Origin of the sequence: Spirosoma panaciterrae DSM 21099 (assembly GCF_000374025.1) — a bacterium.
Lineage (GTDB): Bacteria > Bacteroidota > Bacteroidia > Cytophagales > Spirosomataceae > Spirosoma > Spirosoma panaciterrae.
This window is the reverse complement of sequence record NZ_KB893239.1, coordinates 1-230,686: the sequence shown is the minus strand read 5'-3', so window position 1 is coordinate 230,686 and position 230,686 is coordinate 1. Positions and strand designations below refer to the sequence as shown.

Below are 230,686 nucleotides of genomic sequence, written 5' to 3'. Positions count from 1 at the left end.
ATCTGACGCGGGCTCAGTTGAAAAATACAAAGCTGTACGATGTTCGGTTTACCAACTGCCAATTGACTCACATCGACTTTGGACAGTGCAACCCATTCGGTTTTCACGTCGATTTCCAGACGTGTCAACTTGATTACACCGTTTTCCTGAACCGGAAGTTGAAAAAGGCTTCGTTTATCGACTGTTCGATACGCGAAGCCTTTTTTCTGAATTGTGAACTGGTCGGGACTCTCTTTACAAACTGTAATCTGGAGCTGACCAAATTTGAAGGCAATGACCTGAGTCAGGTCGACTTCTCCAGTTCATACAATCTGATCATCAGTCCGGAAGATAATAAACTCAAAAAGGCTCGTTTCTCACTACACAATCTGCCGGGGCTCCTCACGAAGTACGATCTGGTGATTAACCGATGAGTACAGAGTCAGAATCTTAAATCGGACTCTATACGCACTAATAGCCTTGTTGTCGAACCAGCTTCTGATACTCTTTTTCAATCATTGAGCGCTCACTGCCACCATGGTACACATGAAAATAGTGTGACGCCAGCCCAATGCCCCAACCCAGCATCGGAAAAATAGGCCAGGGAAATAGATAGCCAAACCGGGTAAATGAATGGATCGAGAAACTGCTGACAAGCCAGATAATCCACAGACCGGCGTTGATGATGAAATAGGAACGTAAGTGCATCTGAAAACCCGCACGGGCTTTGGCTTGTTTCCAGAGGTAAGGATCGTATTCAGATTTGGATTGAGTCGGCTCCATACGTGTCAATAATCTAAGGTTGAATCGGTTAATTGGTTTTGATGAACTAAAGGTAGACTAGTCGATGGCGAATCACGACTGAAATCTGACCGATTGCCTAAATTGCGGAGTAAATTCCCCTTTTTGTATGACTAATTCCGAAATCGTTGACCTGCTCGAACTGACGGGCCGCTTAATGGAACTCCATGACCGCGACGCGTTTAAAACCCGGTCGTACCAGACAGCCGCATTTAACCTTGATAAATCGACCGCCGATTTAGCCAGTTTACCCGTGGAGGAACTGGTCAAACTGCAGGGGGTTGGCAAGTCGGTCGCTCAGAAAATCCGGGAAATTGCCGAAACAGGCCGCCTGACCGAACTCGACGAACTACTGGCTCAAACCCCGGAAGGTGTGTTGGATATGTTTCGGATTAAAGGGTTAGGGGTCAAGAAAGTACGAACGCTCTGGCGGGAATTGGGTATCGATAACCTACGCGACCTGCAACGGGCGGGCGAAAATGGTGAGATTGCCAAAATTAAAGGCTTCGGAGCCAGTACGCAGGAGAAGATTCTGGCGGCTCTGGAGTTTCTGCAGGAGCAACAGGGTAAAGTCAGAATGGACAAAGCAGCCCTGATTGCCAAACTATTGCACGACCAGTTAACACAACATTTTGAGCGGGTCGAAATAAGCGGGCAGGTACGTCGGAAAGCCCAGGAGGTAGATACCATACAACTGCTTGTCCAAACCAGCGACCCACTTTCGGCCATGCTTACGCTGAAAAGCCTCCCCAACCTGGAGCAGAATGAGTCAGACTCGTCACCCTTTATCTGGCGGGGAAAGCTCGCTGGTTTTGATGTACAGGTTGAGTTACTCCTGTATCCGGCTGAGCAGATGAACCGACAGTTATTTGTTCAAACCGCCACCGAATCGCATTTACAGCAGGTAGGCGTGGGGGGGGCGTCGCTGTTGCAGGTGGCTTATACCAGCGTCTTGTCGGAAGTGGCAACGGGAGAAACGGATGAGATCGAAAAAGCCATCTACAGCCGTGCCGGTTTGCCATACATTGTCCCGGAAATGCGGGAGGATGGTTTCGCCTTTCGCTGGGCTGCTAAACACCAGACCGAAGAGCTGGTAACCTGGGATGATCTGCGCGGTACACTGCATAACCACAGCACCTGGTCGGATGGCAAGCAATCGGTAGCCGATATGGCTGCATACTGCCGCGAATTGGGGCTGACGTATTTTGGCATTGCCGATCATTCCAAAACGGCTTCGTATGCCAATGGACTGGATGCTGAACGGGTTCGGCAGCAGCAAGCTGAAATTGATCAGCTTAATGCCGGTTTCGGCGCCGATTTTCGCATTTTTAAAGGCATCGAATCCGATATTCTGGGCGATGGCTCCCTGGATTACGACGAGGCTACTCTGGCAACGTTCGATTATGTGGTGGCTTCGGTACACCAAACCCTGACCATGTCGCTCGAAAAAGCAACAACGCGACTACTGAAAGCCATTGAAAATCCGTATACAACGATTCTGGGCCACCCGACGGGCCGTCTGCTACTTGCCCGCGAAGGGTATCCCATCGACCACCGGGCCATCATCGATGCCTGTGCCGCGCATAATGTCGTTATCGAAATCAACGCCAGCCCGTATCGACTCGACATCGACTGGCACTGGATCGATTACGCCATGCAACAAGGTGTGATGTTGAGCATCAACCCCGACGCGCATGACCTGGCCGGGTTGCTGGATATGCACTATGGCGTAGCGGTTGGGCGAAAAGGTGGCCTAACCAAAGCCATGACCTTTAATGCGCTGACCCTTCAGGAAATGACCGATTACCTGCAACAGCGTCGGGAGCGGCTGCGTAAGTAGGAGAAAAGCCGGATGGTTCAGGATTAATTATTAGTTAATAAGGCCGTAAAGTGGGTAAATTCAACGGATTAGCTCTTTATATCCACAAGGCTTCATTCTTAATTACCTGTTTAATCCTGTTTCGGAACATCCTGCGCATTCTAAACCCGGCTCTATGCGGTTATTACTTGTACTCGTAGTTATCTTTTGTGTACTCAACAAAGTCTTTGCTCAGCAAAGACCAAACACGAATACTGCTTCCGCTACCTTTTCGGCTACGGGTTATGTGAAGGATGCCAAAACGGGCAAACCGATTCAGGGGGCCAACATTGTTGTGCTGAATGTATCGAAAGGCTATGTGACCGCCAAAGATGGTTTCTATACGGTACAACTTCCCCCTGGGAAATACATTCTGAGGTTTTCGCACGTAGGCTATCGAACCCGCCAGGATACGATCACGCTGAACAGCACACTTTTTCGTGAAGTGATGATGGAAGACGACTCCAAAGATCTGGAGGAAGTCGTTGTGACCAGTGAGGCCCCCGACCGTAATGTGCGTAAGGTTGAAATGGGGGTTTCGCAATTGACCATCCGAAGCATCCGCCGGATTCCCCCCCTGATGGGCGAGGTCGATGTGGTGCGAAGTCTGCTGTTGCTGCCTGGGGTTACAACCGTGGGCGAAGGGGCACCCGGTTTCAACGTGCGGGGAGGAAGCACTGACCAGAATCTGATTTTGTTCGATGATGCGCCGGTCTTCAACTCGGGTCACCTGATGGGCTTTTTCTCTGTGTTCAATCCCGACGTAGTACGCGACGTAACCCTGAATCGGGGAGGAGTCGCGGCTGCGTATGGCGGTCGGGCTTCGTCTGTCCTAGATGTGAAAATAAAAGAACCCGATGCCCAAAAATGGGGCATCAATGGTGGTATCGGCCTTATTTCAAGTCGATTGGGGATTGAGGGGCCAATTGTCAAAAATAAACTGTCGTTTCTGGCGGCTGTTCGGGCGTCGTTCAACGACTTTCTGTTCAAGCTGGCTCCCCCCAATCTGCGCGGAACCACGGCCAATTTCTACGATGTAACTACCAAGCTGAAGTATCAGCCCAGTGAGAAAAATACGATCACCTTTACGGGCTATGTCAGTACGGATGTGTTCAAACTGGCTTCCGACTCGCTGTCGGGTCAGGAGATTAACGCGTCATCGACGAAGTTCAATTACCAGACACTGACGGGTTCCGTTCGCTGGAATTACTTCATGAGTAGGCAATTAAACCTGGCTACATCGGTTATTTTAAGCCACTACAAGGCCGATTTGTCGGTGCCCGATTCGGCCAACGCTTTTGATTTAAAATCAGGTGTATGGCATCGGCAAATCAAATCCGATCTGACCTACACGCCGAATGAGACCCACCAGTGGCAGGTCGGCATTAGTGCCATCGACTATTCTATCCAGCCCAATACCCGGATTCCGGGACCATACTCCAATATTTTGCCGATCGACATTGCCCGGGAGCAGGCCTATGAATTGGCTGCTTATATTCAGGATGAGTGGAAACTGAATACCGATGTATCACTCATTGCCGGGCTGCGGTATTCGGCCTTGCTGAACCGGGGACCCGCTTCGGTAAGGACCTACCAGGAAAATGGCCCGCGACAGGACGAAGCCGTAACCTCGACAAAAACTTACGAAGCCGGTAAAATCTACAACACCATGGGCGGCCTGGAGCCCCGGCTGGCGCTGCGGTGGTCGGTAGGAGAGGGGAAGTCGATAAAAGCGGGCTACAGTCGTTTACGGCAGTATATTCAGCAGGTGACCAATACGACGGCCGCCCTACCTACGTCGCGCTGGCATTTGAGCGATCTGTATACCAAGCCGGTCATTGCCGACCAATGGTCGCTGGGTTATTTTCGGAATACGCCCGACAATGCCTTCGAAGTATCGGGCGAGGTGTATTACAAAACGCTGACCAATGCCATCGATTACCGCGATGGGGCCGAACTTCAACTCGCGCAGGCTGTCGAAACCCAGATCGTGCAGGGAAGCGGTCAGGCATATGGGCTGGAAGGCTTGTTACGCAAAAACAAGGGCCGTTGGACGGGCTTTATGAGCTATACCTTTGCCCGTACCTTTCTGACGATGAACAGCCCCTTTGCCAGCGAGCGGGTGAACAACGGAAATCCGTATCCGGCCAATTACGATAAGCCGCATACGATCAATATTCTGGCCACGCACAGGCCCACGACCTGGTTCAGTATGTCGCTCAATTTTACGTACAGCACCGGACGACCGACTACGCAGCCCGCAGCGATTTCGCGAATTGGGGGCGCGCAAGTCCCGATCTACCTGGATCGAAACCAGCAGCGCGTACCCGATTACCACCGCCTGGATTTTTCGATGACGTTTGAGCAAAACCCCGAAAAGAAAAAGCGGAATCAGAGCAGTTGGGTTTTTTCGGTATACAACGTTTATGCTCATAAAAATGCATATTCCATTTTTTATAAGCTAAGCCCGGCTTCAGCGACTGATGCGTATAAACTGTCCATTTTCGGTACGGCGTTTCCATCCCTGACCTACAATTTCAAATTCTGATGAAACGATATTTTCAAAGAGTGCCGCAACGGATGTTGAAAGAGCGAATGAGCGAAAGCATGAAGACCTACCGGATCGTTTTTTCTGGCGCGTCCGCCCTTCGCTCATTCACTCATTCACTCTTTCACTCTTTCTTTTGGCTGCTATTTGTCGCTTCCTGCGTAACAGAGTTTCAGCCCGATGCGGTCAGTATCCCTGCTTCGCTTGTTGTGGAAGGCCAGATTACGGATCAGCCGGGACCTTACTCCGTCAAACTGACCCGAACGGCCGATTATTCCTATAAAAGCCTGAACCTGCTCGAAACGGGGGCTACCGTAACCATTTCGGATAATCAGGGCAATCAGGAAGTGCTGAAAGAACAGGCTTCGGGAGGGGTGTACATGACATCAGCGAATGGGATAAAGGGGGTAGCAGGCCGTAGTTATAAATTGACCATTCAAACGAAAGCAGGGAAGAAATACGAATCAGATCCTGAAGTATTGGTAGCGGCACCACCCATCCAGAAAATATATTACGAGTATACGGTAGAGCCGGGAAGCAGCAGTCTGGCAAAACGCCAGGGATGGAATGTGTATCTGGATACGAAAGACCCAGAAGCGCCGGGCAACTTCTATCGCTGGGACTGGACACATTATGAATTCACAGCCGTCTGTTTTAAGCGGGAAGTACCCAATACGAATACCGTAACCGGATTGGGCTGTTGCTCAAATTGCTGGGATATTACCCGATGTTACAACTGCATCAATGTGACCTCCGATGTCAATGTCAATGGCCAGTCGATCAGCCGGCAGTTTATTATGCGTGTGCCTTACAAATCAAAGAGTAAGTACTATCTGGAGATACAGCAGCAGGCGTTAAGCAAAGGAGCGTACGATTTCTGGAAGAGTGTTCGTGGATTGGTGAATAATACGGGGGGCTTGTTCGATCCGGCTCCAGCATCGGCCCCTGGTAACCTGCGTTGTGTCAATGACCCTACGACCATGGTGTACGGCTATTTCGGGGCTACCGGGCTTGTAGAGCAGTATATCAACGTTGACAGAAGCAATGGGCAAGGTCCCCCCGACGCCGATCCGCCCGTCATTATCCCCGTTCCTTCGAACTGCGTGGTTTGCGAGAATAGTCTATATAGAACCCCTAATCAGCCGCGTTGGTGGCAATTTTAAGCCCATATTTGCCTTAGTAATCGGTTTGGTGACTTCATAGAAATCAGATATTTTTGTACAAATGACGATAGCATGACTCGCCCGGTTAAAATATTGATTTTGCAGTTTTCGTCAATCGGCGATGTTGTGCTGACCAGTCCCGTTGTGCGTTGTCTGAAGCGCCAGCTCGCCCAGGCAGACCTACACTTCTGCACCAGGCAGCCGTACCGGGCTATCATCGATTACAACCCCTACCTAACCGGCCAGCATTATTTCGATGGGAATCTGTACGCGCTGATTCGAGAGCTTCGGGCTGAGCAATTCGATTATATAGTCGACCTGCAAAACACGTTTCTGACCAGCCTGATCAAAGCGGCAGTAGGGTGCCGGTCTTTTAGCGTTGAAAAGCAAACATTCCGGCAATGGTTGTACGTTCGCTGGAAAATCAACGCCATGACAGAGCAGCACATTGTCGATCGGTACATGGCTACTGTTTTGCCATTGGGTGTTGAGAACGACGGTCGGGGACTGGATTACTTTATTCCGTATAAGGATGAGGTCGAGATCGACTGGCTCCCCGAAACGCATCAGCACGACTTTGTGGCCTATGCGATCGGCGGACAGAGCCCAACCTGCAAACTGCCGGTATTGCGGATGATTGAACTATGCCTGAAAATTAACTACCCAATTGTTCTTCTGGGGGATAAAGCCGATCGGAAAATTGGTGACCAGATCGTAAAGGCAATTGGTGATCGGCAGATTTATAACGCCTGCGGCCATTACAATCTGAATCAGTCGGCTTCACTCATTCAGCGGGCGCGGGTAGTATTCAGTCATGATACGGGGTTGATGCACATAGCGGCCGCGTTTCGAAAAAAAGTGTATTCGATCTGGGGCAGTACGACCCCCCAATTTGGATTTTATCCCTACAAAACTCCTCACGTTCGGCTGGAAACACTCGGCCTGGGATGTCGCCCCTGCACAACTGGCAGTTCGGGTAATTGCCCCATGAAGCACTTTAAGTGTATGAATAACCTCTCGTTCGATTTCGAAGTAAAGGAACTACGGACGAAGAAAAATTTTTAAGGCAGATCTACGTTGAAATTTTAGGCAAGCATGTGTCGAACCCGATCAGCCACGGCGTCTACGCTAATCATATGCAGACAAGCTAAATCGCCACGCCAGCAGGGTTTATTGCCAAAAACAGAACACGGGCGGCAGGCCAGTACATCCGTTGGCACTTGTAAAATAGCCTCATCCCCCTGCCCCCAGGGGCCAAAACCTGCATCAGGATGCGTAGCACCCCATATTGACAGTACAGGTATACCACTCAAGGCCGCCAGATGCATATTCCCCGAATCCATACACAGCATCCCGTTCAGCCGTTGAATGAGTATGAGTTCAGCCGCTAAGCTGAGTTTGCCCGCTACCAGAATGGCTTGAGGGTACTGCTGTTGTAAAGTTTTCAGTTTTGCCAGCTCCTGTGAGCCACCTCCAAACAGAAAAATAGTAACGGGCATATTGGTATAGAGCTGTTCCATTAAGGGCGCTACCCGTTCAAATGGCCACATCTTTTGCTCGTGTTGAGCGAAAGGAGCAATACCCAGCCAGCGTGTTTCAGGGGCAATGGTTTGCTGGCTCAAAAAAGTGGTCAGCTCCTCGTCAACGGTCGCGATTGGCCGTAATCGAAACGGTTGTGCAGGCTGCAGAGCAAATCCGGCCCTATCGAAAACCTGTGCATACCGCTCAACGGTATGAGGCAGTTGACGGCGTATTTTATTCTCCTTGCGGGTGAGCTCTTTTTTCTCCGCTCGGCCTTTGTCGATGGTTACGGAAGATGTGCCAATAAGCTGAAAAAATGCTTTTAAAACGCCAGAGCGTAAGTTCTGGTGGGCATCGACCAGAATATTGAACGGCCTCAGCGAACGAAGTTCATTAAATAATTGAACCAGGCCTTTCAGACCTTTGTGCCGCCCGTCGAAATCGGCCCCCACTACACGCACATTTGGGAACTGAGAAAAGAAAACAGCAAACTTCTGTCGGGTCACGAGGGTAATAGCCACATCAGGGTAACGCAATGCAAACGCCTGAACAACAGGCGCCAATAGGGCTACATCGCCCATGGCCGAAAACCGAAGCAGGAGCAGACTCTTTTTCAATGGATAAGATACGGTATATGATGGATGATGGGATAGCGGCAGGTTCCTATATCATACATCCTGCACAACTCAGGCCTGGCCGTAAAGAACGGGGTTCAGCGTCGGGTCGTTGTACATTTTCATTTGTCGGTAGACCTTCATGTATCGATTACCCTGCTGAATATCTTCCAGTAGTTCATCGAAGCAGCGGGCCAGATCCTGTTCCTGTTCAAGGAGTACCACGAGTTTTTGTTGCGCTTTGTGACGGTGCTCGTCCGATACGTCGGGACGGTCGACCTGCTCACGGAAGTGGTAAAGTTTCAGTTGGAGAATCGACATGCGATCCAGAAGCCAGGCCGGAGTTTCGGAGTTCATCCGGGCTGAAGGCTGGGGTATGACGCCGGCGAAAAGGTCTGAAAACCAGCTATCGATCAATTCTACAGTATCGGTACGGTCCTGGTTCGACTGGTCGATTCGGCGTTTGATAGCTACTAACTCGCTGGGGCTTATTGATGGGCTGCGAATAATGTCTTCAAGATGCCATTGGACGGTATCGATCCAGTTTTTCTGGTAGAGCAAATAGGCGACGTCGTTGGATGAATAGGGATTCCTGATAGGCGTATCGACCTGATCGGTCAGATGATAGTCCTGAATACTCTGGCGAAAAATGTCGTTAGCAAAAGTGGCGTTCATAAGCAAATAATCATTTGCAAAGATACAGCTTTTCGTGGGTTATGGTTCGAAGGCGTACCAGGCCGTTTAACGGTCTTATCCACCATTAGTCCCTAGTCGAGTGCGAAGAATGAACCTTTCCCGAAAATTTAAATGTTTGTTTAAAACAAGAATTAAAATGCAACTGAGCCCTTTCCATTAAGCAATTAACGACTACGTCCATGCATTGCAGCCCATCAAAAAATACGGAAGAACGAATCCGGGAAGCAGCCCGCCGGGTTTTTCTGGAGAAAGGATTCGATGGTACTACCTCGCGCGATATTGCCGAGGCCGCTGGGATCAACATTGCCCTGACCAATTACTATTTCCGCAGTAAGGAAAAGCTGTTTATCAGCATTTTCGATGAGCTGATTCAGTTGTTTTTTGAAGGTATGTTCTGCATTCTGAATAAGCCAATTGGATTACGTGAGAAAATTGCCGAACTGGTTGAACATGACTTTCAACTGATGAAAAATAATCCAAATCTCAGCATTTTTATCATGAACGAGATTCATCGGAATCCTGAGCGGATGGCGAATGCTGTAGAGGCCCGGAAGCAATTCCAGCAGTCTGTATTTGACGACCAACTTCGCCGGGAAGTGGCCCTCGGTACTATTCGGCCTATCGAAGCCATGCATCTGATGGTGATGATCATCGCTAATATTCAGTTTCTGTTCGTCAGTAAAGCCATGCACATCCGAATCTGGCACATGAGCGAAAAGGAGTTCGATGCCTTTGCTGATCGGCATAAAGACCTGGTTATCGATATGATTACCAGTTATTTATTTGTCTTTGAAAGCGTCTGATTTCTAATGTTCAACCCACCCATTTATTAACACTTTAATGCTGAATACTGCCGATATAATCCCCACCATGTTTAGCGCCAACTCAGTCAATTAACCGAACCGCACTACCTAGCCAGTCTGGTTCGTAACCATACATCCTCTATGGAAGCACTTTTTACCGTTCCGCCGGTGGTTGACCTGCCGGTTGATTTTCGCCTTTCGTTTCGCCCGTTTGTGGCGTTTCTGAAAGCGCAGCAGCAAAAATTTTCCTCTGCTACCGAATTGTCCCGGTTGTATTCCTATCTGATCGACCGATTTATGGCGGTCGATGCACTGGTTGATTCTCCGGAACTTCGATTGAGTGAAGCCCAACTGACCGAATTGTTTCAGTTAGTGAGTATAGCCATGCTTCCACTCTCGCAGACCCGCCCCGTCCCGTTTGCGTTTGGACTGCCGCTGCCGCTTACGTTTTACCATTACTCCTCAACGTTTGAAACGTTGATTCGGCAGGTGCCCGAGTTTCTGCACAAAGCTCCAGATCAAATTCAGTGGGAGAAAAAGCTGTTTTACCTCTATCAACTGATTCTGAACAAATCGTATGGGATTGAGACGACCGAGTCCTGCGGGCCAACCATGCATTTTGAAAAGGAGCAGGATGGGCTGATACGCTATTACCAGATGGAGGTCGATGCGTCGTTTTTCGAACCCCGGATCGAGGGTGAGTTGCCGCCACTCAATTCGGCCTGGGTCGATTTTGCCAACGGACTGGGGCCACTGCCACAGGGTGACGATGCGCTGCCATTGGAACGATTTATATTCGAAGGCTTTTCCTTTTTCCGGATCGAGGACAACACCGAAACCGAAACCATACGGCAGTTGGAGGATGTCTTTGTCCATCTTCAGTCGGATACGGAGCCAATGATCTACCGTCGGTTCGAGACGGCCATGCGGAATCTGTGCCGCCGACCGGATTTGCAGATTAGTCTGATGCCGATGCCACAGATCAACGGGCATTTTGTACACCATCCCGAAGGGAAAAAACGCAGCATTTTTATGCGGAATGCCATCAACCCGATGGATGCGTATAATGACCCCGATACGCAGGCGTTGGCGACCAAACTGATGAATAATCCCGTTCCGCATGTGTTCGCTGGCCTACAGGGGTTGCCCGAAGCAGAAGCCAGAGCGTTGGAAAAACGGGGGATTCGGAGTTTGCTGGCCTATCCTATCGTAATGGCCAACGAAGAGTTAGGTATTCTGGAAATGGCCAGTTCACAACCCGATGCGTTTGACAATACGGTATTAAAAATCATCGAGCGCATTAAGCCGCTGGTGCAGGAGCTTCTTCGGTATCAATTGAATCAGTTTAAAGCCGAAATCGAGCAACTGGTTCGAACCAAATTTACGTCGTTGCAACCAGCCGTAGAGTGGCGGTTTTATAAAGAAGCCTGGGAAGAATTACGCCGTAGCCGCTCGGGTGATTCGACGGAGGTACTGGCGCCTGTGCGGTTCGAACAGGTGTACCCGCTCTATGGAGCTGTGGATATTCGGAACTCGTCGGTGGAGCGGCACAAGGCCGTCCGGCAGGATTTAGCCGATCAGTTGGTGGCCGTTGAAGCCATTTTTAGCCATGCTCATTTCCCCACTCAGCAGGAGCGGCCCGAACAACTGCAGCTTGAGAATTATGCGTGTCAAAAACGGTTGAAAGAGGGGATGGCCGCTGAGGATGAACAGGAGATCGGCCTGTTTCTGGTCAACACGATCAATCCCTATCTCCGTCAGCTTGTGGAGGAGCATCATACACTACTGCCCGAACTGGAAGCTTATTTTGCCCAAATCGACCCCATGACCGGACTCTTCAACCGGGCGCTGAAACGGTACGAACTGACGATGGATAAGCTCAATACCACCGTGAATGAGTACATCAATCAGGAAGAAAAACAGCTACAGGCCATTTACCCGCACTACTTTGAGCGTTACCGCACCGATGGCACGGAGTATACCATCTACATCGGCCAGTCGATTGCCCCTGATAAACCTTTTGCCCGGCCGATTCATCGGCAGTTGATCGAGTGGCAATTGACAGCGATGGTGAAAACGGCCCGACTGACCCAGATGCTCCTGCCCGAACTCCCCTTGCCCCTGAAAACGACGCAACTCATTCTGGCGCACGCGCACCCGGTCGATATTGGGTTTCGGCAGGACGAACGTCGATTCGATGTAGAGGGGTCGTACAGTATTCGATACGAGGTCGTCAAAAAACGAATCGACAAAGCCCGGGTAGAAGGTACTGGCCAGCGTTTGACCCAACCCGATACGATTGCCCTGGTCTATAGCCACATCTCCGAAATAGGGGATTACATCGCACAAATCGAGCGCCTGCAGGCGAATGGGGATTTAAAACCTGAGATTGAATTCCTCAATCTGGAGCCCATGCAGGGTGTTTTTAATCTGAAAGCCCTCCGGGTGGGTATCAACTACAAGGCGTAACCACAGCCCAGAACCATGAAACGAGTACAAAAAGCAGGGTTTGGGCTGGTGGGGTTACTATGCCTTTTAGCGGGCTTCGGCCCTGCATCGGCCCAGTCGACCAGCGTAAAACCGACGGTCAGTGATTCGATCCGGCAGCGGGTAATTCTGATTGGCGATGCCGGACGGTTACGACAGGGTAAAAATCCCGTAGTCGATGCGGTATCCAGCCACTACAACCTGAATGATCCCCGGACAACGCTGGTGTATCTGGGGGACAATGTATACACCTACGGCCTCCCCGAAAAAGGCACCCCCGGCTATGATTCGCTGGTGGCTGTGCTGGCGTATCAGGCCCGGCCTGGATTGGCCCAGCCTGGATTGGTCGGGCCTGGATTAGGTAAGGCGGGGAAAGTAATTTTTATTCCGGGCAATCACGACTGGTCGAAGGGGCGGCCGGATGGCTGGGAGCGTATCAAACGGCAGGGCGAATGGCTCGACAGCCTACAGGCTCCGAACATCCGAATGATTCCATCAGGCGGTTGCCCTGGCCCGGAGGAGATACCCCTGGGGAATAATCTGGTGCTGGTGATAGTAGATACGCAGTGGTGGCTACATCCCTACGCGAAACCGGGTGTTGAGTCGGACTGTGCCTGTAAGAGTGAAGATGAAGTAGTAGCCCGGCTGGCCGATATTGCCTACCGAAACAAAGGCAAGGGGATCATTCTGGCCACGCACCATCCCATGCGCAGTTACGGCATTCACGGGGGTTATTATACCCTAAAACAGCACATTTTTCCGTTGACCGAATTTTCGCCGAATCTGTACATTCCATTACCCGTAATTGGCTCTTTGTATCCGTTGGTGCGGGGTGTATTCGGTAATATTCAGGATTTGCCCAATCCCAGTTACCAACTGATGGTGAAGGCGTTTGAACAAGCTATGGCTCCTGCACCAAATGTGGTCTTTGTGGCAGGCCATGACCATGCGCTACAGCATATTGTGGATGGAACGCGAAATTATATCGTGAGTGGATCGGGCATTAACCGCGAACGGGTAAAACAGGGTAAGCTGGCTCAGTTTGTCAGCAGCGAATGGGGGTACGTTGTGCTGGATTTACTGACTAATGGTAAGTTGACGGCCCACTTTTATACGGTCGATGAGCAGGCGAAGGCGACCGAAGCGCATACCGCTAATTTGTTTACAGTTTCGCCCAGAGCGGATTCGGTAACCGAGAATCGCCAACGACCCAACTGGCCCGACAGCGTTCAGGTGGCCATTGCGCCCGAATACGAGCGTGTTGGGCGCGTGCATCGTTGGTTGTTGGGCAATAACTACCGGACGGAGTGGGCGTCGACTGTGAAGCTGCCAGTTTTCGATATAACGCGGACCATGGGCGGCTTTAAAATTTTACAGCGGGGAGGAGGCTTTCAAACCAAATCCCTCCGCATTGAGGACTCTACCGGACGTGAGTGGGTACTGCGCAGCATCCAGAAAGATCCGGCCAAAGCTTTGCCACGTGTTTTGCAGCAAACCATTGCCAAAGATGTGTTGCAGGATGAAATATCGGCGGGGTATCCGTTTGCTCCTTTGGCGGTGCCCACGCTGGCGAAGGCGGCTGGCGTTCCACATGCCAATCCGCGCGTGGTATATATCCCCGACGATCCTGCGCTGGGTATTTATCAGGCCGATTTCGGGAATGGCGTCTTTTTATTCGAAGAACGAAGTCCCGGCGATAGTAAGTCGGTCAGTACGCCTAAAGTGCTGGATGCGCTGGAAAACGACAACGATAACCGGATTGATGAGAAAGCCGTATTGCGGGCGCGGATGCTTGATTTGTTCATTGGCGATTGGGATCGTCATGAGGACCAGTGGCGCTGGGGAAGTCGGAAGCAGGATAAAGGCAGACTGTATTACCCCATTCCCCGCGATCGTGACCAGGTATTCTTTCGCGCAAACGGATTGCTACCAATTATAGGGTCGTTGCCCTGGATACAGCCTAAATTCCAGGGGTTTACGGATAAGTTGCCGAACGTGAAAGGGTTTATGTTCAATGGCCGCTATTTCGACCGACTTTTTTTGCATGGACTCACCGAACAGGACTGGATAACCGAAATAAAGAAACTGCACGATGCCCTAACGGACGATGTGCTGGAGCAGGCTATTCGGCAACTGCCGGAATCATCCCGGAAAAAAACTGGGCAGAACGTACTGGAAACCCTGAAAATTCGTCGGGAATGGCTCTTGAAAGAAGGGCTGACCTATTATCGCTTTTTGGCCAAAGCAGTCGATATACCCGGTTCAGATAAGGCCGAACTGTTTCGGATTGAGCACCAGCCCGATAATAAGCTGACTGTGTCGGTGTTCAAAATAACCCGGAATGGGGTAGAGGCTTCACCTTTTTATAGTCGGGAATTCGATGGTCGTGTCACGCATGAAGTCCGTCTGTATGGCCGCAAAGGCGATGATCGGTTTGATGTGCTCGGAAATCAGGCGACGACCATTCGTGTACGGCTGATCGGTGGGAAAGGCGAGGATACTTTTACCGTAGAAGGACAGCCCGGAAAGCCGGTGGTATACGATTTGCGAACCGACGCCAACGTACTGCCTGAAGCGGGTAAGGTAGTCGATCGCCGTTCGACGGATAAAGCGGTTAACCAGTACGATCCACATGCCTTTAAGTATGACCGGGTGGCTCCATTAGCAACCATCGGTTTTAACCCCGACGATGGCCTGATTCTGGGGGCAGGGGTTCAGTGGATCAAACAGGGATTTCGCAAAGCGCCCTATGCCGCCATGAATCGCCTGATGATTTCCCGTTCGCTGGCCACCGAAGCCATGTCGATCAAATACGACGGTATTTTTACAGACTTGATCGGTAAAAATGACCTATGGCTGAGTGCGTTTTCAAAAGCGCCCGACAATGTGACCAATTTTTTCGGCCCTGGCAACGAGACGGTTTATGATAAAAGTCATTCGATTCGCTATTACCGTACTCGTTACGATTTAATAAACATCGCGGCTTTACTCAAACCTGAAATGGGCAATCATCTGGAACTGTCGGTTGGGCCGGTTTTTCAGCATTTTAGCCTGAATCGAGGAGATAACGAGGGCCGATTTATTGAGAAATACCTGGCTGATCTGCCGCCACAGGCGCGTTTTCTGCAACGGGAGAGTTACGCGGGGGTACAGGCCGGGCTCCTGATCAACAACCGAAATAATCCGGTCCAGCCCTCACGAGGTCTACACTGGAATACCACTGTACTGGCCCTTCAGGGATTCAACGAGCATGGCAACAACCTGCTTCAGTTTCGTACGGATCTGAGTGTTTACACCAGTTTTAGCCCGGCTGCCCGGTTTGTGATCATCAACCGAATCGGTGGCGGACTGACCTATGGTAATCCGGCGTTTTATCAGTTGTTGTACCTGGGTGGGCAAGACAACCTGCGGGGATTCCGAACGTACCGATTTGCCGGTAACCACCTGATTTACCATAACATCGAAGCCCGGTTGAAACTCTTCAGCTTTCGGTCATTTCTGTTTCCGGCCAGTGTGGGGTTACTGGCCTTCAACGATGTGGGGCGGGTATGGCTCAACGGCGAATCGTCGCATCGCTGGCACGACGGCTACGGGGCAGGGTTGTATATGAATCCCGCTCAATTACTGACCGTGACGGCTTCTGTTGGCTTTTCCGATGAATCCACCTTACCTTACGTGTCGCTGGGTTTCCGATTTTGATTGTACCGAAAAACTTAATCCTATGACTCCTGACCTCTTATCGCAGACTGAAACCTACGCTACCCAATTTTTTGCCGATCATCTGACGCCTGATTTTACGTATCATAATCAGGTACATACCCAGGAGGTTGTCCAGGCTGTTGACCAGATGGCCCGATTTTATAGCCTCTCCGAATCGGATTATGTGGTGGTAATGGTAGCAGCCTGGCTGCATGATCTGGGGAATCTGACCGGGCCATCGGATGGGCACGAAGAACGAGGTGCTGCGTTGGCCTCCAGTTTTTTGGCGGATTTGGGCACATCGACGGCGTTGATTGAACAGGTGCAAGCCTGCATCCGGGCAACCAGAATGCCCCAAGCGCCTACTAACCGTCTGGAAGAAATTCTGTGTGATGCCGACCTGTTTCACCTGGGTAGTACGGATTACCCCGATTACCAGAAGCGACTTCGGAAAGAGCAGGAGAACCGGACAGGTGTGGAGATTCCGGGAAAATCCTGGCGGCAGCAAAATATTTCGCTTCTCGAAAGCCACCGCTACTTCACCGACTATGCACAAAAGCGATTAACGGCCGGGCAGGCCGAAAACCTCCGTCAACTGTTGGAAAAACAAGCCGAAAAGGCTGCTGGGAAAGAAGCTAAACATGAGAAAAGTATCCTGAAAGAATCTGTCGATATTGCCGCACAGTCAATTGTAGAAACGGTTGGGTCGCCAATGCCAGAGCCTCTGATCGGGAAAGAGCCAAAAGAAAAGAAAAAAGAGAAGGACAAGGATAAACGCTCGGAGCGCGGTATCGAAACCATGTTTCGGACCACATCGACCAACCACATGCGCCTGAGCGAAATAGCCGATAGCAAGGCCAATATTATGATTTCGGTCAATTCGATTATGGTCTCGGTGGTTGTATCGGTATTGCCGCGCCGGATCGAAGAAAATCCATACCTGATGGTGCCTACCACGTTATTTTTGATTACGTCGGTACTGACCATCGTGTTCGCCATCCTGACTACCCGGCCCAACGTCAGTCATGGGACGTTTAGTCACAGCGACATTGAGCAGGGAAAGGGAAACCTACTGTTTTTCGGGAATTTTTACCAGATGAGTCTGGGTGAGTATGAATGGGGTATTCAACAACTGATGAACGACAGCACGTACCTCTATAACTCAATGGCTCGCGACATCTATTACCTGGGGCTGGTGCTGGCCAAAAAATACAAACTGCTTCGGGTAGCTTACAACATCTTTATGTTTGGCTTCATTATTTCCATACTAGCTTTTCTGATTGTGTTTCTCATAAAAAAATGAACGGCTATCGCCCACCTGCAATGTCGATGAATGTACCTGTCGAATAGGAGGCTTCGTCGGAGAGCAACCACAGAATCGCCTTGGCCACTTCGTCGGGAGAACCACCCCGTTTCATAGGGACGCTGCCTTTGATCCGATCTACCCGGCCTGGTTCACCTCCGCTGGCATGAATATCCGTGTAAATGAATCCGGGTCGCACGCCATTGACACGAATGCCTTCCTCAGCTACCTCTTTCGATACGCCAATGGTCATGGCGTCCATAGCCCCCTTTGAGGCAGCATAGTCGACATACTCACCCGGCGAACCCGTTCGGGCCGCCACCGACGATACATTTACAATGCTTCCGCCTGATCCACCCTGCTTCGTCGACATGCGTTTAATGGCCTCTCGGGTGCATAAAAAGCAACTGACAATGTTCGTCGTAAAAACCCGGTTCAGTCGGTCGGCGGTCATGGTATCCACCCGCATCTGGGGTTCCAGAATCCCAACATTGTTAACCAGCGCCGTAATCGGACCGATTGGGTCAATGGCTTCGAACAAGGCAATGACATCTTCTTCGGACGAAACATCGGCCTGGAAAGCAAAGGCTTTTCCGCCTTGCTGGTGAATAGTTTCTACTACCTGCAAGGCTGCTTCTTTGTTGGCTACATAGTTGATACAAACCTGGTAGCCTTTTTGGGCTGCTAATAACGCCGTTGCTGCCCCAATCCCTCTGCTTCCGCCCGTGATTAGAATTGTTTTCTGCATAGTCCAATCGCAATAAGTAATCGGGCAATATACAGCGTTTTTAATATTAATATCAATGTTTTTTCAGGTATTCATAAAAGCCCTGCACGCCATGCAAGGCTTGTCAGGTTGAAAGGGTAGCGTCCCCATACCAGTACGCTACCAGGTTAATGATTAATGCGTTGGCCATACCTGAAAGGATTCTCCAGCCCCAAATTCTGATCGATCGGCTGGTAGCTCCATAAAGCCATCGGCAGCTAACAGGTTGGCAAAATCGGCAGACCCTGAACCGGGCAGTGGGTGGGCCAGTGTTCGTCCGTCGGGTTCGGAGGTGAGCCGGACGGGCAGGAAATACGTAATGGCTGGTTTGAACACAACGGATTGAGCGAGCTGTGCATAGCGTTCAGGAGCGGGTGCCAGCCCAAGCGATGCCCGCAGGTAGGGGATCACATACCGATACGCACACAAAACCGTCGAAACAGGATTGCCCGGAAGGGCAAAAACAGTTCGGTTCGGATAGGCTGTATCATCTGACGAGGTTCCAAACCAGAGGGGTTTACCCGGTCGTTGTTCAATCTTGTGAAAATGCTTCTGAATCCCCAGACTCACCAGCACATCCGGTACAAAGTCAGCTTTGCCAGCCGACACACCCCCGCTCAGAATTAGGACATCATTCGCTGCCAATAACCCCTGAATGGCGGTTTGTAACTGGTGCTCATCATCGACAATGTGGTGCAGTGTCGCCGAAATGCCCAGCGAAGTCAGAGCAGCCCGCAGCATGTAGGTATTCGACCGACGGATTTGATGGGGGAGGGGCGTATCACCCACATCGACCAGTTCGTCGCCCGTTGAAATAAGGGCTACGCGGGGCAGTGCAGAAACCACAACCGCTGATTTTCCAACCGAAGCGGCTACGGCAATGGCTGATGGGGTTAGTAGCGTGCCAACAGGCAGTAACTCATCGCCCGCCCTGCGGTCAACAGCTTGTGTGTGAATGTGTTGTCCAAGTGTAACGTCGTCAATGGTGATCGTGGCCTGGCCGTTAGAAACCCTAATGTCTTCATAGCGAACAACGGTATCAATTCCGGCAGGTAATATGGCCCCGGTCATCACTTCCAGGCAGGTTGTGGTATCGGTGAGCGTTTGCTGAGGCTGGCCAGCAAATTGCTGACCGGCAATTGGGAAGGTCCGTTGACCGGAAGCATAAGTGGCAAAGGCAATCCCAATCCCATCCATCGACACGCGATTGAACGGCGGAAAATCGCGGTCGGCATATACCGGCTCGCGTAGTACCCGGCCCAGCGAGTGCACTAGTGAAACCGTCTCGGTAGGCAGGATGAGCAGGTGTTGTTGAGTAACGGCAAAGGCTTTGGCAACAGAAAGCATGACGGCAATGATGACTGATAAAAGATAAATGATGAATTTTGGCGAAAAGAACTGCAATCTATTCATAATTGAACTAATGGCTTCTTTTTCGCATCTGAACGCCGAAGGAAATCCCGCCATGGTGGACGTGGGCGGTAAATCGGTATCGCGTCGAACGGCCCGCGCCCAGAGCATTGTGGCCCTTGGACCGGAGATTATGCAACATCTATCACCGTCGGGTTCGACCGGAACGGAGATTAACACGAAAAAAGGTCCTGTATTCCAGACGGCGATCATTGCCGGAACAATGGCCGCCAAACGCACGGATGAGTTGATTCCGCTTTGTCATTCGCTGGGGCTCGATAACTGCCAGATTACCATAACCACTGAAGGAACCGATGCGATTGTAGATTGTCTGGTAGCGACGGAAGGAAAAACCGGGGTTGAGATGGAAGCGCTGGTAGGTGCATCGGTGGCTGCTTTGACGATCTATGATATGTGCAAAGCATTCTCGCACGACATTGTGATCAAAGAAACCAGGCTCATGGAAAAAACGGGCGGTAAACGGGATTTTCGACGTGAGTAAAATCAATGGACTCATCCTGACGGGCGGTCGGAGTACACGTATGGGAACGGATAAATCGCAGATGATTTATCACGGTAAGACCCAGCGCGATCATCTGACCGAATTGCTGCGTCCGTATTGCAGTGTGGTATTCTGGTCGGTGAATACCACCCAGGAGACCGAACTGGAAGTGGCCGGAAAACTCCAGCTTCGGATCGTAGATCGGTATGACCTGCCTGGGCCGATCAACGGTATTCTGTCGGCGTTTGCCTATGATCCGGCTGCGGCCTGGCTGGTGGTGGCCTGCGACATGCCACTTATATCCTCCAAGTCTATTGATACATTGGTAAAAGGGCGTAATTCGGCTAAGCTGGCAACGGTATTTTATGATTCGGATGGTCAGTTGCCCGAACCTCTGTTGGGTATTTATGAACCCGCTTTCGGACCTATTCTCCAACAGGCCGTTGCCGAAGGGACCTATTCGCCCCGGCAGATTCTAATCCAGCAGGATATTCATTTACTGACCGTGCCGGATGTGCGTGAACTGACCAATATTAATAATCCTGAGGAGCGGGAAAAACTTGGACTATGAACGGTTGGTTTGAATAAAAACTGATCGTCAAACCAATCCGCTATGCTTATGTTTCGTCATTTTCTCCTGGCTGCTGGCTCAATGCTGCTGAGTCGCCCAGCTACAGCTCAGTCGGCCCGCCCCGAATTACAGGACTTTACAAACCAACGTATTCAGCATCAAAAAACGCTTGGTCTTACCCTGGGTGGTTATGCACTGGCAAATCTAGCTATCGGAAGTATTGCGGCTGGCCAAACCACAGGCGAAACGACGTATTTTCACCGAATGAATGTGTACTGGAATCTGGTCAACCTGGGTATTGCCGGAGCCGGTTTGTTGGGTTCCCGCAAAAAACCGGGAGCCAATGAAACCGTAGGTGATGCGGTTCGGAAACACGAATCCATGAAGCAGATTTTGCTGTTCAATGCCGGGCTCGACGTGGCCTACGTGGTCGGAGGGGCTTATCTGCGCGAACGGGCAGAAACCCGACCGGACCAGGCCGATCAACTGCGGGGCTACGGAAAATCCATCATGATGCAGGGCGGTTTTCTGCTGGCTTTCGATCTGGTCAACTACATCATCTTCAAAAAGAGGGGAGACAAGCAGGAGCGTCTGCTGCTTTCATCCGGGCCGTCGGGCGTTGGGCTGGTATGGTCGGTTCGGTAAATAAGGTACATAGATCGTCCTTGCCTTACTCTCGAAACGAGATGGAATAAAAGATGGGTTTTTGCAGTCGTACACTTGTGCCATTCTTGTATTGAATGCGGGCGTCCTCAATTTGAATAATGTATCGGTCGCCCGGAGCTTCAGCAGGAGCAAAGGAGATCGATAAATCATTATCTGAACCTGACCAGTTCAAAAAACCGACTCGTGTGGTCCCTCTCACCCGATTGATAACGGCCTTTTTAATAATTACTTGAGAATCAAGCTCTGGGTGTTGCTGATGCGCTTCTGGCGTAAGCTGGCAGGTGAGGGTAAGGGTTTGTGAAGAAATCGGAACTTTAGGGGTTGGTCCAACGGGTTTTCCATCGGCCAGAATAGTAATCTGAACGGGAGGGTCTTCATTGATCGTCTGAGCGCATGATCGTCGAGATAGCCCGGTTAAAGATAAGATTACGAAAACGATGAATACGTATCGCATGGCTAAAGGAAAATGGCTTTTGGAGAACAACGTGCGTCTTAAGTATGTATTGTGGGCTTGTCGATGTACGAGAGGAGGGTGATACAATGGAAAATAGTGTACGGGTTGTCCCTACGTATGGGCAAGACTGAGGTTATGAACTATTCCAGATGCCTTACCGTTCTGCGGTAATTTACCAACCGCACCGCCCTCCGGTGTTATGAACCATGCAGGTACCGTTACAACCGTTTCAATCATTCATTACAAACGCCATTACCGTTATACAGCAGGACCCCGATGCCGTTGGATTGGCCGTTGGTGGTTCCTGGGCTTCGGGTGAATTGGATGCCTATTCCGACCTCGATCTGGTTCTGGTCAGTAATCGGCAAATTGCCCCTGAACTGGCAGCTATGCAGGCTGTTGCCTCCCAATTCGGGTCGATGCTGGCCTCATTCCGGGGCGATCACGTAGGCGAACCCCGTTTGCTCATCGCTCTTTATGAATCGGCCTTGCTGCATGTGGATATTAAGTTCTTAACACCCGATGAGTTTCATCACCGCGTCGAAAATCCAACCATTCTCTGGGAACGGGATAACCTTCTGACGTCGATCATAGAACAAACGACGGCTCAATACCCCCCGTTCGATTTTCAGTGGGCCGAAGATCGGTTCTGGATTTGGGCGCACTATGCCGCGCTGAAGGTAGGCCGTGGGGAATATTTTGAAGCGATCGATTTCCTGGCCTTTGTACGGAACGCTGTCATTGGGCCGATGCTTCATCTGAAAAACGCCAGTTTGCCACGGGGTGTCCGCCGGGCCGAAACAACGTTTGGTACCGATGAATTGACCCGACTCCGTAAAACGGTTTCGATGCCCGACCGGATGACGTTGCTGAGCAGTTTGTGGGAGGTAATGTATATGTATGAATCCCTGCGCGATGCACTGGCACCCGACACCTTTCGTAAAAACAGTGCCGCCCAACTGGCCGTTACCAAGTATCTTGCAGCACTTTAAAAGGGTCAGGAATGGTCAAATATCGTTAAGGCTTGACTATCTCTGACCATTCTTGGCCACATTTGACTACCAGATAATAATGAATCAGGACGAAATCTTTTTGCGCGAGGCTATTCAACTGGCCCGCGAAGGCATGAACAGCAATCAGGGAGGACCATTTGGCTGCGTAATTGTTCGGGATGGGAAGGTTATTGGGAAAGGCTGCAACCGGGTTACCTCGACCAACGACCCAACGGCCCATGCCGAAGTGGTAGCCATCCGTGACGCCTGCCAGAATCTGGGAACTTTCCAACTGGATGGCTGTACACTTTATGCTTCCTGCGAACCCTGCCCGATGTGTCTGGGGGCTATTTACTGGGCCCGCCCCAGCCGTATTGTATACGCGGCTGCGCATGACGATGCGGCCAAAGCGGGTTTCGATGATTCGTTTATTTATCAGGAACTGGAAAAAAAGCACGAAGAACGCCATATCCCCATGCACCAACTACTCCGCGATGAAGCTGGTCAGGTCTTTCGGGAGTGGGTAGCACTGGAAAAGCGAATACCGTATTGATCGTTATTTAGTGGTCATTTGTCGTTGATCAACCACTCTGGGAGTACCAATCAAGGACAATGAAGGATCATTAATGACAATCAAATGACCACTGAATGACTACTCAGTAGAAAACCGTACTTTTGTAAAAAAATAGTTTACGTCATGCCAGGAATGGAATTTTTTGGAGCGGCTGAGCGCAAGGAGATCAACGATGTGCTCGAGACCGGTATCCTGTTTCGGTATAATCACGAAGCACAGCGGAACAACATCTACAAAGCTCGAGAGTTTGAAGCTGAAGTGGCCAAAGTTGTAGGGGCGAAATATGCCCATGCCGTATCGAGTGGCTCAACGGCCGTCCTGTGTGCGCTGGCTGCGGCTGGTATTGGCGCAGGCGATGAGGTCATTGTGCCACCGTTTACCTACATCGCTACCGTCGAAGCGGTGCTGATGATTGGCGCCTTACCTGTTTTTGCCGACATCGACGAAACCCTTTGCCTGAGTGCCGACGGGATTCGGAAAGCGATTACGCCCAAGACCAAAGCCGTTTGCCTGGTGCATATGTGCGGACAAATGGCCGATATGGACGCCATCATGGCCGTGATCAACGAGCACAACCTGGTACTGGTAGAAGATGCGGGTCAGGCGATGGGTGCATCGTTCAACGGCGTTTCGACGGGACTATGGGGTAAAACCGGCGCGTATTCATTCGATTTCTTCAAAATTGCAACGGCTGGCGAAGGGGGCATCATGGTTACCAACGACGAAACGGCCTATAAACACGCTGATTCGTATTCCGATCACGGCCACGACCATATTGGTTCCAACCGGGGCATGGAGCAACACCCGATACTGGGTTTCAACTACCGGATCAGCGAACTGCATGCGGCCGTAGGGCTGGTACAGACCCGTCGGGTTCCTGAAATCATCCAGAAAAATAATGCCCATAAAAAGCAACTGATGGATCGGCTGGCGAATGTACCGGGGGTATCGTTTGCCCGTATTCCTGACGCTGACGGGGATTCGGCTACGTTCCTCAACCTGTTTCTGGAGGATACGCAGTCGGCTCAGCGCACCGTTACCGAACTGAATGCGGCTGGTGTGGGTGGATTCAACTACTGGTTCGTCAATATGTATCACTTCATCAACCAGTGGGATCATATCAAAGAAATGCGGACTGCTTCGGCATTGGCGGTTGAAAAGTTTGGTGCCCCACAGGATTATAAAAACCTCGAGATTCCGCGGGCACAGGCCGTAATCGGTCGGTTGATTTCGTTTGGTATCCGGGCTTCCTGGACCGCAGAAGAAGTCGATAAACTAGCCGCTGCTATCGAGGCCGCCGTTCGGAAAGCGACACTGGTAGAAGCGTAATTTTAATGGACTAAACGGATGTCAACGACTGCCCTATTGACCGAAATAACTGCCCTGCCTCCTGAATTGCGTCAGGAGGTTGAAGACTTCGTTGCATTTTTACGAGCCAAAAAACAACGAACTGTAGGGCTAAAAGAGCGTGAATTCGGTTATGCAAAAGGTAAGGTACGATTGACTAAGGACTTTGATGAGCCATTGGACGAGTTTAATGAATACATGTAATGCGATTGTTGCTTGATACGCACACGCTACTCTGGTTCTATGGTGGCGACGAGTCTTTGTCGGACAATCTTCGGCGACTAATAAGTGATCCTAATAACCTGTGTTATATTAGTGTTGCCAGTTTGTGGGAGATAACCATTAAGATTGGTATAGGAAAACTGGACATTGATTCACCCATAACTGAATTATTTAGCTTTTTAGAACGTAATCAAATTTGGGTAATACCAATAGAATTGGGGCATTTACTACAGCTTCAACAATTGCCCTTTCACCATAAGGACCCTTTCGACAGGCTCATTCTAGCACAGGCTTTATCCGAAAATCTGCCAATTGCTACAAGAGATTCTGTTTTCAATAAATACGGCTTAACAATAATATGGTAGCTGCACAGACACAAACCACGCATAAAAATTTTAAAGGCATCGAGAAGACCGTGTTCGGTCGGGGGAGCTTTTCTCAGCTCGATGACATCTTGGCTCTTCACCGGACCGAAAATGAACACTATTTCGTTTTTCTGGTCGACAACTACTTCAAAGGTAAACCGCTCGAAGAACGGGTGCCAGCCCATCCCGAAGACCTGACCTATTACATCAGCGTGGAAGAGCATGAGCCAACCACCGACCAGATCGATCAGCTTCGCGACGAAATTCTGGCGAAAAAAGGACTGCCCTCAGGCGTTGTCGGTATTGGTGGAGGCAGCATCATGGACATCGCCAAAGCCCTGTCGCTGATGTTCACCAACGAAGGATCGTCTACGCTGTATCAGGGACTCAATCTGATCAAAAAGCCGGGCATTTACCACGTTGGCGTACCGACCATTTCGGGTACGGGCGCTGAGGTGTCGATGACAGCCGTACTGACCGGGCCCGTAAAAAAACTCGGCCTCAAATGCGAATGGACGGTTTTTAATCAGGTCGTTCTCGATCCCGAACTCATTGCGACCGTACCGCGTAACTGGTGGTTCTATACCGGTATGGATACGTATATCCACTGTGTGGAGTCGGAAAATGGGCGGATGAACAATGCCTATTCGCATGCGTATGCCGAGCAGGCCATGAAACTTTGCCGCGAGGTGTATCTGGGCGAAAACTCTGGACAGACTCCTGAAAACGACGATAAGCTAATGGTAGCTTCACTGATGGGCGGTTTAAGCCTCACCTATTCGGAAGTGGGCGTGTGTCATGCACTAAGCTATGGGCTGTCGAAAATTCTGGGAACTCGCCATTGTTATGCCAATTGCCTGATCATGAATCATCTGGAAGATTATTATCCAGAGGGTGTGGCTGAGTTTAAGCAGATGGTCGCCTATCACCAGATCGACCTGCCACAAGGGCTGGCAAAAGACTGGGACGACGACACCATTACGAAAATGGCGCATGTGTCGTACAACCTACCGCATATGTGGCTGCATGCCATTGGCGACAACTGGCAGGAGGTCATCACTATCAATCTGCTGAAAGATTTGTTCCGTCGGTTGTAATCAGACGGGTTGAGGCTATCACGAAGTATGAAAAACGCTATCCGAATTTTTCTCATTATACTGACGGTTTCGGTCAATATCGGGTGCGATCAGGTGTCGAAAACCATTGTACGTGGCAGGGTGAGCTATGGCGAACGTATTCCATTGCTGGACCGCCATCTGACACTGACGAAAGTTGAAAATACGGGAGCGTTTTTAAGCTTAGGCAATGCCTGGCCTCCGTTGGTTAAAAATACCTTGCTGCTGGCACTGCCCATATTGGCGCTTCTGGCCGGGTTGGCGTATCTGCTTTTTTCGGCTAAGGTGCCACGGCTTGTGGTTTTGGGAACCAGCTTTATCATAGGTGGCGGCATTGGTAACCTCATCGACCAGGCAACCTACGGTTCGGTAACCGACTTTTTACATATCCGTTTAGGGTTATTTCAAACCGGGATTTTCAACATGGCCGATGTGTCGTTTATGGTGGGTGCCGGACTTATTTTACTGAATTCCTTCCAGAAGAAGGACACGAGCCAGTTTACTTAAAACGACAGAGAAATGTCACAAAAAATTGTTCGCGTTGGCGATATCGAATGTGGAACCGATGATTTATTCCTTATCAGCGGGCCATGCGTCATCGAAGACGAAAAAATCATGATGACCGTAGCTGAGCAACTCCGCGAAATTCAGGAGCGGGTCGGCATCAAAATCATTTATAAATCCTCCTTTCAGAAGGACAACCGCTCCAGCCTGAATTACTACAATGGCCCCGGCCTCGAAAAAGGAATTCAGGTGCTGGCTAAGGTAAAGGAGCAATTTGGTTTCCCACTCCTGACCGACGTTCATTATCCTGATCAGTGCGCTCCGGTGGCTGAGGTGGTCGATGTAATTCAGATTCCGGCATACCTCTGTATGCAAACCATGCTGGTGACGGCTGCTGCCAAAACCGGCCGGGTTGTCAATATCAAGCACGGACAGTTTCTGGCACCGGAGAATATGAAACATCCGGTCAAAAAAATTGAGGATTCGGGCAACGACCAGATCATCCTGACTGAGCGCGGCTATACCTTTGGCTATAACGATCTCGTCGTCGATCCGCGTAGTTTCTACCACATGGCGCGTACCAATTATCCGGTTGTGTTCGACGTAACCCATGCCATTCGCAAATACGGTATACCATCGGCCGATGCCAAAGGTGGTGCTCGTGAGTACCTGCCTGTACTGGCTCGCGCGGGTGTCGCTGCCGGTGTCGATGGGTTGTTCGTGGAAACGCATACCTGCCCATCCGAAGCCCTGTGCGATGCGGCCAGTCAGTTGGACATCCGTTATCTGGAAGAGTTCCTGAAGCCCCTGCTCGAACTCCACGCCGTAGAAGTAAAATACCGGAACACCTTGCCAGAACTGGCGTAATGATGTATGATATATGAGGTATGATGTGTCATTTTGAAAATATATCATACCTCATACATCATACATATATTTTATGGCGACAATCGAAAATACCTTTACCGCCCTGGGTGGAAAATTTGTTACCCCGGCCGATCAGATAGCGGAGAAACTACAGTCGGTGAAGGCCATCGTGTTTGACTGGGACGGGGTGTTCAACAACGGAATTAAGACCGAATCGGGGAGTAGTTCGTTCAGCGAAGTCGATTCGATGGGTACGAACCTGCTACGCTTTGGTCTTTGGCTGCAACATAAGCAGCAGTTGCCCGTTGCCGCTGTCATTACGGGTGTAACAAACGATCTGGCCGAAATGCTGGTGCGCCGGGAACATTTTCATGCCTACTACGCACAGGCCAAACACAAGATCGATGTACTGCATCACTTGCTGGAACAGCATCGGCTCAAGCCATCAGAAGTCGCTTTTTTCTTTGATGATGCCCTCGATCTGTCGGTTGCCGAAGTAGCGGGTGTGCGGGTTATGATTCGTCGGGAGGCCAATCCATTGTTTATGGAGTATGTCATCCGAAACGGCCTTGCCGACTACGTGACGGGCAATCAGAGCGGGGAGTTTGCTGTGCGTGAAAGCAGTGAGTTACTGCTGGGTCTGTTGGGCCAATTCGAAACCGTAATGGCCGAACGACTCCGCTACAAACCGGTTTATGATGCGTATTATCAGCAGCGCCAGGCCATCGTGCCTACGTACTGGACAATCGGTGCCAACGGACCTGAACCTAAATAACTATTACACAGAGACACACGAAGAAACCCAAAGATTCACAGACAGAATCTACTAAAACTTGGTGAATCTCCCGTCACTCTTTCATTCTTTCACTCTTTCACTCTTTCACTCTTTGTAATGATTATCGGTATCATCCCCGCTCGTTATGCTTCTACCAGGTTTCCCGGAAAACCATTGGCCGATATTGGCGGCAAATCCATGATTCAGCGGGTATTGGAACAGGCAAAAAAGGCAACCTCGCTAAGCAAAGTCGTTGTAGCGACTGACGACGAACGAATTGCAGAAGCAGTGCGTCGGCTGGGGGAAGAGGCCGTTATGACCCGAACCGATCACCCTAGCGGAACCGACCGTTGCTGGGAAGCCTACGACCGGCTGGTTGCCGAGGGGATGAAGCCGAGTCCGAACGATTACATCGTTAATATTCAGGGGGATGAGCCTTTTATCGATCCGGCGCAGATTGATGAACTGGCATCCATTCTGGATGGGACCGTTGAACTGGCTACACAGATGGCAACTGTCGATTCAGCCGCTATACTCCATGATCCTAAAGAAGCCAAAATCGTGGTGAATGGGCAAAATGAAGTACTCTACTTTAGCCGATCACCTATTCCATATCTGTGGGGCGTCGAACCTGATCAATGGCATTTGCATCATGCGTATCACCGCCATGTTGGCCTGTACGCGTACCGGGCTGATGTGCTAGCTAGCATTACTCAACTGCCGCCATCACCCCTTGAGAAAGCCGAATCGCTGGAGCAATTGCGGTGGCTGGAAGCCGGTTACCGGATCAAACTCGTATCGACAACCTATCAAACCCCCAGCGTCGACAGTCCGGCCGATATTGAGAAGATTCTAGGTAGTTTGTAAAGAGTGGCGCGGGGAATTGGGTTGGGTCCAGATCTGGTATTGAATCCGCATCCATACCAGCAGACAAGGAACTGCTTTGATATTGTACGGCTGAAATACCTGCTTTTGAATAACCTGTGGGAAAATATCCGTTGGCGAAAGGGAGGTGAACACAATGACCAGCGCCAGCAGGATTTTATCCAGTTGCGTAGGCTCGCTAAGGGTTACCCACCACAGCGCCACCCCTGTTACGGCCATAACGTAGGTGGGCGACTCCGCCATTTTGTTGAACACAATCATAAACAGCAGGAAGTAAGCCACCATCCGGCGCTGGAACAGTCGATCCTGCCACAGCCCGAACCGCAGAAAGGGCAGGAGAAACAGCGTAGCACCAATCAGTTCGATAATGCGGTAGTTGCCGTCCGTTTTGGCCATACCAAACCAGGCTTCGGCAATGCCCATCACTGATACCTGTAGTCCCAGTTTACTGACCACAATCACGCTGAACCATTCCTGGTATTCGGCCAGCAGATGGTCGAAAGGGATCATCGTTGCAGGGGCAATGGCAAACAGGAGCGTCCAGCCAATCATGGCCAGGATGAACTGTGGCTTTTTGGGGTAAAACAGAAAGAAGCCCGCTGCCGCAGCCCCATAAAACTTGATGAAGCCACATAGCACGAAGAAAAAAGCGGCCTGCCATACTCGTTCGTTGCGCAGGTGATAGAGTCCCAGCAGGATAGCACCGACAATCAGGTTGTTGCTTTGCAGATTTTGCGCCGTAATCAGTGCTTCAAGCAGAATGATCAGTAGAGCCGTACGGCGCTGGCGATCCGGATCTTTTTCGTCGGATAGGTAAAACCATACACCCGCTAGTAAAACAACCGTGTTGAGCAGATTCCAGAGGATTATACCGAGCAGATCGGGCAGGTAATAAAACGGCCCCATCAGCCAGGCAAACGTTGGGCTGTATTTATAATTGTCGAAGTAGAGATGTGGGTGAAGTCCGTAAATGCTCTGGTCTTTGAGCAGGTTATCGAACGGGCGGGCAAACATCAGGTAATTGTTGTAATTGCCATACCCAAGCAGGTAATTTTGAAGCCCTACCAGACAAAACAGGAAGATAAATAACCCCATCAATCGGGGTAAGGTCAGGAAATTAAAAACGCGCTGCAACATCAGGACTGTTTACGTTGACGCTGTTTAAACGTTGAAATGAGCTTAAAGGAGTGCATTTTGTCATTCCTCCTATTATTGGAATGACAGAAACGTACGCTTTGTAGCTAAAACGGACAGTTTGAACAGCTTCGTTCTGTAAAATTAAACAGGATAAGCGGTTTACGGTTTACAGTATTCGGTTTTCATGGGCTGACGCATCAAAACGTTTCATGCTAGCCCACCGAAAACTGAATACTGTAAACCGTAAACTATATTTGTTCCATCTATGTCATCCCATCACATCGTCCGCGAAAAACAGGAGCCGGCTTTATTGATTGCCAATGGCGAAGCCTGCCAGCCCGAACTGATTGGCCAGTTACTGGAGTGGAGTCCGACGGTAGTTGTGCTCGACCGGGCTATCTGGCGGGTTTTTGAACTGGGTATTAAGGTCGATGTGCTACTAGGCGATTTTGACCAGGGCCTGGACCAGGAAGCAATCATGGCACAGCAGTATCCGCTGGAAATTGTCCATACGCCCGACCAGAATAAGACTGATCTCGACAAGGGTATTGAATTCCTGATTGAACGTGGCTATCCGGCGGTCAACATCATCTGGGCAACGGGCCGTCGGGCCGATCATACGCTCACAAACATGACCAACATCGTGCGCTATAAAGACCAGATTCGAATAACGATGCTCGACGACCATTCCCGAATTTTTCCATTAGTCGGCCGTTTTGAAAAATGGTACGAAGCCGGATCGCCTATCTCACTGATTCCGGTTGGTACCGTAACGGGGTTTACGTCCGACGGTCTGAAATACAATCTTCAGGAGGCAACGCTCCAGATTGGCTACTTTACCAGCAGCAGTAACGAAGCCGCTCAGGATGGTTTTGTCCGCATCGAAGCTCAAACCGGCGATCTGCTTATTATGGAATGCTGGGACTAGGGTTAAAGAGTGAAAGAGTGAATGAGTGAATGAGCAAAAGCCTACCGGATGGCTTCACTCTTTCACTCATTCACTCTTTCGCTCTTTAACCAGTTGTACACCGGGCGTTCAAGATAATTGTACAAACCGTAACTCATAGCAATAAGCAGGAGGAAGAGCAGCCAGATGTTGGTAATGCCTGCTTTTAGCAGGCCGTTCGCTACCACCCCATTGTGAATGAGAAAGAATGCATAGGAGCTTTTACCCGCTGTTTGCATAAACGTGGTGGATAGGAATCGTTTCGTGCCGGATGGACGCGTTAGGATGTCAATGAAAAACAGACCGATGCTTATAGGGAGCAGGTAATTGTAAACGATGAGCTCGCTCCAGAACAAGCGGTCGGGCTGCGCAGTAAAAATGGGTAGGGACGCTTGCCAGAGTATACAACCAGCCATAGCCAGCCATCCCAGACGGCCGTATTTGATGTAGTGCAGTCGGTTTTCATGCCCTATCTGGGCCAACCACATGCCTGTCACAAACTCAAACCCACGCCCGAAAAACGTATAAAAGGTTACGAATTGTGGATTTCCGAATAGCCCTGATGTTGGGGCATAACGAAAAGAGCATTGTCCCAGTGTTTGCCAAAGAATCGATCCAATTCCCACTAAACCTACTGTAAGCCAGAGAGGCCCCAGGCGTTTGAGGGCGACGAATAAAAAAGGGGCCGTAAAGTAGAAGCAACACTCAACCGTAAGGCTCCAGCTTTGGGCGATACCTGAGAACTTATAGGTGTCAAAAAAACCTTTTAACAGGCTGACATTCAAAAATATAATTGGCCAGCTTGCAGGCTGTCCGCTGGCTGCTTTTACGGCCAGGGTAAACAGGAGTAGTAGGGCGTACAGTGGAAGAATTCGGGCAAAGCGGTTCTGAATATACCGACGCCATGACCAGACTTGTCCCGATAAATAGCGGTTGGCATACTGGTGATAAATCAGGAAACCGCTGAGTACAAAAAAGATCCCTACGCCCGTATAGCCTTGATCAAGTAGCTGATGGGTGGCTGTGTGTATGGGGGCTGGATTATGATGGTGAAAAAAGACCATAAAAGCGGCAATAGCCCGCAAGCCGGTCAGGGCAGGAATATACGGACTAGCTCTACCAATTGCCGGATCAGTGGTGGATTGATTCATCAGTGTACGAATACAATTCGACCCTTCATACGCCATCGTTCTCCGCCCGCTATCGGCCAGGCGTCTCCTTTCGCATCCAGTAGGGTAAGCTGGTAGATATACATTCCGGCTGGAAGTAGCTTCCCTACGTCATTCCGACCGTCCCACACGAGTTGATTCAGGCCGATACGGGCAGTAGGCGATAAGGTTCTGACAAGGTGTCCGTTCAGATCGGTAAGAGCAAGCGTCAGGGTAGTGGGGGGCTGTTCGCCTTGTAGTTCAAAACGAAACACGGCCTGATGCTGGAATGGGTTGGGTGATACCGAGAATTGATCCAGTGACCTTTCGGATACCATCCGGAAACCAACCTGATACGGAACGGCTGAATTACCGACTGCATCATGGGCCGTGACAAGCAGGTGATATACACCATCGGTAAGGTTGGGTAACGGGTACCGGAGCCGAAAAATATTGTCTTTATCAATGGTTTGGTGGACGAAGTTTCGCCAGTTAAGCCGTTCAAAAGGGGCATTCTTTCCGGGTTTTTGCAGGTATAAATCCATCCCGGTTGTGTCGTACCGGATGAGAGATCGATTATCGTCTGCCACCAGTATGTCAAGAAGCGGATGGGCCGAAACCACGGTTCCGTCGGCAATTCGGGCGCCGTCGAACGCCACTTCGAGCAGGGGTCCCAACACATCAGGATTGACAGTCAGGGGTATATCGAGTGTGTTGTTCAGGTACGAGTATTCGGGTTGCAGATGTGGATTTACGGTCAGCCGTACCCGGTTTATACCCGGTAAGTACGTGGTTGGGATATGGAGCGAAAAATGAACCGTATCGGTCGGGGTTGGTGGTTTTATTCGCCATTGGGTGAGTTGCGGAGTCGAAAGGGCGGCTGCATAGACCGTTTGCTGAACAACCAGCGAGTCGGCAAATGGATACGGGCTTAGGTTCGTGAGCTGGAGCGGAATGGCTACGGTGTCACCTTGCTGAATGTCGGTAGGCAACTGAAACGCAAGCTGAAGTTGGGCTTCGGGCAAACGGATGGCTGGTGCAGCCGTCCCATACACGAACGAGCCAACCGCCCAGGCCGTTGAGTCGGGGGGAAGCGATGTCGTGTCGGCCAATCGGACCCGCCAGAAATACCTTACGTTAGGCCGATTGGGCAGAACGGTCGAGTACCTGATAAACTGGCGGGCTGTCAGGCTTTGGCTACTATGAAAAGGGCTGTTGAAACCAGCCGTACTGTCCAATTCCAGTTCGAAGCGGTGGATGCCATCGTTTAGGTATTGAGCCATCAACTGAACGGACGGGGTGCTTAACGTGGTGCCGGATGGTGGGTAAATCAGTACAGGCTTAGGACTGATTAGGGTCCATTCGATATGAGCCTGATTGTTCGAATGATCGCTTTCCGGTTGCGTGGTTGGCAAGCCAAGGGGATTGATGGTTATGTCAAAACGATTCTCTCCTTCGGCCGTTTGGTCATTGGGAAAGGCTAGCATAAGGGTGTCCCGATAGGCGACGGTATTGGCAAGAACCAGGTTGAAAACGCTTGTTTCCTGATCATTTACCCAGCGACGCACCTGAAAGGGGAGCGGACCAGGCCGAAACAAGCCACTGTTTTCAACGACCATCCGAATACGCACCGAATCGCTGAATAAGGTCAATGGGTGGCTGGAAGGCGATTCAATAGTCAGGCTATTGGCGTTCAGTGCGTAGTCGGGAGTGCGAAATGGAAACAGGCGAATGGCGGGGTCACCCTGCAAAACCATCTGCTGACAGGTAGCCAGCGCCGGCCCGTCGGAAGTTTGCATCAACACCCGTCGGATGGTTTCCTGCTGAAGGAGGCCAATGGGCTTGTTGAGTTGTGTGCTGTCTGTCAGGAGATTATAAAATGTCGAGGTGTACTGGTGCAGGTTGTCGACCGTACCGAGGTGGCTATGCGCTATAGCCGCAATGGCTCCCCGGTTGGCCGTAAGAATCCAGTCGGTTGCCAGCGTGGGTCGCCCGTAGAAAAAGTTACCGATAGCACAGCCGTTGACCAGTAGGAGCGGGTATTTTCCTTTGTTGTGATAGCCCAGTGCTTCATTCGAAGAAAAGCCAATATCCAGATCCGTAACATCCAGTCCCGAATGGCCGAAAAAGGTAATTAGGCCAACACCCACATTGACGATTTTGGCTATGCCTGGTACTTCAACGGCCTGATCGGTCGATTTGGAAACGGTCATTACATGGGCACCCAATGGGGGATTAATGGCCTGATTACGATATGCATCAACGAGTTGGCGGAACAAATTCAGTTCGTTCGATGATAGCCCCCCACTCAGATGCAGTAGATTTTTGCGCCACAGTTGATTGGCAGAAGGGGTTTCGTATTCTTTTACTTTGGCCAGGTAGTTCATAACCTCCTGCGGGGTGGCAGCATTGATTCGGCCGGTAGGCACTGCGGGAACGTTGGGTTCTGCAGGCAGTTGCCCGGCACTAAACCAGGTGTCAGAACCCGGAAACCCGACTGTCATAACCATATCGAGCCTTGCTTGTTGTGGGTCTTTTCGAATGCCGGGTGTACTGCGCCCCAGGCCGATCAGCAACAGATAGAGACTGACTCTGTTTGCGCGAAAAAATTGTTGGATAAAACGCCGGATCGCCATCGGATGACGCTCCCCGTAACTGTATTGATCGATGAGTTGCTGCATGGTTACGGTCAGCGTATCGAAGCCGCCACCTGCTTCCGAGGCTCGGTAAGCCGCGTAGGCCCGAACTGCATTCGACGTAGTATCGCCAGCCGGACCAGTAGCGGGTTTCATGAGCGATTCGTGGCTGATAATCACATAGGACGGCTTTAGGTTCGACCAGTTCGAAAACCTGGTCCGATGGAGACCAGCTACCGTTTTGCGCGCATGGCTGCTCAAAAGGGTTCGGCTGATGGTTGTACCGGGTACAACCAGTCGGACAGCGGTTCCCGAATTGCTGAGGACAGGCAATCGGATGGGGACATCCGGGTTGGTTATGTCCCAGAAGTCTGTATTCGGCAGGACATCACTGACTGTAAGTACTGATTTTCCAACGGTATTGGGTTCGAGTTGGAATCGTTTCGATACCTGTCCGTTGGTCGTTAGCCGTTGGGGATACCGGAGACGGATATACGATACGGAATAGGCATCGCTGGCTGTAGTTTCATTGCCTGAAATGGTGGCAACAGAGAAGTGCCCATCGGCACCAATGGCCGACCAGCTTATTCCGAACTGTAGCCTGGCATTGGTATAACCGACAAAACGTACACTGTCCTGCACTTGCTGATGTTCGGGGGTTGAGCCGATGAGACAATCGACCCGGTGGTTGGTTACCGACCGGCCCACGACAAGAACATCGACCTGTGGACCTGGAGCATCGTGTACTGGGTCTACGAGTTGGAAATGAGTCGGAAAGGGTTGATTTTTCTGTTGTACAGGGCCAGTATACCCTTCGCCTGCTTCGTAGTAACTGTATTCCGTTTTGCCGGACAAACCAGCCGCCCAGCCGGGGTAGTCGGACGTAAACAAACGCAGTTCGTCTGCCCAGTGATAGGTTTCGGGTAGCAGACCAGTGCAAACTGTATCGGTCTGTATAACCATACGTTTGCCGAGCGTTCCATCAAGTCGCCAGGTCAGAAAGTAGGCCGTGGTGTCATTGAACAAACTGTAATAGGGATGCGGTTGCGCCGAATGTGGGCGATAGAGGAGTGAATCCTGAGTCCCATCGTTGGGCTGGCCGTAAAATTCCAGATAGTCGGTGTTATCTAACCGATGGTCGCTTTCACCAGCTACGAAAATGGCCTGCTCTATACCCCGGTGAAAAAGCTGAATAGTAACTGGGTCGATCTGATTGACAGCAATTCCGGCTTGAGCCAGTTCGGATACGGTAATGCGATAAATCCCCGATTCAGCTACCGGAATTTTAAAATAGGTCTGGTTGTAGGAAATCCATTGAGTAGGGTCGGGAGCAACTGCCTGAGCTTTACCACAAAACGGCAAACTAATCGAAATGAGAGAAAATAAGGCCAGAAAAAGTCGAAACATGATACAACCGGATGAACCTGTATTAGACGAACAGGAGTATCCGTAAGTATCGTGTTTGGGTAGATAATGGCGACATAGGGCGGAGAAATAAGTCATTTCCCCCTGACTGGGCTAACCAACAGCCGCCAGTTTAGTTTATCTGAAGAACAACAACTGCAATACGATGACACAATTGGTTAGAACAATATATGGAATACTGGGGATGTGGCTAGTTAGTCTGTCATTGTCCAGTGCCCAAAACAAATCGACCGCTACGGCACCCCCTTCGATTGTCTCTGTGATTGAAAGTGTGTCTGGTAAACATTTTGTACCCGACACGGTCTATGCCAGTTTGTCGGCGGAGGATGAGGCCTTACTTAGCAAAGAGCCAATCGCCAACTGGAGTCTGATGCAGGAATCGGGCGAGATGGCCTATTCCAATCTGGTGATCGGTACCCGGTCGTACCAACTAGTAATCAGACGGCCACCCCGGTCGTCGTACCCAACAGCTACTCTGGTACGCTATACGACCCCTAAGTCCAAACCTGAGCCCATTGTTCAGGGCATGTTGCAAGCCAAAGAAGAGAAGCCTAAATAAGGAAAAGCTATATACGTATGTATGCACGCACGCACGAAGCGGTTCAGGAACAATCCGAACACGGTTCAGGGCTACCCTGATCTTGGAGGGTTTAATGATGGTGACAGCCAAAAAGTTGACACGGTTCGGAGGGTATATGGCAACGGATGTATCGGTATGTCGTTAAAATTTAATCAGAGGTTGACTACACTAGCCGTATAATTTATTTATTCCATTAGTTAGGTAGAATTACTCCTTTTGGACGTGACTTCTTTTGGTTTCGGCGTCTAGTATATACACGCTTAACAACTCTGGTTATGAAACAAAGTTCGATACAACTCTCGCTCATGCCCGCTCTGATCGTCGCTACTACATTAATTGGTGTTTGCGTCCGGGAGCTTTGGCATCTACTTGGCTAAGGATTATCCCTCACTATTCACTGATTGACCCTGTTTCTGCCGAATTCTAGTTGGTTGCGACAGGGTCTTTTTTCTGGGCCGGAATCCAGAAGGCAGTTTCGCTTGAACATCCTCGTAAAAACAGTAGTTTTACTGACATGGCTTCATCGAAAACCCCGCTCTATACCGCACTGGCAGCTAATCTGGGCATTGCCGCAACCAAATTTGTAGCGGCTGGGGTAACGGGTAGTTCGGCCATGATTTCGGAAGGCATTCACTCGCTGGTCGATACCCTCAATGAGCTGCTTTTGCTACTGGGACTTGCCCGCAGTCAGCGGCCGCCCGATCAGAAACGTCCGTTCGGCTACGGTCGGGAGCAATATTTCTGGTCGTACGTAGTGGCCCTGCTTATTTTTGCGGTAGGTGGTGGGGTATCGTTGTATGAGGGAATTACGCATTGGCAACATCCTGAACCGATTCGTGACCCCAAGTGGAACTATATTGTACTGGGTGTGGCGTTCTTGCTGGATGGCTATTCGATGCTGACGGCCTTACGCGCCTTCAATGCGCAACGAGGTTCTCAATCGTTCTGGGCGGCTGTGAAAGACAGCAAGGATTCGGCTACGTTTACGGTGCTGTTCGAGGATGTTTCCGACGTGCTGGGGCTGATTATCGCGTTTTTAGGGGTATTTCTGGGGCATACTCTTCAAAATCCGTATCTGGATGGAATGGCGTCGATCCTGATTGGCCTACTGCTGGTAATGGTAGCTGGCGTACTGGCCCGCGAAAGTAAGAGTTTGCTGCTGGGCGAAGGGGTTGATACGGACACCCGCAACCAAATCGTCGCGATTACAAAAGCCGACCAGGCTGTGCAGCAAGTGGTTAAAATTGCTACTATTTACCTCGGCCCTGAAGAAATAACCCTGGTACAGAGCGTAGCATTTTTATCGGAACTGACGACAGACGACATTAACGAAGCCATTGTGCGTATCCATCATGCCATACAGGAGCAATTTCCGGCTATCAGGCACGCGTATATACAACCCGTTGCCTGGTCAGCTTCTCAGGGCGAGCAGGCTAATCAATCCGATTCTGTTCACAAATGAACCGAAGCAAGGCGTCTATTCCAGCCGGATCAGCTTCTTACGCTGATCGAATGAAACGGTATGATTTTTTAAAAAATCGACGCCTACGCTGATCTGATGCGCTTTCTCCGAGTAGTAAATCGTTTGATCCTTCAGCGAAACTCCTCCCAGAATCAGTTCATCATGAACGACGGCTTCCTGTAGCGTGAAGGTTGTGTTAGCCTGGCTTACCGTTCGCTGCTGGGACGTATCGGTATAACGAATGCCCGCCAATAAGGCTTTCGGGACGAGTAGGGGTAGGGCAGAACCTACATCCAGATTGAACAGTGCATCCCGTGGCCCTACTTTTCCCAAAACCAGAAACGGATTGGTATAACGAACTACCCCTTTTTGTTTACTCGCCAGTGTATCCAGCGATAAGCGTAACTGCTGGTTTGGACCATCGACCGTAAACAGGTAACGACTGAAGAACTCTCGGCCAACGACGCCGTTGACAGGTAACTGGTGCGCGCGTTCGTTGTCATTATGAACTGCTAGTTTGAGGTTGGTATGCGTAACCTGACCGATGCTAAGCTTATCGACAGCTACCAGAAATTCACGTTTGATTTGTGTGCCTTCCCGGTTCTCCTGAAAACCAACGATGTTCAGATTCAGGTCTTTTGCCAGCCGCTGGTCGATATGCCCTAACCCACTTATCCCCGAATTGAGCAGGAAATTATAAGGCCCTCGCCCATTGACCCGTACCTGAACGTAAATCAGATTATCCTGAATAGTAATTGGAAGTTGCTGCCAGACCGATTGGGCTAAACCGATAAAAGGAACAAGTAAAAAAACAGCCAATAGAAGCGTAGGGAGCCGGGGCAAACGTCCAGAATGCATATAAAGCGTGTACGGAATCAGAAGATACAGAGCGTTCCTAGAGCCTAAACGTAGTTTCTGGATGAACGTATATACTGCGACAGGGCTTATTGATTAGCCCTGTATAAAGCTACGGAACATTTACGTAAACAATAAAAATCACCCGGCTTTATAGGGGTGTTTTTTATTGGATTCATTTTATGAGAGGGAATTCGCTATCTTAGGCAAACCAACTCATCTGGCTTACCTTTTTCTATCTATGCGACTACTTTACCTCTTTTTTGCTGTTTGTTTGCTCGCTGCCTGCCAATCGAACAATACCCCGACCTCGGTCCCTGTTGCCAATTATTTTGCCTATGGCGATTCGCTCGAATCAGGCGGGGTCCGACTGATTCCCATAAAAACACCTGTTGGGGAGTTCAAGGTATGGACAAAACGGTTTGGCAATAATCCGAAACTGAAAATCCTGCTACTGCATGGAGGCCCCGCCATGACCCATGAATACATGGAATGTTTCGAGACCTTTTTCGGCCGCGAAGGGTTTGAATTTTATGAATATGATCAACTGGGTTCCTATTACAGCGACCAGCCTCAGGATGACCGACTCTGGACGACCGAACGGTTTGTTGAGGAAGTGGAACAGGTGCGGCAGGCTATCGGAGCCGATAGTTCTAATTTTTATATTCTGGGCAATTCATGGGGTGGGGTTCTGGGAATGGAATATGCGCTGAAATACCAGAAGAACCTGAAGGCGTTGCTGGTCGCGAATATGATGGCCAGTGCAATCGAATATGGTAAATATGCGGAGAACGTACTGGCCAAACAAATGAAACCCGAAGTGCTGGCCGAAATTCGGGCTATCGAAGCGAAAAAAGATTTTGCCAATCCGCGCTATATGGAATTACTCATTCCGAATTTCTATCACGAACATTTATGCCGATTAGCGGAGTTGCCAGATGGGCTTAACCGAACTATGAAACACGCGAACAATTACGTATATACCCTGATGCAGGGCCCAAGCGAATTTGGGGTCAGTGGGCGCCTGGCAGCGTGGGATATTAAAAACCGATTACACGAAATCACCATTCCGACGTTGATGATTGGGGCCAAATACGACACAATGGACCCCAGAGCGATGGAAGAACAAAGTAAACTGGTCAAAAAAGGACGCTATTTGTATTGCCCGAATGGTAGCCATTTATCCATGTGGGATGACCAGAAGGTATTTATGAATGGCGTCATTCAGTTTATTCATGATGTGGATTCAGGACGTTTTTAACGTCCCTTACCTGTTAAGTACATCGCCCGTATCTGCCTGGCAATCTGCGTAATTTCCGAGAAAATCTCAATCTAAACCGACACCTATATATACGGAGGAAGCATGACCTTTGCAGGGGCAACCTATTCCCTCGTTTATGGCTGACTTCGACCATCGTCTACTTCTGATTGCTGCCTATGCAGCGTTTAACGCGCGGGCAATCGAGGCTGCCCTGGCTACTATGCATCCCGACGTCGATTGGCCTAATGGATGGAAAGGGGGGCGGGTAGTGGGTCATGAAGCGATACGGGCCTACTGGACGGAACAGTGGACAGAACTCAATCCGCATGTTGAACCGCTGCGCTGTACAACCGACGATGAAGGGCGGGTAACTGTCGATGTGCATCAGGTTGTGAGTGATTATGCAGGCCATATCCTGTCCGATGAGCAGCTACAGCATGTGTACGAGTTCGACAACGGACTGATCAAACGCATGACGATTCGGCTACTTTAGCGCTGTAGCAGAGGGTTCTTCTGGCCGCTGGATACCCAGCGGCTTTTCTGTTTTGCAGAAAAATTGAAAACGATTGCAACGTTTTGCCGGGTCAGTCGTCTTTAATACGACTTTAATGCACAGCAACTCTCTCAACACTCCTTACACAAAAACATACTGTCGGTAGGCGACACCTCCTATGAAATCGTTTTTACTTATGCTGCTCGCCTTTGCGTCGGGCACGGGAATCGTATTGGCTCAACACACGAAAATTTCAGGTTCGCTACTCGACTCAACGGCAAACAAACCCGTCGAATTTGCGACCGTTGCACTCGTAAAAGAGGGGAAAATTGTGGATGGAGCCACGGCCGATGCCACTGGCAAATTCATCTTTACGAAGGCTTCGGCAGGGAAATATGCCCTTCAGATTTCATTTGTTGGCTATAGCCCCAAAACTGTTGAGGGTATTAAGGTAGTTGAAGGGCAGGACCTGGAAGTGGGACAAATCAAACTCAGTCAGGCTGTGCAGAAACTAGCCGAGGTGACGGTAACTGAGCAAAAGTCCCTGTTCGAGGAAAAGTCGGACCGGATGGTATACAACGCCGAGAAAGATATTAGCGTGAAGGGGGGCGATGCCACCGACGTTCTGAAGAAAATTCCGTCGATAGCGGTCGATATTGAAGGAAATGTGCAACTTCGGGGAAGCGCGAACATCAAGGTACTGATTAACAACAAACCGTCGAGTATCGTAGCGCGTAGTATATCGGATGCGCTAAAACAGATTCCGGCGGATATAATCAAGCAGGTGGAAGTAATTACCTCTCCTTCAGCCAAATATGATGCAGAAGGCACCGCAGGTATTATCAACATCATCACGAAGAAAAATACGCTTCAGGGTACCAATGGCTCCATTAGCCCGAATTTTAGCCAGTGGAACAACTGGCAGAATGCCACCCTCAATCACCGCATGAAGAATCTTAGTCTGTCGGCCAATGGGGGATACAGTGATTGGAAAAACAAACGGTACATCCAGTTGCTGCGGTCGTTTTCGGCCGAGGGCCAGACCACCAATCAGCGGCAGCCTCAGTGGGTACTGGGCAATGGTAAAAACGTGTATGCCAACCTGAATGCCGACTGGGATATTGATTCGCTGAATCGGATGGGGGCGGGCATAAATTATTACAATGGACTCAATACCAATGGGTTCAATATCGACTTTGAAGAAAGTCGCCAGGGGGTTGTGAGCCAGTATTTTCATCGGGATATGAACCGCACCTACGATTGGGCTGGGGCGACCCTAAACCTTGATTATACCCGTCTGTTCAAGAAGCCCAAAAAAGAACTCAACTTCCTGATGATGTACTCGTTTGAAGGGGAAGACAGCGATTACTGGTCGAATCTCTTAAACCGGCAGAACACCGTTTATTACCGCGAAAAAAGTTACAATATCAATAACAACAAGGAAGGGACGGTTCAGCTCGATTTTACGAACCCGCTGGATAGCATCAGTAAACTCGAACTTGGAACCAAAACCATCTTCCGACAGATACTCAGCGACTATCGTATAGCCAATGCCGTTGACGGTTCAACCAACTTTGCCGATCAGCCGGCTTTAGCCAACGTGTTTGATTATGCGCAGCAGGTAGCAGCCGCCTATGTCGTATATAGCCGAACTCCCAAAAAGAACTGGGGTATCAACCTGGGCGCCCGTTATGAGCACACATTTATTCAGGCTAATTTTCTGAACGGGACTGCGCCTTTTTCCAGCACATACGGAAATTTTATCCCCAGTGTAAGTCTGTCGCGCGCCCTGAAAAAGGAGCAGCAGATCCGGTTCAATTATTCGCAGCGGATACAGCGGCCCCAATTTTATTACCTGAATCCATACGTCAATCAGTCGGATTCAAAAAATCTGTATGGGGGTAATCCTTATCTGAAGCCTGAGCTGACTCACTCGGTAGAAGCCAACTACAGCATTTCGATCAAGCAGACGAGTTTCAATCTGTCAGCGTTTTTGCGTCAGACCAACAACGCCATTGAAAGCATCAGTACGGTTGATAATGAAGGGGTATTGAAGCAGATTTTTCAGAATGTAGCCCAGAACTCGGCCTACGGATTCAATCTGAGTGCCAACACAAAACTAACCAAGCAGTGGTCGGTGAACGGATCGGTCAACGTATTTTACAATGTACTGGAAAGTGCCGAGCTGAAAACCCGAAATGAAGACTGGATGTATCGGATCAATCTTAACTCGTCCGTTGATTTTGGAAAAGGAATCAAAGCCCAGTTTTTCGGATTTTACAATTCGGCACGGGTAAACCTGCAAGGCTCTTACGGTGGTTTCGGTTTCTACAATGTGGTGGTACAGAAAGAAGTGCTGAAAAAGAAAGGAACCATTGGTTTCGGGTACGATAACCCCTTCAACGAAACAATCAGTTGGCGGAACGATTTTGTAGGGCCCAATTTTGTACAGACGCAGGATGTCTCTATGTATCGGCGTGGCTGGCGGCTGAATTTGAAATATGAATTTGGGAAAATGTCCAGCAGCCAGCGCCAGAAAAAACGGATCAGCAACGACGACAAGAAGGGGGGAGACGGCAATAATTAAAGGGTATTCAGGGCTTCGTTGGTTAAAATGCGAGGGGTTCAGACTTTAGTTACGGACACTAATCTTAATTCCTCGTATGAATCGAGCCCGGTTTGGTAACGGTTATTGGATTTTTACCACCCTGTTTAGTCTGATCGTTGGCGTACAAGGCTACAGTCAGACTCCCTTGCAAGGGACAGTAGAACGGGTCAGAGTACATGGAAAGGGCCTGGAAGGTAATCTGGAAGGGGATTCGCCTGATCGGGACGTGTCGATTTACTTACCACCCAGTTATAAAAAAGAATCGAAACGCAGATACCCGGTCGTTTATTTTCTGCATGGCTTCACCGATAATGATGGACAATGGTATGGCGTAACCAAGCACTGGATCAATCTGCCGACAGTCGTCGATAAGGTTTTTACATCCGGGCAGGCGCAGGAGATGATCATTGTAACGCCCAATGCCTACACGCGCTACCGGGGAAGTATGTACTCCAACTCGGTAACAACGGGCAACTGGGAAGATTTTATCGCTAAAGAGTTGGTTACTTATATTGACCGACACTACCGGACCATTCCGAAAGCAACCAGTCGTGGGCTGGCAGGGCATTCGATGGGTGGCTATGGCACTATTCGGATTGGGCAAAAACACCCCGAAATCTTTTCGAGTCTCTACCTGCTAAGTCCGTGTTGTATGACCGCTAACCCCAATCGGGTGTTCAGCCCCGAAGCCATTGCCAAAATCGAAGCGGTAAAAACTCCTGATGACGTGGTGAAAGCTGATTTTGGTACCCAGGCGCTATTTGCGTCGGCTGCGGCCTGGTCGCCCAACCCTGGTAAGCCGCCCTTCTTTTTCGATCTGCCCATTGAGAATGGTCAGCCTCAGCCAGCTATCGCTACCAAATGGGCAGCCAACGCGCCTTTGGCAATGATCGATCAATACATCATGAACATCAGGCAATTGAACGCGCTGGCCTTCGACGCGGGTAATCGCGATCAGAGTATTGCCGCCAGCAATAAGATTCTGGATCAGCTATTGACCAATTATCAGATTGCCCATACATATGAGGAATATGAAGGCGATCACATCAACCGGATTGGCGAGCGGATCGAGCAAAAGATGCTACCTTTCTTCTCAAAGCACCTAACTACGAAGTAGTTGAGCCGATTTAACCTTTATCCTTGAAAGCCATTTTTTCCTTTCCGACGCAGGAGGAATCTCAAGTTTCCCTAATCAATTACTGAGGGATGTTGAACTTCCTCCTGCGTCGGAAGGGAAAAAACGCTTCATAGCCTAAGTTTAATCAGTTTCATTGTGTAGAAGCAAGCGATACGTAAGAAGCCACAGCCTGCCGTTTACACATTATCTGTACTCTTCAGCGCCCAATAAACCAGCACAGGCTGGAAAAACAAACGGACGAACCGTTTCGTGTCGGTGTTCAGCCCAAACGCACTTCGCTTATTGACATACTGGGAAATATTGCCGGGAAAAACGGCAGTAAAAAAAGTAGCAGCTATTTTCCCGATTGATTTCTGATGAGCTTTGTCGGTCAGGATGAGGCTACTACCGAGGGCAATTTCGGCAATGCCTGAATATACCACTGTATCATCTTTCGGCAACGGAATCGGGTCGGGAACCTGAGCTTGGAATTCTTTTCGGGCCACGGTAAGGTGACTGATGCCAGCAGCAACTAAACTACCTCCCAGCGCAATTCTGGCTATCTTTTTAAGTGTTTTATCGTTCATCGTCAGGCAATATTCGTTTAGAAGAGATCTAAAGGCTGATGCGGATCTGCTATCGGTCCTTAGTAAGGATGTAACTGCTTCTGCCGCGAATAGTTTGAGCCCCTGTCTGATGATTGAAACGTATTAATAGCGGAAAAACGCTGTGGAACACAAAATCCAGTTTGTCTTCAACCTGTATGACATCCGGGAGAATTCTGTTCGGTACGGGAACACCATTTGGTATCGGACAGAAGCGATGAATCCGTTTGCCGCAACGGTCAATTAAACAGAACCTCGTCTACGAAAAACCAGCCGGGTTGCCCCTTGCCCGGATGCCAGGCAGGGAGTTTCGCGACGGGCCGGGCCACCACTTTCACCACCGAATATGGCTCTCCTTTCAGAGTCATATAAACACCATCAATACGGGCGGGGATTACTTTTTGAGGCTGTTCGGGCTGTAGTTTCTGGAGGAGTTTCAAATGGGCTTTGTCGGGGCCGCCCCATAGCTCAATCGAGGCAGGTGGCATAATGAAGCTGCCAATGTTTTTACCGACACTCAGCGTGACAGATTTGAGCGCAATCGGCTGGTCAAAGGTGAAGTAAGCCTCAAACGGTTTTTCGCGAAAACCAAGCCAGGCCGCATCTTTGAAATTGTCTATTGTCCCTTTTTTCTGGTCAATCAGGGTTTTGCCGCCTTCGCCCATATATTGTGGATTTGGCTGGTTGACTAGCTCGGCCTCTATCGGTTTGTAACGTCCGACAAAAAAAGTGTATTCGATCAAATCGCTGGCAGACCAGTTCGGTTTGGTGGCTCGGGCTTTCACAACTGCGAGGCCGTTTACCGCAAACGGCTTTTGATACACCGGCCCGTTCAGCGAATCGGGTTCTGTGCCATCGGTCGTGTAGCGAATCGTAACGTCGCGAAGAGGGTGCCGGAATGTAATCAGCGTTTGCGGGGTAACGACCGTTTGTTCATTCACCAGCATGGGCGGGTTGAGTTTCAGGATTTCTGTATCCGAGGGAATGTAGCCCGCTTCGAACCGGATGGATTTGTACTGTTTTTGAAGCACAGCCAATTCGGTAGGGGTAATGGGGGTGTTCCAGACAAATACGTCTTTTAGACCGGGCAATTGGGTTAGTGTACGCAAGGCGTCCTGATTGACTTTGGTGCCCGATAGAGCCAGCGAACGAAGGTTGGACAGGGGTTTGAGTTCATCTAAGGTCTTGCCTGTAATTTCGGTGTTATTGAGAACGAGTTTTTCGAGATTCCCGAACTGGGCAATGGTTTTCAGGTCTTCGTCCCGCACGGGCATATTCGCCAGGTTGAGCGAAACCAATTGGGTTTTTACATCCGATAATCCGCTCAGGTGTTCGGGTTTGTAAGCCTGACGGACAAAGAAGCTGGCCTGTAGGGCGGGCGATTCGTAGGCGATCGGAACCACTACCCGAAAGGGCGTATTGACCTTTTCGAGCGTTGCGGCCGAGGCTGCGTCAAAGGAGTACTGGATGGCTGGCTGGCCGATGGGTTGGCTTTGCTGACTGAGCCGGGCCTGGACGAATGGGCGCAAGGGGTCATTTTGAGCCAGTGCCCGCAGCGTTTTTTTTGTAGCGGCCCCGGCCCGAATCCAGGCCGTAAGCAGGGCCGTTTCGTCGGGCGAAAGCTGCGGCTTCCCTTTGGGGGGCATGTGCTTTTTATCGTCGAGGGGCAGGTTGGCGCGTTGAATCAGGTGGCTGTTCAAGGGATCGCCAGCTACCCAGACCGGGCCGTTCTTACCCCCTTTGAGCAACCCGGCCAGTGAACTCATCAATAATCCGCCCTTCTGTTTTTGTTCGTTATGGCAAGAATAGCATTTGGCCTTCAGAATGGGTTCGATGGTGCTTATAAAAATGGGGGTATCGTCTGTGAAGACATTTGCCATCTCGCCCTCTTTGGTCGGAAACAAATAATCTTCGCCATGCGTCAGGCTGGCCCCAAAATGTCCGCTCACGAATAAGCAAACCGTACTGAGAGCTAATAGGGAATTGAACAGTAGCGGTTTCGTAATCGGCTGTTGCTGTACCAGAAAAAGTCCGTAAGCCAACAAACTCAGGGCTACACCGCTGTATTTATGCCAATTGAGCAGATGATCGGTATACCCACCTTCGCGCGACAGGAAAAAGCCCATCAGGGCCGACAACGCAGCCGATACGGCAACGAGCGTCACTAAAAATCGAAAAATAGGCTCGAAGCTATTGCCCCCAAACGAGTTTCGGAATACCCACAGCAGCCCAACGAAGGCCAACAACCCGATTGGAATATGCAACAGCATGGGGTGAAGCCGACCCAGGGGCTGTAGCCAGGCAGGAATGACAACCTTGTCCTGAAAGAACAACAGAAAAATAAGCAGTAAGTGAATCGCCAATAATCCATTGGCGGCAATAGCCTGAAAACGGCGCATAATTGAGACAGGTTACGGGGTGGCGGGTTCGACGGATTAGGCCATTAGCCCTGGCAACACCTTCCCGGCAATATCGGTCAGGCGATACCGCCGACCCAGATGTTTGTAGGTTAATCGTTCGTGGTTCAGGCCCATCAGGTGCATCACCGTCGCATGAAAATCGTGAATGTGAACCGGGTCGCGTACGATGTTGTAGCCAAACTCATCGGTTTCGCCATATACGGTGCCGGGTTTCACCCCACCCCCGGCCATCCAGGTGCAATAGGCGCGGGGGTGGTGGTCCCGGCCATAGTTGTCTTTGGTGGCGGTGCCCTGGCTGTAGTTGGTACGGCCAAACTCGCCCCCCCAGATCACCAGGGTTTCGTCGAGCAGGCCCCGCTGTTTCAGGTCGGTAATCAGCGCAGCCGACGCCCGGTCGGTATCTTTGGCCTGTAAGGGCATTTCGCCCACCATATTGCCGTGCTGATCCCAGCCCTGGTGGTAAAGCTGCACAAACCGCACCCCGGCTTCCGACAGTTTTCGAGCCAGTAGGCAGTTGGCGGCAAAAGTGCCCGGCACCAGGCATTCGGGGCCGTAGAGCTTAATAATATGGTCAGGTTCTTTGCTGAGGTCGGTTAGTTCGGGTACAGCCGTTTGCATCCGATAGGCCATTTCGTACTGCTGCACTTTGGCTTTTATTTCGGGATCGCCAAAATCGTCATACGCCAGGTTGTTCAGCTCGGCCAGGTTATCGAGCATCTTCCGGCGGGCCGTCCGGTCGGTGCCTTCGGGGTTGTTCAGATACAGAATGGGTTCTTCGCCACTGCTAAACACAACCCCCTGATGGGTAGAGTCCAGAAATCCATTGGTCCATAACTTGGAGTATACCCCCTGTCCGTTGCCCTTCCCCCGCGACAGCAGCACCGAAAAAGCAGGCAGGTTTTTGTTGTCGCTACCGAGTCCGTAGCTGACCCAGGCCCCCATGCTGGGGCGGTTACCCTGCTGGGCGCCCGTTTGCAGGAAGGTGAGGGCCGGGTCGTGGTTGATGGCTTCGGTATTCATGGTTTTCACCATGCACACATCATCTACAATACGGGCAATATTGGGGAACAATTCGCTCACCCACATACCCGACTGCCCGTATTGCTTAAACTGAAAATGTGAGCCTACCAGTGGGAATTTGGCCTGATTGGCGGTCATGCCCGTCAGGCGTTGACCGTTTCGAATTGAGGCCGGAAGATCCTGACCCGCCAGTTTGTTGAGCAAGGGTTTATATTCAAAGCTTTCGTACTGCGAGGGAGCCCCATTCTGAAACAGGTAGATCACCCGCTTGGCTTTGGGCGCGAAATGGGGCATACCCAGCGGAAATCCATCGACCTCCTCGCCGGAACCCCGAAATAAGTCGGGCACCAGCAGTGACCCCAGGGCTAAACTGCCAATGCCCGTAGCCATTTTACCCAAAAAGTGACGGCGGTTGACCGTCAGCCGATTTTCGATGTACTCGTTCATAGCATGATGGTTTCTTCGAGGTTATAGATCATCAACAGGGTTTGCATCAGGGCGGCTGTAGTGGCCTTATCGGCCAGGTGAGCCGGGGGCGTTTCGCCGATGGCCAGCAAGTTGACCGCCTTTTTAGGGGTGGTGGTAAACGCCGACTTTTCGTCGGCAAAATAGTGTTGCAATACGCTCAGTTCTTTTTCCCTGGGTGTTCGACACAAAATCAGCCGGAAGGCTTTATTGATTTTTTCGTCGGTCGTCGTTTTTTCGAGCATGAGCTTTTCGGCCAGCACGCGCGCCGATTCGAGCACCATTGGGTCGTTGAGCATGGCAAGCGCCTGTAAAGGGGTGTTGGTTCGGGAGCGTTTCACCTCACACTGATCGCGGTTGCTGGCATCAAACAGCAGCATCGACGGGGGCGGCACCGTTCGTTTAATGAAAACGTACATGCCTCGTCGGTAGAGGGCCGTTCCATGATCCTGCACATAACGGGCGAGCGAACCCCGGCCCGAGGTGGCTACTTCCCATAAACCCTTTGGCTGATAGGGTTTTACGCTCGGTCCGCCGATTTCGGGGTTTAATAAGCCACTGCTGGCCAGTACCAGATCACGAACCAGTTCGGCCGGTAGCCGTAGCCGGGGCGCGTGTGAGAGGTACACATTTTCGGGGTCTTTGAGCCGTTTGTCTTCCGAAATTACTCCCGATTGCCGGTAAGTGGCCGATAGCACAATCTGGCGTACCAACCGCTTAATGTCCCACTGATGGGTTCGGAAATCGACTGCCAGCCAATCGAGCAGTTCGGGGTGCGAAGGCAACTCCCCCTGCATCCCAAAATCACCAACGGTTTTTACGATGCCCCGGCCAAAAAACTCCTGCCAGATTCGGTTTACAAAAACACGGGCCGTCAGCGGGTTTTTGGGGTCGGTCATCCAGCGGGCTAGTCCAAGCCGGTTTTGTGGGTATCTTTTGGCGTCGAAGGGCATAATAAATTTCGGCATCGAGGCTGTCACTTCATCGGCTGGCTGATCGTAATTACCCCGGCGTAGTATATGGGTGGGCCGAAGAGTATCCCGGTCTTTCATGACCATCACCATCACCGAAGCCGTATCTTTTTTATTGACAAACCGCAGCAGGTCTTTCACGTCCTGGTCCGAAATTTTCATGTTCGGCGGGTCGGCAAAGGAAGCATCAATCGTTCCGAAAAGGCCTTTTTCCGGCACCTGGTTAAAAAACGCAAAGGCGCTGTAATAATCTTTCTGAAGAATGGGGTCGTATTTATGGTCGTGGCATTTGGCACATTCGTAGGTAAGGGCCAGAAATGTTTTCCCAACGGTGTTGGTGCGGTCGGTCACGTATTCGATGCGGTATTCTTCGTCGATCACCCCGCCCTCCTGCGTGATTTTATGGTTCCGGTTGAAGCCCGTAGCCAGCAGCATCTCTTTGGTAGGGGGGGTGTTGTTGGGGCCTTTCAGCAAATCGCCAGCCAGTTGCCAGGTCAGAAATTGGTCGTAGCCGTAGTTTTGATTGAACGCATGAATGACCCAATCGCGCCAGGGCCACATGGTTCGCAGGCCATCGTCCTGATAACCGTGTGAATCGGCATACCGGGCCACATCGAGCCAGCTAATCGCCATTTTCTCGCCATAGTGTGGGCTTTTTAGCAATTCGTCAACCACTTTTTCGTAGGCCGTTTCAGACTGATCGGCCATGAATCGTTTTTGTAGGTCGAGCGATGGGGGGAGGCCCGTCAGGTCGAGCGAGACGCGTTTGAGCAGTCGTTCTTTTTGGGCTTCCTCATTGGGTTTAAGCCCCATTTCGGTCATTTTGGCCAGCGTGAAATGGTCGATCTCGTTACGGGGCCATTCGTCGTCGTCTACCTGGGGGAGTTTAGGAAGTTGGGGCGCAATGAAGGCCCAGTGTGGTTTATATTTAGCCCCCTGCCTGATCCACTTTTCGATCAGGGCCACCTGATGCCCAGTCAGTTTCAGGTTTGAATTAACGGGCGGCATAAGATCGGCCGTGTCTTTGGTGGTAATGCGTTGCCAGACTACCGACTGTAGCGGGTCGCCGGGCACAATGCCATGCGCTTTCGGATTGTCTTTGAGGGCGGCATAAGCATCGGCCTCCGTGTCGAGCCGTAGGTTGGCTTCGCGTTTGTTGGCGTCAGGACCGTGGCATTTGAAACAGTTGTCCGACAAGATTGGCCGGATATGGAAATTGTAATCGACTTCATCGGGGATTGCTATGGCCACTGCTGTTGTCTGGTGGCTACAGGAAAACAGGTAAGCCGTTAGCAGCAGCGAAAAGGCTGTGCCAACGGCCAAAAGAACCCTATTCTGTGCCAGCCATGTCGTGAGCGTACGCACGTTTTTTTCGTTCAGTATCATGTGGGTATACTACATTTGCGTTACGCTTAAAGGCTATCGGTAAAGCATATTTGCTTACTTTTTCTGTAAAAAACCAGTTCATTGGGTACCAGGCTGTCAATCAGGCATGCAGATGCTTTTGGGCTAGTCTCCATAAAGGTCAAGTAGAGGCATTTGGCTCTGTGCACTAAAGCATCCAGATCATTTTATCTATTTGTTCCGGATAAAATTAGTTTCCAGGCATTACCGAAGTCTTTTTAACCAATCTAGACATAGATTGGCAACGCGCAGAACCCAGTGTCATGGCTCTGAAATCGATTCTGTTTCCTTGGTACTCCTGACTCTTTAGTTGCTTTTGTCCTACTAGCCAGACGTTTGCGCTCCGCACTAGAAGGACAAGACTTACCCGTAAATTACTGGATTTAGAGGAGTATCAATCACTTGATCGACTTCGGCACCCGGGCACCACGTATTCCAGTCGTTGATTTGATGGCGGTTTTCGGGCTGTTTTAGCCGCATATCTTTATCCATGTAAATCATCGTCATTACTTTCCGTACCTGGTCGGTCTGATTGGCACCAGCCCGGTGGAAGACCCAACCCGAATGAAAACTTACTTCGCCCAGATCGTAGGGTTCTATGACATGCTGAAAATCGGTAACCCGTAGCCGCTGGGCTATTTTCTGCTCGCTGTCGTCGCCAATGGATAGTTCACGCCCTTCAACTATGGCATGGCTCCCGGCACTGAACTCGAGTGGCCCCATCTGAAGCGGTACAGGTTGTAATGGAATCCAGGCGGTTATGGTTTTGTCGGAGCTAAGCGGCCAGTAATACTGATCGGCATGCCAGGGTGTAATGCCTCCGCCCGCTTCTTTGAAAAGAGCCTGGTCGTGGTAGAGTCGTACACCGTCGGTCTGCATAAGTTGAGCAGCAATTTGCCCCAGCCGTTTGCTCAAAACAAAGGTTTTGCTGGCCTCATCTTCGCGCCAGAGGTTGAACACCTGCAGGAAGGCTTTACCGTAGGTATCACGCTGATCGAGGGGTTGATTCTGATTGGTGAGGAATTCGACTTTACGGCTAATGGCTTCATTATAGTAGGCTAGCGTGTCGGCATCAAGCACGTTTTTGAGCTTGACGAAGCGATTCTTCTGATAAAAGGCGATAGCGTCGGCCGGAAGTTCGTAGGGTTGGTCTAGTAAGGAATGCATATACAGAGATGTTAGGAGATTTATGCCTACAAATCTCTGCACGTTCGATTAGACACACTTGGCGTGTTTTAGCCTGAAATTGTCTAATTTTAGCAAGAATAGTGCTTTCGCTCTGAATATATTCATAATATAACGCTATTGGTTGTATGCGCCCAGTGTTCGAACAAATCTCTACAGGCGCAACCTGTTCGTTTCTGGTACGTCGATTCGAGGCCACGCAATTTTGGGGATCGTACCATTTTCATCCCGAATTTGAACTTACATTGATCCTGAAAGGCGAAGGGCAACGCTATGTCGGTAAGCACGTTGCGAATTTTGAAGCTGGTGACCTGGTGCTGTTGGGAAGTAATCTGCCGCATTGCTGGAAAACCCTGCCCACTGACGATCAGCAGGCTGTAGGGGCCATTGTCGTGCAATTTGGAGACGATTTCTGGGGCTCCGATTTTGGTAGTTTACCCGAAATGAGGCCCATAAAATCGCTGCTGGAGAAAGCACAGGCTGGCTTGCAGATACGGGGCGATTCCCGGCAACGGATAGCTGAGCAGATGCAACAGCTAGTAACACAGACTGCACTTCAACGTTTGCTGACCTTACTGGATATGCTGGGAGAGCTGACAGGATCGGAGGACGTGTATCCGTTGGATATGGCCTTTCCCGACTACCAGCACAAACCCGCCGAAACACTCCGATTTCAGCGGGTATTTGCCTATCTGATCGACCATTTTCGGGAAGATATTACACTTGATGACATGGCGCAGGTAGCCCATCTATCACCCACGTCATTTTGCCGCTATATTAAAACCATCACTCAGAAAACCTTCGTTGAGCTGTTGATTACGTTTCGACTGCGCTATGCCTGTCAGTTGCTGGTTCATTCCGAATTGCCTATTCAGCAGGTGGCATTTGAGAGTGGTTTTGGCGATGTCCCCTATTTCAACAAAGTTTTCAAAAAGCAGCAGGGCAGGTCGCCGTTGGCGTACCGTCGATCTCATCAGGCAGGGTAAAAATAAACCTGTACCACAGCAGATCTTTTTGGCGTTCGGATCAACCAGTTGTCATGCAGTATGCCTAATTGGCTACCTATACTGTTTGAACTACACAAGGGAAGGTTAACATAGATAACTGACAAATAACCATTCAGCCCCTTTTTTTTACCATTGGTCCAGGAAAGCAGACGAAAAGTGGCAAAGTACCTTGCATCGCATAGTACCTTTTACTACCTTTGATGTAAGAAATTAACGAAATTCTATATACCAATGAATATTGAAAACGCTCAAGTGCAAATGCGGAAGGGCATCCTGGAGTTCTGCATTCTGCACATCATATCGCGGGGCGAAGTGTATGCTTCCGATATGCTCGACGAGCTGACCTCCGCCCGAATCATGGTTGTGGAAGGTACGTTGTACCCACTGCTAACCCGATTGAAAAATGCCGGTCTGCTCGATTATAAATGGGTAGAGTCGACCTCCGGGCCCCCTCGTAAATATTATATTCTGACAGAGCTTGGCCGTTCTTCGCTGGATGCCCTCAACGAAACCTGGCAGGAACTTGCCGAATCGGTCAATGCGATTGTCGGTAAAGCGGAGCAGCATAAGAAACCGGCCAATGGGGCGTCGTCTGTTCTACCATCCGATCCTACCACTCCATCTGCCAACGCTTAACCTATTCTCTTCTCAATAGCCGAAATGTCGGATCATCATGAAAAAGACCATAAGCATCAATATTAGTGGCGTCATCTTCCATATCGAAGAGGATGGCTACGACAAACTTAAAAATTACCTGACCTCGGTACAGCAGTACTTTTCTACCTACGAAGATAGCCAGGAGATTGTAACCGACATCGAGAACCGAATTGCCGAAAAGCTGTTGGTGAAATTGAAATCTGCTGATAAACAGGCTGTTTCGCTGGAGGATGTAAACGAACTGGTGGCGGCTATGGGTACCGTTGCTGATTTCGAAGCCGTGGAGGAAGAAGAAGTACTCGTTACCACGGGCGGTCGTAACTCGGCTAACGGAAGTACTCAGGCCAAATCCACGCAATCGACGCCCCCTAACACAGGCACTTTTGCGTCGCAGCCTGCCGGTACAACCTTCGAACCACGTCGGTTGGTGCGTGACCTCCGCCGGAAAACCCTCGGTGGGGTGTGTTCGGGGCTGGCGCATTACTTCAATATCGATGTGGTGTGGGTACGGCTGATTTTTCTGACTTTGTTTCTGGCTTTACCTCCGCTGGGCCATGAGTTTGGGGCTGGTGTTTCGAGCTTTACCCTGATCGTGTACATTGCCATGTGGATTGCCTTGCCGGGCGTTAATACCATTGAGGATGACAAAACGGTCAAAAAATTCTTTCGGAACCCTGAAAATAAAGTACTGGGCGGGGTAGCCTCTGGGATTGCCGCTTACTTTGGCGTCGATACGGGCATTATCCGGTTGCTGTTTGTACTGGGTATTGTGTTTTTTGGGGTTGGGTTTCTCCTCTACATCGTGCTGTGGATGATTGCCCCCCAGGCCAATACGCTTACCGAGAAGATGGAAATGCAGGGGCAGCCAATTACGCTGTCGAATATCGAACACAGCATCAAGCAGAATCTGAATATCAACGAATCGTCTACGAACGAAAGTACACTTACCCGGGTTCTGCTGTTTCCGTTTCGGGCTATTGCAACCATTATTGGCGGACTGGGTAGTGCCTTAGGCCCATTTCTGAATGCGGTTGTCGCTGTGATTCGGATTTTTGCGGGCGTACTTATGCTCATCCTTGCCTTTTCGTTGATGGTGGCCTGTCTGGCCGTGGCAGGAGCCTTCATCGGATTTGAATCGGGAGCACACTTCGGTAACCTGCCTATCGATATGATTCGGGGCGACATCACTGCGCCTATGGTTCTGGCAGCGTTTCTGGTTGGGTTTATTCCTGCCTTTGGATTGGCCATATTGGGTATCATGCTGATCGTAATGCGTAGTGTCTTGAGTAGCCGTACGGCCTTAACGCTGGCCGGTGTCTGGCTGGTAAGTCTGGTCATATTTGGCGGTACGGTAACGCCTTTGCTGAGCAGCTTCCAGCGTCGGGGCACGGTCGAAGAAACCAAAGTGCTGAACGTACCGGCGGCCATCCCAACATTCGCGATGAACGATGTGGAAAACGACGACAACTGGCGGCCATCTATCGAATTGAAAGGCTACGAGGGCACGGCGTTAAATCTGGTCCAGTATTTCCGGTCGCAGGGGAACACCCGCGCTGATGCTCAGGCCAATGCCCGCCAGATCCGGTATGTGTACACCATCAAAGACTCGACCGTGCGTTTTGATGAAACTATTGAATTAGCGCCAAAAGCTCGGTTTCGCGGCCAGGACCTGGATATGGACCTGATGATCCCCTACGAAAAACCGTTCCGCATGACCCGCGAATTTGCCCGGTTTATTCGTAATGAATTTGGCGGTAAGGAATTTGATCGGATGGAGTCGAGTATCTGGAAGTTTACGAAAGTCGATGGACTGGTTTGTATCAACTACCCCCGCGAAAAAGACCGGGGCTACGACGACGAAGACAACGACGTGACCGATCTGACGGAAGATGTGCAGAATGCCGTGGCGAGCGAATTAGGAGATGATTTCGACCATGTTGGCGATCATACCCGCCAATTCAACGCTACTGATTTTTCGAAAGTCGATGTGGGTGGCGCTTTTGTGGTGCGCTTCCGTAAAGGAGATGCTTATAAGGTGGTGGCCGACGGGCGAGAAAAAGACCTGGAGGATGTAAACGTAAAAGTAGAAGGCAATACCTTGAAAGTATTCATCGACCGGAAGGGAATATTTGACTGGAGCAACCGCAAGCGGATTGGCCTGACCATTACCATTCCTAAGGCGATTGACGAACTGCAATTATCGGGGGCTTCCAAGGCCAGCCTGACGGGTTTCGATCGGTATACGCATCTAACCATCGGAATGAGTGGCGCTTGTCGTACGGTATTCGATGGCGAAGTCGATAAGCTGGACCTCGATATGTCGGGTGCTTCCAATACGGTGCTGCATGGTCATGCCAATCAGCTAGAGGCCGAATTGAGCGGTGCCTGCAAACTGGAAGCAACAGGAATGAACATTGATAAAGCACGAGTAGATGCAAACGGAGCCAGCCATGCTGATCTGGGGCAGGTAGGTTCTCTCGATTCCGAAACCTCAGGTGCCAGTAAGGTGACGCGGCAATAGGGAAATGATTGAATGATAGAATGGCGGAATGATTGACTAGGCTGGAGCCAGCTTTGTATTCAATCATTCCGCCATTCTATCATTCAATCATTTCGTCTTTTCCGCAGCTTGTTCAAGCTTTTCCTCGGCCAATGCCGCTTCTTTTTCCTGCTTCTTATTCTCTCGTTCGAATACGTGAATCAGCACGATGAAATAGGAGAGGAGTAAAGGGCCAATAACCAGACCGATAATGCCGAAGATGGGTACGCCCAACACAATACCAGCCAGTGTGATAAGTGGGTGAATATCGCCCATGCGCTTGGCAAGCATGATGCGAAGGAGGTTGTCAATGTTGATGATCACAATGACACCAACCAGTAGAATACCAACTCCTTCACCCGTATTTCCCTGCGATAGTTGAATAAGTCCGGCAGGAGCCCAAACCAGCGGGGTGCCCAATACGGGAATAAAAGCCAGAAAAAAAGCAACGGTGCCCCAGAATGCCGAGTCAGGTACCCCAAAGATCCATAAGGTTAGCCCCGTCAGAACACCCTGCACCAGGCTGACCAGCGCCTGCCCCAATACGTTGGCATTGACATTGTTTTTAAGTGATTCCGCCAGTTCCTTTTGGGTGTCCCGCTTGAAGGGTAAATATTTTTGTAGCCCTTTCTGAAACGACTCCTGTTGCACAAACATAAAGTAAAGCGTAAAGAGCATTAGGCCGATAATCACAATAAAATCCAGCGCTCCACCCGCTATGGAAGGCAGCAAACGGCTGGCATAAGTACCACCCTGGCGGAGGATGGCCTGAATATTTTGCTGACTGGTGATCTTGTAGCCCGTTAGTTCTTCGACTTTTTTTACCAGATTTAGTATGACTTCGGTATGCTGACTATAATACTGAATCCGGTCGATCAGTAACAGACTGAGCGTTAAGAAAGGTAAAATGATTACTACCAGGGAAAAAACGATCAGCAGAGAAGCGACTAACGTTCGGTTCCAATTGCGCTTAATGGCAAGCGCCGTAAACCAGGGCCGTAAGACCACATATAAAATGCCTGCGCCCAGAAACGCCGTCGTATAGCCACTTAAGCCGAATAGGATGAAACCGGCTATAATGAGTAGGCTTGCAATTAATAAAATGCGTTGTTGTTGGGGTGTATAAATCGAATTCATCGTGCTGAATGGTACCGTATACGTTGACGGTATATCATTAAAAACATATTAAATGGGCAAAATTGTTTTTAACATTCTGTCGCACTAAGGGCCAGCCCTGCTTCGGAGGTCTCTTTGTATTTGGTCGACATATCGCGGCCGGTGGCTTTCATGACTTTAATAACGGCATCGAGCGAGATTTTCTGGAACGAGGCCGCTCCTGAAGTGGCCAGTAAATACGCATTATACGCTTTTACGGCTCCCATGGCATTGCGTTCGATACAGGGAATCTGAACATACCCACCAATGGGGTCACAGGTCATACCAAGGTGGTGTTCAATAGCAATTTCGGCGGCCGCTTCAATCGGTCCAATATTGACTTTGTCCTGTGCGCACCGGGTCAGGAAAGCAGCTCCCATAGCGGAAGCTGTGCCAATTTCGCCCATACATCCCATTTCAGCGCCCGATATACTGGCGTTATGTTTGACCAGAAATCCGATCGCGGCAGCTGCCAGCATACCCGCTCGCAGGGTGGCTTTATCGTGATGAAAATGATGTTTGGCCAAATAGGTCAATCCCGGAATTACACCCGATGCTCCCGAAGTTGGTGCCGTTACGACGATACCTCCGGCTGCATTTTCTTCAGATGCAGCCAGACAGTACGCATTCAAAAAAATCAGAAAGCTATCGGACGACTGGCTCATTTCCTTCGCCTGCTGAAACAGAATCGGCGCTTTGCGGCTTAGTTTGATCGACCCCGGCAACGTACCCTTGTGGCGTAGTCCGCGCCGAACCGCTTTGTGCATGAAGTCCAGAATCTGGTCTAGCCGCTGATTGACGTCTACACGACTTCGACCCGTAACAGCCATTTCGTTGGCCAGTAGCAGGTCGTCCAGAGAAAGCTGGTTGTTGGCAAGCTGTGCCTTCAACTCGGCCATGGTTCCATATGGATAGGGCACCGACTGCGGGCTGGGGGCAGCCTCCGGCTCTCCTTTTCGCAGTATAAACCCTCCGCCAATGGAATAATATTCTTCCTCGGCCAGGGTCTCCTCGCCCGATACCAGCTTCAGTACCATGGTGTTGGCATAAGGCGAATCGTAGCGTTTTTTATGGAAGAAAATAGCCTTTGGGCCAACGCCAATGGTTTTTTCACCCACCAAGACGGGATAGGTGGTTACATCGTCCCGCAACAATTTCAACAAGGCATCGGGGTCCGTTGTTTCGGGCTGCCAGCCAAGCAAACCCGCCACAATAGCCCGGTCGGTACCGTGCCCTTTGCCGGTTGCACTCAGCGAACCATATAAATGAATCTGAATCGAATCGGCCTGCTGTTGCTGATCGGGAGCGAGCTGGGCCAGTCGCTGACGAAAATCGAAAGCAGCCTTCATGGGGCCAATCGTATGCGAGCTGGATGGCCCGGGGCCCACTTTAAACAGATCGAACACGGAAGTTGTAATTGGCGAGGAAGTCATTGTTGATGAAGGTTTTAGGAATTGATTGACCAACGTCGGTTTACAATGGGCTGACGAAAGAATCCCCTAATGGGTTTACCCTCAGACTGCAAACGGAAGCCTGTAAACAGAAAATTATCGATCCAATGCCCGAATCTGCTGTAAATATTCGGTCGGTAAAAGCACCCGCTGAACAAAAGATCGTAAGCCGATTGTATTGAGTAAGCCGTATAAGCCCAGCGAGTAATTGAGGAGAGGTCTCTGAGGTAGTTCGAGTAACTGACGAACCTGTTTGGGAACCAGTATTCCCTGTACCTGCCGGAGCAGATCATAGCGCCAGATTCCCAGTTCTTCCCGATACCGTTGAAACAAGCGATCCGTAAACTCACTACGAACCAGATCACGATTCAGATGAAGCTCCCGATCGGCCTGCCAATCGGTATACGTGGTTGGTAAATCAGGAACGCCCATGCCCACACCTACTTCACGAAACGTCATGAAAAGCTCATTACACTCGGCAACAGTAAGCGGACGTTTCAATAATTCAAAAGCACGCTGTGAATAGTCGATGAGCATATAGAGTACGTCACGATAGGCCCAGGCCGGTATCTGATACCCGCGTTTCTGCTCAATACCCTGGTGAATAGCACCCATGCGGGAAATGGCCTGGCGGGCTTTTTCATCGGGGGTAAATACAATTTCCTGTGCATAGCGCACCGTTGAAAACAAGCGGCCAATCGGGTCGGCGGGTAATTTGCCAGTATAAAACAACCAATCAACGGCTCGGTTGAGGGCGAACTCAGCCGCCGATCCGGCAAAAACGAGCAGGATTACATCCGCATCGCCCCAAATCTGGCGAACAATGGAACCGGGTTTTACGAAATAAGTCATCGGGAAGCCATTTCGTGGTCATTCATTATCATCTGGTTGATCACTGTGAACAGTTCAATGGCAATTTATGACAAAGAATGACCTACTTACATAGCTAATACAACAAATTCGACCCGTCGGTTCTTTCGTTTGTTCTCTTCAGTATCGTTGGGAGCGGCCGGGTGGCTATCTCCGTAACCATTGTGGCGAAGACGGTTTTCCGGGATGCCATTTCGAACCAGATAATTGGTAATGATTTTGGCCCGATTTTCGGAAAGGGCTTGATTCAATCGTCGGTCACCCACATTATCGGTATGCCCGGCAATTTCAATAACCAGTTTTGGAGTCGTAGCCAGCGTTTTGATAAGCTTATTTAATTGCGGATACGATTCGGGTCGTAGGATGTAACTACTCTGATCGAAATACACATTATCGAGTCGAAACGCCTGGTTGACCTGTAGATTCCGGAAGATACTATCGGGTTTGGGCTCTTCTTTTTCAAGCCGGATCACATAGCCATAATCTGTACAGGTATCGCACGAAACCACCATAAGTTCTTCGGCTTCGTAGTAACCGGGCGAACTGGCGATCACATTCAGGGTATCGGTACGGGTGAGTACGAAGGCAAACGGCTTTCCATCGGTAAAGCTTTTTCCCACAAACTTCTTCCTGGCCTGTTTGGCCTGAATGGTAAATTGGGCCGGGACTTCCTGCGATGTCTTTTCATCAACTGCCGAAATGGTGAATAGCGTTTTCTGGGTACGGGCAACGGCCAGATTCTGACTGTAAGTTGTTGGTACGAGCGCTAGTATAAAGAATAAAGAGAGTAAAGCACGCATTTGGGTTATGGTTATTCATTTGTGTAACCATAGCGCAAAAAAAATGCCGCTTTTGTTAAGTACCTAAATTGGTATTTTGGGGTCTTTATTTTCGGTTGAAAGTTGGATGTATAAAAAAAGCCAGTCCATTTCTGAACTGGCTTTTTTTATTAATTGATCTTCAAAACGGCCATAAACGCTTCCTGCGGGATTTCGACGTTGCCTACCTGGCGCATACGTTTCTTCCCTTTTTTCTGTTTTTCGAGCAGTTTACGTTTCCGCGAAATATCCCCACCGTAACATTTGGCCAATACATCTTTACGCAAGGCGCTCAGGGTCTCGCGCGCAATGATTTTCTGGCCAATAGCTGCCTGAATCGCGATTTCGAATTGCTGACGAGGGATTAATTCCTTGAGCTTTTCGCACAGTTTTTTCCCCCACTCATAGGACTTCGAGCGGTGAACAATGGCCGAGAGGGCATCGACTTTATCGCCGTTGAGCATAACGTCGAGCTTTACCATGTCCGATTCGCGGTTGTCCATGAACTCGTAGTCGAGCGAGGCATACCCGCGTGAAATTGTCTTGAGCTTATCGAAAAAGTCGAATACAACCTCAGCCAGTGGCATTTCGAACTGGAGTTCAACCCGTTCGGCAGTTAAGTACACCTGATTTTTAAGTATACTCCGCTTATCCATACAGAGGCTCATAATACCGCCCACATACTCTGCTTTGGTAATGATCTGCGCCCGGATAAACGGCTCCTCAATATAATCGATCAGGTTGGGGTCGGGCATATCGGCGGGGGCTGATACCTGAATCTCCTGTCCTTTCGTGGTCATGACCTCAAAACGCACCGATGGCACGGTGGTAATGACCGTCATGTCAAATTCGCGTTCCAGGCGTTCCTGTACAATCTCCATATGGAGCATACCCAGGAATCCGCAGCGGAAACCAAAGCCCAGAGCGGCCGATGTTTCGGGCTCCCAAACCAGTGCTGCATCGTTGAGCTGGAGCTTCTCCATCGCATCGCGCAGATCTTCGAATTCACTGGTTTCTACCGGATAAATACCCGCAAATACCATCGGTTTTACTTCCGAGAAGCCCTGAATAGCAGCACTGGCAGGATTGTCGACGGTAGTGACGGTATCCCCAACTTTAACTTCTTTCGCGACTTTAATACCCGAAATGAGGTAGCCTACATCCCCACATTCGATCACGGGCTTAGGCACCTGATCCAGGCCCAGTGTACCTACTTCATCGGCAATGTATTCTTTGCCGGTATTCATAAACTTAACCTTATCGCCTTTCCGAATGCGTCCGTTTTTGACCCGGAAAATAACTTCAATACCCCGATAGGAATTGAAATGCGAATCGAAAATCAAGGCCTGTAACGCGCCGTCGGGATCGCCAGTTGGCGCCGGAATCCGCTCGACAATGGCGGCCAGGATTTCTGGGACCCCGATTCCTTCTTTACCCGAAGCCGGAATAATGTCGTCCCGATCGCAACCCAGCAGGTCTACCATCTCGTCCTTAATTTCTTCAGGCATGGCTCCCGGCAGGTCGATCTTGTTCAGCACAGGAATAATGACCAGGTCGTTATTTAGCGCCAGATACAGATTGGATATGGTTTGGGCCTCGGTTCCCTGCGATGCATCGACCAGAAGTAAGGCGCCTTCGCAAGCGGCAATGGATCGTGAAACCTCATAGGAAAAGTCAACGTGCCCTGGGGTATCAATCAGGTTTAGTGTATATAACTCCCCCTTATGCATGTACTCCATCTGGATGGCATGGCTCTTGATCGTGATGCCACGCTCTCGTTCCAGATCCATATCATCGAGCAGTTGGGCCTGCATATCACGGGCACCTACGGTCTTGGTAAATTCTAACAAGCGGTCGGCCAGGGTACTTTTACCGTGGTCGATATGAGCAATAATGCAAAAATTACGGATGTGTTTCACGTAGGAAAATCCTGTTTGATGTTTGGTGTTTGAAGGATAAAGTTGGTGGATTCGGCAGCTATTCGCACATCAGCCAGTAGTAAATCCCAACCTACATCTCTCAAATTACCTTTTTAAACGGCAAAAATACGCATAAAAAACAAACGCCGGTCTCATCCAGGAGCCGGCGTGTTCAATTACACTTCATCAACAAACTAAAAACCAAATGCTGTAGGAGGGGGACTCGAACCGCCCACGGTGCAGTTAGCTACAGTACAATCTCTGGTGGTCAACCCCAGTCGCCACAAGGGCGGCATTATGCTGCGTTTATCCTTTATCACCACCCCCGAGACAGGAGGGCACGTCTGCCAATTTCGACATCCTACAGTGTGAGGAAAAAATGTCAAGAAGACCGGCGTGCTGACCCCGCTCGATCAACTTGACATTGCAAAGTTAAGCAATAGATCATATTTGTTGCAAATTTCACATAAAATTTTCTTAAAATTTATAATTCGTTTAAAAATGAAGTAGATTTGTTGCACTTCATCAAAAAATTGATTGAAATGGCGGAAAAAAATTTAGAAATTGATAATACCGATCTGAAAATCCTGAGTTTATTGATGCAGGACGCCAACATGCCGTATACCGAAATAGGGAAACGAATCTTCGTATCGGGCGGGACGGTACATGTGCGGATGAACAAGCTTCGGAAGATGGGTATTGTTCGGGGATCACAACTGGTGATCGATCACGCCAGGTTGGGATGGGATATTAGCGCCTTTCTGGGTATCTATTTAGATAAAAGTTCATTGTACGAAGACGTATCGAGGCAACTGGAAAAAATTCCTGAAGTCGTCAATGTGCATTATACCACGGGGATTTATAGCATCTTCGCCAAGATCGTTTGTCGCGATACGCAGCACCTGCGTGAAGTCCTGCATGATAAAATCCAGAAAGTGAGCGGGGTGCAGCGAACAGAAACATTCATCTCTCTTGAAGAGAGTATAAACCGCTCCATCCCGTTTTCGGAAGAGTGATGCGCAGGGGGCAAGGAGTGTGAACCCTAAACCGCCTTACCCGTGTTATACCCACCAATACAATTTAATTTATGCAGCCTACAATTCATGCAACAACCGTAGTTGGTATTCGGCACAATGGCCATGTGGCCCTGGGTGCCGATGGACAGGCTACGATGGGAAATACCATTGCCAAGAGTAATGTTCGAAAAGTTCGGGTACTGATGGGGGGGAAAGTGCTGGCTGGCTTTGCCGGGTCAACCGCCGATGCCTTTACGTTGATTGAACGCTTTGAAGAGAAATTAAATGCGTACGGAGGTAATCTCAAACGGGCAGCTATTGAACTGGCCAAAGACTGGCGGACAGACCGCTATCTGCGAAAACTTGAAGCCATGCTCATTGTGGCCTCCAAAGATGATCTGCTCATCGTATCGGGTACGGGCGATGTGATCGAACCCGACACTGATATTGCGGCTATTGGTTCAGGCGGAATGTATGCTCAATCGGCAGCTATTGCGCTGAAAAAACATGCATCCGACCTGTCGGCTGAAGAGATGGTTCGGGAAAGTCTGCATATTGCCGCCGACGTATGTATTTATACAAACCATAATTTGGTGGTTGAATCGTTATAAGGAATACAGACTCATTAACGTTGTGGAGCAAGCGAAACAAGACAATAGGCTTGAGGGTATATTGTAATATGTTAATTGTTTCACTTTGATTGATCCCATTCCTTACATTTGCTGTACGAGCATTCAGACGTTATGAAGATTGCACCACAGTTTGGTCCCAGACTTATGAACCGGCGAATAGCCCTGGGATTCATTGTAGCTATGGTACTGATTGCGTCGGGGTTTATTATATCGTTTTACAGCTATAACAAGCACGGCGAAGACACACAACGGGTTCGGCATACCTACGAGGTCACTGGCACCCTTGAGCGGATTCTGTCAATGGTGAAAGATCTGGAAGCAGGCTCGCGCGGCTACCTGATTACCAATGATACCTCCTACTTGCAGCCCTACCGGAAAGCCGTGATTCAATTGCCCGTTGAACTCAAAACGCTGGAAGGACTAACCACCGACAATCGGCTTCAGCAGCACCGTCAGCAAGTGCTGGCCGAGCTAATCAACGATAAACTAGCGGCCACCCAGGTGCGAATCGCTACAAGCATTGCCGACAAAAATAACCTGGCAGTGAGTGCACAAAACAAGCGCCTTATGAACATCATTCGGCAGCATGTGTCGGTGATGGTCGAAACAGAACAGTCGCTGATGGAGATGCGGAACAAACTGGCCGTCCGTTCGTTTCGGAATACACTGACTGTAATTTTTGCCCTGTCGTTGCTAACGTTTATGACGTTGGTTATCTCGTACCGACTGCTGGAACAGGAGCTGCTTCGCCGTCAGGAAACGGAAGATCAGCTCCGTGAGTATGAGGATCAGTTGAAAGGGCAAATTCGGCAACTTGAAACGTCAAACGAAGAGCTGGAACGGTTTGCATTCGTAGCCAGTCACGACTTGCAGGAGCCACTACGAAAAATTCAGTCGTTTGCCAATCTGATTACAGATCGCTACAGCAGCTTGTTCGATGCCGACAGCCTGATGTTTATGGGCAAGATTTCGCACTCGGCCGAGCGCATGTCGAAGCTGATCAAGGATTTATTAAATTTCTCGCGGATATCGAATCATCAGGAAGGATTTAAAGCGGTATCCCTGGCCGATATAGTGCAGCGGATTCTCGACGACCAGGAGTTGCGGATCAAAGGGATGGATGTACAGCTTGATGTGGGTGAGTTGCCTACTATTCAGGCCGTTCCCAGTCAAATGGACCATCTTTTTAACAATTTAATTTCGAATGCGCTTAAATTTACCAGGTCCGACGTTCGGCCGCTGCTCCGGATTCGAGCCCAGCCCGTTCGTGGGGATGCGTACAATGAACTAATTCCGGGCAGACCTTATTTTGAAATTACCATTGAAGACAATGGAATCGGGTTTGAGGAGAAATATTTAGATCACATCTTTAAAGTTTTTCAACGATTGCATGGCAAAACGGCGTTCGAAGGGACTGGCATCGGGCTAGCCATTTGTAAACGGGTTGTTATGCGTCATCACGGCTTTATTACAGCACGGAGTCAACCAAACGAGGGAACCACATTTGTGGTTGTCTTACCAGAAAGCCAATTACTACAACATTATGACAGACCAACTTCAGCCGAAACCTATTCATATACTGCTGGTCGATGACGACGAAGACGATCGTTATTTAACACGTGAAGCTTTTCATCAGCATTACCCAGCCAGTCGTATTTCGTTTGCTGAAGACGGAGAAGATTTGCTGGACTTTCTGAACTATAGCGGCCGGTATACCGGGGCAACTCATTCAATTCCTGAGCTGATTCTGCTGGACTTGAATATGCCTCGAAAAGATGGTCGTGAGGTGCTGCGTGAGATCAAGTCAAGCGATCAGTTCCGGCACATTCCAATTATTGTTCTGACCACCTCCGATGCCAAGGAGGATATTGAAACATCGTATTTTAACGGTGCCAATAGCTTCATTACCAAGCCTTCAACCTTTCAACGTCTGAGTGAGGTTACGAAGGCCATTGGCCAGTATTGGTTCAGCATTGTGACGTTCTGTGAGCACCCCGAAAATTTCTAACGTGTGAAAAAGGCGGCCGCCTGCTTATTTTTCACGCTTTTCGGCGTTCAATGAATCGGCTCCTTTCAATCCGACCAGACTTACAAAGATTTTTTCCAGTTCATTCGTGACGGTACGGCTTTGACCGGGGGTGAATTTATTGACCAGAATGCAGAAGGCCATGGGTTCACCATCGGCCGCTGTAAAATACCCGGCATACGCGCGTACGCCCTCAATGGAGCCACTTTTTGCCCGAATATTTCCGGCAGCTGCTGTTCCACGGGCCAGGCTCCGTACGGTACCAGTCTGCCCAACGATCGGTATGGTTTCGTAGTACTGCGGAAAGTTTTTGTCGCGGCCCATTGCACTCAGAATTCCGGTCATATTATCGGCCGTGAGTGCGCCAACCGTCGATAGACCGCTGCCATCCCGAATGCGAAAACCATCGAGGTTAACCCCTTTGGCTTTCCAGAAAGAAGTAATCGCTTCCAGGCTTTCTTCGGTAGTGCGTACGTGTTTATTAACGGCTAAGGCTGTGGTTCTTAATAACGCTTCGGCATAAAGATTTATACTCTGAAAATTGGTTTGCTGGATCAATAGGGGCAGAGTGGGCGACTTATACTGATTGATAATGGTTCGTTTCGCACTAACGGGGATGGTGGTTGGTAAGCCACCACCCAGTGAAAGGGGAGGATTGCTGACGGTAATGTTGTTTTGCGTAAGCTGATTTTGGAGGGCATAAGCTGCAAAGTAGGCCGGGTCGGGCAGGGCTCCTTTTACACTAAACTCATTGCCCGGTTCGCCGAGTGGCACTTTGCCCGTTAGCCATTGCTGATTCATAAATGGCACGCCATAGATATTCACCTGGTCGCCCGTGTTAGCCGCATCGGTCGTAACGGTATTTCGAAAGGTAATGTACGGAACGGGAGGGTCGGTACGAAGAACGGTGGCAGGGACATGTACGGATTTGCCGGGTCTGAAAAATACGCGGTACAAATTCTCATTGATGTTCAGTGCGCTCAGGCTGGCTCCGTAGTAATTGCCTAAATCGCCAAATGGCCAGGTATCGGGGGTGGTAATGTCGTCATACAAACTGGCATCGCCAACCACTAGGCCCTGTATTCGTCGGATACCCGCAGCTTTGACGGCATCGGTCCAGTTCTTTAGGAGTGTGGTTACATCGGGATAGCCCGGAAATCGCCAACTCCCCAAAGAAGGGTCACCAGAGCCGCGTACATAAAGATTACCAGTCAGCACACTGTCTTTAACCATTCCGTCGTATTCAAGCGTGGTTGTATAGGTAAAATTTGGGCCAAGTACGGCCAGTGCAGTTGCTGTGGTGATGAGCTTGAGTGTAGAAGCCGACGGTAAACTGAGCCGGGCATTGTAGCCAATGAGTTCTTCGCCGTCCCGTACCCGCCGTACCGACAGGGCAACGGTTCCGAATCGAGTAGCCGGACTGCCCTGAAAGGCGTCTACCTGGGCCAGCAGATGTTGGGTTGCCAGCGAATCAATCGGTCGTTTGTTGGAGGGTTGTGCGTTTAATGAAGCAACGTCAGCGAAAAGACAAACGGCAGCGGCAAGGGCATATTTGAGAGCAAAAAGGCGAAGAAAGCGCATTTAAGAACGGTTAGGCGATTCGATGGGTATTGCTTACCTTTGCAAACTTACAAAATACGAGCCATCCAGTTTACGTTAAGCCACCTTCGCAAACCTTCGTAAGAAAGAACACTGGTAAGTTAAAGTTGTACGCATGAAATTATCATTTCTGGGGGCAGCCCGGCAGGTAACGGGTAGTATGTATCTGCTGGAACTGGAGGATGACTACCGCATCCTGATTGACTGTGGTTCGGATATGGAGCGATCCAGTTCGAACGGGCAGACGGCCCCCGCCGTTACTCATCCGGGATTTTTTCCGTTTGAGGCATCAAGTATTAATCTGGTCCTGCTCACACACGCGCATGTAGACCATTCGGGAAATCTACCTAACCTGTTTCGGGAAGGGTATGAAGGGCAGATACTGTGCACAGAGCCAACCTTTGCGCTCACCAATGTATTGCTTAAAGATGCCGCTTCACTGAATCAGAAGCGGATCAACGATCTGAATGCCAGTAAAAAGCAGCGGGTAAAAGAACGGCAGTTGCAGCTACAGAAAGATTTGTATCTGGATAAGCAGGTTCGGGAATCGATGGAAAATGTAGTTCCGATTTCCTTCAATCGAAAGTTTCGTGTCGCTGATGGGGTCGATGTTACGTTTATTCCGGCCGGGCACCTGCTGGGGGCTGCCCATATTCTGATTAATGTAGTGGAAGGGGGTGTTCGGAAAAGTATCTGCTTTTCGGGCGATATTGGCCGCAGGAACTATCCGCTGCTGGTTGATCCGGCCCCTGTGCCTCCGGTCGATTATCTAATTTGCGAGAGTACCTATGGGAACCGGCTGCACGATAATCACCTCTCGCCCGAAGATACATTGGCCGATATTATTCAACGGACTTGTATCGATATTCCGGGTCGGCTCATCATTCCTTCGTTCAGTGTAGGACGCACGCAGGCCTTACTGTATACGCTGAATCGATTGTATACCGAGCGCAATTTCCCGCCCATCAAAGTATTCTCGGATAGCCCTATGGCATTCGAAAGTTCAAAGATTTACATGCAGCATGTGCGGATGCTGAATACGGAAGCCCGGGAGTTTTACAAAGAAAACGAAACGTTGTTCGACTTTGAGAATTTTCAGTTTCTGGAGTCGTCGAAAGCCAGCAAAGCTGTTTCAAATTATAACGAACCGTGCATCATCATTTCCTCGTCGGGTATGGTGCAGGGCGGACGAGTCGAATACCACGTTGCCGAAAATATCAGTAACCCGTATGCTACAATCCTGATTATTGGGTATTGCGCCGAAGGGACGCTCGGCTGGCGGCTGTTGAATGGTCAGCAAACCCTGAGTATCAAAGGTAAAGACCATCAGGTGCTGGCAAACATTGAGAAAATAGATGTGTTTAGTGGTCATGGCGACCGCAATGATCTAATTGATTTTGTCGGAATGCAATCGCCCGACACGCTCAAGTCGATTTTCCTGGTTCATGGTGAATTTGAGAGCATGGAGTCCTTTCGCGACACACTGGCCGAAGAAGGGTATCCACAGGTGGTTATTCCGAAAAAAGGCGAAACCTATGAATTATAAGTAGTGAGGTGTTAGGAGCAAGGAGTGAGCATGCTGGCGCTTATTTTTTTCTGATGCGTCCGCATGCTTGCTCCTCGCTCCTAACTCCTCGCTTCTAAAAACTACTTCATGAGAACTTATCTTGATTTTGAAAAACCCATTGCCGACCTCGAAGCGCGGCTGGAAGAAACGAAAAAACTGGCTCAGAGCAGCAACGTGGACGTGAGTGAAGCGGTGGCTATTCTGGAACAAAGTATCGATAAGCTTCGGCAGGAGATTTTCCAGAATCTGACGCGCTGGCAACGGGTCCAACTCTCACGGCACCCTGATCGTCCGTATACGCTTGACTATATTTCGCTCATGTGCGATCAGTTTATTGAATTGCATGGCGACCGTACGGTTCGCGACGATCCGGCAATGGTGGGTGGTTTTTGTGAGCTGGGTGGTCAGACGGTCATGATCATCGGTCAGCAGAAAGGGCGAAATACGAAGCAGCGCCAGCACCGCAATTTTGGTATGCCAAACCCTGAAGGCTATCGGAAAGCCCTACGACTGATGAAACTGGCCGAAAAGTTCAACAAGCCGATCATCACCATGATCGATACACCGGGAGCCTTTCCGGGGCTGGAAGCTGAAGAGCGCGGTCAGGGTGAAGCCATTGCCCGCAACCTGAAAGAGATGTTTATGCTTACGGTGCCAGTCATCTGCATTGTCATTGGCGAAGGGGCGTCGGGCGGTGCCCTCGGGATTGCCATTGGTGACCGGGTGTGGATGCTTGAAAATACCTGGTATTCGGTGATTTCGCCGGAGAACTGCTCAACCATTTTGTGGCGGAGCTGGAACTTCAAAGAGCAGGCTGCCGAAGCTATGAAGCTGACCGCCCGCGATATGCAGCTCAACAAACTGGTCGACGAAATTATTGAAGAACCCGTTGGCGGTGCGCATAATGATCACCAGGCCATGGCCAACCATCTCAAAGACGTCATTCTGTCGGCACTGGAAGAACTAAATGCCCTTTCGCCCGAAGAGCGTATCAATCAACGTATTGAGAAGTTCTGCGAAATGGGGGTTGTTGTTGAATAGATTGTTTTGGATTGATACCTGGAAATTCTGAATCAGCCAATCTGGAACCTAGAGCAATTCATTTGTGAAAAACCTGATTTTTGACCTTGGCGATGTGATCATCCCGATAGACTTGACGGCCCCCGTTCGGAATTTTGCCATGCTGGCCAATTTGCCTGAAGATGAAGTCTGGGCCATTTGGAAACAGCACGACTTTATCAATCGATACGAAACTGGCCTGATCGATGATATGGCCTTTCGGACGCAAATTCGGCAGTTGCTGAAAAATGATAGCTGGGCCGACGAAGTCATTGATACAGCCTGGAATACGGTGTTGCTGGAGCTACCCGTTGAGCGTGTCGAGCGTATCAAGGAATTAAAGAAAGACTATCGGTTATTTCTGCTCAGCAATACCAGTCCTATTCATATCAAGCATGTGAATGGTGTGTTGGCTAGCCTGAATCAGCCAACGCTGGAAGATCTTTTTGAACGGGTATTTTATTCATACGAAGTGGGCATGGCTAAACCGTCGCCCGATATTTACCAGTTTGTATTATCTGAAGCAGGGCTTGAGGCTACCGAAACAGCATTTTTTGACGATAATGGGGCCAACATCAAAGCGGCCGCTGCGTTAGGTATTCAGGCTGTGCAGGTCCAGCCACCGAAAACAATCCTTGACTACTTAAGGGATATATGATGTATAACAGGTCATGTATGATGTAGGATGTATAATGTATCCTATATCATACATCCTACATAAATAAGCATGAGCCCTCGCACCCGTACCTACCTCCTGCACGGAGGTCTTTTTTTGATCACCCTCATTACCACCACCCTGGCGGGAGCCGAATGGATGTTTGGGCGGTTTTTTATTCCGTCTGAAGGCATGCCTTCGCTAGGCTGGGATGAGTTTCTGGCTGGGTTTCAGTTTTCGATACCGTTTCTGGCTATTCTGACCGTTCATGAGTTCGGTCATTACTTTACGGCCAAAGCCAATCGTGTACGGGTGACGTTACCTTTTTACATCCCACTCTGGATCGGTATTGGGCAGAGCATTGGTACGTTGGGCGCTTTCATTCGGATTCAGGATTACATCAATAGCCGTCGGAAATACTTTGATATTGGGATTGCGGGCCCACTGGCCGGATTTGTATTGGCACTGGTTGTGCTATGGTACGGTTTCACACATTTGCCCCCTCCTGAATTTATTTTTACGATCCATCCTGAATACCAGAAATGGGGGCTCGACTACGGGTTGTATGCCTATCAGAACTTACCCGAAGGGGCTGCTATAGGATTAGGTGATAACCTGTTGTTCCATTTTTTCAAAACCTATGTTGCCGACCCTGCCCGTGTACCCCACCCTTACGAAATGGTACACTACCCGTATATACTGGCGGGGTATCTGGCGTTGTTTTTTACCTCGCTTAACCTCATTCCAATTGGCCAACTGGACGGAGGACACATTTTGTATGCCCTCATTGGGCGCAAGCGTTTCCAATGGGTAGCCCCTACGTTATTTATTGGATTTGCTTTTTATGCGGGATTGGGAGCCTTCAAACCCGCCGATTTTGCTGTACCCACCGACGAAGCATTCTTCTCACAATTGGGCAATTTCGCTTTGTATATTATCTTTTTGTATCTGGCCTTTGGGCGTATCAGCGATAATCGCACCACCAATCTGCTGATTACGCTTAGCGTTGTGGTAGGCCAGTTGATCGTTTCATGGATGATGCCAGCCGTAAATGGCTATTTTGGCTTTACGGTGTTTGTGTTTGTACTAGGACGGTTTTTGGGGGTCTATCACCCTGAAACGGAATTGGAAGAACCGCTTGATCTGAAGCGGCAGATACTCGGATGGGTTGCCCTTCTGATCTTCGTGATCTGTTTTAGTCCGCAACCGTTTTTGATTTCGTAATCGGCTTAAGACGTTTTCCACAACACGCCTGTCGAAAAGATGGCTATCGTTCAGCTCGTTCGACAAGCTTACCAATATCACTGCTGATTTGCTGAATAAAGTTGAGTTGCTCCTGAAGGGACGTGTCGTTCATCGAAGAAGTGGACGATAGCGATTCCTGAGCAACAGAATCCGTAATGGGTTTGGCTTCGGCAGAATCTAAACGACGCAGGCTTTCTGTTAAAGTATACAGCGCACGTTTGACCGGACGTAGTACGGGAGCTGGGTATGTTTTGGGCTCTCCATTGAGTTGTGTGGAAGTGATAGTAGCGACATTGGCCGACAGCACATGATTTAGCACAACAAATTCGTAGATCAGCTTTTCGTTACGTTGTTTGTGTTTAGGTTCCGAAAGCATTCGCTCAAAAGCAGAGCCCAGGTTGGCCGAGGTTACATACACCTCTTTTCGGGCTAGTTTGTAATCGACCAGCGCAAGCTGGCGTCCCGACAGGCTATCGAGCAGGAGTTGAATATACCGAATGTTGGCTTTTAGTACGGCTTTCATCGGTTTCAGAAGCTGGTCCGATTCCCACTGCGGAAAAAGCAGATACCCGGCTATCAGGGCAATTGTGCCGCCCAGAAGCGTATCAAATAATCGTTCTTCGGCTACCCCTAAATGACTGACGCCCAAGAAGCTGAACAGAATGAGTACAAACGGAGTGACGCAGATCACCATCACGATGTAATAGGTTCGCTGGGTGCTGTAGGTGCCCAGCATAAACAACACCATGAACCAGAAGTGAACGGTTTTGTCAGAAAAAAGGGTCAGTACCAGCACCCCCATCAGCCCCCCCACCAGTGTGCCGATAATCCGTTCGATGTTACGCTGTTTGGTCAGGCTAAAAGCCGGTTTTAGAATCACCGCTATTGTCAGCAGTACCCAGTAGCTATGGTGGCCATAGGGGAGGAGCTTGGTCAGCACGAAGCCAATCAACATCGCCAGCGAAAGGCGTACTGCATGGCGGAAAACGGCCGAGTCGAACGTCAGGTTATCCCGAAACGATTTGAGGTCAATTTCCTGGTGCGACACAAAACGGCCATATTCCATATTGTCGGCCTGGACAGGGTCAATAACGGGCATGGCCAGGTTGTTTTGTAAGGTTGACAGCCGCTGACTGACATTCCGCAGGCTGACCAGCACTTTTTTTAGAACCAGTGTACTCCCTTCCTGATCGCCCAGCGAATCGATTCGTCGTTTTAACCGATCCAGCGCGAGGGTCATATCGTCGGCCTGATGCATAGGGAGCGGCACCGGCGACTGAATGGCTAACCCAATATGATCGAGCGAAACGGATAAATGCCGAATGAGCCGGGCAATCTTCTCCAGTATCCCCGAACCGCCGAACCGTTCGCGAATGGCACCGTAATCGTAATACATGGCCGTAATCTGTTCGTACAGGTCAACTACATCTACGAACGTAAGCAAAAGCAACCGACCCGTTCGGGTTGATTCCGCTACAATACGACGACTTTTGAACAATACTTCCCGAACCGCATCCTGCTTTTCACTGACCACTACCTGCTGCGTAATAAGCCGTCGATAGTTATCATCCAGATCGGTCGAAATGGTATAGAAATCGGCTTTGATGGCCATGAGTTTAGCCATCTCATGAATGCACTGGCCGAGTGCCTGTTGCGCCAGACGGTAGGGTTGTAATCGGGTGGCCAATAAGCTGATGCCCGTATACCATAGTCCACCGATAAGCACACAGAGGCTTTCGTGGATAACCCCGGCCGCGTCGAGTGGGCGGTCGAGCATCAGAATCATGATCAGTACGGCAGCCGTTCCGACCGAAGTAGCCCGATTGCCGTAAATCCCCAGCATGGAAAAGAAAAAGCTGAACAGCAGAATTTCGACTCCCAATACATACGCATTCATCCGGGCAAAACCCGTGATGAGCGTCACCAGAAAGGCAAAAAGAACGGTAACGGTCATGCCATTCCGTCGATGGGCAACCGGACCTGGGGCATCGCTTATGCTGACATTCAATGCACCCAGCGACATAGCCAGGCCCGTCTGTAACTGGCCAAACTGCATGAACAGCAACGAAGGCAGCAAAATAGAGAGCGTAGTGCGCAACCCATCAGAAAAATACTGACTGGACAAGAAGTAACTAACTTGCCGGGTGCGTTTGTTCATGCGGGAATTGGTGGTTAGATCGCTGGGGCAGCGCCGGATTTACGTTCGCCAATCTGTTGCCGCCACATGGCGTAATATAGACCTTTCTGCGCTAACAATGCATCGTGGCTACCCGTCTCAACGATCTTTCCTTTTTCAAGCACAAAAATGGTGTTGGCGTGCATAATTGTCGATAGGCGGTGGGCAATTAAAATCGTAATTTGCTCATGAAGGGCCGAAACGCTCCGAACGGTGTCGGTAATTTCTTCTTCGGTGAGCGAATCAAGGGCCGAAGTGGCTTCGTCAAAAATTAACAGCCGGGGGTGCCGAACCAATGCTCTGGCAATCGACAACCGTTGTTTTTCGCCACCGGACATCTTCAGCCCCCCTTCGCCAATGGGCGTATCGAGCCCTTTTCCTGAGCGGGTTAACAGATGTTCGGCGGCCGCTTTATCCAGAGCGTCGAGCATATCGGCTTCGGTAGCATCGGGCCTGACGAAAGCCAGATTTTCGCGGATGGTGCCCGAAAATAGGTGAGTTTCCTGCGTAACAAACCCAATTTGCCGACGCATGGGATTAAAACGGAGGTCTTTGGTCGAAATGTCGTTGTAATAAATTTCGCCATCAACAGGTCGATACAGGCCAACCAGCAATTTAACCATTGTCGACTTCCCTGATCCTGATGGCCCAACAAAGGCAATGGTGTCGCCCAGGGAGGCTTCGAAGGAGACCCCGTCGATGGCGTTCTGTGTGGCTCCCGTATGCCGGAAAACTACATGCTCAAACCGCAAATGTTCGATAGGCCCTACTTCGATAGCGGCTTCCGGGTTCCGTTCGATGGGTTTTTCCATCAGTTTCTCGAAACTGTTCAATCCGGCTTCAGCTTCCCGATAGGCCAGTATAATGTTCCCCAGATCCTGTAATGGGTTGAAGATCGAGACGGAAATGAACTGCATGGAGATCAACTCGCCCGTGCTGAGTACATCTCGAAAAATGAGCCAGAGGAGGGTAAACAAAACGGATTGTTTCAGCACGTTTAAGGTTGTGCTTTGCCAGAATGTCAATAAGCGGACCCGACGCACTTTGGTAATTTCCAGATCAAAAATACGGGCTGTCAGGCTTTTGAGCCGACGTATCTCGGGGAAGGTCAGGCCGAGGCTTTTGATGAGCTCAATATTTCGCAACGATTCGGTAATGACGCCCGAAAGCAGGGCGGTTTCCCGATTGATGGTGCGCTGGGTGGTTTTAATCTGTTTGCTAAGTAAGCCGGTCAAGCCGCCCAGCAGTAATACGCCAATCAGAAAGACCGGAATGAGCGCCCAGTGTTTGGTGATGGCATACCAGATCAGAAACCCCATACCCACGATGGACGAAAACAGGACATTGACGAAGGAGTTGATAAACTTCTCGGTGTCGGTCCGAACCTTTTGTAGCGTCGATAACGTAGCCCCACTACTCTGATCGCCAAATTCCTGATACGATAGCCGGAGTGTTTGTCGCAACCCTGCATCAAAAATGTCGGTCCCAAATCGTTGAACGACCAGGCGGGTAAAATACTCCTGAAAGGCTTTGGTAATGTTCGACAGAATGGCTACGCCGATAGCGATAGTCAGTAAATGCAGCACACCCTTGACTTTTTCCGACTCGGTTTTCTGACCGGGATGGGTTGCATACTGGTCAATGATTTTACCGAAAATAATAGGATCAACCAGGGCGAGAATCTGAGCAATTCCTGCAAGGGCCAGCGCTGCCAGAGCCAGCCAGCGATAGGGCCTTAGATACTGCCAGAGAATGCGCATAATGTAAGCTATAGGATGTATGATGTATAACCAGAAAAAACATCATACATCCTATATCCTATATCAATAATTATCCAGTTCCTGAATACGGGCCAGGTGGCGACCGCCTTCAAACGGGGTATCCAGCCAGATCTGAACCAGTTTCAGGGCTGTTTCCTGACTCATCATCCGTTCGCCCAGCGAAATCACATTGGCATCGTTATGCTGCCGACACAGCCGGGCCGACTCCTCATTCCAGCACAGACCACAACGAACACCCCGAACCCGGTTGGCAGCTATGGCCTCGCCATTGCCCGATCCACCCAGTACAACGCCCCGCTCTACATCACCTGCAGCGACGGCCTCGGCTACCGGACGAATAAACAGGGGATAATCGACAGAAGGCGTAGCGGCATAGGTTCCCTTATCGATGACGTCGTGACCCAGGTCGATAAGCATTTGTTTGATGGCTTCTTTGTACTGGAAACCGGCATGGTCGGAGCCAATGGCAATTTTCATCTGGTAAGCTTGATTAGTAAAACGTACATGTATTCGTGCAAAATTAGCCTGTAGTTTGATGGCTTAGGCATGAATACGAAGAAAAGTCTGTGCTACCCTGATTTTCTATAGTTCAGGGTAGCACAGGACGGGTGATCAGGCAGGGGCACCACGTTATTGGTGGAGGTGCTGATTGACCATTGATTGTAAAATGGATTCTGAGAGGGGTTTGGCGTAATACCCCTTAATATCAGGCAACAGAGCCGCCCGTTTGGTATCGAGTGGGTTGAGTGATGTCGTCAGCACCAGAACGGCATGCTGGCATTTCAATTGATTATCCAGTTGCTGGTAGCGTTCCAGGAACTCAAATCCATTCATGCCCGGTAGGTTGATATCCGTCAGAATGAAGTCTGGACGCACATAAGCAGGGTGGGCGGTATCCGTCAGATACTGCAGAGCCTCCATGCCGGTGGTGGTAATCCGTACCTGATCGCACAGACCTGAATCGTCGATTACGATCTGATGCAGAAAGTTATCGTCGGGGTCGTCGTCAACCAGCAGAATGCACCGAATCGGTTTGGGCATAATGATGCGTCGTTTTAATGGTTTTAGGAATTGTAAAGTAAAAAGTTGTGCCTACGTTGGGTTCGCTTTCGATCCAGATTTGTCCACCGTAAATATGGACAACTTTTTTGCAGGTTGCGAGTCCGATCCCTGTGCCTGAATATTCGTGTCGTCCGTGCAGCCGTTGGAAAATCTGAAAAACGCGGTCGAAATACTGGGGTTCAATCCCGATCCCATTATCCCGAACCGCAAAGCAGAACTGATCCGACACGTCAATAGCCCGAATCGTAATCTGGGGCGATACACCGGCTTTTCGGTATTTCAAACTGTTCGAGATCAGGTTTTGAAAGACCTGTTTCAGGTCGGTAGGGTGCGCCTTAAGAATAGGAAGCGCCCCAACGTCCAGTTTGGCACCACTGGCCCGGATTTCGTCCTGTTGTTCTTCCAGCACTTCCGATACGATCGCATTCAGGTTCACCTCTGTAAAGACTACATTTGAGCCGACCCGCGAAAAGTCGAGCAGATCATCGATCAACGTACGCATCCGTTCAGCCGCACTCATCGAAATCGTGATCAGTTTGCGGGCATCTTCAGAAAGCTGCGGTGCATACTTATTGTTCAATAAATTTAGGTAATTGAAGATGGTTTTTAAGGGCGACTGCAAATCATGCGATGCCACATAGGCAAACTGCTGCAGCTCTTCGTTCGACCGGGTCAGTTCCAGAACGGCCTGTTGCCGAAACGATAACTCACGTTCGTATTCTTTTGATGTACGAAGGCCCACGGCTTCGTTAAAATACCGGAACAGCGCCAGCACGGTAGCGATAGAGACGAGGCCAGTCAGAAAGCGTATCAGCGCACTGATCCGGTAAATGGGCACCCAGAAAATGATGGCATCCAGCAGGTGAGTGAGCCCGCAGAGGAGAATAAAGGCGCCAAAAAGCCAGAAAACACCCGGTAGGGGGACGCCTTTTTTGACAAACAGGTATCGAACCAGAATCATCGGAATGACCATATACGCCAGCCAGATCATCAGATCGGAACCAATATACAGCCAGCCATGAAAATCGGTCCAGTTTCCGCAAAACCAGCGGGGGGGCCAGTCGCTTGAGTCAGTGAGTCGTCGGAAAAAGTCAATGACCTGCTCCATAAAAGACCTTAAACGTACAGTTTACGTAAATAGTAGACTTTATTTTAATCGTTAAAGTTAATTCGGTAAATTAAATAATTGTGGTCAGAATGAACAAAAAAGTTAATTGAAGCGGTTTGAGGGAATAAGTGCAAAGGTCATGCCGACACTCTGCACGACGCAAACACATTTAAACTTGTTCGACAACGGGAAGGCGGGTAACTTGCACCGTCTTTCTGTTAGGCAACAATCCGTTTTCTAATGATTCCTGCAACTAACCAGCGTCCGGCTGCTACCATACTGTTTATTTTCGGCGGCAGTGGCGATTTGAACCTGCGTAAACTTACTCCTGCTCTCTACAATCTTTACCTCGACAAATACCTGTCTGACCGCTTCGCGGTTGTTGGGCTTGGTCGGAGTAATTATACCGATGAGTCGTTTCGGGAGCGCCTGCTCGAAGGGGTCCAATCGTTCTCCCGGCGAAAAAATGGCCCTGATGATGCCTGGAAGTCGTTTGCTCCCATGGTATCGTATCTTCAGATGGATGCGGGGGATAAAGCTTCATACACAAAATTGTCCGATTTTGTGGCTGGTAAAGAGAGCGAGTGGGGTGTTCAGGCCAATGTGGTGTTTTACCTGGCCGTGGCTCCACAACTGGTGCCGGGGATTGCTACCAATCTGGGTAAACTTCCGCTTTGTGGTGATAAATCGCGGGTTCGGGTTGTAGTTGAGAAGCCCTTCGGCCGCGACCTGAAAACGGCTCAGGAATTGAATGCATTGCTGGGCGGGTTGTTTGCCGAAGAACAGATTTACCGAATCGACCATTATCTGGGCAAGGAAACGGTTCAGAATATTCTGGCGCTTCGGTTTGCCAACTCCCTGTTCGAACCGATCTGGAACCGTCGTTATGTCGATTATGTACAGATTACGGCGGCTGAAACCGTAGGGCTGGAAGGGCGTGGGGGCTATTATGAAGGCTCTGGAGCCCTGCGCGATATGATTCAGAATCATCTGCTTCAGGTATTATGCATGGTGGCTACCGAAGCCCCGATCTCCTTTGATGCCAACGAGGTTCGGAACAAAAAAGTAGATGTGCTCAATGCCATTCGTCGGATAAAGCCCGAAGAAGTCAATGATGTAGCGGTGCGTGGGCAATATGGTCCTGGTGAAAAAGATGGTAAACCGATTCCGGGCTACCGGGAAGAAGAAGGAGTAAAACCCGACTCGACTACCGAAACGTTTGCGGCTGTCAAGCTCTTTGTCGATAACTGGCGGTGGGAAGATGTGCCTTTCTATCTGCGAACGGGAAAGTCGTTGCCCGAGAAAGCAACGGTTATCACGATCCAGTTTAAGCCCGCTCCCTATTACGCATTTCCTTCCGAAGCCACCCATAGCTGGCAGTCGAACCGACTGACGATCGGGATTCAGCCCGGCATGGATATTCGGTTGCGGTTCCAGGCCAAGCGGCCGGGACAGACACTCGCCATCGATCCGGTCGAAATGGTGTTTAGCTACAAAGATGCTTACGCTGGTCAGGAACCCGAAGCCTACGAAACCCTGCTGCTTGATGTGATGACGGGCGATGCCACGCTGTTTATGCGGGCCGATCAGGTAGAAGCCGCCTGGAAAGTTGTTACGCCTATTCTGGATGCCTGGGAGTCTGAAACCCCTGACTTTCCCAACTATGCACCGGGTTCCTGGGGCCCCGAGGCCGCTATGCAACTGGTGGAGAAAGATGGCTTTCACTGGATGATGAAATAAGTGAACTACGAACAGAAAACGGGAAACTGCACCTATGACAACCCAATTAGCGGCCCTATTTGTCGATGACCAGAATCTGCCGTGGGAAACGGTAGGCGAGGGGGTGAAGCGTAAAATCATGACCTACGATGCCAGCCTGATGATGGTGAAAGTGGCCTTCGAGACGGGCGGTATCGGTACTCCGCATAGCCACCATCATACCCAGATGAGTTATGTGGCCAGTGGGGCTTTCGAGATTACCATCGGCGACGAAACCCGTACGGTTCGTGAGGGCGATGCCTATTACATTCCATCGAATGTGTGGCATGGGGCGGTCTGTGTGGATGCGGGAGTACTGGTCGATCTATTCACTCCTATGCGCGAAGACTTCGTGAATCCATAAGCTGTATTTACTACTACAGGCACAGAGACCATAGAGTATGATAAAACGTATAAGCTCTGTGGTTTCTGTGCCTCTGTGTTTCAGCCTGAATCCTAATTGTATTAATCCATGCAACTGATTGTTAAAAAGAATCCGGCCGATCTGGCAAAAGCAGCAGCAGAGTTTATTACAAAGCGTATCAAAGACGTACTTAAAAAGCAGGATCGATTTACCATTGCATTATCGGGCGGCAGCACCCCTAAAGCACTGCATGAACTGCTGGCCAAATCGCCTTATGTTGAGCAAATTCCGTGGCTACAGTTGCACGTCTTCTGGGGCGACGAACGATACGTACCGATCGATGATCCTCAGAGCAATGCCGGGATGGCCTATGATACGTTGCTGGGTCACGTCTACACGCCTGAAAGCCAGATACACGTATGGCGAACTGATCTGGAGCCTGATGCCGCAGCGGCCGATTATGACCGGGTTTTACATGACTATTTTGGTGATACGGGCCCAACGTTCGATCTGGTGCTGCTCGGTATGGGCGACGATGGGCATACGCTCTCGTTGTTTCCCGGTACCGAAGTCGTTCATGAACAAACAGCCTGGACCAAAGCCTTTTTTCTGACCCAGCAGGCTATGTACCGGCTCACGCTGACTGCCCCTCTTGTGAACCGGGCCAGTTGTGTCGCATTTTTAGTGGCTGGTCCCAAGAAAGCAGCTCCCCTTAAAGAAGTACTGGAGGGGGAATACGACCCGGACCAGTACCCATCGCAGGTCATTAAACCGACACAGGGCGAACTCATCTGGCTGGTCGACACCCAGGCGGCTGAGTTGATTACGAAGAGATAGAATGAAGCTAAACCGCAAAGACGCAAAGAATGGGAAAAAAGACCGTGTTCTTCGCGCCCTTGCGTCTTTGCGGTTCAATCATTTGCAACGGATTATAAACCATCTGCCATGAACACCGTCGTATTTGAGTCGCCCCTGGGTTGGGTTCGGGTTTCGGGCGATGCCAATGGCGTTTCAGTGATTTCCTGCACCGATGTTTCGCAAGCCGAAGAAGCCCCGGAAAACAAGGAAGATCAGGCAATAGCCGATCCGGTTAGGCAGGCAGTACAGCAATTGCAGGAATACTTTGCCGGTACCAGACAAACATTTGATTTTCGGATGAATCCGGCTGGGACCGAGTTTCAGCAAACCGTTTGGAAGGCTTTACTCAATGTGCCGTTCGGAACCACACAGTCGTATCTGGCGCTATCACGACGTATTGGCGATGAAAAAGCAATCCGGGCCGTAGCAGCCGCCAACGGCCGGAATCCGCTTTGGATTGTTGTGCCCTGCCACCGGATCATTGGATCAGATGGTTCATTGACCGGGTATGCAGGCGGCTTATGGCGAAAGCAATGGTTGCTGGAGCATGAAGGTGCTTTCGCCAAATCGGGCCAGTTGAGTTTGTTCTAAAACAATTCACTCAAATACACGGCTACCCCTGCTGAGATGCGGAATGAGGTTACATCGGCCTTTTGGTTGAGATCGAAACCGTTCAGCGAGACAGGGTATTTGCCCAGGGTCTGAAAGCTACCATTCAAGGTTATAGCCACCGGAAGTGCCACAAAATACTGTAGGCCCGCCCCAACGTGTAAGGCTCCCCCTTTGAAAATCAGATTATCGCGCCCACCACTCACGTTAAGAACCTGATCCGCTTTCCCGGTTTGATAGACATAGCCCAGCTCGGCATAGGGACGTAAAGCACGGGTAGTAGCCGAAAAGTTGAACCGAACGCCACCCGTCAGATGGGAAAAATGGAACGATTTGCCCGCTATTTTATCGGAGTTCAGGCTTGTGTAGTCGTACTGGCCAAACACTTCGTAGCGTTGGTTCAGACCGTACCCTACCCGCCCACCGATACCGGGACCTGAGCCTGCATTTTCATCCAGAAACTGAAAGTAGTCCGATGACCAGCCCATATAGTGCCCCTGTAAACCCAGGCTTAACCCTTCGGTGGTCGATCGTTGACGAATGGTTTGTGCCCAAAGCGTACCCGATGAAAGCAGATTAATACCCAGAAGAAGAAAGGAAATACGGAGAAATTGCATGAGGAAGATGCGTTAAGTAGGTGAATAAATAGTCTGATCTAAAAAGTTAATACGTCGTCGCCCGTGCGCACCTCGAAGGTTTGACCGGGGTGAAAAAGTACTGCCTGTCCTTTGGCTTCATCACTGATGGTGGCCGACCGCAGGGCGATCCGTTTGCCATTGGCGGCTTCCACGCTGTTGATGCGAAACTCCAGCAAGCTTCGTTTGCGGAACATCTCGCCATCGGCCCGTTTGATACGACTTACTTCGCCATAGGCTATGGCCCCGCTCTGAATGACTACTTCGCCCTCACTGACAACGGGTTCAGTGACCCGAAAACGAATCGATTGACCTTCCTGCGAAGCATCCGACGACAGCCCGTCCAGCAGCGCCAGATTGACCCGCAAGCGCCGGATGACAATTGATTTTCGAGCGGTTGTTTTTGGAGCTACTGTTTCGGGTGTATGTTCCGATTTGGTAGCGGGTGTGATCGGATTGACAGGTGTTTCAGAGGGCGTTACAGGCGATCCGGTTCCCGATTTTTTGACCTCGGTCGGTCCGGCAACATACTGCCTGGGGAGTACGGTTTTGGGTTGGGGTGTTTTTTCTTTCTTCTCTACCGGAATGGGCGTAACGGTTTTGGGTTGCGTTGGGGGCGGGGATGAGATCGTAGTTGGCGTTTCTGAAGCCAGAGCTACCTCCGTTTTGGGCTGATCGGTTACCGCTTCAGGTTGTTTTAGCTTCGCTTGTTTCTTTTGTTGAGGAACAACCGTTTGCGTTTGCTCGGCCGTGGTTTGGGGTTTATCGGACTGGTCGAAAAGGATCAGACTGATGAACAAAAGCGCCACCAGCGTAAGGCCACCTGCCAACAAGGTTTGCCAGTTGTCGGAAGCCCATCGCATAGCCGGATGCGCCATGACCGACTCTGTTGCGGCAGGCGTTACTTTGGTTTCTGCCAGTACCGTTTGCCGTATGGGCTGGATGTTCCATACATCGGTTGTAGGCGCAGGCGTTGAAGCGACCAGCCTGGATGGGTCGAGGATAGCCAATTGCGAATAGTACGGTTGCAGTGCTTTCTGGAATTCTTTGGCATCCGTAAACCGTCTGGCTGGATTTTTATCGAGCGCTTTGTGAACGATGGCTTCCAGCTCTTTGGGCACCTGCGGGTTCAGTTTCCGAAGTGCCGTAGGCTTTTCCTGAACGATAGCCTGCATCAGTGCGTAATCGGTACGGCTGGCAAAGGGCAGCTTTCCCGATAGTAGCTCATACAGCAGAATCCCCATGGCATACAGGTCGGAAGCTGCCGATGGCGCTTCACCCTGCACCAGTTCGGGAGCCATGTATTCGAGTGTACCAACGATGCGATTTACCTGGGTTAGCCGTTGGTTTCCAATAACGCGGGCAATGCCAAAGTCCATCAGCTTTACCGTTCCCTCGGGCGTCAGCATCAGGTTGGCGGGTTTAATGTCACGGTGTAAAATACCTTTCCGGTGGGCATGAGAAAGGCCCTCAAGACCTTGCCTGACAATTTCGGCTGCGACCGGAGCCGATAATGCCCCTGTTTTACGGATCAGCGCTTCCAGACTGTCGCCTTCTACAAATTCCATCGCCATAAAATAGTCCGCTCCATCCTGCAGAAAATTGTAAACGACGGCAATATTGGGATGGTTGAGCCGAGCCAGAATCAGCGCTTCGTTGCGGAAACGTTCCATAAACGAGGTCTGACTGACGAGGTGCGGATGCAGCATCTTGACGGCTACCGGACGTTCGAGATGGGTATCGATGGCCTGGTAAACGGTCCCCATTCCGCCCTCACCCAGCAGTGATTCAACGCGGTAATGGTGGATTAATCGGCCTCGCATGGGGGATTGCATAGTAGTAGTCATTGAGGGAGTTCGACATCACGGGTGAAAGGCAAATCGAATTCGCGGGTTTCTTTCGGAACAGCACCCTGGTCGGCGTTGATGCGTTCGGCCAGCACAATCGTAATGTTGTCGTGCCCACCCCGGCTTTTGGCCAAATGGACCAGTTCGTTGGCGGCATCGTGCAGGTCAGTCTGTTGCAACACACGGCTGAAATCGGCTTCCAGACAGTACTCGTACAGGCCATCGGAGCAGAGCATCAGCCGGTCGCCCTGGTCGAAGGGAAGAATGCAGCGGCCCAGATCGACCCGGATATCGGCTTTGGTTCCCATGGCCTGTGTCAGTACATTACGTTCGGGATGGCTGGCGGCCGCTTCGGGCGTTATCCCCCCTTTTCGCAGTAATTCCTGAATATACGTGTGATCCTGGGTTAACTGAATCAATTGCCCCGATTTGAACAGATACGCCCGGCTATCGCCAACATGGGCAAAATAGAGCTGATGGTCGTGGACCACGATAGCCGTGCAGGTGGTGCCCATACCCCGGAAGGTGTCGTGCTGCCGAGCTTCGTCGAAGATCTGTCGGTTCGCCACCTGAAACGCCCGACCCAGGCTTTTTTCGATGTTTTCGTTGTGCTGAAAGTATTCCCGGTTTATGATTTCGGCGGCCATCTGACTGGCTACTTCTCCGGCCAGATGGCCGCCCATGCCATCCGCTACCAGGAGCAGGTGTCCTTTGATTCGCCGAAGCCCTTCGTCGGCCAGCCGGACAAACAGCCCGGTATCTTCATTGTTCTGGCGTACATTTCCCAGGTCAGAAACCACCACGGCATTGATTTCATCGGCCTGAGTTGTGACGACTGGTGGCGAAGTGACCTGAGTTGGTTGGTCGATTACCGATTCGGCTGTTTCCGGCAGCGTTGTTGGCTCGTCTTGCCCAAATAGCCATTTGAAGAAATTTTTCATGCTGATGTCGTTGCTATCGGTCGAAATAACACTGATAAATGTCTTTAACTTGGGGTGGTATGGTGTACTGCTGCTCAACACCCCGGTAACGAATGGTAATGGGAGTAGGCTGACCAGGTTTTCGGTTCACCACAAACGGTTCCTGCGATTGTACGCTCCCGTCGGGCGAAACCAGTTCAAGCTCATAATCAGCGTTGAGTACTTCGACTTTTACCTGTTCATACTGAACATTCGGTTTTACGGGTTTATCCACTGTTCGATTGGTGGGTTCGGGTTCAGTGTGCATACTGTTCAGCAGGATGAGGATACCAATACCAGCTAACCCGGCTAACAACCAATAGCGAAACGACTGGAAGGCAAAAGACCAGTCGACGGCCGGCAGGTTGAACTGAGCCCATGCTTTTTCGATCCGGTACCCCGATTCAGCAGGCTGTTCCAGGATCGACTCGATTTCGTTGGCGGCTGGTCGTTTTACCGAATTTACAGATAAACACTGGTTTATCAAGGCGGCCAATTCGGGCGAGATGGCTGGGTTAAGCAATTGAGGACGTGTGAATTGGCCTCGTTCGATCTGTTGCCGCAGCAGAAGCGGATTTGTAGCGTTGAAGGGTAAGTGGCCGGTTGTCATTTCATAAAGCATAACGCCCAGTGCCCACACATCCGATTTGGCATCGACCGATCCCCGAAACTGCTCAGGCGCCATAAATTCAGTGGTTCCAACGGCATACCCTACTTTCGTCAACTGAGGAGTGTACTGGCCTTTCGCAATCCCGAAATCCACCAGCTTTACCTGACCGTTGGGCTGAATCTGAACATTGGATGGCTTCAGATCGCGGTGTACAATGCCTTTTTGGTGCAGGTAAGCCATGGCTTTAGCAGTCTGTTTGATGATCCGGGTGGCTTCTTCGTTGCTCAATCGATTCTTTCGCTGGATCATAACGTCTAACCCCAGGCCGCTGATCCATTCAATAACTAAAGCCGGGCGATCATCCAGGAAACTGAAATCGTACAGGGCGGCAATGTTTGGGTGCGAAATGGAGGCTTGTACCAGTGCTTCGTTGCGGAATCGGGCGGCAAATTCGGGGCGGTACAATACCTTGACTGCTGCCTGTCTGCCTGTTTCGACATGGGTGGCTTTGAACACCTCACCCATACCACCGGCCCCTACATACTCAGTCAGGCGGTAGCCAGCAACGGTGCGGTTTAGGAAAGGGTGAACAGGTGACATGACGTTAGTTTTTTGATTGTTTATTGTTCGGCTTACGGGAACTGAGGGCTTTCCGCTCCCGTAAGCCGGTTGCTGTACACTAGTTTTATTCGACCACCTGCCGACGACCCATCAGTTCCAGTCCGTATTTGATGGGGATGGCGAAGGTGATCCGGGTTGCATCGCCACTGTTGGTGCTGGCAGAGAAGATACCGATGGTATTGCCATTTTTGTCGAACACCGGGCCACCACTGTTACCAGCACCCGTTGAATTGGCGGTCAATTGATAGTAGTCGCCAAATTCGCTGTAATAAGCGGCTGCTTTTCCGGCTGCCTGGCCACGGATCAGCTTCCCAATGTAGCCGGGGGTTACGGTGGCATCAGGGACTTTTACAATTTGCGGATTGCGGTTCGAGAAGTCGGACGAGTACTCACCTACGAACACATCGGGCGAAATGCCGGGGTAACCCATTACCGTGATTGGCTGACCAGGTGCGATGGTTTTATCGGCATCGAGTACTTTAACAGGGGTCAGCGACTCGCCAATGTCAATCTTGATAACGGCCACGTCATGCTTTTGCGAAACGATGGGCTTACCCTGGGCCGGAAAACGCTGTTCATTTTTGTTGAACGTAACATCCATGTAGGTGTTGACCCCATCGATGATTTTGCCCGACATGGGTTTCTTGCCGAAGAACTGGGTTTCGCCGGGCACCCACCGGAATTCCTGAACGGGCTGCGCACTGATTTCCCATCCTTTGGCTCCCTGAACCAGCAGAATTCCGGGGAAAGCATCCTGCGGGAAGCTGTAGTATGAATTCCAGGCGGCTGCCACGTGTCGGTTCGTCATGATATGGCCTTGGGGCGACATAACAAATCCGGTTCCGCTGGCGCCTACCATCGCAATGGGTTTACCAACTGCTACATCTCGTTTCAGGCCCAGCAGTGGCTCTATTTTGCCCGGAGCGGTTTCGATGTACACGGCTTTGTTGATGATTGAGCCATCCTTTAGCTTGATCGGCATGTATTCATGGTAAATGTCTTCGCCCGTCGTATGAACCAGTTTGTAGCCAAATTCGATGAATACCACTTTACCCGTGTTTTCTGAAGCGATCTGTTCGGGGCTAAGGCCCTCCTTAACGGGTTCGATAATTTTCGTGGTGTCGTGCTGGTGGATCGTTATCGTTTTTACTTCGGGTTTGATTTTATCTTTGAACGCATACGCTAAACCGGAGAGCACAACTAGCAGAGCAGCTACACCGACCAGTACCGACTTGTTGGTTTTCCGGCGCTCGGTCATCATCATCCGTTCTACCGTCTGTTTGCCCAACCCCACTTTGTGCGGAACCGCCATCTCATTGTCGTTCGAAGAGCCAGCCGCTACGGTTTCGGCAAGGCTCAGTTCTGTCGTGGGTTTTATGGAGGTGGGAATGTCGACTACGCGTGTGCTCATCATCAGCTCGGCCGGACGAGGGTTCAAATCGAACTGGAATACCGGCCCGCCCTGACCCAACTGGATTTCGTCGCCTGGTTGAATCGGGGACGAACCGGCAATACGGCTTTTGTTGACAAAAATGCCATTCCGCGAATTGTTATCGACCAGTGTGAAGGCGAACTCTTTACCGGCTTCCCGGACAATTTTGCCATGTTCGCGAGAAACGGCTGCGTCTCGTTCGGGGTCGAATCGGACCACATTGGTAGCCGCCCGACCAAAGGTCAGTTCATTGTACTTCTTGTAGTCGAACTCTTCGACTTGATTCGCTTTGGTGCCAGAGAGGTGGCGGATTACGTAGCGGTTTACAATCGTTGCCATGATTTCGTATCTATCTTGAGGTGAAAAGTTGTTGTCGTTTTGACTGATACAAAGTTGGCGGATGGGGCCTCGGTGAGAAATCGGGAAATGCCCGGATTTCCGTTCAGAAAAACCTATATTTTGTATCTATAGGAAAACCTGTAGATTTACGTAAAGAGCGAAAGGGTTAATGAGCGAAAGAGCGAAAAGTTGCTCATTGTGAGATTATTGGCTTACCTTTGACTTAGTCGATTATTCTCCGTTCGTCCACTTTGGTGGCTCGATTTCGCTCTTTCACTCATTCGCTCTTTCACTCTTTTTCACCATGCGCTACCTACTCATTCTCTGCCTGAGCTGTACGATGGCTGTTGCGCAGAACCCCATCATCGACTCATTAAAGACTCAGCTTACCAAACTGCCTGTCGATAGCAACCGCGTAAAAACAATGCACGAACTGGCAACAAACCTGTGGTGGAATGGCTATGATTCATTGGCTCGGCAGACACTCATGCAGGCGATGCAGGTAGCCCGGAAAGTAGCCTATAAGCCTGGCGAGATCCGTGCCCGACTGGCGCTGGCTCGTATTGAAGCCGACTACCTGTCGGATACCAAATCGGCCCATGCTCAGTTGGATACCGCGTTGAGAATGGCTATAGCTAGTCATGATTTGTCGCTGGAAGGGCAGGTGTATTTACGGCGGGCGCAGCTTTACGAAAACATCATGGACAAGTTGCCCAGGGCCCGAACCTTGCTGGATCAGTCGTTGAAAAAATTTCAGCAGGGGCACGACCAGAAATGGGAAGCGCAGGCCTACAACGAAATGGCGATCATGAAAATGGGTGAGGGCAATTATGTAGCGGCCATTAATCTATGGCTCAACGCCCGACGTCTTCAGGAAAAAATTCAGGACTGGAAAGGCTTACGGTCGACTTTGCCCAATCTGGGAGCGGTGTACATTAAACTGAACCGTTACGACGAGGCTATGGCCTGTTTTACGGAGGCTAAGGCGGTGGCCCAGCGACTAAACGATCAGATGGTGCAGCACTTTCTGACGGGTCGGCAGGCGGAGATTATGGAGCGCAAAGGGCAGTATGCTAAGGCGTTACCCCTCATGCTTGGATTGGTCAACGCCTATTCCAGCCCTTACCAGCCTGCTTCGCTGGCCAGAGCCTACGGCATAACCGGGCGATTGTATATTGAACTCAAGCAGTATGATAAGGCATTGGAATACAGCAAGAAGGCGCAGGAAACCTACCGAAAGACCGTAGAAGATACCCAGGATGTGGTTGAGCATAACGCACAGAGTAATTTTGGGAAGATTTACCTGGCGCTAAAGCAGTATGATAAAGCGGCTGCTTCGGCGAAAGTTGGCCTCGACTGGACGAGAGGGGTGAAGGAGATGCGCCCCGAACGAACGGAATACATCCGGCAGATGGCCGAAGCGTATGACCATATGGGGCAACCCGCGAAGGCGCTCACGTATTACAAATGGTACAAAGCCGAAGCCGATACCATGCTGAACGAAGAGGCTATGCAAAAGGCAACGGTAGCCAGCATGACTTACGAATTTGAGAAGAAACAGCAGGGCGTTCGGCTGAAACAGGCGCAGCAGGAAGCACAGATTCAGTCGCTGGAAAACGACAAACTCGAACAACTCCGTAATTTTCTGATTGCCCTGCTGGTTGCGGCTGCGGGTATTCTGGGGTATGTGTTCTGGTCGAATCGGCAGTTGAAAGCGAAAAATGTAGAGCTTTCGCAAAAGAATGCGGAAATCGAAGCAGCACTCTATCGCGGGCAGACCATCGAACGCAAGCGGGTAGCCAGCGAATTGCACGATAGTGTAGCGGCTAAAGTGTCGGCTCTGAAATGGCGGTTTGAAGCTTTCGATACCGACACTTTCGATGACCGGCAACTCCGTGAACACAACCGTCTGTTGGAGCACTTAGGGGAAGTGTACGACGACATCCGGGCCATATCGCACAATCTGATGCCTGAGATTCTGGAAAAGCAGGGACTGCAGGCCGCGCTGATCAAACTGACCGATACGTTGAACGTACAGAACCGGACCAAATTTCAGCTTGCAGTAGACGAGTCGGGAGAGGATGTTCGGGGGAAAACGGCCTACGAACTCTATGCCATTACACTCGAGCTAGTCAATAATATCCTCAAACATGCCAAGGCGCGTCAGGCCGATATTACGCTGGCCCGCCAGAATGGAATTCTGGCCCTAACCGTTCAGGACGACGGACAAGGTATTGCTTCCGGTAAGGCAAGGAGTGGTATCGGACTACACAATATTCAATCGCGACTGGAGCGTCTGGGCGGCACCTGCCAGATCACAAACCGCGATCAGGGGGGCACTCAGGTATATGTACAGATTCCGGTAGCTGCTTAAGAAATTGGGTTACTCGTTTAATAGCTTTTTTGCTTCTATTTGTAAAAAAGGCCATTGCATTCTTACGATGCCCCAGGTCAGTTCATCTGAAACCGAATCATATCCGTGAATGATTCGATCTCAAACGGCTACGATTTTTCGTGAATTAGAAATTTCAATTGCCTCTTCCTGGGTAGTTCTTCGGAAAGGGAGAGCCCCGCCCGAGCAGTTAATTCGTCATTTGAAAAGAAAAACAGTCCACCGTCACTGACTATGCCTTGTTGGGCGGAAGGCTTCAGTATAACAAAGAGCCAGGGCAGAGAGGCTATAAAAGAAACTATTAGTAGAGGGAGGTTGCTTTGAGAGCATGGATTATTTAACTACAAACTCCTCGTCGCTCAGGCCAGTATTAAATTCATATTTGCTCACTTGGGTTACATATTGCCCAGTTGAGTTAGTATCGATCGAATGATACGGGAGCTGAATCCCATTTACGGCTCGATAGTCGCTTATGTCCATCGTCATAGGACCATCCTGATACGCATAGACCGTTCTTACCAACAGGCCGCCTTGGGTGTCATAGTAAGAAGTCCTACGATCTCATCATCAAAACCGATAGCCCAGGGTCAGCCCAAAGCGGGGCGTAAAACCTTGCCGGCTCATCTGTTCTGGCAGAACTGCCTTAAGAGGGGGACCGCTGGTCGGTAGTTGATAGTGAAGTCCCAGAAACAAATCGACTACGACTCGCGGTGTGCTTGTCTGTACACCAGCCATAACGCCGGGCATCCAGACGTAAAGCTGCTGGATAGCCCTGACTAACTTACCGCTCGGGTCTCGAATAACAGTCCCCTGATCGTCGAACTGATAGTCGTAGAGCGTGAGCCCGGCATAGCGACCGTATACACCTGCGTAAAAGCCAGTGGGGGACAAAGGACGCTTAGGGAAATAATGCCGGTATTCCAAGGTAACCCGCTTATAGTGAAATAATCTTGGCGAGGGGGTGTTGGCGTTGTGATATTCATACGTTTCCGAACCGAAGCCCACCCCACCCACCAGCGATGCACGTTTGGTCAGCATCCGTTCATAAAACACAGATACGTCGCCGACAATAAGGCTCAGTGGGTTAATTTTCAGACTATTAGTTCGGTTGACTGCTGAGTCTGCCGTTGGCTGGGCGTAAGCCCTACACAGGCTGATGGCACTAAGTAGAACAAACAGGGATATTTTCATTGCGAAATTTGGGTGTCCGTGGCCTGTCACCAACAAACGGACATCCGCTATTTTTTGCGGCCGTTGCCTGTTCGGCCATTGTCAGCCTGACGCTTCGTACCGGTTGGCAATATTACCAGTTTTTGAACGTTCGGCAACATTAACCTTCTTTAATATCGGCTCTATCAGTTACGTGTGTTAAACCAGCGTCGACTGTGAAAGTTGACAAAAGATATAAAATAAGTATTCGTGTGTTAGATATCCCTTTAAATCCTCCAGTCTTGAGGTATCCTGTATACTCAATATATATAAGGTTTATGAACGCTTGTTAAATACTTAAAATTAAGTGTATTGCCAAAGCCATTACCAGCACAGGTAGTTTTATGTTCCTCGACGTACCAATGCAATCGGCTATCCGGATTCTTCTCATCCGTTTTTGGCCTCCCCTGGGCGTCGTTAGGTTCTTTCATCCACACAATTCGGCCCGAGAACTCGACACCATGCCTTCAACACAAACAAAATGGTTTTTATGGGGTAAGTAAGTTTATGCTTTACAGGTTTGAACTACTTCATTTCCCGAAGCCCTTCCTGAACAGAAATAAGGTTTTTGAAGCCCAACACACGCCGGATTTTAGCGTCCGAAACAAGGAAGGGTAACCCAAGCGTGTTAATCATGCCTGGAAACAAAGGCGGATGGCCCGGGCGACGGAAGGTCCGCCAGAACCACGCCATAACTTGGGCCATTGCTCTGGCTACACCCAGGGGTACTGAGCGATCCGGTGCTTTGATGCCCTGCGTCGCCAGCATATCCGTCAGAAATTGTTTGAACTGTAATGTCTCGCCATCGGTCACGAAGAACACCTCTCCGCCAATTGCGCTTTCTGCCGCCAGGATGAGCGCGTGACAAACGTTGCGAACGTGGCTGGTAACGAAAGGATGCTTCCCCCCGCCGATAAACGCTAGCTGCCCCTTTTGAGCCGCTTCGACGATTTGTGGGAGAGCCGACGTGTCACCTTTACCCCAAATAAGCGGAGGCCGAATGGCTACTGTTTCCATCGATGGCGAGTTAGCTTGTAGCACCCGCTGTTCCGCCACCAGTTTGGTCTTTGAATAGCCGTCTATAATGTGGTTAGACACATACTGCTCATCCGCATCGACAATAGGGCGACCGTCCATGATGACCGACGCTGCGCTCAAATACACAAACTTGGGAACACGAGCAAGCTGCGCGGCTTTCAGCATATTTTCGGTACCATTAACGTGGTCGACCCAAAGTATCTTCTCGTCGGCCCAGAAGTCGACCGAAGCCGCCAGATGAAATACGGCTGCGCAGCCCACCATTCCGGCTTGCAGCGCAGGCTGGTTTTGTAGATCGCCTTGGATTGGAATAGCACCCAGTTGGCGCACAAAGTCGGCAGTTTTAGCTGACCGGGCCAACGCTCTAACCGCGTAGCCCTTTTCCAGCAGCATGGCGATCAGGTTTTTTCCCACAAATCCTGACCCGCCCGTGACGAAGACTGTTTTCATAGCTCAATTGCGTTTGTTGGTACGACACAAACTTATTGGCTATTTTTGCCCAGAAATAACCCTAAACGGTCAGTTACTAACCGATTCAGGCTGGGAAAAGCTTTTATTCTTAATCATTCGGAGAAAATCGCGGGGCTTGAGTGCGAAATGCTTATGAAAGGCTTCGGCAAAGTGCGTCATGTTGGTGTAACCCACCTGGTAACCGACTTCCGAAACACTGAATTGCCGGGACGTTAGCAGTTGGCGGGCACTCTCCATGCGCGCAACCAGTTGATATTGGTAAACACTTCGGCCAAATAGTCGTGGGAAAAGTCGTTTGAGCTTGCTTTCGCTAAACCCAACCATTGCCGCCAAGTCGGTCAGCAACACTGTTTCGTTGAGGTGAGTAAGTAGGTAGGTGCGCACCGCGAACAGCTTGTGTATATCCTGTTCAAACAACCCGCTCGTGTCGGCTACTGACTGACGTTGCAATACTTTGTTCAAAACGGCCGTCCATATGTCCAGCGTCAACGTATATTTCGCCAGCTTGTTCAACTCCAATTCACTCCCTGTATTCCTAGTAAAAAGTTGCTGGAGTTGCGATTGCATTGGTACGTCTATGTCGAGGAACAGAAAACTGCCCAAGGACGGCACTACCTTGGCCCTTTGCTCAAGGGATACTAATTGCTCAAATGTGGATTCAGTGAAGGTTATCGCCACAAACCGTAGTTGACGGTTCTGCGCATTCTGTTGTCGAATCTGATTGGCGGGGGCGTAGTAGAAAATGCCGTTGGGCGACTGCTGATTGATCGCGAACGTTTTCCCGTCGATGGTTTTCTCAATCCCTTCCTCGGAGAGATTGATGAATAGGCAATACACTCCGCTGTTGGCTGGGTTGATGGTTTCAAACGAAATAGGTTGGCTTAACCGTAATTGGTAGACATTCACCGTAAGCCCGAGGGGAAAGTAGTAAGCCTGGACAAACCCATTGCCTATGTGGGACGGACAGTCGAGTCGGTCAGGTGCCGTAGGCTGTAAACGTAGTTGCTCAGCTACTGCTTGAACCTGCGTTTTCTGGGCGTCGAGTGTTAAAGTCAAGTGCATAAGGAAACGCAGATAAACGGATTGTTAGTGACTAGCTGTCTATACTAAGTCAACGGACCAATGATCCTTATAAATAAAGTTGGGCAAAAAGTAGAGCATAGGGTACTGACTCGCGTTGACAGCTACAAAAAAATCAGCGACGTATTCTAAAAAGCACAGTCTCCATAATCCTTCCCGCCTTAGACGCAGGCGCACTAAGCTGTCTGCTGTCTGAATTGGGCGTCATAGGAAACGACTAATAAACCGGAATAGGATAGTTATAAAATGGTCGTCAGCCAACGTATTCAAGCCCCCATTTATATAATTCATTAATGATGGGCTCTAATTTTTCACCTTTTGTCGTCAACGTATATTCCACAGTAGGCGGCACAGTGGCGAAAACCTTTCTAGTGACAATCCCATTTGTTTCCATATTCTTCAATTCCTTGACCAGCATTCGGGTATTAATGCCTGGCACAAGTCGCTCTAATTCGCTGAAACGCTTTTTGCCAGTGAATAATGCATAAATAATCGACATAGACCATTTCCCCCCGATTACACCCAAAATTTCCTGAAGTGCACATCGTTCCTCATTTTTTTTATAGTTTTTATCAGCCATAAATAGTTGACTTTGAATAAGGCTTTACTTTCTGTTATTACTATACAAAAGTGTTACTACTTTCAAAAGTAAAGTATTGAATTTTACTTTGCAACTCATTTTTAATCAACATGATGGATACAGCAGTAAAAGGTCAGGTTGCTTTAGTAACAGGAGGAACAAAAGGCATAGGCAAGGCCATTGCCGATAAATTAAGTAGTAGAGGTGTCCAAGTGGTGGTTACTGCCCGAACTGCACCTGAAGGAAACCCAAACGGACATCACTTCATTGCGGCCGACCTCACTCAAGCTGGAAGCGCAGAAATTATCGCTAAGGAAATTCTAGACAGATTTGGTAGAATAGATATTATCGTCAATAACGCAGGCGCTAACCTGAGTCCTGGTGGTGGCTTCGAAACTCTTTCGGACGACGATTGGTATCATGACTGGCAATTAAATTTTTTGTCGGTAACCCGCATCAACAAATCACTATTGCCTTTCATGATTAGGCAAAAAAGCGGTGTAATCATCAATATATCTACGGGTGCTTCAAAACAGCCGATCTGGGAGATGACCATGTCTTATTCTTCGGCAAAAGCAGCCTTGAATGCCTACAGCAAAGCATTAGCAAATGAATTGGGCTCAAAAGGCATACGGGTAAATGTCGTTTCACCAGGGGTAGTCAAAACACCGTTAATGCTGGATTTTATTGAAACGATAGCGAAGTCGTCAAATAGTACTGTTGAGGAGGCTTTTCAATCAGTTATGGACAAAGTAGGTGTTCCGGTGGGCAGGATGGCAGAGCCAGAAGAAATTGCTAACCTTGTCGCCTTTTTGGTATCATCGGAGGCAGCGTATATTACCGGGACTAATTATTCAGTAGACGGTGGTGCTTTACCCACAATTTAAAAAAAGCCTATTCAAGCGGGGAGATGAAGATAGCTTACCCGATTGAGGAACAAGCCAAGTTCCTAAGAACTCAAGTTAGGCTGCTCATAACGCCTTAGTTTATTAAGGCCAGCCAGCAGGCTTAATGGGGGTTCGTTCGTCAAGCGGAACACATAGCGCCGTACGATCATTGGGCAGATTTAAAATGAAATCCAGGTACGTTTCGGCTACGGGCGAGCGGCCGTTAAGGGCGTAGAATAAGCCCGGAGAAGCTTGCCCTTGCGTGTCATTTCGAAGCAGATAATAGTGGGTAACTGAAACGGCGGAAGCTGTAAAATAGCCAATAACAACTTCGGATTGATTCGAACGGTTATGAATATTACCACCCAGCGCCGACGGGGGCGTATCGGATAGCCCACCCGTGCGCTGGGTTTGTTGTTGAAACAGATCATAATACTGGTACGCATCAATAGGCAGCGATTCCTGCCGGATATCTATCAGACAAGGGGATTGCTGGTAGAAAGGTATATGGGCAACGCTTCGATTCGTAATCAGGCCACCGTTGCTATACTGGTCTGAAAACACATTGATGCCATAACCAGGGATGATCTCCCAGCATTGTGTCCGACACAGATAATCGGCATATTGATTCGATAGACGCGTCCGGGGGAAGCTGCCGGTAGGTGGAGAAAAGCAGTCTTCATAGGATTGCTGGGTAGATACGTAGTAGTAGGGATAGACAGCTGGGGCAAGCGGCTGCAGGAGATTCTTCGCATATACACCCTCATAACAGGATCGGCACCATTTCTGAGTTTCATAAAGCGTCCACCTCCAGCGGTAATAGTTTCGTTGATTGACCGGATCGGTAAAATCAACAAACAGCTCATGTCCAGCCGTATAGACGTTATCCGAGAAAGGCGTTGGGAAGGCTTTGGGATTAAACTTCGCGGTTACTTTACCAATAGGGGGTACAGGCTGCATGATCTGCGGAGTGGATAGGTATTGGGTACCATCTGACAGGGTAAACCGCAGTTGATAAGCATGCCCTATCTGTCCTTTGAAATCGCTGGGTAACTGATAGCTCCCCGCTCTGGTTTCGTGGCAGGCTATCACCAGCGAGGAATCCACAACAACTTCTACCTGGGCTTTGGTCAGGGGCAGTGTTCCAAATTGCCCTGTGACTGAATCCGCTTGAGAGCGGTTAAGATGAATCGTTTGTGCTTCGGCCAGATTGGTAATAGTGCCATCTACCACAATGACATCGTTGGTAGCCCGTAAGGTAAGTAGCCAGGGGTCAACGCAGGCCAGTGTGAGAGCACAAGCCATCAGACACGACGTCAATAAGGTGGTAGTAACACGCATAGACGAAGCAGGGCTTTAAGTGAAAAGCCTGTATAAGCTACTATTCTACTAATGATGGGAATCATGGGTTGAAAATCAAGATATTAAAGTCCAGCCGCTAAACGACCAAAGCAGTGTAGTAAGGCTCCTTTCGAGGAACGCACTTTTGAGCCATCCTGAATCTCCTGGTCGGTGAACTCAGGTTGATAATTGTTACTGTGCCGCTGCAAATGCAGGCTCAAGTTCGTATCATAGCACCGGGCTGGCGCTCCAGCGGCAAACGTAATCGTAGAGAGCAATGAGTTGTAGTATTCTACAAACTTATTCTTACAACGGCATTTCGCTGTTTTCAACTCTTCTTTAATCAAACTTCTATAGCCAATAGCGGCAATTGGATGTCAACGATCGTACCGATTGGCTGATGGGCTTCATCGGCTTTGTCGATGATGGTTACGGCGCTTTGTTTGCCGGTTTGCTGACTGATGAGCTGGAGCCGTTCTTCGGTCACTTTAAGGCCGACACTCTTGTGCGACGAAACGGTTTTGCTCTTCAGCTCAGCCGCTTTCCGGCGGCCTACACCATCGTCATCAACAATGCATTGCAGACTATCGCCATTCTGCCGAACGGAGACGCGTATATGCCCCCGGTCGAGTTTGTGCGCGATACCGTGCAGAATTGAGTTTTCGATATACGGCTGAATGATCATGGGAGGTATAGAAACACTCTCCTGCGCAATTGCTGCATCGGTTTCGACCGAAAATTCGAATTTATTATCAAACCGAAGCTGTTCCAGTTCGAGGTAAAGTTCCAACTGTTCGAGTTCGCTGGCCAGTGTTACCCATTCCTGCCGGGAGTTTTCCAGAATCAGCCGCATAAGCCGGGAGAACTTTACCAGAAACTTGTCGGCGTTATCGCTGTCGTTTTGCAGAACAAACAACCGAATGGCATTCAGTGAGTTATAGAGAAAATGAGGGTTCATCTGCGACCGTAGGGCTTTCATTTGTACGGCCGACATCTGCTGCTGCAGTTTTTCGTTTTCCAGTTCGGCTTCAACCTGCTCCCGGTGATGTTGTTCCCGCTCACGAGCCAGTTCCTGTTCGATGATAGCACTTTGAATGGCCCCTCGTCGCTGACGATAGCCGAGCAGGAGGGTAAAACAGATCAGTTCGCCCAGAATCCCAAATTCCAGATAGCTCAGCGGTGAGTACAAAAACGAATCCGGGTTCAGTTTATATACTTCGCCAATCGACATAATCATGGAAGCAATAGCGCCCAGAAGAAGCAAACCAGAGCCTATGGCCAGATAGCGCGGCACGGTGCCTTTCAACTGGTTGATTTTTGGAATGGCATACGCAGCCAATCCGATAATGAGCAACCGAATGACTGTATGGGCTATATTGAAGATGGATTCATTCCAATGCCCAAAACACAAAAGGCCAATCAGCAGGACATAGACCAGAATGACAATACGGCCAATACGGAATAACCTTAATAGAAACGGCGTGGTGGTACGTAAATGAATCAGCGCATCAATGAAATCGAAATAGACAACGTAGGCCAGCATAGGGGCTGTTCCACGAACGAACTGTTGCAGACTGGATGAGGTATATACCGCTATACCATCGAATCGCAGGCCGAAGTATACCAGCCAGGCCAGCATATATATGGCATACAACCCATAGATCCGTTCACGGTAGATATTCCATTGAACCAGATTGAGCAGTAAAATCGAACTGACCATGCCTGTAAACAGTAGGTTCCAGGTCGTAAAATGCATGAAATGAGCTTGATTTGTTACGAAATTTGCCTGAATAACGGGCAATTTAAAGTTTCCAGCGCAATCTTTTCATACATAGCTGCCTGAACATTAGCCCTTACAGCAACCCATGTTTTACGGCATATTTGATGATACCGATGGAGTTTTTGACGCCCAGCTTACGGAGAATATTATGCCGATGGGTTTCTACGGTACCGGGGCTGATAAATAGTTTGTCGGCTATAGCATTGGTCGACAATTCCTGCGCCACCAGTTTGATAATTTCGATTTCCCGATCGGTGAGGGGCACCAGTGGGGCAGGGGCTTCGTCGGTCGGGCGGGGCGATTCAACGGGCAGTGCCATCAACTGGGTCATGACGGATTCGGAAAAATATTTTTCACCGCGAGCCAGCGTTTTAATGGCCCGCTCCAGTTCCGCTTTCCCCGCTTTTTTCATCACATAGCCCGAAATCCCCGCCCGGAAAGCCTCTCGTATGCGGTCGGCATCTTCCGAAACGGTCAGCATCAGCACCCGAAGCTGGGGGAAATGCTGGCGAACCTGTAGCGTCAGGTTAATCCCGTTTAGGTCGGGCATGTCCATATCGGTAAGCAAAATATCGACCTCATGTTCATGGAGAAAATCGACTACATCCCGGCTGTCGTTTAATGCTCCAATGACCTCCACACCTTCAATACGGCCCAGAAGCAGGGATAAACTATCTAAAATTATTTCGTGGTCATCCGTTAACACTACGCGAATTGGCGAGGACATAGGTAGTTGGGTTAGTAGAGAGGAATAGTATAACTCAAAGATAAGGAGTGTTTTGATATTCGCGAATTCCCTGAAAGTTTTGAACATTCAGCTAGTTATTCGATTTATATTCAGGTTCATTCGTAGATTGACGGCATGTATTACCTGCTCCCGATTCTCATTTCAGGATTGATTTTACTGGTGTCGGCCTGTGCCCCGCGTTATAAGGGCCCGGTGACAGATCACTTCGATGGTAAAAAGTTTTTCAACCCGGGTATGCCGGAACGAGGTACAGGTAGTCTGCTGAAATGGTTATTGAACCGCGACAAAGGTCCCTGGCCTGAGCAACCCGATGCCTACGTAGGGGACCGACCCGCTACCCGCATCGAGGGCGATAGCGTAGTGCTTACGTTTGTAAATCATTCGACGTTTCTGATTCAGACGGCTGGGCTGAATATCCTGACCGATCCGGTCTGGTCAAATAGGGTAGGGCCTACTTCGTGGTTGGGTATTAAGCGAAAACGGCCACCCGGACTTCGCTTCGAGGAATTGCCCCCGATTGATGTTGTGTTGCTGAGTCACAATCATTATGACCACCTTGATCTGCCAACCATCAGGAAACTGGTCAAAACGCACAATCCCCTCTTTGTGACGCCCCTGGGTGTTTCGCACTTACCAAAATCGGTTGATGGACGGACAACCCGTGAACTCGACTGGAACGATACCCTAACCATCAATGATAAGCTTTGGTTAACCTGCACACAAGCCCAACATTTCAGTAACCGGGGTATGGGCGACCGCGACCAAACGCTTTGGTGTGGCTATCTCCTTCATACCGGTTTTGGCATTACATACTTTTGTGGTGACAGTGGTTACGGCCCTCATTTTAAACACATTGCTGAGCAGGCCGAACAGTCGGGCGGACCCATAAAACTAGCGTTGCTCCCCATTGGCTCCTATCGGCCGGAGTGGTTTATGGCGCCAGTGCATGTATCGCCAGCGGGTGCCGTTCAGGCGTTTGTCGACCTGAAAGCCCGACAGGCCGTGGGGATTCACTTTGGTACATTTCAACAAGGTGACGATGGTTTGTTCGAACCTGCCGAAGATTTGCGCAAAGCTCTTAAAGAAAAATCAATTCCCGATAGCCAGTTTCTGGTGCCGCAGGAAGGCCGACCGATGGTGTTTAAATGAGTAAGTTAGAATCAAATTTTATAGCAAAATATTTTGTACAGGCGTCAGGGCGGGCGGTATGTCGGTTTCGTCGAGCATTTCGCGAAGGTCAATTTCGATGGTGCGGCTCATGTTGGTAATGGGAACGTCGTTAGCGCTGCCTTCAAATGGATTTTCGGTGCTCTCGCCCACTTGCTCAAGGCTCATAAATACCCAGGAAACCAGCATGCCAAATGGAACCGTAAGCCATACTAAATGCTCGCCCAGTTTATCGAACTCTTTTAATAGACCAAACGGTACCATCCAGGCAAACAATCGAATAAACAGCGTGCTGATGGTTGCAAATTGCCGGGGATACGGAAAGTTTTTGATACGCTCACTTTTTCCCTGATGTTCATATAGTTCTTTCAGCATCAACTCTAGTTCGACATATCGATAATTCTCAATCCAACCTGTATCAACCAGGTCTCGCAGTTGTTTAGACTGAAGGCTGATGAGTTGCGTAGCCCGGTTTTTCTTGCTCAATACGTAGTCGGCTTCTTCGCTCGGCAATAGCCTGCGAAGTTCATCAGGCAAACTGCTTTCGCGTTCAGGTACTTTGTAATTCTGACGATATTCGATATTATAGGACTTCTCCATATTTTCCCAGGCTCGTGGTTCCCGTAACTGAAATCGGAGCGCTGTCAGCCAGGCAACATGCCGGTAAATAAGCTGCTGATGGATCTGCTTTGACGCATCAGCAGATGAGGCCGGGTCACGTATGAAATCACGGATCATTATACCCAGACTGCGGCTGCTATTAATAATTCCTCCCCATATCTGCCGCGCTTCCCAGGCACGGGCGTAGGTAGCGTTATTTCGAAAACCGGCAATGAATGCAGCTGCTGTACCGAGTAGCGCAATGGGAACCCAGGGTATGCCAATCCAGGTTAAGCCTATCACTTCATAAAGAAATGTAACGCCTACATTGATTCCTAACAGCCAGTAGATCGTTCGACGGGTCCAGAAGAGAAATTCTCTCAGGGTATAGTTTTGTCCGGCATGCATAACAAGTTAAGTATAAGTGTTGGTGGTCAAAGCGTATTTATCAGTTGGGCTAAACCGCGCAGATCGATGTAGCAGGCAGTTATCAGGTTAGCCGTTTTTCGTAGGCCAGAAACCGCAGGCCGGGTCGAAAACTCAGTGTGATCTCTCCGGCATAGACGTAGCCAACTTTTGGAAAAAGATTCTGGGTCGATTGGTTTTCTGAGTTGGTATCGATGCGTAGGAAAGCCAGTCCCCGCTCCCTGGCGAGTTGCTCGGCCTGGGTTAATAAAGCAGCTGCAACCCCTTGGCCCCGAAAAGCAGGATCAACGGCTAATCGGTGCGTTACTACAGCGCGTTGAGTCAGATCGAAACCTACCTGAGCATATTCCGGCTCCTGATCTTCGGTCAGAGCGGCTACACCGGCAAGTTGCTCATCAATCTCAGCGATCCACAACTGCCCTTTTTTAATGTCCTGCGTGAAGACCTCTGCATTCGGGTAGTGCTCATCCCATTGAAAATTGCCGGTTTCATGCATGAGCGGAACAACGCGTTTCAACAGGGACAGTAAGTTAGGTAAATCGGCTAGGGTGGCAAGGCGAATGGTCATACGAAGGGGTTACTCAGCGTTTCTGTAAGGAGAGTACTAAATATTGACTATTGATTCAACAACAACCCGATCACCGTGACTTTTGGGCATGGAGGTTACCATGAAATGCAGGTCGGTGGTTGAGTCATTACGCAGTTGATGGGCTACCAACGGTGGAATTTCAATGCCATCGCCTACATGTAAGATGACCTGTTTAGAGCCAATTTCCATTGTTGCTTCGCCCGACAAGATGAAAAAGAACTGGCGGGAACGTTGGTGATAATGTTTGGTTTCAGCAGGGCCGGGGGACATTCGCTCCTGAATGATGCTTAGCGAGTCGGACTTGACCAGATGCCATCCGTCGCATTGATCGCCCCACGTATAGTGCTCAGCGTTATGTGAATTGATGATGTTAATCGACTCTGGATCCATACGGGGGTGTAGACAGTCGGTTTTGGCGAATTACTTTCCTTCTTTAAGCAGTTCAACGACCAGTGCCAGCTCATTGACAGTGGCTTCGGGGTCGCCGGAGTAGCCGATGGTCCGGTATCGAACCCGCCCGTTCGGGCCGATGACCACTTTGGTGGGTATCCCCAGCACCTTGTACGCTTTCGATACTTTCTGTTGCCCATCAATGGGTACGGTAAAATCATACGGATGCTTCTCCATAAAGGCGTGTACTCGGGATAGGGGGCCACCTTCACGGGTATTAACGAACAGGAACCGGACGTTCGGATCGTCCTGAAACTGGTTCTTAGCCTGTTGCATAGCCGGGAACGACGCAATACAAGGCCCGCACCAGGTAGCCCAGAAATCCAGCACAATCACCTTGCCTTTGAACGATGACGACGAAATGGTTCGGCCCTGCAAATCGGTGAGGGCAAAGGCAGGAGCAGGTTCATTGATCAGTTTTTGAAGCAGTTCATCACGCTGGTCGGCCTTAATGTCGGCTTCCAGATTCGCCAGATACGCTTTAGCTTTGACGGCGTCGTTGCCCGGTTGTTTGGCGTACCAGTCTCGCAGTGTATTTTTCAGGCTGGGCGTTGCTTTCCCGGCCTGAATAGCGGCCTCAACCATGGGCAGGGCATCAGTAGCCTGATTGGTACGCAGGGCACAGAGAAAATAGCGTTCAGTGGTGCGTGGGTCACTGTTCTCCACATCGTCGGGATTAACGACCGACTGGTATTTGGCGAAAGCTTCAGGATATTTTCCCTGCTGATCGAGGGTACGGGCATACGTATTCGTCAACTGTCGAAATCGGGCTTGTCTGTCTGCTTCCCAACTGCCGGGAGCATTACGGGGTTTCGTCTGGCCATTCAGCACAGTCAGCGCCTGTTTGATCAACTGTTCGGCTTCGGGCAATGAACGGCGCTCTTCGGCCAGCTGATTGGCAATGGTGTTCAGAACCAGTACATCCGTTTGGGCTGTCGGTTGTTTTTCGGCAAAGGCGATCAACCCCTTGATGTCGTTGTTTTTAAAATAGCTGTTCAGCATCACAGCCGCCAGATCGGGCAGATGGGCAGAGGCCGGATAATCCTTAATAAAGGCTTCGTAGGCGGCTTTTTTGCGACCCCAATCGGCTTCGTTTCGGATGGAAATAGCGCGGTCTTTCTGCATCAGCAACCCACCCGGATCGGTCGTTTTCTGCCGCTCGCGCAGAGCCGCCACTTTCTGGTAATCGCCCATGCTTTCGTAGAGCCGGGAAGCATCGGCCAGTTCAGTTACTGTAGGCGACGGGCGAGCGGCCAGGTAGGCTTCAATAGCCGCCTTGACCTTCGGACCATAACCGGGCTTTCGCTGCTTGATCAGAGCGGCCAGATGGTCGGCCCAGTACAGCGAACGCAGGTCAGGGTTCATCGTCAGTTCATGTTCGTAGAGGGTAACCACCCAGTTTGGATCGGCTCGCATACCTGTTTCGTTCAGGAAGTGGCTACGGGTAAATACGGATGCCTGGCCACCTGTAGCATGTGGGATGATGCGCCCTGTGCTATCGTACACCGGAACGACATAAAACTGCCCATTATTCAGGTCGGTGCGATGCGGTAGTTTGCTATTTCGAAAGAAGAGCATGGTTCCGGCTACATCTTTTTTAGGGATGTATAACTCACCGACGTAATTGGAACCCTGTCGCACCAGGGTAACGGTTGTGGGCTGACTTATGCGCATCATGGTAGGAGCCCCGTAGCGTACAAAGCGGCCTTCCAGCGTGCTATCCTGAACCAGTGTTGCTGAAGGCGTGTACGTAAACGATACGATCTGTCCGATCTGCGGTCGTTCAGGTGAAAAGCAGAGCTGGGCGTTGGCAGCCAGGCAACGAATCAGAAACAGGAAGAAGAAACTACTGATTAACTTCATAACGTAAAGGTAAAAGGGCGTACTTAGGCGACTACTGGCTTTTCTTCAGGAACGGGTTTCGAAACGGCCAGAAGGCCCAGGAAAGTGATTAACCCATTCAGCAGCAGCCGCTCAAAACCGAATTGATACCCACCAAACCAGGCTGTCGAGTTCTCGTTGATGATGTAAGTCAGTATAGGTGAAGCTACGCAAATGAAAGGTACAAAGCCATCTCTGACCGGGCGTTTGCTGAAAATACCGAACGCATACAAGCCCAGCAAAGGACCGTAGGTATAGCCTGCAATATCGAATACGGCTGTAATCACTTCTTTACTGTTCAGTTGTCGGAACACAATAATCACCACGTAAAAAAGCAGCGAAAAACCAATGTGGACAATGTGTTTAATCCGCGACCGTTCGGCTTCGGGGCGTTTCTCCACGTTCATGAAATCTACACAGAACGAGGTGGTTAACGCCGTCAGGGCCGAGTCGGCGCTGGCGTAGGTAGCGGCTGTGATGCCCAGCAAAAACGTAATGGCAACTACGAGACCGAGGTGATTAAGGGCCAGCATCGGATACAGATCGTCGGTGCGCTCGGGAATAGCAATGCCTTCGCGCTGGGCAAAAACATACAACAGTACCCCCAGCGATAGAAACATGAAGTTCACAAAAACCAGCGTGACCGTAAACCAGAACATGTTTTTCTGCGCTTCGCCAATGTTTTTGCAAGTCAGGTTTTTCTGCATCAGATCCTGGTCCAGCCCAGTCATGACAATGGCGATGAACGCCCCCGAGATAAATTGCTTGAAGAAATTCTTGGAGTCATTGCCGTCCCAGAAGAAAATCTTCGACATCGAACTGTCATTTACGGTTTTGACCAGTCCGCTAAAGGACAAACCCAATTCCTGAGAAATCAGAATGATGGTTAAGATAACGGCCGTAACCAGAAACAGGGTTTGAAGCGTATCGGTAACGATAATGGTTTTTACGCCCCCTTTGAACGTATAAATCCAGATGAGTGCGATCGTAATCAGGACCGAAACACCGAACGGAATACCCAATGAATTGAACAGGGCCAGTTGGAGTACCCCGGCGGCTACGTAAAGCCTCACCGCTGACCCTACCGTTCGGGAAAGCAGGAAAAATCCCGCCCCCGTTTTGTACGACCAGAAGCCAAATCGTTTTTCGAGATAGCCATAAATCGAAATCAGGTTCAGCCGATAATAGAGCGGCATCAGTACGGAGCCAATCACAAAATAACCAACGATGTAGCCCAGCACGACCTGGAAATACGAAAATCCGATTTTGCCTACCGCACCCGGCACCGAAATAAACGTAACCCCCGACAGCGACGTACCAATCATGCCGAAGGCTACCAGCCACCAGGGCGACTGCCGGTTGGCGGTAAAAAACGTATTGGTATCGGCTCCCCGGGCGGTATAAAACGAAACGGCAATAAGTACGCCGAAATAGACAATCAGGATAACTAAAGCAAGCGTTGTGTTCATGAAGGAAAATTACGAAACGGCCCGCAAATGCGGGGTAAATTGTACGATAAGCAGGCTAGTCCAGGCAACTTTTTGGCCCCGATTCCGGTTTTTTTGTATACAGGAACGGCTTTTAAAAGTGGTCGTTTTTTTGTAAATTTGCTAAGTAAATACGCTTTTCGCTCCCATGCAACCTTTTGAAGAAAACGACTGGTCGACGGATGTCGATGTACTCGACGAAGTGATTGAAACCGACGTGCATAACCTCGTCGTTTTCAACGATGATGTGAATACCTTCGATCATGTCATCGAAACCCTCATTGATGTTTGCAAGCATACGCCCGAACAGGCCGAGCAGTGTACGCTGTTGATTCACTATAAAGGCAAGTGCACCGTCAAAAATGGTTCCTGGGATGAACTGGTCCCGATGCGGAACGAAATCTGCCGTCGGGGCATCTCGGCGGAAGTCCTAAATTAAAGAGCGAAAGAGTGAAAGAGTGAAAGAGCGAAACTTGAAGCGCCAGCCACTCTTTCGCTTTTTCGCTCTTTCACTCTTTAATTTTACGAAATTGGAGTATCCATCCAAACTTATCGAAGACGCGGTCAATGAGGTGTCGAAGCTGCCGGGGATTGGAAAGAAAACCGCCCTTCGGCTTGTGCTCCATTTACTCAAACGCGACGAAGATCAGACCGAACTACTGGCCCAAAGCCTGACGGCAATGCGGACCAATGTCAAATACTGTCAACGATGCCACAACCTGTCAGACCATGATCTGTGTACGATCTGCGCCAGTCATAAACGCGATCAGTCGACCATCTGTGTGGTAGAAGATACGCGTGATGTGCTGGCGATCGAGAATACAGCGCAGTATAAAGGCCTGTACCATGTGCTGGGCGGAATTATTTCGCCCGTTGAAGGCATTGGCCCCAGCGACTTACAGATCGACTCGCTGATGGAACGCCTGCGCGGTGCCGAAGCTGAACAGGTGCGGGAAATCATTTTGGCCATCAGTCCGACGATGGAAGGTGATACGACGGCCTTTTATCTTCAGAAAAAACTCAAGCCATTCAACCTGAAAATTTCGACCATTGCTCGTGGCGTTCCAATTGGTGGCGATCTGGAGTATGCCGACGAAGTAACCCTGGGCCGGAGCATATTGAGCCGGATTGCCTACGAATAACGGGCGAATGCCTACGGCTTATCGATTTTCAAGGCGGAAAACATAACGGCTCAGACATAGCCGGAGAGGTAAAAATGTCGTTTATTTGCGTTTGGTGAACATCTGCCCCGAAAACGGGTTTGTTCATCAAACGCTTTTTGTTTTCCCAAAACCAATCATTCGCATGAATCGCTCCGAGTTTTTGAAACTGGCTTTTGGTGCTTCGGCCGGGCTGATCGCTTTTCGCTCCTTTGGATTGTCGCCTGCGCAGGCAGAAGGTCCGTTTACCTTACCCGCGTTGCCCTATCCGACCGATGCGCTCGAACCCCATATCGATAAAATGACGATGGAAATTCACCACGGCAAACACCATAAAGCCTATGTGGATAACCTCAACAAAGCTGTTGCCGGAACCGACATGGCGAAAATGAGTATTGAAGCGCTTGTGAAAAGCGTAAATGCCAGCACTCCGGCAGCTGTTCGGAACAATGCAGGTGGCCACTGGAATCATACATTCTTTTGGAATATCATGGGGCCGAATGCGGGTGGTGCTCCCAAAGGAGCCCTGGCCGAAGCCATCAACAAAAAGTATACCTCGTTCGATAATTTCAAAACCGAGTTTGCGAAAGCAGCTACGGGCCGTTTTGGATCGGGCTGGGCCTGGTTGATTAAGAATGGTAACGATATCGAAATTGTCTCAACTCCCAATCAGGACAATCCATTGATGGCTCTGGCCGAGAAAAAAGGGACTCCTCTGCTGGGGCTCGACGTATGGGAACATGCTTATTACCTGAAATACCAGAACCGCCGGGCCGATTACATTACAGCCTTCTGGAATGTGGTCGACTGGAACAAGGTGGCCAAACATTTCGCATAACCTTCTAAGTTATAAAGGAGACTGTTTAAACTTTTGTATTAGAAGCGTTTTTGTCATCCCGACGCAGGAGGGATCTTCGAGGGAGGAGGTACTAGCTAGCACCCGAAGATCCCTCCTGCGTCGGGATGACAAAAACATGCTTATGTAGATCCAATTTGTAAAAGTTTAAACAGGTTCAAGGTATAGAGTCATAAGGTTATAGAGTTGACTGACGAAACTCATGTAAATACGTCGGTTAACTCCATAACTTTATGACTCTATACCTTTATAACTCTGTGACTAGCCTCTAAACTTTCGTATTTTTGTAGAAATTGATTTTGTCTATGTTATCCGAAGAATTATACAATGAAATTCCGTCATTAGATCTGGCGGATTTCAACTCAGGCGATCCCGAGCGTAAAGCCCGATTTGTGCAGGATTTAGGCCGGGCTTTTAACCAGATTGGCTTCGTTGCGATCCGTAATCACGGCCTTAGCGATGCGCTGGTCAAGCGTCTGTACGATTCAACCCAGAAATTCTTTTCGCTGTCCGATAGTGTTAAACAAAAATACGAACACCCTGAACTGAATGGCCAGCGTGGTTATGTCGGTAAAGGAAAAGAAACCGCCAAAGGGTTTAAAGTAGCTGACCTGAAAGAGTTTTATCACGTTGGTCAGCCAGAGCCGGAAGGTGATATGCCCGCTAACGTATTCCCGGATGAAGACCCTGAATTTGGCGAAGCTACGCTGGAAGCCTATCGCACCCTGGAAAATGCCGGAAAGCAACTTCTGCGGGCCATTGCGCTTTATCTGGACTTGCCGGAAAATTATTTCGACGATAAAGTCCGGAATGGCGACAGCATTCTGCGTGCCCTGCATTATTTCCCGCTCGATCCCGAAACCACGCCGGAAGGGGCCGTTCGGGCAGCCGCGCATGGCGATATTAACCTGATTACGTTGCTGATGGGGGCCTCTGCCGATGGGCTTGAAGTGCTGCGTCGGGATGGCAAATGGATTGGCATTACGGCCCTGCCCGATCAGGTGGTGGTTAACGTAGGCGATATGCTTGACCGACTGACCAACCACACGCTAAAGTCAACGATTCATCAGGTGGTGAACCCACCCCGCGAAAAGATGAACCAGTCGCGGTATTCGATTCCATTCTTCATGCACCCCCGCGCCGATATGGACCTTACCAGTCTGGAAAGCTGTATCGATTCGCAACATCCCAAGTTATATGTCGACATGACAGCGGGCGAGTTTCTGGATGAACGCCTGATGGAACTGGGGTTAAAGAAAAAATAGTCAGATGTAGTCAGGACTAGTCAGGGTTGGTCAAAAGTTGTCAATGATTGTAGTACACCTATGCCTGACTAGCCCTGACCATGCTTGAAGACCCCTGACCGCTCTTGCTCCTCAATATCCTTCCTCTATAAATGCTTCCTTACCTGACCACTCACCAGCCTGTTCGCCGAATACGGTACATCATCTTTCTGAAAGATGTGTTGATTCTGGCCTGTACAACGTTTGGGGGACCTCAGGTGCATCTGGCTATGTTTTTTGATCGGCTGGTGAAAAAACGGAGGTATCTGACGGAGGAGGAACTGCTTGAATTGAACGCACTTGGGCAGGTATTGCCAGGGCCAACCTCCACGCAAACCATTACGGCTTTAGGCTTCAAAATTGGTGGGCCGAATCTAGCCTATCTAACCCTTCTGATTTGGATACTACCGGCTGCCAGCGCCATGACGGCGGCCGGTATTGGCATATACTACCTCGAACGTCACCAGCTTTCGCTGCATTTTACCCGGTTTATTCAACCAATGGCCGTTGGGTTTATGGTGGTAGCTGGCTATCGCATCGGGCAGAAGGTGATCCATGATAAAGTGAGTCTGGCGCTGGCACTCACGGCTACACTAGTGGGCTATGTATTTCACTCACCCGTAATGACCCCCATTGTGATCGCCGTTGGGGGGCTGACTACAGCCCTGACCTACCAGAAGCAAGAACGGATGAAGAAAGAGCCCCTGCGCGTGCAGTGGGCTAATTTTTTTCTGTGGATGGGGGTTTTCGTTACTGCTGCTTTGCTGGGGGCCTTCACCCATTCGTTGCCAGTACGTTTGTTCGAAAATTTCTACCGGAATGGCAGCATTGTGTTCGGTGGAGGACAGGTGCTGACCCCCATGCTCTATAACGAGTTTGTCGCGTTTAAACATTACCTGACGCACGAGGAATTTCTGTCAGGGTTAGGGCTTGTACAGGCCATGCCCGGGCCGGTTTTTTCCTTTGCTTCCTACATTGGTGCTCTATCGATGCGAGGGGCTGGCTGGCATGGACAGCTTTGGGGAAGCCTAGTTTCGACGGCAGGTATATTTCTGCCTGGTACGTTCCTGATCTTCTTTGTATATCGGTTCTGGGAGCAGCTCAAGCGCTACCGAGTCGTGCGGGCGTCGCTGGCTGGTATCAATGCCGCCAGTACGGGCCTGACCGCAGCCGCAGCCATTGCGTTGTTTGAGCCGATGGCTCCGCACTGGCCATCGGTAGGGGTGGTCATGCTGACCATCGCTCTGTTGCTCTACACCAAAACACCCCCTTACCTGCTGATTCTGGGTGGGTTAATACTTGGGGTTGTTCTTACTTAACGCACCGGATCGCCACCGACCATTTGTTCGTACACTTCATCGAACTCAGCATTTCTGCTTTGCCGATAGTGCTCAGCATGATACCGATCAAGTTTATCCAAAAGCTGAACCAGCAATGCCTGTTCGCCATCGGTCAGTGAGCTAAAGGCAACGTCAGCAACTTTATTCATCACGGGAAAGCATTCCTGGAGTGCTTCAATCCCTCTGAAAGTGATTCGAAGGCGTTTGGAGCGCCGGTCCTCTTCATCCGGAAATTCCTCAACCAATCCCATCCCTACCAACCGATTGACTATGTCGATGCCTGACGCAAATTCTGACATCATTTCGTAAATCAGCTCGCTTTTTTTGGGGGTACCCATTTTCATCAGGACAAGTAGATACACCGGATCGTCTATTCCCTTGAACTGGAGGGGCTGCATGGCTTTCTTCGAGTAGAAATAGCTGTATTTCGATAACCGCCCAACCAGGGCCGCCAGTCGGGATTCGGGTCTGATCTCTATAAAAGAGGGATTCCCTGAGTTATTCTGTGGCCTGTAATTTTGCTCATTGATTGCCTTGACAGGTTGTTGCTGATCCACAACGGGTGGGTGTACGTGTTCCGTTAAGTAATGCAGGCAAAATCCGCCCAAATCAGCATTAGGGGTTGCCTCACTGTACGCGGCCCACGCATTTACCAAATCAATCAATGCCTTTTCTCCTCGTTCCATAAACTACAACATCCTATGAATCTAGCTAGGTTTTACCCTATATAACTACGAAAATAAAATAATTTTCTTTAACAATATTGTATTAACTGTGTTTTCGTAATAATATTGCCTCGTGAATTCCTGGAAAGTATGATTTCATAGTTTTTAGGATTGAGAAAATACATTGGCAAACCACTGCCTTTAGTGTTCTGGATGGGATGGGGATTTGATTTTAACTTTCAGAATCTATGATAGCCGAATTAAAACAGGCTGGCAAGGAATATCGGGCAGGTGATCAGACAATTGTGGCGCTTCAGCCGACAACCTTGCAATTACACGAGGGGGAGCTGTTGTTGATCATTGGTCCTTCAGGTTCCGGGAAAACGACCCTGTTGTCGCTGTTGGGGTGTGTAATTTACCCCAGTTATGGCGATCTGTGGGTCGATGGGCAACACGTGAATAAGCTGAATGAAAGAGCCCTGGCCAAACTACGTCTGAATTCCATCGGATTCGTCTTTCAGAACTTCAATCTACTGGCCCCCCTTACGGCTGAGGCCAATGTGATGATGCCTCTGCAATTGCAGGGCGTGAGCCAGTCCGAAGCGCGGGATCGAACCGAGAAGGCACTGCAAACGGTTGGCATGACCGATCGTCGTAAAAACTTACCAAGCCAGCTATCAGGTGGGCAACAACAGCGTATTGCCATCGCCAGGGCGCTGGTTACCAATCCTAAACTGGTACTCTGCGATGAGCCTACCGCATCGCTGGATAAGGATTCGATCAACATAGTCATGCAGGAATTACGAACCCTGGCCGATAATGGGAAATCAGTGGCTGTGGTCACCCACGATCCACGATTAAAACCGTTTGCTCACCGAATTGTGGAGGTAGACAATGGGGCTGTGAAAGAAGTTTCCGGATTTAACGAGTAAAGATCAATTATGAAGTCAACGCATTACGTAGCAAATGTACTTGGTATACTTATGGCCATTTGCCTGGTCAGTTCCTGCGGAGGAAAAAAATCGGACGCTACTGACGGTAAAGACACCGTACGAACGGTGCGAACCCCCAGGCGAGTTGATGAAGTATTGGGTATTGCGGTTATTGAACCCGCTAAACGCATCAGTCAGCTATCGCCCGAATCGGGCGGTCTGGTCAAATCCATCCGTGTCGATATTGGGCAGGTGGTTCAGAAAGGCGATGTGATTCTTACGTTGGACAATGCCGTCGAAACTGCCCAGCTACGACAGGCCAGCGTAAAGATTCAGACCCAGCAGGAGGCCATCGAAACCGCCCGGCAGAACGTACAGACGCTACGGGTGCAGTTGCAGAAAGCCGAAGCCGATCTGAAGCGGAATCAGATGCTGTTTTCGGGCAATGCGCTGACGCGTAAAGAGTTGGATGATTCGCACTATCAGGTTACCAACCTACAGCAACAGATACGAGCCTCCGAAGCGCAGGTAAAACAGGCCGAGGGGCAGATCAAGCAACTCCGGTCGGATATTAACTATGCATCGACTGTAGCGGGGCTGAAAACGGTAAAAGCGCCCGAAAACGGAACCATTCTGAGCCTCGATGCCAAAGTAGGCCAGTATCTGAACAGCAACCAGTCGATTGGTGATTTTGCCCCCGAAGGCCCTCTAGTTGCTGTTACCGAAATCGACGAACTGTTTGCGTTGCGCGTGAAGGTTGGCCAGAAAGCGTATGTACGGCCTCAGGGAAGCAATGAACGCCTGACAACGGGCACCGTCATTCTGGCATCGCCCTATCTGCGAAAGAAATCCCTGTTTTCAGACAACACGGCAAATCTGGAAGACCGGCGCGTTCGGGAAGTTCGGGTTCAGTTAGACGATCCAACTAAAGTCATTATCGGGGCGCGGGTTGAATGTCTGATTCAGGTAGGGGCCGAAAATAGATATCCGAAAGTAGCGCGGCAGGTTCCGTAGTTCGACTCATTCAAAAACGTATCTGGTATGTTTAGCATTGCGATCCGGTTTATTCGCTACGACGTGGCCAAGTCGTTTGGGGCTCTGGCAGGTATCATTATCTCCGTGTTTTTGATAGGGCAGCAGGCAGGGGTATTTATTTTCCTGACCGATGCCATGCGGAGTATTGTCGATAACAACAAAGGGTACATCTGGGTAACGGACGAAACCACCACAAACGCCAATCAATTGAGTCCACTCGACGTTCGAAAGGGCTACGAGATAAGCTCGCTACCGGGGGTTGAACGCGCCTATCCGGTTGTGGTAGCAGCCGTAGGGGCCAAATTTGCCAATGGTACTACGGGCGGATTGTCGTTGATTGGTTCCGAAGCGCCAGCTTTCGTAGGTGGTCCCTGGCGATTGTATACCGCCAAAAATGAAGACATGATACCCGATGGGGCATTGATTACGGATTACTACGATTCAAAAGCCCAGGGAAATCTGAAACCCGGTGATTATTTTGAGGTCAACGGGAAGAAAGTTTACAACGCCGGGCTGACCCGTGGGGCCCGATCGTTTGGTGGAGGTTTGCTGGGCTTTACGACCATCGAACGGGCCCGGTACCTGGGTAACGTACCCACTACCCAGGTCAGTTTTTATCTGGTCAAGCCTAAAAAGGGTGTGGCGGAATCGTCGGTTATCCAGCAAATCAATCAGAGTATCAATGGCGTAAGGGCCTGGAATGCCGATGAGCTTTCCCAAACAACGGTTAAAACCGTTTTGGCTACGAACGGCATTGCGGCATCATTTGGAAGTCTGATTGGCTTTGCCATCATTTCCGGGTTGGTTATCATTGGTCTGACGTTGTATTCGGCAGCCATCGACCGGATCAAGGATTATGGAACCTTGAAAGCAATCGGGGCGACGAATGGCTATGTAACCCGCCTGATTCTGACGCAGGCATTATTATTCGCCATCCTTGGCTTTATCATTGGGCGGCTTCTGGTTGAGGGGTTTAGGATCGGTATTGCTAAATCGGGAACGCTGTTTTATTTCCCCGGTTGGTTTGAATATGCGCTGTTTGCCATTACGCTTATCATCTCGCTGGGCGGGTGTGTCTTTGCTATCCGACGAATCAACTCCCTGGAACCGGCCACTGTATTTAGAGGTTGAAGCAACCTGTTTTTCTATCTCCGTATGAAATACGCATTTGTTCTTGCCGGGATTTTTTTAGGTCAGCTTGTCAGGGCACAGCCGGTTGGCAGCGTGCCCAAACCCATTAGCCTTACCGAAGCGCTTGAACTGGCCCAGACGAATCGGCTGGAAATAGCCAATCAAAAACTTCAGGTGGAACTGGCCGAAAGTGATGAAGCCCGACGACGGGCGGCCTGGCAACCCCAGGTTAATCTGGGGGCCGACTTTCGCTGGAATACCCAAATCCAGCGCAACATCATCAAAAACGCTCCGTTTGCCAATAATCAAGACGTTGTGTTGCGATTCGGAACGCCGTTCAGTAATGCCCTAACGGCACAGGCTGAGCAAAAAATTTATGATGCACAGAGCCGGATTGATCGGCGCATCAACCAGTTGACGGTCGATAAGCAACGGTTGGCGCTCGATAAACAGGCGATTGATGTTCGTCAGCAGGTAACCGAAGCGTATTACCAGGCCGTATTTAACCGGGAAAAGCAGCGCTTATCGGACCTGGCCCGGTTGCGGGCGCGGGGTTATCTAGAACAGGCGCAAACTCGCCTTCAGGCGGGTACGCTGCTGCAAACGGATTTTGATCGGTTCAAACTTGACCTGAGCAATGCTGACCTAACGTTTCGGAACGATCAGCGGGATTATGCACTTAGTCTGGAAAACCTGCGGTATCGAATCCATTCGCCACAGGCCGTTGAGCCCATGGACTCCTTAAAGGCTTTATTTGATCAGTTTACCCAACAGGAACTAGCCGCTAAAACGCGTCCGGAATTGCATCAGGAAGAGGCCGATCGGCAGATTAATGTGCTGAATCAACGTCGGGAACAGGCTCGGCTGGCCCCACTTATTTCTGGTTATGGAGCCTACGCTGCGCAGCAATTTGCTGATGTGTTCAACCCAATTCAAAGCGGCACCTGGTTTCCCTATAACTACGTAGGTATCAAGGTGTCCATGCCTTTGTATAACGGACATCAGGCGCGAATCAACCGTCAGGATTACGTGCGTAGGGCGCAGATCAACCAGAATACCCTGCAGCAATTGCAGAGTGATTTTGATTACGAATTGCGATCGGCCCGTAACACGCTCGATCAGGCCCGTGAGAATTTATCCGAGACGCAGAAGAACATTACGCAGGCACAGGCTATTCTGGCCATCGACCGGGTACGATTTGAGGCTGGCACGCTGGTGCTGGCTGATTTCCGAAATAGTGAATATAGCCTTCAACAGGCCGAAACGAATTACCTACGTGCCGTATATGATGTACTACTCGGACAGATTCAGGTACGAAAAGCGCAGGGAAGCTTATAACGTTATAGCCATCCAGACGGAACACAAGGGGACAGTCTGGACGGCTATGATAGGCAGGAAAACCCTGTTACTTCTGCTAGATCAGATGTAGTGAACCTGAATTACAGGTTTTCGTCTGAAAGGAATTTGCGGATGGTTTGGTAGGGCCGCATGCCATTGGTTTTTCCATTTGTCCCATTCGTGGGGGCGGGTGGGTTGCCATTGGTACGCGGTTCATCAACACGCTTACGACTACCATTCTGAAGCGTCAGCATGTCTTTACGCAATTGCCGCTGTTCCTCGTCAGTAAGGCCAGTACGGGTTGCTTCGCCCTGGCCATACCCATCGTTAAAATTACTGATTCGGCTGTCGGTTAACGCCAGTTTGAGTTCAGCCAATAGTTCGGCCAGTTCAGCATTTAGCGTTTGCCGCTGCGCTTTCAGTTCGGTGAGCAAGGGGAGTAGCTCAAGATTATGCTGGAGCACATTCTGATGGGTACGTTGTTCGGCCAACTGTGCTTCCAGAGGAACTAATTCAGTCGTAATTCGTTTGATACGTCGCCGGAGTTTCCAAAGCTTGATATCGGCCTGTAGCCATCGGAACCAGAACGCCGACAGAACGGGTAGAGCAATGCCTAAACAGACCGCCCCCGCAATGGCGAACAATATGCCACTCAATACAAAGGACAGTAGTGCCCACGGACTGTTGACCAGGGCCAGGTTCAGCTCACTCGACTCATTCAGTTGTTTTTCAATCTGATGCATGGCCGATGGGCTCAGGGCCTGTGTCGCTGCCGTTGGGTCAGGGTTAACCTGCAACTGCCGAATCGATTTGTTGATCGCGGCTTTAAGTTGGTCGGTTCGATACGCTTCGTACCGGAACCACCCCAGAACAGCCAGCGTAAGTACGGCAAAGACCGCCAGAGTCATCTTGAAACGGCTGTATTTTCGCTCATTGGCTTCTGGGTTTTCCTGGTACGGTTTTTCGATCAGTCGATCGTAAGCAGGCTTCAGCAGGATCGACACCATGGCCAGCCCGACAGCGAAAGCCCAGGCTTCGTTGGTATTGCGAATGTTGAGCGCGTAGGCGACAATTTCGTGGGAGATGATCAGATCGCCCGCCAGAAACGAAATGCCAGCAATCAGAAACAGGATTCCGGCCAGTAACGAGTAGTCGGGGGCGGCCTGGGTTCGACGTTCGCGTAAAGAGTCGCGGTCGGCCTCTAGCATCTGCCGATCGGCCTCGCGTTGCTTCACCTGTTTATCCAGCCGATCGACCTGCAATGTATGATTTTGCAGCTCGGCAAAAGCTGTCCGGTTGGCTTCAGTGGTTTCGGCCAGACGCTGTTCCGTATTGGCTAGTTCGGTACGCTTTTCCTGGATGCGTTCCGTCAGCCAATCGGTATTGATCTGGCTCGATAAATATCCTTCGTAGGTTTCCCGATTTACACCCTCAACACCGCTCGTATACCCGTGTTGAAAGTCAGGATTGTTCGTTGGCTCCATCATCAAGTATGAATGATAAGTTTTGCGTTTTGCTATCCTAATAAACCAAAACCAGTAAGCAGCTACGGAACTTACACATTGCCGAAAAGGCGTTCTGATCAGTGCAGATCTTTGTAAGTCAGTGCTTTATCTGGTAAGTAGATATGTATCATTCATAGTTTATAATGCCTTTACGCTGTTGTTCGGTAAGCCGATCGCGAAGGCTGCGAGCCAGTTCAAATTCACTTATAAATAGATGAACAAAGCCATCGCGCTGAGTGTTCAATCGGGTCAGATTTGTTTCGGCATGATTCAGAGCTGTTACGATAGGCCACTTCTGCATCCGAAACCCATCGATCTCTCGGGTAAGTTGCTCCATATCGGCTTCCCAGGCAGCTATATTTTGCGCCTTCTGAGCGATTAGCTGCCGATTTTGCTGAATAGTCAGAAGGTCGCCCTGTAGGGATGATAACGTATTCAGCAGCAGTTTGCCAGCCAGCAAGAACAGAAAGAACACGAAAATGAATAAGCCAACAGACTTGGGTACGGTCTGCGATTGAAGCGCCTGAATGAAGATGAAAAGAGAGGTAGCCAGGGGCAGACCTACTTCTTCCAAAAGACGGCGGACCGTTAACCGGGTATTGGTTTCGTAGAAAAAGGATGTACGCCCGGCCAGATTGAACATGCCCGCCAGAAATACACCTACGGCAATCCAGTGGTTAGTAAAAACGGGGTGCAGGGTTTCGTCGATCAGGTAATAATTGCCGACACACAGCAGCATCGAAAGTACCAGGCTGAAGCCGTTTCGAAATAAGTTATTGGATACAGGTTGCTGGCTTCGCAAGGCATCAAGCTGGTCGCGGAGGGCAGTCAGGCGGTTTTCGCGCTGCTCGATGAATAGGTTCAGTTCACGGATTTTTTCGGTATACTGCTCGATTGCTTCTGCCAAAGGAGCGGTCAACTGCCCAAAATAAGCCCGAATCTGAGCGAGTTTGCTATCTGGTCGGGCGTCTGACAGGCCAAATAGGACCCCTTCGTCACGCAGGCTTTCTTCGTCAGCCAGCCAGTGAGGGAGTGGGTCGTTTGGCACGGGCACTGCCGGGATCGCATACGAAAGTGACTCGATGGCCAGCTCTTTCGGAGTAGCGTTTCCGGTTGGTGTATGAACCAGCGATGCGGGATGAAGGGGCGCAGGCGTGGGCGTATTACGGGAAAAAATAGACTGAAATCGTTGAAAAAGCGTCATTATCGAAGCCGGGCAATCGGGTTGGCTGGCCGGATCAGGTTGATAAACAGAAAACGGCTGTAAATACGGAAATAGTACCGTATGAATGCAAATGATTCTGGACAGACGGAGAAGAATTTCGCCAGAAACCACTCTCTGAGCGCTGTATGCAGTGAGGTTAAGTCTGCAATCTGTTAGATCAAAGCTACCAGTTATTGACTATGGGTGGCGAGCCTCGGCGTTTTCTACCAGTTTCGTGGCGTAGATACCGATCTGATTATATCATCCAGATCATCTGCCAGGCAAGTCTTTTACCCATGAAACTCCCCGTGGCTGACCTTTTGATTCTACTTTTCTTTCTGATCGGTGTTTTGCTGGTTAGCGTTGCTGGTTACCTCTATTATGACCACCAGCAGTTGGTTCGAACGGGCGTTATGACCAAAGGAATAGTGATTGGTATGCACCGGATGAAATCACGCGAATACCCCGTCGCTCCTTCCATTCGCTATCGTATACAGGATGGCCGTGAGCTGGTGTTTCATAGTTCGGAAGGGCGAAATCCACCTGCTTACTCCATTGGCGAGGAGGTGACGCTGTACTACGACCCACAAAACCCGGAGCGGGTTAAGCTGGATGGGAATTACCTGCTGGTATATGTTTTGGCTGGAATAGGCGCTGTATTTCTGCTGCTTTCTGTCTGGACAATAGGGGAGTCTGTTGCGGCAGTATGGGCGTGGCTGGCAGGGTAATCGGTGAATTGTTAGTTAATTATCTGTGTAATGCGAAGCGTTGTAGAGCCTACAGAAGTCAGACAGGCCGTAAAACCGACCGAAACAAAACCCACAGCCAGGCTGAAATACGTTACGGGTATCAATTGGATTGGCATTGGTATGCTGGCTCTCTTCGTGATGGGTTCACTGCTCTTTCCAACCAAAGGGGGCGATGCGGCCGGACGAGGGATCGGCGAAGCGTTTGAGTGGCTGACTCGGATTGGTCTGATCGGTTTGTTAATTCTTAATCTGATTCCCTATGCATGGGCTAAATACCTAGCTTTTACACTGATCATGCTGCCTCCTGCCTTTCTGTTGCTGAACCAGGTTGGCTCCGATCTAAAAGATATTGTTAAGGCCATTACCTATTCGCAATCCGACTACGATGGGTCCAGGTATTTTGCCGAGCCTAAACTAAAAAAGCTACTGGCGGCCATTTTTGATCAGAATGTCGATAAAGTAGAATCGCTTTTAGAGGATCCCATCCCCGAAATTAATAACCTGGATACGCACGGTGAGCAAACAGTTCTTGACTATCTGGCTACCAATTTCAGTCCGTATACCCGCGATTGGGGAAAAACAAGGCAAATCATGGAACTCCTGCTGGCAGCTGGAGCGACCATCAACAGTACGACCCCAGCCCGGATATCCACCCATGCGGCTTCGTTATGGAATGCCACACCTGAGATGCTCAAATTCTTCCTCGATCATGGAGCCGACCCTAATGCTATTGGGAGCAACGGAGTATCTATTCTCTATGAAGCCATTCGGTCCGGGGGCGACGATTCGATCGACAAAGTTCGGCTTCTGCTTGATCGGGGAGCTGATTGTAGGCAAGTGGGCACCTACGATCAAAACACGAAAGCGTATACGCCATTGCTCTTTGCATCGGCTTTTGGGTGTTGGGATACATGTCTGTTACTGATTCAGCGGGGATCTGATGTACATTATACATCGCCCGACGGAACGAATATACAGACGTATATTGATTTTTTTGAAGACCACTACAAAGGAGCTGATGACCTCCGCCCAGTGGAGTTTGATCAGGTCAAAGCCGTTTTGACGAAAATGAACCGTACCAACCGCTACCTAGGGAATACGCGCTGAAGAGCAGTCCAGAGTCGTTTCTTTAAGTTCTGATCGGCTTCAATAGTCGGTAGTGAATCGGCCATCAGGAAGGTTATCCCTTCGAAGCGAACCGGCGAATAGCGGTCCATCATAATATCGAGATTGATTCGCTCGAAAGGTACGCCAAAGGTGATGAAATGGTTGATGTATTTTCCCCGCAACAACTCCGCAAAATTCAGGTCTTTCACCCCGTGAAGATTCAATAAATCAACCCCCTCGATATTGAGGTTGACGGCTTTCAGAATCTTTTCCAGGAATAGTAAGTTGCTGGGATCTAGTTCTTCATCGGCCAGGAGCAGCACCTTATGATTGAGCAATGGCATTGGTGGCTTTTGCTGAACGGGTGGCACCACCTGCGGCACTTTAGGACGGGGGATCGGGTCTGGCAACACTTCCGGTGCTTCTGCGGTTGGCTCAGTCGGGAACCTGCCTGAAGAAGCCGTTGCTTCAGTCGGCTGAATGGCTACCGGTTCTTTAGATAACCCATTCGCCGATAAGATGTCCAGTTCGGCCAGTAAATCGACCTCCGTTATGTCAACTACTGGGCGGTCAGTCAATTCGGCAACCGACGGTTTTAGAGGCTCCCACGGTTCATCCGGCAGTCGGTATAACTGGTCAGTCTGGTAGAAGGTGCGGTAAAAATCAGTTGCTGACATAGGGCGAAACGGGCAGATCGGCTATCGATTTGATCCCGGCAAGGAGAACTGTAGAGTGCCTTGCCGGGGTCATAAACGTAAAACAATTTAGGCAATCACAGCCTGGCGGTGAATGATCGCTTCCCGGTCTGGACTGGTTGAGATAAAATTGATGGGTAAACCCAGGGTGTCTTCCAGGAAATAGACGTAATCGGCCAGCGCTTCGGGTACATCACTAAACGAACGAATATTGGTCAAATCAGCCTGCCAGCCTTTAAACGTTTTGTATATGGGTGTCACAGCCGTGTCGCACAGATCATAAGGCAGTTGCTCGGTTACGGTGCCATCGGGTAGCTCGTAATGCGTACAGACCTTAATCTCATCAAAAATATTCAATACGTCGACTTTCATCATGACCAACTGGGTGACTCCGTTAATCATAATCGCATATTTGAGCGCGGGCAGATCGAGCCAGCCACATCGACGGGGACGGCCCGTTGTCGCGCCAAATTCGCGGCCTTCCTGGCGGATGCGTTCGCCCGTTTCGTCGGAAAGTTCGGTTGGGAAGGGGCCGCTACCGACTCGTGTACAATAGGCTTTAAAAATTCCGTATACTTCGCCAATCTGGCGAGGAGCAACGCCAAGTCCTGTGCAGGCCCCGGCAGTCATGGTATTGGACGAGGTAACGAAGGGATACGATCCAAAGTCAATATCGAGCAATGAACCCTGAGCACCTTCGGCCAGTACTTTTTTGCCTTCGGTCAAGGCTTCGTTTACCGTATATTCACTATCGGTAAGTTTAAACTGCTGCATGAAATCCACCGCACCAAAAAACTCTTCTTCGGCCTGCGGAAGTACAGATGCATAGTCGAAGTTGTTCTGGTCCAGAATAACCTTATGGAGGGCTACCAGTTTGTCGTATTTTGCCCGGAAATTAGGGGATTGCATATCACCAACCCGCAGGCCCTGACGGGCTACTTTATCCTGATACGTAGGACCGATACCGCGTAGGGTTGAACCGATTTTCGATTCGCCTTTGGCCTGCTCATAGGCCGCGTCCAGCAGGCGGTGCGTAGGCAGAATGATAGATGCTTTCCGGGAAATCTGGAGGTTCTGGGTTAAGGCCAGATTATACTTGGCCAGCCCGTCAATTTCTTTTTTGAAGACAATTGGGTCAAGAACAACACCGTTTCCAATGATATTGAGAATATCGTCGCGGAAAATACCCGATGGAATCTGGTGCAGTACGTGCTTCAGACCGTTAAATTCAAGTGTATGTCCGGCATTTGGACCACCCTGAAACCGGGCAACCACCTGATATTTTGGGGCTAATACGTCAACGATTTTGCCCTTTCCTTCGTCGCCCCACTGGAGGCCTAATAAAACATCGATCATTATAAAAATGAGTTTGGGTCTCGCTCAGATAAACGTTTCAGATCATTAAAACGAAAAATTGTTGTTGTGACCTTTCCGATTTGGGTTGTAGGGACCATGCGAATCCCTTCGAGACGAAAATGTTCAGCCCAAATGTCTGAGCGAGGATTATTAAAACGCACTATTTCATTGGTTTCCCAATCTATGGAGGCCATGTCGCTCCCCTTATTTCTATTACAGTTAAAACAAGCGTAGGCTAAATGGTTACTGTCTGTTAGGCCATTGTGTTTGACTCCTATAATATGGTCAACTTCACAATATAGGCCCGTTTGGGTTTCGTCAATCAGGCAATATTCACAACAAAATCTGGCTCGTGCGGCTACTTCATTCCGTAGCTTTACGGGAATAGAGCTACCCTCTCGCGACATTCTGATTAGCGCGGGCTTTAGCCATACGCATTAAATGCTCAAACTGTTCATAGTCGTCCGGCTCTGCAATTTCGTCTTCAGAAATGGTGCCGGATTTCTCCATGGATAGCAAATATCGAACTCGCTCCCGGGTTTTTTCAGACGGTCGGAAAGCCAGGATCTGCTCAGAACTCATTCCCGCGACAATAAAGCCAACAAATTCTGAATAAGCTTTCATAAAAAAATACCGTTATCTCCCTATTCCGCTAGCGAATCTAGTCTTCTACAGGAACCTGAATACCCTGCTGATCTTTTTCGGACTCCTGACGGTTTTCGCAAAAATCGCGGGTGCAGGAACCGTAGAAAATTAATGAGTGATGCATCACATTGAACTTCAGCATATCGCCCACCATATTCTGAATGTTCTGAACGCGTGGGTCGCAGAACTCCATCACCTTGTGGCAATCGGTACAAATCAGATGGTCGTGCTGACGATACCCATACGATTTTTCGTATTGAGCCAGATTGCGGCCAAATTGATGTTTAGTGACCAGATCACAATCAACCAGTACATCGAGGGTATTATAGACTGTGGCCCGGCTCACCCGGTATTTTTTATTCTTCATCGAGATGTACAACTCGTCCACGTCGAAGTGGTCCTGCCGGTTGTAGATCTCTTCGAGTATGGCAAAGCGCTCAGGGGTTTTTCGCAGGCCTTTCCGTTCGAGGTAAGCCCGAAAAATCGACTGAGCCGCATCTAAATTAGATTGATTCGGCGCAGGCATATCCGGTTCCGATTAGTTGAAAGTACAAAGGTAGAGGTTTATCGTTCTAGGTTTCAAGTTTCAGCTTCAAAGTTTCAATAACCCAAAGAAGCCCGAAACCTGAAACACAAAACGACTTAGGAGTCGAAGCGAATGACCTCAAACACACCCGGAACCCGTTCTAATTTGTGCATAAGGGTTTCGAGATGTTCCGTATCATGAACGTAAAGTTTGATATTTCCTTCAAAGATACCGTCCTTCGAGTCAATAGCTACTGAACGCATATTGATATGCAGTTCGTTGCTGATTACGCGGGTTACGTCGTTGATCAGGCCCACCCGGTCGGTTCCCGTAATGCGTAAACCCGCCAGAAAAGCCAGTTCTTTCTGGGAGGTCCACTTTGCCTTGATGATCCGGTTGCCGTGGTTCGACATCAGTTCAACCGCATTGGGGCAGGTTACCCGGTGAATTTTTATGCCTTCATTGATGGTCACAAACCCGAATACATCGTCGCCCGAAATGGGGTTACAGCATTTGGCCAGGGTGTAATCGATCCGGTCCATGTCTTCGCCAATAAGCAGCATATCGGCATCGGCCCGTTCGCCGTGGATTTTCTTTAGCTCCTTAACGAAGGCTTTGGCATCGGGCAGGGCATCGGTATTCAGCTTGTTGGCTCGGTTTTCTTTGGCTTCCTTATCGGCCTTGAATTTCTTTAGCTCCGCAACGTCAATATGCCCTTTACCAACCCGGTAGAAAAAATCATCGGTCGTTTTCGAGCCAAAATAGGCCCGTAGCTGGTTAATGACCTCGTTGGTCATCTCCATCTTCAATAACCGGAGCTTCTTGCTGACCATATCCCGGCCATCGGTCACGTACCGCTTATTTTCCTCCTTAATTAAATCCTTGATCTTGGTTTTGGCTTTGGAGGTAACCACAAACCGCAGCCAGTCTTCATTGGGCTTCTGCCGATTTGAGGTAATTACCTCTACCTGATCACCATTTTGCAGGACATAACTCAGAGGAACGAGCGTGTTGTTGACTTTAGCTGCCATGCACCGAGCCCCGATCTGGGTATGGATACTGAAAGCAAAGTCGAGGGCTGTAGCCCCACGTTGCAGCACCTGTAGTTCGCCCTTAGGAGTGAACACAAACACTTCTTCGCTGTACAGATTACTTCTGAAATCATCAACAAACTCAATAGCGGCTTTTTTTCCATCGCTACCTGCCGACTCGATCATGTCGCGCACCTGACTGATCCAGGCTTCGATACCCGCGCCAGTTTGCGTGTCGTTGCCTTTATATTTCCAGTGGGCAGCATAGCCTTTCTCAGCGATTTCGTTCATCCGTTCGGTACGAATCTGCACCTCCACCCATTGGCCCTGCTTGCTCATAACCGTCGTATGCAGCGATTCATATCCGTTGGCACGAGGGGTGCTGATCCAGTCTTTCAGGCGGTCGGGATTGGGTTTGTAGTGGTCGGTAACGATGGAATAGGCGCGCCAGCAGGCGGCTTTTTCTTCGTCGGGCGGTACATTCAGAATGATCCGGACGGCAAACAGATCGTAGATTTCTTCAAACGGCTTTTTCGACTTACTCAGCTTGTTCCAGATCGAATAAATCGACTTGGGCCGACCTTTCACTACGTATTTAAGCCCGGTTTCAGCCAGATCTTTTTCGATGGGTTCAATAAAACGACCAATAAACCGATCGCGGGCCAGCCGGGTTTCACGTAATTTTCGCGCAATGTCTTTGTACGCATCTGGCTCAACGTGTTTCAAATACAGATCTTCCAGTTCCGATTTGATCGTGTACAGACCCAGACGGTGGGCGAGGGGTGCGTATATGTAGATCGTTTCAGATGCAATTTTCAATTGCTTATCGCGGGGCATCGAGTCCAGCGTTCGCATATTGTGCAGTCGGTCGGCCAGCTTGATCAGAATGACCCGAACATCGTCGGACAGCGTCAGCAGCATTTTCCGGAAATTCTCGGCCTGCTGCGACGTACCATATTCAAAATAGCCCGAAATCTTGGTCAGTCCATCGATGATACGAGCGACTTTAGGGCCAAACGCCCGGTCGATGTCGGCAATGGTTGTGTCGGTATCTTCAACAACATCATGGAGGAGGGCAGCTACAATACTGGTGGTGCCCAGCCCAATTTCTTCAACAGCAATCTGAGCTACGGCTAACGGGTGATAGATATACGGCTCTCCTGAGCGCCGACGCATATTCTTGTGTGCTTCGGCCGACGTGTTAAAGGCTTTTTTGATCAGCTTGGCGTCGTCGCCTTTGAGCATGGGTTTTGCGGCACGCAACAATCGACGGTAACGCTTCAGGATTTCCTGACGTTCCAGCTCCAGATCAATTACAGGCTCGGGGCTGGGTCGATGCTCGATTGCATTAGTCATAAATGGCTTCGTTGTGGGTAATGGCCTATAGGGTTGTACTCGTACTACCAAGATAACAAAATATTCATCGAAAAATGAGGCTGTATTAACTAAAAATAAAACCTTCTGAAATTTCATTTGACCTATTGATTTTTTTTACTACCTTTGCAGTCCCAAAATCAACACACGATGTAGGGTATGTAACGAATACGGGCAGTTTATCCTGTCTCGTTATTCATTCTACTCGGTTGATGGCTACCTGCGGGCGTGGCGAAATTGGTAGACGTGCCAGACTTAGGATCTGGTGCCGCAAGGCATGGGGGTTCGAGTCCCTCCGCCCGTACTATAAAAGCGAAAGAGTGAAAGAGCGAAAGAGCGTTTGTCTAAACAATTCACTCTTTCGCTCTTTTCACTCTTTCGCTCTTTACTTTTAAACCGACATACCCGTGGATATTACGCTCGAAAAAGCCAGCGACACCAACGCTTCACTCAAGATTACGCTGACCCCTGCTGATTATAAACCAGAAGTCGATAAGAAACTGAAAGACTACGGTCGGAAAGTTCAACTCAAAGGATTTCGCCCTGGCCACGTACCCGCTTCGCTCGTTCAGAAAATGTATGGAAAGAGCATTCTGGTTGACGAGATCAACTCGATGCTGAGTAAAACCGTTAGCCAGTATATCCGCGATAATAAGTTACAGGTAGTGGGTGACCCAGTGCCGAATCGGGAAGAGGCTGATGCCATCGACTGGGATAATCAGACTGATTTTGCGTTCAGCTATACGCTGGGGCTGGCTTCGGAGTTCGACATTGATTTCAACGATCTGCCGAGCGTAAATGAATACCAAATCCAGGCTGGCGATGCCCAAATCAACTCAACAATTGCCGACTTGCAACAGCGTTTTCATACCCACTCGCATGGAGAAGAAGTGGGCGATGGCGACACCATTTATGGTGAATTAAAGCAGTTGTCGGCTCCTGAAGGAGCTACCGGATTCTCGGCAAAAACGGCTTTCCCAATGGCTAAAATGGCCGAAGAGGCTAAAGGCCAGTTTGTCGGCAAGAAAAAAGGAGACGTGGTTACGTTTGTGCTGGAACAGGCGTTTCCGGATGAGAAAGCTCGGGCCAATGCCACAGGCGCTAAAGTTGAGGAAGTCGCCGATCTGACAGGTGAATTTACCTTTGAGATTGACGACATTACCCGTCATGAGCCTGCTGAACTAAATCAGGAGCTTTTCGACAAGGTGCTGGGGGCTGGGGCTGTTTCGGACGAAGAACAGTTCCGGGCTAAAGTAGCCGAAATCATCCAGAGCAATTATGCCCGGGAGACGGCCCAGTTGCTGCGCCTGGACATTGAGAAAACTCTACTTGACAACACCCCTATTCTGCTGCCCGACGAGTTCCTGAAAAACTGGTTGCTGGAAGTGAATGAAGGGAAATTTACGCCAGAGCAGATCGACGAGCAGTATGACGATTTTACCAAATCGGTAAAACTTCAACTTATCAAAAACAAAATTGCCGACAAAGCCGACATCAAAGTTGATTTCGAAGAGGTGATGGAAGCAACTCGTCAGATGGTGCGCGAACAGTTTGGTTTTGCCAGCACGGAAGATGATGAAATGAACAAGACCATCGACCGTATTGCCCGCAATTACCTGATGGATGAGAAAAATAATGGACAGAACTACACCAGTACGTTCAACCGGGTGTATGACGATAAAGTGATTGACTACGCCAAAACGCAACTGACATTGACGAATCAGGAGGTTACGGTGGATGAGTTTAAAGCATTGGTTGAAAACCGTTAATCGGTTTAGCCTTGATTTTAAGCTGCGGGCGGCTCAGTCATTGACTGAGCCGCTTTTTGTTTCGGGCAGGATAGATTGATGGGAATTTCGAATCTGGGTAATTGGAACTCATCCAAACAATAAGGGCGACTCAACTAAGTCGCCCTTATTGTTTGGGAGTAAGTTAGCCTATTGATACTGGATATACATGGGTTTTGGAGTCAGCGCCAGCACCTCTTCGGGGGTCATGATGCGAGAACCGGGCTTACGGAAGTCGTTATCATAGAATAGCTTGAACCCTGTATACTGAACCGGCTCTTTCTGAATATAATCGTGGTAGGAGTCTTTTTTCAGTACGGGAGGTCCCCAGCCATCCATATCCATCACAATCTGTACATTCGGGTCCAGTTTGATGTTCTTATAGTTTTTGATCATACCCTGCGTAAAGCGGTGAACGACCAGGACTTTAGGCGGTAGGTTGTTTTCTTTGACAATCTTGCTCAGGAACTGAACAGCCTGGTTTACATCGGCGGCATCGTAGCTACCAATTTTTGTGCCGGGTTTATGACCAGTCACCATCGAAAACTCAGGGTCGATACCCAGATGAACGAAGGGAAGTTTCAGGTATTTTGTCAGATATTCCATTTCGCCACCCAGCGGTGCGTGGCCACGTTGAATATCAAGAAACACGATGGCTTTGTGCTCATTTCCCCATTTAATGACTTTCTTGATGGTTTTGTCCGACATCCGTAGCCGATAACCGCCATCTTTACCCGGAGCCCCCTGTGCCGAAATTGCGACCAGGTGTAAAGCAGGCTGGATGGGCGTAGCCGGATCGGCTTTTTGCCAGTTCGCAATTTCCTTGTCAAGCCGCTGAAGCATCTCCTCTTTTTCGTACTTACCCAGTATGCCCATTTTTTTAGAGTGGGGGTTACCGTAGTAGGCGAAAATGCGTTTGCCCGGCAGTATGGCACCCGTGGGTGCATAGGTTAGGGAGTCGAGCGTTGAATCGCCCGTACTGACGCCACTACGGGTAGAGGCAACGGGTTCAGGCGCTGGCGTTTTCGACGAATCGGCAACGGGTTTTGCAGAAGCTTCGGCCGTAAGTTTTCCGGTGTGGGATGACTCCTCTTTTGAAGAAGTCGTGCAGTTGGATAGCGAATAAAGAGCCAGCAAAGAGAGCGCGGCCAAGGAAAAACGCATACTGTGAAATGAGTTTGATAATGTTTTTTAGTAGATGGGCAACCCCTGGCTTTATCAGTAATAACCCTGTTTATGGCAGTGAAGCAATAATCTTGCCGACAGCGCAACAAACGCTGTAATAGAATCAACCCTACAGTGCAAGTATAATTCCTATTTATAGCTTTTCAAAGCACTAATTCGCCCAGACCTTGCCGTACAATAGAAAAGTCATCGTTCGTGACATCGACAATGGTAGAAGGAATATTGCCGCCATAGCCCCCGTCGATCACGATATCGACCTGGTGCTGAAACTTTTCAAAAATCAGTTCGGGGTCAGTTGAGTACTCGATAATTTCGTCTTCATCCCGGATTGATGTCGTAATGATCGGATTGCCCAGTTCGTGGACGATCTGCCGGGGAATGTCGTTGTCGGGAACGCGTATTCCTACGGTTTTTTTGTTGGTATTCAGTAGTTTAGGGACATTGCTGGTGGCCTGAAGAATGAACGTAAACGGCCCTGGTAGTAGGCTCTTCATCAATTTAAACGCCTGATTACTTACGCGGGCATAGTCGGCAATGTGGCTCAGATCATAGCAGATGAACGAGAAATCATTTTTAGTTGGCTTTATCCCCTTAATACGGGCTACCCGCTCAACGGCCCTTGCATTATGAATGTCGCACCCCATACCGTAGATGGTATCGGTTGGATAAATGATGACGGCTCCATCACGAAGTGCGTTTACAACATGCGCAATCCGGCGGGGATCGGGGTTTTTCGGATAAAGCTTAATGAATTCGGCAGACATAGCTACATGGGTTAACTATACACTAATAACCATAAATGACCTAAACGGGTTTCGACAATACCGATGGTACAAACGGTACATGTAGTTGACGGGAAGATGAACACGAGAAATGCCTATAATACATTGGGTTAACTTATCCGGTTGTTTGATCGATTTTAGTAAACTATGGAAGTGTTGAACAAGCTCGAACTGCTCGGTATAGAAGGCTTTTCGGATAAAGGTGTTTAGCCTGCCAGCCAATGCATCGAACTCATCCGGTGTCTGGCAAAGTTCGAATGCTTTCTGGCTGACAATCAGGGTCGAAGGTAGTAGATGATTATGGCGTTGTAGGATCTGGCCGGACAGTGAGCCCGGTAATTGTCGTTTCAGCGTCAGTATATCATCGAGGTAAGCGTAGTAACAGAGTCGGGATGAGCGGACCCAGAAGTCGAAATCTTCATAACTCAACGATTCGTCGTAACCACCCAATTGCTCGAGCAATGAACGGCGAATCAACATGGTGGGCGTACAGATAAAATAGCTGGACAAGATCGCCCTGAACACATCGCCGGTTGGCACCTGTACGGTTGCCTGACCTTTTTCATTGACTGGATAATGCGTGCCCGTTCGTCGACCCAAAGCATCGATGATGGCCGCATTGGAAAAGACCACCCCGTATGAATTGGGCAATTGCTCCATACAGGTAACCTGTTTGGCAATCCGATCAGGCAACAGCACATCATCGGCCGAGAGATCGATAACATACCGCCCACTTGCTAAGGTGAGGCCCTGGTTAAATGCGCGATTCAAACCCACATTGCTATTGTTACGGATAAATCGCACGGACGGGTGAGGGTCAATAAACGAATACACCTGTTCGACGGAGCCATCTGTACTACCGTTGTCGATAACAATCAATTCCACATAAGGGTAGGTTTGGTCAATGACCGACTGCAAGGCTTGTCGAACGTAATTCTGATGATTATAGCACGTGCAAATGACCGTTACCCAGGCCGATGGACGACCGGAGTGTATTTTTTTTGGGGATAAGCTGCCAGACATGAAAACCGTTGGTAGTGAGCGGATAACCTACAGACGAACGCAGGTCGTGTTGGTCATTCTCCCGATTTACCACCTCCGTACAACCGATTATTTTAGATGGTGCAGAAGATTGGCACGCTTTTCGCGATTTTCTAACACGAACACGTGATCCCCCGTGCCAGTTTTGGTGCCTGGAAAGCGTGTGCTTTTACATTTATGGGTTAGGTTTTACAAACGTCACCTCAAGTTTTCGAGGTGGCGTTTGTTGTTTTAGCGGCTACGCTCGGGTGTTGGTCACCTTCGAGATTATAGAGAGCCACATTCATTTCAAACCCTAAAATGAGCACCAGGGCGATCAGGTTGATCCAGATCATAAGGGCGATCAGCGTACCAATCGACCCATATAATTTGTTGTAAGACCCAAAGTTGGCAACATAGAACGAAAAGCCGAGTGTAATCAGAACGATAAGTACCGAAGCGGTTACAGCTCCTGGCATGATAAATAACCATTTCATGTTCACGTTCGGGCCGAATCGGTAGATAACTGAAATTGAACCCATGAATACCGCAAACACAATCAGGTACCGCCCAATGGTTAGCAGATTGACGAAGACGACGTTGTTGAAGAAGCCAAAATGAAGCAGATAGTCGCTCACAATTCCGCCAATAATCAAAACGACCACTGCTAAAATCAGCGCAAATGCCAGCGTAAACGTTAAGCCCACGGCTATGGCGCGAATTTTGAGGAAGCTCCGGCGCTCTGCCGAATGATACGATGAGTTGAATGCCTGCATCAGGGCAACCAATCCGCTGGTTGCTGAATAGAGCGCCAGAACGAAGCCTAAGGATAACACGCCACTGCGCGGCCGATTGATAATATCCCGTATGGTGGTATCGACCGTGCTGAAGGTATCGCCCGGTAAAACCCGTTGCAGAAATCCCATCACCTGTTCTTCAAGATCAGGGATCGGGATATACGGTATCAGCGTAAAAAAGAAAATGATCGTTGGGAAAACAGCCAGAATAAGACTATACGATACCGATGCGGCCCGTTCGCTGGTGTCATTGTCAACGATCTGTGTCGCCATTCGCTTTAGAAACGAATACCAGGTGCTTTTGGAATTGAAGGGATGATGAGCCTGTAACCAGGTTTTTACCCTACGCAACGCCTTAAAACCGAATAGTTTATCGAACATATTGTAGAATTCGTTAGTAAATGGTCATGCCCAATGTGTGGGCCGTCAAAAGCCGGTTAAGGACTCTCCGAGGCAACTGACTATAAATTAGTGACTAACGATTGACAATTATTGTTCAAAGAAAGATTTGGTCGCTTCGACTAAATCGGGAGGTGCCGCACAGGGACGACCTGTATCTGTACGGACAAAGACAAGGGTAGTTTGGCCCGTATTTAACAACTGACCTTCCTGATTGAAAATCTCGTAATTGAACATCAACCGGGTTTTGGGCATTTGCGGGATTGTCACGCGGATGGTGAGCAGATCGTCGTATCTGGCGGGTCGAATGAAGCGGGAATTCAGGTCATAGACAGGCATCGAAATGCCATCTTCTTCCATTTTTTTATACGTAAGGCCCAGGTGGCGAAGGGCTTCGACACGACCAATTTCATAAAAACGAGCGTAGTTGCCGTAGTAAACAATGCCCATCTGATCGGTGTCGTAGTAGCGCACCCGGATGTTTGTAACGTCGTGGGTAATCATAGGTTATTTCATAATCTTCATGCGGGTGAGTGCCTGTTGGTACAGACGAGCGTTGGCCAGGTGCTCTGCCATGGTTTTCGAGAAGGTATGGTAGCCATTAAAACGGGCATCGACCACGAAATAAAGATAGTCGTGTTGTTCCGCATTCAGAACCGCATCGATGGTAGCAGGAGCAGGCAGGTTGATAGGGCCTGGAGGCAAACCCGTATGCCGGTAGGTGTTGTAAGGCGAATCGACGGTGAGCTGTTTGTTGAGAAGCCGACGAATCGTGAAATCGCGAAGGGCAAAAATAACCGTGGGGTCGGCTTCGAGTTTCATGCCTTTTTTCAGGCGATTCAGGTAAACCCCGGCTACGCGCGGCTGTTCGTCCCGTTTGTTGGTTTCTGCGGCTACAATCGAGGCCAGCACCTGCGTCTGCGTTTGCGTTAGACCAAGTGCTTTGGCTTTCTCCTGTCGTTCGGGCGTCCAGAATTTCTTGTATTCCGTTCCCATCCGATCCAGCAGGGTTTCGGGCTTAATGGTCCAGAACATTTCGTACGTATTGGGCAGAAACATACAAACGATCGTTGTAGTGTCGAAACCATACTTTTCGCAGGTGGCCGGGTCGTTCAGCAGTTTACCCAGGGCGTCGGAACCGAATTCGAATTTGCTGCCCAGCCGCTGGATCAGGTCCGATTTCTGCCGCATACTGTTGAATGTTACAGGCATAGCATCCTGATTGCCACTTCGGAGTTTGACCAACGCGTCGCGATTACCCATATTGGGTTTGATCTCATACCGACCTTCCTTAACGAGTTCGGGGTATTTCATCAGTTTGGCCAGAAAACGGAATGAGGTTTCGTCGTTGATGACCTTATGCGTTTTGAGCGTGTCCATGACCGACTCAAAGGTTGAACCACGCGGAATCAGCAGGGCAAATGTTTTGTCGTTCTCTTTTACCTGTAGGTTTGGGCTTTTGAAAACTTGCCAGAAATAAAAGGTAAACGTGGTCAGAAGGATAGAAACGGTAAGGAATAGTCCAATTTTAAAATTACGAGACATGATTGCGAGCGATAATGGACAATGAACAATGCAGCATGCGCAGATGGCTACAACTACGATTTTTTGGCACTACAATTGTGTAGTGTTGATAAGGCATTATTCGTTATGATGCTGCAAATTTAGCCAAAATAGCTACCTACCCATAATGAAGTACGTATTATCTCTTCTGCTAATGGTGGTCTGGACCACATCGTGTCGAACGAGTGCCGATAGCCCACGGGCCATGAATCCGGCAGCCGCCAAACGACAACAGGCCATTGATGAGATTCGTGAAGCCGATCTGAATTTTAGCCAATTGTCTGAAAGACAGGGTATGGCCAAAGCGTTTACAACCTACGCAGCCGATGAAGTCATCAAGCTCAACGATGGAGCAGCCCCTACCGTAGGGTTTGATTCGTTACGGGCGCAGATGAGCCGGATGCCGGTTGATGGAAGTGTGCTCACCTGGCAGGTGCTCAAGGCCGATGCGTCGCAGGCGGGCGATCTGGGGTATACCTTTGGTCAGTGGATGCTGAGTCGACGTGATGAGTCGGGTAAGAAAAAAACGCAGTTTGGGGTGTATGTAACCGTCTGGAAACGCCAGCGCAACGGCCAATGGCGATTTGTTGTCGATGGCGGAAACAGTACCCCCGAACCCAAATAGACTTTACGATTTCCTGCAAACCTTTTCAAAAATGAATCGTAAATTTGAGCGAACCAACTCAACTCGTTTTGACTGTTCGTTCATTGTCAACTTCCCAAACCTCGCGGGATTCCTCGCTGTATACGCTCTCGTTCTGGTTACTCTCGGTCAGTAACTTCCTGTTTTCGGCCAGTTTTTCGATGATGATCCCTGAATTGCCCGCTTATCTGACAAAGCTGGGTGGCAAAGAATACATCGGGCTGATCATTGCGCTTTTTACGTTCACGGCTGGGGTTTCACGACCGTTTAGCGGCAAACTGACCGATACGATTGGACGGGTTCCGGTGATGGCATTCGGATCAATCGTATGCTTTGTCTGTGGGTTGCTATATCCGTATCTGCTGACCGTATGGGGGTTTCTGACGCTGCGCCTGATTCATGGCTTTTCGACGGGAACCAAACCGACAGCCACTTCCGCTTATGTGGCCGATGTGGTTCCGGCCAATCGTCGGGGTGAAGCAATGGGTATGCTCGGATTGTTTACGGCAATGGGTATGTCGCTGGGGCCAGCTATTGGAAGCTGGCTGGCCACCGATTTTTCCATGAACGTCATGTTCTGGACCTCATCGGCTTTTGCCCTACTTTCCATTGGTATTCTGCTCCGGATGCCCGAAACGCTGCTGGCTCCTCAACGTTTCCGGTTTGGGCTGCTTCGGCTGAAAAAAGACGAGATTTTTGATAAGCAGGCCATTCCGCCATTTCTGGTACTGTTGCTCCAGTCATTCTCCTCAGGGGCTGTGCTAACCGTGATTTCTACCCTGAGTGGTTCACTGGGCATTACCAATAAAGGGCTATTTTTCACCGTCTATACAGTGGCCTCGCTCATGGTGCGGATTCTATTCAGTAAATCGTCGGATCGGTACGGCCGGATACCCGTATTGTTTATCTCGACCGTTGTTCTGGCGTTTTCCATGGCCTTGCTGGTTTTGGTCGACTCGCCGGTTTTGTTCTGGACGGCGGCTATTTTCTACGGTATGTCGTGGGGCATGAACTCGCCAACGGTGCAGGCCTGGACAGCGGACCTGAGCGATGAGCACACCCGTGGACGGGCTATGGCAACCATGTACATTGCCCTCGAAGCGGGAATCGGACTGGGAGCCGTAGGATCGGGTTGGTTGCTCAATCACGTAGTGGGTGAATCGGGCGTGGATGCCGCTTTTGCTGCATCGGGGGTGATGGCGTTGATTGCGGTTGGGTATCTGGGGTGGTTATGGCAAAAAGATCGTAGAACACCCCGGCATCGGACCGACGGTGCCGACGAAGTAGCCCTGATTGACGGCGAACCTGGATGAACGAAATCGAGCCGAAAATCCGTCCATTAGTCGATGCGTTGAACCGAACGGGTATTGTACGCACGTTTTCCAGTTGCGAAGGCCATTTTGACCCCGATCAGCAAACCCTGGTTGATCGCAATCATGCCTATGTGCGGTTCATACCTGCCGAAGACCGTTCAATTGCCGAGGTGGAAAACCTGCTGGCGTATATACTTCCCCGATTTAAGCGTCAGCATGGCCTGATTCCGGTAAAACTGACGGCTTACAAACTCTACACGCCCATCGAAGATGAACAGGTTGAGGAAACCTTTGTGCTGGAGTTACATCCCTTTAATCGGTTCGACTCGCCCGACCGAAAGCGAGCGGATGTAGATCGGGCCATTGAACAGGTAGCGACGTTAATGTATGCTCAATTCGGCACTGGAGATGATGTTCAGTAGCTGACGTAAAGAAGGCTCTGGGTAAGGCAGTTGTAGAGGCCACCTTATTGTGCAGTATATCCAACTACTTGCGGGAGAAAATGTATAGTAGGCTGTAATGGTAGATTTTACGTTTCCTTAATATTCTTTTACAGGTCGTTGACAGACGCCAGGATCGAAACTTTTAGCTTTGTTGACATCCTGGATATAAAAAGAATGCCTTAAACCGATCTGATTTATAAGGATGTAGATTCATGTAAACCTACAGGGAACTATGAAAAAAATCATCTATGCGCTGCTGTTACCGCTGGTTGTGGTAAGCGGACTCGTATTTGCGAATCGTGACAGTAAAAATGAAGCTTCTAAAAAGTTAACCGCAAAGCCACTCTCTGTTGCCGAGAGGAAAGCGGCATTGAAAAAATGGGAGGCTACCCCGGATGGTATAAAGTACAAGAACTGGGAATCGTCGCCCGAAGGGAAAAAAGTGTATGCTGGTGAAGCGAAAATAAGGAAGCAGTTACGGGATTTTACCAACATGGAGGCTATTGTGACCTCTCTTTCTCTGCCGCCGGGCTCACGACTAGGTTTCGGACTGATGGTCAGGATTCATGATGAGGATTATATTCTTAGTTTTGGACCGGAAAAGTCTGATAAGAATGTATTGAACGTTAACAACGAATTTCAGCAATTGCATAATCTGAAAGTTAACGACAAAATAATTATAAGAAGCCATAATGTATCGCACGCGCCCAAGTATTCCTATCCAATAGTATCGGGCGACTATGTGGAGCTAGATAGTAAAATAATCTATAAGCGTGCTCCTCGCAAAGGCGGGTGCTAAGTTCATTGTGAATACCTCTGTGCTTCATCCATGCTTTATTCTTAACGGTATTATTTTTACCCTCTTTGTATAAAACCACACAGGGGGTAAAAACAGTACCAGGTCCGAAACCAAAGACGTAGCCACACCCAGATTGATTGACATGAACTAGACATATACTGATTCGGTTAAAATCGGGTCGGCTTATCCGACCGAAAGCGAACGGATGTAGATCGGGCCATTGAACAGGGGAGGGCACTGATTAATAGCCTGTTGGCTTTTTGGATGACCCGGCAATAGATGCTGCTCTAAATCTAATTTAAGGAAAATCTAATTCTCCTCTAATGAGCCTGTACGTAGGAAGCATCTACTTTTGCATGGAATTGGTAACCCTAAAACGACCGAAAAACACCAGTCTCACCAGCCGGTGTTTTCTTGTTTGAAGGAGAACCAGTGGGAGCGGGGTAACCCAACGGGGTTATGCTTTGCCAGAGACTAACCACCGGCCATGTATGAAGAAGATTGTCATTATTGAAGATGACCGCCGAATCGCCCAGAATATAAAACGAGGTCTTCAGGACGAAGGCTATGCCGCCGAAGTAGTGTATGAAGGGATCAATGGTCGTGAAATAGCGTTGAAGCCTGGCGTCGATCTGTTGATTGTCGATATTAATCTGCCGGGTATCAATGGGTTTGAAGTATGCCGAAGTGTACGGTCGGCCAAACCGCATTTGCCCATCATTATCTTATCGGCGCTGGGGGAAGTTGACGATAAAGTAGAAGGGCTTGGCCTTGGTGCCGACGACTATCTGGTAAAACCGTTTGATTTTCGGGAATTAATAGCCCGCATCGAAGTATGTCTGCGCCGAGTGGAGTTGACAAACGGCCCCGTAATCGAGTCAGGAACCCTATGGCGCGTGGCGAATCTGACCGTGAATAGCCTGACCAAAGAGGTATGGCGGGGCGAATCGGCCATCGAATTGACTGCCCGCGAATTTGCTTTGATCGAGTATATGATTCGCAATCGGGGGCGGGTGCTGTCCAAGATGGACATTGCGGAGCATGTATGGCAGTTACAGCACGATCCAGGGTCATCCATTGTGGAAGTGTACATCAATTATCTGCGGAAAAAAATAGACCGCGATTTCTCCCCAAAGCTCATTCACACCCGGATGGGCATGGGCTATGTGCTCAAAGAAGAGGACGAATAACGGTCGAGTCCGGGCTTCTAATTGTTTTCTAATTGTTTTCTATAGGTATTCTAAGCCTGCATTAAGGCCGCTGTAACCTGGAGCCCAGACCTTTGTAGCCGTAATTATTTTCATATGCGGCTGCTCGTTTTTGTATTCTTTTTCGCTATTCCCTCTGTGTGCATTCGGGCACAGACTATTGCAGACCAGGACTCTCTTCGGCTAACACTTCAGCAGGCTGACAGCCTTTTCGTTAAAAACAACCTGCTACTGCTGGCAGAACGCTTTCGGGTCGATGCCAGCCAGGCTCAGATTCTACAGGCTGGTTTATACGACAATCCCAATCTGACGCTGGAGGTCAGTAGCTACAACAATGAAACCCGACGGGTGCTGGACGTGGGCCGACAGGGGCAGAAAACCGTTTCGATCCAGCAACTGCTGTATACGGCAGGCAAGCGAAACAAGCGGATTGCGCTGGCTTCCGAATCGGCTCGGCTGACCCAGCTGGAGTTGCTGGATTTGCTCCGTGGGCTGCGCTTCGACCTGCGGACTCGGTTCTATTCCATTTATTTTCAACAGCAAACCCTGGCCCGTTTTGATCAGCAACTGGCTACGCTGCAAACTACGGTAGCGGCTTATGAGGTCCAGTATAAGCGGAACAATGTTTCACTCCGGGAATTGCTTCGGCTGAAAGCGTTACTCTTCCAGCTGGCCAACGATCGTACAGCCATCCGGTTTCAACTGGCCGATGACCAACGGGCAATACGGACACTTTTATCTGTCGATCAGCCCATTAAGCCCGTGTCTGTCGATCAGCTAGTCAGCCGTTATCGGGTGCCTGTCCAGTCTGATGATACGCTCCAGCAACTGGCCTTACGGAATCGGCCCGATTTAAAAGCAACGGAATCGCTTGTTCAGCAAGCTAAGCTAAACCATACCCTCCAGCGTGCGCTGGCTACACCCGACGTGCGGGTAGGCGGCACCTACGATCAGGCCGGAAGCTACATTCAGAACTATGTGGGCCTGTCGGTATCGGCCGATATTCCCGTATTCAACCGAAATCAGGGTGCTATCCGGGCCGCTCGTAGTCAGATTCAGTACCAACAACAGCTACAACAACAGAAAGCCAATCAGGTGATGAACGAAGTGGCAACATCTCTGGAGAAAATACGGGAGGTTGAGCGCCGGGTTCAGACGGTGGAGGAGCAGTTCTCGACCCAGTTCGATGAGTTGAATCGGGGGGTGATCACCAGCTTTCAAAAGGGAAATATTACCCTCATCGAATTTGTCGACCTGATTGAAGCGTATAACGACAGCGTTAGCCAGCTCAATCGACTGAAAGCCGACCGGGTGAGTGCCTATGAAGAACTCAATTATCTGCTCGGCGAAGATTTATTCAAGTAAAGTTCCGTCTACGAAACATCCAGAAATCATGCTTCCATTACTTGCTGGCGGTTCAGGTCAGCTTATCAAAACACGAATGAAACCATCCATTTGGTGGGCAATCGGTGGTCTGTTTATGCTCACCTCCTGCGACCCTAAACCCGCGCCCGACGTTGCGAAGGCCTTTATGCTATCGGATACCATGATGCAGCGTATTCGCATCGATAGCGCCTATCAGCAGCCTGTACGAAGCGAATTGACGCTGGTTGGAAAAATTGTGGCCGATGAGAACCGGGTTATCAAAGTGTTTCCGCTGGTGGGCGGAAATGTCGAAGATGTACGGGTCGAATTGGGCGACTACGTCCGAAAGGGGCAGGTACTGGCCTCGATTCGTTCGGGCGAAGTGGCCGATCTGGAGCGGCAAATCATTCAGGCGCAATCGGATTTGCTGCTGGCTGAGAAAAACTTGCGGGTGGCCGAAGACCTGTTTGAAACCAAACTGACCTCGCAGCGGGAAGTGGTGGCCGCTCAGAAAGAGTTGGAGAAAGCGCAGGCTGAATCGAACCGGGTGAAAGAAGTATCGCGGATTTACGGAATCGGTAAAGCCTCCATGTATACTGTAAAAGCGCCTATCGATGGTTACGTGATTGAGAAGAACGTCAACCGCGATATGCAACTACGCTCTGATAATGCGGATAATCTATTCACCATCGGCCAGATCAATCAGATCTGGGTACTGGCCAATGTGAACGAAAGCGACATCCGCCAGGTACGAACGGGCATGGACGCGAGTGTTCAGACGCTGAGCTACCCCGACGAGCGATTCAAAGGGCAGGTCGATAAAATCTATACCGTACTGGACCCAAACACCAAAGCCATGACCGTCCGGATTCGATTGGCCAATCAGGGTATGAAACTCCGCCCGGAAATGCACGCTACGGTCACACTGCGGTATGAGGCCGGTGGTGAAGCGGCTACTGTGCCTTCAAGCGCGGTCATTTTTGATCGTTCTAAACACTACGTATTGATTTTCCACAGTCGGTCGGATATCGAAGTTCGGGAAGTGACAGTCCTTAAATCGCTGGGCGATAGGGCATACATCAGCCAGGGGATCAAGCCGGGCGAAAAAGTCATTTCTAAAAACCAATTGCTCGTCTACAACGCACTCAACAATTAGCAGAGGGCAAAGGGCATAGGGAAACACGCCTTTCCATGCCCCACGCTCTCTGCCCCCATGCTCATGAACAAATTCATTCGAAATCTGGTAGGCTTCTCTCTGAAGAACCGTTTTTTTGTCTTCTTCATGACAGCGGTTCTGGTGATTGCCGGGATTTTTAGCTATTTACATACACCGCTGGAAGCCTTTCCTGACGTAACCAATACGCAGATCATTGTCGTAACGGAGTGGAAAGGCCGTTCGGCTGAGGAGGTAGAGCGCTTCGTAACCGTGCCTATTGAGGTGGCTATGAACTCCGTTCAGCGGAAAAGTAACGTTCGCTCGACAACCATGTTCGGCCTCTCGGTGATGAAGATCATTTTCGACGATGGGGTCGAGGATTTTTTTGCGCGGCAACAGGTCAATAACCTACTTCGAAATGTGGCTCTTCCCGATGGAGTGGAGCCTGAAATACAACCCCCTTACGGCCCCACGGGCGAAATCTATCGCTATACCCTGGAAAGTAAAAACCGGGATAGTCGCGAGTTGCTTACCCTGCAAAACTGGGTTATTGACCGCCAGCTTCGGAGTGTACCAGGGGTAGCCGATATTGTTGCTTTTGGGGGGCGCGATAAAATCTACGAATTGCGGGTCAACCCGACACAGCTGACCAAATACGACATTACCCCCCTCGAAGTCTATCAGGCCGTTACGCGCAGTAACATCAACGTAGGGGGCGATGTGATTGAACGAAACTCACAGGCGTATGTCGTGCGGGGCATTGGCTTACTGACGTCCATTCAGGACATAGAAAACATCCTGATCGAAGAAGCGGGCGGCAATCCTGTACTGGTTAAGCATGTGGCCGACGTGGTCGAATCCAATTTGCCGCGCGTAGGGCAGGTTGGCCTGAATAAAAATGACGACGTAGTGGAAGGTATCATTGTGATGCGCAAGAGCGAAAACCCCAGCGAGGTACTGGCGCGGGTGAAGGATAAAATCGAGGAATTAAACACGCGGGTTCTTCCATCCGATGTAAAAATGGTGACCTTCTACGACCGCGATAACCTGATCAGTTTTTGTACGAAAACTGTGTTGCACAACCTGACCGAAGGCATCGTACTGGTTACGGTGATCGTCTTTCTGTTTATGGCCGACTGGCGCACTACAGTGATCGTATCAATCATTATTCCGCTGGCACTTCTGTTCGCCTTTATTTGCTTACGATTGCGAGGCATGTCGGCCAACCTGCTGTCGATGGGAGCCATTGATTTCGGGATTATCATTGATGGCGCGGTCGTGATGGTGGAGGGGATCTTCGTGTCCCTGGATCATATGGCGCATCGGGTCGGTATGCAACGGTACAATCGCATGGCCAAGCTGGGGTTGATTCGAAAAACAGGGGGCGATCTGGGGAAAGCCGTCTTTTTCTCTAAGCTAATCATTATCACCGCGCTGCTTCCCATTTTTTCGTTCGAAAAAGTGGAGGGTAAAATGTTTTCACCCCTGGCCTGGACCCTGGGTTTTGCCTTGCTGGGCGCGTTGTTGTTCACGCTTACGCTGGTTCCGGTACTTTGCTCGATACTGCTCCGGAAAAATGTGCGGGAGAAAAATAACCCCATCGTAAACTTCTTTAACCGCATCGTGATGGCAGGCTTTGGCTGGTGCTACCGCAATCGCCGAATAAGCTTGTTTGCCGCTATATCTTTCATGATCGCTACGTTCTTCTCGTCGACGATGCTGGGTACCGAATTTCTGCCACAGCTTAACGAAGGGGCTCTGTGGGTAACAGCCGAATTGCCCATGAGTATGTCACTGCCCGAAAGCGTCGATATGGCCAAGACCATTCGGGCCGATTTGAGCACGTTCCCCGAAGTAAAACAGGTGCTTTCGCAGGTAGGCCGCTCGAACGATGGAACTGACCCGAACGGATTTTATTTCTGCCAGTTTCAGGTCGATCTCAAACCCAAAGAGGATTGGGGCCGCCGGATCACTACGGAGCAACTGACGGATGAAATGGATGCCCGACTGAAAAATTACGCGGGGGTACTCTACAATTATTCGCAACCCATCATCGACAACGTGGCTGAGGCCGTAGCGGGTTACAAGGCAAGCAACGGAATCAAAATTTTTGGCCCCGATATTTACGAACTGGAGAAATACGCCAACCAGGCGCTGGAGGCCATTCGGGATGTCGACGGGGTGAGAGATTTAGGCATTATCCGTAATGTAGGACAGCCTGAAATCAGCGTGCTCTTTCACGATCACAAAATGGCGCTTTATGGGGTATCGACAGCCGATGCGCAAGCTGTCATTGAAATGGCTATCGGGGGTAAAACCGCGTCTGTCTTATACGAGGGCGAACGTAAATTCGACATCCGGGTTCGGTTTCTGCCAGAATATCGCAAAAGCGAAGAGGATATTATGCGGCTCATGGTACCGACGATGAGTGGCAGTAAAATTCCGCTTAAAGAGATAGCCAGCATTCGGCAGATTACTGGCCCAGCTTTCATTTATCGTGATCTGAACAAACGATTTATTGGGGTGAAATTTTCGGTTCGTGGTCGTGATTTGGGCGGAACGATTGCCGAAGCCCAGCAGCGTGTGCGCGAAAAGCTTCAAACCACCAAAGGTTATTCAGTAGAATGGGTAGGGGAGTTTGAAAATCAGGTCCGGGCAACCGAACGGCTGGGGCAGGTGGTGCCGATTAGTATTGCGGCCATTTTCGTGATCCTGTTCATTACTTTCGGCAATGCCAAAGACGCCGGACTCGTTCTGCTAAACGTACCCTTCGCGCTGATTGGGGGCATATTAGCCCTTCATCTGACGGGCATGAACTTTGGGATTTCGGCGGGGGTGGGCTTCATTGCCCTGTTTGGCATCTGTGTGCAGAATGGGGTGATTCTCATTTCGGTGTTTAATCAGAACCGGAAAGAGCGAATGCCACTGGATACCGCCATTCGCGAAGGGGTTCGTTCCCGAATTCGGCCCGTTATTATGACCGCTTTAATGGCCGCTATCGGCCTCCTGCCAGCCGCCGTTTCGACCGGAATTGGTTCGGAAACGCAAAAACCGCTGGCGATTGTGGTGATTGGGGGATTAATTACGGCCACGCTGTTGACGTTGCTCATTTTCCCGATTATCTATCGACTGTTTAACAGGCACCACGTTCACCGGCTGAGTGATCTGGACTGATCGCTTATGTTCTTTATAAGGATTCGTCAAGATTAAGTGTTTTTTGTCATTTCGACGCAGGAGAAATCTTAGGCTTACTTAACAAACAAGCCTGAGATTTCTCCTGCGTCGAAATGACAAAACGACTTTGGTAATGCCTTACAGAATAAACTGGCTTAAGTCCCGGTTTTTGACCAGGCCGTTTAATTTTTCGTTGACCAGTTCTTTGGTAACCACAACTTTGGCATTAGCGCCGATCACGTCGGGGATGTCGAACATAAAATCGTTCATGAGGTGGCTCAGTACGGTTTGCAGTCGGCGGGCACCGATATTCTCCACTTCGCTGTTCACTTCGAAGGCAATCCGGGCCAGCTCACGCAGGGCATCGTCCTGGAAACCAAGTTCGACCCCTTCGGCCAATAACATGGCCTCATACTGTTTGGTAAGGGCGTTTTTGGGCTCTTTCAGAATCTGGTAAAAATCATCTTCCGAGAGGCTTTGTAATTCGACACGAATCGGGAAACGGCCCTGCAACTCAGGAATCAGGTCGCTGGGTTTAGCGACGTGGAAAGCACCTGCCGCAATGAACAGAATGTGGTCGGTATGAATGACGCCATATTTCGTATTAACAGCACTTCCTTCCACAATCGGGAGTAAATCACGCTGCACCCCTTCCCGGCTAACATCAGGACCGCCCCCACCGTTGCCAGAACGAGCCGAGGCCACTTTGTCGATTTCGTCGATGAAAATAATCCCGGCGTCTTCGGCTTTTCGGATGGCTTCTTCTTTCACCTCGTCCATGTCGATCAGCTTGGCGGCTTCCTCTTCCAGCAGGATTTTACGGGCTTCGGCAATACTTACTTTGCGTTTTTTGCCGCGTTTGGGCATCATATTGCCAATCATCTCCTGGATGTTCATCATCGACAGGTCATCGACAGTACCGCCCATGACACCAATATTCGGTGTCTGACTTTGCTGCACATCAATGTCGATTTTCCGGTCGTCCATTTCGCCCGAGCGGATTTTTTCGCGGAATCGTTCGCGGGTGCGTTCGTTGAGTTCTGCGTCGGGGTCTTTAGGACCGTTCTCGAATCCAAGCTGGCCGTTGGTTGGTTTGACGGGCGGAATCAGAATGTCCAGAATGGTTTCTTCGACCTGCTGCTGGGCTTTGACCTGAACGGCCTCTTTCTTGGCCGCCCGCACCATATTGACAGATTGCTCGACCAGATCGCGCACCATGCTCTCGACATCGCGGCCCACGTAACCAACCTCGGTAAATTTGGACGCTTCCACTTTGATGAAAGGCGCATCGGCGATTTTAGCCAGTCGGCGGGCAATTTCGGTTTTCCCAACACCTGTAGCGCCAATCATCAGAATGTTGTTGGGCGTAATTTCACTCTGCATGTCGGCGCTGCTGTTCATCCGGCGCCAGCGATTCCGCAACGCAATAGCCACGTTGCGCTTGGCATCGTGCTGGCCAATAATGTATTGATCGAGCTCGGCAACGATCTGCCGGGGAGTAAGGTCTTTCAGTGAGTGGGTCATTGACAAAAAATAAAAGCGAAATACGAATAGCGCTTTTACTAGAAACACAGGAATTTTAAAATTGTGCCAATGCTACGGAAAAAATAGGAGTTTAAGTAACCATGATTAAAAACTTCGACTAACTGGCTTTCTCCTGAAATCAATAACCAGTCTTTGCATGAATTTGTGTCGGATTCTTCTTTTCGCGTTTTGCATAACCGCTGCTTACGCGCAAACTCCTATTCAGTTAATTCCTCAGCCCGTGAGTGTTCAGCCTCAAACGGGTCTGTTTACGCTGACGAAATCTACCTCAATCGAGTATAATCAGGTGGAGGCCCGGGTGGTGGCTGATCTGCTCAGCCAACGATTGAATAAGCCAACAGGCTTTGTGCTGGCAGCCAAACAAGGGAAAGCGGGTAAAATTCAACTGAACCTGAATCCAACTCCGAACACCCAGCTTGGCGATGAAGGCTATACGCTCGATGCCTCAGCGAAAGGAGTCGTGATTACGGCCAACCGCCCCGCAGGTCTATTTTACGGAATGCAGACGTTGACGCAGTTGCTGCCTAAAGAAATTGAAAGTCAGGCGGCTGTCACCAAGACCTGGTCGCTACCTGCGGTAAAGATTACCGACTATCCACGGTTTGGCTGGCGGGGGATCATGCTCGACGTGAGCCGTAATTTTTTCACGAAGGAGGAAGTCAAACAATACATCGATCAACTGGCCAAGCTGAAATTTAACACGCTTCACTGGCACCTGACCGACGACAACGGCTGGCGAATCGAAATCAAATCACTCCCTAAACTGACGCAGGTAGGGGCCTGGCGGGTGGCGCGAGCTGGCCATTTTGGGGATCGTGCCGAGCCGAAACTCGGTGAACCTACTCCCGCAGGTGGCTTTTATTCGCAGGACGATATTCGTGAGGTAGTGGCCTACGCACAGGCTCGTAACGTGACCATCGTTCCCGAAATCGATGTGCCGGGACATAGCATGGCGGCTCTGGCGGCTTATCCTGAACTGAGTTGCACCAAGCAGCAGGTGAGCGTTAATCCTGGAACGGCTTTTTCGGAGTGGTACGGCAACGGTACGTTTAAGATGAAAGTAGAGAATACGCTGAACCCATCGGACGAGAATGTGTATGCGTTTCTGGATAAGGTTTTTACCGAGGTAGCGGCTCTCTTTCCGAACCCCTACATCCATGTTGGTGGGGATGAGTGCTACAAAGGCTATTGGGCCAACGATCCGGGTTGTCAGGCATTGATGAAACAACTGAACATCCGGCATGTGGAGGATTTGCAAGGGTATTTTATGAACCGCGTTGAGAAAATTCTGACGGCCAAAGGCAAGAAACTGCTGGGTTGGGACGAAATTCTGGAAGGGGGGATTTCTCCGGGCGCGACCGTTATGAGCTGGCGGGGCATCAAAGGCGGTATCGAAGCGGCACAGGCAGGGCATAATGTGGTGATGACCCCAACCACGTTCGCTTATCTCGATTATACCCAGGGCGATCCGAGTGTTGACCCGCCAATTTATGCGAGCTTACGGGCACAAAAATGCTACAGTTTCGATCCGGTACCAGATGGTGTCGATGCCAAATATATTCTGGGTGGGCAGGGCAATCTCTGGACCGAGCAAATCCCGACACTGCGTTATGCTGAATACATGACCTACCCTCGTGGCTGGGCGTTGTCGGAAGTGTTCTGGTCGCCGAAGGCGGTAAAGAACTGGGCCAATTTTGTGGAGCGGATGGAAACCCACTTCGACCGGGCCGATGTCGCGCAGGTCAATTACTCGAAGGCTATTTACGATGCCATCGTCCGGACGAGTATGAATGATGGTAAACTCCGGCTCGAACTCGCCAGCGAAGCCCCCAACCTCGACATCTATTACACCATCGACGATACCATGCCCGATCAGTTTTCCACCAAGTACACCCAAGCCGTCGACCTGCCCGATGGTCCCATCACGTTGCGCGTCGTCACTTACCGCGCTGGAAAACCCATCGGTCATCTCATCACGCTGACACGAGATGCGCTGCAACGACGCGTCGGGCGGTTTTGATTGAGTAATAGTTCTAAAAGCTGCGTGGTTCATTACAGGGTTTATCTGTTAAACTACGCAGCTTTTAGGAATTTAAAGAAGAGAAATACTTCTTTTTTCTTTTATAATGGAGGATTTTAAGGGATAAAGCTACCAGTGTTCTAATCGTCAATAGGTTGTTGTCCTCGTTTACTTCGTCAATCGGGATAGATCGATGCGGAGGGATAGTTGGCTGGTGCCTGCCGTGGGCACAGACGAAAAATGCCCGTAGGTAAGCTGGAAGCTTTTGGCCTGTACTGAAATACCGTATGAAAAGCCTACACCTGCTCCACCCGTTGTCAGTTTGCCTTCCTGCTGTTTTTGATGATTATAGCCAACCAACAGGTGTACATTCCGATGAACCAGTAGTTCGGCACCAACGCTCAGATGCCGGGCTAGTTTTTCAGATACGCTGGTCGTTTGCGGAATCGGATTCCCGCTGAGGTCGTACCGAACATTCAGATTTGGGTCGTTGTAGGTAATGTCGAAGCGTTGTAGATGGTGCGCGGTTAGTGTGAGCCGGATAGGAGCGTGTTCGGGTTTCAGGGTTACGCCCGCCTGCAAATCGAAGGGCAGATCGGCGTTGAGCGTACCGTAGTTCTTGATAAGATATCCGACGTTTTTAGCAACCAGCCCGAAGGTGAGGTCTTTTTTCGGGTGTCGCCAAATGGCCCCCAAATCGGCCAGCACACCAAAGGCGGAATACATTTCGATGCTTGAGCCAACAGCTTTTACCGTGGCCCCAAACGTAAAATTGCCTTCGGTTCGGGCGTGGGTGAGGCTCAGTGCATAGTCGTTGGCGGTAAAGGTGCCCAGTGTATTGCCAACCGGATCGGTGAGGGTAAACTGCCCATAGCTGAGGTATTGCAACCCAATCGCCCATTTTCCCTGCGACTGAATGGGAAGCCCATACTGAAGCGTATAATACTTGGCCGCTGCCAGATAAGGCATCAGACTGATAGACAGTTGATTGTCGGGTAGGGAATCGGCCAGGGCCGGATTATTCAAATGATAAGCCCCGTCGGGACGAACGGCCGTGGCTACCTGGCCACCAAGGGCCGCTACACGCGCGTGAGTGGGTAAATCGAGAAATGAAAAGACACGCTGTCCACCGATGGGTTGAGCAACTACCCCAACAGGTAACAGCCCAATAAGCAGTAAAAGAATAAATCGGTTTTTCAAGCGGAGTTAGTCGCAGTTTGCTACAAAGAAACGCCAATTTCGGCCATCATGAAAGTAAACGATAGGTTAGGCCGCCAAAACTTAAAACGCATAGCCGATCTTGAAACCATAGGAGATATTCAGAGAAACAGGCGGATTGGGGCTAAATGGGTCGACCAGAAAACCTTTGGATGCGTAATAAACATAACCATCGGGACGGTTCGACTGATGGATATCGCGCGTTCGAAATCCGATTCCACCATAGAAATCGCCGATCAGCCGATTGTTGGACGAGAATGAAAACTGTCGCCCAAACTTGAGTGTCATGGCCCATACCTGCTTCGAGATGGGTAGCGAATACAAGCGGTAATATTGCGGCATACCTCCGTCGGGTGCAACGCCTATCGTTCCGGTTTCGAACGCATTTTCCTGTTTGTACAGCCCTTCCAGCGCCGTATATGCACCAAAGGGTGGTTGAAATCGACGCCAGTAAAACCGCCATTCGGCCCGAGCACGCCAGGTTTCATAATGATCGTAACGCGAATTTTTCGAATACCGCCACAGATTCATGCCTGCCCAACCATAGCCGAATTCGGCCTGTATAGTCTGTTGTTGCCCCACTACTCGTTCTACGGCAAACTGTACGGTATTGCTAAAGTCGATCAGACTGAACGGAGCAAACTTGACCACCCATTTGGGAGAGGCTCTGGATAGGGGCGCAAAAATAGGTTCGGTATTAATCGACTGGGCCTGTGTTCCGAAACAAATTCCTGATAACAGACTCGCTAACCCGATTTTGTAGACAAGTTTCATGGCTGAACCGGGATTTGGCTGAGGAGTTTTAATTGGCTGAAATCAGCGTAACTGTATTGATAAATGCCGGTTGGCCCCGTCACAATCAGCCGCTTTCGGGTAGGGATGACATCGTAGGTCTTGGTGTTGTAAAAGTATTCCAGCTCTTTCACGTCGAGGGGGTTGCTGATGTCCATTACCCGTAGGCCATAATCACCTTCGCCCACAAAAAGCAACGAACTATCGGCGCCGAGGCCACGCGGATTGGTCATTTGATAACTTTTCAGCAGTTTCGGATTACTCACATTGCTGATGTCGATCACATCCAGGCTGTTTGCTGTTACGGATTGATTACGGCAGTTTGTTCCGGTGCGTAGGGTCACGTAGGCGTAATTGCCTTGCGCCACTACGGGGTCGCAGCTAAGAATGTGGGAATAAAGACTTACCTGTTTTGGGCTGTTTGGTTGACTGATGTCGTAGATATACATTCCCGTCTGCGTGCCGATAAATAGGTTGTTTCGGTAGGGGAAAATGGTTTCGACCCCAAAACCCAGCGACGTTTTTGCCCCTTTTTTGGGGTTGCTGCTTTCTGTAATATCATAGGTTTGCAAAGCCGTATTACTGACCATGTAGAGTGTATTGCCACTAATGGTAAATCGGGCTGTCGAACCGCCAATGCCGGTTCCGGGAGATACCGAGTCGCTGTTGGCACAGGCCGTTAATACGCCAATCAGAGAAACTAAAAGAAGGTGGATTTTCATGAGGTGAGGTTGTTTAGGCTGATCATGAAGCCTAAGAGTTAATAGAAAAGGGGCTACCGATAGCATTGCGGATTTTCGACGTCGGCTTTTTCCCAGTGGATAACAGCCCCTCTGGCGGGGTCAGCACATTCAAAGCGTACGTTGGTTGCCAGTGGATAGGCCGGATAATCGAAGGCGTTTTCTATCCGCTTCACCAGCCGCACGTTGAGTGGATTGGCGATGTTGAGCGCTACCAGATCGGTTACATTATCGGCGTAGAGAATGCTGTCTTTGATCGCTAGCTCCTGATTGCCCAAAATGCCAATAAACGCGACCTGAACAGGCTTTTCGGGATTCCGATTGTCGAAAATGTGAATCCCGTTGCCCTCTTCATTGATGTATAAATAATTATCTTTTACATAAATTTTGCCCACATTTTTGAGAGGTTGAGGGCTTAAATTCTGAATGGTTCGGATGTCGGAATAGGCTGCATACACGGGACGGTACGTGTCGCCTTTGGATGGGGGAGGGGGAGCGTAATAGCGATCACAGCCATCCAGCAGAAAACAACCCATCGTTAACAAAAGGGCAGAGAAAAGTCGATGCATGGTGTATAGGTTTAGAATGGAGTAAGGATACAAAAACAATTTGAACCGTTGTAATTCGTAAGAAAAATTAACTTTGCTCGTCCTTGATGTCGAGACTACCAACTTTATGCAAACCGAAACCCCTTCTGAGTCTAACCTCTCCCCAATTACCAGGCCATCCAACGTCGACGTTCTAGCGCAGAAAAATGTGGAAGCAGAACAGGGCGGTGGCCAAAAGCGAATTGACGCTCAGCATAAAAAAGGCAAACTTACCGCCCGTGAACGTATCGCGCTGCTGGTCGATGAAGGGTCATTCGAAGAGATTGGCAAGTTCGTTATGCACCGCACCCGCGACTTTGGTCTGGACAAAGAACACTACCTGGGCGATGGCGTCGTAACGGGTTATGGTACGGTCAATGGTCGACTGGTGTATGTGTTTGCGCAGGATTTTACGGTTTTTGGCGGGGCTTTGTCAGAAACCCATGCCGAAAAGATCTGTAAGATTATGGACCTGGCTATGCAGAATGGTGCCCCTGTTATTGGCCTGAATGATTCCGGGGGAGCCCGAATCCAGGAGGGAGTCTTATCGCTGGCGGGGTATGCCGATATTTTTTACCGCAATACCAAAGCCTCGGGGGTGATTCCGCAGTTGTCGGCCATTATGGGCCCTTGTGCAGGCGGAGCTGTCTATAGTCCAGCCATTACGGATTTTATTTTTATGGTCGAAAACACGAGCTATATGTTTGTGACCGGCCCGAATGTAGTAAAAACCGTTACGCACGAAACTGTTACGGCCGAAGAGTTGGGAGGGGCCAGTACCCACAGTACCAAATCGGGCGTGACGCACTTTGCCTGTGAAAACGAACTGGCTTGTATTCAGAATATCAAGCAGTTGCTGAGCTATATTCCACAAAATTGCGAAGATGAGCCTCCCATGCTTGCCTACGAAGCTATCGACGAAACTCGCGCTGGTTTGAATGCCATCATTCCCGACAATCCGAACCAGCCCTACGATATGCGGGAGGTAATTGAGGAACTGGTCGACGCAGGTAGTTTTTTTGAAGTGCACAAAAATTTCGCGGAGAATATCGTCGTCGGCTTTGCCCGGATTGCAGGTCGAAGTATTGGGGTTGTTGGTAATCAGCCGGCTGTACTGGCTGGCGTACTGGACATTCACGCCAGTACCAAAGCCGCCCGGTTTGTGCGTTTCTGCGACTGCTTCAACATTCCTCTGTTGGTTCTCGAAGACGTTCCGGGTTTCCTGCCCGGCACCGATCAGGAGTGGAACGGGATCATTACCAATGGCGCCAAGCTGCTCTTTGCGTTCTGTGAAGCTACGGTACCCCGCGTAACGGTTATTACCCGCAAGGCCTACGGAGGGGCGTATGATGTAATGAACTCCAAACACATCGGTGCTGACCTGAACTACGCCTGGCCATCGGCCGAAATTGCCGTGATGGGGGCTAGTGGAGCAGCCGAGATTATTTTTAAGCGAGAAATCGCCGAAGCCGAAGATCCACAGGCCAAGTTGCAGGAGAAGGTACAGGAGTATACCGAGAAGTTTGCCAATCCGTACCGGGCGGCTAACCGGGGCTATATCGACGAAGTAATCATGCCCGACCAAACCCGCCAGAAACTAATCCGGGCCTTTCAGATGCTGGAAAACAAAGTGGCTAGTATGCCGAAGAAAAAACACGGAAATATTCCGTTGTAGACGGTGTATGGAAGAGTTGTTGAAATTTATTAGTACGGCACTGGAAGAGCGTGGAATTGACTACATGCTGTCCGGGAGTGTTGCCTTAAATGCTTATTCAATCCCCAGATATACGCGCGATATTGATATAGTGATTGAACTTCGTTCTGATAACTTTCTCGCTTTTGCTGATATATTTTCACATCGGGAATGTTATTTTCATTATGAAAGTGCAGAAGCTGAAGTTCAGCGACGAGGCATGTTCAATATCATTGATTGGAAGTCAGGTATGAAGGTTGATTTTATCATCCGGAAAAACGATGAATTTCAAAAAACTGAGTTTGAAAGACGACAGCGAAAAGAAATTCTTGACACAATTGATTGCTGGGTTATTTCTCCTGAAGATTTAATTGTCGCTAAATTGTTATGGATTCAACAGTTATACAGTCAGCAGCAGATTGACGATATAAAAAATATATTGCATGATTGCCCGGCCTTAGATAAAACATACATAATTAGTTGGATCGGAACATTGCAATTAAATGATTTTCGACTTTTTAGCGAATGAATGATACACCTGAGTATATAAGACGTATCTACTCCGATTATATTATGAAAAAATCGGATAGTGAACGCTTCAAAATGGGATTTGAAATGGCTGATATTGGGCAGCGTGTTGTTGAACAACGGATTGGAAAGCAACATCCTGACTGGTCAGTCGGCGAAGTCAAAGCGGCTGTATTTGAGCAAATTTATCGAAATGACTTTTCTACGAGTCAAATGAATCGTATTAAGTCGTTGATAATGGCCTATTATCAACCGTTAACTTTTTAGCCTGAGCGATCAAAAAAAATGCTGGATTTTATAAGTACATGACATAGTAGGGGTTACACGGTTCATGTCTATCAATTGATATTTTTACTAGCATGGCAAAGTCAAATCCTGAGCGACCCGGTAGTTTATTAAGAACGATACTGATCGGGCTGCTTATCATTTTCGGTTTAGCATTACTGGTCGGAACACTGACCGTATTATTTCCTTGATCTTTCCTTGACGCGAAAGGTCCGCGTTGCGAAAAGATAATCTCCTACAGAAACTATCGATCAATGATCGCACGATTACGCATTTTGGGCGTTGCCTTTTTTATCTCTCTCTCCACGTTTGGGCAAACGGTAAGTGATTATTTTGAGAAAATTCGAAACAACGATGCGCTGCTGACCGCTTTTTTCGCCCAGATGCCGAAAGGTGGTGATTTGCATCACCATTACAGTGGCTCTATTTATACCGAAACATACATCGATTATGTGGTCAGCAACAATTATTTCATCGATCGCAAAACCCTGAAAGTGTCGGAGAAAAAACCACCGGGCGACGATTGGGCTGACTTCAGTACATTGAAACAGGAGGGGACTTTTGCGGAGTACAGACAGAAACTTTTTCAAAAGTGGTCGGTCAAAGATTATAACCACGTCGATTACCCATCCGATAAATTATTTTTTGAGACATTCGCAGGTTTTGGCGTTGCCAGTCGGGCAGAAATCGACAAAGGATTACTGGAAATTAAAAACCGCGCTAAAAAAGAAAATGTCAGTTATATAGAGACCTTGTTTGTCAATGCGCCTTGTCCCAAGGACCTAACTGACTTAACGGATTTTGCCAGGAAACTGAGAGATGGGCAGGCGAAAAAAGATACGGCCGCTTGTCTGGTTTTGCTGGATTCGCTATATACGGCCATACAGGCAAAAAATGTACGGGAATGTGCCAATACGTTTCTCAATGAAACGCTTAATCGCCTGCATACCAGCCTGAAAATTGACGACGACCAGTTTACTATGCGCTACCAGAGTTATGTAGTCCGTACGGTAGAGCCGGTCGAATTATTTAAAGCTATGATCGTTGCGTTTGAAGCAGCCGCCAGCAGCCCGCTGGTGGTTGGTGTCAACATCGCGGCTCCCGAAGATAACGAAATAGCGATGAGCGACTACTGGCTACACATGCTCATGTTCAGGTATTGCCATGCCAAATATCCCTCCGTCAAATATACCTTGCACGCGGGCGAACTAGCCCTGGGTATGGTTAAGCCCGAAGACCTGAGCTGGCATATCAATTCGGCCATTTATCTGGCGGGTGCCAATCGGATCGGCCATGGCGTCGATATGCCCTACGAAACCGATTGCTATGATCTGTTACGGTACATGAGCCGCAAAAAAATAGCCGTCGAAATTAATTTATTCAGCAATGAATTTATTCTGAAAATAAAAGACGATAAGCATCCGATCAGTCTGTATCAGGCGTTTAATGTACCGATTGTTATTTCGTCGGACGATGCCGGAGTATTGCGGACCAACCTGACGGAGCAATATGTGCTTTTGGCCAAACGCTACAAACAAATCTCGTATCAGGATATAAAACAATACGTTTTCAATAGCATCGACTACAGTTTTATTGAGGAAGAGAGATTGAAAAAATCGTTGCTGAATGACCTGAAACAGCGATTTGCAAAATTTGAACGATCAGTCCCCGGTGTTCGCCACTGAGTCAGTTTTAGTGTTCCAGCCACTTAGGGCCAGCCATTTTCCCAGCCGATACAGTGGATAAGTAAACGCAAAAGCGCACAACACATCAATGGTGTAATGGACATGTTGTACGAGCAATAAAGCCCCCACGATCAACGAGCCGACCAAAGCCATAATCCGGTCTCCACGCCGACGGAAGCAGAGAAACATCAGAAAAATGGTCGAGGTGTGGCCAGAGTAGAACAGGTCTTTGGTGATGTATACTTTCCCATAAAAGGCGTTGGTGATCGGGTCTACCATCGGAATCAGGCCAATGGGCGGATTCAGGGGCATGACATTGATGCTGACCATACGGGATAAGCTGACGATGACATAACTGTATACAAACATCATGAATAGGGCTGGGCTGCGTCGGACCCGAATCAGCAGGAGTAGAGCCGTGGCCCAGATCACCAGAAAAATGATGAGCGAAACATCGACCGGCGGAATTCGGCTCAGCAACCAGTCGTTCAGAACAGGGCCGCTATGTTTTTCAATCGTAGCAAAGAAGTAGGGAAATGTGGCTAATAAAGCAAGCAGGCTTACAACGCCAATCGCAAATTTCCGGCGAAATACGGACGACTGCCAGGCAACTGACCAGGCTATATCGCCAACGGGATTTGGTGTGACAATGGACATAGGTACTATAAAATGGCCGCAAAGGTACGAATAAGAAGACGATTACGGATGCTGAAAGCATAAACCAGCATTGGACGGAATAAGTTAAAATCCGATTAAGGGTATCGGGCTAACGGTATTTAATTGTATTTTTCGTATAAGCAGACTGTATATCCGGGAATCGTATGAAAAATGACTCCTGGAAGATAGTTGGCCGTGTTTAGTTGATAACCCTGGAAGTTTGCTTGTCGATGCGTACCTATTTTTACGGGATGAGCCTGTTGTTTTTGATACTTGCCCATCCTGGCCGTTCAGGGACGCGGGCTCCTGGTTTGAATCAATCCCCAATGGTAGCTGATACAACCAAAGAGAACCACCGGTTTCATTTTATCCCACTCCCTGTTGTGTTTTACACACCCGAAACCCACGTGGCCTATGGGGCGTTGGGCGTTTTCCTGTTTCGAACCGATAGCACAGCCCGTACCTCAAATCTGGATTTTGCGGTGATTCACACCCAAAACGCGCAGACCGTTGTTGAGCCGACCTATACCATTTTCACAAGCCATGAAAAATACCTGATTCGGGGTTTTTTTCTGTATGCCGACTTTCCGGAGCTGTATTACGGCATTGGGCCGGGAACGACCGATAGCCAGGAGGAGTTGATTTCCTATAAAAGTTTGCGGGCCTACAACCGATTCCTGCGGAAAATAAAACCCGGCTGGTTTGTAGGTGTTCAGCAGCAGTATTTCAAAACATTCGATGTCAGTCGGTCATCGGATCGGCAAGTGCCTGCCCAGACACTCGTTGGCGGACTTGGTAGTGTTGTGAATGGCGTGGGGGTGGCTAGTATTGTCGATACCCGCGACAATATCTACTCGCCCGTTCGGGGCTGGTATGCCGATGTCTCGTTTATGGATTACGAAAAATGGATGGGCACCGAGTTTGATTTTACCAACTACCTGTTCGATATCCGGCATTACCATTCGCTGTCGCCCAAAACGGTACTGGCGGGGCAGTTTTATTTGAACCTGAATGTAGGCGAAGTGCCCTTTAAGCAGGCGGCTACTTTGGGCGGGTCGTCCTTGTTGCGGGGGTATTACAATGGTCGTTATCGCGATAACAATGCCGTCATTTTTCAGGCAGAGTTACGCCAGCGTCTCGTTGGCCGATTCGGTGGGGTTATTTTTGCCTCCGTTGGCGATGTGGCGCATAAACCCAGTGAATTTGCCATTCGTGACTTAAAACCGACAGGAGGAGCCGGTTTACGCTTTATGATTAGCCGAAAAGAGCACGTCAACGTCCGGTTCGATGCCGCCGTGGGCAATCATACCCACGGCTTCTACGTAAACATTTCTGAAGCGTTTTAAGCGTTCGGATTAACTGTCAATAAATCCATAACAAAGCATGTGGCAAATGGTCATCTGGGCATCTTCCACCCGGCCATAGTGACTATCCTGAACCGTAATGGATTCATGCGCTAGGTCGGCTAGTTTGCCCCCTTTACCGCCCACCAGGGCCATTGTGGTCAACCCATTCGCATTGGCCCATTCAACCGCTTTGACGACATTGGGCGAATTCCCACTAACGCTTAAGGTAAGTACCAGATCGCCGGGACGGGCGTAGTTCTCCAGTTGTCGCATATACACGTCCTCATAGGCATAATCGTTGCCGAGGGCTGTAATCCAGGAAATGCTCTCATTGAGCGACATGCACCGGAACCGTTTACCCATCCGGTCGGAAGCACTTTTGCCGAGATCCGTGATAAAGTGCGATACATTGGAAGCACTACCTCCATTGCCGAACGCAAATAACTGACGGTCGTCTTCCCAGCATTGTTTGATTAGATTAATAAAGTGCTCGACCCGGTCGATAGGGATGGCGTCGTAAGCTTTTTTCTGCTGGTCAAGGTAATTTTTAAAATACGTCTGATTCATGGAAAAGGGGAATGAATGATAAATATCGAATGATGAATGGTGAATTAGTTTGTTGCGTCCGCATTCATCATTAACTCTAAAGCTCCGATAGGTACGGCATCTTCGCCAAGTTTAGCGAGTAAAACGATAGGGGCAGGCTGGAAGGCGTTCATCACAAAGCGGGGTAGGGCCTGCCGAACAGCCGCCCGTAAGGGTTCGCCAATGAGCGAAAGACCGCCACCCAGCACGATAGCGTCGGGATGAAACAGATGGATCACATGCGACAAACCAAGCGCCAGTACCGAGCCTATCTGTTCGATCAGCATCCGGGCTACCGGGTCGCTGGCTTCGTAAGCGGGATGTAAAAAACGGGCTTCTTTGCCAGTCGCTCCCTGCTCATGCGCTTGCTGTACAGCCTGTTTCAAATACGAATCGTCGGGTAGCTGCGGAAGCAATGCCCGAATCTGCTGATCGACTGCCCAACCCGAAACGGTTTGCTCAATGGTCTGGCCTTCGCTCGATTCACTGGGCGGTACGAGCCACAAATGGCCGATTTCAGCTTCGCCGGGTAGTGCGCCATGATATAGCTTTCGATCAACGACCATACCACCCCCAACACCGCTACCCAGGGTTACATAAAATACGTTCTGAAACCCAGTCGCTACTCCGCGAAGGGCTTCACCCAGAGCGGCCACATTGGCGTCATTTTCTACTCGTACCTGCGCACCGGGTAGTTGCTGACGGAGCCAGTTGCCCAGGTCAAAGCCCGACCAGCCGCCAATCTGATGGGAGGTCGCAATTCGGCCCGTTTTCCAATCGACCGGCCCCCCAAACCCAACCCCAATCGACTGAATCGGTGTGGTGATCTGATCGATGGTAGCGGCAATTTGTGCCAGAATCCCTTCAGCCCCTTTCGCTGGGTCAATCGCCAGACGGAATCGCTGGGTAATCTGTTGCGAAGCGTCACTCGTAAACAACTGGAGTTTTGTTCCGCCTATTTCAATGCCAAGTCTCATAGTGAAGGTGTGAAGTAGGATGTATGATATAGGATGTATGATGTAATTGACTTTCACATCATACATCCTATATCATACTTCATACATCAATCAATGTATCGTTTTGTGATGGGTTGGTAGGAATCGATACGTCGGTCGCGGAAGTAAGGCCAGGTCGTTCGGTATTTTTCGGACAATTCCAGATCGACCGTTTGCACATGCACCAGTTCCTGATCATGGGGGGCCAGATACAATAATGAACCGAATGGATTGGCAACGAACGAACCGCCCCAGAATTGCTGATCGGCTTCACGGCCTACCCGGTTCACCGACACCACATGCACGCCATTGGCAATGGCATGGCTGCGTTGTATGGTCTGCCAGGCGTTGTATTGCTCCTCGTTTTGTTTTGGGTCAGGTTCGTTTGTATCCCAGCCGATGGCTGTTGGGTAGAACAGAATCTCGGCCCCCATCAGCGAGGTAATGCGGGCCGCTTCGGGATACCACTGATCCCAGCAAATCAATACGCCAATGCGGGCAAATTTGGTATCGAATACTTTATACCCCAGATCGCCGGGTGTGAAGTAGAATTTTTCGTAATAGCCCGGATCGTCGGGGATGTGCATCTTTCGGTACTTGCCCAGATACGAGCCATCGGCATCCAGTACGGCCGTTGTGTTGTGATAGAGTCCCTGCGCCCGTTTTTCGAATAGTGAGGCAATAATCACCACGCCCAGCTCACCAGCAACCTTACCCAGTCGTTCGGTCGTTGGACCGGGAATGGCTTCGGCCAGACTGAAATTATGGTGGTCTTCAACATCGCAGAAGTAAAGCGAAGTGAATAATTCCTGCAGACAAACGATCTGAGCCCCTTTTTGGGCGGCTTCCCGTATGTGGTCGATGGCTTTCTGAATATTGGCTTCGACATCTGCCGAGCAACTCATCTGCACCAAACCGATATTGACTTTTTTAGACATGCGACAAAATTAGGAGGTTCCATAGTTAGAACAGAAAACTTTTTGAGTTTGTCTGATAAAGTTTCAGGTTTCCTGATGGCTGCCAGGCGAATTACGCATACCAGCCATCCGGGAACATCAACCAGCAACCTTGAAATAACCATGACTTCGCGCAGAACCTTTCTTCATACTGCGGGCCTTACGGGCCTGGCAACGTCTCTTGCTCCGAATGCGCTCTGGGCGGCTACCCGATCCGCTAAAGATCGGCTAGGCGTGGCTCTGGTCGGTCTGGGCTATTACAGCACCGATCTGCTGGCGCCAGCGCTGCAAAAAACAAAGAACTGCTATCTGGCTGGTATCGTGACGGGTACGCCCGAAAAGGCGGAAAAGTGGAAAAAGCAGTACAACATTCCGGACAAGAATATTTATTCGTACCAGACTTTCGATCAAATTGCCAACAATCCCGACATCGATGTGGTGTATGTGGTATTGCCCCCGTCGATGCATGAGGAGTATGTGATTCGGGCTGCCAAAGCGGGTAAGCACGTATGGTGCGAAAAGCCAATGGCTGTAACGGCAAAGGAGTGTCAGAATATGATCGACGCCTGTGCGAAGAATAAGGTTTCGCTGGCCATAGGTTACCGACTGCATCATGAACCCAACACGCAGGAGTGGACGAAGGCGCTGCGAAGTGGAAAGATTGGTAATGTGCTGATGGTGAGTTGCTCGGCGGCTTATTATGATGCGCGTACCGACCACTGGAAGCAGAAAAAAGAAATGGGCGGTGGGGTTATGTACGATATGGGTGTATACGTGGTGCAGGGCGCACGACTGGCTACGGGCGAAGAACCGATTGCCGTGACAGCTCAACAGTATACTACCCGGCCAAACGTCTATAAGAATGGCCTGGACGAAACTTCCATGGTTCAACTCGTTTTCCCGAGCGGAGCACGGGCCGCCCTACAAACCAGCTATGGCATGAACATGAATTACCTGCATGTAACGGGGTCGAAAGGAACACTTTACATGGAGCCGTATTCGGGGTATAATGGTCAGAAAGGCGTTTGGAGTCATGGCGGTCGCATAGAACATCCCTACGAGGTACCCATGCAACAGGCGATGCAAATGGACGACGATGCGGCCGCCATTATGGCAAAAAAGCCACTGCTGGTACCGGGCGAAGAGGGGCTTCGTGATATCCGGGTTGTTGAAGCGATCTATGCCGCAGCAAAGTCAGGAAAAGAGGTGAAGCTAGGTTGATTCAGGCTACGCTCGCATAATCAGGACTGGGATAGGGGAGTGATTTAAAACATCTTCGGCCACACTTCCTTCGATCCAGTGCCGTAAGCCCGTGTGGCCATGTGTATAAAGCACAATCAGGTCGGCCCGAATGGACTGGGCATAATTCAGAATGCCATCGGGTACGGTATGGTCGTGGACAATTTTTAGGTTGTAATGATCAATGTCATTGGCTTCGGTAAAGTCGGCCACCCACTCCCGAATACCCTCGGGCTGACGACTGTCGGTGGGGGTGAGCACATAAACATACTGTCGGCAAAACTGATCGTCGAGTCGAAACGGGAATAGATGCGGTTTTTTTAATTCGTCGTCAAGATCGACGCCAAACACGATTTGCTGGGGATTAAATGAGTCTACTGGGTCCTTAACAACCAGCACGGGACAGGTGGCAAAGCGCGTTATGAGCTCGGCATGAGAACCCTCAATCCATTCCAGCAAGCCAGATGCTCCTTTGGAAGCCAGTACAATCAGATCGGCATGTTGCTCATTAATTGCGTTAATAAGGCCTTCTAAATTGCTGCCTAATTTAGGTGTAATGGTCACATCGGCATAGGCAGGATTAAGCGCCAAGTCATGAAGGGCTTTTTCGGCGTCTTTCCAGGCTTCTTCGTAGAGTGGCCCCATGTCCAGAGAAAGGCCCGTAACGCAATCGGCTACCCCCAAAGACGGAATATCATACAATACGGTATGGAGTAAAATGATTTCGGAAGTGTAGGTTCGGGCTATTTCGGCCGCTACATCGAGTGCATAGGTTGTGATCGGGCTTAGGTCGGTGGGCACCAGAATGGTTTTCATGGGGCAAAGAGCTTGTTAGTCAGGACAAAACAAGCTGGATTCAGATCGATAACCCATGATTTGGTGCAGTAAGCAACTTGATTAGAATCAGTTAGGCATCGATATGCTATAGATAGAACACGTACTGTTATGATTTTTATGATTCGCCCTGATCTGATCATAAAAATTGTAACAGTACGTGTTCTAGTTGTTTTATGGAACTGTCTGAAATAGGGTTGTTTAGGTGGGTGTATATTTTATATGTACGCTTTATTGTTTGAGTTGTATTATATAAAGTTACCAACCCTATTTGGTGAGCCGCCTGACTTTTGCTTATTTCGCCTGTCAACCCCGTTCGTTTATGCAACCCACCGATTTTACCAAACTCCCCGCCGATCAGCAACTCGACACGCTATATTTTGCTGGTGACATTCTGGCGAACCGCTACGAGGGCGACAATATTTTTCTACTCTACAATCTACGCGATTTTTACGTCGAACTTCGCTATGATGCCTTTACTAATCAACTGAATCACGTATCTGCCTTTCGGGATACGAATCAGTTGGAACCCTACCTGCCTTATCTGGTCGATTAGGATATTCAATGCGTTGTGTTGGGGTTATGTTGTTGATAGGTACAGGCGTAGGCCGTGTGTTAGGCTAACATCTGTTACTACTTTGTCAGTAAGAAATAGGTGTGACCGCCATTCCCTTCAGGAACAAAGATGTTTTCTACAACAATAAACCCCGTTTCGGTAAACCAGGTCTGATAAGTTGCGGCATCGGTGTGGCTCCAGTACATCTGAGTGCCCGGTTCAATCCAGTCCACTTCGGTGCCGGTCCACTCGCCAGCCCCTGCTATGCACAAAAAGTAACCGCCCGGTCTGAGCCATTGGTAAATAGCCTGGAATAAAGCAGGCTGCTCAGCCAGCGGAAGATGGATGATAGAGTATAAGGCAACAACACCCGTGAACGACTCGGCAGGAAAGGAGAGGGCCGACATGTCAGCAACTTCAAAGCGAGCCTGAGGAACGTTAATATGGGCTAGCTCGATCTGCACAGGTGAAACATCAATTCCCAGATAATCCGTGTATTGGCTAAGGTATTTCGCCGTTGGAATCCCATCGGCACAACCCAGTTCCAACACGGTACCCCCTACAGGAAGACGCCGGATAAAATTGACCAGCCAGCTCAGATACCGTTTCGAGTCCGTCTTTTCGAAGTATATCCGGTAGGAACTGCCCAGACGGTCATACCCCTGTTGTACCATGCGTTTAGGATCGTCCAAAGTTGTTGATTGTTGGTGAATTGGATAAACTATGCAAAGATATAGTCGGCTGAAGATCTAAAGCGGTGAAAGCATACTCGTCAAAGCAACAAGAATGAGATTGGGCTGTGGGAAAGATAGAGGTATAAACCTTGTTGGTTTGATTTTCGTAATTCCTTATTTGTATTTCGTTGTTTTTCGAGCCGGAGCGGATATAAGTTTGTTTGCTTAATAAATGAGATAAATGAACGATGAGCAGGACGATGCAAAAACGCACACTTGGCAAAAATCTGGACGTATCGGCCATTGGACTTGGCTGTATGGGAATGAGCTTTGGCTATGGACCGGCTGCCGATAAAGGCGATATGATCAGGCTAATCCGGGCGGCTGTCGAACAAGGAGTCAATTTCTTTGATACTGCTGAAGTATACGGCCCATTTACGAATGAAGAGTTGGTTGGTGAAGCGCTGGAACCCTTCAAAGGTCAGGTAGTCATTGCTACTAAATTTGGGTTTAATATCGATGAGGCTGGGAACCGACTGGAGGGGTTGAACAGCCGCCCCGAACGCATCAGACAGGTTGCCGAAGCGTCGATGAAGCGCCTTCGGGTAGATGCGATTGATCTGTTTTACCAACACCGCGTCGATCCTGAGGTGCCAATTGAAGATGTGGCCGGTACCGTACAAGATCTGATTCGCGAAGGAAAAGTAAAACACTTTGGCCTGTCGGAAGCAGGGGCACAGACCATTCGTCGGGCCCATGCTATACAAACGGTTACGGCCCTTCAGAGCGAATACTCACTATGGACTCGTCAGCATGAAAAAGAAATTATTCCGACTATTGATGAGTTAGGCATAGGGCTGGTGGCTTATAGCCCGTTGGGTAAGGGATTTCTGACGGGTAAAATTGATGAGAACACGCAATTTGCCGAAGGCGATATCCGGAATATATTGCCTCGATATACAGAAGAGGCCCGCATAGCCAACAAGGCACTGCTCGATTTGCTAAGTACCTTTGCCACTCGGCGCAACGCTACACCTGCGCAGATAGCCTTAGCCTGGGTATTGGCGCAAAAGCCCTGGATTGTACCAATACCCGGCACTACGAAATTGCATCGGCTAACGGAAAATAACGGCGCTGCTGCCATTGAACTTACTGCCGACGAGCTTCGGGAAATTGAAGAGGCTTCGTCTCGGATTCCTGTGATCGGGGCTCGTTATCCCGAACAAATGGAAAAGTCGACAGGGCTGTAACGGATCGTATACACCAGCCGATGGTCAAATCTGTAACCTCGATCGCACCAGGTCCAGCCAGATTGCCCGACCTTCGCAGTTCCAGTGCGTATCGCTTTTCAGGTAAGGCGATTGGGGGGCTTCCTTAAAGCGACTATAGGTGTTGATAGCAGGGACAGCCAGCTTTGGGTGGTTCTGAATCCGCTCAATGAGGTGATTATAGTCGCTACGCTCTCGCTCCAGAATAGTCGCTTTATTGGGAATAAGCGATAGGTAAACGGCAGCGAAACCCAATTGCTGGTATTGTTTGGCTACGGCGTTGATGCTGTCTACCAGGGTACTAACCTCCTGATCGGTCAATGTCGAAAATGAAGAGTTTAAAACATTAGCAGAATCAGTATCACTGTGTAAAAAAATATGTTGATGGTTTTGGGACAGGCTCACGCTGGAATTGGCGCGGTCGAACCAGGCCAGCGTGAGAGTTGCCTTCAACTCTTTAAACCAAAAGGCCCAATTACCGCTAAACAAGGCTGATTCGAGTCGCTCCTCTACATCGGTACGATGAAGTTCGGTACTAATCCGCTGCCATGTCGTGGGTTTCGGTGTCGGGTTCTTCGTTGTATCCTGTATGACGACAAACTCGCTAATGTGTTTGGCAAAATGCTCCCGAACGTGCCGCTCTACCGATTCGATCAGTAAGAGGTTGCGCTTCGATGGGTCGAGCTGGATACGTTGCTGATTATCCCAACCTACTCGCTGGTAGTGGCTCACCCGAAAATCGGACTGGCTCAGCCGTTGAGGCTCTGAAAAACTATCCCCAATCAGATAGAGCTGCGTTGAGGCTGTATCGCTGGAGCGATTCGAGGGGGGGCATACAGGCTGGGCTACTTTAAACTGGGGAAGAGCCGACAGGCGATATAAGTCCCCAAATCGATAATCGTCAACAATAACGCCCACACTATACAACCACCGCGACAGCGTGGTGGACAGGCCACCGCCCCACAGTAGCATAGCAAGCACTAAAACAAGATAACGAAATACACGCATGATAGTGGATCAGTGAACGGGTCGATTTAACGAGAAGCGAATCAGCCCGTTCACCTCAATCTAATACTGAATAGCTGAACGGCCTGTTTGATTCCGCTCAAAATCGATAATTCGTTTGTTCGTTCGTCGAACTGCAAAACTACTGGAAAATCGCTCGGAATGGGGCGTTCGCCAATAATCCGACCATTCAAATCATACAGGGTCGTAAACCCGCCCGATTGTACGCTAATGAGTTCGATGCCTGCGCCCAGGCGATGATAACGAACGTTATTACGACCAGACTGCAACGCCCGAACATCGAACATGCGTTGACCTCGCTGATCCAGAATGGTAACTTCTGTATCGGCCGCCCGAATGAGAAGCCAGTTCGTTTGTTCCTCATCGGGAAATAGTCGGAACGATCCACGACGAACCGGGCGGTACAACTGAGTCCGTTTGGCGATAAGGCCATTGGTGTTTATAGAAAACAGTTGACCTTCGTCGGCAATAGTCTGAATTAAGGTTTGGTCGGTAGGAATCAGGGCTGGGCCTACAAACCTGATTTCAGGCTCATCTTCATTTTTTCGCTCAATACGGGCCGGGAAATGCGGAAACTCACTTCCATTTTCGCGCCAGTAGTTCAAGGTTCCGTCGGCCTGCATACCCAGCACGTTCATGCCCGACGAAGTGGCCATAACCTGAAACGGTAGCTGCAACGGCCCTTTTCGTGGGGCTGTCATAATCCGGATGAAGGCCTTACGCTGCCGATCGAGGGCATAAATATGGCCATCCTGATGAGCTGCCAGGGCCACCAGATTGCGTTGTTGACTTCCCCGTGGACGAGCCAGATAGGATGGGTCAATGCCCTGTGGCAAGGGTATAGCCTGCAACAAAACTTCATTCCGATTGCGGATCGGATCAGCTACATACAACGTCCGGTCGGTCATGAACAGGTATTGAAGTCGGCCATTGTTCAGGAAATCGACTGCCAGTGCATTACTACGAATGGGACCATCCGTGTGGCTCTGAACAATTTTTTCCCCCTTAGGCGTAACCAGCACAAATTCACCGGCTTCATTTTGCGCATAGAACTGAGCCGAACTATCACTTAGATTGCCCGCTACGATGGGGGCCGCAATGAGCGGTGCTTCAAATTCAACCTTCTTCCGCAGAAGCAATTTATTGAGTACAGCCCGGCTGGCTCGTCGGGTCGTACGGCCCAAAATAACCGTTGATTGAATGTTTTGGTTGCCATAGCTGGCCTGATAGGCCATGTTTTCAAGGTTCGACAAGGTCGTACTGCCCGTTGCGGGGTCAACCTGGTCCAGCAGATTTTGCCAGGCTAGTGGCCAGGTTGGGGGAACCGTTGTTTGAGCCCGATTCAATCGAACCAGTGCCGTAAAATTAGCAGGGCGAAGGGTGGTGTTCAGTAGCTCAGCCTGCCGTTTATCCGCTGTCCATACAGTGCCACGTTGTACCTGTTGAAGGTAATCCTGCATGGCTTCTTCACTGTTGGCAACTATCAGAGCATTGCCGTGCAGCGTGGCCCAACTTTGCGCAAACCCCGCAAACAGGCTACTAAACAGGGAAGCAGGTAGCTCAGGAATGGGCAACTGTAACAGCTTATGACCCAGGTAGTCTTTGGGAGCAGATGGGGATTTGGCACCAGCCTGAAAAGCCGCCAGTTGATATAGGTTCGCCAGTTTTTTACCGTCTTTACCCGTTAGAATCAGAATCTGTCGGAGGGCTCCCGTTGGTGATTCGAGCCGAACTAACAGTAAATCACTACCCAGCGATTTGTATAGCGTTTGGGCGGCAGGTTTAATTTGATCGAAACGATCACGCAGGAAATCGCTGGAGGCCGACCCGAGTAGCCGACTCAATGAACTGCCAAAATGGTCTGCATCGCTAATGGCAATGTGATAGAGGGTGGCTGTTGATTGTGGGATCAGGTTGGCGTGTTGAATGCGCTGGGGCGTTTGATCGGCAAATAGATCGGCTACATCGCGTCGATTGCCAATCTGGTCAACCGCATAGCCAATCAGATGTGAGCGAGAAGCCGACTGACGAAATTGTAAGTTTAGTTCCTCCGGCAGAAACAGACGAACCAGTGAGCCTGCGTTGCTGAACAGCCCCTGAAGTACCTCCGGGCGGACTGATACCCCGGCCAGATGGTCGGCATCGATCCGGAAATCAGGTTCAGCCTGCGATAGCTTAAGGGGCTGGTGCATTCGCTTGGCCACATTTTCAATCAGGATTCCGGACACACTGCCGACCAGATAACCGTCCGTCAGGATGAATGAGCCAATCGGTTCATTCATGCGGGATACTAAATCCAGAATTTTTTCGCCCGAAAAGGTGTGGCTGAGTACCCGATATTGACGAGGATCAGGTGTAGTCAGGCGTTGGATAAACGGCTCATCTTTCGCCGAAATGGGAATGTAAAAGATGAAATCCAGGGTTGTTTTTGATAGGGAATGCAGGGAATATCGTACCTGCCGACCGGATATAAACTTAATAACCGTTGCGGAATCGGCGGTAGAATATAAAAATCGGTCCAACCGCCGACGAGCTTCATCAAAAACGGGTATTTGCCGGAGCGACATCTCGGTCCGTAGAACCCGGGGGGAAATGGTGTCCTGCAAACGGTCGCTTGTCAGGATCATCAGCGAACCGGGCGGAATTAACGACCCAACTGTACGAGATGCCGGAACGAACTGCCGATAGACCCACCAGCCTATCACCAGCACCACTATTGCTCCAGCACCAATCCAGATGTTTCGTTTCATAGGTTAAAAATAATCGATAGCCAATAGTAAGTAATAAACCATGACTTACTATTGGCTATCGACCGACATGTATCGGCTACATTCTCTATTTCCCCCACATCGCGTTGGCGGTTTCAGGGAATGGCAGTGTCAGTTCGGGAATGTTGGCCGCCACTCGGTTGGCCCATTCTACCCCCTGCATCAGCGAGTGGTCCTGATTACTAACCTCATACTTCCAGGCACCAAACCGACCCCGTGAATAGATGTCGAACGATTCCAGTTTGGGCAGAACGGCTTTCAAAATGCCATCCCGCTCTACCGATGGGGTTGGGTAGCCGTAATCGAAAGCCATATGGAATGTCGAGATCACATCGTCGGCCGATTCGATCAACTGATCGTCAATCAGGGCGCGTATGGTGTCGTCAATCAGCGTCTCGCGGTTAACGGGCTTGGCCGATGATTCGCTCGTTTCGGTCATCAGCGACCAGTGCTGGTTGATGTCGGGTACGTTGTTGGGGCTGTAATTGGAGAACACCGTAACCCGATAGTAGGGGCTGTTGTATTCCGGAAAATACATCCAGCACATGGTTTTCAGGCTTTCTTTAGGCTTCCCTTTCAGACCCACCCCTACGACATTGGTTGAAGAGTGCTTGAGTCCCTGCGCGGTTTGCACGGTTTCTGACTCGAGTCCTTCCACGCGTTGGGTAAACAGGTCGAGCGGCATCGTGCTCATCAGGTACTCATACTGAATCTCGTCGCCATTGGAGAGGATGAGTTTTTTCTCTGGGGCAATTACTTTCTCGACGGCTGTATTGAGTTTGATATATTCCCGGCCAATCAGATCGCCCACGGCTTCCCAAATACCACCCGTACCGCCGTGTTTAGGGAATTGGAACGTGCTATTAGGCCCCCACGAAAAATCGTCCTGATTGAAGATGATGTTTTTTGTTACCCGCTGCAGGTCGGTAATGGCTACCCGTTCACCCACCCAAACGGCATTCATATCCTCTGGAGGGTAAGCCCACACTTTAAAATTGTAGGGAAACATAAACGTTTCGGCCAGGCCCGGGCCAAAGGTGGCCAGAATCCATTCCCGGAAGTTCGCGGGTTTCTTATTAGTCGGAAATTTATAATTGTGAATGATGCCTTCCAGGCACTTCCACATCGTTTCGGGCGTGAGGTACTTGATGTTGTTCTGGAATGGATAGGGAACAAACCGACCCTCAATCCAGACCCACGACTCGCGCTGGTGACTGAGCCAGCCTTCTGCGCCCAAAGCTTTGTGCATCAGGTCATCGAAGTACTTATAGTGGGAAAACTGAACGTGGCCTCCTACATCCCAGGTGAAGCCTTTTTCATCCACAAAACTTTTAGATAATCCACCGATCCGGGCTTCTTTCTCAAGGACAACGAAGTCGGTAATGCCCAGTTCTTTCAGGCGGTAAGCCGCTCCCAGACCCGTGGGGCCAGAGCCTATAATAACGTACTTATACTTCATGGTTGAGTTGGATCAGACGAACGATGTAAGCTATATGATGTAAGGGGTTTACTGTAAACGTAGTGCATCAAATAGGCTGTATCATACATCTTACATCATTACTTACGCCGTAACTGGCTCGGGTTTTTTGAGTTCTTTGACTTTGTTGCCCAGATCAAATCGGAACTGTGCTAATTCTTTAAAACTCTGAATGCACACTTTCAGCAGTTTCCATTTTAAAATCGATACCGTACCCGTTAATCGTTCTTTGTGGGTAATTGGAATATCGAAGGTATTGTACCCGGCTTTTTTAGCCATTACAGCCAGAAAAATATTGGGCGCGAAGGGAGTTGGATTTGGGAGTTGAGCTAACAGTTTCCGTAAGAACGAACCCCGTATAAGCCGAAAGGGAATGTTGCTATCCTTGATGTAGGTGCCGTAAATAAAGGCTATGCTCCAGCGAAGGATTTTTGTGATAAATAAGCGAGCTGGTGCATCGAACCGTTCTTCGCGGTACCCCAGAATAAAAGGAGATTCATTCCGCTTCGCCCACAACTTGGCAAAATCTTCGGGTACAAACTGATCGTCGCTGTCGGTCTGGAAAACGTATTCTGAATCCAGGGCAACGGCCTGACGGTATCCATTCACTACGGCGTTACCGTGCCCACCGTTGGGTTGATGAACAACCATCAGCTTTGGATACCGACTTTTGATTTGGTCTAGAATAGCGCCGGTCTTATCGCGCGACCCATCATTGATAACGATCAGACGGGTGTTCTCGGTGGGGAATTGGTTGGTCAACAGATCGGTCCACAGCTTTACAACCGTTTCGATGACTTCTTCTTCGTTGTAAGCCGGCATTACAATAGACAGCAGGAGGCTCATTCAGTGTACTTTAGGGTGTTGGCGGTACGTCTGTCGTTTGCCAACAGGTTTGAAATAAGTTGGACCAACAGACATTGCCAACCCGATAGTTCATTCCTATCAATACTGCAAATATAGAAATAGTTGGTGGCTAAACGTAGGGAGTTAGCTAACGGTTGGCGTCTATAAAGTCCTTTCCGGCAAATTAGTAGGAAAATTTATCTTTTAGACTGTTGATCGGCTTTTCGATCAGATACCATGAAACCGTTGCCAGTAATACGGTCAGAAAAACGAAATAGGCGAATTGAAAAAAATAAGAACTGTTCAGAACGGGGAGTATATCCGTAATTCGATGCCAGGAGCGAACGGTAAAATGGGTAGGCCGGGTATGATATACGTTGAAAACGAAGTTATGATACAGGTATAAACCATAACTGATTCGCCCCATGTATTGACTAACCCGATTTTCCAATACCCATTTCATAACGCCCCCAAACCCAAGTACGGCTCGTCCAATCAGAAAGAAACCGAAAAGGGAAGCGGCCAGCCGTTCCCATACGTCCGACATGATGTTGTGATAGCCGCGCGGGGAATCCAGCGAAATCCATTGATTCAGTAAGCCCACGCCAATAAACCCGGCCAGACTCAGCCAGACCCATACCGACGACCGAAAGACTTTGTTGAACAGGTCACGGCGATAAAGCCAGCCATAGGCCATAATGGCTCCCAGCCCAAACGAGTCAAGGCAGGTCGGTGTTGACACATAGCCGATAAACCAGGGGAGGTAGGCCCGATAAAGTACATACCGCAGCCCGACACTGCCTACAATCATGCAGAGGGCCGTGATTGGTACATACCGACGAGGAACAAAAAACAGGAGTAAAGGGAGAAAAAGGTAGACCTGCTCTTCAACGGCCAATGACCACAAATGATCGACCGTTCCCATCCAGGTATGGTGTAAAGCGATGTAAATATTCGTAGCATACAGGGCTAACCAGGCAAATTTTTCCCGAACGGGTGGTTCATGGATAAGAGCCAGTACGATCAGGGTTAGGTAGTAAACCGGGAAAATGCGGATAGTTCGGCGGATGTAGAAGGTTTTGAGGTATTTACCCAGGCCACCGTTAGGCTGGTTGCTCAGTTTGTCTTTACTCGATAGTAAAATCCGGGTAATCAGAAAGCCGCTCAGTACAAAGAAAATCGTTACCCCTAAGGCCCCAAGGGCACCAACTGGCAATTCGATATGCTCCATCGTCCAGTGGTCGAACAACACTAAGGCAACAGCAATAAACCGGACCCCATCCAATTGTAACAGGTGGTTCAGAGCAGGGCGTGTGGGCTGTGTAGTAACTGGAGCGTTTGGCTGCATAAAGTGCATGTGGGTTTGGCGGTTGCAATTCGATGGTGATGGCAAACCATCAACTCGTACCAACGAATTACCAATTTTTTTTCAATGTTGTTGTGGGTGGTCCGGCTGACTCAATCGTTTGATTCGTGGGGTATAGACTGGCTTTGCCGTTGGCGATGGTTAAAATAAAGAGCTGATATGAACCTGCAATCATTTCTTCTGTGGGTACATCGGCCGTAAAACCGTTCGTAAACAAGTGGGCAGGCAGAAAACGAGCCGCTTTTACGGACTGCTGCTTTTGCCGAACAGGAAACAAATAGGAGCGACTATCGGATCGGGCCAATAGGTAAGGGCCTTCATCCCGAATTCCCTGTGCGGGTAGGGTCGTGTTCTGGATGATGTATCCGCTCGGTTCTTTGGCTATCTGGATCGGAACAACGGGTTGAGTCGGTTGTCCAAAGATCGTTGGTAGGGTAGTATCGTAAAAAGCGGGCGCTAACGCTGTATAATGACTGGACACCGAGTCGATGCTGATGGTCCCATTGTTGGCGTTGTGTGTCCAGTTAAACTGATGCGTAACCAGCCAGTGCCGCCAGTACAGGGTATCGCTCAGATAGGTCAGATACGAACTAGCCATTAGACCCGCGCTGAATACCAAGCCTAATACGAGTGTCCAGAGCCGTCCCGTTTTTCGCTGTTGTACAATAATGAAACAGTAAACCAGGGTTAGCAAAAGAAGCGAATAGATTTTATAACGGCTCGTAATCAGTAAAGGTAAACCAAAACCTACCCGCGACCAGGCCACCGTAGCGGCTGTGCCAAGTACAAAAGCGGTGGCTCCAAAAAAGAAATAACTGAATGGAGGAAATTGCTTCTTAACGAACCCTTTTTCCAGCAGATATACCCAACTCCCGAGTGCAAGCACAGTAGCAATACTCCCAACAATCAGGCATTTGGCAAAAGCAGGGCCAACCGGAAACGCTTCGGCGGCCGCACCACTGAAGGCAAGCCAGCCTTTGATGAGGTCGAAGAGTGAACCACGAGCGGGTGGGTTGCCTGGCGGCTTCTGGTAGTCGAAAAAATAGAGACCAATGAGAAGGATGGCACTAACAGACCAGATGATAAGGGCATTTCGGTTCGGACGCTTCTCCAGCAATTGCTGGAGAAGTAACATGGCAAAACCGATCGGCCAGATCAGCAGGCCGTTACCACTCGTTAGTGTAGCGGCTGTTGCCAGTACTAAAGCCGGCCAAAGTCGATTTGAAAACGCTAGTTGGTAAATCGTCCAGAATACCCAGAATAGTACAGTAAAGTTCTGTAAGGCGGCCATACCCCAGAACATATTTTCCCACTGCGACAGGTTGAGCAACAAAAAAGCAACAGGAGGAAGATAAAGCACATAATCCGTTAGGCTGGGCGCTATCTGGCGGTTCGCTTTTTTGCCTTGCGAAACCGTTGATCGGCCCAGTACCAGACCGAATAGGGCAATGAGCCCTAACAGGCTCAGATTGCCAACCAGCATGAGATGGCGGTAATTGAACTTCCCAAACAGGCTGAAGTCGAGCCAGGTTATAATTCTGTCGTAGACAATCCGGTGTTCATTGTGCTGACGATAAAACTCGTAAAGCTTGCCTGAAAAGGATGTTTCTTTGTCGACAGCGGATAAAAATGCTCTTAGTACATGATCGTCCCATTTGGGTATGCTGACCGAGTAGGTAGACCAGACAAACCAGAAGAGGATGACGGGTATCAAAACAAGCCCCCCAGCTACTAAACCAGCAACGAGCCCGTAGCCTTTTTGTTGAGTCTGTGGGGTATTGGATAAAGTTACCAAAGGATCAGGATACTAATTTGTAAATGACGCTAACTGCCGGGCAATATTGGCCGGATCGAGTCCCGATAATTGCTGATGATATTTCTGATCGCCGTAAAGACCGTTGGGGTACCCTTGTGCCGACAAACTCACGAAATGACTCGGTGCAGCTCCATCGGCCAGGAGTTTAACCGATAATTGCTGAGCCAGACCCCCAACCGATACGTGCTCTTCCACAACGAGCATGGGTTTGCCAGCCCATTTGTGCGCTAGATCGGCCGGTACATCAAGGGGGAGGTTCGTAGCTGTAAACACATCGAACTGATCGGCCAGCAACTTATCCTGTAAGGCGGTTAATACATTGGCTGCAACCGGGCCGAGGGCCACTACGGTACCGATCGGCGATGCACTCTGAACCACATGCCTGAACGAGCCGTAGGTCTGAGCCCCATCGGGAGTGTTGGGGCCAGCGCCCAGCCGCAAATACGTGGGGCGCCCTCCGGCCACAATCTGGTCGAGCATAGGCGAAACCTCATCGGCAAAGGCAGGTATGTAGGTATTTACGTTTTGCAGACTACTCAGGCACGCCAGATCTTCGATGGCGTGGTGGGTACTACCCATAATGCCATACCCATAGCCACCTCCGTTGCCCACCAGAAACACGGGCATCCGGTGCAGACAAATATCGTTTCGAAACTGCTCCAGACACCGATAAACCACGAAAGGGGCTATGCTGTAGCAAAACACTTTGTAGCCTTTATAGGCCAAACCGGCGGCTACACCCACCATGTTCTGTTCGGCTACACCAGCATTGATGAAGCGGGGACCCAACACATCGGCTACGTTTTCAAGCGCGCTATAGCCTAAATCGCCAGTGATGAATATGATTTTATCGTCTTCCCGAGCAATGCGCTCGACGGCGGCTGAAAATTCTTTTCTCATGAACGTTTACGGGCAGCCAACATGAACTGCGTTGAAATAAAACTTCACAATCGGTGCTCAGTGTTTACCTGGACCTCATTTCGCGCGGATACTCACCGATGGTTAAAGAATCTATCGTTTACGTTCCGTAATTAAAGCCGAAATTTTGTCCGGAGTATTGTAAATGCGATCGCCTTTACGAACCAGAGTTCGGATAAATTTCGGACGTTTTTTGGTCTCTTCAAAAATCTTGCTGATGTACTCGCCCAAAAACGAGATTCCAAGCAAATTGATGCCTCCAAAAAACATTACCAATACAATAACGGTCGACAAACCATACGGTGTATTTGGATCAAAGTTAAGTAGCCGGGACAGAATCTGCCAGACAATGCCCAGCATCGATAGCCCTGTAAGCACGAAGCCCGCGTAAGTCATCAACTCCAGCGGAGCAAAGCTGAACGAGAAAATGGCTTTCTTCGCCCACCAGATATTCTTTGTCCAGTTGTTGGTCGACACCCCGAACATACGTTCCGGGCGTACGTAATCGACCCCCGTTTGCTTGAACCCAACCCAGGCGCGTAAGCCACGCAGGAACTGTTCGGTTTCGGGCAGATTGACCAATTCCCGAACCACCTTCCGGTCGATCATCGAAAAATCACCCGCATCGACCGGGATATTAATGTAGGCCGTTCGTTTGAACAGCCGATAAAACTGCTTGTAGAAAAAGTGAACATGAGCTGGCATTTCGCGCTGAATCCGAACGCCATACGTGACGTCGAAACCCTGCTGCCATTTCTCATAAAACTTCGGAATAACTTCTGGCGGGTCCTGCAAATCACCGTCCATCAACACCACAGCGTCGCCAGACGAGATTTCCATGCCACTCAAAAAGGCCGATTGAGAACCGAAGTTGCGCGAATGTTTGATAGCAATCACATTAGGGTCTTTGGCGCAGATTTCGTTCAGGACTTCGTCGGTGTTATCGGGCGAATTGTCGTTCACAAAAATGATTTCGTACCGCACCTTCATCTCGTTGAAGGTTTTGACCAGTCGCTCATACATGTACGGAATAGCCTGGGCATCTCTGTAGCATGCAATAATGGGCGAAATCACCGGATTGAGCGTAGGCGTCTGGAAAGCGGGTATAACCCGGCTCTCGTACTGATGATTGACCTGCCATTCAGCGGTCTGGCGCAACCCATCGGTAAGTTGAGTGGTCGCTTTCCAACCCAGATCGGCTTCGGCTGCCGATGGGTCGCCATACCAATCCGCTAAGTCCCAGTTCCGATTGCTCATACTGCCCCATACCGGCTCCTGGGTTATGCCAAACGTTTGCCGGGCTACATCGACCAGTTCACGCATGGTGGTTTTTTGGCCGGTAGCGATGTTGTACGATCGGCCGCGAATGGCTGGATTGACCCGCAAAGCGGCCTGCACAAACGCACCTACGCAATCGTCGATATAGACAAAATCGCGGCTGATATCGGGCGACACCAGTGGGGGTAACTGACCTTTTCGATTTTCTTCGACCAATCGGGGGATGAGCCGATCCGGTTCTTCCCAGCCGCCATAAATGGAATAAAGTCGCAGATTCAGGGTATTTAACTGAGCAACACGGGCATAGTATTCGAGCGTATAAGCCGCTGATACTTTCGAGACGGCATAGTGGCTATTGGGTTCAACCCGGTCGGTCTCTTTAGGCGCTGTACAATTGAAGCCATATTCCGAACTGCTGCCTGCATGGATATAGACCATATCGGGCGTGCAATTTTCGAGAATATTAACAGTACCCAGCACGTTGGTCTCGTAGGTCAGGCCAACATTTTTCTGCTTACTGTAGGCACCATAGGCCGCCAGATTGAAAATCGTTTTCGGCTTTATACGGCCAAACACATCCTGTACCGACGTATTGGAGAGAATATCGCAGTGAACGACGTTTTCGGGCGGCACGTCCAGAAGTTTCAGCCGCCAGGCTTTGGTGGCATCGTGGGTCAGCGCGTACACATCTTTGCGAACGCGGAAGAGTTGCTCAAACAGGTTGGCGCCAATGAAGCCACTGGCTCCAAAAACGACAATCGGTCCATTGAGCTGCTTTATGCTGGTAGGTAACAAATCGGGGACAGACGAATTCATTTAGGCCGCAATATTACGGCAAAAGATGGATTTGCCTAGGCCAACATACAGTTTTATAGGTAATGGTAATGAGCAAACGGTCAAACCTGCGCCATTTGAGAGGCCAGGTAACGGTCCTGCACATCGTTCTTCGCCTGTTCGTACTGAGCCTCAGTCATAGGCAGATAATGCCATTCGAGCCGATTTTCCATATAGGAGACGCCTTTCCCTTTTACGGTCTGGGCAATCACCAATTTCGGCTTGCCATTTGGAGTAGCCGTAAGCTGATCGATGGCAGTAGTTATATCGTTGATGGAATGCCCGTCGACCACTACCGTTTCAAAACCGATGGCATTCCAGGTTCGTACGTCGGCCGTATCGCCCATCACCTCGGCTGTGTAGCCAAAGCCCTGCAAGCCGTTTTTGTCGACCAGTACGATCAGATTGTCCAACTGATGCTGAATGGCATAGTGAGCGGCTTCCCAGGTCGTCCCTTCGTTGGTTTCACCATCCGACATCAAGACAAACACACGGGAGTCGTCGCCTAATAGTTTACCGGCCTGGGCAATACCCGTACCAATAGGTAATCCATGACCTAGCGAACCCGTGGCAAACGGGATGCCTTTATGCTGATTCGGAGCTGGGTGAGCAGGGAGAGTTGTACCGTTATGGTAATAGGTAGCCAGCACGTCGTCTGAAATCTCGCCAAGGTGATTGAGGCAGGTATATAGGGCGGCTGCGGCATGCCCCTTCGACAAAAGAAACGTGTCCTGTTCGCGCTTTCTCAATATGAGTGTAGCAATCATCAGATCGATACAGCTCAGCGAGCAACCGATATGACCGGCATGCGCCTGATTGTATAAACTCAGTATCTTGAGTCGAAGCTGGCCTTGCAGCGTTTGTAAATCGGTTGATTCAGTTGTTGACGTCATGGTAGGTTGATCCCCGATCGGCTTAGTCGCCATAGCGGTATTTGTTGCCCTGAAAGTCAAAAATAGTAATTTTTTTGTCGGAACCCCCTTTCACCAGTACAATTCGGTCGCGCTCGTTCGGGTCAACTCGCTGGATGTACTGGGCATCTTTGGGCAGATACAGATTGACCAGTTGGGCATCGTAGAGTGAAACGGGCGAAAAGGTAATATCGTTTTTCTTGGAGCGAATAACCCGCTGCTTATTGGGGTAAAGAATGGTATCGCCCGGTGCGTACAGTCGTTTCAGTTGTTGCGCGGATGACCAGTATGGGTTGGCGATGCGCGGCACACCAAACAGTGTGTATTTGGCCGCTGTATCTTCATAAATCCCCACCAGTATCTGACCAATGAACCCCGCCTGTATTAGCAAAATAAGAGTAATGGGGACACTGAACCACCAGCGGGTATGCACCAGTTGGAGAAAGCCGAAGGCCACTAAAATACAGACATAAGGAAATGAGAACCCGGAGTACCGTTGGGTGATGCCGTAGGTATGTCCTGATCGCCAGGCCATGAAAAGCAAAAAGAACGTCGGGATCAGCGCCAGCATGAGCAACAGAAAAACTAATCGTTTCTGCTGGGTATCGGTCTGATACAGGATGTATCGGCCAATCAGATAGACAAACGGAACGGCAATCGACAGCACCAGTAGGCGGATCGGTAGGACTGTATAAAAAGGTAAACCAGCTAGTAAAAGCAATGGGACGGCCACATAGACCCAAACCGGAGGCTTAGATACCAGAAAATACCGATGCATGACCAGCGTCGCTACAGTTCCCAGCCCCAATGCCAGCAACGAGTTTCGGATACCGCCCAATACGGCCGACAGGCCATTGGTAATGATGAACAGATCCGAAAAAACTGGAACGGCCCGTGTCAGAATATTAGGGATTGTTGCGGGCAGAATGATGCCGAACCCATTATGGAGCGGATTGGTCAGGGCCAGGTTGCGGTAAAAGTTCTTCTGCTCTTCAAGGATATAAAATGTATAGGTGCCCCCACCGTACAAAAACCATAACGACACCAATCCTAATCCGACAAGGGCTGTTACGCCAAACTGCACCCAGGCACGAACGTTCCGAAGATACAGTAAGGCATAAAGTCCGTGGCACAAAAACACGGTTATGGTCAGGTAATGGGAGAGGAGCGCCGTTACAAACGTTAGTCCATATGCCAGGTACAACCAGCCTGTCGGGCGAGCTTTTGTGCGGGAAAATTGGTTGTTCGATTCCTGAGTTCGTTCCAGGATCAGCAGAAAAAGATGAGTCGCCAGCAACGTCAGAAAAAAGGACATCGAGTAATTGCGGGCTATGTGACTATAGGACACGAAAAAAGGCTCGATGGTCGCAATAGCAGCACTAGTCAGGGCTAATGTATCGACGGTGTTCGACCGAAGTGAGCCAGAAGAGCCTGGGCGGTCGGTATTTCCTGTGCGAAAATGTCGTCGTACAAAAACAAATAATAGCCAGACGATCAGCGTACTGAAGATCACCGAGGGCATACGGAGAGCTGTGTCGCTCAAACCAAAGATGCTGAGCCAGACCATTAGAACCCCGTAGTAGGAAGGGCTATTGCCAATATCGCCCCGGATGTTGGCCTCTACGAAATCGGCATAGGTTTTCGGCTTCCAGAACTCGGCCGGAGTAAAGTACGGTTTACTGAAAACGTCTTTCTGGTTGGCCCCTTCGAGGCATACGCCCTGGCTGATGAGCAGGGTTGATTTTTCGTCGAAATAAATGCCATACGTACCAACTCGATACAGGCGAAGACACAAGGCTAGTACCAGTAAGGCACCTAGCAAAATCAGGTGATTGCGGGATAATTGTGCAGACATTTGGGCAAAACTACGAGAAATTGCGGGTTCTCACAGTTTGAGAATGGTGAATTCTACCCGACGGTTTTGTTTACGCTTCTCTTCCGTTTCGTTGCTGGCAATGGGTTTGCTTGGGCCCCAGGCTTTGGTTTGAATGCGATTTTCCGCAATTCCCTTACCGATCAGATATTCTTTTACGACCCGAACCCGGTCCTCGGAAAGCTTCATATTCGGCTCCCATTCGCCCTGATTGTCGGTGTGGCCTTCGATCAGGAGTTCCATAGCCGGGTACTTTTCCATCATGGCTACGACCTGGTCGAGTTCGCTATCGGCACCTGGCATCAGGACAAACTGACTTTGCTGGAAGAGGACATCCCGCATAACGATTTTTTGCCCGGCTTCGATCTTGACCAGATACAGATTGCGCCGAATATCGCGGAAGCGTTTGTCTTTACTAAGGTCAAGCATTTCGCTGGCGGTAAAATAGCCGTCCTTTTTCGCTTTCAGGTTATAGACTTTCTGCGTGGGCAGAATCATCTTATACTCACCCGTTTCGGGGTTGTAATCGACTTTGGCCACTTCTTTATTGTCGCCAAGAAGCCCGGAAGCTACTTCGGAAGCGACAGGCTTCTTGCTTTGGGCATCAAGTACCTGCCCCGATATGATGGCAACGGGATCGGGTTTGATAGCGGGGTACAGTTTGAGCCGGAAAATATCATCTTCGCCTAGCGAGCCCGCCCTGGAACTAAGGTAAGCGTAATCGCCTGAAGCCGGAATGGTAAAATAGCCATCCCATTCAGGCGTGTTGATAGCAGGGCCGAGGTTTTCAGGCTCGCTCCAGTTTCCCCAGGAATCATCGAGTCGGCGACTGACAAAAATATCACCATTACCATATCCCGGATGACCGGCAGAAGTGAAGTAAAGGGTACGTCCGTCGGCGGCCAGAAAAGGGGAGCTTTCAAAGTCTGCCGTGTTAATGACGCCCCCCAGCGAAACTGGTTCCGACCAGGTGTTATCGGCTTTTTGCAGGGATACATACAAGTCCCGGTTCCCACGGGTGTCTTTACGCTGTACGGCCAGAATAATGGCACGCCCATCGGGAGAAACACAAAATTCGAGTTGATTTTTCTCGTGTAAGTTGTAGTTGTTGGCAATCTTACACTCGATCGGCTGCGACCATCCGGCTTTGGTCCGAATGGATTTGGAAATTCCAAAAGACATGCCTCCGTCGGGGCGATATACATTAATCAGGTAAGCGGTACGACCATCGGAACCCAATCCACTGATTGCATTATCGCCCGCATTGTTGATCGGTGGACCAATGTTGACGGCCTCACTCCAGCCCGGCGGATTGCCACTGGAGGCCGATTCGAGGGTTGAGTACCAGACGTCCTGCCGATCAGGGGCACCCGTATTCGCTTTATTAAAATTTCGGGTGAAATACAAGGTTCTCCCATCCGGAGCGATTACCGGGGCAACTTCCTGGCCGGGTGAATTAACGGACTTGCCCAGGTTTTCTTTCTGAATCTCCTTCGGTGTGTCTTTAGAGATGTTGATACCAATCGTAACAGGTTTGGTGTCTTCCGAAATACCAATAGCGTCGATCTGGTTCGGGCCTTTCAGGGCGGCCCCATTGATCACTACTTTGATCTGGCTACACAAGTAAGCGGAATCTTTCGGGAAGATGTGCAGCAGTGGGTCTGGACGGGCCTGAACGGTCGTTGCCTGATATACGGTGTGCTGAGTTCCTTTTTCATCAACTACCAGTACTTTGACTACCGCTCCCGGATTGACGTTCTCCGCTATAATGATCTGCCGGGCCGCCATTGGTTTTTCAAAGCCGACCTGAATCCATTCATCGGCAGTACCATCGGCATAATAAGGAGCCCACGCACAGGGGCTTTCACCCATTTCGGGAACTTTACTGGGCTTGCCCAGTGCCTGTGAGGCCTTGTATTGTTCGCCCGTCGGTTCCCCCTTTTTTTCTGAAGAGACACCAACTACCCGATTGGCCCATTGGACAGGTATTGGTTGCGTATTGGCTCGCTGCGGAGAAACGTTCGCTTGTCCGTGGACTATCGTGACAGCCGCAGCAACCCATATACCCGACAAGAGGCTCCAACCTTGCATAACTAACTAACGAAGCGTATAAACAGCCCAAATTAATACATTACGGCATATTATGCACGAATTATGGATGAGCGGTTTAATGAGTTTCTAATATAATCAGGCGTCAGAAATGGGCCCGATAAATCTTTCTAATTGGTCAGTACCCGATATTCCCAGGGTTTAAGCGTCACCAGAATCTCGGGTTTTAGTTCCACGGGCTGATGGCTGAATACTTCGGTATACGTGCCTGTGTACCCGTCTCCCATAAGACGGGCTGTTTGAGGCTGGTCACTTAAATTGACAACCACCACAATCCGGTCACTATCGCGCTGGCGGTGGAAAGCGTAGACTTTATCATCGTGATCCGTTTCAATTTTGACGACTTTGCCACCCGCCAGTCCATTCCACAACGCCCGGTTTCGATGTTTAAGTGTAAGCAGCGTTTTATAAAAGTCACTCTTTTCGTAAGTGCCCCAGGGAATCGTGTCTTTTTCAGTAAAAGCCAACCGCTTATTCAGATTGGATTCCATGCCATTATAGACCAGGGGCATACCTTCGAGCGTACTACTCAGAACGATGAGTGCGTCGGCTCCAGGCCCAAAGGACTCGGTAAGGGTTCCATTTTTGGCGTTCTCGTCGTGGTTTTGCGTAAAAATCATCTGATAGTACCAGGCTGGAAATTTTTTCTGATTGGCATTACGAACCGAATCGATTTTCGTGGCCTGACTTTCTCCTTTAGCGATCGACCGCATGATGTTGTGCAGACTCCAGCTATAGTTCATATTAAAACCGCTTTTAAATTGGTTGGGATCATCTTCCCATTCCGAAAGCATAAAAACCGTTTTGATTTTGTCCAGCCTCGGCCGCAGTTCAGCCCAGAATGTATTGGGTACCAAACCGGCTACATTACAGCGAAACCCATCAATATCTGCTTCTTTAACCCAGTATTGCATAGCCTCCATCATGGCCTTTCGCATATCTGGGTTATCGTAGTTCAGGCCAACTATATCGGTCAGGCTGCTGGGTTTGCCCGTGGCCGGGTCGATGGGGGCGGTCATTTTCCCTTTTTTGGTCATATACCAGTCGGGATGCTGGCTGACCCATACATGATCTCGACCCGTATGGCTGGCTACCCAATCCAAAATCACACGTAAACCAAAGGCATGTGCCCGATTGACCAGCGATTTCAAATCGGCCATGGTTCCATAAGCCGGGTTTACGGTTTTAAAATCGGCAATCACGTATGGGCTACCCAGGGTACCCTGCTTCCCTTCCTGACTAATTGGGAAAATCGGCATCAGCCAAAGAATATCTACCCCCATTTCTTTCAGTCGGGGTAATTGCGCTTCAATGGCTTTAAAGTTACCCTGTGCCGAAAACTGGCGTGTGTTCACTTCGTAGATCGTAGCGTTTTTGGCCCAATCGGGTGAAGGAGGAGCCCCAACGGCGGTAGTGTCGGAAGGGGTATTTTCAGTTTGGTTCTGGTTCGATTTGCGACAGGCCGTTGTTAAAAGCAGCGAGCTGAGCAGGGTAGCCAGGTATATTTTCTTCATGGATGAATGCCTACAGAGTCAGATAAGTTAAGCGTTACGGGGTTGGGTTGTGGATTAGGCCATCATAGGTAAACTACTGGCTTTTAGCCGGCGAATGGCTTCGATGGGGTCTGCCGACCGAAATACCGAATTGCCCGCAACCAGTATATCGGCACCGGCCTTTACCAGCGCCTGAGCATTCTGCTCACCTACTCCTCCATCAATTTCGATGAGGGCCGTTGAGCTATAGGTACTTAGTAATTGTTTTAACTTCGCTACTTTTTGAAGGGTATGGGGAATGAAAGTTTGACCACCAAAACCTGGATTAACCGACATGATGAGCACCACATCGATCTGTTCCAGCACATCCTCCAGACCACTAACGGGCGTATGCGGATTCAGCGCAACACCGGCCCGACAGCCGAGCTCCCGAATACGGGACAAGGTACGGTGGAGGTGCGTACAGGCTTCGTAATGCACATGAATAACCGACGCGCCCCCTTCCGCAAACGCTTCGAGGTAGCGTTCGGGCTGGGTAATCATCAAGTGAACATCGAGTGGTTTCTGACAGTACTTCTTCGCTACTTCCAGTAAAGGAAAGCCAAACGAAATATTGGGAACGAATAAACCATCCATGACGTCGAAATGTAGGTAATCGGCTTCGCTACGGTTCACCAGCTCCAGTTCTTTTTGCAGATTTGCAAAGTCAGCAGCCAGTAGCGAAGGGGCAATCAATGGCGAATTCATGGTTGTTTTTACGTTCGGGGAAATCAATTCATTGAAAAAGAAAGGCTTAAATAAAAGCCTTTACCAGAACACTATTTTTTTATCCTGTAAAACTAAGTTTTTTTGCTTGAACGAGGAAACAAACCCAATATTGCCAGTCGGTCGTCAGTCGTTCGTTGCCGGTCAATAGTAGTTTATACGAAAGGAATACCTATGTATCAATTACTATTGATTCCCGTTTATTGACTGATGGCTCTTGACCAACGACTTTATTTTTATGAATCCCCAGGAACGAATTGCCGAATTGACCGAGCGGTTAAACTATTATAATCATCAATATTATCAGAATAGTGTTTCGGAGGTAGACGATTATACGTTCGATCAGCTACTAACCGAACTGACCGAACTGGAAAAACAGTACCCCGAATTTCGTTTGGCTGATTCGCCAACCGTTCGGGTAGGCGGAACCATCAGTAAGGAGTTTGCGACGGTTTATCATCGCTTTCCGATGCTGTCGTTGGGAAATACCTATTCGGAAGACGACCTGATCGAATTTGATAAACGCGTTCAGAAGGGGCTGAATGGGCAATCGTATGAGTATGTATGCGAACTGAAATTTGATGGCGTAGCCCTGAGCCTGACGTACGAAAATGGGGTATTGGTGCAGGGGGCAACGCGGGGCGATGGTGTCCGGGGCGATGATATCACGAATAACATCCGTACCATTCGGACAGTGCCGCTACGAATCAGAGAGAAGCAGGAAGAGCCGAGAGACGAGCAAAATGTACAACTGTCGCTCTTTGCACCGTCGTCCTTCCTTTCCTCGCCTTCAATCCCTGCACTTTTCGAAGTTCGGGGCGAAGGCTTTTTGCCTCTGGCAGAATTTGATCGGATCAATAAAGAACGTGAAGATATTGGGGAGCCGCTGCTGGCCAACCCCCGCAATGCGGCTTCGGGTACGTTCAAACAACAGGATTCCAGCGCTGTAGCCCGACGTCGGCTCGATTGTTATATCTATTCGTTCCTGTCTGACCCGGAAGTGTTTCAAACGCACGAAGAAAGCCTGGTGGCACTGAAACAGTGGGGGTTCAATGTGTCGCCAACCTGGCGGAAATGTACCGATATTCGGGAGGTGATGCAGTACATCAACGAATGGGAGGAAAAGCGCTTCACCCTGCCACTTGGTACCGATGGCATCGTCATCAAAATTAACCGATATGATCAGCAGCGCGAACTGGGGTATACCGCCAAGAGTCCACGGTGGGCCATTGCCTTTAAATATAAAGCGCTGGCTGCCAGTACGGTTCTGAAAGGTATACGGTATCAGGTGGGCCGGACGGGAGCCGTCACACCTGTTGCGTTGCTCTCGCCCGTGCTGCTGGCCGGAACAACGGTGAAACGGGCTTCGCTCCATAATGCCAACGAGATTGAGCGGCTGGGCGTTATGCTGAACGACACGGTGTTTGTTGAAAAAGGGGGAGAAATTATTCCCAAAATTACGGGTGTTGATCTGAATCGGCGCACCGACCAGAGTGTGCCCATCGTGTACCCGACTACCTGCCCGGCTTGTGGTACGCCATTGATTCGAAAAGAAGGCGAAGCGAATTTTTATTGCCCCAACGAGCGCGGTTGTCCTCCCCAGCGTCAGACCCGATTCGAGCATTTTATCCAACGACGGGCCATGAATATCGAAAGCCTGGGCGAAGGGAAAATTGAATTACTCATCGAGCGCGGGCTGGTTGAAACACCGGCCGATTTGTATGATCTGACGGCCGACCAATTACTGGGTCTTCAGAAAACGTTTGTCGACCGGGATGGCGGATCGGAGGATTCAGGTAAACAGCGCGTGGTCAGCTTTCGGGAAAAGACCGTTGAAAATATCCTGACGGCTATTGAGCGATCGAAAGCACAACCATTTGCCAATGTGCTATTTGCTCTGGGTATTCGCTATGTGGGAATCACTACGGCCGAAAAACTGGCTGATTACTTTGGGTCGATGGATGCCATTATGCAGGCTTCGCAGGAAACATTACTCGCTGTGCCGGATACGGGACCACGTATTGCCGAGAGCATAGTAGCCTGGTTTGCCGATGAAGAAAACCGCACGTTTGTTGAACGGTTGCGGGCGGCTGGATTACAGTTTGTAGGGGAGAAAAAAGTAGTGGAGCCGGAAGGGGATACACTGGCTGGTAAAACGTTCCTGTATACGGGCACATTTGCCAACTTCAGCCGTGAAGAACTCGAAGCGCGTATTGCCGCCAATGGAGGAAAACTGTTGAGTGGGGTTTCGAAAAAGCTGAACTACCTGATTGTCGGCGAAAACGCGGGGCCATCTAAGGTCGAAAAAGCACAGAAACTAAATGTCCCCATGATCAGTGAAGACGAGTTCCTGGCGATGCTGGACGTGTAATTTCATTTGGGCTGGATGGTTTAACGAATCACACATAAATTCCCGTAACTTTGCATTTCTAAAATTCTGTTTCCGCGAATGGATACTAAATTCCACGGGGTCGGTGTTGCGATCGTGACACCTTTCAATGCCGACCACTCTATTGATTTCGACGGTTTTGGCCGCGTAATCCGACACATCTCCGACGGAGGAGTTCGTTACATTGTCCTGCAGGGCACCACCGGTGAATCGCCTACGGTATCGAAGAAGGAAAAGGCCCAGTTACTCCATTACCTGAAGGAGAACAATGCAAAGAAACTTCCGATTGTGTATGGGGTTGGCGGCAATGTAACGGCCGATGTCGTAGCGGGAATGAAGGATATTGACTTTGAGGGCGTAGATGCCATTCTGTCGGTTTGCCCATATTATAATAAACCTGGTAAACGCGGAGTAATTGAACATTTTACCCGTATTGCCGATGCGTGCCCAGTGCCGGTTATTCTCTACAACATCCCATTTCGGACAGGCATCAACATGTCGGCCGAGACGATTGTCGAACTGGCACAGCATTCAAACATCATTGGTGTAAAAGAAGCGTCTTGCGTGATTGAGCAGTGCATGGAAATCGTTCGCGACAAACCTGATGATTTCCTGCTCATTTCGGGCGACGATGTACAGGGAGTGCCCATCATCAGCATTGGGGGAGTAGGAGTTATGTCGGTGATTGCCAATGCGTTCCCGACTCGTTTCTCGGCTATGATCGATGCGGCTCTACAGGGTGATTTTGCTTTTGCCCAGAAAGAGCTTGGTCATTTCCTGCGTATCGACCCGCTCCTGTACGAAGAAGGAAATCCGGTAGGGGTAAAAAATCTTATGGAAATTCTGGGGCTGATTTCAGCGGAGGTTCGACTGCCTCTGATGAAAGCTTCCGACGACCTAAGCGAACGTCAGCGTGCCGTTCTTCAGCGGGATGGCCTGCTGGAGTTAGTGACTCCATAACAGGTTCGTTTAAACCAGGCCTATACTATATCAAAAAGCTCGTCTGAAATCGATTCGGACGAGCTTTTTGAGTATAAAGGGAACTGTTATCGACTGCCTCCGCCAAAAAGCTTCGATATAAGCCAGATAACCACACCGATACCAGCAATAACAAGTATAGCGCCTGTCCAGGCCCCCGCTTTAAAAATACCGCCAATCGCTTCGCAACTGGTCATAAAGAAGGTAAGAAACAAGGCCACCAGGGCTACCGGGAAAATACGCAGCAGGGTTTTCATAACGTTTATCAAAATTTAGTGTAGTTGTTTTTAAGCTTCGTTTTCGGAACGATTGCCTGATTAACTAACACAAATTCAGTTTGTTTAAAACCCCAATCGTTATAAGTTCCACCAGTACGTCCATTTGAGGACCAAGGCTCGATTTTTGACCGAAAAAAAGCCCGGTACATCCTGCCCAATCTGCGCTGAATTGGGTAAATAATTATCGGTGTAGACCAGGAAGAAGTCCGATGCAGGCTTGTACCGCCATTGAATGCGGGCGTTCACATTCATGTTTTTTTGCTGTTCGTTATATTGCACAAACGTGGTCAGATACAACGTATTGGTCAGGGTAAGGTCGAAGCGGGGGCTAACCAGCCAGAACGTAGTTCGACCCCAGGGCTGCGGCAACCGGATGTCGTTGTAGCTGAGGCTGGCCGCCAGACTCACGTAGGGCTGAATACGATACCCCAGATCGGCGGTCAGATTCAGGCGAGTGCCGTTGTCATAATACCCCCCATAGCGACTCGAAAAACCATAGGTGAATACGCTCTGCGGTTTGGAGTCGAAATCGGTGCCCCAGGCTGTCCAGTAATGTTCGGTGCCGGTTGCCAGGGTTTCCCGGCCCGTGTTGGTCGGGTCGAAAGGTTGAAGCAGCCGAACATAATCTGTAGCCACCCAGGCCGTAAAAACACTTCGGTTGCGGAAGGTAATGGCGTAGCTCAACACACTTTCGTTGTCGCTTTGCTTCCAGGCCGGATCGAAAAAATAGGTAGAGGTAAGCAATGGGCCATGATTCAGGACACTCCCCCCCGTTGGTAGAAAGGTGTACCCCAGGGTAGCCATTCCGCGTTCATAGCCCCGACGTGGAACATAGCCCGCTTCGGCGGTGTAATTCTTACCTACCGACTCTACCTGACCACCAATAAGCCACCGACGGCTCGTGTATTGCAGATTTCCCGCATAAACGGCATCTTCACCCGATTGATCCGGACTGAACGATTTCACATACAAGGCCTTTCCAGTCCAGAGGTTATTGGCTGAGGCCAGATTGTATTCGAGACCGAAATTGCGGTTGTAGCGGGAGTACAGGGGTTTATTGGCTTCGGGCTGATACGAAAGGGATTCTTTATTGACAAACATCAGGCCGATATTCGAACGAGCAAAGATGCGTCGTTGCAAGGCCACCACAGCAAAGTTTTGGGCGGGTAAGCCCGTATCGTCCACCTTGCCCGTCTGCATATCCATGACGCCCATGCGCCAGTCTTTGTTGAGCTTACCACTGAGCCGGGCACCAAACCGAATCGGAACCCCGCCTAAGCCAATCCGACGACTGAAAAACGGACGAATGGTAGCGTAGCCGAAGTTGGTAAACTGATCGCCATTTTCCAGGAAAAACTGCCGTTTTTCGGGGAAGAACAACTCGTACCGATCCAGATTGGTTACCTGCTGATCGACATCCACCTGCGAGAAGTCAGGGTTTACGGTCAAGTCCAGGTTGAGTGATGAGGTAACGGCCACTTTGGCATCCAGACCTGCATCGAATCGGCTGTTGGTAGGGGTGTTGTTCTGATAGTCCCGCGTGATTCCTGTGAGCGCATAGGGAATTATAGAAATATTAGGACCGGGTTGTGGAGGAGGCTGATCCCAGACCAGAACACCCGTTAGGGCTAACGAAGCTGTCGGGAATTGCCGCTGAATGGGTGTCCAGGACGATTTTTCGGTGGTTTTTAAATCCTGCCGACTAAAATTGATCCCCCAGCGGTTAATCCCTTTCTTGTACCGAATCGTTTTGAACGGAATCGCCAGTTCGAGTACATAACGGTCTGCGTAGTTTTTGACGACGGAATACCACTTATTGTCCCAACTTAAATTGGCTTTTCCACCTTCATACAACAAACCATCCCATTGCGCCCCGGCGGCATTGGTGCCGAAGGTAAACCCATTGGTCTGATCGTCGAAGGTGTCCATGAAAAAAATGAAGTTGTCATTTTTGACAAACGCCCAGTCGCGCCGGAGGGACTCCACCATGTAAGGGCCTTCTACGTATCCATGATAGCATATGGCACTCAGGTAGATGTTATGGTCGTCGTAAGTCATCCGAACATCGGTACGGACGCGGGCGCGGCTGGTATCCATCGGGAGTACCATCCAGAAGTTGGAAGCTACTTCGGCCGCTTGCCAGGCGGGCTCCTCAACGAGTCCGTCGATCGTAATGGGCGACGAAGCCCGATTAATATGAAGCTGGTAGCTCTCGTTTTTCTTCTGAGCCAGCAGGATTGTATGACAGAATAAGCAGCAGATAACGGCAAGAATACTGGAGAATTTCACCAAATGAAGGCTTTATAGACTATACTTTAAAAGCAAAGATAAGGCCCATTTATACCGTTTGATGCTGGACTATTGCAGGAAGGACGCTTAGAATTGAGGAGCAGGTAAGCTACCCAAAAACGAAGGCGCAATGGCTATATAGCCATTGCGCCTTTAAAGATCGGTCTGGATGAGACGTTTACGAAGGAAATTCGTCAGTGAGGCTGGGGTCAGGTTCGGTGCCATCGTTGTTGCCCAGCGAATCATCGTTACCCAACGAATCTTCATCCACTTCCATGTTGGGACTGCCAGAAGGCTTCCCCTTTCCATCGGGACCGCTGTCGACGTCTCCCACTAAATCCGTCGGATTATAGTCTTCATTCAGTATGATGCTTTCGTCGGGAGTTTGGGCTGGGCCTTCTGTCTCTGGAGTAAATGCCTGTGATGGCTTGTTGAGCATGGCGTCCTGATTTACGTTTTCCATGAATGCGGTTGGTTTTAAGTTTCGGTCAGTTTTATCAATGTAAAATGAACCCCCAGGACGCGAAGACGTAATGAATGACAGTTGTCCGGTTATTCATCGCTTCATGGCGGGCATTTTAGCTTATCCTTTTGTGAATAATTCCCACAGCCGTTGGTAGAGCTTACCCGCATACTTTTTTACGTCCCGGTGGGATGCATGAATGGTAAAGGGCGAAAACGGTTTGACAGAGGCTTCGAGCGGTTCGATCCGAATGGTCCGCCCTGTGGTCCAGACGCCTGCCAGCCGACGTACCGAACCTGTCAGCCGTACGCCTGCATCAATCAGATCAACCTGGCACATGTCGGGATATTCGGCTTCGGCCAACTGCTGTGAAAAACGTTCTAGCTGACTGGCATCGAACCATGATAACGTCGGAATGTGTACCTCCGTGAAGCGATCACTACTGCACAAAAAGCGTAAGGACAGTAATGAAGGGCCGGAAGAGCGTTGAGCAGAAACCTGTAGGTCGAGAACTTCCAGCGGGGAGTGCTCCGAAGAAGTGGAGAATTCGATGTTCATGGTTGATGAAGATTACCAGAGGGCCGGGCAATGGCCAGTTCGTCTGGCATTGCCCGGCGGCTTTATTAACGTTCTATTAACTCAGCAAAGGTGATGATGTTTTCAGATTATGTATAGCGTAGTTATACGTAAATCATCTTCCGGGTCATACCGCCGTCAACCACAAAGTTTTGACCCGTAATAAAACTATTTTCCGGGGCGATCAAAAAGAGGATCATCCGGGCAATATCGTCGGCCTGACCTACCCGGCCTGCCGGATGCTGGCTATGATCTTCCGGGCGTAGGTCATCTGATTTGGCCTTCGCCTTTTTCTTCAGGGCCGATACGTCGATCCAGCCAGGGCTAATGGCATTGACCCGAATATCGGGCCCCAGACTTACGGCCAGCGAGTGGGTCAGTGCCAGAATACCCCCCTTACTGGCGGAGTAGGCAAACGTGTCGGGTTCTGACTGGAAAGCGCGGGTCGACGCCATGTTGATAATACTCCCTTTTTGCTGGGCCAGGTAAGGCGAAAGATGCTTGGCGCACAGGAAAGCGCCTGTCAGATTTGTGCCGATCACCCGGTTCCATTCGTCGAGGGTGAATTTATCGAGGGGTTTTTCGATCATGAGGGCTGCATTATTGATCAGGGCGTCGATCTGGCCAAAATGGTTGATCGTCTGTTCGGCAGCCTTCCGGACGTTGGTTTCGCTCGAAACGTCGCAGGAAATGAATAAGATTTGCGCCGATGAGGCTTTAAAGGCTTCGCGCAGTTCGGCCAGCGCGTCGGTGTCGGCTTCCCAGATGGCTACCCGGTAACCGTGTGTGAGTAAATATTGGGTTGTAACGCGGCCAATTCCCTGGCCTCCTCCTGTGATGATAGCTGTTCGCATACAAGCCGGTTAATGTAGTTGGATGAATCTTTCCAACGAACAAACTCACCAATTTGGTAACCGAACCTGCTTCGGAAAGGTTAACTTAGGGCGTATCCTTATCGAACGGGACAGGCCGCCGGACGGATACCAACCCCGAATTTACCTGATTTCATGCTGCGTATTGCCTTTTCGCCGGTCTATCGGCTGCGGTTGCCCGAGGGCCATCGTTTCCCCATGCTGAAGTACGAACTGATTCACGAACAACTGCTTTATGAAGGCACCTGTACCGAAGCTAATTTTATTGCACCAGCCTCGGTCGACGACCGTTGGGTATTAGGAGTTCACACGCCTGAGTATGTTGAAGCCTTGAAAACCTTAACCGTTTCGCCCGCCATGATGCGCCGGATTGGGTTTCCACTGACCCCCGAACTTATTGACCGTGAATGGATCATTACGCAGGGTACGATCAATTGTACGCAGTATGCTCAAACAGATGGCGTTGCGCTCAATATTGCTGGAGGAACGCACCATGCCTATCCCGATCGGGGCGAAGGATTTTGCTTACTGAACGATGTTGGTGTGGCAGCTCACTATCTGCTCGAAACGGCCCAGGCCCGCAAAATTTTAGTGATCGATCTGGATGTGCATCAGGGTAATGGTACCGCCGTCATGTTTCAGCACGAACCGCGTGTATGTACGTTTAGTATGCATGGGAAAGACAACTATCCACTCAGAAAAGAGCAATCGGACCTGGATGTTGAACTGCCAACCGGAACCACCGATGAACTGTACCTAAATACGTTGTACGATAGGTTGCCCGCCCTGATCCGTCGCGAACAGCCTGATTTTCTGTTTTATGTGTCTGGAGTGGATATTTTAGTATCGGACCGCCTGGGGAAGCTGAGCGTTAGCCGGGAGGGTTGCCGGGAGCGCGATCAGTTTGTGTTTGAACAGGCCATCCAAAACAATTTGCCGATTGCCGTTTCGATGGGAGGTGGGTATTCGCCCCGCATCGCCGATATTGTTGAAGCGCACTGTAATACCTTTCGGCTGGCAGCCACTATGTTTTTCTGATTCAGTCGTATCTTGCAAACTAGTAAAGAGTGACAGAGCGAATGAGAGAAAGAGCGATGAATTTAGCTACTGGAATTTTCGCTCTTTCACTCATTCGCTCTTTCACTCTTTCACTCTTTCACTCTTTGTATGAAGCAAAATATTGTAAAAACCCGCCTTAAAAATAACCAGCCTGTTCTGGGTGTTCTTGCGAATAGTACTGACCCGACCATAGCCGAACTATGTGGCTTTTCGGGTCTTGATTTTTATATGATCGATGGCGAGCACAGCCCGGTTACAACGGCTCATGTCCAGGATATTGTACGGGCCTGTGAAGTCAGCGGCATTACGCCTTTGGCCCGGGTTCGGAGCAACGACCCTAAACTGATTCTACAGTTTCTGGATGCAGGGGTTATGGGTATTATGATGCCGGGTGTTCGGACAGCGGCTGAGGCCGAAGCGTTTGTAAAAGCGGTGAAGTATCCGCCCATAGGAACACGGGGATTCGGTATTGTACGGGCCAACGAGTACCTGATGGGTACAATGAACCAGGGCGAATACGTTGAGTTTGCCAACGAGCAACTGCTGGTATTGCCGCAAATAGAAGACAAAGAAGCCACCGAAAACCTCGACGAGCTGCTTCATGTGGAAGGCATCGACGGATTTGTAATTGGTCCGCGCGATCTGGCCATGAGCATGGGGTATCACGATGGGCCTGGTCATGATGAAGTAAAACGAACCATTGCCGGCGTGGTTGACCGAATCCGCAAAGCTGGTCTCATTGCCGGTACCACAGCCGCTACCGGCGATCAGGCCAAAGCCTTGATTGATCGGGGTGTTTTGTTTTGCCTGAATACATTATCCGGACTGATGAAGTCGGCCGTTAGCGATTTTATGAAAGGTAGGTAAGGTAACGCGGGTAGAAGCCTGTAGTTTGTAGTAAGGGTTCCCACCTGCGCCCCGTTCGGTATGCCCCAAACAATTTCAGTTCTTGAAAACAGCCTCATCGGCTCCCTGGAGCAGTGGGCCGAACCGCCCAGAAATGGGACGTTGGTTCCTGATGCGGTGTTTCAGGTACTGCGCCGATTTGTGTTTGAGCAGGAAGATGCAGAAGGATTGTTGGCATTTTCCATTCAAAAAGGTCGCGAATTGATACAGGTTCGTCAGTACGTTGGCCTGTTACCTGTTCATAACCAGACACAGCTTGAAATCCTGCCTAAAATTGAGTCAACGGATTCCGTCGATCAGGCTAGAGCGCGACTGCTGACCATGTTGCGGCAGCTTCGGCATAGCCCATTTCGTACTCTACCCGATGCCCGGACGCTTGCGGTTTCGTTGCCATTATGGGATGTCTTTATCGCTACTTTTCTCGATACGGTGGAACCACTGGTTCGGCAGGGAATCCAGCATGCGTACGTCCTGATTGAATGCAACGAACAATACTGGAAAGGAAAGTTTCAGGCGACGCGACAGCAACGGGAAAACGCCTGGCATGCCGAACGTTTGGCCGTTGTACACGACAAGCTAACTGCCGATGTAGCCGCTAACCGTATCCTGAAAACCCTGCTCACATACCTGTCTGGCGAAACAACGAATCCGGGGCTGCTGCGCCGGATGGGGCAATTGCTGTGGGCTATGGATGAAGTGCCCGTTTCGGAGTCTTTGGGCGATGATTTCCGGCTTATTCGTCGGTCGGGACGCTTGTTTCGGCGGTATGAAGCCGCTTTGCGCTGGGCCGAAGCTTTGGCTCAGGGGCGAGGGTATGGTGTAAAAACAGGCACTACGCCCAATCTGGCCCTGTTGTTTCCGATGGAGCGGGTTTTTGAAGATTATGTAACGCATGGCATCCGAACGTACTGGCCTGATGGCGACAATGTAAGCATACAGGAGTCCTCGGCCCATCTGGTCGATGAGCACGTAGGTATGCCAAAATTTAAACTTCGTCCAGATGTCATTATCCGTCATAACGACCATACGTTGGTATTGGATATGAAATGGAAGTCGATCAATGCGGCTGAACCGACCCGTTCACAACGTATGGGGAATTACGGTATCGAGCAGGCTGATTTATATCAACTGTATGCCTATGGCAAAAAATATACTGCCGACAATCTGTTTTTGATTTATCCAGCCCGTGAAACCTTCCATCAGCCATTGCCAGTTTTCGATTATGACGCTACAACCCGGCTGCATGTCTGGCCGTTCAGCCTGAGCAATTCACTGGCCGATGAAGTAGAAAAATTAGCCACATACGCTTTTTCCCATTAAACACGACGTCTACGAGTAAAGGCTTGCTAAAGCCCGGGCGTTTGTAGCAACCCACTTCGTAACCAAGCAAAACCCTCCTGCCATTCTATATGCCCCTCATTCTTACATTAATCGGCATTCTGACCCTTGTTTTTTTAGTTGCCTTTGTTCGCCTGGATACGTTCATTTCGTTTGTGCTTGTGGCGTTGGGTATTGGCCTGGCTTCGGGTATGGAAGTTGTGGCCGTCGGAAAATCCATTCAGACGGGTATTGGCGGTACACTGGGTGAACTTGTATTAATTATCGGCTTTGGGGCTATGTTGGGTCGGCTGGTAGCCGAAAGTGGTGCTGCCCGCCGAATCACCGATGTATTGATAGGCTGGTTTGGGATTAAAAATATTCGCTGGGGTCTGGCGCTGGCAGGCTTTGTCATCGGTATTCCACTATTTTACAATGCCGGTTTTATCATTGTTGTACCACTTATTTTTACCATTGCCGCGTCTTCCCGATTGCCCCTGATGTCGGTAGCGGTACCGATGTTGTCTGCTCTATCGGTAGCGCATGGGTATCTGCCTCCGCACCCATCTCCTTCGGCTGTAGCGGGGCAACTCAATGCCAACATAGGGCAGACGCTGCTGTATGGTATCATCGTGGCCATTCCAGCCATCATAATTGCCGGACCTGTTTTCGGTAAAACCCTGACGCACATCAAGGCAACGCCCAACAATGAGTTATTCAATCGGAAAGAAGTGCCTACCCAGAATTTGCCCGGTACATTTATCAGCTTTTTGGTCGCTCTGCTGCCCGTGATTCTGTTGACTACGTTCGGGCCGCTAAAAAACGCAATGGCTGGCGAGTCGATCCTGAAAACCATCGTGACGCTACTGGCTGAACCCTATATCGGGATGCTGCTTTCAGTACTTACGGCTATTTATGCGCTGGGGATCCGTCAGGGGCAAAGCATGAAAGCGATCACCAAAGACCTGGAAGAAGCGGTGAAAGCAGTTGCGCCGATTCTGCTGGTGATTGCCGGAGCGGGTGCCCTTAAGCAAGTGTTCAGCGACAGCGGTACCAGCAAATATATAGGAAGCCTTTTGGCAGATGCCGCAATCCCCCCCCTGCTGCTGGCCTGGGGAATTGCGGCCTTTATTCGGGTGTGCGTAGGTTCGGCTACTGTTGCCGGACTAACTACCGTAGGTATCATATTACCTCTGTTACAGTCGCAACCTATCAAGCCCGAATTGATGGTGCTGGCCATTGGCTCAGGAAGCCTGATGTTTTCACACATTAACGACGGTGGATTCTGGCTCTTCAAGGAATATTTTAACCTGAGTATCGGCCAAACCATTCGAACCTGGTCATTGATGGAAACCATCGTGTCAATTGTGGGTTTGCTAGGCGTTCTGGCCCTCAATCTGGTGGTGTGATACCAGCAGTAGCGTAACGATACCCTGCCTGACAGCCATTCGAATGAGCGTATAGTATGCAAATCAGGAAGCAGGCAACTTTAGCAATGAGGATACAAAAAAACGTCCTGTCTACGGCCGCAATGGCTAGACAGGAAGGTTTTCAATAAGCAGCGAATTTGAAAGACAAGCTGTGTATTACTTAATCGAATCTTTTTTCGTGGTATCGGTCGCCATCGTCGATGATGAGTCGGTTGACATGCTCGTCGAGTCAGAAGTCATAGATGTCGAGTCGGAAACGGTCGTCGTTGATTCAGTGGTTTCAGTTTTGGTGCTGGAACAAGCTGTCGCTAACGCCAGCATAGAGAGCAGAAAAAATGCAGATTTAGCCATGTTTGCTATGAGTTAAAGAGATTGTTTTTCTGTTAATTCCATAAAATCAAAAAAGTAACCCATGCTACCTGCTGTTTTTTAGCATTTTGGTCAGTTGGGTAACAAAAAAAGCCCCTGTTCTGAGCAGAGGCTTTCTGGAGTATATCTTGCTACTAGATGATGGGTTCGTTCGAACACCGGCATCAATAATCGTTTCAGACACTGCGGCCTTGAATGAGACGTAGCAGGATCATAATGACTGCAATTACCAATAGCACGTGAATGATGCCACCCAAACCAAAACTGTTAAATCCTAAAAAGCCCAATAGCCATACAATGATCAGAATGACGGCTATAGTATACAGAAGATTGCCCATGATTGTAGTTTCCTTAACGTTGAAATTAGGTGAATTGTAAGTAAAACTACGGTTGCCTTAATTTGTTAGCGAAGTTGGATTAATTCTGAAAAAAATTATCTCGCTGTGCACTAATTCAGGCATCCAAGTGAATGGCTATGTTAAGCGAGAATTGAATGCCTCTGTGGAATGGTTCGTGAATTGACCCGTAGGGCACAGGTAGACAAAGATTAGAATTCATTTCAACGCTGTCCTCCTGCAATATAACTTTGCAGCCGTATTTAAAGAGCGAAAGAGTGAATGAGCGAAAGGGCGAAAACGCTACTGAAGCCAGGCACTCTTTCACTCATTCACTCTTTCGCCTATTTTCATGGAATACCGCATCGAAAAAGACACGATGGGGCAGGTTCAAGTACCAGCCAACGTCTATTGGGGCGCCCAGACCCAGCGCTCGATTGAAAACTTCAAAATTGCTCAGGACATTAATAAAATGCCCAAAGAGATTATCCGGGCGTTTGCATACCTTAAAAAAGCCGCTGCCCTGACAAACCTCGACGCGGGGGTACTCCCTCAGGAGAAGAGCGACCTCATCGGGCAGGTCTGCGACGAAATTCTGGAGGGTAAACTGGATGATCAGTTCCCGCTGGTGGTGTGGCAAACGGGCTCGGGTACCCAGTCGAACATGAACGTCAATGAAGTTGTTGCCTATCGCGCTCACGTACTGCATGGTGGACAGCTTACCGACGAGAAAAAGTTCCTGCACCCGAACGATGATGTCAATAAGTCGCAGTCGTCGAACGATACGTTCCCAACGGCCATGCACATTGCTGCGTATAAAATTCTGCTCGACGTAACCATCCCTGGCATTACCAAACTACGAAATACGCTGGCCGAAAAGTCGAAGCAGTTTATGCACATCGTCAAAATTGGCCGCACCCACTTCATGGATGCCACGCCGTTGACCGTAGGGCAGGAGTTTTCGGGCTATGTATCGCAACTGGATCACGGACTACGAGCCATCAATAACTCACTGGCTCATCTGAGTGAACTGGCCCTGGGCGGAACAGCCGTTGGTACAGGTATCAACACCCCTCCCAATTATTCCGAAAATGTAGCCAAACACATTGCTACCCTTACAGGATTACCCTTTGTAACGGCCGAAAATAAATTTGAAGCCCTGGCCGCTCACGATGCCATTGTAGAAGCGCATGGCGCGCTGAAAACCGTTGCCGCCAGTCTGATGAAAATCGGTAACGACATTCGGATGCTGTCGTCGGGGCCACGGGCGGGGATTGGTGAACTGCATATTCCTGACAACGAACCGGGTTCATCGATCATGCCGGGTAAAGTGAACCCAACCCAGTGCGAAGCCATGACGATGGTGGCTGCTCAGGTAATGGGCAACGACGTAGCCATCAACTTTGGTGGTGCGATGGGCCACTTTGAACTGAACGTATTCAAGCCGGTCATGATCTACAACTTCCTGCACTCTGCACGTTTGATTGGCGATGTATGTGTATCGTTCAACGATAAATGTGCTGAAGGAATCGAACCGATTGAAGCAAACATTAAAAAGCACGTCGATTCGTCACTCATGCTGGTTACGGCGCTGAATACCAAAATTGGGTACTACAAGGCTGCTGAAATTGCCCAGACGGCTCACAAAACCGGCTCGACCCTGAAAGAAACGGCGCTGAAACTCGGCTACCTGACCGAAGACGAATTCAACGAATGGGTAAAACCCGAGGATATGGTTGGGGAGATCAAATAGGCCCGCCTGTACCGCAACTCGAAAGACCTCAGCAATGGGGTCTTTTTTTATGGCCCTGATGAACGTATATGTTGGTTACTTGTATATATTTATGGTTTATTGGTTGCGTTGGCTTAGTTTTTGCCAATGCGAATCGAGCCGTATGAAAAAGCCGCTTCTTCTACTTATTTCTTGTTTAATAAGCTATGCTTCGTGTGCCCAACGTATCGATTGGGCCATTGGCATTAATAAGTGGTATACCCGATCAGCAGGGATAAACTGGTTACTGGCGCATTATCGCCCCATCTATAATTTTCAACCGGGAGAGAAAGTCGCTAGCATTGGGGCAGGACAGGGGATACGGGAAGTTGTTTTTTCGCTAATGGCCGATAGCCTGACCATGTACTTACAAGATCTTGATCCCTATTGGCTCGAACCCGATCGGCTGGCAGTGGCCGTACAGGCTATATACAAAAAGGCAGAGCGAATTGCCTGCACATCAACCTTCGTACCTGTGCGGGGCAAAGAAAAGGAAACACAGCTACCTAACCAGTATTTCGATAAAATTATCGTAGAAAATAGCCTGCATGAATTTACCTATCAGGCCGATATGATACAGCACATTCGGGAAAATCTGAAACCGAGCGGGCAGTTATTTATCTGGGAGGCTATCGCTACTAACCCGAACCGAAAGCACACCGATTGTGGTAAGCCAATGTTTACGGATGAAACGCTGATCAAACTTTTGTCAGAAAACGGCTTTCACTTTGTCAGCAAGACGGTGGTTAACCCTGATCGTGGAAAAGATGCTGTTTTTCAGTTTTCAGTTTCTGAGTAACGGCTGGTTTCGATTGGTGTAAAAAAGATCAGGTGAAGTGATGTTCGATTAAAATTGTATTAAAAATCTACAATTCATATATAGGAAAAATTATAGTTTATAGGCATATAGTCTAGAATTGAATTTTGTATTATTCGAATAGAAAGACCTGTTTGTACTAATCAAAGTATTTTAAAGTCTTATTTTTCTAAGATAACGGTTTTTTGAAATATTCACGTTTAAACGAAATTTGTTTAAACAAGTATTAGTTATACATTTGTCTCGCTCTTACAAAACGATGGAAAATCAGTTCCGAAACGAATACCACCGGCTCATTGTCAATCTGCACAAAACAGATGGGTACATCTTCAATCATTTTCAGCAGAAGCTGGCCCCATTCGATTTGTCAGTACAGCAGTATAAAGCCCTTCGCCTGCTTTCGGATGTCTTCCCAAACAGCCTGTCGGCAGGGGAACTGAAGGAGAAAATGACTGACATGAACTCCGATATGACCCGGCTTATTGATCGGCTGGTGGCTAAAAATCTGGTCGTTCGAGAAGTGGACCCAACAAATCGACGGCGGGTAAATCTGCGGTTAACCAACGAGTCGGATCAGTTTGTCAGGAAGGTGGCTACTGAGTTCAGCGACTTTGAATCCATCGTTAGTCAATTGACAGAGGAAGAGGTAAATGTTATGAACAAACTTCTGGAAAAAATTAGAAATCGATAATATGAAAAAGTACATCATAGGGGTTGGGGTTCTGCTGGCAAGCCTGGGCTGGTCAGTTGCACAAACAACACCGACCAGTATGCCACTTAACCAGGCTGTTCAGCTAGCCCTCCAGAACAACAAAGGCATAAAACTGGCTGATTCGCGCACGCAGGCGGCCGAGGCCCGGTTGCAGGAAACGAAAGACCGGAGTTTGCCAACGGCCAATGCATCGCTTGCCTATTCGCGCTATAGCCTGACCGGACCGTTTTCGTTTGGCAAGGGCGACGATGGTAAGGCGCTGTTTGGGATTCCGGCTGGCGCTTTTAACGCAACGATGGGCGGGGCTACCATCAGCAAAGAAGTGTTTGGAGGATTTGCCGAAAAATCGGCGGAGAAATCAGCGGAGTTACTGGCCAAAGCCAGTCATCTGGATGCGCAGCGCAACCGTTCTGAACTGGTATACACCGTAACGGATGCCTATTATAATATTGTCAAACTGGCCCGGTCGGTGGGGGTTATCGAGCAAAATATCCGCCAGTTTGAGGAGAAAGAACGCGATGCCCAGAATTTACAGAAGGAAGGTGTCGTAACGGCCAATGAAGTGCTGAAAATACAACTTCAGAAAAATAACCTGAATTTGAGTCGTTTGCAGGTCGAGAAAGCGCGTCAGACAGCCCTCTATAATTTTAACCTGTTGATTGGGCTGCCTGAAAACCAGCAGATCGCTGTCGATACGGTGCTGGCCAATCCAGCCGCCGTAACGGAATCGTTGGGTTCGTTTCTGGATCGGGCCGTACAAGCCCGGCCCGAAGTACAGGCCAATGCGCTGCGGGTGCAGTCGAGCCAGGAAATGCTTCGGAACACCAAAAGTGGTATGTATCCGCACCTGGGTGTATCGCTGGGGTATAACTACATCAACCCAACTGCCCGACTTTTTCCTGAAGCCAGCTCGTTTATCAGTGCCTGGAATGTTGGGGCCGGAATTTCGTATAACATCGGGTCGATTTACAATATGAAAGGGAAACTGCACAGTGCCCAAACGGCCATCGATCAGGCCAATTTGCAGGGGCAGCAGCAAACCGATCAGATCCGGTCAGAAGTGGTTACGGCCTTTAACAACTACCAGCTAGCCCTCGAACAGCAGAATGTGATTCGTACCGCTGTGGGTCAGGCACAGGAAAATTACCGCCTGACCGAATCGCGCTTTCGGAATGGATTGGTTGGCTCGACCGACCTCCTGGAAGCGAATAGCTTTCTGCTTCAGGCTCAACTCAACGTCATCAATGCCACCGTCGACGCACAACTGGCTTATCAGCGTCTGTTGAAAGCGACGGGCTCAAATCTTTAATCGTCATTCAATGGTCATTTATTGTCATTCGTTGCGATGGCAACTAACGACGGGTAATGACCACTAAATGCCTCAAAACTGACTATTTAAATTAAAATCATGGATAAGAAAACATTATTCCGCGTAGGTGGTGTCATCGTTCTGGCTATTGCCCTCTTTTTTGGGTACAGCGAGTTTCGCTACCTGCAACGCCACGAAACTACTGACGATGCGCAGGTCGACGGGGATGTAAACCCGGTTATTCCCAAAGCCAGTGGGTACGTGAAAGAAATTCGCTTTAAGGATAATCAGCCTGTAAAAGAAGGGGATACCCTGTTTGTATTGGATGATGCGGATTACCGCATCCGGTTGGAGCAGGCCGAAGCAGCCTTACAAAGTGCGCTGGCGGCCGCCGGGGTATCGCGTTCGCAGGTGGCTGTGGCGTCGGCTACCATTCAAAGCTCAGAAGCTACTGTGCAAACGGCTCGTAATCAGGTGGCAACGGCCCAGGCCAACGTAACAGCCGCTCAGGCGCGGGCCCGGAAGGCCAATCAGGATTTTGAGCGCTACAGTCGATTGCTGGCCGAAAAAACCGTACCACAACAACAGTTCGATGCGGTTCAGGCCGAACGCGATGCGGCCCAGGCTCAGTTGCAGGCGGCTCAGGCTCAGTTGCAAACGGCCCAGTCGCAGGTAGCGGCTGCCGGAACACAAACGGGCGTGACCAGTTCGCAACGTCGGGCTACCGAAGGCCAGATTACGGTGGCTCAGGCAGCGATCAAGCAACGTCAGGCCGATCTGGAAATGGCAAAACTTCAGTTGTCGTACACGGTGATCAAAGCGCCGGTGTCGGGTGTGGTATCGAAACGGTCAGTGCAGATCGGTCAGTTGGTACAGGCTGGGCAGGCCGTTTGTTCGGTAGTTGGAAACACGAACCTGTGGGTAACGGCCAACTTCAAAGAAACGCAATTGAAACAAATGCAGCCCGGCCAGACGGTCGACATTGATGTCGATGCTTTTGGTGGCGACAAGCTGGTAGGCCACGTTGGTTCGTTTGCCGGAGCAACTGGAGCTAAATTCTCGCTGCTTCCTCCCGACAATGCTACGGGCAACTACGTGAAAGTAGTACAACGGATTCCGGTTCGGATCGAATTGGACAAAAATAGCCCGTTGTATGCCAAAATCCGTCCGGGGATGAGCGTTACCGTAGCGGTCGATTTGCAGAAATAAGGGATTTACGGAGGTGACGTTGGCCGATTGCAGCGGTTTGCAAGCCCGCCATTCTCTCGTCAGCAATAGGGTCGGGTTCATAAACCCGACACCACAACAAACTTCATTATGAATTTAGGATTTGATAAATGGGTGGTCGTATTGACGGTGACGACAGCAGCTCTGCTGCAAACCATCGACTCGTCGATTGTAAACGTAACCCTGAACCAGATGATGGGAAACCTTGGCGCATCGCTGGGCGACATTAGCTGGGTCGTAACGGGTTATGCAGCCGCCAGCGCCGTAATGATCACCATGTCGGGCTGGCTAACTGCGAAACTGGGTCGTCGAAATTACTTTGCCGCTTCCATCGTCCTGTTTACCATCGCTTCCATTTTTTGCGGATTATCGACCAATGTTTGGGAGTTGGTATTTTTTCGGGTTGTACAGGGTATTGGAGGGGGAGGGTTGCTGACAACAGCGCAATCCATTCTGATTCAGACCTTTCCGAAAGAGCAGTTGGGGATTGCCAACGCCATTTTCGGGATGGGGGTTATCATTGGGCCGTCGATTGGTCCAACCCTGGGTGGCTACATCACCGATAACCTGTCGTGGAACTGGGTGTTTTACATCAATATCCCCTTTGGTATTCTGGCGACGTTTCTGACGTATGCTTACATCAAGGAACCGGCCGAGAAAGTGCAGGCGGGTGGCATGGACTGGCTGGCGCTCATATTGCTGACAATGGGTATCGGGGGCTTACAGATCGTGCTGGAAAAAGGGCAGGAAGAAGATTGGTTTACCTCAGAGTTTATTGTCGTCATGTCTGTTGCGGCCGCTATTGGTCTGATCGGGTTTATCTGGCGTCAGTTAGCCGTAAAGCTGCCAATTCTGGATCTGAGTTTGTTGCGACAGCGACGATTTGCCGTGGGTACTTTGTTTAATTTTATTCTAGGATTTGGTCTGTTTGCATCCGTCTTTATCATTCCGGTTTTCTGTCAGACGATTCTGGGCTTTACGGCCAGCCAAACAGGGTTGTTGCTGATGCCAGGATCGATTATGACGGGGCTGATGATGCCGGTTGTGGGGGGCTTGCTCAGTAAGAACTACATTTCGCCTATCTGGTATGCAGCCATCGGGTTCCTATTGTTCTTTGGTTTCTGTTTCGATCTATCGGCCATCAGCCTGGATGCGGGTCCGGATTATTTCTTCTGGCCACTGATTATCCGGGGTATAGGGATGGGGATGATCTTTATTCCCCTAACGACCATTACCCTGGCCGATTTGAAGAACATCGAAATTCCACAGGGGTCAGCCCTAACGGGTATGATCCGTCAGTTGGGTGGTACATTTGGGACTGCCATCATGACCACCTACATTTCGACCCGCACGGTATTTCATGCATCCCGGTTGTCGGACAACATCTCGATGTATAATCCGTTATCGGCCGAGCGCATCCGGCAGTTTACGAATCTGTTTCTGTCGAAAGGCGATGCGTTGATGACGGCTACCGGAAAGGCTTATGGGATGATGCAGGGTACGGTAATGCGGCAGGCACTGGTCATGACCTATGCGGATTCATTCCTGATTATTGGCGCTTTCTTTCTGGTGTGTGTCCCGTTGCTTCTCCTTTTCATAGGTAAGAAAATTCAGGCATCGGCCCATACCGAAATGGTCATGGAGTAAGCTATTAAGTTGTGTTTTGTTCATTTGTTGTTTGGACATCGGACGGTCATTAGACTGTCCGATGTTTTTTGTATTCAGAGTATAGTTGCCCTGTAAGCGAAGATTCCTCCTGCCGCACCGACATACCAGTCGGAATGTCAGCAGGCATAAACTTTAATCACAGTGCAATAGAGTTCTTGAAAAGTATGGAGACCTGTAAAGGGGCTATCGGCCCCGTTGCTAAAACCCTGCTGCCTGCCCGTCTTTTCGGGATTCGGTGGCACCGTGGTAGACCTTGTTTTTAGCGTCGTACATGATGGCCTGATACCCACCATAGCCACCTATTCCATAGCCAATTTTATGGCCTTTACGCATCAGGTCGCGGATGGTTTCGTACGGGTACCCGGATTCAAGCGTAATCAGGCCCGAGTCGACCATTTTTTCGCCAGTGGGTTCTGAGGAGCCGCTGTGGTCGATGCGGGGGGCATCGCCCGCTTCCTGCGGATTCATGCCATAATCGATCATATTCATCAGAATTTCGGTGTGGCCAAGTGGCTGAAAACTGCCGCCCATTACGCCAAAACTCATAAACGGTTGCCCATCTTTGGTGACGAATGCCGGAATGATGGTTTGGAAAGGTCGCTTGTGGGGAGCGTACGTATTGTTCTGGCCCTCGGTCAGGCTATATAGTTCGCCCCGATCCTGAAACATGAACCCCAGGCCATCGGCTACCATCCCAGAGCCAAACCCCCGGTAATTGCTCTGAATCAGCGATACCATATTGCCTTCTTCATCGGCTACGGTCAGATAGATGGTGTCGCCCTGCTTCAGGGCAGGATTTCCGGCATCGACCCGGCTGGCAGCCCGGTTTGGGTCAATGAGTTTCCGGCGCTCTGCGGCATAGGCCTTGCTGATTAGGTCTTTTACAGGGATTTGGGCAAAGGCAGGGTCCGCATAGTATTTGGCCCGATCTTCGAAAGCCAGTTTTTTGGCTTCAACAAATAAGTGAATATGCTCCGGGCTTCCCCACGGAATTTTCGAAAAATCATACCCTTCCAGAATGTTCAGCATCTGTAACGTGCAAATTCCCTGGCTGTTCGGTGGCAATTCCCATACATCGTAGCCCCGATAATTGGTCGAAACGGGTTCGACCCATTCGGAGGTATGATCGGCCAGGTCCTTGGCGCTGAGATAACCCCCTACACGTTTCATAAACCCATCGATGGTCTGAGCAATTTCACCTGTATAGAAGGCATCGCGTCCACCCTTTGCAATCTTTTCGAGCGTATTGGCCAAGGCCGGATTCTTAAAGATTTCACCCCGTTTGGGGGCCATGCCGTTGGGCGCATAGGTTTCCTTTACATTGGGGTATTTGCTAAAACGAGCAATCATGGATGGCCAATAGAAGGCCGCTTCATCATGGACTGGATACCCTTCACGAGCATACCGGATCGCATGCGAGAGAATCTTCGGCATCGGTGTTTTTCCAAATCGCTTATGGAGTTCGAACCAGCCATCCACGCAACCCGGTGTCGATATGGGCAGTGGGCCATCGGACGGAATGTGGGTAAGGCCGCGCTTCTTAAATTCAGCCAGCGTAAGGCTATATGGCGACCGGCCCGACGCATTCAGGCCATATAGTTTTTTGGTTTTAGCATCCCAGACAATAGCAAACAGATCGCCACCAATTCCGTTGACATGGGGTTCTACCAGACCTTCCATAGCGTTGGCGGCAATGGCTGCGTCGATGGCATTGCCGCCTGAACGAAGAATGTCGATGGCAGCCTGCGTTGATAACGGATGGGATGTACAGGCCATGCCATGTTGCGCCATCACGACCGATCGGGTAGCAAAAGACTTACCCATAAGTCGATCCTGGGCGAACATCGATGTGGCAATACAGAGCAGAAAGTAAAAGAGGAAGAGGTGTTTCATGAGGTTGTATGAAGTTCAAAACTCGTTGTACCACAGTGGGGTAATCTGTGGTACAAGATAACCAATTTGCTCTTTCTTACCACATTTGCCAGGTAGAGTGGTTTTAACCCGCCTGCCTGAACGAAATTGGATCGGGGGAGCGTCGTTGGCTACGGGCTCGTTTCCAGATAAAATAAGCAATAGCGCTCACACAAATTACGGAAGGCAGTATCTGGCTATACGGTTTGTAATGCGGCAGAACGGTACCTGAAAAGGCAGAGAAAATGGCGCTATAGGCCGATAGCATCTTGTAAATATGTTCGTAGAGCCACCAACTTTTAAGTCGTTCGTATAACCAGAAATATTTGAGTAAATCATAGCCTCCCACCAGTGCCAGTGCCGATAAGGTCGAATAGACCACCGCTGGCGACCAGTTGCTGCCAGTCAGTTGCATAGACCAGGCAAACAGGCTGCCTGCCAGTAGTACACTGATTGTAATCAGCACATCGATTAGTGGGCTTTTGCGTTCGCGAAGCCAAACCGTACGATAGCCAGCATAGCCAACATAGCCACCCAGTAGCGTCAGCATCAGCAAAAAGGGATTGGACCGAAAGAAAAGAATACCAATGAATGCCGTTCCGACGACGAGGCTTAGGCAGTACAGAAAATAGCGTCCAGACCGAACATGGCGTACGGGTTGGTTTTGATAAAAGAGGGCAAATAATCCGATAAGTAAAGCGAGCGTACCAAACGTAATGTGGATACCAAGATTGAGCCAGTGAAGCGTTTGCATAAAAGCGGGCTTCGGGGGTTGTGCAGGACCGAAGCGATACCCAATTTGGCAGGTTGCCGAACGCATTCCAGGGTAAACGTGATCAGATGCAGTTGTCTGTGACGAAGACCGTTTGTCACGGAATGGCTGGCTGAATCCATTTCAAGCGGTAAATTGCTTTATGCAACGTCTACGTATTCCGGACACGATCATCATTCGTAACCTGCTGGGGCTAGGGGCCTTGGTCCTGGCCCACTATCTTACTGATGTGTATGCTATTGGGGGGCGGGCTGGTTGGTCCAAACTATCACCTTATTTCTACCTGCTCTTGCTGTATGGCTGGATTGTGTTTCACAATCGATTCCTGTTTGAACGGCTTTTTCTCCAAGGTAAAAAAGCACTCTATATTGGCTGTGTGTTTTTGCTGATGACCCTGGGATCGTTTAACATGAATTTTGTATTGCATACCGAATTCAATATCGATCATTCATTGCCTTATCTGGTAAATTTCTGGGTGTATACGGTCACAGGGCTCGGTGTGTTTATTACGTACAGATTTGTATCCACTCGCTCCGAATCGGGAACGATAAGCCCAAAACCTCGCACCGAACATACGGCAACAAATGAATCAGGAACATTTTCCTGTATGGTGGATGGGGTTCGGCAGGCTATACCGTATTCCGATATTCAGTATATCGAAAGCCTGGAGAACTACCTGAAAATCTTTACTAGTCGGACGCTATATGTCACCCGATTGACGATGAAAGAAGCTGAAGAACGCCTGCCCAGGCGACAGTTTATTCGAATCAGCCGGTCTTGTATTGTACATACGCTATGGGTTAGCAAACGTGAGGCCGACGCGTTCTGGATCGATTCAAAAGAATTACGCATTGGCCGGGTCTATAAGCGATACGTGACGGAGCAGTTGGGAGAGCTGAATTGAGGTGGTTGACAGATAACATACTCAGCCATTTCGGGGGCTTTAGGCCCAAAAAAAATACAACTGGGTTGGCATGGAAACTATGGGCCTGATTGGTGAAGGATGCGTGCCCGTAAAAGCCAGGCTGATCGTAAAGTAGTTGACTAGCCTTCGGCGTGCAGAGGTTCTGGAACCGTCCGGACTAGGTAGCCCAGTGCGCCCCAGCACACGGTAGCATACACACCCGAAAGGGTTAAGGCTATGAGCATACCGCCAGACGCTATGGAGGGAGCCAGCCTAGGTAGGAGTAGAGGAGTCAACTTGCCTAGTAGGGCTGTAAACGGTAACCACAGGCCCACTGCCAGGGGAACGTAGCGAAGCCACCCCTGTAAGACTCCCTCCCGGGCGACGGTTATGCCAACCAGGAGCATCGTTAGCATACTAATGGGCCAGAAGGCATCCAGAAACCAGAACAAAGGCGTGCCTGCCCAGGGCTCTATGGCATTATACATATTCCAGCAATTGGCCAACGTTAACGTGAGCAGATTAGCGGGAATGATCCAACGGCCAAAGCTAGAGTATCCCGTTGCCTTCAGGCGCATGAGGCCAACCAGACTACCCATCCAGGGCAGCATAAAAACGAGGCCGCTCAGGCCATCAAAAGCCGTTTTTTTTAATTCCGGGATTTGCTCCATCAGGAGCATTCCGATCAGCATACAAGGAGCACTTAGCAGGCCCAGAGTGCCGAGAGTGCGGTTGGTCAGCGGGAGGGTGTTCATCGATTGGTGCTGGTCGGCTCCAGCGGTTAAAGGTTATTGCGATTGCGTGCCCAAAACTAGCCAGTCCGGTAGGGGGGATGCAACGGCAATGATCTTCAACTGGCAAATAGCCGATTTCAACGGTTATTTTTCCTGCGTGACTTGTGAGAAAAACAAATACGCATGATCTCCACTAATCTTTGTTTTTGGGTTCAATAGCGAATCAATAGCCCTATCGGAGAGGCAACCTACGCACCTGCTGACCATCTGCACCCATGCCAGGTTTTCTCGGAAGAAAAAGACGTTCGCCAAGAAACTTCGGAGATAGAAAGCAACCGAAAGGGGGAAGCACATCGCGCGGGACCTTTTTATCGACCGCTTGACGGAAGCTTTTGGGGCGTAGTTGTCGGCCCTAAAACCTTGATGATGCCTTTACCTACTTCCATTCGGTCAATAAAAACCACCCGTTCGTCGCCGGTTTTCGAGGTTCTGGCGTGATATACGCAAAACATTTCTTTCCCATCCGGCGAGTACGTAATGCTATTATGCCCCGTTCCGGTAACGGAGCCTCCCCTGGGCGTATTTTTCTCTACAATCGGGTTATTGGCCGCTTTTTTATAGGGGCCTAAAGGCGAACTGGCGGTAGCGTACCCAATGGCGTAATGCTGGCCACCAAAATAATTGGCCGAATACATCATGTAATAGGTGTTGCCTTTCTTGAACGTAACTGAGCCTTCCGTCCAGCGCCGGTTCACTTCGCGGGCCGTTACAGATCGGCTTTCCCAGTCCGACTGCTTGTCGCCTAGTTTAACCGGGGGACGCAGCAATAAAACCGGCTCACCAACAACGCCCGAAAAATCCGATTTGAGTTCGATACCATATACCCAACTTTCTTCAATTTCCTTGAACCATCCTTTCTGACGGGCTAAATCGGCTACCTCGCTCTCGACTGGATGTTTGTAGCAGCAGCGCGAATAGTACAGATAGGCTTTGCCATCGGTATCGAAAAACACATTGGCATCAATGATGGGATAACCCGGATCAAAGATGGGTTTGTTGGTCAGGTCGATAAAGGGGCCAGTAGGCTTATCGGCCACGGCTACTCCGATTCGGAAATTTTCTTCTTCATGGGTTGGATTGACTTTCCATTGAGCACTATAAAAAAGATAAAACTTGCCCTTTACCTCATAAACTTCCGGTGCCCAGTACGCACCGCCCCACTTCGCATTCGGATCGCTCCAGCCTTGGGGATTATCGTGAAAATAGACCTGACCTTCCCGTTTCCAACTGACCATGTCGTCGGACGAATAAGCTACAAACCCCTTATTGGCTCCTGCACCTGTGCCGTACATATAATACTTGCCCTGCGTATGCAACACGAACGGATCACCAAATTGAACCGATAGCGGATTCGAATAGGTGTCTTTGGCCGACACGCCACGTTGTAAAGTCTGGGCTATTGACTGATGCATGAACAGACTCGTGGATACAAGGAGCAAAAACAGGTTTTTAAGCATAACAGTATTTGTTTCTGGAGAGACGCTTGTTTGGTAAAGCGGCTGGTACGTGGGAATCGTAGAACTGCCTCAATGACCAGATTAATGAATAGCCAGTAGGTCGATCTGGAAAATCAGAATCGAATGAGCCGGAATATCTCCTTGCTGCTGATCCCCATACGCTAACGAAGGCGGCAGATACAGTGTAATCTGTCCGCCCGGGGCAATAAGGGGAATCCCTTCCTGCCAACCTACTATCAGTTGATTAAGGCCAAAGCGAACATCATCTCCGCTGTCGAAACGGGTACCATCCGTTAAGCGACCTTCATAATTGACACTAACGTTGGAACAGACATTGGGTTTTGCGCCACTGCCCGGCGACTGAATGGTATAATAAAATCCTCGCTTATCGGCCGTAGCCTTAATTCCCTTCGACTCGATGTATTGTTTGAGTTGGGCGATCTCCTGTTCGGGCGCCGTTGTCGTTACCAGCGTTTGCTCACAGGGTGTCTGGTTTGCAGACTGACAATTGGATAGAAGCGCCAGGCTGATCATACCAATTCCAATCGGTTTCAATAGGATTCTGAACATGGCCGCAAGGTAGGGCTTTTTCGGACGAGTTTTTCCAATGTAGGAAGGATTGTACTGGCAACAGGGTTGTGATGGGGGCTGGGTTATTGATCGAATAGGCATATGACAATCTCAGGTATAATTGCATGGTAGCGTTCTTTTAATCTATATGATTTGCTATGTATGCGATACTTGTTCTCTGTCGGCTGGATCACTGTTATTTTACTTCTGGAACTAACCCGGGTGGGCTATGGTCAAACGAAAACCGTGCTGACCGGCTACGTAACCGATGGACCTACGGGCAAACCCGTACCATTTGCCAACGTCTATGTTAATGGATCAACGCGGGGCGCAATTACCGACGAAAAGGGCTATTATACACTGACAGGTATGCCATTGGGTACGGTCGAAATAGTGGCTTCATTTGTTGGGTATCAATCTGAGACAAAAAAAATTCGATTTGATAATACGGCCCCTCAAAAAGCGGATTTTCGTCTGAAACCGAGTGAACAAACGCTGGATGCCGTAACGGTACGAGGTAATCCGAAGAGTTGGGAGCGTCATTTACGTCAGTTTAAAAAGCAGTTCTTTGGCGAACCCTTTGGCGGTCAGTGTGTGCTTGTCAACAGCGAAGTGCTCAATTTTAAAGAAGCCAAAGAGCATCTGTATGCAACGGCCAATGAGCCGTTAATTATTGACAATCAGGCCACAGGGTATCGTCTGATTTATGATCTGAACCATTTCGATGCTACAGCATCAGGGGAGGTTTATTCGGCTGGTACGGCCCGCTTCGAAGAGTTAAAACCCGAAAACGAACGACAAGCCAGTCGATTTCAGCGGAATCGACTGATCGCATACAAAGGCTCGATTCGGCATTTGATGGCCAGTCTGATTGACAATACGTTCGAACAGGCTGGTTTTATGGTGTATCAGGAAGATGTTACGAAGCCGATCTCCCTCGAACAGCGTTCCCTTACACTTTCCGCTGCAATCAACGATTACAAGCGTCTGGTGCCAATTAACGTTTCTAAGGCCATTCAACCGGGCCGCTTATCGACCGAACGCCGATTGGTTTCGTCCATGAAACTGATTGTGTTCTATACGAATGCGACTTCGGGGTTCTCGCCCTACCCAGATGCCCGTTACGCGTACACAGAAATGCGATTACCGGGTGGACAGTTACAAATGACCGTCGATGGGGTTATAACGATGCCCGAGGGTATGGAAGCGAAAGGCTCGATGGGGAATGACCGCCTGTCGACCATGCTGCCTGCTGACTGGAAACCTGAAGGGGGTGAGAAAGAGCCGCTTAAAAATAGCCCACTGGCTACACAGGGTAAACTAGCACCACCCGACGCTCGCATGGAGCGTATTACGGCCGAGTTCAGTGAAGAGTTCAGCCTCCAGGCTCCCACTGTATTTGTACACATCGATAAACCTTTTTATGCCACGGGCGATCGGCTCTGGATGAGCACGTACCTGCTCGATGCGGCCAGCCACCAACGGGCCAGTGGAAAAACGGCTATTCATGTCGACTTGCTTTCTTCGAATGGGAAACTCATGCAGCACCAGTGGGTACGGATCGTCGACGGGAGAGGTGAGGGGAGCTTCCGACTGTCGGATACCCTCACGGCAGGAACGTATCGTCTGCGGGCCTATACCGATGAGGATGATGCCCAGCGACGTCCGGCTTTCGAGCGGTCGGTTGCCATATATAATCTGTTTCGGCACGATGTATCCATGCGTAATGACTCGGTTTCTCAGCCAGTAGACGTTCAGATTTTGCCGGAAGGAGGGCGCTGGATTGCCGGATTCCCTGCGCGTCTGGGTGTGAAAATTGTCCAGCCTAATGGGCATGGCTTGCCCATCGAAGGCCGAATTGTCGATGATTTAGGAGCTGAAGTGGTCCGTTTCAGAACGAATCCGCAGGGAATGACCAGCGTGTCGATGGAACCAAAGCCGCAACGGACATACTATGCCGACCTAACCTACAACAACCAGCCGCAACACGTTCCGTTGCCTAAACCTGAAACAGAAGGTATAGTGCTTTCTGCCGATGTGGTCAGCGATACAACCCGTCTGGCATTGACCATCCTGAGCACGAACAAGAGGGCTATCGACTCGGCCTACGTGCTGATTCAACAACGGGGCCGTGTAATCGATGGCCGAAAAATACTCCTGCAAAATGGGGTGGCGAAGGTCAGCCTGCCCATAGTGACCTGGTTACCCGGCCTGGCGCAAATCACCCTGTACGATGCCATCGCCAAGCCGCAAGCCGAGCGATTGGTTTTTGTGCCCGAATCTGTAGCACCCGTACGGGTGTTGATGAGTGTCAACAAAAAACTGTACAAGCCCCGCGAACAGGTTTCCCTGAGTCTTAATCTGAGCGATAACGGATCACCGGCCCTGGCCGCTTTATCAGCGTCGATTACCGATGCGGGCAAAGTGCCAGACGATACCGCCGACGCTACATTGCCCGTACATTTGTTGCTAACGGGCGAACTTCGGGGGCGTATCGATAACCCCAACCGATATGTAGTGAATCGCTCCACCGAAACTCGTCGGGCACTGGACGATCTGTTGTTAACGCAGGGCTGGCGACGGGTTGAGGGTACGCCCAAATCGGATTCGCTGGGTGGGGTATCAATCAGAGGTCGCATCCTACATGCGAAAAACGGACCCATAGCTGGCGCCCAGTTTGTTGTGGCATCGACAGGGTCAGGGCAATCATTTGTAAAATCGGCAGCTGCTGACGAGCAGGGGCGTTTTCGGTTGGCGGGTTTGGCCATTGCTGATACAGTTCAGCTCATGACGCGAATCCTGGATCGCCAGTCAAGAAACCTATCGGCTAAAGATGCCTTTCTGGTTCAGGAATGGCCAGGCCAGGAATGGGAATCGGATGAACGGGCGGTTTCGCTAAACTGGTCGGCATTGCGGACTCAACTGGAAGCGGCTCGAATTCGACAGGAAGCAAACACCGATTTTTACCGCGACAAAACGGCGAAAGCGCTGAATGAAGTGACGGTTCGAGCTCAAAAATTTGATAAACGACCCGAAGATATTCAACAGCGTAGTTTGCACAACGAGGCTGATGCCGTTATTGTGGTGGATGAGAAATCGGTACCCTACCAGAATCTATACGAAATGATTCAGGGACGCTTAACGGGCGTGACTGTTAAACGAGTAGGCGCTGCAGTAGCGCGTGCCTACTATGTATCGATGCGGGGAACGAATAGTTTTAGCATGGGTTCTCAACCCCTGTATTTGATGGACGGTATGCCCATCGAAGACCCCGATGGGAATGCTTTGCTGCTCTTTAGTGCAAGCGATATTGAACGCATCGAAGTGTTGAAAAGCGCGATTACGACGGGTACTTACGGGGCCCGGGGTGGAAATGGCGTGATTGCGTTTTACACAAAAAGAGCCCGGTCGATGCAGGGGAGCGCGAAACCTGATGAGGGAATGACGCCGATTCAATTCATTGGCTACCCGTCGGTACAGCGCGAATTCTACGTACCCCGTTATGATGCAGAGACAACCGCTGGCCCTATTTCGGGGCCTGTTGATGACCGGGATGTTTTATACTGGAAACCACTCATGCAAACCGACAGCCAGGGGCACAGTCAGTTGCGTTTCCCACTGTCGGATGTGGTACGAACGGTACGGGTAGTGATACAGGGCGTTACGGTCGATGGCCGCCCGGTTGCAGGTGTTCAGTTAATCAGAGTTCAGTAACACATTGTTTATTCAGCCTGTCAGGGCTCTCCCCTCCACTAAAAAGACTATTCTGTTCTCTGAGACATCGTATGGAGGAGTACAGAAAGAACAACCTGATTCTGAATCAGAAAATCATAAGTAGTACGAACGACGAACTTTTTAAACTGCAAGGACGCAACAGACGCGAAAAGATTATGGAATCTCTTTAAACTTTTCGCGTCCATTGCGTCCTTGCGGTTCAAGAAAATTATTGAGTATCCTGAACGATTCGTTTGCCAACGAATCCGCTTATGGTGTCACTTCAGAGGTGTATTCAAACATACCCAAGCCCAGTACTTCGCTGGTATGTTTTCGGAGGTGTTGGCCTAGTTCAGGATTCTGGGCCAACACCTGTCCATACGAAGGGATCATCTCTTTCAGCTTTTGCTGCCAGGCTTCCGACTTGAGTTTTTCGGGGAAGCAGCGTTTCAGCAAATCAAGCATAATCGATACGGCAGTCGACGCACCGGGCGATGCGCCCAGCAAAGCGGCAATACTACCATCGGCTGCACTAACCACTTCGGTACCAAACTCCAGAACGCCCCCTTCTTCTTCATCCTTTTTGATCACCTGTACGCGCTGCCCGGCAATTTCCAGTTCCCAGTCTTCCATTTTAGCATCGGGATAGTACTCCTTCAGCGCATTCAGCCGATCTTCGGGCGATTGCATCACCTGTTGGATCAGGTATTTAGTCAGCGGAATATTGTGCAAACCCGCCATTAGCATGGGAGCCATGTTGCTGAGCTGAATGGATTTCGGTAAATCCATATACGAGCCGCTTTTCAGGAATTTAGTCGAAAAACCGGCGTAGGGACCAAACAGTAGCTCCCGCTTGCCGTCGATCATGCGCGTATCGAGGTGGGGTACCGACATCGGCGGAGCCCCCACCGACGCTTTTCCATATACCTTGGCCTGATGTCGTTCAATCACATCCCGGTTAACGCATTTGAGCCATTGGCCACTGACTGGAAAACCACCAAATCCACGACTTTCGGGAATATCTGACTTTTCGAGTAGGCGCAGCGAACCGCCACCCGCACCGATGAATAAAAAGTCGGTCTGAACTTCCCGTTCCTGACGAGTCGTTACATTTTCGACCCGGAGTTTCCAGCCGCCCAGGCTTTTAGAGCGCCACAAATCATGAACATCGTGGGCAAAATAGAGCCGAACGCCCGGCATATCATATAACCGTCGGAACATAGCCCGGGTGAGCGCTCCGAAATTGACATCGGTACCAATATCCATGCGCGTAGCCGCCACAGGTTGAGCCGGATCGCGATCTTCCATCACCAGCGGCATCCATTCGGCCAGTTGGGCCGGATCTTCGGAATACTGCATGCCGTGGAACAGGTAATTTTGCTGAAGCGCGTCGTAGCGTTTATGCAAGTAATCGACATTCTCGCTGCCCCACACAAAACTCATGTGTGGAATGGAGCGAATGAAATTGGGGGCGTCATGCAGAAAATTCTGCTGGATCAGATAAGCCCAGAATTGTTTCGACTGCTCAAACGATTCGGCAATTTTGATGGCTTTCGTTACGTCGATGGACCCATCTTCCTTTTCAGGGGTATAGTTGAGTTCGCAGAAAGCCGAGTGACCTGTTCCGGCATTATTCCAGGCATCGGAACTTTCGGCGGCTGCACTGTCCAGACGCTCGTAGATTTCGATGGTCAGGTCGGGTTGTAACTCTTTCAGCAGCACGCCCAGCGTGGCACTCATTATTCCGGCACCGATCAGAACAACGTCGGGACCTTTCTCAGTAGATTTTTTACGCTTCGCCATGATGATTGGTTGGCAGGTATGTATTCCCTATAGCTACAAATTTGAGAAACAGCTTGTTCAACGCAGGGCATCTTTCCCAATTTAATCCCATTAAATCTGTCGATTATAATGAATCCGATTAAACGGTCTTGAAGATCTTCTCCAGGCATTTAACTGTAATCAGGTACGTTGGTTTAACCCCCAGCGTACCGAGGCTACCCGAGGCCAGTGTAGCGCCGGTCAGGAGTGGGTTGTCTGAGGCATAGTAAGCGTAACGTACTTTAACCGAGGCCGGAACACTCCCCCGTATTTTCGATTGAGCCTGGATCGCTTTCTGATAATGAGCGCCTTCCATTTCCAGGCCGATGGCGTTCCAGGACGAATTGCGGAAATAGCTCAGGACGTCTTTGTTTTGCAAAGAGGTGCCCAGAACGGTGATCATTGCCCCTTCATAGACCGGAATGCCGTTGCCGTCAAAATCGTCTTTACTGAAGTCATTATCAAGCGGATAGTTGTCGGCCGTTCCCTCGAAGATGTGCGATGTTGGAATCATCAGATCTCCTTTGCCGCCTGTCAGAATACCGGCTTTCCCAATTATTGAGATCGAGGCCACATTGAGCGGGGCCGTTAGCTCATTATGTTCATAAGGTTTCAGTAACTCGTCCATTGTTTCGAAAGCCTGCTCGCCAAAGGCGTAATCCATTACCAGCAGCAGCGGTTTCGTTTCACGGATATGCTTGGCGTCATAATTGATTTCGACAGGTAGTTTTTTAGGGTCCAGCTTCGCCGTGTCGATAAGCTGGACGAGCAGGCTGGTTCCGGCCATATCTTCCAGAATATGCATGCCATGCTCTTTCGCGTAGGTGGTTACCTGCTTGCGTAAATCCCGTTCGGCGGGTAAACTGAGTTTCAGGGCCAGGTCGTACAGATTATCCCAGGTGGTGAGGTCCGATAAAGCGGCCGGTGCGTACAGGCAGTTCATCACACTATGCGGATTGGCACTGATCACATGAACCGGGCGCTCCTGCAGATTATGTTGCCAGATGTATTGTTTAATGCGGGTAGCCCAGCGTTCGCCATACAGGTGTTGACCAACCCGTTCGCGCAGCATGGGTGTAAAGTTGATTTCGCGCGCTATTTTCGGTTCTACAAGCTCCCGGATCGATACACTGCCCAGCCCATAAACGATCTGAAACAGCCCACTGTTGGTACCTGCATTTTCCTCAAAACGCTGGTAAGCCTGCTGGGTTTCTTCAAACGTGCGACCCAGAATCGAGCTGAGGTACATGAGCGCCAGTTCTCGTTCGTCGTCGTTGACCATACCACCCGACTGAACAATCGTTTCCAGTTTCTCCCATTCACGGGTGCGGCTGCCCCGTTCCTGGAAAGCGTTGCGCCGAATTTTATCGGCTTCCATGAACATAAACGTCAGGTGGGTAAGAATATCGTAGATTTCACTACGGCCATTGGTCACTTCAATCACCATCTGTTCATTGTCGATCCGAAAGCAGTTTCGGCGACGCTTGGCGGGCACCAGAACGGGGAAATGCGAATGCTCGAACCCTTCGCGGGAGGCCAGCGATATAATCCGGCAGGATTCGATCCCTTTGGGCAGTCGATCCATAACATACACGAGGCCATCCAGTTCAACCCGTTGTGGATCGCCTACCAATCCATAAATTTCGGGTTGGAGCGTGAGCAGGGCCCGTCGAATTTCTTCGCCCGATACGCCCGAAGGTTTATAAAATCCCCGATTGAACAAATGGCGCATCGTAATGTACAGGCGTTCAATGGCTACGCGCGATTCCTGAGCGCGTGTGAGGGGAGGAGATGGGACCAGATTCATGAATAGGAAGTGAAATAAGTTTGGCAAAGGTACGGCTAAAAGGCGTTCCGACCGGATGCACAGAATGTATACGATTTTCATGCTTAATTCGGCAAATCCAGTAAAATCTGTCGAAAAATGAAACGGGTTGGATACTTTTGGCGAATGAAAAACAGGATTCGGCGTGTTGGGTGGATGAGTTTGTACGGGCTACTGCTATGCCAGTCCATTCAGGCGCAACCCATGCCATCCCTACCTGTACCAACCGATCAGGCAGGGATCAACCAGGGGCGATTCATAGGGGTGCTGGTGGGTACAGCAGCTTTCTACACCGTTACGCTATTGATGCTTCGTAAGCAGTGGTATAAGAAGAAAGTGCCATTTCATAGCTTTAACGACAATGCGGAATGGCTCCAGATGGACAAAGTAGGGCATGCTGCAACGGCTTATTGCATGAGCCGGGGAGGCTATGAGCTGATGCGCTGGAGTGGGGTCGATGAACGCGCCAGTATTTTGACGGGCGGTTTGCTGGCTGTCTTGTTTCAGACTACCCTTGAAGTATTCGACGGGCACGCAGAAGGGTGGGGGTTTTCGAAAGGGGATATGGTCGCCAACGTAGCGGGCACTGCGCTATTTATGGGGCAGCAGTACGGGGCAGGCCAGCAGGTTGTAAGTTTGAAATATGGGTTTCGGAAAACTATTTTTCCACCCTACCGCCCTAATCTGCTCGGCAAGACAACCGGTCAGCAAATGTTGAAAGACTATAACGGTCAGCAATATTGGCTATCGGTCAATCTGGCATCGGTACTCCCGGTTGGCCCTGATTTTCCGCGATGGCTCAATCTGGATGTTGGGTATAGTGGGAGTGGTATGATTGGCGGCCATGAGAACCCGAAGGTGGTGGATGCGGCCGGAAATGAGGTGAAGTTTACCCGGTATCGGCAATTTTTTATTTCACCCGATGCTGATCTGTCCAGAGTCGGCGCTTTTTCGCCGTCCTTGCAGCGTTTTATTGGTACGGCCCAGTTTTTCAAAATTCCAGCCCCCTCATTGGAGTTCAACCGCATCAAAGGCCTTCGGTTTCACCCGTTGATCTTACCAAAAGAGTGAAAGAGTGAAAGAGTGAAAGAGTGATAAGAGTGAAAGAGCGAAAGAGTGGAATGCTGATGCAAGCTATCTTTTCGCTCTTTCGCTCTTATCGCTCTTTCGCTCTCTACAATCGCCCTCCGCCAATATCGAAGCCTAACTTTATGCCCAGATAAGCATTTTTGCTATCGATGGTTGTATTCGTCAGTTTATTGGTCGTCGTTGGAACGGCGTTGTATTCGGCGGCAATAACAAAATGCCCCGTTTTTAAGCCCGCCCGAATCATACCCCCAAACTTGGTTTCGGCAGCCAGGTTTACATCTTTAGGGCTCTGACCGTCAATGACAGTAATCGTACCGGCAGAAGCTACACTGTATACGCCAGCGCCTAAGCCTATGAACGGGCGTGTATTGCTGGAACCAAAGAGATAATTTCCCGTAAGCAGATACGACCCAAAAGCACCGACATCGCCCGTAACGGTGTTGTTGTTGCTGACCACGCCCCTGGCAACAACTGCCCATTCCATGCGAAGGCCAAGATCTACATGGTCGTTTAGACCATATTTGGGTTCAATAGCAAATAAGACACCGCCCGACACCCCGGAGGCCAGGGGTTTAGCCATACCCAGCGATAGGTTTACCTTAAATGGTTTAAACGATTGAGCAGACGCTGAAAGTGCGGCCAGCATGAATACAGAAAGAAAGTAACGCTTCATAAAATTGCAACAAATGATAGGTATTAAAATTGGACGTCGGATCGTAGCCAAAGTAACCTGAATAATGACCGAAATGCCAGGCTTGCTTTCGTCGGGAGGAAAACTGTCGGCAGCGGTTACTTCATTTCGCCGGGGGTAACCATAACCCCTTTTTTGCGATTTTGTCGTAAAACGGTCAGTTGGGTAAGTCGACCGATATAATCGTCGGTAAGGAGCCGGTGGAGGTCATCGACCGTAGCCACTGGCTGGCCGTTGAATTCCACAATGATGTCGCCTTCGCGTAATTCGCTATTCCCTGCTACGCCATCTGGTTCTACACTAACGACCATAACCCCCGATTTGGCCATTAACTGATTGTATTGCTTGATGCGTTCGGTGAGATTGATCAGTTGCCCCGCAATGCCCAGATAACCCCGGCGAACTCGGCCGTGCATAATGAGTTTGCCCGCAACCAGAGCTGCCAGATTCGACGAAACCGCAAAGCAGATTCCCTGCGCAGGCAGAATAACCGCCGTGTTTACCCCAATCACATCGCCATTCGAATTGACCAATGGGCCACCCGAATTACCTGGATTCAAAGCCGCATCTGTTTGGATAATATCGTCGATCAAACGGCCTGATTCAGAGCGTAATGTCCGGCCCAGGGCGCTAACTACGCCAGCGGTAAGGGAGTACTGAAAGCCATATGGATTACCCACCGCAATGGCAATTTGCCCCACCTGCACCTGTTTTGAATCCGCAAACCGGATAGCTTTCAGTCCATCAGCATAAATCTTGATAACGGCTATATCGGTAGCCGGATCGCGACCAATGAGTGTTGCTTCGTATTCGTTCGAGTCGGGTAGAGAGACCTGAATGCTACTGGCGCCTGCCACTACATGGTTGTTGGTGATAATATAGCCATCGGTTGAGATGACAAAACCGGACCCCGTACCCCCATCAGACTCTCCACGTCCGGGTGGTCGACGGGCAGGCGGATTGGTTTTAGCTGATTCCGGTGCGGAGGAACGGCCACTTACCTTAATTTGTACTACGGACTGACTTACTTTTTTAGCTACTGTGACAACTGTATTTGAGTAAGCATCCAGAAGCGCCCCATCCTGAGCAGCTGTAGTACCCGGCTGCGATGGCGTTTCCGAAAAGGTGATGAATTGCGTGTCCATACGTAAAGTTGGTTCAGTGATTTGGGTGCTCATCACACGATCTGTTCCATATTGATTTTCATCCTGGTTAGCTGGATTTTATACGCCATTTTGTCATTTTTGTAGTTATCAATTATAGTGATGTGTTAAAAAAAGCCCTTACTTTGTATAAGGTTCGGTTAAAATGGCAGATTTAACCTATGTCTTTTCAAGAATATTTAAGTCAGAAGAAAATTAACGTCGAGCAGTTTCAGCAGGCGGAACCAGATCGATTTCAGGAATGGCAGCGCGAATTCGGGCAAATGCATCCCGAAAGCTTTACCGCTCAGAAGAAATTTCTTTTGAATGATACTCGAAGAAAGTACCTTGTCCGTTAAAAAAGTACCCAACAACCCGAAGGTCGGGTTGTGCTGTTTATTCAAAACTCAACATTATTTCATGAGCCTTACATTAGGAGAACTGCGAGGCATAACAGATGCTGTTCTAAACGCCCTAAAGGCACAAGGTATTAGCGATGCTGATTCGTTGCTTGAAGCAACCCGTACCCCTGACGACCGCAAAGCGTTATCGTCGGCGAGTGGTGTTGATTCAAAAGCCATTCTGGAATTAGCCAATCGCGCTGATCTGGCCCGTATCAAGGGTATTGGCCGGGTTTATAGTGATCTTATGGAAGAGGCTGGAGTGGATACAGTGAAAGAACTGGCTCAACGCTCGGCCGACAATCTCCATGCTAAACTGATTCAGATTAACAAAGTACGGCAGTATACACAACGGCCCCCTTCGGTTGAACAAATTGGCGACTTCGTTGAGCAGGCCAAAAAGCTGCCAAGAATGCTTGAATATTAAAGACGAGCAATCGAGTAAGCCGAATCCGATCAGCCGAAGCGGATAGCTACCTACTTCATTCCGACTTTCGGTATATACGTCGGATTCTTATACGGCACTCTCTTTTTGACCAACAAAGCTACCCAGTGAGCGTCACTGCCTCAGTGACGCCCCGGGTTTTCTTTTGAAGTTGGGTTAAAACAAGCTCGCAGACGTATTCCCGCAAATTAGTGAGCCTTCGGTTCGCGCAAATACCCTTCCAGACGACTTTCCAGTTCAGGCTGACTAAGGTTGGTGTATAACTCACCGTTCAGCGCCAGCGACAGACGACCGCTTTCTTCCGATACGGCAATGACGGCTGCGTCGGTGGCTTCGCTCATGCCTAAGGCGGCCCGGTGCCGAAAACCAAGGGTGGCGGGTAGCTCATCATCTTCCGAAACGGGTAGAATGCAACGGGCGGCCCGAATGCGCCCCTCACTGATGATGACCGCCCCATCGTGTAAAGGACTGTACTGACTGAAGATCGCCAGCAATAACGGTTTAGAAATATCGGCGTCAATAATCTCCCCCGACTGGGCGAATTTTTCCAGATCATCATTCTTCTGAAGCACCAGTAACCCCCCTGAGAATTCGCCACTTAACGCTTTACAGGCATCCAGAATGGGTTTGAGCGAGGCATACGCGTCCATAACCTGGGTCTCCCGAAGAAACCACCGCTTGAACAGACGGCTGTTGGTTAAATTCGTCGATTTGCCAATCAGCAGTAAAAACCGCCGGATTTCGTGCTGAAAGATGATAATCAGCGCCAGGGCACCCACACTGATGAAATACTCCAGAATGGTAGTCATCAGGTTGAGCCCCAGAGCTTTTACCAATAAATAGGCAAGATAAACCAGCAAATACCCGACAAATACCCGGCTGGCAACACTCCCACGAACAAGATGATATATCTGATAAATTAGTAAGGTGACGAGCCCAATATCCAGTAGATCGAGCCACCCGATTTCTAAAAATCCCAGGCGAAAAGCCAGCATGAATCAATTAAGAAAGTTTTCGGGCTAAAGATAAACAGAATAATGTACTTGGATAGGCTGATTTATTGTTTCAGGTTTCAGATTGCCGGGTGACCATACGATGCCATTAGGCTGAAACCTGAAATCTACCAGATTAAAAGCGATAGAATAAGTGTCTATATTTCAGTCGTTTGCCCTTCGATTGCCAGGTACGTTTCGGGGAAAATTGCTCTGGCTTCTTCCAGAAATAGCTCGAATTGTTTGTACCGTGATGAAAAGTGACCAATTAGCAAACGGCCAGCCTGGGCGTTGGCGGCAATCATAGCCGCTTGTCCCGCAGTCGAGTGATATACCTCAGCCGCACGCTGACTGTTATCCTGTAAGAAAGTGGCTTCGTGGTATAGTACGTTTACGCCCTGTAACTGAGTCGTTAGCTCTTCTACATAGCGTGTATCGGAGCAGAACGCATAGGAGCGGGGGGACGGAGCTGGTTCTGTATACTCGGCAGCAGCGTAGAGCAGCCGGCCATCGGCATCCAGAATATCCTTGCCTTCTTTCAGTTGTTTTAGGTACGCAATAGGTACATCGGCCGGAAGCTTCTCGCGTAGCAAGTGAGGTTTGGCCTGTTTCTCTCGGAATAGGTAACCTGTACAGTCGATTCGGTGCTGGAGAGGAATCGACTGTACCGTCATGAGTGGATGATCGAGTAAGAGAGCAGCCTGATTTGGGTCAACCGTTTGAAAATGCAGGCGAAAGCCAAGTCGGGAGTCGGATACCCGAAAAATCGTCGTCAGCACCTCATCCAGACCTCGGGGACCGAACAGATAAAGATCTTCGGTTCGCCCGGCCATATTCAATGACGATAAGAGGGGAGCCAGTCCAAAATAGTGGTCGCCATGCAGGTGGCTAATGAAAATGTACCGGAGCCTGCCCGGACGAATCCGCTGTTCGAGCAAACGGTACTGGGTTCCTTCCCCACAATCGATCAGAACGTATTCATTACCGACGGTCAGCAACTGAGCCGTCTGATGGAGTCGGAGTGAGGGCGTGGCCGAGCCTGCCCCCAGTATGGTTAGGGTAAATGGGGTATGGCTCGGACGATGTTGTTCCGATTCATGGGTTGTTTCTACGCGCGTTAGGGCTGCGTTAGGCCTCGACACTGCCTCCGACATCATACTCATCATCTGCTTCGCTTCGGAAGTCGTTTTCCAGTTCGTTCATAAAAACAGCGTCTATGGCTTCTTCCACGGTGGGCAGAATCGTCAGATCGCTGAGACGGGCTGTGTCCAGAAATGAAATCAGATCGTCATTTTTAGTAACAACAACCAACAAGCCCTGTTCATTGGTGCATTGCCGACTTATTTTTCGAATTGTTGACACACCTGCCGGGTCAATCGACTGAATAGGGGCCATATCAATGATGATATTGCTGTATCCTTCCCGAAAAAGGTTGCGGCTAAGCGTTTCAAAATCAGTAGTTATGGCCTCGCCGAATATAGACTCTGTTAATCGGATCAGGGCGTACTGTTCGTTTTTCTCGATGCTATAATTCATAAATCTTCAATTTAGAATGATAGAAAGATTGAATAGGTTAAGTTATTCAGTCATGCTATCATTCAGTCATTCTAAATTATTTTATCGCTTGTCGTATATTGGTTTCGATTCGGGCCAGTGGGTCGGTTGTTTCATCGGGCTGGAAGCGTTGGCCAGTCACTGTCTCAAAGAGTTCGATATAGCGCTTCGTGATCTGACTTACCCATTCATCGGACATAGGCGGAACGGTTTGCCCTCTTTTACCCTGAAAACCGTTTGAAATAAGCCATTCTCTAACGAATTCTTTCGATAATTGTTTTTGCGGTTGTCCAGCCTGCTGATTTTGCGCGTACACATCTGCGTAAAAATAACGGGAAGAATCAGGCGTATGCACCTCGTCGATCAGATAAACCTTGCCATCCAGATTGCCGAATTCATACTTGGTGTCGACCAGAATAAGACCTTGCTGAGCGGCCATTTCTGTGCCACGGGCAAACAACGCCAGGGCATACTGTTCGAGCTGGACGTACTCAGGTTCCGAAACAATCCCCTTACTCAGGATTTCTTCGCGGCTAATATCCTCGTCGTGGCCTTCATGCGCTTTGGTCGACGGGGTAATAATTGGCGTGGGCAATCGATCATTTTCCCGCAAGCCTTCGGGTAAGGCTACGCCACACAGGGTTCGGTGTCCGTCGCGATACTGCCGCCAGGCATGACCCGCCAGGTAGCCGCGAACCACCATTTCAACCGCATAGGGTTCGCATTTGAGACCGATACTCACGTTTGGGTCGGGTACGTCGAGGAGCCAGTTGGGGACAATATCAACCGTTGCTTTCAGAAAGTATGCGGCTGTCTGGTTCAAGACCTGTCCCTTGAACGGAATAGGGCGGGGAAGTACGACATCGAAGGCCGAAATACGATCCGAGGCAATCATAACCAGTTTGTCCGGGAAGGCGTAAACGTCCCGTACTTTTCCCCGATAAAATCCCGTTTGTCCGGGAAAATGAAAATTTGTTTCCTGAATGGCGTTCATTTTTAACAATTTACAGTTCACAATTTACGGTTCAGCGGGAGGGGCTGCCTACATTTTGGTATGCGTGAGCCACCAGTAAGCTGTATGCGTAAACGGTTTACAATTTTTCAATAACAATGGCCGAAGCGCCCCCACCTCCGTTACAAATACCAACGGCACCATACCGGCCGTTGTTTTGCTCCAGAACGTTCATGAGCGTAGTGACGATTCGGGTTCCTGAAGCACCCAGCGGATGCCCAATGGATAGCGCTCCCCCGAAGGCATTGAGTTTCTCCTGAGGTATGTTCAGACGTTTGCTAAAGGCCAGTGGGACAACGGCAAATGCTTCGTTTACTTCAAAAAAATCAATGTCGTCGGTAGTCAATCCAGCGCGTTCCAGCGCAAGAGGAACCGCTTTTATGGGGGCTGTTGTAAACCATTGAGGCTCTTGTTCCGCATCGGCATAGGCCAGAATACGTGCCAGGGGTTTGATACCCAGTTCGTCTGCTTTTCGTCGGCTCATAACAACAACAGCCGAAGCCCCATCACTGATGGGCGATGAACTGGCCGGTGTAACGGTACCGTTGGGGCTGAAGGCTGGTTTTAGGGTTGGGATTTTGTCATAAATGACATTTTTGTACTCCTCGTCTTCAGCTATAAGCGTGGTCCCTTTTCGACTCCTTACCTCAACGGGTACAATTTCGGCACTGAATCGGCCAGTCTGTGTACTGGCTTCTGCCCGCCGATACGATTGTATGGTGTAAGCATCCTGTTCTTCACGGCTAATGGCATATTGTTTGGCTGTTTGGTCCGCAAAGACACCCATCGCACATTGATCATACACATCGACCAACCCATCCCGAGCCAGGCCGTCGACCAGTTCAGCATTGCCGTATTTATAGCCAAAACGGGCTTTAGGAATGTAGTATGGCGTGTTTGACATACTTTCCATACCACCTGCTACAATGATATCGGCCTGACCAAGCTGGATCGTCTGGGCGGCAAGCATGATGGCTTTCGTACCTGAAGCACAAACTTTATTGATGGTCGTGCAGGGAATGGTGGCAGGCAGTCCGGCTTTCAGCGCGGCTTGTTTGGCAGGTGCCTGACCCACATTGGCCGAGACGACGTTGCCCATATAGACCTCCTCTACCTGGTCAGGTTGTACACCTGCGCGGGCTAAAGCGCCCCGAATGGCCGCAGCACCCAAGTCGGTGGCCGACAAGCTGGATAAAGCGCCACCGAAACTACCGATTGGGGTTCGAACTGCAGCAATAATAACTACTTCGTTCATAGGTATGTATTTGTTTTGGAGCTGTGGTTAATAAGCCACCACATTCCGATTCTACCATCGACTTTCACCCTCCTGGGGCTTTGGACTATTCTGACGAGCCGAGCGGGTCAAGGCATACGGCAGGTCATCGCCACGCATGGCATCCAGCAACTGTAACGCTTGTTCTTCACTTAGGTTCAAACGGCGAAAACGACGCAATATCTCATCCTGCCGGGTCGACCGTTCAACTTGCTGACCGCCCATAGGACGGGGTTTGTTGACCTGTTGAGGAGTAGGAGTTGATGATTTATGAGTTGGTCGCTTATGTGGAGGCTGACCTGAGTAATAGCGTTTTATAAGCTCGAAATTATACCGGGCCGATTCATTGTCTGCGTTCTCGAGCAGTGCCTGGCGAAAAAGCGTTAGGGCTAATGCGCTATCTTTTTCAAGGCAGGCCAGTACGCCTAATTGAGTGGCTGCGGCTGTCCGTAAATCATGCCTGTCGGTTTGGAGCAGGGCTTCGTACTGCGATTTGGCTTGGGTGTATTGTTTCAAATTGAAATAGGTATGACCAAGGTTCAACCGAACGGCGGCATCGATTGTGGACGTATGCTGAGTCAGATACGTATAAAAGGTGAGGGCACGCTGATATTTTCCCGACTGATAAGCGAGTTGAGCTTCCTGACGGGCCTGGTTGTTACGGGAAATCTGGTTCAGAGAAATCAGCTCGTTTAACCAAATCCAGGCTGCAATGAGTAAATAGATCATACGTAAGCTTGCCCCAGGGATTCAATTGGTATTGACTAATCTGCTGTCAGCAGAGTGTAGTCCCTAACAAATCAATAAAACGAAGCCAAAAATAAGATGAAACGTTGAGACTCGCCTATAGTCGGAAGGTACGAATCGCTATAAGTATATCGAGCGCGATGAGGCCAAGTGCTGCCAGCAGGAAATAATAATACTTATTGGTAGCTACTGCCAGTCGACGCTGGTCGCTGATTCCTCCTTTCAATGACTGTAAAATACCCGCCAGTTCATTGATATACCGACCATTAGCGTCGGCCTCTATGAATTGGCCCCGGCTGTCGCGGGCCAACTCCTGCAAGTAGGAGCGATTTAACCGACTCCGAACAATCTGATGATTATCATCGCGAATAAAATCGCGTCCCTGCCGAATCGATGCGCCCGTTTCAGTTCCTACCCCGACCGTAATGACGGGTATGCCCTGCATCCGTAGCCGAATCAATGTATTGCGTTCGCAGGGACTGGCATTTTCGCCGTCACTAAACAGAACCATTGCCTTAACGCTCCGACGGGTAGAGGGATCGGTAGTAAGTTTCTGGTGGGCCAGTTCAATGGCGCTGCACAGGTCACTTCCTCCGGTGGGGGCAATACTGGTGTGTACTTCGCGAATAAATTGTTTGAGTGCATCCTGATCGGCCGTTAAAGGAGCCAGCACAAACGGGGCAGATGAAGCCATAACCAACCCGAATCGATTGGCGGGTAGCGTATCACAAAGCTGCTGGATGTCGTACTTCACCCGTTCCAGACGAGTAGGTACCACATCATTAGCATCCATGGATCGGGAAATATCAACAATCAGAAAGGTGTCGTGTCCCGATGTGGCGAAGTCTACGACGGATTCTCCAAATGATGGACCCAGCAGGGCAATGATGAGTAAGGTAAGATAACTGCCCCGCAGAAAAAATTTAGGGATAGCTCCCCAGGCTGACGTATTCAGTTGATGGGCGAGCCGAAAAGTGCGCCAGACATAGAGCGTATAGAGCGCAATAAACAGGCAAATGAAAAAAAAATCGGAACGCGTAAACGGATATATCCAGTTCATGAAATCAAGTATCTGGCTGATGCTGACGAAGTTGAAAAATAGTACCCCTCGCAGCAGATGGGGGCGAAATTAGCGAATCTGAAAAGATTTTAAATTTCCTCTTGACGAAAACGTTTAATCCTCCTATCTTTGTGTCCCAATCGTTCAGGAACGAACAAATTGGCTACGGAGAGATGCCTGAGAGGCCGAAAGGAACAGTTTGCTAAACTGTCGTACTGGTAACGGTACCGAGGGTTCGAATCCCTCTCTCTCCGCAGGAGAATAAAGTGATACAGGTCCCAATCGGAAGTAAGTTAATTGACGTGTTTTCGACTGTAGCATTTTATAGTACCACACTCGGGGTGTAGCGTAGCCCGGTATCGCGCCTGCTTTGGGAGCAGGAGGTCGTAGGTTCGAATCCTGCCACCCCGACACTTTAAGTCCCAAATAATCAAGCACTTATCAGTAATGGTAAGTGCTTTTTTGTTGCTAAATAGCTTCCGGTTGAAACGGGATCAAGGACAATACTTGTGGAGGGCGTTGTATTTTTCTAGGTTTGTACGTTTGATCAAACCGAGCCGTTTTGGAAAGTTTCTTGCCTTTAGTCGAATACCTCTTGCCCGAGTTCATCCTATCCTATTATCAATTGACGCGTGTCGAGAAGTCCCTAGAAGTACTTCATCTGTATTTGGAAGAAAACAACTATGAAGACGCCGGTAGGGCAAAACCAGACCTACTCTCCAAAGGCTTTCTGCCAGAAATTACTATTCAAGACTTTCCCATTCGAGACAATC

Annotated in this window: 201 protein-coding genes and 3 tRNA genes (1 of these 204 cut by a window edge); 99 read left to right on the top strand and 105 right to left on the bottom strand. The window is 49.7% G+C overall.

The genetic code is table 11. The features are described from left to right. Nucleotides 1–413, top strand: the 3' portion of a protein-coding gene (locus B153_RS0131925) for a pentapeptide repeat-containing protein (RefSeq protein ID WP_020600827.1). The gene continues 154 nt to the left of window position 1, outside the view; only the last 413 of its 567 coding nucleotides appear in the window; the start codon falls outside the window, past its left edge; its stop codon occupies nucleotides 411–413. Nucleotides 414–450: 37 nt separating this feature from the next. Here B153_RS0131925 and B153_RS0131920 read toward each other — a convergent pair whose 3' ends face one another. After that, on the bottom strand, nucleotides 451–762 hold the full coding sequence (locus tag B153_RS0131920) for a 2TM domain-containing protein (RefSeq protein ID WP_020600826.1): 312 nt from the start codon (nucleotides 760–762) through the stop codon (nucleotides 451–453). Between the two features lie 127 nt (nucleotides 763–889). Between B153_RS0131920 and B153_RS0131915 the strand changes: the two genes are divergently transcribed. The 4 genes from B153_RS0131915 to B153_RS0131900 all read left to right on the top strand — a co-directional run bounded on the left by B153_RS0131915 (nucleotide 890) and on the right by B153_RS0131900 (nucleotide 7,414). Next, on the top strand, nucleotides 890–2,620 hold the full coding sequence (locus B153_RS0131915) for a helix-hairpin-helix domain-containing protein (RefSeq protein WP_020600825.1): 1,731 nt from the start codon (nucleotides 890–892) through the stop codon (nucleotides 2,618–2,620). 154 nt (nucleotides 2,621–2,774) lie between these two features. After that, complete coding sequence (locus tag B153_RS0131910; protein ID WP_020600824.1) at nucleotides 2,775–5,186, top strand: TonB-dependent receptor; 2,412 nt, start codon at nucleotides 2,775–2,777, stop codon at nucleotides 5,184–5,186. After that, on the top strand, nucleotides 5,186–6,349 hold the full coding sequence (locus B153_RS0131905) for a DUF4249 domain-containing protein (RefSeq protein ID WP_245564978.1): 1,164 nt from the start codon (nucleotides 5,186–5,188) through the stop codon (nucleotides 6,347–6,349). The genes B153_RS0131910 and B153_RS0131905 overlap by 1 nt, the downstream gene beginning before the upstream one ends. 72 nt (nucleotides 6,350–6,421) lie before the next feature. Next, nucleotides 6,422–7,414 (top strand): glycosyltransferase family 9 protein, encoded by a 993-nt coding sequence (locus B153_RS0131900; RefSeq protein WP_020600822.1) that lies wholly within the window; start codon nucleotides 6,422–6,424, stop codon nucleotides 7,412–7,414. Between the two features lie 20 nt (nucleotides 7,415–7,434). Here the strand turns inward: B153_RS0131900 and B153_RS0131895 are convergent, their stop codons facing one another. Continuing rightward, nucleotides 7,435–8,487: a glycosyltransferase family 9 protein gene (locus B153_RS0131895; protein ID WP_020600821.1), complete on the bottom strand. Its 1,053-nt coding sequence runs from the start codon at nucleotides 8,485–8,487 to the stop codon at nucleotides 7,435–7,437. A gap of 69 nt (nucleotides 8,488–8,556) precedes the next feature. Next, nucleotides 8,557–9,159, bottom strand: coding sequence for a DUF4254 domain-containing protein (locus B153_RS0131890; RefSeq protein ID WP_020600820.1), 603 nt, complete (start codon nucleotides 9,157–9,159; stop codon nucleotides 8,557–8,559). Between the two features lie 200 nt (nucleotides 9,160–9,359). On the opposite strand from B153_RS0131890, the gene B153_RS0131885 reads away from it, so the two are divergent. From B153_RS0131885 to B153_RS0131870, 4 genes are all read left to right on the top strand, one after another. Beyond that, on the top strand, nucleotides 9,360–9,983 hold the full coding sequence (locus B153_RS0131885; RefSeq protein ID WP_020600819.1) for a TetR/AcrR family transcriptional regulator: 624 nt from the start codon (nucleotides 9,360–9,362) through the stop codon (nucleotides 9,981–9,983). Between the two features lie 141 nt (nucleotides 9,984–10,124). Beyond that, entirely contained in the window at nucleotides 10,125–12,452 is a 2,328-nt protein-coding gene (locus B153_RS0131880; protein WP_020600818.1) for a GAF domain-containing protein, read from the top strand. Between the two features lie 15 nt (nucleotides 12,453–12,467). After that, entirely contained in the window at nucleotides 12,468–16,169 is a 3,702-nt protein-coding gene (locus B153_RS0131875; RefSeq protein ID WP_020600817.1) for a BamA/TamA family outer membrane protein, read from the top strand. Nucleotides 16,170–16,191: 22 nt separating this feature from the next. Further along, on the top strand, nucleotides 16,192–17,472 hold the full coding sequence (locus B153_RS0131870) for a Pycsar system effector family protein (protein WP_020600816.1): 1,281 nt from the start codon (nucleotides 16,192–16,194) through the stop codon (nucleotides 17,470–17,472). 4 nt (nucleotides 17,473–17,476) lie between these two features. Here B153_RS0131870 and B153_RS0131865 read toward each other — a convergent pair whose 3' ends face one another. Further along, complete coding sequence (locus B153_RS0131865; protein ID WP_020600815.1) at nucleotides 17,477–18,220, bottom strand: SDR family oxidoreductase; 744 nt, start codon at nucleotides 18,218–18,220, stop codon at nucleotides 17,477–17,479. A 153-nt stretch (nucleotides 18,221–18,373) separates the two neighbouring features. Next, entirely contained in the window at nucleotides 18,374–19,585 is a 1,212-nt protein-coding gene (locus B153_RS0131860) for a molybdopterin molybdotransferase MoeA (protein WP_026262612.1), read from the bottom strand. Nucleotides 19,586–19,661: 76 nt separating this feature from the next. Between B153_RS0131860 and moaC the strand changes: the two genes are divergently transcribed. From moaC to B153_RS0131845, 3 genes are read left to right on the top strand one after another with little or no spacing between them, the layout of a single operon-like run. Beyond that, nucleotides 19,662–20,150 carry a cyclic pyranopterin monophosphate synthase MoaC gene (gene moaC / locus B153_RS0131855; protein WP_026262611.1) on the top strand — a complete coding sequence of 163 codons (489 nt, stop codon included), beginning with the start codon at nucleotides 19,662–19,664 and terminating at the stop codon, nucleotides 20,148–20,150. Further along, nucleotides 20,143–20,721: an NTP transferase domain-containing protein gene (locus tag B153_RS0131850; protein ID WP_020600812.1), complete on the top strand. Its 579-nt coding sequence runs from the start codon at nucleotides 20,143–20,145 to the stop codon at nucleotides 20,719–20,721. The genes moaC and B153_RS0131850 overlap by 8 nt, the downstream gene beginning before the upstream one ends. 48 nt (nucleotides 20,722–20,769) lie before the next feature. Then, complete coding sequence (locus tag B153_RS0131845; protein WP_020600811.1) at nucleotides 20,770–21,366, top strand: DUF6992 family protein; 597 nt, start codon at nucleotides 20,770–20,772, stop codon at nucleotides 21,364–21,366. Nucleotides 21,367–21,391: 25 nt separating this feature from the next. Here the strand turns inward: B153_RS0131845 and B153_RS0131840 are convergent, their stop codons facing one another. Continuing rightward, nucleotides 21,392–21,841 (bottom strand): hypothetical protein, encoded by a 450-nt coding sequence (locus B153_RS0131840; RefSeq protein ID WP_020600810.1) that lies wholly within the window; start codon nucleotides 21,839–21,841, stop codon nucleotides 21,392–21,394. A 206-nt stretch (nucleotides 21,842–22,047) separates the two neighbouring features. On the opposite strand from B153_RS0131840, the gene B153_RS0131835 reads away from it, so the two are divergent. The 10 genes from B153_RS0131835 to kdsB all read left to right on the top strand — a co-directional run bounded on the left by B153_RS0131835 (nucleotide 22,048) and on the right by kdsB (nucleotide 29,469). Next, nucleotides 22,048–22,833, top strand: coding sequence for an aminoglycoside 6-adenylyltransferase (locus tag B153_RS0131835; RefSeq protein WP_020600809.1), 786 nt, complete (start codon nucleotides 22,048–22,050; stop codon nucleotides 22,831–22,833). Nucleotides 22,834–22,912: 79 nt separating this feature from the next. Then, a complete protein-coding gene (locus B153_RS0131830) occupies nucleotides 22,913–23,386 on the top strand; it encodes a nucleoside deaminase (protein ID WP_020600808.1) in 474 nt (157 codons plus the stop codon). Nucleotides 23,387–23,530: 144 nt separating this feature from the next. Continuing rightward, nucleotides 23,531–24,736 carry a DegT/DnrJ/EryC1/StrS family aminotransferase gene (locus B153_RS0131825; protein ID WP_026262609.1) on the top strand — a complete coding sequence of 402 codons (1,206 nt, stop codon included), beginning with the start codon at nucleotides 23,531–23,533 and terminating at the stop codon, nucleotides 24,734–24,736. Between the two features lie 18 nt (nucleotides 24,737–24,754). After that, nucleotides 24,755–24,958 (top strand): type II toxin-antitoxin system VapB family antitoxin, encoded by a 204-nt coding sequence (vapB, locus tag B153_RS0131820; RefSeq protein WP_020600806.1) that lies wholly within the window; start codon nucleotides 24,755–24,757, stop codon nucleotides 24,956–24,958. Further along, nucleotides 24,958–25,341, top strand: a complete 384-nt coding sequence (locus B153_RS38940) for a type II toxin-antitoxin system VapC family toxin (protein WP_020600805.1) — start codon at nucleotides 24,958–24,960, stop codon at nucleotides 25,339–25,341. Before vapB ends, B153_RS38940 begins: the two co-directional genes overlap by 1 nt. After that, nucleotides 25,335–26,438 carry an iron-containing alcohol dehydrogenase family protein gene (locus tag B153_RS0131810; protein WP_020600804.1) on the top strand — a complete coding sequence of 368 codons (1,104 nt, stop codon included), beginning with the start codon at nucleotides 25,335–25,337 and terminating at the stop codon, nucleotides 26,436–26,438. Before B153_RS38940 ends, B153_RS0131810 begins: the two co-directional genes overlap by 7 nt. A 27-nt stretch (nucleotides 26,439–26,465) precedes the next feature. Next, nucleotides 26,466–26,963 carry a signal peptidase II gene (gene lspA / locus B153_RS0131805; protein WP_020600803.1) on the top strand — a complete coding sequence of 166 codons (498 nt, stop codon included), beginning with the start codon at nucleotides 26,466–26,468 and terminating at the stop codon, nucleotides 26,961–26,963. Between the two features lie 12 nt (nucleotides 26,964–26,975). Further along, a complete protein-coding gene (gene kdsA, locus B153_RS0131800) occupies nucleotides 26,976–27,827 on the top strand; it encodes a 3-deoxy-8-phosphooctulonate synthase (RefSeq protein ID WP_020600802.1) in 852 nt (283 codons plus the stop codon). A 73-nt stretch (nucleotides 27,828–27,900) separates the two neighbouring features. Then, nucleotides 27,901–28,602 (top strand): HAD family hydrolase, encoded by a 702-nt coding sequence (locus B153_RS0131795; RefSeq protein WP_020600801.1) that lies wholly within the window; start codon nucleotides 27,901–27,903, stop codon nucleotides 28,600–28,602. A 117-nt stretch (nucleotides 28,603–28,719) separates the two neighbouring features. Further along, the gene (kdsB, locus tag B153_RS0131790; protein WP_020600800.1) at nucleotides 28,720–29,469 is read left to right on the top strand and encodes a 3-deoxy-manno-octulosonate cytidylyltransferase; all 750 of its coding nucleotides are present in this window, start codon (nucleotides 28,720–28,722) and stop codon (nucleotides 29,467–29,469) included. Here kdsB and B153_RS0131785 read toward each other — a convergent pair. Then, nucleotides 29,455–30,624, bottom strand: coding sequence for a glycosyltransferase family 87 protein (locus tag B153_RS0131785; protein WP_020600799.1), 1,170 nt, complete (start codon nucleotides 30,622–30,624; stop codon nucleotides 29,455–29,457). The two genes, kdsB and B153_RS0131785, sit on opposite strands and share 15 nt — an antisense overlap. A gap of 265 nt (nucleotides 30,625–30,889) precedes the next feature. Here B153_RS0131785 and B153_RS0131780 point away from each other — a divergent pair, with 265 nt between their 5' ends. Beyond that, complete coding sequence (locus B153_RS0131780) at nucleotides 30,890–31,552, top strand: thiamine diphosphokinase (RefSeq protein ID WP_020600798.1); 663 nt, start codon at nucleotides 30,890–30,892, stop codon at nucleotides 31,550–31,552. Between the two features lie 62 nt (nucleotides 31,553–31,614). Here B153_RS0131780 and B153_RS0131775 read toward each other — a convergent pair whose 3' ends face one another. Both B153_RS0131775 and porU2 read right to left on the bottom strand, forming a co-directional pair. After that, nucleotides 31,615–32,721: an acyltransferase family protein gene (locus B153_RS0131775; RefSeq protein ID WP_020600797.1), complete on the bottom strand. Its 1,107-nt coding sequence runs from the start codon at nucleotides 32,719–32,721 to the stop codon at nucleotides 31,615–31,617. Beyond that, nucleotides 32,721–36,761 (bottom strand): putative type IX secretion system sortase PorU2, encoded by a 4,041-nt coding sequence (gene porU2 / locus B153_RS0131770; RefSeq protein WP_020600796.1) that lies wholly within the window; start codon nucleotides 36,759–36,761, stop codon nucleotides 32,721–32,723. Before porU2 ends, B153_RS0131775 begins: the two co-directional genes overlap by 1 nt. Before the next feature lie 163 nt (nucleotides 36,762–36,924). Between porU2 and B153_RS0131765 the strand changes: the two genes are divergently transcribed. Both B153_RS0131765 and B153_RS0131760 read left to right on the top strand, forming a co-directional pair. Next, on the top strand, nucleotides 36,925–37,338 hold the full coding sequence (locus B153_RS0131765; RefSeq protein WP_157634993.1) for a hypothetical protein: 414 nt from the start codon (nucleotides 36,925–36,927) through the stop codon (nucleotides 37,336–37,338). 535 nt (nucleotides 37,339–37,873) lie between these two features. Continuing rightward, complete coding sequence (locus tag B153_RS0131760) at nucleotides 37,874–38,821, top strand: cation diffusion facilitator family transporter (protein ID WP_020600794.1); 948 nt, start codon at nucleotides 37,874–37,876, stop codon at nucleotides 38,819–38,821. 15 nt (nucleotides 38,822–38,836) lie between these two features. Here the strand turns inward: B153_RS0131760 and B153_RS0131755 are convergent, their stop codons facing one another. Next, complete coding sequence (locus B153_RS0131755) at nucleotides 38,837–39,679, bottom strand: aspartyl protease family protein (RefSeq protein WP_020600793.1); 843 nt, start codon at nucleotides 39,677–39,679, stop codon at nucleotides 38,837–38,839. 238 nt (nucleotides 39,680–39,917) lie between these two features. On the opposite strand from B153_RS0131755, the gene B153_RS0131750 reads away from it, so the two are divergent. From B153_RS0131750 to B153_RS0131735, 4 genes are all read left to right on the top strand, one after another. After that, complete coding sequence (locus tag B153_RS0131750) at nucleotides 39,918–40,937, top strand: proline iminopeptidase-family hydrolase (RefSeq protein WP_020600792.1); 1,020 nt, start codon at nucleotides 39,918–39,920, stop codon at nucleotides 40,935–40,937. 136 nt (nucleotides 40,938–41,073) lie between these two features. Further along, a complete protein-coding gene (locus B153_RS0131745; RefSeq protein ID WP_026262605.1) occupies nucleotides 41,074–41,430 on the top strand; it encodes a nuclear transport factor 2 family protein in 357 nt (118 codons plus the stop codon). A 178-nt stretch (nucleotides 41,431–41,608) separates the two neighbouring features. Then, on the top strand, nucleotides 41,609–44,017 hold the full coding sequence (locus tag B153_RS0131740; RefSeq protein ID WP_020600790.1) for a TonB-dependent receptor: 2,409 nt from the start codon (nucleotides 41,609–41,611) through the stop codon (nucleotides 44,015–44,017). 76 nt (nucleotides 44,018–44,093) lie between these two features. Continuing rightward, nucleotides 44,094–45,155 (top strand): alpha/beta hydrolase, encoded by a 1,062-nt coding sequence (locus B153_RS0131735; protein WP_020600789.1) that lies wholly within the window; start codon nucleotides 44,094–44,096, stop codon nucleotides 45,153–45,155. A gap of 197 nt (nucleotides 45,156–45,352) precedes the next feature. On the opposite strand, the gene B153_RS0131730 is transcribed toward B153_RS0131735, so the two are convergent. Then, nucleotides 45,353–45,742 (bottom strand): DoxX family protein, encoded by a 390-nt coding sequence (locus B153_RS0131730; protein WP_020600788.1) that lies wholly within the window; start codon nucleotides 45,740–45,742, stop codon nucleotides 45,353–45,355. 142 nt (nucleotides 45,743–45,884) lie between these two features. Between B153_RS0131730 and B153_RS38765 the strand changes: the two genes are divergently transcribed. Beyond that, nucleotides 45,885–46,007, top strand: coding sequence for a hypothetical protein (locus tag B153_RS38765; RefSeq protein WP_020600787.1), 123 nt, complete (start codon nucleotides 45,885–45,887; stop codon nucleotides 46,005–46,007). On the opposite strand, the gene B153_RS0131720 is transcribed toward B153_RS38765, so the two are convergent. The 4 genes from B153_RS0131720 to B153_RS0131705 all read right to left on the bottom strand — a co-directional run bounded on the left by B153_RS0131720 (nucleotide 46,000) and on the right by B153_RS0131705 (nucleotide 53,207). Then, entirely contained in the window at nucleotides 46,000–48,159 is a 2,160-nt protein-coding gene (locus B153_RS0131720) for a c-type cytochrome domain-containing protein (protein ID WP_020600786.1), read from the bottom strand. The genes B153_RS38765 and B153_RS0131720 overlap by 8 nt on opposite strands. Before the next feature lie 36 nt (nucleotides 48,160–48,195). After that, on the bottom strand, nucleotides 48,196–49,647 hold the full coding sequence (locus tag B153_RS0131715; RefSeq protein WP_020600785.1) for a DUF1501 domain-containing protein: 1,452 nt from the start codon (nucleotides 49,645–49,647) through the stop codon (nucleotides 48,196–48,198). Next, the gene (locus B153_RS0131710) at nucleotides 49,644–52,022 is read right to left on the bottom strand and encodes a PSD1 and planctomycete cytochrome C domain-containing protein (protein ID WP_020600784.1); all 2,379 of its coding nucleotides are present in this window, start codon (nucleotides 52,020–52,022) and stop codon (nucleotides 49,644–49,646) included. The genes B153_RS0131715 and B153_RS0131710 overlap by 4 nt, the downstream gene beginning before the upstream one ends. Nucleotides 52,023–52,403: 381 nt before the next feature. Then, nucleotides 52,404–53,207: a phytanoyl-CoA dioxygenase family protein gene (locus B153_RS0131705; protein WP_020600783.1), complete on the bottom strand. Its 804-nt coding sequence runs from the start codon at nucleotides 53,205–53,207 to the stop codon at nucleotides 52,404–52,406. A 146-nt stretch (nucleotides 53,208–53,353) separates the two neighbouring features. On the opposite strand from B153_RS0131705, the gene B153_RS0131700 reads away from it, so the two are divergent. From B153_RS0131700 to B153_RS0131690, 3 genes are all read left to right on the top strand, one after another. Next, complete coding sequence (locus tag B153_RS0131700; RefSeq protein ID WP_020600782.1) at nucleotides 53,354–54,211, top strand: helix-turn-helix domain-containing protein; 858 nt, start codon at nucleotides 53,354–53,356, stop codon at nucleotides 54,209–54,211. 252 nt (nucleotides 54,212–54,463) lie between these two features. Next, entirely contained in the window at nucleotides 54,464–54,868 is a 405-nt protein-coding gene (locus B153_RS0131695; RefSeq protein ID WP_026262603.1) for a PadR family transcriptional regulator, read from the top strand. A 37-nt stretch (nucleotides 54,869–54,905) separates the two neighbouring features. Beyond that, nucleotides 54,906–57,410 carry a PspC domain-containing protein gene (locus B153_RS0131690; RefSeq protein ID WP_020600780.1) on the top strand — a complete coding sequence of 835 codons (2,505 nt, stop codon included), beginning with the start codon at nucleotides 54,906–54,908 and terminating at the stop codon, nucleotides 57,408–57,410. Between the two features lie 87 nt (nucleotides 57,411–57,497). Here the strand turns inward: B153_RS0131690 and B153_RS0131685 are convergent, their stop codons facing one another. The 5 genes from B153_RS0131685 to lepA all read right to left on the bottom strand — a co-directional run bounded on the left by B153_RS0131685 (nucleotide 57,498) and on the right by lepA (nucleotide 63,641). Continuing rightward, nucleotides 57,498–58,565 (bottom strand): AI-2E family transporter, encoded by a 1,068-nt coding sequence (locus B153_RS0131685; protein WP_020600779.1) that lies wholly within the window; start codon nucleotides 58,563–58,565, stop codon nucleotides 57,498–57,500. A gap of 68 nt (nucleotides 58,566–58,633) precedes the next feature. Continuing rightward, the gene (locus B153_RS0131680; protein ID WP_020600778.1) at nucleotides 58,634–60,016 is read right to left on the bottom strand and encodes an L-serine ammonia-lyase; all 1,383 of its coding nucleotides are present in this window, start codon (nucleotides 60,014–60,016) and stop codon (nucleotides 58,634–58,636) included. Nucleotides 60,017–60,130: 114 nt separating this feature from the next. Then, complete coding sequence (locus B153_RS0131675) at nucleotides 60,131–60,886, bottom strand: oxygenase MpaB family protein (protein ID WP_020600777.1); 756 nt, start codon at nucleotides 60,884–60,886, stop codon at nucleotides 60,131–60,133. An 86-nt stretch (nucleotides 60,887–60,972) separates the two neighbouring features. Further along, the gene (locus tag B153_RS0131670; RefSeq protein WP_020600776.1) at nucleotides 60,973–61,704 is read right to left on the bottom strand and encodes an OmpA family protein; all 732 of its coding nucleotides are present in this window, start codon (nucleotides 61,702–61,704) and stop codon (nucleotides 60,973–60,975) included. A 149-nt stretch (nucleotides 61,705–61,853) separates the two neighbouring features. Next, nucleotides 61,854–63,641: a translation elongation factor 4 gene (gene lepA / locus B153_RS0131665; protein ID WP_020600775.1), complete on the bottom strand. Its 1,788-nt coding sequence runs from the start codon at nucleotides 63,639–63,641 to the stop codon at nucleotides 61,854–61,856. 542 nt (nucleotides 63,642–64,183) lie between these two features. On the opposite strand from lepA, the gene B153_RS0131660 reads away from it, so the two are divergent. The 4 genes from B153_RS0131660 (at nucleotide 64,184) to B153_RS0131645 (ending at nucleotide 67,297) form a co-directional block, all read left to right on the top strand. Further along, nucleotides 64,184–64,657, top strand: coding sequence for an Lrp/AsnC ligand binding domain-containing protein (locus tag B153_RS0131660; RefSeq protein ID WP_026262602.1), 474 nt, complete (start codon nucleotides 64,184–64,186; stop codon nucleotides 64,655–64,657). A 71-nt stretch (nucleotides 64,658–64,728) separates the two neighbouring features. After that, nucleotides 64,729–65,268 (top strand): ATP-dependent protease subunit HslV, encoded by a 540-nt coding sequence (gene hslV / locus B153_RS0131655; protein WP_020600773.1) that lies wholly within the window; start codon nucleotides 64,729–64,731, stop codon nucleotides 65,266–65,268. 132 nt (nucleotides 65,269–65,400) lie between these two features. Beyond that, nucleotides 65,401–66,882 (top strand): sensor histidine kinase, encoded by a 1,482-nt coding sequence (locus B153_RS0131650; protein WP_020600772.1) that lies wholly within the window; start codon nucleotides 65,401–65,403, stop codon nucleotides 66,880–66,882. Continuing rightward, nucleotides 66,833–67,297, top strand: a complete 465-nt coding sequence (locus B153_RS0131645; RefSeq protein ID WP_020600771.1) for a response regulator — start codon at nucleotides 66,833–66,835, stop codon at nucleotides 67,295–67,297. The genes B153_RS0131650 and B153_RS0131645 overlap by 50 nt, the downstream gene beginning before the upstream one ends. 24 nt (nucleotides 67,298–67,321) lie before the next feature. On the opposite strand, the gene dacB is transcribed toward B153_RS0131645, so the two are convergent. After that, entirely contained in the window at nucleotides 67,322–68,896 is a 1,575-nt protein-coding gene (gene dacB / locus B153_RS0131640) for a D-alanyl-D-alanine carboxypeptidase/D-alanyl-D-alanine endopeptidase (RefSeq protein WP_020600770.1), read from the bottom strand. A gap of 133 nt (nucleotides 68,897–69,029) precedes the next feature. Here dacB and B153_RS0131635 point away from each other — a divergent pair, with 133 nt between their 5' ends. The 4 genes from B153_RS0131635 to B153_RS0131620 all read left to right on the top strand — a co-directional run bounded on the left by B153_RS0131635 (nucleotide 69,030) and on the right by B153_RS0131620 (nucleotide 73,419). Next, the gene (locus B153_RS0131635; RefSeq protein ID WP_020600769.1) at nucleotides 69,030–70,460 is read left to right on the top strand and encodes an MBL fold metallo-hydrolase RNA specificity domain-containing protein; all 1,431 of its coding nucleotides are present in this window, start codon (nucleotides 69,030–69,032) and stop codon (nucleotides 70,458–70,460) included. Nucleotides 70,461–70,568: 108 nt separating this feature from the next. After that, complete coding sequence (locus tag B153_RS0131630; RefSeq protein WP_020600768.1) at nucleotides 70,569–71,522, top strand: acetyl-CoA carboxylase carboxyltransferase subunit alpha; 954 nt, start codon at nucleotides 70,569–70,571, stop codon at nucleotides 71,520–71,522. A 64-nt stretch (nucleotides 71,523–71,586) separates the two neighbouring features. Beyond that, complete coding sequence (locus tag B153_RS0131625) at nucleotides 71,587–72,198, top strand: HAD family hydrolase (RefSeq protein ID WP_020600767.1); 612 nt, start codon at nucleotides 71,587–71,589, stop codon at nucleotides 72,196–72,198. 69 nt (nucleotides 72,199–72,267) lie between these two features. Beyond that, nucleotides 72,268–73,419, top strand: a complete 1,152-nt coding sequence (locus B153_RS0131620) for a site-2 protease family protein (RefSeq protein WP_020600766.1) — start codon at nucleotides 72,268–72,270, stop codon at nucleotides 73,417–73,419. Nucleotides 73,420–73,462: 43 nt separating this feature from the next. Here B153_RS0131620 and B153_RS0131615 read toward each other — a convergent pair whose 3' ends face one another. From B153_RS0131615 to B153_RS0131595, 5 genes are all read right to left on the bottom strand, one after another. Next, nucleotides 73,463–75,598 (bottom strand): FUSC family protein, encoded by a 2,136-nt coding sequence (locus tag B153_RS0131615; RefSeq protein ID WP_020600765.1) that lies wholly within the window; start codon nucleotides 75,596–75,598, stop codon nucleotides 73,463–73,465. A 14-nt stretch (nucleotides 75,599–75,612) separates the two neighbouring features. Then, nucleotides 75,613–77,376, bottom strand: a complete 1,764-nt coding sequence (locus B153_RS0131610; RefSeq protein WP_020600764.1) for an ABC transporter ATP-binding protein — start codon at nucleotides 77,374–77,376, stop codon at nucleotides 75,613–75,615. A gap of 63 nt (nucleotides 77,377–77,439) precedes the next feature. Next, the gene (gene rpiB / locus B153_RS0131605; protein WP_020600763.1) at nucleotides 77,440–77,874 is read right to left on the bottom strand and encodes a ribose 5-phosphate isomerase B; all 435 of its coding nucleotides are present in this window, start codon (nucleotides 77,872–77,874) and stop codon (nucleotides 77,440–77,442) included. Nucleotides 77,875–78,027: 153 nt separating this feature from the next. Further along, a complete protein-coding gene (locus B153_RS0131600; protein ID WP_020600762.1) occupies nucleotides 78,028–78,438 on the bottom strand; it encodes a response regulator in 411 nt (136 codons plus the stop codon). Further along, complete coding sequence (locus B153_RS0131595) at nucleotides 78,404–79,567, bottom strand: sensor histidine kinase (RefSeq protein ID WP_020600761.1); 1,164 nt, start codon at nucleotides 79,565–79,567, stop codon at nucleotides 78,404–78,406. Before B153_RS0131595 ends, B153_RS0131600 begins: the two co-directional genes overlap by 35 nt. Before the next feature lie 240 nt (nucleotides 79,568–79,807). On the opposite strand from B153_RS0131595, the gene zwf reads away from it, so the two are divergent. The 4 genes from zwf to B153_RS0131575 all read left to right on the top strand — a co-directional run bounded on the left by zwf (nucleotide 79,808) and on the right by B153_RS0131575 (nucleotide 83,138). Further along, nucleotides 79,808–81,307 carry a glucose-6-phosphate dehydrogenase gene (gene zwf / locus B153_RS0131590; protein WP_020600760.1) on the top strand — a complete coding sequence of 500 codons (1,500 nt, stop codon included), beginning with the start codon at nucleotides 79,808–79,810 and terminating at the stop codon, nucleotides 81,305–81,307. Nucleotides 81,308–81,341: 34 nt separating this feature from the next. Further along, nucleotides 81,342–81,689, top strand: coding sequence for a cupin domain-containing protein (locus tag B153_RS0131585; RefSeq protein WP_020600759.1), 348 nt, complete (start codon nucleotides 81,342–81,344; stop codon nucleotides 81,687–81,689). 108 nt (nucleotides 81,690–81,797) lie between these two features. Further along, a complete protein-coding gene (pgl, locus tag B153_RS0131580; RefSeq protein ID WP_020600758.1) occupies nucleotides 81,798–82,526 on the top strand; it encodes a 6-phosphogluconolactonase in 729 nt (242 codons plus the stop codon). 108 nt (nucleotides 82,527–82,634) lie between these two features. After that, entirely contained in the window at nucleotides 82,635–83,138 is a 504-nt protein-coding gene (locus B153_RS0131575; RefSeq protein ID WP_020600757.1) for a methylated-DNA--[protein]-cysteine S-methyltransferase, read from the top strand. Here the strand turns inward: B153_RS0131575 and B153_RS0131570 are convergent. The 5 genes from B153_RS0131570 to B153_RS0131550 all read right to left on the bottom strand — a co-directional run bounded on the left by B153_RS0131570 (nucleotide 83,135) and on the right by B153_RS0131550 (nucleotide 89,599). After that, nucleotides 83,135–83,773 carry a porin family protein gene (locus B153_RS0131570; protein WP_020600756.1) on the bottom strand — a complete coding sequence of 213 codons (639 nt, stop codon included), beginning with the start codon at nucleotides 83,771–83,773 and terminating at the stop codon, nucleotides 83,135–83,137. The two genes, B153_RS0131575 and B153_RS0131570, sit on opposite strands and share 4 nt — an antisense overlap. 38 nt (nucleotides 83,774–83,811) lie before the next feature. After that, a complete protein-coding gene (locus B153_RS37040; RefSeq protein ID WP_211221724.1) occupies nucleotides 83,812–85,626 on the bottom strand; it encodes a serine/threonine protein kinase in 1,815 nt (604 codons plus the stop codon). An 8-nt stretch (nucleotides 85,627–85,634) separates the two neighbouring features. Beyond that, nucleotides 85,635–86,579, bottom strand: coding sequence for a Stp1/IreP family PP2C-type Ser/Thr phosphatase (locus tag B153_RS36270; protein ID WP_020600754.1), 945 nt, complete (start codon nucleotides 86,577–86,579; stop codon nucleotides 85,635–85,637). Nucleotides 86,580–86,592: 13 nt separating this feature from the next. Next, nucleotides 86,593–87,807, bottom strand: a complete 1,215-nt coding sequence (locus tag B153_RS37035; RefSeq protein ID WP_020600753.1) for a serine/threonine-protein kinase — start codon at nucleotides 87,805–87,807, stop codon at nucleotides 86,593–86,595. A gap of 85 nt (nucleotides 87,808–87,892) precedes the next feature. Continuing rightward, the gene (locus B153_RS0131550) at nucleotides 87,893–89,599 is read right to left on the bottom strand and encodes a trypsin-like peptidase domain-containing protein (RefSeq protein ID WP_020600752.1); all 1,707 of its coding nucleotides are present in this window, start codon (nucleotides 89,597–89,599) and stop codon (nucleotides 87,893–87,895) included. A gap of 304 nt (nucleotides 89,600–89,903) precedes the next feature. On the opposite strand from B153_RS0131550, the gene B153_RS0131545 reads away from it, so the two are divergent. Next, on the top strand, nucleotides 89,904–91,973 hold the full coding sequence (locus B153_RS0131545; RefSeq protein ID WP_020600751.1) for a tetratricopeptide repeat-containing sensor histidine kinase: 2,070 nt from the start codon (nucleotides 89,904–89,906) through the stop codon (nucleotides 91,971–91,973). 585 nt (nucleotides 91,974–92,558) lie between these two features. On the opposite strand, the gene B153_RS0131535 is transcribed toward B153_RS0131545, so the two are convergent. From B153_RS0131535 to B153_RS0131515, 4 genes are all read right to left on the bottom strand, one after another. Further along, the gene (locus B153_RS0131535; RefSeq protein ID WP_020600749.1) at nucleotides 92,559–93,182 is read right to left on the bottom strand and encodes a hypothetical protein; all 624 of its coding nucleotides are present in this window, start codon (nucleotides 93,180–93,182) and stop codon (nucleotides 92,559–92,561) included. A 543-nt stretch (nucleotides 93,183–93,725) separates the two neighbouring features. Further along, entirely contained in the window at nucleotides 93,726–94,688 is a 963-nt protein-coding gene (locus B153_RS0131525; RefSeq protein ID WP_020600747.1) for an NAD-dependent epimerase/dehydratase family protein, read from the bottom strand. A gap of 69 nt (nucleotides 94,689–94,757) precedes the next feature. Continuing rightward, the gene (locus B153_RS37030) at nucleotides 94,758–95,771 is read right to left on the bottom strand and encodes a helix-turn-helix transcriptional regulator (RefSeq protein ID WP_020600746.1); all 1,014 of its coding nucleotides are present in this window, start codon (nucleotides 95,769–95,771) and stop codon (nucleotides 94,758–94,760) included. A 271-nt stretch (nucleotides 95,772–96,042) separates the two neighbouring features. Beyond that, nucleotides 96,043–96,369, bottom strand: coding sequence for a winged helix-turn-helix transcriptional regulator (locus B153_RS0131515; RefSeq protein WP_020600745.1), 327 nt, complete (start codon nucleotides 96,367–96,369; stop codon nucleotides 96,043–96,045). A 110-nt stretch (nucleotides 96,370–96,479) separates the two neighbouring features. On the opposite strand from B153_RS0131515, the gene B153_RS0131510 reads away from it, so the two are divergent. Continuing rightward, a complete protein-coding gene (locus B153_RS0131510; RefSeq protein ID WP_020600744.1) occupies nucleotides 96,480–97,256 on the top strand; it encodes an SDR family oxidoreductase in 777 nt (258 codons plus the stop codon). Nucleotides 97,257–97,358: 102 nt separating this feature from the next. Here the strand turns inward: B153_RS0131510 and B153_RS0131505 are convergent, their stop codons facing one another. The 4 genes from B153_RS0131505 to B153_RS0131495 all read right to left on the bottom strand — a co-directional run bounded on the left by B153_RS0131505 (nucleotide 97,359) and on the right by B153_RS0131495 (nucleotide 101,104). Beyond that, nucleotides 97,359–98,597: a DUF4249 domain-containing protein gene (locus B153_RS0131505; RefSeq protein ID WP_020600743.1), complete on the bottom strand. Its 1,239-nt coding sequence runs from the start codon at nucleotides 98,595–98,597 to the stop codon at nucleotides 97,359–97,361. An 83-nt stretch (nucleotides 98,598–98,680) separates the two neighbouring features. After that, nucleotides 98,681–98,875, bottom strand: a complete 195-nt coding sequence (locus B153_RS38435) for a hypothetical protein (RefSeq protein ID WP_211221723.1) — start codon at nucleotides 98,873–98,875, stop codon at nucleotides 98,681–98,683. A gap of 65 nt (nucleotides 98,876–98,940) precedes the next feature. Then, nucleotides 98,941–100,353 (bottom strand): sensor histidine kinase, encoded by a 1,413-nt coding sequence (locus B153_RS38635; protein WP_020600742.1) that lies wholly within the window; start codon nucleotides 100,351–100,353, stop codon nucleotides 98,941–98,943. A 97-nt stretch (nucleotides 100,354–100,450) separates the two neighbouring features. Further along, nucleotides 100,451–101,104, bottom strand: coding sequence for a response regulator (locus B153_RS0131495; RefSeq protein WP_020600741.1), 654 nt, complete (start codon nucleotides 101,102–101,104; stop codon nucleotides 100,451–100,453). Between the two features lie 135 nt (nucleotides 101,105–101,239). Between B153_RS0131495 and B153_RS0131490 the strand changes: the two genes are divergently transcribed. Further along, a complete protein-coding gene (locus tag B153_RS0131490) occupies nucleotides 101,240–102,274 on the top strand; it encodes an MBL fold metallo-hydrolase (protein ID WP_020600740.1) in 1,035 nt (344 codons plus the stop codon). 18 nt (nucleotides 102,275–102,292) lie between these two features. Here B153_RS0131490 and B153_RS0131485 read toward each other — a convergent pair whose 3' ends face one another. From B153_RS0131485 to B153_RS0131465, 5 genes are all read right to left on the bottom strand, one after another. Further along, nucleotides 102,293–103,300 (bottom strand): bestrophin family protein, encoded by a 1,008-nt coding sequence (locus B153_RS0131485; protein WP_020600739.1) that lies wholly within the window; start codon nucleotides 103,298–103,300, stop codon nucleotides 102,293–102,295. Nucleotides 103,301–103,382: 82 nt separating this feature from the next. Then, the gene (locus B153_RS0131480; protein WP_020600738.1) at nucleotides 103,383–103,886 is read right to left on the bottom strand and encodes a GNAT family N-acetyltransferase; all 504 of its coding nucleotides are present in this window, start codon (nucleotides 103,884–103,886) and stop codon (nucleotides 103,383–103,385) included. A gap of 36 nt (nucleotides 103,887–103,922) precedes the next feature. Next, a complete protein-coding gene (locus B153_RS0131475; RefSeq protein ID WP_020600737.1) occupies nucleotides 103,923–104,297 on the bottom strand; it encodes a cupin domain-containing protein in 375 nt (124 codons plus the stop codon). Nucleotides 104,298–104,327: 30 nt separating this feature from the next. Then, nucleotides 104,328–106,220, bottom strand: a complete 1,893-nt coding sequence (locus B153_RS0131470) for a redoxin domain-containing protein (RefSeq protein WP_020600736.1) — start codon at nucleotides 106,218–106,220, stop codon at nucleotides 104,328–104,330. A gap of 23 nt (nucleotides 106,221–106,243) precedes the next feature. Further along, nucleotides 106,244–107,707: a sodium:solute symporter gene (locus B153_RS0131465; RefSeq protein ID WP_020600735.1), complete on the bottom strand. Its 1,464-nt coding sequence runs from the start codon at nucleotides 107,705–107,707 to the stop codon at nucleotides 106,244–106,246. A 166-nt stretch (nucleotides 107,708–107,873) separates the two neighbouring features. Here B153_RS0131465 and B153_RS0131455 point away from each other — a divergent pair, with 166 nt between their 5' ends. The 5 genes from B153_RS0131455 to chrA all read left to right on the top strand — a co-directional run bounded on the left by B153_RS0131455 (nucleotide 107,874) and on the right by chrA (nucleotide 112,343). Then, complete coding sequence (locus B153_RS0131455; protein WP_020600733.1) at nucleotides 107,874–108,164, top strand: ATP-dependent Clp protease adaptor ClpS; 291 nt, start codon at nucleotides 107,874–107,876, stop codon at nucleotides 108,162–108,164. A 91-nt stretch (nucleotides 108,165–108,255) separates the two neighbouring features. Continuing rightward, the gene (gene recR / locus B153_RS0131450; protein ID WP_026262600.1) at nucleotides 108,256–108,867 is read left to right on the top strand and encodes a recombination mediator RecR; all 612 of its coding nucleotides are present in this window, start codon (nucleotides 108,256–108,258) and stop codon (nucleotides 108,865–108,867) included. 163 nt (nucleotides 108,868–109,030) lie between these two features. After that, a complete protein-coding gene (locus B153_RS0131445; RefSeq protein WP_026262599.1) occupies nucleotides 109,031–109,723 on the top strand; it encodes a superoxide dismutase in 693 nt (230 codons plus the stop codon). Between the two features lie 323 nt (nucleotides 109,724–110,046). Continuing rightward, nucleotides 110,047–111,006 (top strand): isopenicillin N synthase family dioxygenase, encoded by a 960-nt coding sequence (locus B153_RS0131440; RefSeq protein WP_020600730.1) that lies wholly within the window; start codon nucleotides 110,047–110,049, stop codon nucleotides 111,004–111,006. Between the two features lie 131 nt (nucleotides 111,007–111,137). Then, a complete protein-coding gene (gene chrA / locus B153_RS0131435) occupies nucleotides 111,138–112,343 on the top strand; it encodes a chromate efflux transporter (RefSeq protein ID WP_020600729.1) in 1,206 nt (401 codons plus the stop codon). Here the strand turns inward: chrA and B153_RS0131430 are convergent. After that, the gene (locus tag B153_RS0131430) at nucleotides 112,340–113,050 is read right to left on the bottom strand and encodes a MarR family winged helix-turn-helix transcriptional regulator (protein ID WP_020600728.1); all 711 of its coding nucleotides are present in this window, start codon (nucleotides 113,048–113,050) and stop codon (nucleotides 112,340–112,342) included. The two genes, chrA and B153_RS0131430, sit on opposite strands and share 4 nt — an antisense overlap. 227 nt (nucleotides 113,051–113,277) lie before the next feature. On the opposite strand from B153_RS0131430, the gene B153_RS0131425 reads away from it, so the two are divergent. The 4 genes from B153_RS0131425 to B153_RS0131410 are packed head-to-tail and all read left to right on the top strand — an operon-like array spanning nucleotide 113,278 to nucleotide 117,465. Further along, nucleotides 113,278–113,961 carry an ABC transporter ATP-binding protein gene (locus tag B153_RS0131425; RefSeq protein WP_020600727.1) on the top strand — a complete coding sequence of 228 codons (684 nt, stop codon included), beginning with the start codon at nucleotides 113,278–113,280 and terminating at the stop codon, nucleotides 113,959–113,961. A gap of 9 nt (nucleotides 113,962–113,970) precedes the next feature. Next, nucleotides 113,971–114,975 carry an HlyD family secretion protein gene (locus B153_RS0131420; RefSeq protein WP_020600726.1) on the top strand — a complete coding sequence of 335 codons (1,005 nt, stop codon included), beginning with the start codon at nucleotides 113,971–113,973 and terminating at the stop codon, nucleotides 114,973–114,975. A gap of 27 nt (nucleotides 114,976–115,002) precedes the next feature. Continuing rightward, nucleotides 115,003–116,127: an ABC transporter permease gene (locus B153_RS0131415; protein ID WP_020600725.1), complete on the top strand. Its 1,125-nt coding sequence runs from the start codon at nucleotides 115,003–115,005 to the stop codon at nucleotides 116,125–116,127. Nucleotides 116,128–116,151: 24 nt separating this feature from the next. Continuing rightward, nucleotides 116,152–117,465 carry a TolC family protein gene (locus B153_RS0131410; RefSeq protein WP_020600724.1) on the top strand — a complete coding sequence of 438 codons (1,314 nt, stop codon included), beginning with the start codon at nucleotides 116,152–116,154 and terminating at the stop codon, nucleotides 117,463–117,465. A gap of 101 nt (nucleotides 117,466–117,566) precedes the next feature. Here B153_RS0131410 and B153_RS0131405 read toward each other — a convergent pair whose 3' ends face one another. Both B153_RS0131405 and B153_RS0131400 read right to left on the bottom strand, forming a co-directional pair. After that, complete coding sequence (locus tag B153_RS0131405; protein WP_026262598.1) at nucleotides 117,567–118,949, bottom strand: hypothetical protein; 1,383 nt, start codon at nucleotides 118,947–118,949, stop codon at nucleotides 117,567–117,569. Between the two features lie 148 nt (nucleotides 118,950–119,097). Continuing rightward, nucleotides 119,098–120,174: an AtpZ/AtpI family protein gene (locus B153_RS0131400; RefSeq protein ID WP_020600722.1), complete on the bottom strand. Its 1,077-nt coding sequence runs from the start codon at nucleotides 120,172–120,174 to the stop codon at nucleotides 119,098–119,100. Nucleotides 120,175–120,470: 296 nt separating this feature from the next. Between B153_RS0131400 and B153_RS0131395 the strand changes: the two genes are divergently transcribed. Beyond that, nucleotides 120,471–120,902: a DUF3592 domain-containing protein gene (locus B153_RS0131395; RefSeq protein ID WP_020600721.1), complete on the top strand. Its 432-nt coding sequence runs from the start codon at nucleotides 120,471–120,473 to the stop codon at nucleotides 120,900–120,902. 30 nt (nucleotides 120,903–120,932) lie between these two features. Continuing rightward, entirely contained in the window at nucleotides 120,933–122,030 is a 1,098-nt protein-coding gene (locus B153_RS0131390; protein WP_020600720.1) for an ankyrin repeat domain-containing protein, read from the top strand. Here the strand turns inward: B153_RS0131390 and B153_RS0131385 are convergent. The 6 genes from B153_RS0131385 to B153_RS0131365 all read right to left on the bottom strand — a co-directional run bounded on the left by B153_RS0131385 (nucleotide 122,009) and on the right by B153_RS0131365 (nucleotide 127,639). Beyond that, nucleotides 122,009–122,707 carry a hypothetical protein gene (locus tag B153_RS0131385; protein ID WP_020600719.1) on the bottom strand — a complete coding sequence of 233 codons (699 nt, stop codon included), beginning with the start codon at nucleotides 122,705–122,707 and terminating at the stop codon, nucleotides 122,009–122,011. The genes B153_RS0131390 and B153_RS0131385 overlap by 22 nt on opposite strands. Nucleotides 122,708–122,794: 87 nt before the next feature. Continuing rightward, nucleotides 122,795–124,081, bottom strand: a complete 1,287-nt coding sequence (locus B153_RS0131380; RefSeq protein ID WP_020600718.1) for an adenylosuccinate synthase — start codon at nucleotides 124,079–124,081, stop codon at nucleotides 122,795–122,797. Beyond that, nucleotides 124,081–124,488 carry an HNH endonuclease gene (locus B153_RS38935; RefSeq protein WP_020600717.1) on the bottom strand — a complete coding sequence of 136 codons (408 nt, stop codon included), beginning with the start codon at nucleotides 124,486–124,488 and terminating at the stop codon, nucleotides 124,081–124,083. Before B153_RS38935 ends, B153_RS0131380 begins: the two co-directional genes overlap by 1 nt. Beyond that, nucleotides 124,472–124,705, bottom strand: a complete 234-nt coding sequence (locus B153_RS0131375) for a hypothetical protein (protein WP_020600716.1) — start codon at nucleotides 124,703–124,705, stop codon at nucleotides 124,472–124,474. The genes B153_RS38935 and B153_RS0131375 overlap by 17 nt, the downstream gene beginning before the upstream one ends. A gap of 37 nt (nucleotides 124,706–124,742) precedes the next feature. Beyond that, nucleotides 124,743–125,252 (bottom strand): Fur family transcriptional regulator, encoded by a 510-nt coding sequence (locus B153_RS0131370; RefSeq protein ID WP_020600715.1) that lies wholly within the window; start codon nucleotides 125,250–125,252, stop codon nucleotides 124,743–124,745. A 116-nt stretch (nucleotides 125,253–125,368) separates the two neighbouring features. Then, entirely contained in the window at nucleotides 125,369–127,639 is a 2,271-nt protein-coding gene (locus B153_RS0131365; RefSeq protein WP_026262596.1) for a RelA/SpoT family protein, read from the bottom strand. Between the two features lie 240 nt (nucleotides 127,640–127,879). On the opposite strand from B153_RS0131365, the gene B153_RS0131360 reads away from it, so the two are divergent. Both B153_RS0131360 and tig read left to right on the top strand, forming a co-directional pair. Continuing rightward, nucleotides 127,880–127,961: transfer RNA gene (locus B153_RS0131360), tRNA-Leu, on the top strand. Nucleotides 127,962–128,064: 103 nt separating this feature from the next. Next, the gene (gene tig, locus B153_RS0131355; protein WP_020600713.1) at nucleotides 128,065–129,426 is read left to right on the top strand and encodes a trigger factor; all 1,362 of its coding nucleotides are present in this window, start codon (nucleotides 128,065–128,067) and stop codon (nucleotides 129,424–129,426) included. A gap of 168 nt (nucleotides 129,427–129,594) precedes the next feature. Here the strand turns inward: tig and B153_RS0131350 are convergent, their stop codons facing one another. From B153_RS0131350 to mltG, 6 genes are all read right to left on the bottom strand, one after another. Then, nucleotides 129,595–130,608: a hypothetical protein gene (locus B153_RS0131350; protein WP_020600712.1), complete on the bottom strand. Its 1,014-nt coding sequence runs from the start codon at nucleotides 130,606–130,608 to the stop codon at nucleotides 129,595–129,597. A 164-nt stretch (nucleotides 130,609–130,772) separates the two neighbouring features. Beyond that, nucleotides 130,773–131,393, bottom strand: a complete 621-nt coding sequence (locus tag B153_RS0131345) for an L-threonylcarbamoyladenylate synthase (RefSeq protein ID WP_020600711.1) — start codon at nucleotides 131,391–131,393, stop codon at nucleotides 130,773–130,775. 15 nt (nucleotides 131,394–131,408) lie between these two features. Then, a complete protein-coding gene (locus B153_RS0131340) occupies nucleotides 131,409–132,434 on the bottom strand; it encodes a glycosyltransferase (RefSeq protein WP_051097389.1) in 1,026 nt (341 codons plus the stop codon). Nucleotides 132,435–132,655: 221 nt separating this feature from the next. Beyond that, a complete protein-coding gene (locus tag B153_RS0131335) occupies nucleotides 132,656–133,609 on the bottom strand; it encodes a YihY/virulence factor BrkB family protein (RefSeq protein WP_020600709.1) in 954 nt (317 codons plus the stop codon). Between the two features lie 108 nt (nucleotides 133,610–133,717). Further along, the gene (locus B153_RS0131330) at nucleotides 133,718–134,131 is read right to left on the bottom strand and encodes an acyl-CoA thioesterase (protein ID WP_020600708.1); all 414 of its coding nucleotides are present in this window, start codon (nucleotides 134,129–134,131) and stop codon (nucleotides 133,718–133,720) included. A gap of 3 nt (nucleotides 134,132–134,134) precedes the next feature. Beyond that, entirely contained in the window at nucleotides 134,135–135,172 is a 1,038-nt protein-coding gene (gene mltG / locus B153_RS0131325; protein ID WP_020600707.1) for an endolytic transglycosylase MltG, read from the bottom strand. A gap of 145 nt (nucleotides 135,173–135,317) precedes the next feature. Here mltG and B153_RS0131320 point away from each other — a divergent pair, with 145 nt between their 5' ends. From B153_RS0131320 to B153_RS0131285, 8 genes are all read left to right on the top strand, one after another. Then, nucleotides 135,318–135,815 carry a YybH family protein gene (locus B153_RS0131320; protein WP_245564977.1) on the top strand — a complete coding sequence of 166 codons (498 nt, stop codon included), beginning with the start codon at nucleotides 135,318–135,320 and terminating at the stop codon, nucleotides 135,813–135,815. A gap of 68 nt (nucleotides 135,816–135,883) precedes the next feature. Continuing rightward, a complete protein-coding gene (locus B153_RS0131315; RefSeq protein ID WP_051097387.1) occupies nucleotides 135,884–137,146 on the top strand; it encodes an MFS transporter in 1,263 nt (420 codons plus the stop codon). Next, entirely contained in the window at nucleotides 137,143–137,568 is a 426-nt protein-coding gene (locus B153_RS0131310; protein ID WP_020600704.1) for a hypothetical protein, read from the top strand. The genes B153_RS0131315 and B153_RS0131310 overlap by 4 nt, the downstream gene beginning before the upstream one ends. 253 nt (nucleotides 137,569–137,821) lie before the next feature. After that, nucleotides 137,822–138,388, top strand: coding sequence for a hypothetical protein (locus B153_RS0131305; RefSeq protein WP_020600703.1), 567 nt, complete (start codon nucleotides 137,822–137,824; stop codon nucleotides 138,386–138,388). Between the two features lie 491 nt (nucleotides 138,389–138,879). After that, nucleotides 138,880–139,578 (top strand): response regulator transcription factor, encoded by a 699-nt coding sequence (locus B153_RS0131300; protein WP_020600702.1) that lies wholly within the window; start codon nucleotides 138,880–138,882, stop codon nucleotides 139,576–139,578. A gap of 114 nt (nucleotides 139,579–139,692) precedes the next feature. Then, nucleotides 139,693–140,961, top strand: coding sequence for a TolC family protein (locus B153_RS0131295; protein WP_020600701.1), 1,269 nt, complete (start codon nucleotides 139,693–139,695; stop codon nucleotides 140,959–140,961). Between the two features lie 76 nt (nucleotides 140,962–141,037). Next, complete coding sequence (locus B153_RS0131290) at nucleotides 141,038–142,117, top strand: efflux RND transporter periplasmic adaptor subunit (RefSeq protein ID WP_026262594.1); 1,080 nt, start codon at nucleotides 141,038–141,040, stop codon at nucleotides 142,115–142,117. 63 nt (nucleotides 142,118–142,180) lie between these two features. Further along, nucleotides 142,181–145,291 (top strand): efflux RND transporter permease subunit, encoded by a 3,111-nt coding sequence (locus B153_RS0131285; protein WP_026262593.1) that lies wholly within the window; start codon nucleotides 142,181–142,183, stop codon nucleotides 145,289–145,291. Nucleotides 145,292–145,429: 138 nt separating this feature from the next. On the opposite strand, the gene hslU is transcribed toward B153_RS0131285, so the two are convergent. Beyond that, nucleotides 145,430–146,815 carry an ATP-dependent protease ATPase subunit HslU gene (hslU, locus tag B153_RS0131280; RefSeq protein WP_020600698.1) on the bottom strand — a complete coding sequence of 462 codons (1,386 nt, stop codon included), beginning with the start codon at nucleotides 146,813–146,815 and terminating at the stop codon, nucleotides 145,430–145,432. Between the two features lie 157 nt (nucleotides 146,816–146,972). Between hslU and B153_RS0131275 the strand changes: the two genes are divergently transcribed. Further along, on the top strand, nucleotides 146,973–148,856 hold the full coding sequence (locus tag B153_RS0131275) for a beta-N-acetylhexosaminidase (RefSeq protein ID WP_020600697.1): 1,884 nt from the start codon (nucleotides 146,973–146,975) through the stop codon (nucleotides 148,854–148,856). Between the two features lie 168 nt (nucleotides 148,857–149,024). Here B153_RS0131275 and porQ read toward each other — a convergent pair whose 3' ends face one another. The 4 genes from porQ to B153_RS0131255 all read right to left on the bottom strand — a co-directional run bounded on the left by porQ (nucleotide 149,025) and on the right by B153_RS0131255 (nucleotide 152,175). Then, a complete protein-coding gene (gene porQ / locus B153_RS0131270; RefSeq protein WP_020600696.1) occupies nucleotides 149,025–150,056 on the bottom strand; it encodes a type IX secretion system protein PorQ in 1,032 nt (343 codons plus the stop codon). A gap of 81 nt (nucleotides 150,057–150,137) precedes the next feature. Further along, a complete protein-coding gene (locus B153_RS0131265) occupies nucleotides 150,138–150,848 on the bottom strand; it encodes a hypothetical protein (RefSeq protein WP_020600695.1) in 711 nt (236 codons plus the stop codon). After that, nucleotides 150,845–151,588 carry an LVIVD repeat-containing protein gene (locus B153_RS0131260; RefSeq protein ID WP_020600694.1) on the bottom strand — a complete coding sequence of 248 codons (744 nt, stop codon included), beginning with the start codon at nucleotides 151,586–151,588 and terminating at the stop codon, nucleotides 150,845–150,847. Before B153_RS0131260 ends, B153_RS0131265 begins: the two co-directional genes overlap by 4 nt. A gap of 53 nt (nucleotides 151,589–151,641) precedes the next feature. Further along, complete coding sequence (locus tag B153_RS0131255; protein ID WP_020600693.1) at nucleotides 151,642–152,175, bottom strand: LVIVD repeat-containing protein; 534 nt, start codon at nucleotides 152,173–152,175, stop codon at nucleotides 151,642–151,644. A gap of 106 nt (nucleotides 152,176–152,281) precedes the next feature. On the opposite strand from B153_RS0131255, the gene B153_RS0131250 reads away from it, so the two are divergent. From B153_RS0131250 to B153_RS0131235, 4 genes are all read left to right on the top strand, one after another. Then, entirely contained in the window at nucleotides 152,282–153,868 is a 1,587-nt protein-coding gene (locus B153_RS0131250; RefSeq protein ID WP_026262592.1) for an acyl-CoA carboxylase subunit beta, read from the top strand. A gap of 7 nt (nucleotides 153,869–153,875) precedes the next feature. Beyond that, a complete protein-coding gene (locus B153_RS0131245) occupies nucleotides 153,876–154,415 on the top strand; it encodes a hypothetical protein (RefSeq protein WP_020600691.1) in 540 nt (179 codons plus the stop codon). Beyond that, nucleotides 154,412–154,681: a hypothetical protein gene (locus tag B153_RS0131240; RefSeq protein ID WP_020600690.1), complete on the top strand. Its 270-nt coding sequence runs from the start codon at nucleotides 154,412–154,414 to the stop codon at nucleotides 154,679–154,681. The genes B153_RS0131245 and B153_RS0131240 overlap by 4 nt, the downstream gene beginning before the upstream one ends. 272 nt (nucleotides 154,682–154,953) lie before the next feature. Continuing rightward, on the top strand, nucleotides 154,954–156,384 hold the full coding sequence (locus B153_RS0131235) for an amidohydrolase family protein (protein WP_020600689.1): 1,431 nt from the start codon (nucleotides 154,954–154,956) through the stop codon (nucleotides 156,382–156,384). Here the strand turns inward: B153_RS0131235 and B153_RS0131230 are convergent. Continuing rightward, a complete protein-coding gene (locus tag B153_RS0131230; RefSeq protein WP_020600688.1) occupies nucleotides 156,361–157,041 on the bottom strand; it encodes a phosphatase PAP2-related protein in 681 nt (226 codons plus the stop codon). The genes B153_RS0131235 and B153_RS0131230 overlap by 24 nt on opposite strands. Nucleotides 157,042–157,271: 230 nt before the next feature. Between B153_RS0131230 and B153_RS36250 the strand changes: the two genes are divergently transcribed. Beyond that, the gene (locus B153_RS36250) at nucleotides 157,272–158,387 is read left to right on the top strand and encodes a BamA/TamA family outer membrane protein (RefSeq protein ID WP_051097385.1); all 1,116 of its coding nucleotides are present in this window, start codon (nucleotides 157,272–157,274) and stop codon (nucleotides 158,385–158,387) included. Nucleotides 158,388–158,396: 9 nt separating this feature from the next. Here B153_RS36250 and B153_RS0131215 read toward each other — a convergent pair whose 3' ends face one another. The 3 genes from B153_RS0131215 to B153_RS0131205 form a co-directional block, all read right to left on the bottom strand. Then, a complete protein-coding gene (locus tag B153_RS0131215; protein ID WP_020600685.1) occupies nucleotides 158,397–158,954 on the bottom strand; it encodes a D-sedoheptulose-7-phosphate isomerase in 558 nt (185 codons plus the stop codon). Between the two features lie 44 nt (nucleotides 158,955–158,998). Continuing rightward, a complete protein-coding gene (locus B153_RS0131210) occupies nucleotides 158,999–159,949 on the bottom strand; it encodes an ROK family protein (protein WP_020600684.1) in 951 nt (316 codons plus the stop codon). A gap of 86 nt (nucleotides 159,950–160,035) precedes the next feature. Next, a complete protein-coding gene (locus B153_RS0131205; RefSeq protein ID WP_020600683.1) occupies nucleotides 160,036–160,905 on the bottom strand; it encodes a carbon-nitrogen hydrolase in 870 nt (289 codons plus the stop codon). Nucleotides 160,906–161,046: 141 nt separating this feature from the next. On the opposite strand from B153_RS0131205, the gene B153_RS0131200 reads away from it, so the two are divergent. Further along, nucleotides 161,047–162,144 carry a Gfo/Idh/MocA family protein gene (locus B153_RS0131200; protein WP_020600682.1) on the top strand — a complete coding sequence of 366 codons (1,098 nt, stop codon included), beginning with the start codon at nucleotides 161,047–161,049 and terminating at the stop codon, nucleotides 162,142–162,144. A 6-nt stretch (nucleotides 162,145–162,150) separates the two neighbouring features. Here the strand turns inward: B153_RS0131200 and B153_RS0131195 are convergent, their stop codons facing one another. Beyond that, a complete protein-coding gene (locus B153_RS0131195; RefSeq protein ID WP_020600681.1) occupies nucleotides 162,151–162,978 on the bottom strand; it encodes a universal stress protein in 828 nt (275 codons plus the stop codon). 340 nt (nucleotides 162,979–163,318) lie between these two features. On the opposite strand from B153_RS0131195, the gene B153_RS0131190 reads away from it, so the two are divergent. After that, the gene (locus B153_RS0131190; protein ID WP_020600680.1) at nucleotides 163,319–163,552 is read left to right on the top strand and encodes a hypothetical protein; all 234 of its coding nucleotides are present in this window, start codon (nucleotides 163,319–163,321) and stop codon (nucleotides 163,550–163,552) included. Nucleotides 163,553–163,629: 77 nt separating this feature from the next. On the opposite strand, the gene B153_RS0131185 is transcribed toward B153_RS0131190, so the two are convergent. Next, the gene (locus tag B153_RS0131185) at nucleotides 163,630–164,244 is read right to left on the bottom strand and encodes a class I SAM-dependent methyltransferase (RefSeq protein ID WP_026262591.1); all 615 of its coding nucleotides are present in this window, start codon (nucleotides 164,242–164,244) and stop codon (nucleotides 163,630–163,632) included. Between the two features lie 242 nt (nucleotides 164,245–164,486). On the opposite strand from B153_RS0131185, the gene B153_RS0131180 reads away from it, so the two are divergent. After that, nucleotides 164,487–165,476, top strand: coding sequence for an aldo/keto reductase (locus B153_RS0131180; RefSeq protein ID WP_020600678.1), 990 nt, complete (start codon nucleotides 164,487–164,489; stop codon nucleotides 165,474–165,476). A gap of 24 nt (nucleotides 165,477–165,500) precedes the next feature. Here B153_RS0131180 and B153_RS0131175 read toward each other — a convergent pair whose 3' ends face one another. The 13 genes from B153_RS0131175 to rpe all read right to left on the bottom strand — a co-directional run bounded on the left by B153_RS0131175 (nucleotide 165,501) and on the right by rpe (nucleotide 184,956). Then, nucleotides 165,501–166,502, bottom strand: coding sequence for a hypothetical protein (locus tag B153_RS0131175; protein WP_020600677.1), 1,002 nt, complete (start codon nucleotides 166,500–166,502; stop codon nucleotides 165,501–165,503). A 50-nt stretch (nucleotides 166,503–166,552) separates the two neighbouring features. Beyond that, nucleotides 166,553–169,270: a hypothetical protein gene (locus B153_RS0131170; protein ID WP_020600676.1), complete on the bottom strand. Its 2,718-nt coding sequence runs from the start codon at nucleotides 169,268–169,270 to the stop codon at nucleotides 166,553–166,555. An 85-nt stretch (nucleotides 169,271–169,355) separates the two neighbouring features. Continuing rightward, on the bottom strand, nucleotides 169,356–170,747 hold the full coding sequence (locus B153_RS0131165) for a protoporphyrinogen/coproporphyrinogen oxidase (RefSeq protein WP_020600675.1): 1,392 nt from the start codon (nucleotides 170,745–170,747) through the stop codon (nucleotides 169,356–169,358). A 102-nt stretch (nucleotides 170,748–170,849) separates the two neighbouring features. Continuing rightward, a complete protein-coding gene (locus B153_RS0131160; RefSeq protein ID WP_020600674.1) occupies nucleotides 170,850–171,611 on the bottom strand; it encodes a glycosyltransferase family 2 protein in 762 nt (253 codons plus the stop codon). Nucleotides 171,612–171,795: 184 nt separating this feature from the next. Then, entirely contained in the window at nucleotides 171,796–172,959 is a 1,164-nt protein-coding gene (locus tag B153_RS0131155) for an acyltransferase family protein (RefSeq protein WP_020600673.1), read from the bottom strand. A 67-nt stretch (nucleotides 172,960–173,026) separates the two neighbouring features. Beyond that, nucleotides 173,027–174,772: a hypothetical protein gene (locus tag B153_RS0131150; protein WP_020600672.1), complete on the bottom strand. Its 1,746-nt coding sequence runs from the start codon at nucleotides 174,770–174,772 to the stop codon at nucleotides 173,027–173,029. Nucleotides 174,773–174,784: 12 nt separating this feature from the next. Beyond that, nucleotides 174,785–175,693: a transketolase family protein gene (locus B153_RS0131145; RefSeq protein WP_020600671.1), complete on the bottom strand. Its 909-nt coding sequence runs from the start codon at nucleotides 175,691–175,693 to the stop codon at nucleotides 174,785–174,787. A 111-nt stretch (nucleotides 175,694–175,804) separates the two neighbouring features. Then, the gene (locus B153_RS0131140) at nucleotides 175,805–177,805 is read right to left on the bottom strand and encodes an NAD-dependent epimerase/dehydratase family protein (protein ID WP_020600670.1); all 2,001 of its coding nucleotides are present in this window, start codon (nucleotides 177,803–177,805) and stop codon (nucleotides 175,805–175,807) included. Nucleotides 177,806–177,885: 80 nt separating this feature from the next. Then, a complete protein-coding gene (locus tag B153_RS0131135) occupies nucleotides 177,886–178,716 on the bottom strand; it encodes a transketolase (RefSeq protein ID WP_040762410.1) in 831 nt (276 codons plus the stop codon). Between the two features lie 22 nt (nucleotides 178,717–178,738). After that, a complete protein-coding gene (locus B153_RS0131130) occupies nucleotides 178,739–180,589 on the bottom strand; it encodes a glycosyltransferase family 39 protein (protein WP_020600668.1) in 1,851 nt (616 codons plus the stop codon). Nucleotides 180,590–180,619: 30 nt separating this feature from the next. Beyond that, complete coding sequence (locus B153_RS0131125; RefSeq protein ID WP_020600667.1) at nucleotides 180,620–182,698, bottom strand: OmpA family protein; 2,079 nt, start codon at nucleotides 182,696–182,698, stop codon at nucleotides 180,620–180,622. 128 nt (nucleotides 182,699–182,826) lie between these two features. Beyond that, entirely contained in the window at nucleotides 182,827–184,230 is a 1,404-nt protein-coding gene (locus tag B153_RS0131120) for an alpha-amylase family glycosyl hydrolase (RefSeq protein ID WP_020600666.1), read from the bottom strand. A gap of 54 nt (nucleotides 184,231–184,284) precedes the next feature. Continuing rightward, the gene (gene rpe, locus B153_RS0131115) at nucleotides 184,285–184,956 is read right to left on the bottom strand and encodes a ribulose-phosphate 3-epimerase (protein WP_020600665.1); all 672 of its coding nucleotides are present in this window, start codon (nucleotides 184,954–184,956) and stop codon (nucleotides 184,285–184,287) included. Nucleotides 184,957–185,212: 256 nt separating this feature from the next. Between rpe and ligA the strand changes: the two genes are divergently transcribed. Together ligA and dapA are read left to right on the top strand one after the other, a co-directional pair. Continuing rightward, complete coding sequence (gene ligA, locus B153_RS0131105; RefSeq protein ID WP_020600663.1) at nucleotides 185,213–187,345, top strand: NAD-dependent DNA ligase LigA; 2,133 nt, start codon at nucleotides 185,213–185,215, stop codon at nucleotides 187,343–187,345. Between the two features lie 78 nt (nucleotides 187,346–187,423). Then, nucleotides 187,424–188,323, top strand: a complete 900-nt coding sequence (dapA, locus tag B153_RS0131100) for a 4-hydroxy-tetrahydrodipicolinate synthase (protein ID WP_020600662.1) — start codon at nucleotides 187,424–187,426, stop codon at nucleotides 188,321–188,323. Between the two features lie 86 nt (nucleotides 188,324–188,409). Here dapA and B153_RS0131095 read toward each other — a convergent pair whose 3' ends face one another. The 5 genes from B153_RS0131095 to B153_RS0131075 form a co-directional block, all read right to left on the bottom strand. Next, nucleotides 188,410–188,598 (bottom strand): hypothetical protein, encoded by a 189-nt coding sequence (locus tag B153_RS0131095; protein ID WP_020600661.1) that lies wholly within the window; start codon nucleotides 188,596–188,598, stop codon nucleotides 188,410–188,412. A 99-nt stretch (nucleotides 188,599–188,697) separates the two neighbouring features. Continuing rightward, nucleotides 188,698–190,911, bottom strand: a complete 2,214-nt coding sequence (locus B153_RS0131090; protein ID WP_020600660.1) for a carbohydrate binding family 9 domain-containing protein — start codon at nucleotides 190,909–190,911, stop codon at nucleotides 188,698–188,700. A gap of 175 nt (nucleotides 190,912–191,086) precedes the next feature. After that, entirely contained in the window at nucleotides 191,087–191,371 is a 285-nt protein-coding gene (locus tag B153_RS0131085) for a hypothetical protein (RefSeq protein ID WP_020600659.1), read from the bottom strand. Nucleotides 191,372–191,491: 120 nt separating this feature from the next. Beyond that, nucleotides 191,492–191,929, bottom strand: a complete 438-nt coding sequence (locus B153_RS0131080) for a hypothetical protein (protein ID WP_026262589.1) — start codon at nucleotides 191,927–191,929, stop codon at nucleotides 191,492–191,494. Between the two features lie 122 nt (nucleotides 191,930–192,051). Then, nucleotides 192,052–192,801, bottom strand: coding sequence for an SDR family oxidoreductase (locus B153_RS0131075; protein ID WP_020600657.1), 750 nt, complete (start codon nucleotides 192,799–192,801; stop codon nucleotides 192,052–192,054). A 153-nt stretch (nucleotides 192,802–192,954) separates the two neighbouring features. Between B153_RS0131075 and B153_RS0131070 the strand changes: the two genes are divergently transcribed. From B153_RS0131070 to B153_RS0131050, 5 genes are all read left to right on the top strand, one after another. Continuing rightward, a complete protein-coding gene (locus tag B153_RS0131070; RefSeq protein WP_020600656.1) occupies nucleotides 192,955–193,857 on the top strand; it encodes a histone deacetylase family protein in 903 nt (300 codons plus the stop codon). Nucleotides 193,858–193,986: 129 nt separating this feature from the next. Further along, nucleotides 193,987–194,745, top strand: a complete 759-nt coding sequence (locus B153_RS0131065) for an HpcH/HpaI aldolase family protein (protein WP_020600655.1) — start codon at nucleotides 193,987–193,989, stop codon at nucleotides 194,743–194,745. Nucleotides 194,746–194,805: 60 nt separating this feature from the next. Next, nucleotides 194,806–196,104: an McrC family protein gene (locus B153_RS0131060; protein ID WP_020600654.1), complete on the top strand. Its 1,299-nt coding sequence runs from the start codon at nucleotides 194,806–194,808 to the stop codon at nucleotides 196,102–196,104. Between the two features lie 89 nt (nucleotides 196,105–196,193). Next, complete coding sequence (locus B153_RS0131055; protein WP_020600653.1) at nucleotides 196,194–197,510, top strand: gluconate:H+ symporter; 1,317 nt, start codon at nucleotides 196,194–196,196, stop codon at nucleotides 197,508–197,510. A gap of 172 nt (nucleotides 197,511–197,682) precedes the next feature. Then, on the top strand, nucleotides 197,683–197,898 hold the full coding sequence (locus B153_RS0131050; RefSeq protein ID WP_020600652.1) for a hypothetical protein: 216 nt from the start codon (nucleotides 197,683–197,685) through the stop codon (nucleotides 197,896–197,898). Between the two features lie 178 nt (nucleotides 197,899–198,076). On the opposite strand, the gene B153_RS37930 is transcribed toward B153_RS0131050, so the two are convergent. Further along, the gene (locus B153_RS37930; RefSeq protein ID WP_020600651.1) at nucleotides 198,077–198,238 is read right to left on the bottom strand and encodes a lmo0937 family membrane protein; all 162 of its coding nucleotides are present in this window, start codon (nucleotides 198,236–198,238) and stop codon (nucleotides 198,077–198,079) included. Between the two features lie 349 nt (nucleotides 198,239–198,587). Here B153_RS37930 and fumC point away from each other — a divergent pair, with 349 nt between their 5' ends. The 6 genes from fumC (at nucleotide 198,588) to B153_RS0131015 (ending at nucleotide 205,718) form a co-directional block, all read left to right on the top strand. Beyond that, on the top strand, nucleotides 198,588–199,988 hold the full coding sequence (fumC, locus tag B153_RS0131040; protein WP_020600650.1) for a class II fumarate hydratase: 1,401 nt from the start codon (nucleotides 198,588–198,590) through the stop codon (nucleotides 199,986–199,988). 142 nt (nucleotides 199,989–200,130) lie between these two features. Next, nucleotides 200,131–200,805: a class I SAM-dependent methyltransferase gene (locus B153_RS0131035; RefSeq protein ID WP_020600649.1), complete on the top strand. Its 675-nt coding sequence runs from the start codon at nucleotides 200,131–200,133 to the stop codon at nucleotides 200,803–200,805. Between the two features lie 277 nt (nucleotides 200,806–201,082). Continuing rightward, a complete protein-coding gene (locus B153_RS0131030; protein WP_020600648.1) occupies nucleotides 201,083–201,514 on the top strand; it encodes a MarR family winged helix-turn-helix transcriptional regulator in 432 nt (143 codons plus the stop codon). 1 nt (nucleotide 201,515) lies between these two features. Continuing rightward, nucleotides 201,516–202,844, top strand: coding sequence for a TolC family protein (locus tag B153_RS0131025; RefSeq protein ID WP_020600647.1), 1,329 nt, complete (start codon nucleotides 201,516–201,518; stop codon nucleotides 202,842–202,844). Nucleotides 202,845–202,943: 99 nt separating this feature from the next. Beyond that, nucleotides 202,944–204,053: an HlyD family secretion protein gene (locus B153_RS0131020; RefSeq protein ID WP_020600646.1), complete on the top strand. Its 1,110-nt coding sequence runs from the start codon at nucleotides 202,944–202,946 to the stop codon at nucleotides 204,051–204,053. Nucleotides 204,054–204,161: 108 nt separating this feature from the next. Then, on the top strand, nucleotides 204,162–205,718 hold the full coding sequence (locus tag B153_RS0131015; protein WP_020600645.1) for a DHA2 family efflux MFS transporter permease subunit: 1,557 nt from the start codon (nucleotides 204,162–204,164) through the stop codon (nucleotides 205,716–205,718). Nucleotides 205,719–205,937: 219 nt separating this feature from the next. Here the strand turns inward: B153_RS0131015 and ggt are convergent, their stop codons facing one another. After that, the gene (gene ggt, locus B153_RS0131010) at nucleotides 205,938–207,632 is read right to left on the bottom strand and encodes a gamma-glutamyltransferase (protein ID WP_020600644.1); all 1,695 of its coding nucleotides are present in this window, start codon (nucleotides 207,630–207,632) and stop codon (nucleotides 205,938–205,940) included. Between the two features lie 103 nt (nucleotides 207,633–207,735). Next, nucleotides 207,736–208,404: a hypothetical protein gene (locus tag B153_RS0131005; RefSeq protein ID WP_020600643.1), complete on the bottom strand. Its 669-nt coding sequence runs from the start codon at nucleotides 208,402–208,404 to the stop codon at nucleotides 207,736–207,738. Nucleotides 208,405–208,564: 160 nt separating this feature from the next. On the opposite strand from B153_RS0131005, the gene B153_RS0131000 reads away from it, so the two are divergent. After that, nucleotides 208,565–209,326, top strand: a complete 762-nt coding sequence (locus B153_RS0131000; RefSeq protein WP_157634989.1) for a LytR/AlgR family response regulator transcription factor — start codon at nucleotides 208,565–208,567, stop codon at nucleotides 209,324–209,326. 140 nt (nucleotides 209,327–209,466) lie between these two features. On the opposite strand, the gene B153_RS0130995 is transcribed toward B153_RS0131000, so the two are convergent. The 3 genes from B153_RS0130995 to B153_RS0130985 all read right to left on the bottom strand — a co-directional run bounded on the left by B153_RS0130995 (nucleotide 209,467) and on the right by B153_RS0130985 (nucleotide 212,147). Beyond that, nucleotides 209,467–210,081: a hypothetical protein gene (locus B153_RS0130995; RefSeq protein ID WP_020600641.1), complete on the bottom strand. Its 615-nt coding sequence runs from the start codon at nucleotides 210,079–210,081 to the stop codon at nucleotides 209,467–209,469. A gap of 347 nt (nucleotides 210,082–210,428) precedes the next feature. After that, nucleotides 210,429–211,577 carry a glycoside hydrolase family 43 protein gene (locus B153_RS0130990; protein WP_020600640.1) on the bottom strand — a complete coding sequence of 383 codons (1,149 nt, stop codon included), beginning with the start codon at nucleotides 211,575–211,577 and terminating at the stop codon, nucleotides 210,429–210,431. 81 nt (nucleotides 211,578–211,658) lie between these two features. Continuing rightward, complete coding sequence (locus tag B153_RS0130985; RefSeq protein WP_020600639.1) at nucleotides 211,659–212,147, bottom strand: FKBP-type peptidyl-prolyl cis-trans isomerase; 489 nt, start codon at nucleotides 212,145–212,147, stop codon at nucleotides 211,659–211,661. Nucleotides 212,148–212,309: 162 nt separating this feature from the next. On the opposite strand from B153_RS0130985, the gene B153_RS0130980 reads away from it, so the two are divergent. Next, the gene (locus B153_RS0130980) at nucleotides 212,310–215,861 is read left to right on the top strand and encodes a carboxypeptidase regulatory-like domain-containing protein (RefSeq protein WP_020600638.1); all 3,552 of its coding nucleotides are present in this window, start codon (nucleotides 212,310–212,312) and stop codon (nucleotides 215,859–215,861) included. Nucleotides 215,862–216,131: 270 nt separating this feature from the next. On the opposite strand, the gene B153_RS0130970 is transcribed toward B153_RS0130980, so the two are convergent. Both B153_RS0130970 and B153_RS0130965 read right to left on the bottom strand, forming a co-directional pair. Next, nucleotides 216,132–217,664: a malate:quinone oxidoreductase gene (locus B153_RS0130970; protein ID WP_020600636.1), complete on the bottom strand. Its 1,533-nt coding sequence runs from the start codon at nucleotides 217,662–217,664 to the stop codon at nucleotides 216,132–216,134. Between the two features lie 118 nt (nucleotides 217,665–217,782). Beyond that, a complete protein-coding gene (locus B153_RS0130965) occupies nucleotides 217,783–219,489 on the bottom strand; it encodes a DUF6909 family protein (RefSeq protein ID WP_026262586.1) in 1,707 nt (568 codons plus the stop codon). 144 nt (nucleotides 219,490–219,633) lie between these two features. On the opposite strand from B153_RS0130965, the gene B153_RS0130960 reads away from it, so the two are divergent. After that, the gene (locus B153_RS0130960; RefSeq protein WP_026262585.1) at nucleotides 219,634–220,578 is read left to right on the top strand and encodes a DUF2279 domain-containing protein; all 945 of its coding nucleotides are present in this window, start codon (nucleotides 219,634–219,636) and stop codon (nucleotides 220,576–220,578) included. Nucleotides 220,579–220,681: 103 nt separating this feature from the next. Here B153_RS0130960 and B153_RS0130955 read toward each other — a convergent pair whose 3' ends face one another. Then, the gene (locus B153_RS0130955; protein ID WP_020600633.1) at nucleotides 220,682–221,269 is read right to left on the bottom strand and encodes an outer membrane beta-barrel protein; all 588 of its coding nucleotides are present in this window, start codon (nucleotides 221,267–221,269) and stop codon (nucleotides 220,682–220,684) included. A gap of 116 nt (nucleotides 221,270–221,385) precedes the next feature. Continuing rightward, the gene (locus tag B153_RS0130950; protein ID WP_020600632.1) at nucleotides 221,386–222,432 is read right to left on the bottom strand and encodes a S1C family serine protease; all 1,047 of its coding nucleotides are present in this window, start codon (nucleotides 222,430–222,432) and stop codon (nucleotides 221,386–221,388) included. Nucleotides 222,433–222,611: 179 nt separating this feature from the next. Here B153_RS0130950 and B153_RS38125 point away from each other — a divergent pair, with 179 nt between their 5' ends. Both B153_RS38125 and B153_RS0130940 read left to right on the top strand, forming a co-directional pair. Next, nucleotides 222,612–222,788, top strand: coding sequence for a hypothetical protein (locus B153_RS38125; RefSeq protein ID WP_169518510.1), 177 nt, complete (start codon nucleotides 222,612–222,614; stop codon nucleotides 222,786–222,788). A gap of 61 nt (nucleotides 222,789–222,849) precedes the next feature. Further along, on the top strand, nucleotides 222,850–223,257 hold the full coding sequence (locus B153_RS0130940) for a DUF4332 domain-containing protein (RefSeq protein WP_020600630.1): 408 nt from the start codon (nucleotides 222,850–222,852) through the stop codon (nucleotides 223,255–223,257). A 206-nt stretch (nucleotides 223,258–223,463) separates the two neighbouring features. On the opposite strand, the gene cdaA is transcribed toward B153_RS0130940, so the two are convergent. The 7 genes from cdaA to B153_RS0130905 form a co-directional block, all read right to left on the bottom strand. After that, nucleotides 223,464–224,270 carry a diadenylate cyclase CdaA gene (gene cdaA, locus B153_RS0130935; RefSeq protein ID WP_020600629.1) on the bottom strand — a complete coding sequence of 269 codons (807 nt, stop codon included), beginning with the start codon at nucleotides 224,268–224,270 and terminating at the stop codon, nucleotides 223,464–223,466. A gap of 155 nt (nucleotides 224,271–224,425) precedes the next feature. After that, nucleotides 224,426–225,421 (bottom strand): ribonuclease Z, encoded by a 996-nt coding sequence (locus tag B153_RS0130930; protein ID WP_020600628.1) that lies wholly within the window; start codon nucleotides 225,419–225,421, stop codon nucleotides 224,426–224,428. Continuing rightward, complete coding sequence (locus B153_RS0130925) at nucleotides 225,396–225,803, bottom strand: STAS domain-containing protein (protein ID WP_020600627.1); 408 nt, start codon at nucleotides 225,801–225,803, stop codon at nucleotides 225,396–225,398. Before B153_RS0130925 ends, B153_RS0130930 begins: the two co-directional genes overlap by 26 nt. A 76-nt stretch (nucleotides 225,804–225,879) precedes the next feature. Next, nucleotides 225,880–226,815: a phosphoribosylaminoimidazolesuccinocarboxamide synthase gene (locus B153_RS0130920; RefSeq protein WP_020600626.1), complete on the bottom strand. Its 936-nt coding sequence runs from the start codon at nucleotides 226,813–226,815 to the stop codon at nucleotides 225,880–225,882. 97 nt (nucleotides 226,816–226,912) lie between these two features. Next, a complete protein-coding gene (locus B153_RS0130915) occupies nucleotides 226,913–228,088 on the bottom strand; it encodes a thiolase family protein (protein WP_020600625.1) in 1,176 nt (391 codons plus the stop codon). 51 nt (nucleotides 228,089–228,139) lie between these two features. After that, nucleotides 228,140–228,835 (bottom strand): tetratricopeptide repeat protein, encoded by a 696-nt coding sequence (locus B153_RS0130910; protein WP_020600624.1) that lies wholly within the window; start codon nucleotides 228,833–228,835, stop codon nucleotides 228,140–228,142. Between the two features lie 115 nt (nucleotides 228,836–228,950). Continuing rightward, nucleotides 228,951–229,913 (bottom strand): vWA domain-containing protein, encoded by a 963-nt coding sequence (locus B153_RS0130905; RefSeq protein WP_020600623.1) that lies wholly within the window; start codon nucleotides 229,911–229,913, stop codon nucleotides 228,951–228,953. Nucleotides 229,914–230,080: 167 nt separating this feature from the next. Here B153_RS0130905 and B153_RS0130900 point away from each other — a divergent pair. From B153_RS0130900 to B153_RS38930, 3 genes are all read left to right on the top strand, one after another. Beyond that, nucleotides 230,081–230,167: transfer RNA gene (locus B153_RS0130900), tRNA-Ser, on the top strand. 83 nt (nucleotides 230,168–230,250) lie between these two features. After that, nucleotides 230,251–230,324, top strand: a tRNA-Pro gene (locus B153_RS0130895). 151 nt (nucleotides 230,325–230,475) lie between these two features. After that, nucleotides 230,476–230,686: ISAon1 family transposase N-terminal region protein (locus B153_RS38930; RefSeq protein ID WP_020599920.1), on the top strand; the 211-nt coding region annotated here is incomplete at its 3' end.

Coding starts and splice junctions, on each gene's coding strand:
- B153_RS0131920 (WP_020600826.1), bottom strand. CDS start 762: ATGGAGCCGACTCAATCCAAATCTGAATACGATCCTTACCTCTGGAAA.
- B153_RS0131915 (WP_020600825.1), top strand. CDS start 890: ATGACTAATTCCGAAATCGTTGACCTGCTCGAACTGACGGGCCGCTTA.
- B153_RS0131910 (WP_020600824.1), top strand. CDS start 2,775: ATGCGGTTATTACTTGTACTCGTAGTTATCTTTTGTGTACTCAACAAA.
- B153_RS0131905 (WP_245564978.1), top strand. CDS start 5,186: ATGAAACGATATTTTCAAAGAGTGCCGCAACGGATGTTGAAAGAGCGA.
- B153_RS0131900 (WP_020600822.1), top strand. CDS start 6,422: ATGACTCGCCCGGTTAAAATATTGATTTTGCAGTTTTCGTCAATCGGC.
- B153_RS0131890 (WP_020600820.1), bottom strand. CDS start 9,159: ATGAACGCCACTTTTGCTAACGACATTTTTCGCCAGAGTATTCAGGAC.
- B153_RS0131885 (WP_020600819.1), top strand. CDS start 9,360: ATGCATTGCAGCCCATCAAAAAATACGGAAGAACGAATCCGGGAAGCA.
- B153_RS0131880 (WP_020600818.1), top strand. CDS start 10,125: ATGGAAGCACTTTTTACCGTTCCGCCGGTGGTTGACCTGCCGGTTGAT.
- B153_RS0131875 (WP_020600817.1), top strand. CDS start 12,468: ATGAAACGAGTACAAAAAGCAGGGTTTGGGCTGGTGGGGTTACTATGC.
- B153_RS0131870 (WP_020600816.1), top strand. CDS start 16,192: ATGACTCCTGACCTCTTATCGCAGACTGAAACCTACGCTACCCAATTT.
- B153_RS0131865 (WP_020600815.1), bottom strand. CDS start 18,220: ATGCAGAAAACAATTCTAATCACGGGCGGAAGCAGAGGGATTGGGGCA.
- B153_RS0131860 (WP_026262612.1), bottom strand. CDS start 19,585: ATGCTTTCTGTTGCCAAAGCCTTTGCCGTTACTCAACAACACCTGCTC.
- moaC (WP_026262611.1), top strand. CDS start 19,662: ATGGCTTCTTTTTCGCATCTGAACGCCGAAGGAAATCCCGCCATGGTG.
- B153_RS0131845 (WP_020600811.1), top strand. CDS start 20,770: ATGTTTCGTCATTTTCTCCTGGCTGCTGGCTCAATGCTGCTGAGTCGC.
- B153_RS0131840 (WP_020600810.1), bottom strand. CDS start 21,841: ATGCGATACGTATTCATCGTTTTCGTAATCTTATCTTTAACCGGGCTA.
- B153_RS0131835 (WP_020600809.1), top strand. CDS start 22,048: ATGCAGGTACCGTTACAACCGTTTCAATCATTCATTACAAACGCCATT.
- B153_RS0131830 (WP_020600808.1), top strand. CDS start 22,913: ATGAATCAGGACGAAATCTTTTTGCGCGAGGCTATTCAACTGGCCCGC.
- B153_RS0131825 (WP_026262609.1), top strand. CDS start 23,531: ATGCCAGGAATGGAATTTTTTGGAGCGGCTGAGCGCAAGGAGATCAAC.
- vapB (WP_020600806.1), top strand. CDS start 24,755: ATGTCAACGACTGCCCTATTGACCGAAATAACTGCCCTGCCTCCTGAA.
- B153_RS38940 (WP_020600805.1), top strand. CDS start 24,958: ATGCGATTGTTGCTTGATACGCACACGCTACTCTGGTTCTATGGTGGC.
- B153_RS0131810 (WP_020600804.1), top strand. CDS start 25,335: ATGGTAGCTGCACAGACACAAACCACGCATAAAAATTTTAAAGGCATC.
- lspA (WP_020600803.1), top strand. CDS start 26,466: ATGAAAAACGCTATCCGAATTTTTCTCATTATACTGACGGTTTCGGTC.
- kdsA (WP_020600802.1), top strand. CDS start 26,976: ATGTCACAAAAAATTGTTCGCGTTGGCGATATCGAATGTGGAACCGAT.
- B153_RS0131795 (WP_020600801.1), top strand. CDS start 27,901: ATGGCGACAATCGAAAATACCTTTACCGCCCTGGGTGGAAAATTTGTT.
- kdsB (WP_020600800.1), top strand. CDS start 28,720: ATGATTATCGGTATCATCCCCGCTCGTTATGCTTCTACCAGGTTTCCC.
- B153_RS0131785 (WP_020600799.1), bottom strand. CDS start 30,624: ATGTTGCAGCGCGTTTTTAATTTCCTGACCTTACCCCGATTGATGGGG.
- B153_RS0131780 (WP_020600798.1), top strand. CDS start 30,890: ATGTCATCCCATCACATCGTCCGCGAAAAACAGGAGCCGGCTTTATTG.
- B153_RS0131775 (WP_020600797.1), bottom strand. CDS start 32,721: ATGAATCAATCCACCACTGATCCGGCAATTGGTAGAGCTAGTCCGTAT.
- porU2 (WP_020600796.1), bottom strand. CDS start 36,761: ATGTTTCGACTTTTTCTGGCCTTATTTTCTCTCATTTCGATTAGTTTG.
- B153_RS0131765 (WP_157634993.1), top strand. CDS start 36,925: ATGACACAATTGGTTAGAACAATATATGGAATACTGGGGATGTGGCTA.
- B153_RS0131760 (WP_020600794.1), top strand. CDS start 37,874: ATGGCTTCATCGAAAACCCCGCTCTATACCGCACTGGCAGCTAATCTG.
- B153_RS0131755 (WP_020600793.1), bottom strand. CDS start 39,679: ATGCATTCTGGACGTTTGCCCCGGCTCCCTACGCTTCTATTGGCTGTT.
- B153_RS0131750 (WP_020600792.1), top strand. CDS start 39,918: ATGCGACTACTTTACCTCTTTTTTGCTGTTTGTTTGCTCGCTGCCTGC.
- B153_RS0131745 (WP_026262605.1), top strand. CDS start 41,074: ATGGCTGACTTCGACCATCGTCTACTTCTGATTGCTGCCTATGCAGCG.
- B153_RS0131740 (WP_020600790.1), top strand. CDS start 41,609: ATGAAATCGTTTTTACTTATGCTGCTCGCCTTTGCGTCGGGCACGGGA.
- B153_RS0131735 (WP_020600789.1), top strand. CDS start 44,094: ATGAATCGAGCCCGGTTTGGTAACGGTTATTGGATTTTTACCACCCTG.
- B153_RS0131730 (WP_020600788.1), bottom strand. CDS start 45,742: ATGAACGATAAAACACTTAAAAAGATAGCCAGAATTGCGCTGGGAGGT.
- B153_RS0131720 (WP_020600786.1), bottom strand. CDS start 48,159: ATGCGCCGTTTTCAGGCTATTGCCGCCAATGGATTATTGGCGATTCAC.
- B153_RS0131715 (WP_020600785.1), bottom strand. CDS start 49,647: ATGAACGAGTACATCGAAAATCGGCTGACGGTCAACCGCCGTCACTTT.
- B153_RS0131710 (WP_020600784.1), bottom strand. CDS start 52,022: ATGATACTGAACGAAAAAAACGTGCGTACGCTCACGACATGGCTGGCA.
- B153_RS0131705 (WP_020600783.1), bottom strand. CDS start 53,207: ATGCATTCCTTACTAGACCAACCCTACGAACTTCCGGCCGACGCTATC.
- B153_RS0131700 (WP_020600782.1), top strand. CDS start 53,354: ATGCGCCCAGTGTTCGAACAAATCTCTACAGGCGCAACCTGTTCGTTT.
- B153_RS0131695 (WP_026262603.1), top strand. CDS start 54,464: ATGAATATTGAAAACGCTCAAGTGCAAATGCGGAAGGGCATCCTGGAG.
- B153_RS0131690 (WP_020600780.1), top strand. CDS start 54,906: ATGAAAAAGACCATAAGCATCAATATTAGTGGCGTCATCTTCCATATC.
- B153_RS0131685 (WP_020600779.1), bottom strand. CDS start 58,565: ATGAATTCGATTTATACACCCCAACAACAACGCATTTTATTAATTGCA.
- B153_RS0131680 (WP_020600778.1), bottom strand. CDS start 60,016: ATGACTTCCTCGCCAATTACAACTTCCGTGTTCGATCTGTTTAAAGTG.
- B153_RS0131675 (WP_020600777.1), bottom strand. CDS start 60,886: ATGACTTATTTCGTAAAACCCGGTTCCATTGTTCGCCAGATTTGGGGC.
- B153_RS0131670 (WP_020600776.1), bottom strand. CDS start 61,704: ATGCGTGCTTTACTCTCTTTATTCTTTATACTAGCGCTCGTACCAACA.
- B153_RS0131660 (WP_026262602.1), top strand. CDS start 64,184: ATGGCGGAAAAAAATTTAGAAATTGATAATACCGATCTGAAAATCCTG.
- hslV (WP_020600773.1), top strand. CDS start 64,729: ATGCAGCCTACAATTCATGCAACAACCGTAGTTGGTATTCGGCACAAT.
- B153_RS0131650 (WP_020600772.1), top strand. CDS start 65,401: ATGAAGATTGCACCACAGTTTGGTCCCAGACTTATGAACCGGCGAATA.
- B153_RS0131645 (WP_020600771.1), top strand. CDS start 66,833: ATGACAGACCAACTTCAGCCGAAACCTATTCATATACTGCTGGTCGAT.
- dacB (WP_020600770.1), bottom strand. CDS start 68,896: ATGCGCTTTCTTCGCCTTTTTGCTCTCAAATATGCCCTTGCCGCTGCC.
- B153_RS0131635 (WP_020600769.1), top strand. CDS start 69,030: ATGAAATTATCATTTCTGGGGGCAGCCCGGCAGGTAACGGGTAGTATG.
- B153_RS0131630 (WP_020600768.1), top strand. CDS start 70,569: ATGAGAACTTATCTTGATTTTGAAAAACCCATTGCCGACCTCGAAGCG.
- B153_RS0131620 (WP_020600766.1), top strand. CDS start 72,268: ATGAGCCCTCGCACCCGTACCTACCTCCTGCACGGAGGTCTTTTTTTG.
- B153_RS0131615 (WP_020600765.1), bottom strand. CDS start 75,598: ATGAACAAACGCACCCGGCAAGTTAGTTACTTCTTGTCCAGTCAGTAT.
- B153_RS0131610 (WP_020600764.1), bottom strand. CDS start 77,376: ATGCGCATTCTCTGGCAGTATCTAAGGCCCTATCGCTGGCTGGCTCTG.
- rpiB (WP_020600763.1), bottom strand. CDS start 77,874: ATGAAAATTGCCATTGGCTCCGACCATGCCGGTTTCCAGTACAAAGAA.
- B153_RS0131600 (WP_020600762.1), bottom strand. CDS start 78,438: ATGCCCAAACCGATTCGGTGCATTCTGCTGGTTGACGACGACCCCGAC.
- B153_RS0131595 (WP_020600761.1), bottom strand. CDS start 79,567: ATGGAGCAGGTCATTGACTTTTTCCGACGACTCACTGACTCAAGCGAC.
- zwf (WP_020600760.1), top strand. CDS start 79,808: ATGATTCCTGCAACTAACCAGCGTCCGGCTGCTACCATACTGTTTATT.
- B153_RS0131585 (WP_020600759.1), top strand. CDS start 81,342: ATGACAACCCAATTAGCGGCCCTATTTGTCGATGACCAGAATCTGCCG.
- pgl (WP_020600758.1), top strand. CDS start 81,798: ATGCAACTGATTGTTAAAAAGAATCCGGCCGATCTGGCAAAAGCAGCA.
- B153_RS0131575 (WP_020600757.1), top strand. CDS start 82,635: ATGAACACCGTCGTATTTGAGTCGCCCCTGGGTTGGGTTCGGGTTTCG.
- B153_RS0131570 (WP_020600756.1), bottom strand. CDS start 83,773: ATGCAATTTCTCCGTATTTCCTTTCTTCTTCTGGGTATTAATCTGCTT.
- B153_RS37040 (WP_211221724.1), bottom strand. CDS start 85,626: ATGCAATCCCCCATGCGAGGCCGATTAATCCACCATTACCGCGTTGAA.
- B153_RS36270 (WP_020600754.1), bottom strand. CDS start 86,579: ATGAAAAATTTCTTCAAATGGCTATTTGGGCAAGACGAGCCAACAACG.
- B153_RS37035 (WP_020600753.1), bottom strand. CDS start 87,807: ATGTCACCTGTTCACCCTTTCCTAAACCGCACCGTTGCTGGCTACCGC.
- B153_RS0131550 (WP_020600752.1), bottom strand. CDS start 89,599: ATGGCAACGATTGTAAACCGCTACGTAATCCGCCACCTCTCTGGCACC.
- B153_RS0131545 (WP_020600751.1), top strand. CDS start 89,904: ATGCGCTACCTACTCATTCTCTGCCTGAGCTGTACGATGGCTGTTGCG.
- B153_RS0131535 (WP_020600749.1), bottom strand. CDS start 93,182: ATGAAAATATCCCTGTTTGTTCTACTTAGTGCCATCAGCCTGTGTAGG.
- B153_RS0131525 (WP_020600747.1), bottom strand. CDS start 94,688: ATGAAAACAGTCTTCGTCACGGGCGGGTCAGGATTTGTGGGAAAAAAC.
- B153_RS37030 (WP_020600746.1), bottom strand. CDS start 95,771: ATGCACTTGACTTTAACACTCGACGCCCAGAAAACGCAGGTTCAAGCA.
- B153_RS0131515 (WP_020600745.1), bottom strand. CDS start 96,369: ATGGCTGATAAAAACTATAAAAAAAATGAGGAACGATGTGCACTTCAG.
- B153_RS0131510 (WP_020600744.1), top strand. CDS start 96,480: ATGATGGATACAGCAGTAAAAGGTCAGGTTGCTTTAGTAACAGGAGGA.
- B153_RS0131505 (WP_020600743.1), bottom strand. CDS start 98,597: ATGCGTGTTACTACCACCTTATTGACGTCGTGTCTGATGGCTTGTGCT.
- B153_RS38635 (WP_020600742.1), bottom strand. CDS start 100,353: ATGCATTTTACGACCTGGAACCTACTGTTTACAGGCATGGTCAGTTCG.
- B153_RS0131495 (WP_020600741.1), bottom strand. CDS start 101,104: ATGTCCTCGCCAATTCGCGTAGTGTTAACGGATGACCACGAAATAATT.
- B153_RS0131490 (WP_020600740.1), top strand. CDS start 101,240: ATGTATTACCTGCTCCCGATTCTCATTTCAGGATTGATTTTACTGGTG.
- B153_RS0131485 (WP_020600739.1), bottom strand. CDS start 103,300: ATGCATGCCGGACAAAACTATACCCTGAGAGAATTTCTCTTCTGGACC.
- B153_RS0131480 (WP_020600738.1), bottom strand. CDS start 103,886: ATGACCATTCGCCTTGCCACCCTAGCCGATTTACCTAACTTACTGTCC.
- B153_RS0131475 (WP_020600737.1), bottom strand. CDS start 104,297: ATGGATCCAGAGTCGATTAACATCATCAATTCACATAACGCTGAGCAC.
- B153_RS0131470 (WP_020600736.1), bottom strand. CDS start 106,220: ATGAAGTTAATCAGTAGTTTCTTCTTCCTGTTTCTGATTCGTTGCCTG.
- B153_RS0131465 (WP_020600735.1), bottom strand. CDS start 107,707: ATGAACACAACGCTTGCTTTAGTTATCCTGATTGTCTATTTCGGCGTA.
- B153_RS0131455 (WP_020600733.1), top strand. CDS start 107,874: ATGCAACCTTTTGAAGAAAACGACTGGTCGACGGATGTCGATGTACTC.
- B153_RS0131445 (WP_026262599.1), top strand. CDS start 109,031: ATGAATCGCTCCGAGTTTTTGAAACTGGCTTTTGGTGCTTCGGCCGGG.
- B153_RS0131440 (WP_020600730.1), top strand. CDS start 110,047: ATGTTATCCGAAGAATTATACAATGAAATTCCGTCATTAGATCTGGCG.
- chrA (WP_020600729.1), top strand. CDS start 111,138: ATGCTTCCTTACCTGACCACTCACCAGCCTGTTCGCCGAATACGGTAC.
- B153_RS0131430 (WP_020600728.1), bottom strand. CDS start 113,050: ATGGAACGAGGAGAAAAGGCATTGATTGATTTGGTAAATGCGTGGGCC.
- B153_RS0131425 (WP_020600727.1), top strand. CDS start 113,278: ATGATAGCCGAATTAAAACAGGCTGGCAAGGAATATCGGGCAGGTGAT.
- B153_RS0131420 (WP_020600726.1), top strand. CDS start 113,971: ATGAAGTCAACGCATTACGTAGCAAATGTACTTGGTATACTTATGGCC.
- B153_RS0131415 (WP_020600725.1), top strand. CDS start 115,003: ATGTTTAGCATTGCGATCCGGTTTATTCGCTACGACGTGGCCAAGTCG.
- B153_RS0131410 (WP_020600724.1), top strand. CDS start 116,152: ATGAAATACGCATTTGTTCTTGCCGGGATTTTTTTAGGTCAGCTTGTC.
- B153_RS0131405 (WP_026262598.1), bottom strand. CDS start 118,949: ATGGAGCCAACGAACAATCCTGACTTTCAACACGGGTATACGAGCGGT.
- B153_RS0131400 (WP_020600722.1), bottom strand. CDS start 120,174: ATGACGCTTTTTCAACGATTTCAGTCTATTTTTTCCCGTAATACGCCC.
- B153_RS0131395 (WP_020600721.1), top strand. CDS start 120,471: ATGAAACTCCCCGTGGCTGACCTTTTGATTCTACTTTTCTTTCTGATC.
- B153_RS0131390 (WP_020600720.1), top strand. CDS start 120,933: ATGCGAAGCGTTGTAGAGCCTACAGAAGTCAGACAGGCCGTAAAACCG.
- B153_RS0131385 (WP_020600719.1), bottom strand. CDS start 122,707: ATGTCAGCAACTGATTTTTACCGCACCTTCTACCAGACTGACCAGTTA.
- B153_RS0131380 (WP_020600718.1), bottom strand. CDS start 124,081: ATGATCGATGTTTTATTAGGCCTCCAGTGGGGCGACGAAGGAAAGGGC.
- B153_RS38935 (WP_020600717.1), bottom strand. CDS start 124,488: ATGTCGCGAGAGGGTAGCTCTATTCCCGTAAAGCTACGGAATGAAGTA.
- B153_RS0131375 (WP_020600716.1), bottom strand. CDS start 124,705: ATGAAAGCTTATTCAGAATTTGTTGGCTTTATTGTCGCGGGAATGAGT.
- B153_RS0131370 (WP_020600715.1), bottom strand. CDS start 125,252: ATGCCTGCGCCGAATCAATCTAATTTAGATGCGGCTCAGTCGATTTTT.
- B153_RS0131365 (WP_026262596.1), bottom strand. CDS start 127,639: ATGACTAATGCAATCGAGCATCGACCCAGCCCCGAGCCTGTAATTGAT.
- B153_RS0131350 (WP_020600712.1), bottom strand. CDS start 130,608: ATGCGTTTTTCCTTGGCCGCGCTCTCTTTGCTGGCTCTTTATTCGCTA.
- B153_RS0131345 (WP_020600711.1), bottom strand. CDS start 131,393: ATGTCTGCCGAATTCATTAAGCTTTATCCGAAAAACCCCGATCCCCGC.
- B153_RS0131340 (WP_051097389.1), bottom strand. CDS start 132,434: ATGTCTGGCAGCTTATCCCCAAAAAAAATACACTCCGGTCGTCCATCG.
- B153_RS0131335 (WP_020600709.1), bottom strand. CDS start 133,609: ATGTTCGATAAACTATTCGGTTTTAAGGCGTTGCGTAGGGTAAAAACC.
- B153_RS0131330 (WP_020600708.1), bottom strand. CDS start 134,131: ATGATTACCCACGACGTTACAAACATCCGGGTGCGCTACTACGACACC.
- mltG (WP_020600707.1), bottom strand. CDS start 135,172: ATGTCTCGTAATTTTAAAATTGGACTATTCCTTACCGTTTCTATCCTT.
- B153_RS0131320 (WP_245564977.1), top strand. CDS start 135,318: ATGAAGTACGTATTATCTCTTCTGCTAATGGTGGTCTGGACCACATCG.
- B153_RS0131310 (WP_020600704.1), top strand. CDS start 137,143: ATGAACGAAATCGAGCCGAAAATCCGTCCATTAGTCGATGCGTTGAAC.
- B153_RS0131305 (WP_020600703.1), top strand. CDS start 137,822: ATGAAAAAAATCATCTATGCGCTGCTGTTACCGCTGGTTGTGGTAAGC.
- B153_RS0131300 (WP_020600702.1), top strand. CDS start 138,880: ATGAAGAAGATTGTCATTATTGAAGATGACCGCCGAATCGCCCAGAAT.
- B153_RS0131295 (WP_020600701.1), top strand. CDS start 139,693: ATGCGGCTGCTCGTTTTTGTATTCTTTTTCGCTATTCCCTCTGTGTGC.
- B153_RS0131290 (WP_026262594.1), top strand. CDS start 141,038: ATGAAACCATCCATTTGGTGGGCAATCGGTGGTCTGTTTATGCTCACC.
- B153_RS0131285 (WP_026262593.1), top strand. CDS start 142,181: ATGAACAAATTCATTCGAAATCTGGTAGGCTTCTCTCTGAAGAACCGT.
- hslU (WP_020600698.1), bottom strand. CDS start 146,815: ATGACCCACTCACTGAAAGACCTTACTCCCCGGCAGATCGTTGCCGAG.
- B153_RS0131275 (WP_020600697.1), top strand. CDS start 146,973: ATGAATTTGTGTCGGATTCTTCTTTTCGCGTTTTGCATAACCGCTGCT.
- B153_RS0131265 (WP_020600695.1), bottom strand. CDS start 150,848: ATGAAACTTGTCTACAAAATCGGGTTAGCGAGTCTGTTATCAGGAATT.
- B153_RS0131260 (WP_020600694.1), bottom strand. CDS start 151,588: ATGAAAATCCACCTTCTTTTAGTTTCTCTGATTGGCGTATTAACGGCC.
- B153_RS0131255 (WP_020600693.1), bottom strand. CDS start 152,175: ATGCATCGACTTTTCTCTGCCCTTTTGTTAACGATGGGTTGTTTTCTG.
- B153_RS0131250 (WP_026262592.1), top strand. CDS start 152,282: ATGCAAACCGAAACCCCTTCTGAGTCTAACCTCTCCCCAATTACCAGG.
- B153_RS0131245 (WP_020600691.1), top strand. CDS start 153,876: ATGGAAGAGTTGTTGAAATTTATTAGTACGGCACTGGAAGAGCGTGGA.
- B153_RS0131240 (WP_020600690.1), top strand. CDS start 154,412: ATGAATGATACACCTGAGTATATAAGACGTATCTACTCCGATTATATT.
- B153_RS0131235 (WP_020600689.1), top strand. CDS start 154,954: ATGATCGCACGATTACGCATTTTGGGCGTTGCCTTTTTTATCTCTCTC.
- B153_RS0131230 (WP_020600688.1), bottom strand. CDS start 157,041: ATGTCCATTGTCACACCAAATCCCGTTGGCGATATAGCCTGGTCAGTT.
- B153_RS36250 (WP_051097385.1), top strand. CDS start 157,272: ATGCGTACCTATTTTTACGGGATGAGCCTGTTGTTTTTGATACTTGCC.
- B153_RS0131215 (WP_020600685.1), bottom strand. CDS start 158,954: ATGAATCAGACGTATTTTAAAAATTACCTTGACCAGCAGAAAAAAGCT.
- B153_RS0131210 (WP_020600684.1), bottom strand. CDS start 159,949: ATGAGACTTGGCATTGAAATAGGCGGAACAAAACTCCAGTTGTTTACG.
- B153_RS0131205 (WP_020600683.1), bottom strand. CDS start 160,905: ATGTCTAAAAAAGTCAATATCGGTTTGGTGCAGATGAGTTGCTCGGCA.
- B153_RS0131200 (WP_020600682.1), top strand. CDS start 161,047: ATGACTTCGCGCAGAACCTTTCTTCATACTGCGGGCCTTACGGGCCTG.
- B153_RS0131195 (WP_020600681.1), bottom strand. CDS start 162,978: ATGAAAACCATTCTGGTGCCCACCGACCTAAGCCCGATCACAACCTAT.
- B153_RS0131190 (WP_020600680.1), top strand. CDS start 163,319: ATGCAACCCACCGATTTTACCAAACTCCCCGCCGATCAGCAACTCGAC.
- B153_RS0131180 (WP_020600678.1), top strand. CDS start 164,487: ATGCAAAAACGCACACTTGGCAAAAATCTGGACGTATCGGCCATTGGA.
- B153_RS0131175 (WP_020600677.1), bottom strand. CDS start 166,502: ATGCGTGTATTTCGTTATCTTGTTTTAGTGCTTGCTATGCTACTGTGG.
- B153_RS0131170 (WP_020600676.1), bottom strand. CDS start 169,270: ATGAAACGAAACATCTGGATTGGTGCTGGAGCAATAGTGGTGCTGGTG.
- B153_RS0131165 (WP_020600675.1), bottom strand. CDS start 170,747: ATGAAGTATAAGTACGTTATTATAGGCTCTGGCCCCACGGGTCTGGGA.
- B153_RS0131160 (WP_020600674.1), bottom strand. CDS start 171,611: ATGAGCCTCCTGCTGTCTATTGTAATGCCGGCTTACAACGAAGAAGAA.
- B153_RS0131155 (WP_020600673.1), bottom strand. CDS start 172,959: ATGCAGCCAAACGCTCCAGTTACTACACAGCCCACACGCCCTGCTCTG.
- B153_RS0131145 (WP_020600671.1), bottom strand. CDS start 175,693: ATGAGAAAAGAATTTTCAGCCGCCGTCGAGCGCATTGCTCGGGAAGAC.
- B153_RS0131140 (WP_020600670.1), bottom strand. CDS start 177,805: ATGAATTCGTCTGTCCCCGATTTGTTACCTACCAGCATAAAGCAGCTC.
- B153_RS0131135 (WP_040762410.1), bottom strand. CDS start 178,716: ATGACGTCAACAACTGAATCAACCGATTTACAAACGCTGCAAGGCCAG.
- B153_RS0131130 (WP_020600668.1), bottom strand. CDS start 180,589: ATGTCTGCACAATTATCCCGCAATCACCTGATTTTGCTAGGTGCCTTA.
- B153_RS0131125 (WP_020600667.1), bottom strand. CDS start 182,698: ATGCAAGGTTGGAGCCTCTTGTCGGGTATATGGGTTGCTGCGGCTGTC.
- B153_RS0131120 (WP_020600666.1), bottom strand. CDS start 184,230: ATGAAGAAAATATACCTGGCTACCCTGCTCAGCTCGCTGCTTTTAACA.
- rpe (WP_020600665.1), bottom strand. CDS start 184,956: ATGAATTCGCCATTGATTGCCCCTTCGCTACTGGCTGCTGACTTTGCA.
- ligA (WP_020600663.1), top strand. CDS start 185,213: ATGAATCCCCAGGAACGAATTGCCGAATTGACCGAGCGGTTAAACTAT.
- dapA (WP_020600662.1), top strand. CDS start 187,424: ATGGATACTAAATTCCACGGGGTCGGTGTTGCGATCGTGACACCTTTC.
- B153_RS0131095 (WP_020600661.1), bottom strand. CDS start 188,598: ATGAAAACCCTGCTGCGTATTTTCCCGGTAGCCCTGGTGGCCTTGTTT.
- B153_RS0131085 (WP_020600659.1), bottom strand. CDS start 191,371: ATGGAAAACGTAAATCAGGACGCCATGCTCAACAAGCCATCACAGGCA.
- B153_RS0131080 (WP_026262589.1), bottom strand. CDS start 191,929: ATGAACATCGAATTCTCCACTTCTTCGGAGCACTCCCCGCTGGAAGTT.
- B153_RS0131075 (WP_020600657.1), bottom strand. CDS start 192,801: ATGCGAACAGCTATCATCACAGGAGGAGGCCAGGGAATTGGCCGCGTT.
- B153_RS0131070 (WP_020600656.1), top strand. CDS start 192,955: ATGCTGCGTATTGCCTTTTCGCCGGTCTATCGGCTGCGGTTGCCCGAG.
- B153_RS0131065 (WP_020600655.1), top strand. CDS start 193,987: ATGAAGCAAAATATTGTAAAAACCCGCCTTAAAAATAACCAGCCTGTT.
- B153_RS0131060 (WP_020600654.1), top strand. CDS start 194,806: ATGCCCCAAACAATTTCAGTTCTTGAAAACAGCCTCATCGGCTCCCTG.
- B153_RS0131055 (WP_020600653.1), top strand. CDS start 196,194: ATGCCCCTCATTCTTACATTAATCGGCATTCTGACCCTTGTTTTTTTA.
- B153_RS37930 (WP_020600651.1), bottom strand. CDS start 198,238: ATGGGCAATCTTCTGTATACTATAGCCGTCATTCTGATCATTGTATGG.
- fumC (WP_020600650.1), top strand. CDS start 198,588: ATGGAATACCGCATCGAAAAAGACACGATGGGGCAGGTTCAAGTACCA.
- B153_RS0131035 (WP_020600649.1), top strand. CDS start 200,131: ATGAAAAAGCCGCTTCTTCTACTTATTTCTTGTTTAATAAGCTATGCT.
- B153_RS0131030 (WP_020600648.1), top strand. CDS start 201,083: ATGGAAAATCAGTTCCGAAACGAATACCACCGGCTCATTGTCAATCTG.
- B153_RS0131025 (WP_020600647.1), top strand. CDS start 201,516: ATGAAAAAGTACATCATAGGGGTTGGGGTTCTGCTGGCAAGCCTGGGC.
- B153_RS0131020 (WP_020600646.1), top strand. CDS start 202,944: ATGGATAAGAAAACATTATTCCGCGTAGGTGGTGTCATCGTTCTGGCT.
- B153_RS0131015 (WP_020600645.1), top strand. CDS start 204,162: ATGAATTTAGGATTTGATAAATGGGTGGTCGTATTGACGGTGACGACA.
- ggt (WP_020600644.1), bottom strand. CDS start 207,632: ATGAAACACCTCTTCCTCTTTTACTTTCTGCTCTGTATTGCCACATCG.
- B153_RS0131005 (WP_020600643.1), bottom strand. CDS start 208,404: ATGCAAACGCTTCACTGGCTCAATCTTGGTATCCACATTACGTTTGGT.
- B153_RS0131000 (WP_157634989.1), top strand. CDS start 208,565: ATGCAACGTCTACGTATTCCGGACACGATCATCATTCGTAACCTGCTG.
- B153_RS0130995 (WP_020600641.1), bottom strand. CDS start 210,081: ATGAACACCCTCCCGCTGACCAACCGCACTCTCGGCACTCTGGGCCTG.
- B153_RS0130990 (WP_020600640.1), bottom strand. CDS start 211,577: ATGCTTAAAAACCTGTTTTTGCTCCTTGTATCCACGAGTCTGTTCATG.
- B153_RS0130985 (WP_020600639.1), bottom strand. CDS start 212,147: ATGTTCAGAATCCTATTGAAACCGATTGGAATTGGTATGATCAGCCTG.
- B153_RS0130980 (WP_020600638.1), top strand. CDS start 212,310: ATGCGATACTTGTTCTCTGTCGGCTGGATCACTGTTATTTTACTTCTG.
- B153_RS0130970 (WP_020600636.1), bottom strand. CDS start 217,664: ATGGCGAAGCGTAAAAAATCTACTGAGAAAGGTCCCGACGTTGTTCTG.
- B153_RS0130965 (WP_026262586.1), bottom strand. CDS start 219,489: ATGAATCTGGTCCCATCTCCTCCCCTCACACGCGCTCAGGAATCGCGC.
- B153_RS0130960 (WP_026262585.1), top strand. CDS start 219,634: ATGAAAAACAGGATTCGGCGTGTTGGGTGGATGAGTTTGTACGGGCTA.
- B153_RS0130955 (WP_020600633.1), bottom strand. CDS start 221,269: ATGAAGCGTTACTTTCTTTCTGTATTCATGCTGGCCGCACTTTCAGCG.
- B153_RS0130950 (WP_020600632.1), bottom strand. CDS start 222,432: ATGGACACGCAATTCATCACCTTTTCGGAAACGCCATCGCAGCCGGGT.
- B153_RS38125 (WP_169518510.1), top strand. CDS start 222,612: ATGTCTTTTCAAGAATATTTAAGTCAGAAGAAAATTAACGTCGAGCAG.
- B153_RS0130940 (WP_020600630.1), top strand. CDS start 222,850: ATGAGCCTTACATTAGGAGAACTGCGAGGCATAACAGATGCTGTTCTA.
- cdaA (WP_020600629.1), bottom strand. CDS start 224,270: ATGCTGGCTTTTCGCCTGGGATTTTTAGAAATCGGGTGGCTCGATCTA.
- B153_RS0130930 (WP_020600628.1), bottom strand. CDS start 225,421: ATGTCGGAGGCAGTGTCGAGGCCTAACGCAGCCCTAACGCGCGTAGAA.
- B153_RS0130925 (WP_020600627.1), bottom strand. CDS start 225,803: ATGAATTATAGCATCGAGAAAAACGAACAGTACGCCCTGATCCGATTA.
- B153_RS0130920 (WP_020600626.1), bottom strand. CDS start 226,815: ATGAACGCCATTCAGGAAACAAATTTTCATTTTCCCGGACAAACGGGA.
- B153_RS0130915 (WP_020600625.1), bottom strand. CDS start 228,088: ATGAACGAAGTAGTTATTATTGCTGCAGTTCGAACCCCAATCGGTAGT.
- B153_RS0130910 (WP_020600624.1), bottom strand. CDS start 228,835: ATGATCTATTTACTCATTGCAGCCTGGATTTGGTTAAACGAGCTGATT.
- B153_RS0130905 (WP_020600623.1), bottom strand. CDS start 229,913: ATGAACTGGATATATCCGTTTACGCGTTCCGATTTTTTTTTCATTTGC.